This is a genomic window from Streptomyces sp. NPDC096323 (assembly GCF_040302845.1).
Taxonomy (GTDB): domain Bacteria; phylum Actinomycetota; class Actinomycetes; order Streptomycetales; family Streptomycetaceae; genus Streptomyces.
This window is the reverse complement of record NZ_JBEOSI010000008.1, coordinates 84,564-315,249: the sequence shown is the minus strand read 5'-3', so window position 1 is coordinate 315,249 and position 230,686 is coordinate 84,564. Positions and strand designations below refer to the sequence as shown.

197 protein-coding genes, 2 pseudogenes and 1 riboswitch (1 of these 200 running past the window's edge) are annotated in these 230,686 nt (G+C 72.1%); of the genes and pseudogenes, 120 read left to right on the top strand and 79 right to left on the bottom strand.

Features of this window, described 5'->3' with window-relative positions:
• The 4 genes from ABTX18_RS23630 to ABTX18_RS23615 form a co-directional block, all read left to right on the top strand.
• Window positions 1–837, top strand: the 3' portion of a protein-coding gene (locus ABTX18_RS23630; protein WP_352124723.1) for a zinc-dependent alcohol dehydrogenase. 348 nt of this gene lie to the left of the window's left edge; 837 of the gene's 1,185 nt are visible here — the last part of the coding sequence; the start codon falls outside the window, past its left edge; its stop codon occupies window positions 835–837.
• 51 nt (window positions 838–888) lie between these two features.
• Window positions 889–1,926: an NAD-dependent epimerase/dehydratase family protein gene (locus ABTX18_RS23625; protein ID WP_352124722.1), complete on the top strand. Its 1,038-nt coding sequence runs from the start codon at window positions 889–891 to the stop codon at window positions 1,924–1,926.
• Between the two features lie 42 nt (window positions 1,927–1,968).
• Window positions 1,969–2,235: a DUF4235 domain-containing protein gene (locus tag ABTX18_RS23620; RefSeq protein ID WP_352124721.1), complete on the top strand. Its 267-nt coding sequence runs from the start codon at window positions 1,969–1,971 to the stop codon at window positions 2,233–2,235.
• A 61-nt stretch (window positions 2,236–2,296) separates the two neighbouring features.
• Window positions 2,297–2,986, top strand: coding sequence for a UdgX family uracil-DNA binding protein (locus ABTX18_RS23615; RefSeq protein WP_352124720.1), 690 nt, complete (start codon window positions 2,297–2,299; stop codon window positions 2,984–2,986).
• Window positions 2,987–3,001: 15 nt separating this feature from the next.
• Here ABTX18_RS23615 and ABTX18_RS23610 read toward each other — a convergent pair whose 3' ends face one another.
• The 3 genes from ABTX18_RS23610 to ABTX18_RS23600 form a co-directional block, all read right to left on the bottom strand.
• Window positions 3,002–4,534: an FAD-dependent oxidoreductase gene (locus ABTX18_RS23610; protein WP_352124719.1), complete on the bottom strand. Its 1,533-nt coding sequence runs from the start codon at window positions 4,532–4,534 to the stop codon at window positions 3,002–3,004.
• Between the two features lie 90 nt (window positions 4,535–4,624).
• The gene (locus ABTX18_RS23605) at window positions 4,625–5,299 is read right to left on the bottom strand and encodes a DUF6766 family protein (protein ID WP_352124718.1); all 675 of its coding nucleotides are present in this window, start codon (window positions 5,297–5,299) and stop codon (window positions 4,625–4,627) included.
• Window positions 5,300–5,442: 143 nt separating this feature from the next.
• Complete coding sequence (locus ABTX18_RS23600) at window positions 5,443–5,853, bottom strand: hypothetical protein (protein WP_352124717.1); 411 nt, start codon at window positions 5,851–5,853, stop codon at window positions 5,443–5,445.
• Window positions 5,854–6,038: 185 nt separating this feature from the next.
• On the opposite strand from ABTX18_RS23600, the gene ABTX18_RS23595 reads away from it, so the two are divergent.
• The 3 genes from ABTX18_RS23595 (at window position 6,039) to ABTX18_RS23585 (ending at window position 8,253) form a co-directional block, all read left to right on the top strand.
• Window positions 6,039–6,575 carry a cysteine hydrolase family protein gene (locus tag ABTX18_RS23595; protein ID WP_352124716.1) on the top strand — a complete coding sequence of 179 codons (537 nt, stop codon included), beginning with the start codon at window positions 6,039–6,041 and terminating at the stop codon, window positions 6,573–6,575.
• An 84-nt stretch (window positions 6,576–6,659) separates the two neighbouring features.
• A complete protein-coding gene (locus ABTX18_RS23590; protein WP_352124715.1) occupies window positions 6,660–7,334 on the top strand; it encodes an HAD family hydrolase in 675 nt (224 codons plus the stop codon).
• Window positions 7,335–7,470: 136 nt separating this feature from the next.
• Complete coding sequence (locus ABTX18_RS23585) at window positions 7,471–8,253, top strand: VOC family protein (protein ID WP_352124714.1); 783 nt, start codon at window positions 7,471–7,473, stop codon at window positions 8,251–8,253.
• Between the two features lie 33 nt (window positions 8,254–8,286).
• Here ABTX18_RS23585 and ABTX18_RS23580 read toward each other — a convergent pair whose 3' ends face one another.
• From ABTX18_RS23580 to ABTX18_RS23570, 3 genes are all read right to left on the bottom strand, one after another.
• Window positions 8,287–9,528 carry a cytochrome P450 gene (locus ABTX18_RS23580; RefSeq protein WP_352124713.1) on the bottom strand — a complete coding sequence of 414 codons (1,242 nt, stop codon included), beginning with the start codon at window positions 9,526–9,528 and terminating at the stop codon, window positions 8,287–8,289.
• A 150-nt stretch (window positions 9,529–9,678) separates the two neighbouring features.
• Entirely contained in the window at window positions 9,679–11,292 is a 1,614-nt protein-coding gene (locus tag ABTX18_RS23575; RefSeq protein ID WP_352124852.1) for a phytoene desaturase family protein, read from the bottom strand.
• A 61-nt stretch (window positions 11,293–11,353) separates the two neighbouring features.
• A complete protein-coding gene (locus ABTX18_RS23570; protein WP_352124712.1) occupies window positions 11,354–11,797 on the bottom strand; it encodes an SRPBCC family protein in 444 nt (147 codons plus the stop codon).
• 313 nt (window positions 11,798–12,110) lie between these two features.
• Between ABTX18_RS23570 and ABTX18_RS23565 the strand changes: the two genes are divergently transcribed.
• Entirely contained in the window at window positions 12,111–14,369 is a 2,259-nt protein-coding gene (locus ABTX18_RS23565; protein WP_352124711.1) for a catalase, read from the top strand.
• 63 nt (window positions 14,370–14,432) lie between these two features.
• On the opposite strand, the gene ABTX18_RS23560 is transcribed toward ABTX18_RS23565, so the two are convergent.
• Together ABTX18_RS23560 and ABTX18_RS23555 are read right to left on the bottom strand one after the other, a co-directional pair.
• A complete protein-coding gene (locus tag ABTX18_RS23560; RefSeq protein WP_503061199.1) occupies window positions 14,433–15,719 on the bottom strand; it encodes an MFS transporter in 1,287 nt (428 codons plus the stop codon).
• A 390-nt stretch (window positions 15,720–16,109) separates the two neighbouring features.
• A complete protein-coding gene (locus tag ABTX18_RS23555; protein ID WP_352124709.1) occupies window positions 16,110–17,054 on the bottom strand; it encodes a polysaccharide pyruvyl transferase family protein in 945 nt (314 codons plus the stop codon).
• Window positions 17,055–17,360: 306 nt separating this feature from the next.
• Here ABTX18_RS23555 and ABTX18_RS23550 point away from each other — a divergent pair, with 306 nt between their 5' ends.
• The 12 genes from ABTX18_RS23550 to ABTX18_RS23495 are packed head-to-tail and all read left to right on the top strand — an operon-like array spanning window position 17,361 to window position 29,730.
• Window positions 17,361–18,365, top strand: a complete 1,005-nt coding sequence (locus ABTX18_RS23550) for an NAD-dependent epimerase/dehydratase family protein (protein WP_352124708.1) — start codon at window positions 17,361–17,363, stop codon at window positions 18,363–18,365.
• Between the two features lie 12 nt (window positions 18,366–18,377).
• Entirely contained in the window at window positions 18,378–20,012 is a 1,635-nt protein-coding gene (locus ABTX18_RS23545) for a carbamoyltransferase family protein (protein WP_352124707.1), read from the top strand.
• Entirely contained in the window at window positions 20,009–21,031 is a 1,023-nt protein-coding gene (locus tag ABTX18_RS23540) for a glycosyltransferase family 2 protein (protein WP_352124706.1), read from the top strand. The genes ABTX18_RS23545 and ABTX18_RS23540 overlap by 4 nt, the downstream gene beginning before the upstream one ends.
• Entirely contained in the window at window positions 21,028–21,639 is a 612-nt protein-coding gene (locus ABTX18_RS23535) for a D-glycero-alpha-D-manno-heptose-1,7-bisphosphate 7-phosphatase (RefSeq protein ID WP_352124705.1), read from the top strand. Before ABTX18_RS23540 ends, ABTX18_RS23535 begins: the two co-directional genes overlap by 4 nt.
• Window positions 21,636–22,643, top strand: coding sequence for a glycosyltransferase family 9 protein (locus tag ABTX18_RS23530; RefSeq protein ID WP_352124704.1), 1,008 nt, complete (start codon window positions 21,636–21,638; stop codon window positions 22,641–22,643). The genes ABTX18_RS23535 and ABTX18_RS23530 overlap by 4 nt, the downstream gene beginning before the upstream one ends.
• Window positions 22,640–23,602: a glycosyltransferase gene (locus ABTX18_RS23525; protein ID WP_352124703.1), complete on the top strand. Its 963-nt coding sequence runs from the start codon at window positions 22,640–22,642 to the stop codon at window positions 23,600–23,602. Before ABTX18_RS23530 ends, ABTX18_RS23525 begins: the two co-directional genes overlap by 4 nt.
• Window positions 23,599–24,840, top strand: a complete 1,242-nt coding sequence (locus tag ABTX18_RS23520) for a glycosyltransferase (protein ID WP_352124702.1) — start codon at window positions 23,599–23,601, stop codon at window positions 24,838–24,840. Before ABTX18_RS23525 ends, ABTX18_RS23520 begins: the two co-directional genes overlap by 4 nt.
• Window positions 24,837–25,469 carry a D-sedoheptulose-7-phosphate isomerase gene (locus tag ABTX18_RS23515; RefSeq protein ID WP_352124701.1) on the top strand — a complete coding sequence of 211 codons (633 nt, stop codon included), beginning with the start codon at window positions 24,837–24,839 and terminating at the stop codon, window positions 25,467–25,469. The genes ABTX18_RS23520 and ABTX18_RS23515 overlap by 4 nt, the downstream gene beginning before the upstream one ends.
• Window positions 25,466–26,899: a D-glycero-beta-D-manno-heptose 1-phosphate adenylyltransferase gene (gene rfaE2, locus ABTX18_RS23510; protein ID WP_352124700.1), complete on the top strand. Its 1,434-nt coding sequence runs from the start codon at window positions 25,466–25,468 to the stop codon at window positions 26,897–26,899. Before ABTX18_RS23515 ends, rfaE2 begins: the two co-directional genes overlap by 4 nt.
• A gap of 5 nt (window positions 26,900–26,904) precedes the next feature.
• A complete protein-coding gene (locus ABTX18_RS23505; protein ID WP_352124699.1) occupies window positions 26,905–27,921 on the top strand; it encodes a glycosyltransferase family 9 protein in 1,017 nt (338 codons plus the stop codon).
• The gene (locus ABTX18_RS23500) at window positions 27,914–28,828 is read left to right on the top strand and encodes a glycosyltransferase family 2 protein (protein ID WP_352124698.1); all 915 of its coding nucleotides are present in this window, start codon (window positions 27,914–27,916) and stop codon (window positions 28,826–28,828) included. Before ABTX18_RS23505 ends, ABTX18_RS23500 begins: the two co-directional genes overlap by 8 nt.
• Complete coding sequence (locus ABTX18_RS23495; protein WP_352124697.1) at window positions 28,825–29,730, top strand: glycosyltransferase family 2 protein; 906 nt, start codon at window positions 28,825–28,827, stop codon at window positions 29,728–29,730. Before ABTX18_RS23500 ends, ABTX18_RS23495 begins: the two co-directional genes overlap by 4 nt.
• A gap of 33 nt (window positions 29,731–29,763) precedes the next feature.
• Here ABTX18_RS23495 and ABTX18_RS23490 read toward each other — a convergent pair whose 3' ends face one another.
• On the bottom strand, window positions 29,764–30,777 hold the full coding sequence (locus ABTX18_RS23490) for a DNA topoisomerase IB (RefSeq protein WP_352124696.1): 1,014 nt from the start codon (window positions 30,775–30,777) through the stop codon (window positions 29,764–29,766).
• 93 nt (window positions 30,778–30,870) lie between these two features.
• Complete coding sequence (locus tag ABTX18_RS23485) at window positions 30,871–31,233, bottom strand: DUF6479 family protein (RefSeq protein ID WP_352124695.1); 363 nt, start codon at window positions 31,231–31,233, stop codon at window positions 30,871–30,873.
• A 269-nt stretch (window positions 31,234–31,502) separates the two neighbouring features.
• Here ABTX18_RS23485 and ABTX18_RS23480 point away from each other — a divergent pair, with 269 nt between their 5' ends.
• The gene (locus ABTX18_RS23480; protein WP_352124694.1) at window positions 31,503–32,726 is read left to right on the top strand and encodes a baeRF2 domain-containing protein; all 1,224 of its coding nucleotides are present in this window, start codon (window positions 31,503–31,505) and stop codon (window positions 32,724–32,726) included.
• A gap of 76 nt (window positions 32,727–32,802) precedes the next feature.
• Window positions 32,803–33,219 carry a CBS domain-containing protein gene (locus ABTX18_RS23475; RefSeq protein WP_352124693.1) on the top strand — a complete coding sequence of 139 codons (417 nt, stop codon included), beginning with the start codon at window positions 32,803–32,805 and terminating at the stop codon, window positions 33,217–33,219.
• 97 nt (window positions 33,220–33,316) lie between these two features.
• Here the strand turns inward: ABTX18_RS23475 and ABTX18_RS23470 are convergent, their stop codons facing one another.
• From ABTX18_RS23470 to ABTX18_RS23460, 3 genes are all read right to left on the bottom strand, one after another.
• On the bottom strand, window positions 33,317–33,511 hold the full coding sequence (locus ABTX18_RS23470; protein WP_352124692.1) for a hypothetical protein: 195 nt from the start codon (window positions 33,509–33,511) through the stop codon (window positions 33,317–33,319).
• 66 nt (window positions 33,512–33,577) lie between these two features.
• Entirely contained in the window at window positions 33,578–34,069 is a 492-nt protein-coding gene (locus ABTX18_RS23465) for a hypothetical protein (protein WP_352124691.1), read from the bottom strand.
• Window positions 34,066–36,561: a molybdopterin oxidoreductase family protein gene (locus ABTX18_RS23460; protein ID WP_352124690.1), complete on the bottom strand. Its 2,496-nt coding sequence runs from the start codon at window positions 36,559–36,561 to the stop codon at window positions 34,066–34,068. The genes ABTX18_RS23465 and ABTX18_RS23460 overlap by 4 nt, the downstream gene beginning before the upstream one ends.
• Window positions 36,562–36,899: 338 nt before the next feature.
• Between ABTX18_RS23460 and ABTX18_RS23455 the strand changes: the two genes are divergently transcribed.
• Together ABTX18_RS23455 and ABTX18_RS23450 are read left to right on the top strand one after the other, a co-directional pair.
• A complete protein-coding gene (locus tag ABTX18_RS23455) occupies window positions 36,900–37,505 on the top strand; it encodes a flavodoxin family protein (protein WP_352124689.1) in 606 nt (201 codons plus the stop codon).
• Between the two features lie 90 nt (window positions 37,506–37,595).
• Window positions 37,596–38,117: a hypothetical protein gene (locus tag ABTX18_RS23450; RefSeq protein ID WP_352124688.1), complete on the top strand. Its 522-nt coding sequence runs from the start codon at window positions 37,596–37,598 to the stop codon at window positions 38,115–38,117.
• Between the two features lie 19 nt (window positions 38,118–38,136).
• On the opposite strand, the gene ABTX18_RS23445 is transcribed toward ABTX18_RS23450, so the two are convergent.
• From ABTX18_RS23445 to ABTX18_RS23430, 4 genes are all read right to left on the bottom strand, one after another.
• Window positions 38,137–38,697 carry a hemerythrin domain-containing protein gene (locus ABTX18_RS23445; protein WP_352124687.1) on the bottom strand — a complete coding sequence of 187 codons (561 nt, stop codon included), beginning with the start codon at window positions 38,695–38,697 and terminating at the stop codon, window positions 38,137–38,139.
• A gap of 163 nt (window positions 38,698–38,860) precedes the next feature.
• Complete coding sequence (locus tag ABTX18_RS23440; RefSeq protein ID WP_352124686.1) at window positions 38,861–40,924, bottom strand: SpoIIE family protein phosphatase; 2,064 nt, start codon at window positions 40,922–40,924, stop codon at window positions 38,861–38,863.
• Between the two features lie 241 nt (window positions 40,925–41,165).
• The gene (locus ABTX18_RS23435) at window positions 41,166–42,743 is read right to left on the bottom strand and encodes an MFS transporter (RefSeq protein WP_503061191.1); all 1,578 of its coding nucleotides are present in this window, start codon (window positions 42,741–42,743) and stop codon (window positions 41,166–41,168) included.
• 206 nt (window positions 42,744–42,949) lie between these two features.
• Entirely contained in the window at window positions 42,950–43,720 is a 771-nt protein-coding gene (locus tag ABTX18_RS23430; protein WP_352124685.1) for a uracil-DNA glycosylase, read from the bottom strand.
• Window positions 43,721–44,226: 506 nt separating this feature from the next.
• On the opposite strand from ABTX18_RS23430, the gene ABTX18_RS23425 reads away from it, so the two are divergent.
• Window positions 44,227–45,714 carry a SulP family inorganic anion transporter gene (locus ABTX18_RS23425; protein WP_352124684.1) on the top strand — a complete coding sequence of 496 codons (1,488 nt, stop codon included), beginning with the start codon at window positions 44,227–44,229 and terminating at the stop codon, window positions 45,712–45,714.
• 45 nt (window positions 45,715–45,759) lie between these two features.
• Here ABTX18_RS23425 and ABTX18_RS23420 read toward each other — a convergent pair whose 3' ends face one another.
• Window positions 45,760–46,545, bottom strand: coding sequence for a VOC family protein (locus tag ABTX18_RS23420; RefSeq protein WP_352124683.1), 786 nt, complete (start codon window positions 46,543–46,545; stop codon window positions 45,760–45,762).
• Window positions 46,546–46,930: 385 nt separating this feature from the next.
• Here ABTX18_RS23420 and ABTX18_RS23415 point away from each other — a divergent pair, with 385 nt between their 5' ends.
• From ABTX18_RS23415 to ABTX18_RS23400, 4 genes are all read left to right on the top strand, one after another.
• Window positions 46,931–47,446: a DUF5133 domain-containing protein gene (locus tag ABTX18_RS23415; protein WP_352124682.1), complete on the top strand. Its 516-nt coding sequence runs from the start codon at window positions 46,931–46,933 to the stop codon at window positions 47,444–47,446.
• 154 nt (window positions 47,447–47,600) lie between these two features.
• Window positions 47,601–48,212, top strand: a complete 612-nt coding sequence (locus tag ABTX18_RS23410; RefSeq protein ID WP_352124681.1) for an endonuclease — start codon at window positions 47,601–47,603, stop codon at window positions 48,210–48,212.
• Window positions 48,213–48,287: 75 nt separating this feature from the next.
• The gene (locus tag ABTX18_RS23405) at window positions 48,288–48,653 is read left to right on the top strand and encodes a hypothetical protein (protein WP_352124680.1); all 366 of its coding nucleotides are present in this window, start codon (window positions 48,288–48,290) and stop codon (window positions 48,651–48,653) included.
• 96 nt (window positions 48,654–48,749) lie between these two features.
• Entirely contained in the window at window positions 48,750–49,676 is a 927-nt protein-coding gene (locus ABTX18_RS23400) for an aminoglycoside phosphotransferase family protein (protein WP_352124679.1), read from the top strand.
• Between the two features lie 21 nt (window positions 49,677–49,697).
• Here the strand turns inward: ABTX18_RS23400 and ABTX18_RS23395 are convergent, their stop codons facing one another.
• Window positions 49,698–50,645: a methionyl-tRNA formyltransferase gene (locus ABTX18_RS23395; RefSeq protein WP_352124678.1), complete on the bottom strand. Its 948-nt coding sequence runs from the start codon at window positions 50,643–50,645 to the stop codon at window positions 49,698–49,700.
• Window positions 50,646–50,892: 247 nt separating this feature from the next.
• Between ABTX18_RS23395 and ABTX18_RS23390 the strand changes: the two genes are divergently transcribed.
• The 8 genes from ABTX18_RS23390 to ABTX18_RS23355 all read left to right on the top strand — a co-directional run bounded on the left by ABTX18_RS23390 (window position 50,893) and on the right by ABTX18_RS23355 (window position 71,039).
• Complete coding sequence (locus ABTX18_RS23390) at window positions 50,893–52,227, top strand: lysine N(6)-hydroxylase/L-ornithine N(5)-oxygenase family protein (RefSeq protein ID WP_352124677.1); 1,335 nt, start codon at window positions 50,893–50,895, stop codon at window positions 52,225–52,227.
• 63 nt (window positions 52,228–52,290) lie between these two features.
• Window positions 52,291–53,349, top strand: a complete 1,059-nt coding sequence (locus ABTX18_RS23385; RefSeq protein ID WP_352124676.1) for a FecCD family ABC transporter permease — start codon at window positions 52,291–52,293, stop codon at window positions 53,347–53,349.
• A 62-nt stretch (window positions 53,350–53,411) separates the two neighbouring features.
• A complete protein-coding gene (locus ABTX18_RS23380) occupies window positions 53,412–54,419 on the top strand; it encodes a FecCD family ABC transporter permease (RefSeq protein ID WP_352124850.1) in 1,008 nt (335 codons plus the stop codon).
• 39 nt (window positions 54,420–54,458) lie between these two features.
• The gene (locus ABTX18_RS23375; protein ID WP_503061190.1) at window positions 54,459–55,325 is read left to right on the top strand and encodes an ABC transporter ATP-binding protein; all 867 of its coding nucleotides are present in this window, start codon (window positions 54,459–54,461) and stop codon (window positions 55,323–55,325) included.
• A 114-nt stretch (window positions 55,326–55,439) separates the two neighbouring features.
• Window positions 55,440–56,501 carry an iron-siderophore ABC transporter substrate-binding protein gene (locus ABTX18_RS23370; RefSeq protein ID WP_352124675.1) on the top strand — a complete coding sequence of 354 codons (1,062 nt, stop codon included), beginning with the start codon at window positions 55,440–55,442 and terminating at the stop codon, window positions 56,499–56,501.
• A gap of 31 nt (window positions 56,502–56,532) precedes the next feature.
• Complete coding sequence (locus tag ABTX18_RS23365) at window positions 56,533–58,314, top strand: ABC transporter ATP-binding protein (RefSeq protein ID WP_352124674.1); 1,782 nt, start codon at window positions 56,533–56,535, stop codon at window positions 58,312–58,314.
• 58 nt (window positions 58,315–58,372) lie between these two features.
• Window positions 58,373–69,352: a non-ribosomal peptide synthetase gene (locus ABTX18_RS23360; RefSeq protein WP_352124673.1), complete on the top strand. Its 10,980-nt coding sequence runs from the start codon at window positions 58,373–58,375 to the stop codon at window positions 69,350–69,352.
• Window positions 69,339–71,039: an ABC transporter ATP-binding protein gene (locus ABTX18_RS23355; RefSeq protein WP_352124672.1), complete on the top strand. Its 1,701-nt coding sequence runs from the start codon at window positions 69,339–69,341 to the stop codon at window positions 71,037–71,039. Before ABTX18_RS23360 ends, ABTX18_RS23355 begins: the two co-directional genes overlap by 14 nt.
• A gap of 3 nt (window positions 71,040–71,042) precedes the next feature.
• On the opposite strand, the gene ABTX18_RS23350 is transcribed toward ABTX18_RS23355, so the two are convergent.
• Window positions 71,043–72,158, bottom strand: a complete 1,116-nt coding sequence (locus ABTX18_RS23350) for an alpha/beta hydrolase-fold protein (RefSeq protein ID WP_352124671.1) — start codon at window positions 72,156–72,158, stop codon at window positions 71,043–71,045.
• 110 nt (window positions 72,159–72,268) lie between these two features.
• On the opposite strand from ABTX18_RS23350, the gene ABTX18_RS23345 reads away from it, so the two are divergent.
• The 3 genes from ABTX18_RS23345 (at window position 72,269) to ABTX18_RS23335 (ending at window position 75,233) form a co-directional block, all read left to right on the top strand.
• Window positions 72,269–72,481, top strand: coding sequence for an MbtH family protein (locus ABTX18_RS23345; protein ID WP_352124670.1), 213 nt, complete (start codon window positions 72,269–72,271; stop codon window positions 72,479–72,481).
• Window positions 72,482–72,558: 77 nt separating this feature from the next.
• Entirely contained in the window at window positions 72,559–73,314 is a 756-nt protein-coding gene (locus tag ABTX18_RS23340; RefSeq protein WP_352124669.1) for an IclR family transcriptional regulator, read from the top strand.
• Window positions 73,315–73,409: 95 nt separating this feature from the next.
• Window positions 73,410–75,233, top strand: a complete 1,824-nt coding sequence (locus ABTX18_RS23335; protein WP_352124668.1) for a protein kinase domain-containing protein — start codon at window positions 73,410–73,412, stop codon at window positions 75,231–75,233.
• A gap of 84 nt (window positions 75,234–75,317) precedes the next feature.
• Here ABTX18_RS23335 and ABTX18_RS23330 read toward each other — a convergent pair whose 3' ends face one another.
• Window positions 75,318–75,731, bottom strand: a complete 414-nt coding sequence (locus ABTX18_RS23330) for an organic hydroperoxide resistance protein (RefSeq protein ID WP_352124667.1) — start codon at window positions 75,729–75,731, stop codon at window positions 75,318–75,320.
• 119 nt (window positions 75,732–75,850) lie between these two features.
• On the opposite strand from ABTX18_RS23330, the gene ABTX18_RS23325 reads away from it, so the two are divergent.
• Window positions 75,851–76,342 (top strand): MarR family winged helix-turn-helix transcriptional regulator, encoded by a 492-nt coding sequence (locus tag ABTX18_RS23325; RefSeq protein ID WP_352124666.1) that lies wholly within the window; start codon window positions 75,851–75,853, stop codon window positions 76,340–76,342.
• A 27-nt stretch (window positions 76,343–76,369) separates the two neighbouring features.
• On the opposite strand, the gene ABTX18_RS23320 is transcribed toward ABTX18_RS23325, so the two are convergent.
• From ABTX18_RS23320 to ABTX18_RS23290, 7 genes are all read right to left on the bottom strand, one after another.
• Entirely contained in the window at window positions 76,370–77,044 is a 675-nt protein-coding gene (locus ABTX18_RS23320; RefSeq protein WP_352124665.1) for a hypothetical protein, read from the bottom strand.
• 107 nt (window positions 77,045–77,151) lie between these two features.
• A complete protein-coding gene (locus tag ABTX18_RS23315; protein ID WP_352124664.1) occupies window positions 77,152–77,499 on the bottom strand; it encodes a DoxX family protein in 348 nt (115 codons plus the stop codon).
• A 161-nt stretch (window positions 77,500–77,660) separates the two neighbouring features.
• Complete coding sequence (locus tag ABTX18_RS23310) at window positions 77,661–78,293, bottom strand: class I SAM-dependent methyltransferase (protein WP_352124663.1); 633 nt, start codon at window positions 78,291–78,293, stop codon at window positions 77,661–77,663.
• Between the two features lie 26 nt (window positions 78,294–78,319).
• Entirely contained in the window at window positions 78,320–79,105 is a 786-nt protein-coding gene (locus ABTX18_RS23305; protein WP_352124662.1) for an SAM-dependent methyltransferase, read from the bottom strand.
• Between the two features lie 124 nt (window positions 79,106–79,229).
• On the bottom strand, window positions 79,230–80,243 hold the full coding sequence (locus ABTX18_RS23300; RefSeq protein WP_352124661.1) for an NAD(P)/FAD-dependent oxidoreductase: 1,014 nt from the start codon (window positions 80,241–80,243) through the stop codon (window positions 79,230–79,232).
• Complete coding sequence (locus ABTX18_RS23295) at window positions 80,240–80,761, bottom strand: isoprenylcysteine carboxyl methyltransferase family protein (protein ID WP_352124660.1); 522 nt, start codon at window positions 80,759–80,761, stop codon at window positions 80,240–80,242. Before ABTX18_RS23295 ends, ABTX18_RS23300 begins: the two co-directional genes overlap by 4 nt.
• A 12-nt stretch (window positions 80,762–80,773) precedes the next feature.
• The gene (locus ABTX18_RS23290) at window positions 80,774–81,829 is read right to left on the bottom strand and encodes a type III polyketide synthase (RefSeq protein WP_352124659.1); all 1,056 of its coding nucleotides are present in this window, start codon (window positions 81,827–81,829) and stop codon (window positions 80,774–80,776) included.
• A gap of 118 nt (window positions 81,830–81,947) precedes the next feature.
• Between ABTX18_RS23290 and ABTX18_RS23285 the strand changes: the two genes are divergently transcribed.
• Entirely contained in the window at window positions 81,948–82,817 is an 870-nt protein-coding gene (locus tag ABTX18_RS23285) for a UbiA family prenyltransferase (RefSeq protein WP_352124658.1), read from the top strand.
• Between the two features lie 16 nt (window positions 82,818–82,833).
• Here the strand turns inward: ABTX18_RS23285 and ABTX18_RS23280 are convergent, their stop codons facing one another.
• From ABTX18_RS23280 to ABTX18_RS23270, 3 genes are all read right to left on the bottom strand, one after another.
• On the bottom strand, window positions 82,834–83,352 hold the full coding sequence (locus ABTX18_RS23280; RefSeq protein ID WP_352124657.1) for an HAD domain-containing protein: 519 nt from the start codon (window positions 83,350–83,352) through the stop codon (window positions 82,834–82,836).
• 68 nt (window positions 83,353–83,420) lie between these two features.
• Window positions 83,421–84,155, bottom strand: coding sequence for an SDR family NAD(P)-dependent oxidoreductase (locus ABTX18_RS23275; protein WP_352124656.1), 735 nt, complete (start codon window positions 84,153–84,155; stop codon window positions 83,421–83,423).
• Window positions 84,156–84,307: 152 nt separating this feature from the next.
• A complete protein-coding gene (locus tag ABTX18_RS23270; RefSeq protein ID WP_352124655.1) occupies window positions 84,308–84,490 on the bottom strand; it encodes a DUF6381 family protein in 183 nt (60 codons plus the stop codon).
• A 193-nt stretch (window positions 84,491–84,683) separates the two neighbouring features.
• Between ABTX18_RS23270 and ABTX18_RS23265 the strand changes: the two genes are divergently transcribed.
• Together ABTX18_RS23265 and ABTX18_RS23260 are read left to right on the top strand one after the other, a co-directional pair.
• The gene (locus ABTX18_RS23265; protein ID WP_352124654.1) at window positions 84,684–85,376 is read left to right on the top strand and encodes a ribonuclease H family protein; all 693 of its coding nucleotides are present in this window, start codon (window positions 84,684–84,686) and stop codon (window positions 85,374–85,376) included.
• Window positions 85,377–85,577: 201 nt separating this feature from the next.
• A complete protein-coding gene (locus tag ABTX18_RS23260) occupies window positions 85,578–86,309 on the top strand; it encodes a CDP-alcohol phosphatidyltransferase family protein (RefSeq protein WP_352124653.1) in 732 nt (243 codons plus the stop codon).
• Here ABTX18_RS23260 and ABTX18_RS23255 read toward each other — a convergent pair.
• Window positions 86,278–86,724, bottom strand: coding sequence for an FAD synthase family protein (locus ABTX18_RS23255; RefSeq protein ID WP_352124652.1), 447 nt, complete (start codon window positions 86,722–86,724; stop codon window positions 86,278–86,280). The genes ABTX18_RS23260 and ABTX18_RS23255 overlap by 32 nt on opposite strands.
• A gap of 214 nt (window positions 86,725–86,938) precedes the next feature.
• Here ABTX18_RS23255 and ABTX18_RS23250 point away from each other — a divergent pair, with 214 nt between their 5' ends.
• From ABTX18_RS23250 to ABTX18_RS23240, 3 genes are read left to right on the top strand one after another with little or no spacing between them, the layout of a single operon-like run.
• Window positions 86,939–88,204 (top strand): glycosyltransferase, encoded by a 1,266-nt coding sequence (locus ABTX18_RS23250; protein ID WP_352124651.1) that lies wholly within the window; start codon window positions 86,939–86,941, stop codon window positions 88,202–88,204.
• Window positions 88,201–89,946, top strand: a complete 1,746-nt coding sequence (locus ABTX18_RS23245; protein ID WP_352124650.1) for a lipopolysaccharide biosynthesis protein — start codon at window positions 88,201–88,203, stop codon at window positions 89,944–89,946. The genes ABTX18_RS23250 and ABTX18_RS23245 overlap by 4 nt, the downstream gene beginning before the upstream one ends.
• Window positions 89,943–91,187: an MATE family efflux transporter gene (locus tag ABTX18_RS23240; RefSeq protein WP_352124649.1), complete on the top strand. Its 1,245-nt coding sequence runs from the start codon at window positions 89,943–89,945 to the stop codon at window positions 91,185–91,187. The genes ABTX18_RS23245 and ABTX18_RS23240 overlap by 4 nt, the downstream gene beginning before the upstream one ends.
• Here ABTX18_RS23240 and ABTX18_RS23235 read toward each other — a convergent pair.
• A complete protein-coding gene (locus tag ABTX18_RS23235) occupies window positions 91,156–92,673 on the bottom strand; it encodes a hypothetical protein (protein ID WP_352124648.1) in 1,518 nt (505 codons plus the stop codon). The genes ABTX18_RS23240 and ABTX18_RS23235 overlap by 32 nt on opposite strands.
• Window positions 92,674–92,877: 204 nt before the next feature.
• Between ABTX18_RS23235 and ABTX18_RS23230 the strand changes: the two genes are divergently transcribed.
• Window positions 92,878–94,038, top strand: a complete 1,161-nt coding sequence (locus ABTX18_RS23230) for a glycosyltransferase (RefSeq protein ID WP_352124647.1) — start codon at window positions 92,878–92,880, stop codon at window positions 94,036–94,038.
• Window position 94,039: 1 nt separating this feature from the next.
• Here the strand turns inward: ABTX18_RS23230 and ABTX18_RS23225 are convergent, their stop codons facing one another.
• From ABTX18_RS23225 to gmd, 5 genes are read right to left on the bottom strand one after another with little or no spacing between them, the layout of a single operon-like run.
• A complete protein-coding gene (locus ABTX18_RS23225; protein ID WP_352124646.1) occupies window positions 94,040–94,867 on the bottom strand; it encodes a glycosyltransferase family 2 protein in 828 nt (275 codons plus the stop codon).
• The gene (locus ABTX18_RS23220; RefSeq protein ID WP_352124645.1) at window positions 94,864–95,580 is read right to left on the bottom strand and encodes an Rv1352/Rv1906c domain-containing protein; all 717 of its coding nucleotides are present in this window, start codon (window positions 95,578–95,580) and stop codon (window positions 94,864–94,866) included. The genes ABTX18_RS23225 and ABTX18_RS23220 overlap by 4 nt, the downstream gene beginning before the upstream one ends.
• The gene (locus ABTX18_RS23215; RefSeq protein WP_352124644.1) at window positions 95,577–97,835 is read right to left on the bottom strand and encodes a LamG-like jellyroll fold domain-containing protein; all 2,259 of its coding nucleotides are present in this window, start codon (window positions 97,833–97,835) and stop codon (window positions 95,577–95,579) included. The genes ABTX18_RS23220 and ABTX18_RS23215 overlap by 4 nt, the downstream gene beginning before the upstream one ends.
• Window positions 97,832–100,621: a LamG-like jellyroll fold domain-containing protein gene (locus ABTX18_RS23210; RefSeq protein WP_352124643.1), complete on the bottom strand. Its 2,790-nt coding sequence runs from the start codon at window positions 100,619–100,621 to the stop codon at window positions 97,832–97,834. The genes ABTX18_RS23215 and ABTX18_RS23210 overlap by 4 nt, the downstream gene beginning before the upstream one ends.
• Entirely contained in the window at window positions 100,618–101,631 is a 1,014-nt protein-coding gene (gene gmd / locus ABTX18_RS23205; protein ID WP_352124642.1) for a GDP-mannose 4,6-dehydratase, read from the bottom strand. The genes ABTX18_RS23210 and gmd overlap by 4 nt, the downstream gene beginning before the upstream one ends.
• A 114-nt stretch (window positions 101,632–101,745) precedes the next feature.
• Between gmd and ABTX18_RS23200 the strand changes: the two genes are divergently transcribed.
• On the top strand, window positions 101,746–102,729 hold the full coding sequence (locus ABTX18_RS23200; RefSeq protein ID WP_352124641.1) for a GDP-L-fucose synthase family protein: 984 nt from the start codon (window positions 101,746–101,748) through the stop codon (window positions 102,727–102,729).
• Between the two features lie 100 nt (window positions 102,730–102,829).
• Here ABTX18_RS23200 and ABTX18_RS23195 read toward each other — a convergent pair whose 3' ends face one another.
• A complete protein-coding gene (locus ABTX18_RS23195) occupies window positions 102,830–104,374 on the bottom strand; it encodes a sugar transferase (protein ID WP_352124640.1) in 1,545 nt (514 codons plus the stop codon).
• Window positions 104,375–104,747: 373 nt separating this feature from the next.
• On the opposite strand from ABTX18_RS23195, the gene ABTX18_RS23190 reads away from it, so the two are divergent.
• Window positions 104,748–106,007: an FAD-binding protein gene (locus ABTX18_RS23190; RefSeq protein WP_352124639.1), complete on the top strand. Its 1,260-nt coding sequence runs from the start codon at window positions 104,748–104,750 to the stop codon at window positions 106,005–106,007.
• Between the two features lie 30 nt (window positions 106,008–106,037).
• Here ABTX18_RS23190 and ABTX18_RS23185 read toward each other — a convergent pair whose 3' ends face one another.
• Together ABTX18_RS23185 and ABTX18_RS23180 are read right to left on the bottom strand one after the other, a co-directional pair.
• Complete coding sequence (locus tag ABTX18_RS23185) at window positions 106,038–107,033, bottom strand: MASE1 domain-containing protein (RefSeq protein ID WP_352124848.1); 996 nt, start codon at window positions 107,031–107,033, stop codon at window positions 106,038–106,040.
• 64 nt (window positions 107,034–107,097) lie between these two features.
• Window positions 107,098–107,931 carry a PP2C family protein-serine/threonine phosphatase gene (locus tag ABTX18_RS23180; protein WP_352124638.1) on the bottom strand — a complete coding sequence of 278 codons (834 nt, stop codon included), beginning with the start codon at window positions 107,929–107,931 and terminating at the stop codon, window positions 107,098–107,100.
• A 264-nt stretch (window positions 107,932–108,195) separates the two neighbouring features.
• On the opposite strand from ABTX18_RS23180, the gene ABTX18_RS23175 reads away from it, so the two are divergent.
• Entirely contained in the window at window positions 108,196–108,495 is a 300-nt protein-coding gene (locus ABTX18_RS23175) for a DUF1876 domain-containing protein (RefSeq protein WP_352124637.1), read from the top strand.
• A gap of 99 nt (window positions 108,496–108,594) precedes the next feature.
• On the opposite strand, the gene ABTX18_RS23170 is transcribed toward ABTX18_RS23175, so the two are convergent.
• A complete protein-coding gene (locus tag ABTX18_RS23170; protein ID WP_352124636.1) occupies window positions 108,595–109,902 on the bottom strand; it encodes a pectate lyase in 1,308 nt (435 codons plus the stop codon).
• A 281-nt stretch (window positions 109,903–110,183) separates the two neighbouring features.
• Between ABTX18_RS23170 and ABTX18_RS23165 the strand changes: the two genes are divergently transcribed.
• Window positions 110,184–110,825, top strand: coding sequence for a DUF6629 family protein (locus ABTX18_RS23165; RefSeq protein WP_352124635.1), 642 nt, complete (start codon window positions 110,184–110,186; stop codon window positions 110,823–110,825).
• A 41-nt stretch (window positions 110,826–110,866) separates the two neighbouring features.
• On the opposite strand, the gene ABTX18_RS23160 is transcribed toward ABTX18_RS23165, so the two are convergent.
• Window positions 110,867–112,567: an acyl-CoA dehydrogenase family protein gene (locus ABTX18_RS23160; RefSeq protein WP_352124634.1), complete on the bottom strand. Its 1,701-nt coding sequence runs from the start codon at window positions 112,565–112,567 to the stop codon at window positions 110,867–110,869.
• 46 nt (window positions 112,568–112,613) lie between these two features.
• Entirely contained in the window at window positions 112,614–113,240 is a 627-nt protein-coding gene (locus ABTX18_RS23155) for a TetR/AcrR family transcriptional regulator (protein WP_352124633.1), read from the bottom strand.
• 449 nt (window positions 113,241–113,689) lie between these two features.
• Between ABTX18_RS23155 and ABTX18_RS23150 the strand changes: the two genes are divergently transcribed.
• Window positions 113,690–114,229, top strand: a complete 540-nt coding sequence (locus ABTX18_RS23150) for a lamin tail domain-containing protein (protein WP_352124632.1) — start codon at window positions 113,690–113,692, stop codon at window positions 114,227–114,229.
• A 118-nt stretch (window positions 114,230–114,347) separates the two neighbouring features.
• Here the strand turns inward: ABTX18_RS23150 and ABTX18_RS23145 are convergent, their stop codons facing one another.
• Complete coding sequence (locus ABTX18_RS23145; RefSeq protein ID WP_352124847.1) at window positions 114,348–116,390, bottom strand: SpoIIE family protein phosphatase; 2,043 nt, start codon at window positions 116,388–116,390, stop codon at window positions 114,348–114,350.
• A 244-nt stretch (window positions 116,391–116,634) separates the two neighbouring features.
• Here ABTX18_RS23145 and ABTX18_RS23140 point away from each other — a divergent pair, with 244 nt between their 5' ends.
• Together ABTX18_RS23140 and ABTX18_RS23135 are read left to right on the top strand one after the other, a co-directional pair.
• Window positions 116,635–118,524, top strand: coding sequence for a rhamnogalacturonan lyase (locus ABTX18_RS23140; RefSeq protein ID WP_352124631.1), 1,890 nt, complete (start codon window positions 116,635–116,637; stop codon window positions 118,522–118,524).
• Between the two features lie 254 nt (window positions 118,525–118,778).
• Window positions 118,779–119,126 carry a hypothetical protein gene (locus ABTX18_RS23135; RefSeq protein ID WP_352124630.1) on the top strand — a complete coding sequence of 116 codons (348 nt, stop codon included), beginning with the start codon at window positions 118,779–118,781 and terminating at the stop codon, window positions 119,124–119,126.
• Window positions 119,127–119,187: 61 nt separating this feature from the next.
• Here the strand turns inward: ABTX18_RS23135 and ABTX18_RS23130 are convergent, their stop codons facing one another.
• Together ABTX18_RS23130 and ABTX18_RS23125 are read right to left on the bottom strand one after the other, a co-directional pair.
• Complete coding sequence (locus tag ABTX18_RS23130; RefSeq protein WP_352124629.1) at window positions 119,188–119,655, bottom strand: DUF6221 family protein; 468 nt, start codon at window positions 119,653–119,655, stop codon at window positions 119,188–119,190.
• A complete protein-coding gene (locus ABTX18_RS23125; protein WP_352124628.1) occupies window positions 119,652–119,969 on the bottom strand; it encodes a DUF6221 family protein in 318 nt (105 codons plus the stop codon). The genes ABTX18_RS23130 and ABTX18_RS23125 overlap by 4 nt, the downstream gene beginning before the upstream one ends.
• 313 nt (window positions 119,970–120,282) lie before the next feature.
• Here ABTX18_RS23125 and ABTX18_RS23120 point away from each other — a divergent pair, with 313 nt between their 5' ends.
• Together ABTX18_RS23120 and ABTX18_RS23115 are read left to right on the top strand one after the other, a co-directional pair.
• Window positions 120,283–120,834 carry a hypothetical protein gene (locus ABTX18_RS23120; RefSeq protein ID WP_352124627.1) on the top strand — a complete coding sequence of 184 codons (552 nt, stop codon included), beginning with the start codon at window positions 120,283–120,285 and terminating at the stop codon, window positions 120,832–120,834.
• The gene (locus ABTX18_RS23115; protein ID WP_352124626.1) at window positions 120,831–121,397 is read left to right on the top strand and encodes an RNA ligase 1 family protein; all 567 of its coding nucleotides are present in this window, start codon (window positions 120,831–120,833) and stop codon (window positions 121,395–121,397) included. The genes ABTX18_RS23120 and ABTX18_RS23115 overlap by 4 nt, the downstream gene beginning before the upstream one ends.
• Window positions 121,398–121,853: 456 nt before the next feature.
• On the opposite strand, the gene ABTX18_RS23110 is transcribed toward ABTX18_RS23115, so the two are convergent.
• Both ABTX18_RS23110 and ABTX18_RS23105 read right to left on the bottom strand, forming a co-directional pair.
• A complete protein-coding gene (locus ABTX18_RS23110) occupies window positions 121,854–122,696 on the bottom strand; it encodes an endonuclease/exonuclease/phosphatase family protein (protein ID WP_352124625.1) in 843 nt (280 codons plus the stop codon).
• A 166-nt stretch (window positions 122,697–122,862) separates the two neighbouring features.
• The gene (locus ABTX18_RS23105) at window positions 122,863–124,134 is read right to left on the bottom strand and encodes a DUF6777 domain-containing protein (protein WP_352124624.1); all 1,272 of its coding nucleotides are present in this window, start codon (window positions 124,132–124,134) and stop codon (window positions 122,863–122,865) included.
• A gap of 138 nt (window positions 124,135–124,272) precedes the next feature.
• Between ABTX18_RS23105 and ABTX18_RS23100 the strand changes: the two genes are divergently transcribed.
• Window positions 124,273–125,559 carry a streptophobe family protein gene (locus ABTX18_RS23100; protein WP_352124623.1) on the top strand — a complete coding sequence of 429 codons (1,287 nt, stop codon included), beginning with the start codon at window positions 124,273–124,275 and terminating at the stop codon, window positions 125,557–125,559.
• A gap of 11 nt (window positions 125,560–125,570) precedes the next feature.
• Here ABTX18_RS23100 and ABTX18_RS23095 read toward each other — a convergent pair whose 3' ends face one another.
• The 5 genes from ABTX18_RS23095 to ABTX18_RS23075 form a co-directional block, all read right to left on the bottom strand.
• Complete coding sequence (locus ABTX18_RS23095) at window positions 125,571–126,584, bottom strand: serine/threonine-protein kinase (protein ID WP_352124622.1); 1,014 nt, start codon at window positions 126,582–126,584, stop codon at window positions 125,571–125,573.
• Window positions 126,584–127,165: an SH3 domain-containing protein gene (locus ABTX18_RS23090; protein ID WP_352124621.1), complete on the bottom strand. Its 582-nt coding sequence runs from the start codon at window positions 127,163–127,165 to the stop codon at window positions 126,584–126,586. The genes ABTX18_RS23095 and ABTX18_RS23090 overlap by 1 nt, the downstream gene beginning before the upstream one ends.
• A 9-nt stretch (window positions 127,166–127,174) precedes the next feature.
• Window positions 127,175–129,514, bottom strand: a complete 2,340-nt coding sequence (locus ABTX18_RS23085; RefSeq protein ID WP_352124620.1) for an FHA domain-containing protein — start codon at window positions 129,512–129,514, stop codon at window positions 127,175–127,177.
• 132 nt (window positions 129,515–129,646) lie between these two features.
• The gene (gene pgm, locus ABTX18_RS23080; RefSeq protein ID WP_352124619.1) at window positions 129,647–131,287 is read right to left on the bottom strand and encodes a phosphoglucomutase (alpha-D-glucose-1,6-bisphosphate-dependent); all 1,641 of its coding nucleotides are present in this window, start codon (window positions 131,285–131,287) and stop codon (window positions 129,647–129,649) included.
• A gap of 46 nt (window positions 131,288–131,333) precedes the next feature.
• The gene (locus ABTX18_RS23075) at window positions 131,334–132,071 is read right to left on the bottom strand and encodes a 4'-phosphopantetheinyl transferase family protein (RefSeq protein ID WP_352124618.1); all 738 of its coding nucleotides are present in this window, start codon (window positions 132,069–132,071) and stop codon (window positions 131,334–131,336) included.
• Window positions 132,072–132,256: 185 nt separating this feature from the next.
• On the opposite strand from ABTX18_RS23075, the gene ABTX18_RS23070 reads away from it, so the two are divergent.
• The 11 genes from ABTX18_RS23070 (at window position 132,257) to ABTX18_RS23020 (ending at window position 146,471) form a co-directional block, all read left to right on the top strand.
• Window positions 132,257–132,751, top strand: a complete 495-nt coding sequence (locus ABTX18_RS23070) for a GNAT family N-acetyltransferase (RefSeq protein WP_352124617.1) — start codon at window positions 132,257–132,259, stop codon at window positions 132,749–132,751.
• Window positions 132,752–133,155: 404 nt separating this feature from the next.
• Window positions 133,156–137,445, top strand: coding sequence for a discoidin domain-containing protein (locus ABTX18_RS23065; RefSeq protein ID WP_352124616.1), 4,290 nt, complete (start codon window positions 133,156–133,158; stop codon window positions 137,443–137,445).
• 213 nt (window positions 137,446–137,658) lie between these two features.
• The gene (locus ABTX18_RS23060) at window positions 137,659–139,083 is read left to right on the top strand and encodes an extracellular solute-binding protein (protein WP_352124615.1); all 1,425 of its coding nucleotides are present in this window, start codon (window positions 137,659–137,661) and stop codon (window positions 139,081–139,083) included.
• A gap of 91 nt (window positions 139,084–139,174) precedes the next feature.
• Window positions 139,175–140,134 (top strand): carbohydrate ABC transporter permease, encoded by a 960-nt coding sequence (locus tag ABTX18_RS23055; RefSeq protein WP_352124614.1) that lies wholly within the window; start codon window positions 139,175–139,177, stop codon window positions 140,132–140,134.
• Window positions 140,135–140,149: 15 nt separating this feature from the next.
• A complete protein-coding gene (locus tag ABTX18_RS23050; protein ID WP_352124613.1) occupies window positions 140,150–141,094 on the top strand; it encodes a carbohydrate ABC transporter permease in 945 nt (314 codons plus the stop codon).
• Window positions 141,095–141,232: 138 nt separating this feature from the next.
• A complete protein-coding gene (locus ABTX18_RS23045; RefSeq protein ID WP_352124612.1) occupies window positions 141,233–142,858 on the top strand; it encodes a glycoside hydrolase family 13 protein in 1,626 nt (541 codons plus the stop codon).
• A 102-nt stretch (window positions 142,859–142,960) separates the two neighbouring features.
• On the top strand, window positions 142,961–143,287 hold the full coding sequence (locus ABTX18_RS23040) for a cupin domain-containing protein (protein ID WP_351396839.1): 327 nt from the start codon (window positions 142,961–142,963) through the stop codon (window positions 143,285–143,287).
• Between the two features lie 77 nt (window positions 143,288–143,364).
• Window positions 143,365–143,991 (top strand): GNAT family N-acetyltransferase, encoded by a 627-nt coding sequence (locus ABTX18_RS23035; RefSeq protein WP_352124611.1) that lies wholly within the window; start codon window positions 143,365–143,367, stop codon window positions 143,989–143,991.
• Between the two features lie 100 nt (window positions 143,992–144,091).
• Window positions 144,092–144,964: a substrate-binding domain-containing protein gene (locus ABTX18_RS23030; protein ID WP_352124610.1), complete on the top strand. Its 873-nt coding sequence runs from the start codon at window positions 144,092–144,094 to the stop codon at window positions 144,962–144,964.
• Between the two features lie 122 nt (window positions 144,965–145,086).
• Window positions 145,087–145,350: a type B 50S ribosomal protein L31 gene (locus ABTX18_RS23025; RefSeq protein ID WP_136327157.1), complete on the top strand. Its 264-nt coding sequence runs from the start codon at window positions 145,087–145,089 to the stop codon at window positions 145,348–145,350.
• 188 nt (window positions 145,351–145,538) lie between these two features.
• On the top strand, window positions 145,539–146,471 hold the full coding sequence (locus tag ABTX18_RS23020) for a carbohydrate kinase family protein (RefSeq protein ID WP_352124609.1): 933 nt from the start codon (window positions 145,539–145,541) through the stop codon (window positions 146,469–146,471).
• Window positions 146,472–146,501: 30 nt separating this feature from the next.
• On the opposite strand, the gene ABTX18_RS23015 is transcribed toward ABTX18_RS23020, so the two are convergent.
• Window positions 146,502–147,794 (bottom strand): hypothetical protein, encoded by a 1,293-nt coding sequence (locus ABTX18_RS23015; RefSeq protein ID WP_352124608.1) that lies wholly within the window; start codon window positions 147,792–147,794, stop codon window positions 146,502–146,504.
• A 153-nt stretch (window positions 147,795–147,947) separates the two neighbouring features.
• Between ABTX18_RS23015 and ABTX18_RS23010 the strand changes: the two genes are divergently transcribed.
• The 5 genes from ABTX18_RS23010 (at window position 147,948) to ABTX18_RS22990 (ending at window position 153,317) form a co-directional block, all read left to right on the top strand.
• A complete protein-coding gene (locus ABTX18_RS23010; protein ID WP_352124607.1) occupies window positions 147,948–149,849 on the top strand; it encodes an acyl-CoA dehydrogenase family protein in 1,902 nt (633 codons plus the stop codon).
• On the top strand, window positions 149,846–150,025 hold the full coding sequence (locus tag ABTX18_RS23005) for a hypothetical protein (protein ID WP_352124606.1): 180 nt from the start codon (window positions 149,846–149,848) through the stop codon (window positions 150,023–150,025). Before ABTX18_RS23010 ends, ABTX18_RS23005 begins: the two co-directional genes overlap by 4 nt.
• Before the next feature lie 141 nt (window positions 150,026–150,166).
• Window positions 150,167–150,352: riboswitch (cobalamin riboswitch) on the top strand.
• 63 nt (window positions 150,353–150,415) lie between these two features.
• The gene (locus ABTX18_RS23000; RefSeq protein WP_352124846.1) at window positions 150,416–151,456 is read left to right on the top strand and encodes an ABC transporter substrate-binding protein; all 1,041 of its coding nucleotides are present in this window, start codon (window positions 150,416–150,418) and stop codon (window positions 151,454–151,456) included.
• Window positions 151,453–152,532: a FecCD family ABC transporter permease gene (locus ABTX18_RS22995; protein WP_503061189.1), complete on the top strand. Its 1,080-nt coding sequence runs from the start codon at window positions 151,453–151,455 to the stop codon at window positions 152,530–152,532. The genes ABTX18_RS23000 and ABTX18_RS22995 overlap by 4 nt, the downstream gene beginning before the upstream one ends.
• Window positions 152,529–153,317 (top strand): ABC transporter ATP-binding protein, encoded by a 789-nt coding sequence (locus ABTX18_RS22990; RefSeq protein ID WP_352124605.1) that lies wholly within the window; start codon window positions 152,529–152,531, stop codon window positions 153,315–153,317. The genes ABTX18_RS22995 and ABTX18_RS22990 overlap by 4 nt, the downstream gene beginning before the upstream one ends.
• Before the next feature lie 135 nt (window positions 153,318–153,452).
• Here the strand turns inward: ABTX18_RS22990 and ABTX18_RS22985 are convergent, their stop codons facing one another.
• Window positions 153,453–154,505, bottom strand: coding sequence for a PRC and DUF2382 domain-containing protein (locus tag ABTX18_RS22985; RefSeq protein WP_352124604.1), 1,053 nt, complete (start codon window positions 154,503–154,505; stop codon window positions 153,453–153,455).
• Between the two features lie 391 nt (window positions 154,506–154,896).
• Between ABTX18_RS22985 and ABTX18_RS22980 the strand changes: the two genes are divergently transcribed.
• The 6 genes from ABTX18_RS22980 to ABTX18_RS22955 all read left to right on the top strand — a co-directional run bounded on the left by ABTX18_RS22980 (window position 154,897) and on the right by ABTX18_RS22955 (window position 161,748).
• Window positions 154,897–155,697, top strand: a complete 801-nt coding sequence (locus tag ABTX18_RS22980) for an IclR family transcriptional regulator (RefSeq protein WP_352124603.1) — start codon at window positions 154,897–154,899, stop codon at window positions 155,695–155,697.
• Window positions 155,698–155,819: 122 nt separating this feature from the next.
• A complete protein-coding gene (locus ABTX18_RS22975; RefSeq protein WP_352124602.1) occupies window positions 155,820–157,487 on the top strand; it encodes an OPT/YSL family transporter in 1,668 nt (555 codons plus the stop codon).
• Between the two features lie 74 nt (window positions 157,488–157,561).
• The gene (locus tag ABTX18_RS22970; RefSeq protein ID WP_352124844.1) at window positions 157,562–158,620 is read left to right on the top strand and encodes a 2,5-dihydroxypyridine 5,6-dioxygenase NicX family protein; all 1,059 of its coding nucleotides are present in this window, start codon (window positions 157,562–157,564) and stop codon (window positions 158,618–158,620) included.
• Between the two features lie 84 nt (window positions 158,621–158,704).
• Window positions 158,705–160,006 (top strand): alpha/beta fold hydrolase, encoded by a 1,302-nt coding sequence (locus ABTX18_RS22965; RefSeq protein ID WP_352124601.1) that lies wholly within the window; start codon window positions 158,705–158,707, stop codon window positions 160,004–160,006.
• 127 nt (window positions 160,007–160,133) lie between these two features.
• Entirely contained in the window at window positions 160,134–160,787 is a 654-nt protein-coding gene (locus ABTX18_RS22960; protein WP_503061198.1) for an adenosylcobinamide amidohydrolase, read from the top strand.
• A 55-nt stretch (window positions 160,788–160,842) separates the two neighbouring features.
• A complete protein-coding gene (locus ABTX18_RS22955; RefSeq protein WP_352124599.1) occupies window positions 160,843–161,748 on the top strand; it encodes an NAD(P)-dependent oxidoreductase in 906 nt (301 codons plus the stop codon).
• 69 nt (window positions 161,749–161,817) lie between these two features.
• On the opposite strand, the gene ABTX18_RS22950 is transcribed toward ABTX18_RS22955, so the two are convergent.
• From ABTX18_RS22950 to ABTX18_RS22930, 5 genes are all read right to left on the bottom strand, one after another.
• Window positions 161,818–163,083, bottom strand: coding sequence for a sulfite oxidase (locus ABTX18_RS22950; protein WP_352124598.1), 1,266 nt, complete (start codon window positions 163,081–163,083; stop codon window positions 161,818–161,820).
• 58 nt (window positions 163,084–163,141) lie between these two features.
• Window positions 163,142–164,224, bottom strand: coding sequence for a homoserine O-acetyltransferase MetX (metX, locus tag ABTX18_RS22945; protein WP_352124597.1), 1,083 nt, complete (start codon window positions 164,222–164,224; stop codon window positions 163,142–163,144).
• An 86-nt stretch (window positions 164,225–164,310) separates the two neighbouring features.
• Window positions 164,311–165,672 carry a bifunctional o-acetylhomoserine/o-acetylserine sulfhydrylase gene (locus ABTX18_RS22940; protein ID WP_352124596.1) on the bottom strand — a complete coding sequence of 454 codons (1,362 nt, stop codon included), beginning with the start codon at window positions 165,670–165,672 and terminating at the stop codon, window positions 164,311–164,313.
• Between the two features lie 154 nt (window positions 165,673–165,826).
• Complete coding sequence (locus ABTX18_RS22935) at window positions 165,827–165,937, bottom strand: putative leader peptide (protein ID WP_351396885.1); 111 nt, start codon at window positions 165,935–165,937, stop codon at window positions 165,827–165,829.
• A gap of 315 nt (window positions 165,938–166,252) precedes the next feature.
• Window positions 166,253–167,215: an RNA polymerase sigma factor SigF gene (locus tag ABTX18_RS22930; protein WP_352124595.1), complete on the bottom strand. Its 963-nt coding sequence runs from the start codon at window positions 167,213–167,215 to the stop codon at window positions 166,253–166,255.
• Between the two features lie 401 nt (window positions 167,216–167,616).
• Between ABTX18_RS22930 and ABTX18_RS22925 the strand changes: the two genes are divergently transcribed.
• The 9 genes from ABTX18_RS22925 to abc-f all read left to right on the top strand — a co-directional run bounded on the left by ABTX18_RS22925 (window position 167,617) and on the right by abc-f (window position 176,648).
• On the top strand, window positions 167,617–168,354 hold the full coding sequence (locus ABTX18_RS22925) for an SAM-dependent methyltransferase (RefSeq protein WP_352124594.1): 738 nt from the start codon (window positions 167,617–167,619) through the stop codon (window positions 168,352–168,354).
• Between the two features lie 210 nt (window positions 168,355–168,564).
• A complete protein-coding gene (locus ABTX18_RS22920; RefSeq protein WP_352124593.1) occupies window positions 168,565–169,485 on the top strand; it encodes an NADP-dependent oxidoreductase in 921 nt (306 codons plus the stop codon).
• Window positions 169,482–170,246 (top strand): GNAT family N-acetyltransferase, encoded by a 765-nt coding sequence (locus ABTX18_RS22915; protein ID WP_352124592.1) that lies wholly within the window; start codon window positions 169,482–169,484, stop codon window positions 170,244–170,246. Before ABTX18_RS22920 ends, ABTX18_RS22915 begins: the two co-directional genes overlap by 4 nt.
• Window positions 170,247–170,450: 204 nt before the next feature.
• A complete protein-coding gene (locus ABTX18_RS22910; protein ID WP_352124591.1) occupies window positions 170,451–171,665 on the top strand; it encodes a PP2C family protein-serine/threonine phosphatase in 1,215 nt (404 codons plus the stop codon).
• Between the two features lie 100 nt (window positions 171,666–171,765).
• Window positions 171,766–172,437 (top strand): TetR family transcriptional regulator, encoded by a 672-nt coding sequence (locus ABTX18_RS22905; RefSeq protein WP_352124590.1) that lies wholly within the window; start codon window positions 171,766–171,768, stop codon window positions 172,435–172,437.
• Window positions 172,434–173,213, top strand: a complete 780-nt coding sequence (locus tag ABTX18_RS22900; RefSeq protein WP_352124589.1) for an SDR family NAD(P)-dependent oxidoreductase — start codon at window positions 172,434–172,436, stop codon at window positions 173,211–173,213. The genes ABTX18_RS22905 and ABTX18_RS22900 overlap by 4 nt, the downstream gene beginning before the upstream one ends.
• Before the next feature lie 61 nt (window positions 173,214–173,274).
• On the top strand, window positions 173,275–174,315 hold the full coding sequence (locus tag ABTX18_RS22895) for an NAD(P)-dependent alcohol dehydrogenase (protein WP_352124588.1): 1,041 nt from the start codon (window positions 173,275–173,277) through the stop codon (window positions 174,313–174,315).
• Between the two features lie 117 nt (window positions 174,316–174,432).
• On the top strand, window positions 174,433–174,747 hold the full coding sequence (locus tag ABTX18_RS22890; RefSeq protein ID WP_352124587.1) for a DUF6191 domain-containing protein: 315 nt from the start codon (window positions 174,433–174,435) through the stop codon (window positions 174,745–174,747).
• Between the two features lie 257 nt (window positions 174,748–175,004).
• The gene (gene abc-f / locus ABTX18_RS22885; RefSeq protein WP_352124586.1) at window positions 175,005–176,648 is read left to right on the top strand and encodes a ribosomal protection-like ABC-F family protein; all 1,644 of its coding nucleotides are present in this window, start codon (window positions 175,005–175,007) and stop codon (window positions 176,646–176,648) included.
• A 37-nt stretch (window positions 176,649–176,685) separates the two neighbouring features.
• Here the strand turns inward: abc-f and ABTX18_RS22880 are convergent, their stop codons facing one another.
• From ABTX18_RS22880 to dhaK, 4 genes are read right to left on the bottom strand one after another with little or no spacing between them, the layout of a single operon-like run.
• Complete coding sequence (locus ABTX18_RS22880) at window positions 176,686–177,183, bottom strand: NUDIX hydrolase (protein ID WP_352124585.1); 498 nt, start codon at window positions 177,181–177,183, stop codon at window positions 176,686–176,688.
• A gap of 50 nt (window positions 177,184–177,233) precedes the next feature.
• A complete protein-coding gene (locus tag ABTX18_RS22875) occupies window positions 177,234–177,644 on the bottom strand; it encodes a PTS-dependent dihydroxyacetone kinase phosphotransferase subunit DhaM (protein ID WP_352124584.1) in 411 nt (136 codons plus the stop codon).
• A complete protein-coding gene (gene dhaL, locus ABTX18_RS22870; RefSeq protein ID WP_352124583.1) occupies window positions 177,641–178,255 on the bottom strand; it encodes a dihydroxyacetone kinase subunit DhaL in 615 nt (204 codons plus the stop codon). The genes ABTX18_RS22875 and dhaL overlap by 4 nt, the downstream gene beginning before the upstream one ends.
• A 54-nt stretch (window positions 178,256–178,309) precedes the next feature.
• Window positions 178,310–179,302 carry a dihydroxyacetone kinase subunit DhaK gene (dhaK, locus tag ABTX18_RS22865; protein ID WP_352124582.1) on the bottom strand — a complete coding sequence of 331 codons (993 nt, stop codon included), beginning with the start codon at window positions 179,300–179,302 and terminating at the stop codon, window positions 178,310–178,312.
• 180 nt (window positions 179,303–179,482) lie between these two features.
• On the opposite strand from dhaK, the gene ABTX18_RS22860 reads away from it, so the two are divergent.
• A complete protein-coding gene (locus ABTX18_RS22860; protein ID WP_352124581.1) occupies window positions 179,483–180,790 on the top strand; it encodes an MFS transporter in 1,308 nt (435 codons plus the stop codon).
• Between the two features lie 6 nt (window positions 180,791–180,796).
• On the top strand, window positions 180,797–181,342 hold the full coding sequence (locus ABTX18_RS22855) for a DUF1697 domain-containing protein (protein ID WP_352124580.1): 546 nt from the start codon (window positions 180,797–180,799) through the stop codon (window positions 181,340–181,342).
• A 70-nt stretch (window positions 181,343–181,412) separates the two neighbouring features.
• On the opposite strand, the gene ABTX18_RS22850 is transcribed toward ABTX18_RS22855, so the two are convergent.
• A complete protein-coding gene (locus ABTX18_RS22850; RefSeq protein WP_352124579.1) occupies window positions 181,413–183,341 on the bottom strand; it encodes an ABC transporter permease in 1,929 nt (642 codons plus the stop codon).
• Between the two features lie 126 nt (window positions 183,342–183,467).
• The gene (locus ABTX18_RS22845) at window positions 183,468–183,863 is read right to left on the bottom strand and encodes a TOBE domain-containing protein (protein WP_352124578.1); all 396 of its coding nucleotides are present in this window, start codon (window positions 183,861–183,863) and stop codon (window positions 183,468–183,470) included.
• A gap of 141 nt (window positions 183,864–184,004) precedes the next feature.
• Here ABTX18_RS22845 and ABTX18_RS22840 point away from each other — a divergent pair, with 141 nt between their 5' ends.
• Window positions 184,005–185,525: an MFS transporter gene (locus ABTX18_RS22840; protein ID WP_352124577.1), complete on the top strand. Its 1,521-nt coding sequence runs from the start codon at window positions 184,005–184,007 to the stop codon at window positions 185,523–185,525.
• A complete protein-coding gene (locus tag ABTX18_RS22835) occupies window positions 185,522–186,571 on the top strand; it encodes a glutathione S-transferase family protein (protein WP_352124576.1) in 1,050 nt (349 codons plus the stop codon). Before ABTX18_RS22840 ends, ABTX18_RS22835 begins: the two co-directional genes overlap by 4 nt.
• 6 nt (window positions 186,572–186,577) lie before the next feature.
• On the opposite strand, the gene ABTX18_RS22830 is transcribed toward ABTX18_RS22835, so the two are convergent.
• Window positions 186,578–187,078: a tetratricopeptide repeat protein gene (locus ABTX18_RS22830; protein ID WP_352124575.1), complete on the bottom strand. Its 501-nt coding sequence runs from the start codon at window positions 187,076–187,078 to the stop codon at window positions 186,578–186,580.
• Between the two features lie 160 nt (window positions 187,079–187,238).
• Between ABTX18_RS22830 and ABTX18_RS22825 the strand changes: the two genes are divergently transcribed.
• From ABTX18_RS22825 to ABTX18_RS22810, 4 genes are all read left to right on the top strand, one after another.
• A complete protein-coding gene (locus tag ABTX18_RS22825) occupies window positions 187,239–189,461 on the top strand; it encodes an NADP-dependent isocitrate dehydrogenase (RefSeq protein WP_352124574.1) in 2,223 nt (740 codons plus the stop codon).
• Between the two features lie 318 nt (window positions 189,462–189,779).
• Window positions 189,780–191,510, top strand: coding sequence for an aa3-type cytochrome oxidase subunit I (ctaD, locus tag ABTX18_RS22820; protein WP_352124573.1), 1,731 nt, complete (start codon window positions 189,780–189,782; stop codon window positions 191,508–191,510).
• A 29-nt stretch (window positions 191,511–191,539) separates the two neighbouring features.
• Window positions 191,540–191,884: a hypothetical protein gene (locus tag ABTX18_RS22815; RefSeq protein WP_352124572.1), complete on the top strand. Its 345-nt coding sequence runs from the start codon at window positions 191,540–191,542 to the stop codon at window positions 191,882–191,884.
• A 134-nt stretch (window positions 191,885–192,018) separates the two neighbouring features.
• Window positions 192,019–193,383 (top strand): NAD(P)/FAD-dependent oxidoreductase, encoded by a 1,365-nt coding sequence (locus ABTX18_RS22810; protein WP_352124571.1) that lies wholly within the window; start codon window positions 192,019–192,021, stop codon window positions 193,381–193,383.
• Between the two features lie 17 nt (window positions 193,384–193,400).
• Here ABTX18_RS22810 and rho read toward each other — a convergent pair whose 3' ends face one another.
• The 4 genes from rho to mutA form a co-directional block, all read right to left on the bottom strand.
• Window positions 193,401–194,546 carry a transcription termination factor Rho gene (gene rho, locus ABTX18_RS22805; protein ID WP_352124570.1) on the bottom strand — a complete coding sequence of 382 codons (1,146 nt, stop codon included), beginning with the start codon at window positions 194,544–194,546 and terminating at the stop codon, window positions 193,401–193,403.
• Window positions 194,547–194,935: 389 nt separating this feature from the next.
• Window positions 194,936–195,940, bottom strand: a complete 1,005-nt coding sequence (meaB, locus tag ABTX18_RS22800; protein ID WP_352124569.1) for a methylmalonyl Co-A mutase-associated GTPase MeaB — start codon at window positions 195,938–195,940, stop codon at window positions 194,936–194,938.
• A 12-nt stretch (window positions 195,941–195,952) separates the two neighbouring features.
• Entirely contained in the window at window positions 195,953–198,154 is a 2,202-nt protein-coding gene (scpA, locus tag ABTX18_RS22795; RefSeq protein ID WP_352124568.1) for a methylmalonyl-CoA mutase, read from the bottom strand.
• Window positions 198,154–200,013, bottom strand: a complete 1,860-nt coding sequence (gene mutA, locus ABTX18_RS22790) for a methylmalonyl-CoA mutase small subunit (protein WP_352124567.1) — start codon at window positions 200,011–200,013, stop codon at window positions 198,154–198,156. The genes scpA and mutA overlap by 1 nt, the downstream gene beginning before the upstream one ends.
• A 299-nt stretch (window positions 200,014–200,312) precedes the next feature.
• Here mutA and modA point away from each other — a divergent pair, with 299 nt between their 5' ends.
• The 4 genes from modA to ABTX18_RS22770 all read left to right on the top strand — a co-directional run bounded on the left by modA (window position 200,313) and on the right by ABTX18_RS22770 (window position 203,107).
• Window positions 200,313–201,104: a molybdate ABC transporter substrate-binding protein gene (modA, locus tag ABTX18_RS22785; protein WP_352124566.1), complete on the top strand. Its 792-nt coding sequence runs from the start codon at window positions 200,313–200,315 to the stop codon at window positions 201,102–201,104.
• A 99-nt stretch (window positions 201,105–201,203) separates the two neighbouring features.
• On the top strand, window positions 201,204–201,632 hold the full coding sequence (locus ABTX18_RS22780) for a DUF6325 family protein (protein ID WP_352124565.1): 429 nt from the start codon (window positions 201,204–201,206) through the stop codon (window positions 201,630–201,632).
• A 53-nt stretch (window positions 201,633–201,685) separates the two neighbouring features.
• Window positions 201,686–202,009 carry an SHOCT domain-containing protein gene (locus ABTX18_RS22775; protein ID WP_352124564.1) on the top strand — a complete coding sequence of 108 codons (324 nt, stop codon included), beginning with the start codon at window positions 201,686–201,688 and terminating at the stop codon, window positions 202,007–202,009.
• Window positions 202,010–202,306: 297 nt separating this feature from the next.
• The gene (locus ABTX18_RS22770) at window positions 202,307–203,107 is read left to right on the top strand and encodes a tyrosine-protein phosphatase (RefSeq protein WP_352124563.1); all 801 of its coding nucleotides are present in this window, start codon (window positions 202,307–202,309) and stop codon (window positions 203,105–203,107) included.
• A gap of 194 nt (window positions 203,108–203,301) precedes the next feature.
• Here the strand turns inward: ABTX18_RS22770 and ABTX18_RS22765 are convergent, their stop codons facing one another.
• Together ABTX18_RS22765 and ABTX18_RS22760 are read right to left on the bottom strand one after the other, a co-directional pair.
• The gene (locus ABTX18_RS22765) at window positions 203,302–203,871 is read right to left on the bottom strand and encodes a hypothetical protein (protein ID WP_352124562.1); all 570 of its coding nucleotides are present in this window, start codon (window positions 203,869–203,871) and stop codon (window positions 203,302–203,304) included.
• Window positions 203,868–204,443, bottom strand: coding sequence for a hypothetical protein (locus ABTX18_RS22760; protein WP_352124561.1), 576 nt, complete (start codon window positions 204,441–204,443; stop codon window positions 203,868–203,870). Before ABTX18_RS22760 ends, ABTX18_RS22765 begins: the two co-directional genes overlap by 4 nt.
• 238 nt (window positions 204,444–204,681) lie before the next feature.
• Here ABTX18_RS22760 and ABTX18_RS22755 point away from each other — a divergent pair, with 238 nt between their 5' ends.
• The 3 genes from ABTX18_RS22755 (at window position 204,682) to ABTX18_RS22745 (ending at window position 206,258) form a co-directional block, all read left to right on the top strand.
• Complete coding sequence (locus ABTX18_RS22755; protein ID WP_352124560.1) at window positions 204,682–205,086, top strand: DnaJ family domain-containing protein; 405 nt, start codon at window positions 204,682–204,684, stop codon at window positions 205,084–205,086.
• 46 nt (window positions 205,087–205,132) lie between these two features.
• Window positions 205,133–205,624 (top strand): GNAT family N-acetyltransferase, encoded by a 492-nt coding sequence (locus ABTX18_RS22750; protein ID WP_352124559.1) that lies wholly within the window; start codon window positions 205,133–205,135, stop codon window positions 205,622–205,624.
• A 124-nt stretch (window positions 205,625–205,748) separates the two neighbouring features.
• On the top strand, window positions 205,749–206,258 hold the full coding sequence (locus ABTX18_RS22745) for a DUF6328 family protein (protein ID WP_352124558.1): 510 nt from the start codon (window positions 205,749–205,751) through the stop codon (window positions 206,256–206,258).
• 11 nt (window positions 206,259–206,269) lie between these two features.
• On the opposite strand, the gene ABTX18_RS22740 is transcribed toward ABTX18_RS22745, so the two are convergent.
• Together ABTX18_RS22740 and ABTX18_RS22735 are read right to left on the bottom strand one after the other, a co-directional pair.
• Window positions 206,270–207,097 carry a VOC family protein gene (locus ABTX18_RS22740; protein WP_352124557.1) on the bottom strand — a complete coding sequence of 276 codons (828 nt, stop codon included), beginning with the start codon at window positions 207,095–207,097 and terminating at the stop codon, window positions 206,270–206,272.
• A gap of 184 nt (window positions 207,098–207,281) precedes the next feature.
• Window positions 207,282–207,611 (bottom strand): DUF6479 family protein, encoded by a 330-nt coding sequence (locus tag ABTX18_RS22735; protein WP_352124556.1) that lies wholly within the window; start codon window positions 207,609–207,611, stop codon window positions 207,282–207,284.
• Window positions 207,612–207,810: 199 nt separating this feature from the next.
• Between ABTX18_RS22735 and ABTX18_RS22730 the strand changes: the two genes are divergently transcribed.
• From ABTX18_RS22730 to ABTX18_RS22700, 7 genes are all read left to right on the top strand, one after another.
• On the top strand, window positions 207,811–208,203 hold the full coding sequence (locus ABTX18_RS22730) for a hypothetical protein (protein ID WP_352124555.1): 393 nt from the start codon (window positions 207,811–207,813) through the stop codon (window positions 208,201–208,203).
• A 94-nt stretch (window positions 208,204–208,297) separates the two neighbouring features.
• Window positions 208,298–208,864 (top strand): 2Fe-2S iron-sulfur cluster-binding protein, encoded by a 567-nt coding sequence (locus ABTX18_RS22725; protein WP_352124554.1) that lies wholly within the window; start codon window positions 208,298–208,300, stop codon window positions 208,862–208,864.
• Window positions 208,861–209,847, top strand: coding sequence for an FAD binding domain-containing protein (locus ABTX18_RS22720; protein ID WP_352124553.1), 987 nt, complete (start codon window positions 208,861–208,863; stop codon window positions 209,845–209,847). The genes ABTX18_RS22725 and ABTX18_RS22720 overlap by 4 nt, the downstream gene beginning before the upstream one ends.
• Window positions 209,848–209,864: 17 nt before the next feature.
• Window positions 209,865–211,964: a xanthine dehydrogenase family protein molybdopterin-binding subunit gene (locus ABTX18_RS22715; protein WP_352124552.1), complete on the top strand. Its 2,100-nt coding sequence runs from the start codon at window positions 209,865–209,867 to the stop codon at window positions 211,962–211,964.
• 187 nt (window positions 211,965–212,151) lie between these two features.
• Entirely contained in the window at window positions 212,152–212,655 is a 504-nt protein-coding gene (locus ABTX18_RS22710; RefSeq protein ID WP_352124551.1) for an ATP-binding protein, read from the top strand.
• A gap of 175 nt (window positions 212,656–212,830) precedes the next feature.
• Window positions 212,831–214,246, top strand: coding sequence for an NADP-dependent succinic semialdehyde dehydrogenase (locus tag ABTX18_RS22705; RefSeq protein WP_352124550.1), 1,416 nt, complete (start codon window positions 212,831–212,833; stop codon window positions 214,244–214,246).
• A gap of 92 nt (window positions 214,247–214,338) precedes the next feature.
• Window positions 214,339–216,726, top strand: a complete 2,388-nt coding sequence (locus ABTX18_RS22700) for a phosphoketolase family protein (RefSeq protein ID WP_352124549.1) — start codon at window positions 214,339–214,341, stop codon at window positions 216,724–216,726.
• 27 nt (window positions 216,727–216,753) lie between these two features.
• On the opposite strand, the pseudogene ABTX18_RS22695 reads toward ABTX18_RS22700, so the two are convergent.
• Window positions 216,754–217,034, bottom strand: a pseudogene (locus ABTX18_RS22695) (plasmid stabilization protein); the annotation flags it as partial.
• A 90-nt stretch (window positions 217,035–217,124) separates the two neighbouring features.
• Complete coding sequence (locus ABTX18_RS22690) at window positions 217,125–218,240, bottom strand: baeRF3 domain-containing protein (RefSeq protein WP_352124548.1); 1,116 nt, start codon at window positions 218,238–218,240, stop codon at window positions 217,125–217,127.
• 177 nt (window positions 218,241–218,417) lie between these two features.
• Here ABTX18_RS22690 and ABTX18_RS22685 point away from each other — a divergent pair, with 177 nt between their 5' ends.
• Window positions 218,418–218,984 carry a hypothetical protein gene (locus ABTX18_RS22685; RefSeq protein ID WP_352124547.1) on the top strand — a complete coding sequence of 189 codons (567 nt, stop codon included), beginning with the start codon at window positions 218,418–218,420 and terminating at the stop codon, window positions 218,982–218,984.
• Window positions 218,985–218,997: 13 nt separating this feature from the next.
• Window positions 218,998–220,335, top strand: a complete 1,338-nt coding sequence (gene glsA / locus ABTX18_RS22680) for a glutaminase A (RefSeq protein WP_352124546.1) — start codon at window positions 218,998–219,000, stop codon at window positions 220,333–220,335.
• A 63-nt stretch (window positions 220,336–220,398) separates the two neighbouring features.
• Here the strand turns inward: glsA and ABTX18_RS22675 are convergent, their stop codons facing one another.
• Window positions 220,399–221,223, bottom strand: a complete 825-nt coding sequence (locus tag ABTX18_RS22675; RefSeq protein WP_352124545.1) for an endonuclease I family protein — start codon at window positions 221,221–221,223, stop codon at window positions 220,399–220,401.
• A gap of 249 nt (window positions 221,224–221,472) precedes the next feature.
• On the opposite strand from ABTX18_RS22675, the gene ABTX18_RS22670 reads away from it, so the two are divergent.
• The 7 genes and pseudogenes from ABTX18_RS22670 to ABTX18_RS22640 all read left to right on the top strand — a co-directional run.
• Complete coding sequence (locus ABTX18_RS22670) at window positions 221,473–221,670, top strand: hypothetical protein (RefSeq protein WP_352124544.1); 198 nt, start codon at window positions 221,473–221,475, stop codon at window positions 221,668–221,670.
• Window positions 221,671–221,781: 111 nt separating this feature from the next.
• A complete protein-coding gene (locus ABTX18_RS22665) occupies window positions 221,782–222,939 on the top strand; it encodes a methyltransferase (protein ID WP_352124543.1) in 1,158 nt (385 codons plus the stop codon).
• Window positions 222,940–223,042: 103 nt separating this feature from the next.
• A complete protein-coding gene (locus ABTX18_RS22660) occupies window positions 223,043–224,248 on the top strand; it encodes an acyl-CoA dehydrogenase family protein (RefSeq protein ID WP_352124542.1) in 1,206 nt (401 codons plus the stop codon).
• Window positions 224,249–224,369: 121 nt separating this feature from the next.
• Window positions 224,370–226,022 (top strand): sigma-70 family RNA polymerase sigma factor, encoded by a 1,653-nt coding sequence (locus tag ABTX18_RS22655; RefSeq protein ID WP_352124541.1) that lies wholly within the window; start codon window positions 224,370–224,372, stop codon window positions 226,020–226,022.
• A 252-nt stretch (window positions 226,023–226,274) separates the two neighbouring features.
• Window positions 226,275–227,165: an oxygenase MpaB family protein gene (locus ABTX18_RS22650; protein ID WP_352124540.1), complete on the top strand. Its 891-nt coding sequence runs from the start codon at window positions 226,275–226,277 to the stop codon at window positions 227,163–227,165.
• Between the two features lie 26 nt (window positions 227,166–227,191).
• Window positions 227,192–229,447 carry a serine/threonine-protein kinase gene (locus tag ABTX18_RS22645; protein WP_352124539.1) on the top strand — a complete coding sequence of 752 codons (2,256 nt, stop codon included), beginning with the start codon at window positions 227,192–227,194 and terminating at the stop codon, window positions 229,445–229,447.
• A 57-nt stretch (window positions 229,448–229,504) separates the two neighbouring features.
• Window positions 229,505–230,574 (top strand): annotated as a pseudogene (locus tag ABTX18_RS22640) (phytoene desaturase family protein); the annotation flags it as partial.
• Between the last annotated feature and the right edge of the window lie 112 nt (window positions 230,575–230,686).

Sequence of the window (230,686 nt, the reverse complement as noted above, 5' to 3'; positions counted from 1 at the left end):
GCACTGTTCGGGTACACCAAGCTCTACGGACAGGTCCCGGGCGGGCAGGCCGAGTTCATGCGGGTGCCGTTCGGCAACACCCTGCCCATCAAGGTTCCGGACGGCCCGGACGACGACCGCTTCGTCTATCTCTCGGACGTCCTGCCGACCGCCTGGCAGGCAGTCGAGTACGCCGCGGTCCCACCGGGCGGCAGCGTCACGGTCCTGGGACTGGGGCCGATCGGCGACATGGCCGCGCGCATCGCCCGGCACCGCGGCGCGGGCCTGGTCATCGGTGTGGACGAGGTCCCCGAACGACTGGCGCGGTCGGCCGCGCGGGGCATCCAGACCGTGGATCTGGCGAAGTACGGAAAGGACGTGGCACAAGCGGTCCGGGACCTCACAGGCGGCCGTGGCACCGACGCGGTCATCGATGCCGTCGGCATGGAGGCCCACGGCTCACCGGTCGGCAAGGCGGCCCAATGGGCCACCGGCCTGCTGCCCGACGCCGCCGCGCGGGTGCTGATGGAGCGCGCGGGCGTCGACCGGCTCACGGCCCTGCTGACCGCGATCGACATCGTGCGCCGGGGCGGCACCCTCTCCATCTCCGGCGTGTACGGAGGCGCCGCGGACCCGCTGCCGTTGCTCACCCTGTTCGACAAGCAGATCCAGCTGCGCATGGGCCAGGCCAACGTGAGGCGCTGGGTGCCCGACCTCCTGCCGCTGCTCAGCGACGAGGACCCGCTCGGTGTGGACGGTTTCGCCACCCACCACCTTCCGCTGGAGGACGGGCCGAAGGCGTACGACACCTTCCAGAAGAAGGCCGACGGCATGGTGAAGACGCTGCTCAGGCCGTGAGCCGGCGTGAGCGGCCGCACCGCACCGGGACATCGAGCACGAGGAGCGACGATGAACGCATCCCAGGGCCTGCGCGTCGTGGTGACGGGCGCGACGGGAAACGTGGGCACGAGCGTGATCAGGGCCCTGTCGCGGGACCCCGCGGTGGGATCGGTGCTCGGGCTGGCCAGACGCGTCCCCGGACTCGTCCTTCCGGGTGTGGAGTGGGCGACCGTGGACCTCTCGCAGGAGGACAGTCCCGCGCCGCTCGAAGCGCACCTGGCCGGCGCCGACGCCGTCGTCCACCTGGCCTGGCGCTTCCATCCCACCCGGCGGCCGCCCGTCACCTGGCGGAGCAATGTGGAGGGCTCCCTCCGGCTGTTCGAAGCGGTGCGCAGGGCCGACGTCCCGGTGCTCGTCCACGCCTCTTCCCTCGCCACCTATTCGCCGGGCCCCCAGGACGACCCAGGCGTCGACGAGCAGTGGCCGAGCCATGGGTGGCCCGACGCGGCGTACTGCAGGGAGAAGGCGTATCTGGAACGGGTGCTCGACACCTTCGAACTGCGGTACCGCCAGATCCGAGTCGTCCGCATGAGGCCCTCCTTCATGTTCAAGGAGACCTCGGCCAGCGAGCAGCGCCGCATCTTCGCGGGACGGTATCTGCCCGGCGCCCTGATCCGGCCTGACCTGCTGCCCTTCCTGCCGTACCCGCAGGGACTGCGCTTCCAGACGCTGCACACCGACGACGCCGCCGAGGCGTTCAGACTCGCCGTTCTCACCGACGTGCGCGGGGCCTTCAACCTGGCCGCCGACCCCGCGGTCGACGCCCGCGTGCTCGGCGAACTGCTCGATGTCCGGGTCGTCCCCGTGCCGGCGGCTGTCGCCCGGGGCGCGCTGGCCACCGCATGGCGGACACGCACCTCACCGGCACCGCCGAACCTGTTCGACGCCGTACTGAGGATCCCTCTCATGGACTGCGCCCGGGCCCACGAGGAGCTGGGCTGGCGCCCGGCCCGTTCCGCCTCGGACGCCCTGAGGGCCTTCCTGCGGGGAGTCGCCCACGGAGGCGGTGAGGACACGGCCCCGATGGCCGGGAAGCAGTGGGGCTGACGGATTCCCGCCTGCTCTTCCCCTCTCGACTAGGAGCGCACGATGAACGTATCGAAAGTCGCCTACAAGCCCGTCGGGCTGCTGCTCGGCTCGCTGAGCGGTGCGGTGGCGGGCGGAATCTTCAAGACCGTCTGGAAACGGGTTCAGGGGGAGGAGGACGCCCCGGACGCCACGGACCAGCAGCGGCGCTGGCGGGAGATCATGCTGGCGGCGGCGATCCAGGGCGCCATCTTCGCCGCGGCGAAGGCGGCCACCGACAGGGCCGGCGCCACGCTCGTCAACCGCATGACCGGTGCGTGGCCCGGCTGACCGGCGACCGTTTTGCCGGGCGGCCGGTGCCCGGAAGCAGGTAACCGGAAGGAGGCGCGGCATGGGGAACCCACGGAGCGAGGCCGTAACGCCGGACGGAGCGGCGGACTTCGTTCCTGCCCGGGGCGGTGTGGCGGCGCTGCGCCGCGCCGCGGAAGGCTGCCGGGGCTGCCCCCTGTTCCAGGACGCGACCCAGACGGTGTTCGGGGCCGGCCCCGAACACGCACGTACGGTCGTCGTCGGTGAACAGCCGGGCGACCAGGAGGACCGGGAGGGCGAACCCTTCGTCGGTCCTGCCGGACGGCTGCTGCGCAAGGCACTGGCCGATGCCGAGATCGATGAGCAAGAGGTCTACTTCACCAACGCGGTGAAGCATTTCAAGTTCGCTCCGGTCAAGGCAGGCGGCAAACGCCGCATCCACAAGGCTCCGAGCCTCCGCGAGATGTCGGCGTGCCGTCCCTGGCTGGACGCGGAGCTCCGACGGGTCGATCCCGAACTCGTGCTGGCCCTCGGCGGGACGGCGGGCAAGTCGCTGCTGGGCAACTCGTTCAAGGTCACGGAGAGCCGTGGAGTGCTGCTGTACCTGCCCGCGGGCACTTTGCCGGCCACCGCGCAGAGCCGGGCCGGCGACGGCGCGCGCGGCCTCGTCGCGACCGTTCACCCTTCGGCCGTACTCAGGGCGACGGACCGCAAGGAGGCCTACCGGGGTCTGGTCACCGACCTCGGCGTGGCCGCGCGCTTCCTTACCTGAACGGATCCGCCGCGCTCACACCGTGCGTGGGGGCAGCGGTCGCAGAGCGGGGCCGTGGACCACCTCGCCGTCGACGGCGAACCGCGAACCGTGGCAGGGGCACTCCCACGTGGTCTCCGCCTCGTTGAACGCGACCAGGCAGCCCAGGTGCGTACAGCGCGCCGACACGGCGTGGACCTTTCCGTCGTCGTCGCGGTAGACGGCACACCGCCGCCCGTCGACGCGCACCACCGCGCCGGTACCGGGAGCGATGTCGTCGACGGAGTCGACATGGGTGGTCTTCAGCCGGTCACCGACGAAGTGCCGGGCCACCTCGGCCTGCTGCTTCAGCAGCCCCGTCCCCTCCCGCACGGTGGACCACAGCCTGCGCGGATCGTAGAGGCCGGCCCATTCCGGTTCGGCGCCCGTCAGTGCCGAGGACAGCAACTGTCCGGCCATGGCGCCGCCGCTCATGCCCCAGCCCCCGAACCCGGTCGCCACATACACATGGCGCGCACCCGGGTGGAAGGGCCCGACCAGGGGAACGCCGTCGCTCACGTCGTTGTCCTGGGCCGCCCACCGGTAGGCCGTGGCACCGACGGCGAAGTGCTCGTGCATCCACCCGTCCAGCCGCAGGAAGCGCTCGCGGCTGTCGGCCGTCCCCGGCGTGAAGTGCTCACCGGTGACGATCAGCAGCCGCCGGTCTCCGTCGAGCGGCGCCGTACGGACCGACCGCGTGTCCATGTCCGGGGTGATGTACATGTGAGCGGGGGCCTCGGCCGCGGGAAGCGGAGCGGCGACGACGAGTTCGCGGCGCGGCGACATGCGCGCGAAGAGAAGCGCCCGGTCGAAGACCGGGTAGTGCGTGGCGACGACGACATCCGCGGCCGTCACCGTCACGCCGTTCTCCGTACGCACCCGGCAGGGGGTGCCCTCGCTGAGGCCGGTCACCCGGGTCCGCTCATAAACGGAGCCACCGCGCGCGACGATCGCGTCCGCGAGGCCCAGCATGTACGTACGCGGATGGAACTGTGCCTGATCGGCGACCTGTACGGCAGCGGCGACCGGGAACGGCAGGTCCGTCTCCTGTACGAAGCGCGCGTCCAGACCCGCTTCCGACGCGGCCCCGGCCTCGGCCTCGAACTGGGCACGCCGGTGCGGATCGGTCGTGTAGGTCAGGGCAGAGGCCCGCTCGAAGTCGCAGTCGATGCCCAGTTCGTCCGCCACCGCACCGATCCGCTCGACCGCCGCCTGCTGGGAACGGGCATACAGTCGCGCGCCCTCCGGCCCGCGTGTACGCCGCAGCCGCTCGTACACGAGGGAGTGGGCAGCCGTGAGCTTGGCCGTCGTGTATCCGCTCACCCCTGCGGCGATGCGGTCGGCCTCGAGCACGGTCACTTTCCGCCCGGCCACGGTCAGCTCCCAGGCAGTACTCAGCCCGGCCATGCCGCCGCCGATAACGACGACGTCCGCCGTCGTGCCGGAATCCAGGGCGGGCCGCGGGGCGCCGGGCACCGTGGCCATCCAGTAGGACTCGGCCACGCCCGGCAGTTCAGATCGGAAGGTCATGGGCCACGTGTTCCCGCCGGTGCCGGAAGGACACGGGGCAAGCCGACTTCTTCGCCCGAGCGGCCCTGCGATGACCGAAGGGGCATGGGTTCACCCCTCCACACCGGTGGCCCGGTGCGACGCGCCGACGGGTTTGGACTCCGGGGAGCCGCGCTGACGCAGGTAGACGGAGAGAATGACCATGGAGGCGACGGCCAGGAACTCCGACTGCCAGTTCTGCAGGGTGCGGCTCCAGAAGTCGGCGGACACCAGGTAGCCACCCCAGCTGATGGGCGCCTCCAGCTGACGGAGCTGTTGTTCGTTGTACGAGGCGACACCGGCCACGGACTGGGCGAACCAGGACAGCACGAACAGGGCGCCCATCGTGATGCCGAGGGAACGGGAGAACACCAGCTGCCGCCAGCCATCGGCCGCTGCCCACCGCGGTGAGTCGCCGCGCGCGTGAGCACCGATGCGCTGCTCCTCGTCGGACTCGGGCCCGGCCTGGTGCATGCTCTTGGACTCGGGTGAGCCCCGCTGCAGGAGCCAGACCGTGCCGAAGATGTAGAGGAAGAACTGCAGGTACTCCGACTGCCAGTTCTCCGTCACGTCCACCGCGAAGTCGGACGACGTCACATAGGTGCCGAAGGAGACGGGATAGAGATCGTCCACGGCGAGCTGCTCGTTGAACTCGATGTGTCCCACGATCGCCTGGCCGGTCAGCGCCAGGAGGAACGCCGCGCCGAAGGCGAGCGTCAGTGAGTTGTCCCGAATGAAGGTGCGCAAGGAAACCTCCTCCAGTGTCCGGTCGGTTGATGTGGTGAACCGTCGGCCGGCGGCGTCACCGGTTCAGCAGTCCCACGGTCAGGAAGTACGCGAGACCGAGGAGAACGCCGGCGAGACACAGAAAGAAGAGGGCTCTCACGCTGTCAGGCCCCCTTGAGCTCGCACGAGTAGGGCTTGTCCGGCCGGGGCGAGCAGCCCGCGGCCACCACCTTCCATCCGCCGGGGAACAGGGAGAGGAACAGGGTGTCGGATGCGAGGACCACGCGGGCCTGACGACCGTGGACGTTCACCGACCGGGCCTTTCCGCCGACGGGAAGCGAGACCCCGGCGAGGGCCTCGGGGCACGCGGCCTGTTCGTCGGACTCCAGCTCGGAGCGTGTACCCGGCGCGAGGGCGGCGCACACAGCCTCTACATCGTGGGCCTCCCACGCCTGCTCGAAGGCGGCGGCCGCGCTCCGGGCGGCCGGCGACCGGTTGTCGCAGCCGCTCAGCAGAATCAGCACCGGAAGCAGGGGGAGCAGCGTCCACGAACGCCGAAGGCGGGAGACCGTCACTGTAGTCCTCGCACGTAGTCGGTAGCGATGTCGCATTCTCCCCTCCGACGTCTGCCCCGACAGGCGACACGCCAGGCCGGAGCGTGGCCGCCCTGCTCGGCGCCGGACGCGCCCCGCCCCTCCGCAGGCCCGGCCCCACGCCTGAGCGCTCGCACGCCCGGTGACGGGATGCCACCATCGAGTGCATGGGACGTACGGCGCTGATCGTCACCGATATGATCAATAACTACCGTCACGAGGACGCAGAACAGCTCCTTCCCGATGTGGAGCGCACCGTCCCCGTGATCGCCCGGCTGCTGGAGGCCGCCCGCGCACAGGACGCCCCGGTGATCTACGCCAACGACAACTTCGGGCAATGGCGGTCCCACCACGGGGAAATCGTGGAGATGGCCATGGCCGGTGCCCGGCCGGATCTCGTCGAGCCCCTGCTGCCGGACGAGAACTCGCTGTTCGTGGTGAAGGCGAGGCACTCGATCTTCTACGAGACACCCCTCCCGTATCTGCTTCGGCAGCTGGGCGTCGGTCACCTGGTCCTCTGCGGCCAGGTGACCGAGCAGTGCATCCTCTACTCGGCGCTGGACGCGCACATCCGGAATCTGGACCTTACGATTCCCGAGGACGGTGTCGCTCACATCCACGAGGATCTCGCCCGTGCCGGGCTGCGGATGATGGAGCGCAACATGGGCGCCGATGTACGCCGTGCCGAGTCGGTCGCCTTCTGATCCGATGTCCCCCACCGCCGCACCGGGGCACGGAGCGGCAGCCCCTGTCTCCCGGTGTCCCGGCTCCGACCGGAAGGAACCGATATGACCCGCGCGGCTCTGTTCGATGTGGACGGAACACTCGTGGACACCAATTACCTCCACGTATGCGCCTGGTGGGAGGCGTTCCGCCAAGCGGGACACTCGGTTCCCATGAGCACGGTGCACCGGGCGATCGGTCTCGGCTCGGACGATCTGATCGGGCATCTCCTCGGAGCGGACCGGGACCGGGGCCAGGACGCGGCCATCAGCGCGGCCCATTCGGCGCTCTACGCGACCTGCTTCGACCGCCTCCCCGCGCTGGACCGCGCGGCCGATCTCCTGCGCGCCCTGGCGGCACGGGGATGGACGGTGGTCCTCGCCACCTCGGCGAGCGGTCCGGAACTCGAGGCCCTGCGCAAGGCCCTCGACGCCGACGACGCCATCAGCGACACGGCCAGCTCCGACGATGTGAGCGAGGGCAAACCCGCTCCGGAGCCGATCCGCCACGCGATGGAGCTCGCAGGCGCAACCAGCGACGAGACGGTGTACGTGGGCGACTCCGTCTGGGACATGAAGGCCGCGACCGGCGCGTCGGTCACCGCGGTGGCGCTCCTGTCGGGCGGCATTCCCCGCGAGGACCTGGTGGGTGCCGGGGCGGTCGAGGTGTACCGGGACCCGGCCGATCTGCTGGCGCACCTGGACACCGGTGTTTTCGCCCGCATCGCCGCGTCCGGCTGAGCGCCGGTGGACACTCCTGCCCGCGAAGCGGCCCGGTCACGTTCCGCCCCGCGGAGCGAGCCGGTACGTTCGTCCGCTGCGGACCCGGGCACCCGGGTCCGGGGAAGTGGTCCATGTCGACGGTGAAGGACGGCTGATGTCTGCTGCGGAGCATGTGGTGCCGGCGCCGGGAACCCCGTGCTGGGTCAACTTGATGGTCGGCGACCTGCGGGCCGCCCAGGCCTTCTACGCGGCAGTGCTCGGCTGGAAGTTCCGGGCGAGTTCCCTGGGCAGCGGGTTCCTGGTGGCATCGGTCGGCGGCCGGCCGGTGGCGGGCCTCGGCGAGCGGCGGCCGGGCCTGGCCCCGCCCTCGGTGTGGACACCGTACTTCGCCGTGCGGGACGCCACGGTGACGGCCGCCCGCATCCAGGAACGCGGAGCCACCCTGGCCGTGGGCCCCGTGGCCCTGGGCGAGGGGCGGGCGGGACTGGCCGCCGACCGGGACGGGGCGGCGTTCGGCTTCTGGGAAGGCCCAGGCCTGGCCTGGTCGGTGGGCGAGGAGAGCGCCCCCGCGCGGCTCGACCTGCAGACCCGGGACGTGTTCGAGGCCGCGGTCTTCTACGGAGAGGTCTTCGGCTGGGCCGACGAGCCGGGCATCGATGTCGCGTACCGGCGTGACCACGTCCTTGTCGAGCGGGACGGCCGGCCGGCCCTGTCCCTGCGCGGCGGCGGCGTGCAGACGTCCGCACAGCCGCAGACCAGGCCGCGCTGGCTGGTCGAATTCGCCGTCGACGACGTGGAACGGGCGGTGGCCACCGCCGTCGGGGCAGGCGGCGCCAAGCCGCAACTGCCGGCCTCGGTCTGGTCGCCCGACGGGTTCTCACGCGTCCTCCAGGACCCGGGCGGGGGCCTGTTCACGCTCATGCAGCGCCGCACCTGACGGCAGGGCCGGCCGCCCGGAAGCCGCCGCGTCTCACGCGTCGGCGGGCCGGGCCACATCGGTGATGACGAAGCCGCTGCGCGGAGCCGTCGGGACCCGGTTGAGCGGAATGCGGAGGTCCTGCTCGGCCACCCGGTACGTAAGACCCGCCAGCAGCCGCGCCACCGTGGCGAGCACCGCAAGGGTGATGTCCTCACCCGGACACCGGTGCCCCGTCGCGGGATCGCCGCCACCCTGCGGGACGAGCTCCTCGCGCAGGCGCGGCTCACCGGTGAACCGTGACGGGTCGAAGGTGTACGGGCGCGGCCAGAAGTCGGGGTCGTGGTTCTGCCCGTAGAGGTCCAGCAGAACGAGCGTTCCTGGACGGATCGGCCGGCCCTGCCACTCGAGCCGCTCCGCCGCCAGACCACCGATGAACGGCGCGAACGGATAGAAGCGGCGGACCTCCTGGGCAAAGGCGTACGCGTAGGAGGCATCGCCCTCCGCGAGCCGGACGCGGTGCTCCGGCCGGCGGTGGAGCGCATGTGCCGCGAAGGTCACGAACCAGCTGATCGCCACCGTCGGGCGGACCACATTGAGGATTTCGACGGCCGCGGTCCTGGGGTCGAGGAGCCGTCCGTCCGGCTCGCGGTGCCACGCGATGGCGTGGAACGGGGAGTCGGACGGGGCCGCCGGACCGGCGCCGGCCCGCGCACGCTCCCGCTCGACCAGCCGGGACAGCCGCTGCTCCTGCCGGCGCCTCGCCCTGCGGGCCCGCAGATGCCTCGGGCCCGCGGTGGCGAAGCCGTCCACCATGGCCACCAGGTCCCGGGCGGCCCGGGGGACTTCGGCCTCGGGCAGCGGCACGTCCGCCCACGTGTGGACGGATCGCGTCAGCAGGACCGCGATCTCGTCGAAGAGGACCACGCGCCCGGCGTCGGCCCAGTCCGCGACGGCCCGTTCCCATGCGCCGGCCACGTGGACGGCCAGGGCCGCGACCCGGTCGGGTTCCTTGAGCAGGTGCATGAACAGGGACTTGCGCGCACGGTGCTGCCTGCCGTCGAGCGTGTGCACGGCACCCCGGCCGAAGAGAGTGTCGATCACCGGTTCCGGCAGCGCCGCGTGGCGGCGGATGTGGTGTTCGTCGTAGAAGAAGCGAACAGCCGCGGGGCCGTGCAGGGCGATCGCCCGCTTGCCGAGGAGGCGGGTGCGCACGGGCGCTCCGCCGCTGCGCCGCCGGCGGTCGGGCAGCCACGCGTATCCCTGGAGGAGAAGCGGCAGGGTGTTGTCGACCATGGGAACTCCGTGGGAAGGACGTCGGGGGCGTGCGGGCCGTGCGCACCGTGCGCACGATCCTGTGCCCGGCGGCATCGGGACGCGAGCGGTGGGCGACCGTTGGGGCCCTTTGCCGCCCGGAGGACGCGTGCGCCTCGTCACCCGCGTGGCTCAGCCGGTCCGGTCGCGGTGAGCCACCGCGCGGCGGCCGGCCGACACCAGCGTGGTGGCGCCCCGCGCGCGGAGCGCGGCCCGCGCCGCGTTGGCCCCCGGTCCACCGTGCACACCGCCGCCCGGATGGGCGGACGCGGAGGCCAGGTAGAGGCCGCGAACCGGCGTCTCGGGCCGGCCGGTACCCGGGACGGGCCGGAAGACCAACTGTTGGTGGAGGCTGCTGGTCCCGCCGTTGATCGCGCCGCCGTGCAGGTTGCTGTCGGCGGCCTCCAGGGCGGGGGGAGGGAGAAGACGCCTGGCCATGATGCGGCTCCGGAACCCGGGCGCGTAGCTCTCGATGCGCCGCTCCAGCCGGTCGGCGAACGTCTCCGCCTCGGCCGCGCCCCAGCGGCCGGTGAGCCCCTCCTCGCCGGCATCGGATTTCACGCGGTGCGGCACATGGGTGTAGGCCCACGCCGATTCCGTGCCCTGCGGCGAACGCGAGGCGTCGGCGGTGGTCATCTGGCCCAGCAGGAGGAAGGGCCGGTCCGGGATCTGCCCCATGGCGATCTGCGCGGCGAACCGGGTGAGTTCGTCGACGCCCTCCGCCACATGCACCGTGCCCGCCGAGCGGGCGTCCGCCGCCGTCCACGGAATGGGCCCGTCCAGGGCCCAGTCGACCTTGAACGTGGCGAAGTCCCACTCGAAGCGCCGCAGGTCGCCGAAGACGCGGGGCGGCAGATGCTCCGGGGCGAGAAGATCCAGAAAGAGGGAGGGCGCCGACACATCGGCGAGCACGGCCTTGCGCGCCCGTACTGCGTCGCCGTTCTCCGTACGCACCCCCACCGCACGGCCCCGCCGCACCACCACCTCGGTCACTCGGCTGCGGCAGTGCACCTCGACCTTGTGGGCCTTCAGCCGCCGCACCAGCGCGGCGGTCAGGGCGCCGGCGCCCCCCTCGGGCACGGGGAAGCCGTAACGCTGCCCGAGCATGGCCATCAGCCAGCCGAAACCGCCGCTCCCGGCGGCCTCGGGGGGCAGATCGGCGTGGAGCGCGTTGCCCGCCAGCAGGAGCCGCCCTCCCTGTCCGGCGAATTCCTCCTCGCCCAGCCGCCGCACCGGCAGCAGCAGGCTCCGGGCCAGGCGCAAGCCGCCCGCCGCACGCAGGTGGGCCGCCAGCGCGGCGGTGGCCCGCACGGGCGGGAAGGGGGTGAAAAGGGCCCGCAGAACGTCGTCGCCCACCCGGTCCCACACCTGGCACAGGGACGTCCACGCCTCCCCGTCACCGTCCGCGAACCGGTCCAGACCCGCCGCGGTGCCGGCCCGGTCCGCGTGAAGCACGGCGCAGCTGCCGTCCAGCAGGGGATGGGCGAGCACGGACGGCGCCCGGCTCCACCGCAGCCCGTCACGGTGCAGACCGAGGCCCGCCAGCACCGGGGAAGCTGCCGCCAGCGGATAGAACGCGCTGAACATGTCGCTCACGAAGTCCGGGTGCACCCCCCGGTCGCTGCGCACCGCCCCGCCCGGCTCGTCCTGGCTCTCGAAGACCTCGACGCTCCATCCCGCGTCGGCGAGAAGATTCGCCGCGACCAGGCCGTTGGGTCCGCTTCCGATCACCACCGCGTCCGCCATCATCCGTCGCCCTTCGCTCGGGGGAGGGTCCGGCCGGTGCCGCCGCTCACGGCGTGCACCGTCAGCTGTCGCTCGCCAGCTCGTCGACCGCGGAGGCGAGGCGCCCCAGCATGGCGCGATGGCGGAGCTGGAGCAGCACGTCGGCCGCCGCGTTGTGCAGGGTGCCGCCCGCGCCCCGGAGCGGGTGCTCGTCGAGCCGCACCAGCGTCTCGTCGCCCCACGGCCGGATGTCGAAGGCGATGCGCGCCGAACCCAGCAGGCCGCTGTGCGCCTCCAGCTCGAGAATGCTCGGGCGTTCGAGCCGGCGCACCACGGTCCGGCCGCTGAACTCCTTCGGGCCGGCCCGCACGGTGTACTCGATCGAGGATCCGACTTCGGGCCACTGCCCCTCCGCACTGCGGGAGCCGGACGTCCCGACCACCCACTCCCCGTACAGATCCGGCCGTTCCAGGACGGACCACAAGGCCGACGGCGGGTGCTTGATCAGCTGATGACGAATGGCCATGAGCGCCTCCAGACGCGGAAGGAGTGCCAGGGGGATTCGATCCGTAATGCGTCCGTCTTCCACCTTAAGGCCGACCGGCACATCCGGGGCGACGGCCATTGGAGGGGCCGGCTAACGCGTCTGCCGCAGCGTGAAGCCCTTCTTGTCGCTCTCCGCCCTTCTCTCCGCTACGACTGGGGAGGGGTCAGGCCTCCTCGTGCCCCGCCTCGGGCGGCTCGCTCGGATCCGCGCTTTCGCTGTGTCGACGCCCGGTTTCTGGATACCGGCCCTTTAGTGCCTCTCGCGCACCTGCGTCTCTACGGATGGAGCATTCATGAGCGACAACCGCCCCGAGCCCACTGCCGGGCAGCCCGACGGGTCCGGCCCCGAGGAGGGCATCCCCGGCAAGCCCGCGAGCGCCGATCCCGCCCTGGCCGAGCCGACCACGGCACGGGAGCCCCTGCCTCCGAAGCCGGACCAGAGCGGGCCCGAGACGGTCAGCCCGACCGGGCAGGCCACCGGAGCGAACCCGGCCCGGATGGCACAGAGCGGCTCCTACCTGACCACGGCGCAGGGGGCGCGCCTGTACGACACCGATCACTCGCTGAAGGCGGGCCCCAGGGGCCCGGTCCTGCTGCAGGACCACCATCTGCGCGAGAAGATCACCCACTTCGACCACGAGCGGATTCCCGAGCGCGTCGTGCACGCCCGCGGGGCCGCCGCGCACGGTGTCTTCCGCGGCTACGGCTCGGCGGCGAACATCTCGAAGGCGGCCTTTCTGGCCCGCGACGTGGAGACGCCGGTATTCGTCCGGTTCTCCACCGTGCTCGGCTCGCGCGGTTCGGCCGACACCGTGCGTGACACCCGCGGCTTCGCGACCAAGTTCTACACCGAGGAGGGTGTGTTCGACCTGGTCGGCAACAACATCCCGGTGTTCTTCATCCAGGACGCGATCAAGTTCCCCGACATCATCCACGCGGGCAAGCCGCACCCGGACCGGGAGATCCCACAGGCCCAGAGCGCGCACGACACGTTCTGGGACTTCGTCACTCTGCACTCCGAGGCGACGCACCACACGTTGTGGAACATGTCCGACCGGGGCATCCCGCGCTCGTACCGGATGATGGAGGGTTTCGGGGTTCACACCTTCCGTCTGGTCAACGCGGAGGGGGCGACGACGCTCGTCAAGTTCCACTGGAAGCCGAAGCTGGGCGTCCATTCGATGGTCTGGGAGGAGGCCCAGATCACGAGCGGTGTCGACCCGGACTTCCACCGCCGCGACCTGGCCGACGCCATCGAGGCCGGCGCCTTCCCGCAGTGGGAACTGGGCGTGCAGACCTTCCCCGACAACCCCGAGCAGATGTTCGAGGGCATCGACCTCCTCGACCCGACGAAGATCGTCCCCGAGGAGCTGGCGCCGGTCCAGCCGATCGGGCTCATGACCCTGAACGCCAACCCGTCGAACTTCTTCGCCGAGACCGAACAGGTCGCCTTCCACGTGGGCAACCTGGTGCCGGGCATCGATGTGACCAATGACCCCCTGCTCCAGGGGCGCCTGTTCAGTTACGTGGACACCCAGCTCACGCGCCTGGGCGGCCCGAACTTTCCGCAGCTTCCGATCAACCGCACGCACGCGCCGGTCAACGACATGCTGCGCGACGGCATGCACCAGACGGCCGTGCACCGGGGCGTGGCCCCCTACCGGCCCAATTCGCTGGACGGCGGATGCCCGTTCGTCGCCGGAGAGGACACCGGCGCCTTCATCGAGGCGCCGGTGGAGGTGGCGGAGGGAAGGAAGGTGCGCGAGGCGGCGGCTTCCTTCGACGACCACTTCAGCCAGGCCCGGCTCTTCTGGATCAGCATGTCGCCCGTCGAGCGTGAGCACATCATCGGTGCGTACACCTTCGAGCTGGGCAAGTGCTACGAGGAGAACGTCAAGCGGCGAGGTCTTGAGGCGCTCGCGCGGATCGACGGCGCGCTGTGCGAGCGGGTGGCCGCAGGGCTCGGTCTGCCGGCGCCCGCGCCCGCAGAGGCCCTGGCGTCGCCCCAGCCCAGTCCGGCGCTGTCCCAGGTGGGACAGACCTGGCCGCCGGACGGCCGGACCGTCGGCATCGTCGCCGACGACAGCACGGATCTCGCCGCCGTGCGGTCGGCGCGCAGCGCTGTGCTCGACGCCGGCATGGTGCCCCTGATCGTCGCCCCGGCGGGCGGGAAGCTCGACGCGGACGGCGATCCGATCACGGTGCAGCGCACCTTCGCCACCGCCCGGTCCATCGAGTTCGACGCCGTCCTGCTGGCCGGCGTGCCCGGAACCGGAGCCGACGCGCTCGGTGCGCGCGACGCGAAGGCGGGGGACCCGCAGGGTGGGTCCGCCGCGGCGGACCCACGGGTGCTGATGCTGGTGGCCGAGGCGTTCCGCCACGGCAAGGCGATCGGCTTCTGGGACGGCGCCGACGTGCTGCTCACCGCGGCGGGCGTCCCCACGGACGCGCCCGGCGTCGCCTCGGGTTCGGGTGACGAGGTGGTGCGGGAGGTGACCAGGCTCCTGGGGAACCACCGGGCCTGGGAGCGCTTCCCGGTGTCCAACGCATAGGGTCTTTCGTTTGGATCAAACTTTCGCCCGCCGTCCGAGGGACAGGGCGGCGGGCGAAAGCTGTCAGGCGTTGGAGAGCGCGGCCGCAGGGCTGAGGGCGGCGACCACGGGCATACGGTTGTCCGGGGCAGCGCTGACGCCGCGCGTGATCCGCTGGTGACGCAGGCCGCCCAGAACAATGGCTCCGGCGATCAGAAGCCCGCCGGAGACCAGGGCGCCTCGCGCACCGGCGAACTCGAGCAGCAGACCGAGCAGGGGCGGGCCGGCCAGGCCCCACACGGTTCCGGCACTGCGCCAGACTCCGAGCACGCGGCCGCGCATCTCCGGCGCGGGGTCCGTCTGCAGCACGGTCGCGCCCGCGGTGTCGGACAGGGACTCCACGACGGCCATCGGAATGACCAGGAGAACGAGCACGAAGAGTCCAGGGGAGAGCCCGGCCGCCACCTGGAGCAGACCGCCACAGGCTGCCAGGACGCCCACCAGCCGCACGGTCGGCCTGCGCAGCCGGCCCGCGAGAACGGCGCCCACGATTCCGCCCACCGCGAGCACCGTCGAGACGGTGCCGAAATCGCTCTGGCTGCCGTGGAGCGGCCCGATGACGAGGACGACCAGCGTCAACTGGTAGTTGCGTCCGAAGATGGAGCTGAGCCCGGTGATGCCCGCCAGCGCGACGAGACGCGGCCGGCTCATGAAGTACCTGAGCCCGGCCCGCGCGCCGTCCTCGGACCCCCGCTTGCGTGAGGGCGCCTCGGCAGCAGCCACGGCCGGCGCACGGCGGGACTGCGCCGCCTCCTGCACCGCGTGCGCCGCGGGCCGCAGGGACGGGATGACGGCAGCCACGAAGAGGAACGACAGGCCGTTGGCCACGTATGCGGACGAGGTGCCGAGGGTTCCCACCGCCACGGCGGCCAGCGCCGTGCCGCCCAGACGGCCGGCGCTGTGCACCATCGAGCCCAGCGCGATGGCCGAGGGCACATCGTCCTTGGGAACCAGGTCGTTGCCCAGGAGGGACGTCGCAGGGCCGTCGATGGTGTTCACGATGCCGGTCAGCGCCGCCAGGAGCAGCAGGACCGGCATGTTGAGCAGGTCGAGTCCGATCAGCGCCGCGGTGGAGAAGGCGACGAGCCCGAGGACCACCTGGCTCACCATGGCGGTCACCTTGCGGTTCCACCGGTCGACCGCCGCACCGCCGACGACGCCGAGCAGCAGCCCGGGACCGGCCTGCACGGCCAGCGAGAGGCCGGTGGCCGCAGCCGAACCGGTGATCTGCAGGACCAGCAGGTTCTGCACCGTGAGCTGCATCCACGTACCGGCGTTCGATACGAGGTTGGCGACGGACCAGCGGCGCATGCTGGGGGTGCGCAGGCACCGCCAGGGGCTGCCACCGCCGCGGCGCTTGCGCGCACGGGCAGGGGAGACCGGAGAGGACGAGACAGGGGCAGACACAGGGGCAGCACATTTCGAACGGGGCCGGGGGAGTGACACCCACGTCGGCACCGAAGGCGGCGGCGAGGTCGCGGAAGTCTCGGGGCCGGGAACGGTGGCCGCTGTGGTGAGCCGGCCGGCCGCCGGCCGCCTGTTCATGTTCACAAACGCCCGCCGCCGACCCAAGTGCTGCCCGTCGCGGGAGTGTGTCCAAGGGGTCCGGAGGCGCTCAACTCGGCCTGGTCCAGGGGCGATCCGCCGCCCGGTGTTGTTCCTCACAGAGGCCGGTCCGCGGCGCCCGCCCCCGGCCCGCGGTCAGAAGGGCAGGGCGCGCCCGGCTGCGGCGGCCGCACGGTCCGGCCCGCGAAGGCGCAGCGCCCTCCGGCGGGCCGCCGCCCGGCCCGCCGACGACAGGCACCAGTCCCACCAGCGGTCCAGAACCTCCGGTGACAGGCCTTCGCAGGGCACCACCGCGGGCCAGCGCAGCAGCCCCGCCTGCGCCGCGACCTTCGCGCCGCCCCGGACGGGATCCACCACCAGCGCCGGAACTCCCACACGCAGCGCCAGCACCATGCCGTGCAGCCGGTCCGTGACCACCAGGTCCAGCCGCCCGAGGAGCGCGAGGTACTGGTCGGCCGTCCCGCACAGACGCCAGTCGTCCCGCGCCAGCCGGGTATCGGCCTCCACGCGCGCGGCGTCCTTCGTGGGCAGCCAGGCCCCAAGGACGTCGGAGACCTGGTCGTGGCGGCGGAGCGCTCCGTACTCCCCCTGGCCGTGGGTGAGCGCCACGCCCACCAGGGGCGGGGGTGGCTGCGCCGGAGCCGCCGCCGCGAGGTCGGGGAAGCGCCCTTCGCCGCCCCGGTCACGTGCCAAGATCCGGTGGAACCCGGTGACCGCGGGCTCCTTCTCGTCCACCACACTCACTCCGACGGCGGTACGGCGGCACGCGGCGTAGCGCCGGTGCAGTCCGGCCACCTGGGGGCCGTGGACCGGACCGCAGACGAACAGCACCTGCTCGTACGCCTCCGGCACCGCCTCCTCCAGGGTGAGCGCCCCAGGGGCGAAGACGGGGCTCCACGCGCTCTCGTGCGCGATACCCAGGAGATCCAGGGCCGCCGATACGGCTCTTTCGGCGAGGGCGTCACCCGCGGTCACCTCACCGTCGAGGAAGCTGAACCAGCCGGTGACCAGGACCTTGCCCGCCGGTGTGCGGGGACTGAGGAGCGTATCGAGCGCGGAGTGGAGAGCTTCAGCCGTCATCGCCTGCCCTTTCTCGGTTCATTCCAACGGTAGGCCCCGGGATGCGAACGAGCCGTGGTTCGGCAGGATGCGTGTGAGAACCGGGCATGAGCGAACTCCGCCCGGTGCCGTCGGACAGTGGCGGCGCACACGGAGAGTCTCCGCCACCCGATGACGGGCCGGCGGAAGCAGCGGGCGGCACGACGCCCCCGGGCCAGGCCGAGTGGCCGGACCCGACGCGCCCCAGGTGCCGCCCACGGCCTGACGGCTCACCGTGGGCGGGCGTGCGAACGCGCGCCGCGGACGATGTGAAGGGAGACCCAGTTGATGACGCCTTCGGCAAGTGATCGATTGCCCTGGCGGCGCGCCGTAGTGACGGGCGGGGCCGGATTCCTGGGCTCGCACCTGTGTGAGCGCCTCCTGGACGGCGGTGTCGACGTGGACTGCGCCGACAACCTGTCATCGGGGTCGTCCGCGAATGTGGCGCACCTCGCCGGCCGGACCGGGTTCCGCTTCGTCGAGTGCGATGTCTCGGACCCGTCCTGCGCTCAGGAGCTCCCCGGCCCGTACGACCTCGTCCTCCACTTCGCCTGTCCCGCGTCCCCCGCCGACTACCTGCGGATGCCACTGGAGACCCTCGACGTCGGAAGCCTCGGCACCCGCAATCTGCTGGGCATCGCGGCCCGGGACGGCGCCAGGCTGCTCCTGGCGTCGACCTCGGAGGTCTACGGGGACCCCTTGGTCCATCCGCAGCGGGAGGACTACTGGGGCAACGTCAACCCGGTCGGCCCCCGCAGTGTGTACGACGAGTCCAAGCGGTTCTCCGAGGCGCTGGTCACGGCGCACGCGGGGGCCAGGGCGACGAACGCCGGAATCGTCCGGCTGTTCAACACCTACGGACCGCGTATGCGGGCGCACGACGGCCGGGCCGTTCCCACGTTCATCTGCCAGGCACTCGCCGGCGAACCGCTCACGGTCGCCGGGGACGGCAGCCAGACCAGGTCGCTGTGCTACGTGGACGACACGCTCGACGGAGTGCTGCGGGTGGCGGCCAGCCGGTCGGTACGGCCCGTCAACATCGGCGGCAGCGACGAGACGACGGTCCGGGAGATCGCCCGCCGCATCGTCAAACTGACCAACTCCGGCAGCCGGATCGACTTCATCGAACGGCCGGTCGACGACCCCGAGCGGCGCAGGCCGGACACCACGCTCGTACGCGAGATGTTCGGCTGGGAACCGCGCGTGTCCTGGGAAGAGGGGCTGGAACGCACCATCGCGTACTTCTCCTCGCTGACCGGCACCCCGGCCGAGCAGCCGGCCGGCAACGTCTGAAGGAGACACCGCATGCGTGTGCTCGGCATCAACGCACTGTTCCACGACCCGTCGGCCGCCCTCGTCATCGACGGCGAGATCGTCGCCGCCGCCGAGGAGGAACGCTTCAGCAGGCGCAAGCACGGCAAGCGACCCCTGCCCTTCTCGGCCTGGGAACTGCCGGAACTGTCCGCCCGGTGGTGCCTGGAGAAGGCCGGCCTCACGCCGGCGGACCTGGACGCGGTCGCCTACTCGTACGACCACGAACTCGCACGTCCGGCCGAGGAGATGGGCCTGGACGACCCATGGGACCGGCTGCGGCAGGTCTACGCCCGCAAGGCTCCCGAATTCCTGGCCGAGACGCTGCCCGGCCTGGACCCCGACAAGGTCCGCTTCGTCGCCCACCACGTGGCGCACGCCGCGTCCGCCGGGCTCGCCGCGCCCCTGGGCGACTGTGCGGTGCTCGTCCTCGACGGGCGCGGCGAGTGCTCCTCGCAACTGGCCGGGAACTACACGGCCGGCCGGCTCGACGTCCTGTCCACCCAGCCGCTGCCGGAGTCGCTCGGCCTCTTCTACGAGGAACTCACCGACCACCTCGGGTTCCTGCGCAGCAGCGACGAGTTCAAGGTGATGGCGCTCGCCTCGTACGGCAGGCCGCGCTTCGCCGACCGGATCGCCGAACGGGTCCACGGACGCGGCGACGGAGGCTTCAGCGCCAGTGACGTCCGCTGGAGCGACTTCGCGCCGCCCAGGAGCGCCGGTGACCCGTACTCCCAGGAGCACGCCGACCTCGCGGCCAGTGCCCAGCGCTGCCTGGAGGACACCCTTCTCGACCTGGGCCGCTGGCTCCACGACCGCACCGGGGCCACCGGCCTGGCGTTCGCCGGGGGAGTGGCCCTGAACTGCGTCGCGAACGCGCGACTGCACCGCGAAGGGCCCTTCGAACGGGTCTGGGTGCAGCCGGCCGCCGGTGACGCCGGAACCGCCCTCGGCGCGGCCCTGCACGTCGCGGCGGAGCAGGGCCCGGTACGGCCGATGGCCACCGCGGCACTCGGCAGGGGCTGGAGCGACGAAGAGCTGCGGCGGATCCTGGAGACGGCCGCGCTGCCCTACGAGGAACCCGAGGACCTGGCCGCGGCCGTGGCCGAGGAACTGGCCCAGGACGGAATCGTCGCCTGGTTCCAGGGCCGCAGCGAGTTCGGCCCCCGGGCGCTCGGCCACCGTTCCCTGCTCGCCCATCCCGGACGCGCCGAGAACCTGGAGCGGCTGAACGCGGTGAAGGGGCGGGAGGAATTCCGCCCGGTCGCCCCGATGGTCCTGGCCGAACGGGCATCGGAACTCTTCGACGGGCCGCTGCCCAGCCCCTACATGCTCTTCGTCCACGAGGTGGCCGAGGAGTGGAAGTCCCGCATCCCCGCGGTCGTCCACGTCGACGGCACGGCGCGGATCCAGACCGTGGACCGTACGACCGAGCCACTCGTCGCCCGGATGCTCACCGCGTTCGAACAGCGGACCGGGCTGCCGGTCGTGGTCAACACCAGCCTGAACACGGCGGGCCGGCCCATGGTCGACCACCCGCGCGAGGCGCTGGAATGCTTCGGATCGGCGCCCGTCGACCTGCTGGCCATCGGCCCCTTCCTCGTCCGCCGCGCGAAGGCGTTCTCATGACGGCGGGCGACGCGAGCGACCAGGACCTGTCCCCCGACTCCTACTCCGTGGTCATCCCCACCATCGGCCGCCGCTGCCTGGCCGACTGCCTGGAAGCGCTGGCCGCGGCGGCGCTGCCCGCCCCGTACGAGGTGTTCCTCGTCGACGACCGCCCGGCCGCCGACGGCCCCCTGGAGACCCGTGGCGCGGGCCCGCTGACGGACCGTCTCCGGCTGCTCGCCACCGGCGGGCGGGGACCGGCCGCCGCGCGCAACGCGGGCCTGCGGGAAGTAGCCACCCCCTGGGTCGTGTTCCTCGACGACGACGTGCGGGTGACCGCCGACTGGGGCAGCCGGCTCGCCGACGACCTGGCGGGGGCCGGTCCGATGACCGTGGGCGTGCAGGGCCGGCTGACCGTCCCGCTGCCCACCGACCGCGAGCCCACCGACTGGGAACGCTGCACGGCGGGCCTCCAGGAAGCCGCCTGGGCCACCGCGGACATGGCCTACCGCACCCAGGCGCTGATGACGGCAGGCGGCTTCGACGAACGGTTCCGCCGCGCGTTCCGCGAGGACGCCGACCTGGCCCTGCGCATGATGGACGCGGGCTGGAGGCTCGCCAGGGGCAGCCGCTCCACGCTGCACCCCGTCCGGCCCGCGGACCGTATGGTCTCCGTACGCGCACAGCGCGGAAACGCCGACGACGCGCTGATGCACCACCTCCACGGCGCCGACTGGTGGACCAGGGCCGCGGCTCCCCGGGGCCGGCTGCCCCGCCACCTCGCCGTCACCGCCGCCGCCCTCGCGGCGGCGGCCCTCGCGCTGGGCGGACGCCGCCGGGGCGCGGCGGTGGCCGCGGGGCTGTGGGCCCTGGGCACCGCGGAGTTCGCCTGGGCCCGGATCGCCCCCGGACCGAGGACCGCGCCCGAGGTCGCGACCATGATCGGCACGAGTGTCGTCATCCCGCCCCTCGCCGTCCGCCACTGGGCCGTGGGCCGGGTACGGCACCGAGGCGCCACGCCCTGGGGGGGCCACGCATGACGGAACGCCGCGACGAAACCGCAGAGCCACGGGTCCCCGGACCGGCCGTCCGCCCGGCCGCCGTCCTGTTCGACCGGGACGGAACCCTGGTCCACGACGTGCCCTACAACGCCGACCCGCGCCGGGTCCGTGCGATACCCGGCGCCGCCGAAGCCGTACGGCTCGTACGCGAGGCCGGTCTGCGGACCGGTGTCGTCAGCAACCAGTCCGGGATCGGACGCGGCCTGCTCACCCACGAGGACGTGCGCCGGGTCAACGCGCGCGTCGACGAGACGGTCGGCCCGTTCGACGTCTGGCTCTACTGCCCGCACCACCCCGACAGCGGATGCCACTGCCGCAAGCCGCGCCCCGGACTGGTGTCGGAGGCGGCCCGGCTGCTCGGGGTGCGCCCCGCCGACTGCGTGGTGATCGGTGACATCGCGGCCGACGTGCTCGCCGCCAGGGCGGCCGGCGCCGAGGGCATCCTCGTCCCCACCGCGGCCACCCTGCCCCGGGAGACGGCGGCCGAGGCGGAACCCGCCCCCGACATCCTGTCCGCTGTGCGCCGCCTGCTGACCCGGCCCTGCCGGGACTCCGTCCCCTGCGCGACCGACGGGGGGCCGGCATGAACGTACTCGTCGTACGACTCGACAGCTTCGGTGACGTGCTGCTCGCCGGCCCCGCCGTCCGGGCCGCGGCAGCGCGCGCCTCCCGGCTCACCATGCTGTGCGGGCCCCTGGGTGAGCCCGCGGCCCGCATGCTCCCCGGCGTGGACGACGTGATCGTCTGGCAGGCGCCCTGGGAGGGCACCCACCCACCACCCGTCGAGGAGGCGGACATCCCGGGGCTCGTCGACTCGCTGCGGGCCCGGGCCTACGACGCCGCGCTCGTCCTGACCTCCTTCCACCAGAGCCCGCTGCCCACGGCGCTGCTCCTCCGCATGGCCGGCGTCCGCAGCATCGGCGCCGACAGCACCGACCACGCCGGACAGCTCCTCGACGTACGGCACCACAGACTTCCCGGCAGGCACGAGGCGGAGGCGGCCCTCGACGTGGCCGCGGCCATGGGGTTCCCGCCGCCGCCGGGGGACGACGGCCGGCTGCGCGTCCTTCCGCCGCCCGACACCGCCGCGCTGACGGGCAACGGCCCCTACGTCGTCGTCCATCCGGGTGCGAGCGCCGCGGCACGGTCGTGGGACGCCGAACGGCACGCCGAGGCAGTCCAGTTGCTGGCCGACGCGGGACACCGGGTCGTCGTCACCGGAGGGCCCGGGGAGACGGAGCTGACGCGGCTGGTCAGCGGCGATGTCGCGGTCGACCTCGGAGGGCGTACCAGCCCCCGGAAACTGTCCGGCGTGCTGTGGGGCGCCGACGCGCTCGTCTGTGCGAACACCGGCCCCGCCCATCTGGCCGCGGCCGTCGGAACCCCCGTCGTCTCCCTCTTCGCGCCGGTCGTGCCCGCCGAGCGGTGGGCCCCGTACGGCGTTCCCACGGTGCTGCTCGGCGACCAGCTGGCGGAGTGCGCCGACAGCCGGGCGCGCGTGTGCCCGGTGCCCGGACACCCCTGCCTGAACGGCGTCACGGCCCAGGACGTGGTGAGCGCCGTGCACAAGCTGCTGAAGGAGAGCTCATGAACATTCTGATCTGGCACGTGCACGGCTCATGGCTGACCTCCTTCGTCCAGGGCCCGCACACCTACCTCGTGCCGGTCACGCCCGACCGGGGTCCGGACGGGCTCGGGCGCGCCCGGACGTGGACCTGGCCGCAGAGCGTGCGTGAGCGCACTCCGGAGGAACTGCGGGACACCGACATCGACCTCGTCGTCCTCCAACGGCCGCACGAGATCGAGCTCACCCGTGCCTGGACCGGCCGGCGGCCGGGACAGGACGTCCCCGCCGTGTACGTCGAGCACAACAGCCCCCACGAGTCCGCCGTCGACACGGTGCACCCGCTGGCGGACCGCTCCGACATCCCCGTCGTCCACGTCACCCACTTCAACCGGCTGATGTGGGACAACGGCCGCGCCCCCACCGACGTCATCGAGCACGGAATCATCGACCCCGGGCACCTGTGGACGGGCACCGAACCCCGGGCCGCCGTCGTCGTCAACGAACCGGTGCGCCGCGGCCGCACCACCGGCACGGACCTGCTGCCCGGCTTCGCCGCCGCGGCGCCGCTGGACGTCTTCGGCATGGGCACGCAGCACCTGGCCGACCGGCTCGGGCTGCCGCCGGAACTCTGCCGGACCGCCGAACTCCCCCAGAGCGAACTCCACCCCGCCATGGCACAGCGCCGCGTCTACCTCCACCCGGTGCGGTGGACCTCGCTCGGGCTCTCCCTCCTCGAAGCGATGTTCCTCGGCATGCCCGTGGTCGCCCTGGGGACCACGGAGGTCCGGGAAGCGGTGCCACCGGACGCGGGAGTGGTGTCCAACCGGCCCGAGGTGCTGAACGATGCGCTGCGCCACTTCCTCGCGGACATCGGCCACGCCCGACGGGTCGGGGAGCGGGCCCGCGCCGCGGCCCGTGCCAGGTACGGAGTCCAGCGGTTTCTGGACGACTGGGAACGACTCATGAAAGAGGTCACGCGATGACGTACTCCAAGCCGCGCCCCGGCCGGATCGCCCTGGTGTCCGAACACGCGAGCCCTCTCGCCGAGCTGGGCGGCCCCGACGCCGGCGGACAGAACGTCTACGTGGCGCAACTGGCCGCACGGCTGGCCGGGCGCGGACACGACGTCACCGTCTACACCCGGCGGGACAGCCCCGACCTCCCCACGCTCGTCCGCACACCGCTCGGCGTGAAGGTCGTCCACGTGCCCGCGGGACCGCCGACCGCCGTACCGAAGGACGAACTGCTCGCCTGGATGCCCGACTTCGGCGGCTACCTCTCCCGGATGTGGCGCCTGGCGCGCCCCGACGTCGTCCACGCCCACTTCTGGATGTCCGGCCTCGCCGCGCTCACCGGCACCCGCGGCACGGGCATCCCCGTCGTGCAGACCTATCACGCGCTCGGCACGGTGAAGAGGCGCTACCAGGGCCCGGAGGACACCAGCCCGCCCGAACGCATCGACATCGAGGCCCGGATCGGCCTTGAGGCCGACCGCACCATCGCGACGTGCGCCGACGAGGTCGTCGAGCTCGTCGCGATGGGCGTCCCGAAGGAGCGGATCTCCGTCGTCCCCTGCGGCGTCGACACCACCCGCTTCTCGCCCGTGCCCGACCCGGGCCGTCCACCGGGTGCGCCCCGCCGCCTCCTGTCCGTCGGGCGCCTCGTGCCCCGTAAGGGATTCGACCGGGCGATCAAGGCCCTGGCCGACGTGCCGAACGCCGAACTCCTCATCGCCGGAGGCCCCGACGCCCCCCTGCTCTTCGCCGATCCGGAAGCCGAACGGCTGCGCAAGATCGCGTCCGAGTACGGCGTCGCCGAGCGGGTCACGATGCTTGGCTGCGTACCGCAGGAGAGGATGCCCGCGCTCATGTCCAGCGCCGACCTGCTGCTGTCGCTGCCCCGCTACGAGCCGTTCGGCATCGTGCCCATCGAGGCGATGGCCTGCGGAACACCGGTCGTCGCCACGGCCGTCGGCGGCCAGCTGGACACCGTGGTCGACGGGGTCACCGGCACCCTCGTACCGCCCGCCGACGACGGCGGCCACGATCTGGCCGCCACGATCCGTTCCCTTCTCGACGACCCCGCCCGGCGCGCCCGGTACGGAGAAGCCGGCCGCGCCCACGCACTCGCCCGCTACACCTGGGACGAAGTGACGGACGGCGTCGCACGGGTCTACGCCCAGCTCACACCGGTTCCCCTGCCCACGGAGGTGGCACGATGAAGCTCATCACCCCCGGCCAGCACTGTGACGACCTGGCGCGCGCCCTGCCGGCCTTCCGACGGGCCGCCGGAGTGACGGAGCGCTGGGGCGCGGCCCTGGCCCGCGTCCTGTCCGACGGAGGCAGGCTGCTCGTGGCGGGCAACGGCGGGAGCGCCGCCCAGGCACAGCACCTGACGGCCGAACTCGTCGGCCGCTACCGGGACGACCGCCCGGCGTACTCGGCCATCGCCCTGCACGCCGACACCTCGTCCACCACCGCCATCGCCAACGACTACGGCGTGCACGAGGTGTTCGCCCGGCAGACGTGCGCCCACGGACGGCCCGGAGACGTGCTGATGCTGCTGTCGACGAGCGGCGCGAGCGCCAACCTCCTGGGCGCGGCGACCGAGGCCATGCGCATCGGCATGCCCGTCTGGTCCCTCACCGGACCCGCGCCCAACCCGCTGGCGGCTGCCAGTGACGAGGCCCTGACCGTCGAGGCCGGCGTCGCGTCGACGGTCCAGGAACTCCACCTGGTCGCCGTCCACATGATCTGCGAGAGCTTCGACCGGGAGATCGCCGCCCGCGCCGCCCGCAGCGAGCGCCCCCGGTCCGTGGACGGCCGGCCGACCGAGGAGGACCTCGCATGAAGCCCCGCACCCCGTTGCTCATCGTCGGTGACGCCCTGCTCGACCTCGATGTCTCCGGACGCGCCGAGCGCCTGGCACCGGACGCGCCCGTCCCCGTCGTCGGACACGCCGAGCGCCGGGCCCGTCCCGGCGGCGCGGCCCTCGCGGCCTGCCTCGCCGCCGCGGACGGCAGGGACATCACCTTCGTCACCGCCCTCGGCGACGACGAGTCCTCCCGCGCGGTACGGGACATGCTCAGGGACCGCGTCCGTCTCGTCGAGATCCCGCTGACCGGGACACTGGCCTCCAAGACCAGGCTCATGGCCGACGGCCGTCCGCTGCTCCGGCTCGACGAGGGCGACGGGCGGGCCGCCGGCACCACGGCTGAGGCCGACGAGGCCGTCGCCGGCGCCCGCGCGGTCCTGGTCGCCGACTACGGCCGCGGCGTGGCGGACGTCCTGCGCGACGCCCTGTCCCGCCGGGCCGCCCACGCGCCCCTCGTCTGGGACCCGCACCCCGCCGGAGGACCACCCGTCGCGGGCACCCGGATGGCCACGCCGGCGGCGTCCGAAGCCCGTCACTTCGCCGAACAGGACGCACGGCGGTCCGCCGGTTCCGCCCCGGGCGAGAACAGCCGCCACCGGCTGCGCACGGCAGCGGCGGACGCCCGGACCCTGCTGGACCGGTGGGACATCGCCTCCATGGCGGTCACCCTGGGGGAGGACGGCGCCATGCTCGTGCGCGACGGCGCTCCGCTGCTCGTCCCCGCCCCCTGGAAGGCGACCGGCGACTGCTGTGGAGCCGGAGACAGGTTCGCCGTCACGGTCGCCGGGCGGCTGGCCGACGGAGAACTGCCCGAAATGGCCGTACGGGACGCGGTCGGCGCCGCCGCCCGGTTCGTCAGCGACGGCGGGGCGCACGCGGTGCTGCACGGACCCGCCGCGGCCGAGGGCGACAGGGGACCCGCCGACGGGGCCCATGAAGTGGTGCGACGCGTCCGCGAGCGGCACGGCACCGTCGTCGCCGCGGGCGGCTGCTTCGACCTGCTGCACGCCGGACACGTGGAACTCCTCCAGGCCGCCCGCAAGGTCGGGGACTGCCTCGTCGTCTGCGTGAACTCCGACGCGTCCGTACGGCGCCGCAAGGGCGGCGGGCGCCCCGTCGTGCCGGCCGCCGACCGCGTCCGGGTGCTCAGCGCGCTGGACTGCGTCGACGCGGTGATCGTGTTCGACGAGGACACCCCGGAACGCCTGCTGGCGGAACTGCGGCCCGACGTCTGGGCCAAGGGCGGTGACTACGCGCTCTCCGACCTTCCCGAAGCCGGGCTCCTGGAGAGCTGGGGCGGCCAGGTGGTCCTGCTCCCGTACCTCGACGGCCGCTCCAGCACCAGGCTGGTGGAGCGGGCCGCCCTCGGACCCGTGAGCCCCGCACGACCCACGCGACGGAGGTGACCCCGGTGGCCCCTGGCACGCGTCCGGAGCAGGCCCCGCCCGCCGGTGAACGCCCCACCGTGCTGATCCTGCGCGCCCTGGGGCTGGGCGATCTGCTGGCCGGAGTGCCCGCGCTGCGCGGGGTACGGCGCGCGTTCCCCGGCCATGACATCGTGCTGGCGGCGCCCACCGGACTCGGCCCCGCCGTCCGGGCCACCGGCACCGTCGACGAGCACTTCCCGACCGCGGACAACGGCCGCCAGGTGCCCTCGCTGAGCCACTGGCCGGGGGCGCCGCCGGAGCTCGCCATCGACCTCCACGGCAACGGAACCCGGAGCCACGACGCGCTGGCCGCCCTCGCCCCCGGCCGGCTGCTCTCCTACGCCCGCCCCGAACCGGGCCACCCCGCGCCGCCGCGCTGGCGAGCCGGAGAACACGAACGGCAGCGCTGGTGCCGGTTCCTGGAGGCGTACGGGATCCCGGCGGACCCCGCGGACGTACGCATCGCACCCCCGCCGCTCCCGTCCCCGGCGCCCGGGGCCGTCGTCCTCCACCCCGGTGCCGACTCCGTGGCCCGCCGTTGGCCGGCCGCCCGGTACGCCGCCGTCGCGGCGGCCGTCCGGGAGACCGGGCGGCGCGTCGTCGTCACCGGAGGCCCGGGGGAGGAGGACGTGTGCGCGAAGGTCGCCGCGGCCGCCGGCATCTCGCGGCACGACGTCTTCGCCGGGACCCTCGGGTTCGACGAGCTCTCCGCGCTCATCGCCGGCGCCGCGCTCTTCATCAGCGGTGACACGGGCCCCGCCCATCTCGCGTACGCCCACGGCACCGCGTCCGTGACCCTGTTCGGGCCGGTCGCCCCGCAGTTGTGGGGACCTCCGGAGAACCGCAGGCACATCGCGCTCTGGCATCCCGGCCCGCCGGGCGACCCGCACGCCGGCGAGCCGGACGCGCTGCTGCTGCGGCTCGACGCCGGCCAGGTCGCGCACAGCGCCCTCACCGCCCTCGAGCGCTACGGAACCACGGGAGTGACCGCGTATGCCTGAACGCGCACGGGGCGACTCGGGCGAGGACGCCCGGACCACGGTCGCGATCATCACCCGCAACCGGCGCGAGAGTCTGCTCAGGACGCTCGACCACCTCCAGGCCCTCCCCGAGAAGCCGCCGGTCCTCGTGGTGGACAACGGCTCGACCGACGGCACGGCGGAAGCCGTACGCCACCACCCGTCCGGGGCACAGCTGCTCTCCCCGGGACACAACACCGGAGCGGTCGGCCGGAACCTGGCCGCGCGTCACGCCCGCACGCCCTACGTGGCGTTCAGCGACGACGACTCGTGGTGGGAGCCCGGGGCCCTGAAGACCGCAGCGGCCCTGTTCGACACCTACCCCCGCCTCGGCCTCCTGGCCGCTCGCACCCTCGTACAGCCCGGCGGCTCGGAGGACCCCGTCAACGCCCTCCTCGCGGGCTCACGGCTGCCCGGGCGGTGCGACGTCCCCGGCACGCCCGTGCTGGGTTTCCTCGGCTGCGCCGTCGTCGCGCGCCGCTCGGCGTTCCTGTCAGCGGGCGGCTACCACGGGCTGCTCTTCTTCGGCGGTGAGGAGACCCTCCTCGCCTACGACCTGACGGCCGCGGGCTGGGGAGTCGTGTACGAGCCCTCGCTGCTCTCCCATCACGGCCCCGCACCGGGCGAGCGGCCGGGGCGCACCGTCGCCCTGCGCCGCAACGCCCTGCTCACCGCGTGGCTCCGCAGACCACTGCCCGTGGCACTCGGTGCGACGGCCGGCCTGCTGAACGACTGGAGGCGCGGGCGCCCGGGCGCCGGCCAGGCCCTGCGCGAGACCCTCGTCAGACTGCCCGCCGCCCTGCGGCAACGACGCAGGCTGCCCGGGTGGGTCGAGGACCAGATCAGGCTGGTGGAGACCGGCACGCCGCGCGGGAGGCCCGCCCGATGAACACCGCACCGGACCCGCGCGTCACCGTGGTCGTGATCACCCACAACCGCCGCCCCGAACTCCTGCGCACGCTCGGCCTGTTGTCCGGCCTCCCCGAACAGCCGCGCGTCATCGTCACGGACAACGGGTCCGACGACGGCACGGCACAGGCGGTGCGGGAGCTCTTTCCCCAGGTGCTTCTGCTCACGCCGGGGCAAAATCTTGGCGCGGTCGGCCGCAACCTCGCCGTGCGTCACGTACACACCCCCTATGTGGCCTTCTGCGACGACGACACCTGGTGGGAGCCGGGCTCCTTGCGCACAGCGGCGGACAGGCTCGACGCCCACGCACGGCTCGCCGCCGTCACCGCGCGCATCGTCGTCGAACCGGCCGGCGAGGAGGACCCCGTCGTGGCCGAACTCCGCGACTCTCCGCTCACCGGCCCCGACTGGCTCCCCGGCCCCGCCATCGGGTCCTTCCTCGCCGCCGCCACGGTGATGCGGACCTCGGCCTTCCGCGAGGCCGGCGGTTTCCATCCCGGTCTCTGGATCGGCGGCGAGGAGGAACTGCTGGCCACCGACCTCATGGAGTCCGGCTGGTGGATGGCGTACCTCCCCGAGGCGGTCATCCACCATGCGGCCTCCACGGCCCGCGACTCCACGGAGCGCCGTGTCGTCGGTCTGCGCAACACCCTCTGGTTCACCTGGCTGAGGCGCCCGGCCCGGGCGGCCCTGAGGCGCACCGCGTACCTCATCGCCACGGTGCCGAGGGACAGGGCCTCGGTGCGTGCCTTCGCGTACGCCGTCCAGGGCCTTCCCTGGGTGCTGCGGCAGCGCCGGCCCGTCGCCCCGGCCGTCGAGGCCCGGCTTGCCGCGCTGGAGAAGGCCCAGCGGCAGGGCACCGCACGGCGCTACGTGGGCTGAGTGCCGGCCTGGATGTGGGGTGGGACTCGAGGCTCAGTCGCTCAGCAGCCTGCGTACGGCCTCCTCGACGGCCCCCTGCGTGGCCGGCTGCCCGTACACCCGGTGTTCGCCCAGCCGGTCCAGGTCCCTCGCCACCGTGCGTCCGGCGTCGTAGCGCTCGATGACCAACGGGTTGATGTAGGAGGCGCGGGCCACCGCGGGAGTGTTGCCGAGATAGCCGCTCACCTCCCTCACCACCCGGGCCACGGCCCTCTTCCTGGCGGTCGCCGACTCCTCCCGGGCACGGGTCGAAATGGCGAGGCCGACCGCCGCCAGGACGGTGGCGTGCCAGGTGCGGAAGTCCTTGGCCGTGAGATCCAGTCCGGCCAGCAGCCGCAGGGCCTCGTTGAGCTGGCCGCTCGGCAGCGTGTGCCAGGCGCGGCCCTCCCAGCAGGCGAACAGACGCGGATCGTCCTGGCGGCGCCGGAGCAGCGCCCGGACCACCTGGGCGGCCTGCGGATCCACGAGGCTCAGGGTCTGCCGCTTCGCATGCTTGGCCGGGAAGTCGATCCGGATCTCGTCCCCGCGGCAGACGACGTGCTCCCGCAGCAGCGTCGACAGGCCGAAGGTCTCATTGGCCCGGGTGTACCCCTCCGAGCCGATACGGAGAAGGCCGAGGTCGAGGAGGCGTATGGAGCAGGCCAGCACCCGCGCGCGCGTCAGCCCCCGCTCGTCCAGGGACCGGGAGACCCGCTCGCGCAGCAGAGGGAAGGAAGCGGAGACCTCCAGTACGTGCGCGTGCTTCGCCGCCTCCTGCTGCCTGCGGAACTCGTCGTGGTAGAGGTACTGGCGTCGTCCCGCCGCGTCGGTTCCGACAGCCTGGAGGTGGCCGTTGGGCCACGGGCAGATCCACACGTCCTTCCAGGCCGGGGGGATCACCAGCTCCCGGACCCGCCGCAGGTCCTGCGCGTCGAGTGCCCGGCCCGACGCGTCGACGTACCGGAAGCCGCCGCCACACCGGCGGCGGCCGAAGCCCGGCCCGTGAGGGTCCGAAGTTCTCAGTCGCATGCCTCGCCGTCCGTCGGCGTGAAGCCGCTCGTGCCCTGCGCGCGGACGGCCGCCGGGGCCGCCGCGCGGTGAGCCGTCATCTCGGCCACGCGGTCAGGCGCCGGGCCCTCCGCTGCCGAAGGCGCCCGTGTCATTGCCGTCGTTCCGGTCGTCGTTCCCCGGGGGCGCGGGCCGAGTGCCGACGTTCCCGTAACCCTTCAGCTCGTGCGGGGTCAGCCGCTCGCCCTCCGCCCCGAAGTCGTCCGCTTGCCTCGCGCCCGTCTCCTCGGGATGCTCCCAGCGCTCCCCCCGGTGCCCCGGGCCCGTCGACGCGCGGTCCGCGCGGGCGTGGGAGCGGCCGCGTACGACGCCGGCCACGAGCGCGACGGCCGCGGCACACGCCGAGGCCCCGGCCAGCCGGCGGGTGCCGGAGGCGTGGGCCCCCGCCCCGTTGCGACGTCGCCTGTTCGTCTTCATCTGCACATCACACCCTTCGCCTCCACCCGGCGGGCCCAGGGGTCCGGCTGCGGGAAACACCCCTGAATCCCGGTTCCCGCAGCCGGTTCACCCCGGCCCGCTACCGGCCACCTCCTCGGGTCCCCCTGCGCGGCACTTCCAAACCGCGGCCTCCGGCGGGGCACGTACCGGGGCGGCGGCAGCACACGCGGTTGCGCTCACGGGTTCCGCATGACCCCGGCGAGGCGGGGTACCCACCGCGACCACAGCCTATTGGGACGGGAGGACCCATGAAACTCGCACCTCTTGCGGACTTGTACGAACGCGCGGGCCCGTGGGCCACCGCGTACGTGGACACCTCCCTGGCGGACGAGGCCACACTCAGCCGCCGGAAACTCGAAGCGAGGCGCATCAGCGAGGAACTGGCCGGTCAGGGGGGCGACGAAGCCACCTGCCGGGCCATCGGCGAGGCGATCGGCGCCTATCCGCACGGTGAGGGTGCCGCAGGACACGCGGTGTTCGCCAACGGCGGCGAGGTCGTCCTCGACCCGGTGCTGACGGTCCCGCCTCCCGGTGGATCGTTCGCCACCTGGGGGCCGCTGCCGCACGTCGCCCCACTGGTGGAACTCGCCCCGGACCGGCCGGACTGTCTCGTCGTGTACGTCGACCGGACCGGCGCCGACCTGGAACTGCGCACGGCCGCCGCGCACAGCGATCAGGGCGAGGTACGCGGCCGTGACTGGCCGGTGCACCGCGCGGCCTCGACGGACTGGTCCGAGCGCCACTTCCAGCTCTCCGTCGAGAACACCTGGGAGGAGAACGCGCGCACCGTCGCATCGGGCGTCGAGGACGCCGTCGCGCGGACCGGGGCGCGGCTCGTCGTCCTCGCCGGCGACGAGCGGGAACGCCGCACCGTCCACGAACGCCTGCCGGACGCTCTGCAGGCCGAGGTCGTCGAGACCTCGCACGGCGGCCGTGCGGCGGGTACGGACCCCACCGCGCTCGACCGGGACATCGAAGAGTACGTGCGCACCTGGGAACAGCGCCGCGTATCGGATGCGGTCGAACGGTTCACGGCGGCCCGCGCCCGCAGCGACGGCCTGACAGCCGCGGCCGACGGGGTGCCGGCGCTGGTCGAGGCGGCGCGCGAGCACCGCATCGACGTTCTGCTGCTGAAACCCGACGGCCCGGACGCACACCGTGAGGTGTGGGCAGGGCCGGGCGCGGACCAGATCGCGGTGCGCCGGACGGAGGCCAGGGCGCTCGGCGAGCCGGAGCCCTTCTCGGTCCGGGCCGACGACGCGCTGCTGCGGTCGGCGGCCGTGACAGGAGCGGAGGCGATCGTGGTGGGTTCCCGTGCCGGCCGGGTGAGCGACCCGGCCGAGGACCTCGCGGCCGACAACCGGGCAGCGGCGGCGACGGGACCCGCCGAGCCCGAGCCCGAACCCGTCGGTGGCCTGGGCGCCCTGCTGCGGTGGGCCGCGCCGGACGGACCGGATCAAGGGACTGCGTAGGAACAGCCAGAAGTCCGACAGCGAACAGTGGTTCGCAGAGAACACGAAAAGCAGCAACAGACGGGAGGTGGGCCCCATGGCCACCGCGCGAGAGATCATGACCCCTGGCACCGAATGCGTAGGCGTCGACGAGTCCGTCCTGTCCGCCGCCCACAAGATGGCGGACCTGGGAGTCGGCGCTCTGCCGGTCTGCGGCAAGGACGAGCGGCTCAAGGGAGTGGTGACCGACCGGGACATCGTGATCAAGGTGCTGGCCGCCGACAAGGACCCGGCGAAGGCGACGGCCGGCGAGCTGGCGCAGGGCGAGGTCGTGACCATCGGAGCGGACGACGAGGCGCAGGAAATCCTGCGGACGATGAGGAGCCACAAGGTGCGGCGGCTGCCGGTCATCGACGGGCACGTCCTGGTCGGCATGGTCGCCCAGGCCGATGTCGCGCGCGCCCTGCCCTCGCCGCAGGTAGGGGATCTGCTCGAGGCACTGTCCTCGGACTGAACGCGTCGCAGCCCGGGTCCATGGCCCGGCCGATGCAGCCCGGGTCCATGGCCCGGCCGAGTGCAGCCCGGGTCCATGGCCCGGCCGAGTGCGGGAATCAGCGGTCGTCGGCCGCTGATTCCTGCGCCTCGGTGTTCGTCGTCAGCGCGTCGCCCTCACTGGGCTCGCCGTCGTCCCGGTCACTGGGGCGTACCTTGCGTGCCGCGCGTTCGGCCTCCTCGGCCACCTCTTCGGCGGCGGTACGCGGGGGCCGGCTGTCATCGCGCGGATCGCGGCTCTCGTTCGGGGTCATCAGGGTTCCCTTCCTTCGTCCGTCTTGCCGAACTCGTCCATCCGTCTTGCGGAACCGACGGGCTCCTCAGAGACTCGTCAGGATCTGCGGCGCCAGGTTCTTGATCATGGTGTTGGCCCAGCGCATCTGCCGCAGCGTCTGCGGATGGCAGGACGCGGCAAGCTCCTTCAGACGGGTGTCCTTCGCGGCCTGCCCGGCCTGCGCGAGCATTTCCCAGTACAAGGAGTTGCCCACGGCCGCCAGGTGGAGTTCCCGCAGATCCCGCAGGAGGAGCAGGCCCGGCTCCGGCCGGTGCCCGGCCGCTTCGGCGGCCACCTTCCGGAGCGCGGCGACAGGACCCGTCGCCGACACCTGCGACGGGCCGTCCAGATCCAGGTCGTAATGGGCCGCCGTCTCCGCCAGGCGCAGACAGTGCTCGTTCGACCACCCGGCCAGGTCCTTGGCGACGTGGACGATCTCGTGTTCCGTGCTGTGCCGCTCGGAGCTGACCACGAGTTCCTTGGCCAGCTGCCGCTCTCCGTGGTGAAGAGCGCGCAGCGTGAGAGTGATTCCGTTCACCGGGCACCTCCTGCGGCGCTGTTCCCGTTCTCGTCGGGGGCGGTCGTCTCCCGTACCTGGGCCGCGGCGCCGCCGACGGTCGGCGGCACACCGCCCGGCCGGGACGGTGCCGACGCGGTCGTCGTGGGGGCCGGGGCCGGCTGTCCCGTCCTCTTCTCGACCAGGGTGACCGCGGCCGCAGCGGTCTTGAACAGCGGCTGCTTCGACACAGGGTCCCAGTCCGTCACCGTCGTCTCGTTCGCCGCGCGGGGCGCGGTCGACTCGTCCGGCCCCGACCCGGACGGCGTGTCCCAGTAGCCGTAGTGGAACGGCACGAACAGCAGCCCCCTGCGGATGTCGGTGATACGCAGCCGTGCCCTCAGCGAGCCCCGGGGGGTGGCGATCTCCACGAGATCACCCTCGTCGAACGCGTGCGCCGCCGCGTCGGAGGAGGAGATCTCCGCCCAGACGTCGGGTGCCGCTGCGTTCAGCTGGGGGACACGGCCCGTCTTGGTGCGGGTGTGGAAGTGGTACAGGGTGCGCCCGGTCGTCAGCTGGAACGGAAAGTCGCTGCTCGGTTCCTCGTGCGGCGGAAGGTATTCGGCCCCCTTGAGCATGGCCTTGCCGTCGGGGTTCTGGGAGCGGTACTCCTCGGGCGGGACGGACGCGCCCGTGATGAGGTCCTTGCCGTACGTCTCGCACGCGCCCGGTGCCGCCCACGTGATGCCGGCGCCGTACAGCCGCGCCGTCCCCTCCGGTGCCTGCGCGTTGCACGGCCATTGGATGCCGCTGTCGCCGCGAAGTCTGGCGTAGGTGAGACCGGTGTAATCACAGGGCCGTCCGGCGCTGCAGTGCTTCCAGGCCTCGAACGCGGATTCCGGATCGTGCCAGGGGATCAGCGGCCCGCCGTCCTTGTCCCGGAAGTCCATGCGCCGGGCGTAGTCGAGGAAGATGTCGAGGTCGGGCCTGGCCCGCCCCGGCGGCTCGACGGCCTTCTCGGACAGGTGAACGGTCCGGTCCGCGTTCGTGAAGGTGCCGGTCTTCTCCCCCCAGGTGGCTGCCGGCAGGACCACGTCCGCGAACTGCGCGGTCTCGGTGAGGAACAGGTCCTGCACCACCACGAACAGCCGCTCCTGGGACAGGATGGAGCGGATGCGCGACAGTTCGGGCAGGGAGACCGCGGGGTTGGTGCCGCTGATCCACAGCATGCGGATCGAGCCCTGCTCCGCGTACCGGAAGATCTGCATCGCGTGGGTGGGCGGAGCGAAGTGCGGGATCGTGGCGGGCTCCACGTTCCAGACCTTCGCGAGGTCCGCCACGTGCGCGTCGTTCTGCCAGTTGCGGAACCCGGGCAGGTCGCCGTCGGCGCCGCACTCGCGGGTGTTCTGCGCGGTGGGCTGGCCGTTCATCTGCAGGACTCCGGCACCGGGCCGCCCCAGCATGCCGCGGATCAGATGGAGATTGTTGATCTGTACGGCCGCGGCCGTGGCCTGGTGGGACTGGTAGACGCCTTGCAGCGCCGTGGACAGGAGCCTGTCCGCCGTGCCGAGCAGTTCGGCGGCCTCCACGATGCGGGCGGCGGGCACGTCACAGATGCGCTCCGCCCACTCCGGGGTGCAGTCCGCGACGGTCTTCGCCAGCTCCTCGAAGCCGACGGTGTGGGCCTCGATGTAGTCGTGATCGACACGGCCGGCCCGGATGATCTCGTGGAGAAGCGCGTTGAGCAGAGCGACGTTGGTGCCGATCCGGGGCGCGAGGTGAACGGTGGCCGCACGGGCCACCAGCGTCGGCCGCGGATCGACGCAGATCAGTCGCGGCGGATCGCCTCCCGCGAGCCTGTCGAGAATCCGCATCCACTGCACGGGCTGTGTCTCGGCGAGATTGTGACCGAACAGCGCGATCACGTCCGCGTGGTCGATGTCGTCGTACGTGCCGGGCTGGCCGTCGCAGCCGAAGGACTCCTTCAGCGCCTCGGCCGCCGTCGACGTGCACAGGCGCGTGTTGCCGTCGAGATGGTTCGTGCCGATGCCGCCCCGCGCCAGAACCGCCAGCGTGTAGTACTCCTCCAGGAACAGCTGGCCCGAGGTGTAGAAGCCCATGGCTCCCGGCCCGCGCTCTTCCAGCAGGTCGCGCGACCGTTCCACCACCGCACGCATCGCCGTGTCCCAGTCCGTTTCGACCAGATGCCCGTCGCGCCGGATCAGCGGAGCGGTCAACCGGTCCGGTGCCGCGTTGGCCCTCCAGCCGAACGCGTCCTTCGGCCCCAGCCGTCCGCGGTTGACGCGGTCCGTCACCCGGCCGCGTACCCCGACCATGCGGCCGTCCCTGACCGCGATATCCATGGCATCGCCGTCGGAGTGCAGGATCGAGGCGGTCCTCACCCACCGCTCGACCGTCCCGGGCGCCACTCCCTCGGCCAGGTGGGTGTCCATGCGTGCGGGCCACGACTCGCCTCGGGCATAGGGAGTACGGCTGCCCCACGGTTCCGCGATGCGGTCGACCGACGTTTCCATACCTGCCTCCCGGGCCGGCACCTGCGGCGCCCGGCGCGCCGACTGCTCATCGGTACCCGTAGTCCACGACTCCTAACGCGGCGCCACGATCGTGGCCGTGAAGGGCGTGCGGCACTCGCCCCTTGCACGCGGGAACCCGCCGGGCCCGCACGGGTGAGTTCCACGCCGGTGACAGCGGGTCACTCCCGGCCGGGCGCGGACCGCCACCACAATGGCCGTCCGGCCCATGCGCCCCGGCTGCGCTGTTCGCCCCGCGTCCGTGCCCGCCCGATGGGAAACGCTCTCCCGGCCCGGGGCGCCGGCGTTACCGGCGCCCGCAACCGAAGGAGTTCCTCGTCATGGCACGCGCACTCGCTCTCGTCTGCACCTTGTCGCCGTCCCCCGAACGCTCGAGCAGCCAGTTGCTGGCGGACCAGATCATGGCCGAGCTCGCCGGCCTGGGCGTGCCGGGAGAGACCGTACGGGTCGTCGACCACGATGTGCGCCCGGGAATCGCCCGGGACATGGGTGACGGGGACGCGTGGCCCGCACTGCGCGAGAAGGTCATGGCCTCGGACATCGTGCTCGTCTCGACGCCGATCTGGCTGGGGCACCCTTCGAGCCTGTGCCAGCGCGTACTGGAACGTCTGAACGCCGACATCTCCGAAACCGACGACGGTGGCCGCCAGCTCACCTACGGCAAGGTCGGACTCGCGGCCGTGGTCGGCAACGAGGATGGTGCGCACAAGGTCAGCGCCGATCTCTTCCAGGGCCTCAACGATCTGGGATTCACCCTGGCCCCCGGTGCCGTGAGCTACTGGGTGGGCGAGGCGCAGCACGGTACCGACTACCAGGACCTGGAGCAGACCCCCGACGCGGTCGCCGCCACGACCCACACCCTCGCCGTCAACGCAGCCCACCTCGCGAGGATGCTCGCGGAGGCCCCGTACCCGCCCAACTCATAGCGGGGCGCCCGAGTGTGCCCCGGGTCCTACAGCATTCAACCGGTGGGGCACTATCGTGCGCGGTGATTCGCGCACGATTGGACGCCCGTGATGCCCGTAGACCTTTCGCCCCTGATCGCCGCCACGACGTGGTGGCTGACGCGCGCCTTCCCGGCGGGAGGGGGCGCGCTCACCGCCGCGGTGGCCGAGGCACAGGCGAGGCAGGCCGTCACCGTCGCCGCATGGCTGCGCTATCCGACCGCCATGGACGCCGCCCTGGTGATCATGGCCGGGCCCGGCGGTTCGGCGCGACTGGACCGGATCACCGGGGTGCACGGTGACGGCGTCGCCGGCATCGAGGACGGAGCCTGGCGGAGCTGGGTGGACGAGGTCGTCGCCAGCTGGGCCGTCCATCTGCTCGCCAGTCCCCAAGGGGCCAGGGACGCCGTCGACGCCGTCGGCAACTGCGAGCACGCCTCGGCCGGGACGGCCGAGTTCCGGCGGCTGACGGCACCGAGTGCCCACGACTTCGCGGCCTCGGCGCTGCTGCGCCACCCGGATCTCGTACAGCCGATAGCCTGCCTGCACCGCGCCGAGCTGCTCGACCGGCTCCGCCTGCCCGACCCGCGGTGAGCCCCGGCCGCGGTGGGCCTCAGCTCTTGCCGCGGCCGGACAGCAGATCGCGGGCACGGTCGACCAGGCCGGCTCCCGGGCCGAGAATCTTGTTGCCGGGCGGAGTGTCCGGTGCCGAGGGGTGCGGACGGGTGGGGGCCGTCTTCTTCGCGCTGCGGATCTTGTCGCCGAGCTCGTCCAGGACCTCCGGGGGACAGGCCGCGGCGAGCAGCGGGAACAGCCGGCCCTCCTCGTCGCGTACGTGTTCGCTCACCTCGAGCTTCAGCACCGCCACGAGATGGTTGAACTGCGGGTCGTCCGCCGGCAGCCCCTCCAGATCCTTGAGGTGCCGCTCCACCGCCGCGTGGTCCGAGAGCTCCTTGTCCGCGAGGCCGTCGCCGCCCTCGACATGCCGGCGCACGGCCGGATACAGGTGCATCTCCTCGGCCACGGAGTGACGTACCAGCTCGACGGTCAGCTCGTCGGCCAGCTTCCGGCGCTGCTTGTCACCGACCGGCTGAGCCTCGATCCTCGCGAACAGCTCGTCGACCTCGCGGTGGTCGGTGGTGAGTTCCGCGATGATGTTTCCGCCGTGACCCATCAGACAGATCCCTTCTCCTCCGTGGTGCGGGCCGGGTGCGGCTCGCGCCCCCCAGGGGTACCCCCGAAGCTCTCCGGCACACGCAGCCTCGCCGCCTGCTGGGCCGGTCCGCCTAACCGAATGACCCCCAACAGAGGACACGGGAGCAGGTGCGCCGCGTCCTTCACGTGGGGCTGACGAGGAGAAGAGCGATGTCGTCGCCCGGGGTGGGCGCGTGCCGGACGAGCATGTCGGCCATGGCATCGAGGTCGTTCGGGTCCCCGTGCTCGATGAGACCGGCGAGGGCCGCGGTGGCATCCTCGATGTCGACCCCCGGGGCCTCGACGAGCCCGTCGGTGTAGAGAGCCAGTACGCAGCCGGGGGGCAGGGGGAACTCCTGCGCCGCATACCTCTCGTCCGGTTCGATGCCGAGCAGGAGACCGGGCGGGACACTCAGAAGTTCCGTGCGGCCGTCGGCATGGCGCAGCAGGGGCGGCGGGTGGCCCGCCGTCGCCAGGCAGCCCCGGTGGAGGGCGAGGTCGAGGTGGACGTAGACGCAGCTGGTGAACAGGTCGGGGTCGAGGTCGGTGAGCAGGCGATTGGTGCCGGCCAGGACGTCGTCGGGGGAGGCGCCGACGGTGGCGTGGGCGTGGACCGCGGTGCGTACCTGGCCCATGAGCGCGGCGGCGTCCACATTGTGTCCCTGCACGTCGCCGATGGTGGCGCCGGCCGTGCGCTCGTCGAGACGGATCAGGTCGTAGAAGTCCCCGCCGACGCCCAGACCCTGCGCAGCCGGCAGATAGCGGGCCGCGACCCTCAGGCCCGGGATGCGGGGGAGCGTGTGCGGCAGCAGCGCGGACTGCAGGCGGTGGGCGAGGTGGTGTTTGGAGTCGTACAGGCGGGCCCGGTCCAGGGCCTGCCCCACCAGGCCGGCCAGGGACGTGAGGACCGCGCGTTCACCGGGCGGGAAGGCCCGGGTCCGCTTGTAGGACAGAAGAAGGGAGCCGATGGGGCGGCCCGAGGCGATCAGCGGAAGAAAGGCCCATGAGGCCATCCCGTCCTCGTGCTGGGTCGACGGGTACGCACGCTTCAGATCCGCGAAGCTCGTGAAGAATCCCGGGACTCCTGTGGTCAGCACCGTGCTGCCGGGGATGTGCGAGCTCAGCGGAATGGCGTCGAACCGGTCCATGATCTCGTCGCTGTAGCCCCGCTGCCCGACGATCTTCAAACGGCCGTTCTCGGCCGTCATGAGCACCATGGCCTGGGCGTCGAGAGCGGGAAGCAGCTGGTCGGCGGTCTGCTCGACCACGTCCTGCACACCCACGGCCTCGGTCAGGGTGCCCGCCAGGTGCATCAGGTGATAGAGCACGGTGGCCCGGCTGGGGCCCGAGGCCGGCGCCTGCGGCGAGGGGCGCGTTCCTTCGGACGGGTCGACGTGCCTGATGCGGACGCTGATCCCGGAGGGGTCCGGGTACAGCTCGAAGGCCAGCCACACGTCCGGCGGGCGCAGGGTCGTGAACGACTGGGGCCGGCGGCTGACCAGAGCAGCCCGGTAGCGGTCCTCGACCTGGGGGACGTCCATCCACGGCAGCGCCTCCCAGGGCAGGGTGCCCCGGAGGGTGGCCGCGTCGGAACCGAGAAGTGCGGCGGCGGCCGGGGTGATGAACGTGATGCGCCCGTGCATGTCCAGGGCGCAGGACCCGCCCGGCAGCCGGTCGACGAACGCGGACAGCTCCGTCGCCTCACCGGGGGAGGGAGTACGCCCGGCGGGTGGCCGCAGCGTCACAGGCCGGTCGGCGGGGCGCAGCGGCTCCCCGCGGTCCGCCGTCTCGCGCAGGAAGTCCCCCAGGCGTCGGCATCCCGTCTCGATGGCGTCGCGCTCCGCACGGCTCAGATCCGGGGGATGCGCTCCCGGCCACAGCAGGACCAGTCCGCCCCGGACCTCCGTACCGGTGGCGACCGGCGCGGCGCCCAGGGAGAAGTCGTACGGGAGCACCAGCGCGAGCCGGGGGTAGCGGCGTGCCATCTCCTCCTGACCGGCGACCCAGATCAGCTGCCTCTCGCGCACCGCATCGGCCACCGGCACCGCATCGCCCGTCGCCACCCGTCTCCATGGAGAGGCGATCGTCAGCGGCACGCCGGCCGCCATGGAGAGCCACAGCGCGTTGTCGTCGTCGGGGGCCCTTACGTACAGCAGCCCGCCGAACGCACCTGATTCGCGGACCACGGCCGCCATCGCGGTTTCCATCAACTGTCCACCCGCGCCCACCGGCCGTGTTCCGGGAACCAGAAGAGGGCGCCGCGCCCCAGGAGCTCGGGCAGGGCTGCCGGAAACCGGGCACGCCAACAATCGCCCATAAGCGGACCATACGCCCCATTGGCCGTGCAGGCATCCGGCGCCGGAGCGGGCCTGCGCCGTACCGGCGAGCCATGCGGCACGCCCGGCACGCCGCCCGGCGACGGTCGGCCCGGGCACCGGAACCGCGGCGTCACCGGGACCCGGGAGCGCCGGCGTCCTGTGTCTGGGAGAGCGGCCTCGCGATGTCCTCCAGGGAGCGCTGCTCGGCGTCGACCGCGAGGAAGGCCGCCACGATGCCCGCCGCGCACATCAGCCCCGCGCCGATGCAGAAGGCGAGGGCCGTGTCGCCCGGAACGCCCGACTCCGTGAGGTCGGCGAAGATGAGGGGGCCGCTGATGCCGCCGACCGCCGTACCGACCGCGTAGAAGAACGCGATGGCCATGGCCCTGGTCTCCATCGGGAACACCTCGGAGACGGTCAGATACGCGCTGCTCGCCCCGGCGGAGGCGAAGAACAGCACGACGCACCAACAGGCGGTGAGGGTGTTGGCGGTGAGCGAGCCCCTGTCGAAGAGCCAGGCGGTGATGAAGAGCAGGATGCCCGGCACGATGTACGTGGCGGCGATCATGACGCGCCGCCCGATGGTGTCGAACAGCTTGCCCAGCACCAGCGGGCCGACGAAGTTGCCGGCCGCGATCACCGCGAAGTAGTAGCCGGTGTGGCCGCTCCCGACATCGAAGAACGTGGTGAGGATCGATCCGAAACCGAAGGTGATCGCGTTGTAGAGGAAAGCCTGCCCGATGAAGAGGGACAGCCCGAGCACCGCGCGTTTGGGATAGCTGCGGAAGACCGTCTTCGCGATGAGACCGAAACCGATGCCCTTGCGTTCGTGGATGGTGATGTCACCGGCCGGAGGCGGCAGCTTCTCGTGCTTCTCCTCCTCGATCTCCCGCTCGACCGAGCCGACGAGCTGGTCGGCCTCCTCACCGCGCCCATGGATGAACTGCCACCGCGGGCTCTCCGGCACATGCCGCCGTACGAGCAGGATCACGAGGCCCAGGACGACACCGAGGGCGAACGTGAGCCGCCAGCCCAGGTCCTTCGGGAAGTAGTCCGTGTTCAGCATGACGATCGACAGCAGCGCCCCGCCGACCGCGCCCAGCCAGTAGCTGCCGTTGATGATGAGATCGACCCGGCCCCGGTACTTCGAGGGGATCAGCTCGTCGATCGCCGAGTTGATGGCCGCGTACTCCCCGCCGATGCCGACACCGGTGAGGAAGCGGAAGAGGAAGAACCACCAGGCGCTGAACGACAGGGCGGTCATCGCGGTCGCGGCCAGGTACACGGCGAGCGTGACCATGAACAGCTTCTTGCGGCCGTACCGGTCGGTCAGCCAGCCGAAGAACAGCGCCCCCGAGCAGGCCCCGGCCACATAGAGGGCGGCGGCCAGGCCGGTGACCTGGGCGGACGTGATGGCCAGCCCGGAACCCTCCTCCGACAGCCGGCTCGCGATGTTGCCGACCGTCGTCACCTCCAGGCCGTCGAGGATCCATACGGTGCCGAGGCCGATGACGATCATCCAGTGCCAGCGCGACCAGGGCAGCCGGTCCAGCCGGGCCGGTACGGCCGTCGTCACGACACCGAGCCCGGAATCGCCCGGCGCCGCCGCCTCGTCCTGCGGACCGCGGCGCCGGCCTCTGCTGCCGCCCCCGCCACCGGGGCCGACCGTCCTGTCTCCGGGCTCCTCCGATGCGGTGGGAGGTGTCACAGCAGCGCCTCTCTCCTCGTCCGGGCGGCGGGTACGCACTGCGCGACCGCGCCGCATCCAGCGGTGCACTCAATATCGGTCAGGTGCCCGGGCGACGCCGCCGCACACGCGGTGGCGCTCGCCCACACGGGGTGCGGGCGAGCGCCGGCCCGGTCTCGCGTCAAAGGACGGCTTGTTCCGAGAGGGCCGCGGGCGCGCCTGCCTGCTTACCCCGCCTGCGGTCGCACGAAGGGGAGTCCGGCCGTGTGCGCGGCCTCGGCGAGCACCTCGCGCAGCATGCCCGGGGTGAGGCGGCCGGTCTGCACGTTGCGCCGGCTCACGTGGTAGCAGCCGAAGAGCGTCAGCGGGGCGGTGGCGCCGTCGGTGTGCGTCAGGGCCGTCCGTACGCCGTGGCCGAACGGCGGACGCGGACGAGGCAGGTCCCACCCGGCCTGTCGTAGTGCCGCCAGGGCGGCCTGCCAGCCGAAGCCGCCCAGCACGACGACGGCGCGTGCCGTGGGACGCAGCAGTTGCAGCTCCCGGGCCAGCCAGGGGCGACAGGTGTCGCGCTCACCGGTGGTGGGGAGATTGGCGGGCGGTGCGCAGTGCACCGGCGAGGTGACCCTGACCCCGTGCAGCTCCAGTCCGTCGGTCCGGTGCGTCGCCGTGGCCCGGGAGGCCAGGCCGAGCTCGTGGAGCGTCGCGAAGAGCAGGTCGCCGGCCTGGTCCCCGGTGAACATCCGGCCCGTCCGGTTCGCGCCGTGCGCGGCGGGCGCCAGCCCCGAGATCACCAGCGGAGCGTTCGCCGGCCCGAACCCGGGCACGGGCCGTCCCCAGTACTCCCAGTCACGGAAGGCGGCGCGTTTGGCACGGGCGGTCTCCTCGCGCCAGGCGACCAGACGCGGGCAGGCACGGCACGACACCAGTTGGGCGTCGAGATCGGCCAGCGTGCCGGCTCGGGCGGCGGCCGACACCGGATAGTCCTGGGTTCCGGACATGATCAACCCCGATTCGGAGCAGCAGGCGGCGATCGCGTCCGTAGCCGCTCGGGAGCGATGACGAGGCGACAGCCATGCTGGAGCTGTTGTGGAACAACGAGACTCTCCCCGCCGGACCCCTGAGATCAAGCACGGGGAGGGAGCACCACGCACACCCGAACGGGTAGAGTTGTGGGCGGCGAGGGCGGCTGGGCTGCCCCGCTCCCACCAGTTCCGGGACCGAAGACGCCCCCGGCGAAGATCCGATTCTCGCAGGAGTGAGCGTGCGCGAGCCCAGGGTGCGGCGCGCCGCCTGCCCGCCGTGACCCTTCGCCCCCGGGTGTGAAGCGCGCGGAGTCCGCCTGCGCACGGCCCGGGATTCGTCCTTCCCCTCGACATCCGGCCCGTCCAAGGGCCGCCCGCGAGGTGCCGAACCGGCCCCTTCGCGCCCTTCCCGCCATGTCCCCGGCCTGCCGGCGGGGCCGGCCCGAGCACGACAGGTACTCGCCTCCTTGTCCTCTTCCGTCATGACGCCCGCCGCTGTTCTGCGCGGCCTCAAGCCCGACTGGCTGTCCGACCCGAAGGTCTGGCGTACGGAGGTGCTGGCCGGTCTGGTCGTCGGGCTCGCGCTGATCCCCGAGGCCATCTCGTTCTCGGTCATCGCGGGTGTCGACCCGGCGATCGGTCTGTTCGCCTCGTTCACGATGGCCGTGGTCATCTCGGTCGTCGGAGGCCGCCGGGCCATGATCTCCGCCGCCACCGGCGCCGTCGCCCTCGTGATCGCACCACTGAACCGGGAGCACGGGCTCGGCTACCTGATCGCCGCGGTGATCCTGGCCGGGATCTTCCAGGTCGCGCTCGGCGCCCTGGGGGTGGCGAAGCTCATGCGGTTCGTGCCGCGCTCGGTGATGGTCGGCTTCGTCAACGCGCTCGCCATCCTGATCTTCATGGCGCAGGTGCCGGAGATGCACGACGTGCCGTGGGCCGTGTATCCGCTGATCGCCGGCGGGCTCGCGCTGATGGTGTTCTTCCCGAGGGTCACCAGGGTGATCCCGGCCCCGCTGGTCTCCATCGTCATCCTCACCGTCATCACGGTCGCGGCGGGGATCGCCGTGCCGACCGTGGGGGACAAGGGGGACCTGCCGGCCTCGCTGCCGGTGCCGGGCCTGCCCGACGTCCCGTTCACCCTCGACACCCTGACGACGATCGCCCCCTACGCCTTCGCGATGGCGCTGGTCGGGCTGATGGAATCGCTGATGACCGCGAAGCTCGTCGACGACATCACCGACACGCACTCCTCCAAGACCCGTGAGTCCATCGGGCAGGGCATCGCCAACATCGTCACCGGGTTCTTCGGCGGCATGGGCGGCTGCGCGATGATCGGCCAGACGATGATCAACGTGAAGGTCTCCGGCGCCCGCACCCGGCTGTCCACCTTCCTCGCCGGCACCTTCCTGATGGTGTTGTGCGTCGTCTTCGGCCCGGTGGTGTCCGACATTCCGATGGCCGCCCTGGTAGCCGTCATGGTCATGGTGTCCTTCGCGACCTTCGACTGGCACTCCATCGCCCCGAAGACTCTCCGGCGGATGCCCGCCGGTGAGATCGCCGTCATGGTCATCACCGTGGCCGTGGTGGTCGCGACCCACAACCTCGCCATCGGTGTGGTCGTCGGTTCCGTCACGGCGATGGTCGTCTTCGCCAAGCGCGTCGCACGCCTCGCCGACGTCACCGCCGTCACCGATCCCGACGGCACCGCCGTCGTGTACTCAGTGAGCGGCGAGCTCTTCTTCGCTTCCTCCAACGATCTCGTCGGCCGGTTCGACTACGCGGGGGACCCCCAAAGGGTCGTCATCGACCTGTCCGCCGCCCATATCTGGGACGCCTCCTCCGTGGCCGCCCTCGACGCCATCGAGACCAAGTACGCCCAGCGCGGCAAGACCGTCGAGATCATCGGCCTCAACGACCCCAGTGCCGATCTGCACGGCAGGCTGACCGGAGAACTCACCAGCCACTGATACGGGGTGGACCGCGGCGCCACGCGGCTCACCGGGTCCCCGGCGTCATTCCGCGCCGGAGCCCGAGACGGTGAAGAGCGCACCGCCGGGGTCGCGGATGATGTAGGCGTCCTTCGAGCAGCCGAGCGGGGGAAGCGCCGGGGAGGATTCGCCGTCCGCCGCGTCGGCCGCCGCCGCGGCCGCCCGGCTGTCCGCCACGCGGAAGTCCACCACCCACCTCGGCCGCATCCTCGGGTCCGGGGCGGATTCCATGCCGCCGCCCCGGAGCGTGGCGACGGTGTGCCCGGCCACCTGGATGACCACATGGTCCTCGGCGTAGTCCACCGTGCAGCCGCCGCCGCCCGGCTTCGCCCAGTCGAAGACCTCGGCGTAGAAGATGGCCGCCTCGAACGCATGGCGCGTCATGAGGTCCAGACGCGCGGGCGCACTGCCCTGACCCACCGTCCAGGCCAGAGCCGGCCCCTCCCAGAAACCGAAAGCGGCCCCGTCGCGGTCCGCCGCGAGGGCGGCACGGCCGCCGCCCAGTCGCGCGGGCCCCACGGCGAGCGTGGCCCCCCGCTCCCTGACCCGGTCGGCGGTCTCGTCGGCGTCGGCCACGGCGAAGTACGGCGTCCAGCGGGCGGGGAGGCCGTGCCCGTGGCAGTACCCCATGCCCGCGACGGGTTCGCCGTCCGCCATGGCGACCGAGAAGTCCGTTCCGAGGGAACTGTCGATGAACTCCCACCCCATCACCTGGGCATAGAACGACCGGGCGGCGCGAGGATCGGGCGTCACCAGGCTCACCCAGCAGGGCGCGCCGGTCACCGGCATGGTCGTTCCGAGGGCCGGCATCGCAGACTCCTTGTGTGGTGGCGGGTGAAGCTCGCATGCGGGGCTCACGGCGAGCCGTCGGCCCGCAAACCTCGCGCTTCCTCCGCCGGCGGTGGTCCGACCGACGGCTGTGCCTTACAACTGTGGGCACGCCACGAACTCCACCGCACCCGGACCCCGCCTCCCGTACCGCACATTCCTCACGCCTGGCACGTTCCTCTCCCGCCTCACCCGGTCGGGCGATCACCCGACCGGCTTGGCCCGCAGGCGCGCTTGTCCTCCGGATGTCATGTTGTCGGAAATGAGCACACGGGGGCGGGCGAAGGCCGGCATGTCTCCCCTCGGCCGTCGCGGAACTCCTCCGTCGCTGCGTCGAGAAATGGCCCTGATGATGATGTCTGCCCGCATGCCCCGCAACCTCGAGTCCGACAGCACGAGCCCGCTGCCCGAAGCGCCGGCGTCCGCGACTTCGCCCCCCATCGACGAGCCCAGGGCCGCGTGGGCGGTGGGCACCGTCATGGCGGTGACCCCCTGCTCGGCCCGGGACGCCAGGTGGGTGCTGGGCGTCGCGGCGAAAGCGGCGGGCGTGACACCGGCCGAGGTCGCTGCCGCCATGGCCGCCGGGTCGCGCGGCGCCGCGATGCCGGCCGTGGTCGAGCGGGCGCTGCACCGGGCCGTGGCGACCGCCCGCACGGTGTCGCCGCGGTCGGCCTGCATCGGACTGATGCCGAGCCGGGCCCGGACCGAGGAGGTCCTGGCGGAATTCCGCGCGTGCCAGTCCCGGCTGACCGCCGCTCCGTCCGACATGAAGGCGCGCCAGGCACTCGACGACGCCGCGTACACGCTGTGCGTGCTGCTGGGCAGGACGGGCGTGCACGACGCGGTGCTGGCGGCGGAACAGCACCTCGCCACCCAGCCGTAGCGCGGGCCGCGGGGCCCGGGGCGCGCCTGCGGGCCCGCCCTCGCACGAGGCCGCGCGCCCACCCGCGCGAGTAAAATGAGAGGCGGCCGGCCGCCCCGGAGCACGACACGGCACGGAGACGAAGGGCCGCCGGTGGCGCCTTGGGAGGTGCTCCATGTCCCGGTCGGCAACAGTGAAGCGGCTGCTCGACGAGCACGGGCGCACCTACGCCGATGAAGCCGGAATCCGGCTCCGGGACACCCCCGCGCCGCTGTACCGCTTGCTGACGCTCTGCGTACTCCTGTCGGTCCGCATCAAAGCCGACATCGCGGTGGCCGCGGCCCGGGAACTGTCCGGAGCGGGGATGCGTACGCCGCAGGCCATGCTGAAGGCATCCTGGCAGGACCGGGTGGACGCGCTGGGCCGCGCGCACTACCGCCGTTACGACGAGAGCACGGCCACCGCGCTCGGAGACGGGGCGGAACTCCTGCGCGACCGGTATCGCGGGGACTTGCGGCGGCTGCGCGAGGAGGCCGACGGAGATCCGGAGCGAGTGCGCGGGCTGTTGCAGGAGTTCCCCCGGATCGGACCCGTGGGCGCGGACATCTTCAGCCGAGAAGCCCAGGGGCTGTGGCCGGAGCTGCGCCCGGCGTTCGACACCCGGGCCCGTCACGCCGCCGCAGGACTGGGGCTGCCGGACACACCCGAAGGGCTGGCAGGACTCGTCCGCGACGAGGATCTGCCGAGGCTGGCGGCCGCGCTGGTCCGGGTCGAACTGGCCAAATGAGCGCTCCGGTTCCCGCTCGCCGGAGGTCTTCACGAAACCGGACCGTATCCGGCCGGGCAGACGGGAGGCAGATCCATGGCGCGCGTGGTGGTCGACGGCGGGGACATCGTCGTACGGCTGTCGTGGTGGGAGAAGGCGGCGGCCCGCCGTCGCGACGTGCGGGTACCGGAATCGGCACTGCGCCGCGCGTACGTCGAGCCCGACTGGTGGCGCGCGCTGCGCGGTGAACGCGACCGCGGTACATGCCTTCCCGCCACACTGTGCGCGGGCATCCGGAAACACCCCCAGGGCCAGGACTTCACGCTCGTGCGGTCGGGCGGCCCGGTGCTCTGTCTGGAGCTCCACCGCAGCGCACCGCTCAGCAGGCTGGCGGTCTCGGTCCCCGACCCGGAGGAGACGCTGCGGATGCTCTCGTCGACGGCCGCGGGAGGCGGTTCGTGAGGGATGGTCCGCGCACGGCAGTCGGCGGCGGTCTCCGGTTTCCGTCTCCGGTCTCCGCAGTCTCCACGGCGACAGGCCCGGCTACCGTGGGGCCGCATGACGCAGACCGATACCACCGAGACCGGGATGACCGCGGAGTTCGTACGGGAACTGCTGCGCGACCAGCACCCCGACCTGGCCGACCGGGCCGTGCGGCTGGGCGCGCGCGGCTGGGACAACCAGCTGTGGCGGCTCGGCGACGATCTCGCCGTGCGGCTGCCGTGGGCGACGCAGTCGGCCGACGAGCTGCTTCTCGGGGAACACACCTGGCTGCCGGTCCTCGCGCCGGGCCTTCCGCTGCCGGTCCCGGTGCCGCAACGCCTCGGCGAGCCGTCCGAGCGGTTTCCGCGCCCCTGGATCGTCACCACGTGGGTACCCGGTGAGCCCGCCGACCGGGCTCCCGTCACCAGGGCCGCCGACGCGGCCGATGCCCTGGCCGGCTTTCTGACGGCGCTCCATGCCCCGGCCCCCGGCACGGCGCCCGTCGGGCGTTTCGGCCGCGGCGGGTCGCTGTCCCGCTTCTCCGGGGAACTCCTCAAGACGCTCGACTCGGTCGCCGAGCGCGGGCTGATCGCGGATCCCGACGCCGTCCGCGCGGTCTGGGAGGACGCCGTCGCCGCGCCCGAGTGGGCCGGGCCGGCGCTGTGGCTCCACGCAGACCTGCATCCGGCCAACGTCCTCACAGCCGACGGCACCCTCTGCGGCGTGATCGACTTCGGCGATCTCTGTTCGGGGGATCCGGCGTGCGACCTTGCCGCTCCCTGGGTGCTGCTGCCGGACGACGGGGTCGACCGCTTCCACGCCGCCTACCGGCCGACCGCGGACGCCGCCACCCTGCGCCGCGCCCGCGGCTGGGCGGTGCGGCAGGCCCTCAGCGGCATCCTCGTCGGCGACGCCGGTGTTCACGGCCGCCCCGGCGGCAAGGCCAGTTGGGGCCCGCCCGCACAGGCCTCACTGCGACGCCTCGTCGCGACGGCGCGCTGAGCGGCCGGCCGCGGCCAAGGGTCAGGGGCGGCTCGTCAGGTAGCCGCCCATGGTGGTGAAGTACTCCGTCGCGGGCATCTCCCGGCCGTCCTCGGTGCGTACGCGCGTCAGGGCCAGGCCGTGGTTGCGGCCGGTGCGGGCGTCCGCGCCGGCGACGATCACCACGCCCTCCCCCTCACGGTAGAAGATGCGGCCGGGCGTTCCGCCGTAACGGCCCTGGGACACCACGGCGGCCAGGACCTCCAGGCGCTTGCCCCGATGGAAGGCGAAGGCGCTGGGGTACGGCTCCGACTGGGCGCGCACCAGGCGTTCGAGGTCCTGCGCCGGCCAGGTCCAGTCGATGCGGATGTCCTCGGCGGAGCGCTTGTGGAAGAAGCTGGCCCGGGAGCGGTCCTGCTTCGTGAACTCCGTCTGCCCGGCGGCGATGAGGGCGAGGGCTCCGGTGGTGACCGGGGCGATGAGGTCGACGGTCTTGTGGAAGAGGTCGGTGGCGGTGTCCGCCGGTCCGACCGGGACCGCCTCCTGTCGGACGATGTCGCCCGCGTCGAGTTCGTCGTTCATCAGGTGCGCGGTGACGCCCACTTCGCTCTCCCCGTTGATCAGGGCCCAGATCAGCGGGGAGAAGCCGGCGTACTTCGGCAGCAGCGAGTCGTGGATGTTCAGCGTGCCGTGGCGGGGCAGGCCGAAGATGCGCGGGGGGATCCAGGTCCGCCAGTTGTTGGCCACGATGATGTCCGCGTCGGCCGCCTTCAGGCGGTCGAACAGCTCGTCGTCGTCGGGGCGGTTGCGGATCAGGACCGGCACGCCGTGCTCTTCGGCGAGGTCGGCGACGGAGTCGCTCCAGATCTTCTCGTACGCGTGGTCGCTCCGCGGATGGGTCACGACCAGCACCACGTCGTGCTCGGAGTCCAGGAGGGCTTGCAGGGTGCGGTGCCCCCAGGTCTGGTAACCGAACATGACGACCCGCATAGGGGTTCCTCCTCAGCGTAGGAATGGAGCGTCAGCAAGTAAAGCAAGGCTTACCTAATCACGCAATGGGCGGCTGGCGTGGGTGAGTTGAGGGCTTTGGCGTCCCTGTTGGCCGGTTCCGGCCTATCGACAGGGTCCGTGCATTAGCTTAGGCTCACCTAAGTTTCTCGGGTCGCTCCCTCGGCGTGCCCGTCTCTCGCGCTTTCCCCACCTCTGACAGGCGGCGTCCCCGCACGATGGGAGTGACATGTCACAGGTTCATCCTGGCGACACACCACCGGTCCACGACCTCATTGGCATCGGCTTCGGGCCGTCCAATGTGGCCATGGCGATCGCGATCAGCGAGCACAACGCACGCGGCGGAAACCAGGAGCCGGTCAGCGCCCGCTTCTTCGAGCAGCAGCCGCGCTTCGGCTGGCACCGCGGCATGCTCATCGACGACGCGACCATGCAGGTGTCCTTCCTCAAGGACCTGGTGACGCTCCGGAACCCGTCCAGCGAGTTCAGCTTCCTCTGCTACCTGCAGAGCAAGGGCCGGCTGATCGATTTCATCAACCACAAGAACCTCTTCCCCCTGCGGGTGGAGTTCCACGACTACTTCGAGTGGGCCGCCAAACAGGTCGACGGCCTGGTCTCCTACGACCATGAGGTCGTCGGCGTCACGCCCGTCGTCCATGACGGCGACGTGGAGCACCTGGACGTGACGGTCCGGTCAGGCGAGGGGCTCACCGTGCACCGCGCGCGCAACCTCGTCATCGGCACCGGGCTGCGCCCGCTCATGCCGGAAGGCGTGGAGCGCGGCGACCGGGTCTGGCACAACTCCGAACTCCTGGCGAAGGTCGACGCGCTGGAGGGAACCTCGCCCGCGCGGTTCGTCGTCGTGGGCGCCGGGCAGAGCGCTGCGGAGAACGTCGCCTATCTGCACCGCCGCTTCCCCACGGCCGAGGTCTGCGCGGTCTTCTCCCGCTACGGCTACAGCCCCGCCGACGACAGCAGTTTCGCCAACAAGATCTTCGACCCCGGGGCGGTCGACGAGTACTTCGCCGCGCCCGAGGGGGTCAAGCGCGCGCTGATGGACTACCACGGCAACACCAACTACTCCGTGGTGGACATCGACCTGATCGACGACCTCTACCGGCAGATGTACCAGGAGAAGGTGCTCGGCGCCGAGCGGCTGCGCTTCCTCAACGTGTCGCGCCTCGAAGAGGTCAAGGAGACGCCGGACCACGTCCGCGCCACCGTTCGCTCCCTCGTCACCGGCGAGGAGACGCTGCTGGACGCCGACGTGGTGGTGCTCGCCACCGGCTACAGCCCCGCGGACCCGCTCGGTCTCCTGGGCGACGTCGCGGACCGCTGCCTGCGGGACGAGCACGGCCGGGTCCGCGTCGAGCGCGACTACCGCATCGCGACGGACTCCGCTCTGCGCTGCGGCATCTACCTCCAGGGGGGTACGGAACACACGCACGGCATCACGTCGGCGCTGCTCTCCAACACCGCGATCCGGGTCGGAGAGATCCTGGACTCGCTCCTGGCCCGGGGTGCGGAACCCGCCGTCGGCGGAACGGCCGGCGCGTCCCGCTAGCGGGGGCGTCAGAGTCCGGACCGCCGCGCTTCCGAGTGGATCAAAGGGATAACGAACACCGACATGAGCACGACTGCAGTTGAGCGCCCCGCCGACCGGGGCGCAACTACGCCCCCCCGGCGGCGGATTGTGGGGTTCGGGGCGCTGCTGGCCGTCCTCGTCGTCGCGGCGGCGGTGTCCCTGGCCGTGGGGGCGCGGGCGCTGAGCCCCGCCGAGGTGTGGCACGGGCTGTTCGCCGCGCCTGAATCCGACCAGCGGCTCACCGAGATCCGGCTCATCGTGCGGACCGTGCGGGTTCCCCGGACGGTGCTCGCCGTCGTCGCGGGTGTCGCCCTGGGCGTCGGCGGCTCGCTGATCCAGGGCTACACACGCAACCCCATCGCGGACACCGGCCTGCTGGGGGTGAACGCGGGCGCCTCGTTCGCCGTGGTGTCGGTGATCGCCGTGTTCGGGCTCACCAATCCGTTCCAGTACGTCTGGTTCGCCTTCGTGGGAGCGGCGGTCGCCGGTGTCGTCGTGTTCGGGCTGGCGAGCATCGGCAGGGGCGCCGGCAATCCGCTCACACTCGCCCTGGCCGGTCAGGGGATCACCGTGTTCCTCGCGGCCATGACGACCGCCGTCGCGCTGTCGGACCAGAAGTCGCTGAACGCGCTGCGGTTCTGGAACGCGGGCTCCGTAGCGGGCGTCGGTTTCGAGGTCATCTGGCCGGTGACCGGGTTCGTCGCCGTCGGGCTGCTGCTGGCGCTCACCATGCTGCCCTCCCTCAACCTGCTGAACCTCGGTGACGACGTGGCACGCGGGCTGGGCGTGAACATCGCGCTGAGCCGGACGGTCGGCGTCCTCGCCATCACGCTGCTGGCGGGCGCGGCGACGGCGGCGTGCGGCCCCATCGCCTTCCTCGGCCTCATGGTCGCGCACGTGGCCCGCTCTCTGACCGGTCCGGACTACCGCCGGCTGGTGCCGTACGCCGGTCTGCTCGGCGCCGTCGTCCTGCTGGTGTGCGACATCGTGGGCCGACTGGTGGTGCGGCCGGGCGAGTTGGACGCGGGTGTCGTCGTCGCCCTCCTCGGGGCCCCGTTCTTCGCGGTTCTGGTGTGGCGCGGAAAGTTCAGGAGCGCGTGAACGTGAACGGGACAAACGCCTCACCGGCACCGGCACCGGCACCGGGCGTGCGGCTCGGCGGGATGTCGTTCGTATGGCGGCCCTGGCTCGTGCTGGTCACGCTGGTGCTCGCGGCCGCGAGCTTCCTCGTGTTCTGTCTCTCCATCGGCGTCGGGGACTTTCCCATCGGCCTCTCCCGGGTGATCACCACGATCCTCGGCCGGGGTGAGCAGGTCGACGAGTTCGTGATCATGGACCTGCGGATGCCGCGGGCGCTGGCCGGCGTCGTCGTCGGGATCGCGCTCGGGGTGTCCGGGGCGATCACCCAGTCCGTCGCGCGCAACCCGCTGGCCAGTCCCGATGTCCTCGGGATCACCGGCGGTGCGAGCATGGTCGCGGTGTTCCTGGTGACGGTGTCGGGCGGGACCGCGGCGGCCGTCGTCAGCTCGGTCGGCCTCTCCGCGGCGGCGCTCGCCGGTGGTCTCGGGGCCGGCCTGCTGGTGTACTTCCTGGCGTGGCGGCGGGGGATCGACGGCTTCCGGCTCATCCTCATCGGGATCTCGGTGAGCGCCATGACGGAGGCGGTCACGACGTGGCTGCTGGTCTCGGCGGACATCAGGGATGTGGCTCGGGCCCAGGCGTGGCTGGTCGGCTCGCTCGACAACCGGTCCTGGGACGAGGTCCGGGTGGCGTTGTGGTGTTCGCTCGCCCTGATGGCCGTGGTGGCCTGCGTCGCGTTCCAGTTCAAGCCGATGCACCTCGGTGACGAGGTCGCCGCGGGCCTCGGCGTCCGGTACACGCGGGTGCGGGCCGTCCTGCTGCTGTGTGCGGTGCTGCTGGCCGCGGTGGCGGTGAGCGCGGCGGGCCCGGTCCCGTTCGTCGCGCTGGTGGCGCCGCAGGTGGCGATGCGCCTGGCGAGGTGCCCGACCCCGCCGATGGTGGCGTCCGGGCTGACCGGCGCGCTGCTGCTGACCGGCTCCGACCTGGTGGCGCGCTCGGCGCTGCCGGTCTCCCTCCCGGTCGGGGTGGTCACCGCCGCGGTCGGCGGCCCCTTCCTGGTGTATCTGCTGGTGCGGGCGAACCTCAGATAGATGAAGGACGAGATGGAACACCCGGACCAAGGAGGCCCCGTGGCCGTTCACCCCACCACCACCGACACCACCGACACCACCGACGTCGAGCCGGCGGTCGAGGAGACCGCACGGCTGGCCGCCAGAGGCGTCACCGTCGGGTACGGCGGCCGGACCGTCATCGATGAGCTGGACGTCGCCATCCCGCCGGGCGTGATCACCACGATCATCGGGCCCAACGGCTGCGGCAAATCAACCCTGTTGCGCACGCTGACCCGCCTGCTCAAGCCCACCAGGGGCGCGGTCGTCCTGGACGGGGAGGACATCGCCGCGCTCAGGACCAGGGACGTGGCGAAGAAGCTCGGCCTGCTTCCGCAGGCCCCCGTCGCCCCGGAAGGGCTGACGGTGGCCGACCTGGTCGCAAGGGGGCGGCATCCGCACCAGAGCTGGCTGCGGCAGTGGTCCTCGGACGACGCCGACGTGGTGGCGGCCGCGCTGGCCATGACCGGGGTGTCCGAACTGGCGGACCGGCCCGTCGACTCGCTGTCCGGCGGCCAGCGTCAGCGGGTCTGGATATCGATGACGCTGGCCCAGGGCACCGATCTGCTGCTGCTGGACGAGCCGACCACGTACCTGGACCTGGCGCACGCGATCGATGTGCTCGACCTGGTGGACGACCTGCACGAGTCGGGATGCACCGTCGTCATGGTGCTCCACGACCTCAACCTCGCCACCCGGTACAGCGACCACCTCGTCGTGATGCGGGACGGGGCGATCCTGGCGCAGGGGCACCCGCGCGAGGTGATCACCGCCGGGCTGCTGCACGAGGCGTTCGGGCTGCGCGCCATGGTGATCGACGATCCGGTCGGCGACCGGCCCCTCATCGTGCCGATCGGCCGTACCCATACCCACGTGTCGCCCAACTAGGTTTCCGCCCAAGGAAGTACGACGGTTAGGCTAGGCTACCCTCACTTCATCGGGGTAAGGTTTGGCTGCCCTTATACGGGGCTCAGTGGACAGTGCGAAAGCAAGGGATTCCGGATGCTCCTCCAAAGAACGATGCTCACCAGGCCCTGGCAGCGGCTGGCCGCGACGGTGTCCGCCGCGACCCTCGGCATCGGCCTCCTGGCGGGATGCGGTTCCGATGCGTCGGACGACGCGGACAAGGCGAGCGACCAGGCTCCCGCCGCCGCGGCCGGCGCGTTCCCGGTTACCGTGGAGCACGCGTTCGGATCCACGAAGATCACCAAGGCCCCCCAGCGGGTCGTCTCGGTCGGTTACACGGACGACCAGACGATTCTGGCGTTCGGCATCAAGCCGGTCGGCATGGTCGACCAGTACCCGAACCCCGCGGGCAAGGCCCCCGACATCAACACCCAGTGGCCCTGGGTGAAGGACAAGTGGGGTGACGCGCGCCCCGAGGTCATCATGAAGAACGGTGACGCGGGTCCCAACTACGAGAAGATCGCCGCCCTTCGGCCCGACCTGATCATCGCGGTCTACTCGGAGGTCGACCAGGCCGCGTACGACAAGCTCTCGAAGATCGCCCCCACGGTGGGCCGTACGAAGGCCGAGAAGGAGCCCTTCAGCGCGCCGTGGCAGGACAACGCGGTCCACATCGCCAAGGCGCTCGGCAAGGAGAAGGAGGGCGCGGCGATGGTGAAGGGCATCCAGGGGAAGCTCGACGCCGCCGCCAAGGCCCACCCGGAGTTCGCGACGCAGACCGGTGTCGCGCTGTCCTGGTACGAGAAGTCCGTGGCGCCGTTCACCACCACCGACGTACGCGGACGCCTCGTGACGGGCATCGGCTACAAGGGCGCGACGGAGATCGACAAGATCGCGGGCGGCAAGTTCTACACCGTGCTCTCGCCCGAGCGCATGGACCTCGTCGACGTCGACCGCATCTTCGTCATCAACGACAAGGCCGACCAGGAAGCCCTGAAGAAGTCCAAGTTGTTCAGCAACCTGAAGGCGGTCAAGGACGGCCGGGTGTCCTACCTGCTCGACAGCGAGGGACCGGCCGTCGGCGCGGCCATCTCCCAGGGCACTCTGCTGTCGCTGCCGTACGCGATCGACGAGCTCGTCAAGTCGGCCGGCCAGTGACGTCGGCCGCCACGCCCGCCCCGGCGCGCGGGTGACCACCACCGGCACCCGCGCCGCGACGCTCCGCACGGCCACCGGGGGAGAGGCGAGGCGGTGGCTCACGGCCCACTGCCGCGAGGCGCCGTGGCTGACGGCCGCCACCGTGCTCACCACGGTGGCCGGGGCGGCGCTCCAGGTGCTCCCGGTGCTCCTGCTCGGCCAGGTGGTCGACGGGGTGGTCGACGGCGAACCCCGGGCGCTCCTCGTCCGGATCGGCGCGCTGATGGTGGCCGCCGCGCTGCTCGGGGCGGTCGCCACCGCGGCTTCGGCCTACCTGATCGGGCGGCTGGGCGCGGATCTGCTCGCCCGGCTGCGCGAGGGCGCCGTCCGCGCGGTGCTCGGGATGCCCAGCGCACGGATCGAGCAGGTCGGCCGGGGCGATGTGCTGTCCCGGGTGGGCGACGACGTGGCCGTGCTGTCCCGGGGCATCCGGTCGGCCATTCCCACGGTGTTCTCGGCGGGGGTGCTGGTCGCCATCGCGACGGCCGGCATGTTCGGGCTGGACTGGCGGCTCGGCCTGGCCGGCGCGGGTGCGCTTCCCGCGTACGCCCTGGCCCTGCGCTGGTACCTGCCCCGGTCCGCGCCGCTGTACCGGGGACAACGGGCGGCGCAGGCCGACCGGGCGCAGGCGCTGATCAGCGGTCTGAACGGGATCGACACGGTCCGGGCCTACCGCCTGGAGGGCGCGTTCCGCGAGAAGGTCACGGACGAGTCGTGGCGGGTGAGGGAACTGGGCATCGAGGTGTTCCGGTTCTTCGGCCGCTTCGTCGGCAGGGAGAACCGTGCCGAGTTCATCGGACTGGTCCTGATCCTCCTGGCCGGATACGCCCTGCTGGAGGCCGACGCGGCGACCCTCGGCGAGGTGTCCGCCGCCCCGCTGATGTTCCACCGGCTGTTCACACCGCTCGGCGCGATCATGTTCACGTTCGACGAGGCGCAGAAGTCGGGGGCGAGCCTGACCCGGCTGGTCGGGGTGCTGGGCGAGGACGCGGAGGACCGCCTGGTGGGCGATGCCACCGTGGCGCCGGCCGCCGCGGCCCCGTACCAGGTGTCGGTGGAGGGACTGACGTTCAGCTATCCCGACGCCGAGGACCCGGTGCTCAGGGACGTCAGCCTGACGATCCCGGCCGGCGGTTCACTCGCTCTGGTGGGGGCGACGGGCGCGGGCAAGTCGACGCTCGCCGCCCTGATCGCGGGCATCGGAACCCCGCAGACCGGCTCGGTGCGGATCGGACCGCACGACCTCGCGGGTCTGGACGAGGCCGGGGCGCGGGCCCTGGTGAGCATCCTGCCGCAGGAGACGCATGTGTTCTCCGGTCCGCTCGCCGACGACCTGCGGCTGGCCGCGCCGCAGGCGACGGACGGGGAACTGGCGGACGCGCTGCGGACGGTGGGTGCGGGGGTGTGGGCCGACGCGTTGCCGGACGGCCTGCGGACCATGGTCGGCGAGGGCGGGGAGCGCCTGGACGTCACCAAGGTCGCCCAGATCGCCCTGGCCCGGCTGGTGCTGGCCCGGTCGCCCGTGGTGGTCCTGGACGAGTCGACGGCCGAGGCCGGCAGCGAGGGCGCCGCCGAGCTGGAGCGCGGCGTGCTCGCCGCGTGTGCGGGCCGCACCACGCTGTTCGTGGCGCACCGGCTGACCCAGGCGATGGCGGCGGACCGGATCGCCGTACTGGACGCGGGGCGGGTCGTCGAGCAGGGGACGCACGAGGAGCTGGTGGCTCTGGGGGGCCGGTACGCACGGTTGTGGCGGGCCTGGCGCGAAGGCAGTTAGGTCAACCTCGGTCAGGCTGGGCAAAGTTGGACACCTCGGATGGGAAGCGGAGTCTTCGATGATGGAACCGGGCGCTCGTCTCGTACTGCTTTCCGAAACGGGCCTGGCCGGCCTGCGCCGGAGAACCGGTGATCACAGTGACCGTGCGCTCGTCACCGCGTGTGCCATCGGTCTCTCCTACTGGGCGACGGGACAGAGCCCCGAGGGAATGGGCCTCACCCCCGGCACCCTGTTCGCCGACGTCGTCGGATGGGCCGGCAACGGCGGGCCGGGACCGGCCGGTTGGGAGACCGGCGCGGACGGCCGCAGCATCGCCGTCCCGGAAGGCGTCTCACCGTCCGACGCCCAGCTCGCCCTGGACGACCTCGCGGACTTCCCCGACCGGCCCCTCGGGACCATCGGCCCCTCCGGTATCACCGCACGGATCGAGGCCCTGACCCGGTGGAACGACACCGAGGCCGCCCGGGTCCGCCCGACCGTCGTGGAGATGTTCCACGAACAGGTACGGGCACGCCCGGACGCCGTCGCGATCGTGGACGAGCAGCGCTCACTGACGTACCGCCAGACAGCCGTGTACGCGAGCCAGTTGGCGCACCACCTGATCCAGCGCGGACTCACCGCCGAGCAGGTCGTCGGCATCTCGCTGGGGCGCTCCGCCGACATGGTGATCGGACTGCTCGGCGTACTCCAGGCGGGATGCGCGTTCGTCCCGCTCGATCCGCAGTGGCCCGCCGCGCGCCGGGCCGTCGTCATCGAGGACGCCCGGGTCGTGCTCCAGCTCAACACCTCGGGCGAGCACGGCCCGGGGGAGCCGGACGCCGTGGCCGTCGACCTCGACGACTGGCGGTTCGCCTCCCACCCTGCCGAAGGCCCCGAGGTGGCCGTCCCCGGAGCGGCCCTGGCCTATGTGATCTTCACGTCCGGCTCGACCGGCCGGCCCAAGGGCGCGATGATCCGGCACGAGGCGATCAGTGAGCGGCTGTTGTGGCAGTCCGGCGAGATCCTGCACTTCGGCCACGACGACGCGTCCCTGTTCAAAGCGCCGCTGTCCTTCGACATCTCCCTCAACGAGATCTTCCTGCCGCTCGTGTGCGGCGGCCGGCTGGTGGTCCTGCGGCCCGGCGGCGAACGCGACCCGCACCATCTGCTCGGCGTGATCGCCGAGCAGCGCGTCACCTTCACCTACCTGGTCTCGTCCATGCTGGACGTCCTGCTGGAGATGGCGGGGGACTCCGGCCGTCTGGACAGCCTGCGCCATGTGTGGTGCGGCGGCGAGGTGCTCACACCCGAGCTCTACGAGCGCTTCCGCACCCGCCTCGACATCCCCCTGTACCACGGCTACGGCCCCGCCGAGACGACCATCGGCGTCAGCCACGTCATCTACCGGGGCGCGGCCGAACGCCTGTCGACCTCGATCGGCAAGGCCAACCCCAACACGCAGTTGTACGTGCTGGACGACGAACTCCGCCCCGTCCCGGTCGGGGCCGGCGGCGAGCTGTACGTGGGCGGCTTCCTCCTGGGACGCGGATACGCCAACGCGCCCGGCCTCACCGCCTCCCGCTTCGTGGCGAACCCGTTCGCGGCCGACGGGTCCCGGCTGTACCGGACCGGTGACCTCGCCCGGTACGCCCCGGACGGATCGCTCGACTTCCTCGGCCGCGCCGACAACCAGATCAAGATCCGCGGGATGCGCCTGGAGACCGAGGACGTCGAGGCCTCTCTCGCCGAGCACCCCGGCGTACGGCACAGCTGCGTCGTCGCCAGGAAGAACACCGTGGGCGGCACCTACCTCGTGGGGTACGTGATCCCGGCCGCCGGGCACGAGGAGCTGCGCGCCGACGAGGTCAGGGCGTGGGCCGACGCCCACATGGTCGAGTACATGGTGCCCGCCCACACCGTCGTGATGACGGCGTTCCCGCTCACCGCCAACGGCAAGGTCGACCGGGCCGCGCTGCCGGAACCCGTGACCTCGGCCGGACCGCTGATCGCGCCCACCACGGAGAACGAGCGCCTGGTCTGCGCGGCCGTCGCCGCCGTACTGCGGCTGGACGAGGTCGGCGTCGACCAGGACTTCTTCCGGCTCGGCGGGGACAGCATTCTGGCGATCTCCCTGCTCAGCGCGTTGCGCGACGCCGGTCTCCACGTCACGGCACGGCAGATCTTCACCCACGGCGTCGTCGGCGCCCTCGCCGCGGTCGCGAGCCGCGAGGACGTGTCCACGGCGGAGGACGACGATGTGCCGACCGGGCCCGTCGTGGGATCGCCCATCGTCCAATGGCTCGGCGAGACCACGGACGCGGTCGACGGCTTCGTCCAGTCGGTGGTGCTGAACACCCCACCGGACCTGACCGCCGACGCCCTGGACCAGATCCTCACCGCGCTGGTCAGGCACCACGACATGCTGCGCGCCAGGCTGGTGCGCGGGGAGCGCTGGGGCTTCGCCGTACCGGAGGCGGACGGGGCTGTCGCCGCGTGGGAGGAGAGCGGTCTGCCGCTCGACGCCTGTGTCGTACGCGCCACCGACGGGCTCGACCCGGACAACGGCGTCATGCTGCGCGCGGTCTGGCGCCGCGAGGAGCGGCAACTGGTCGTGGTCATCCACCATGTGGTCGTCGACGGCGTCTCCTGGCGGGTCCTGATGGAGGACTTGGCCACGGCGTGGCGGCAGTACGGCTCCGGCGCCCCGGTCGAACTGCCCGCTGTGGGCACGTCGTTCCGGCGCTGGACCGAACTCCTGGGACGCCCCGCGTTCGACGCGGACCGCGCCTACTTCGAGCGTCCCCTTCCGGGCGTCGACCGACCGTTGGGCAGGCGTGCTCCGACCGACGCCGACACCGTGGCCCGCGAGCGGGAGCGGACCGTCACGGTCGGACCCGAAACCACGTCGGCGCTGCTCAGCGAGATTCCCGCGAAGTTCCACGCGGGCGTCAACGACGTCCTGCTGACCGCGGTCGCCGTCGCCCTCGCCCGGTGGCGCCGTGACCTCGGCCAGGACCAGACGTTCGCGCACATCGAACTGGAGGGTCACGGCCGCGAAAGCCGCTTCGTCGCGGACGCCGTCGGATTCGAACCCGAACTCTCGCGCACCGTGGGCTGGTTCACCACCCTCTTCCCGGTGACCGTCGACCCCGGCGCCGCAGACTCGTTCACCCCACCCGCCTACCTGGCCGCCGCCCTGAAAGCGGTCAAGGAGGACCTCGCCCGCGTGCCGGGCAACGGGGTCTCCTACGGCGCCCTGCGGTACCTGAACGACGCGCGGTTCGACGCGCCCGCGCCGCAGGTGCTGTTCAATTACCTGGGCCGTTTCGACTCGGACACCTCCGGGGGCTGGCGGCTCGCGGGAGCCACCGGGCAACTCGGCGAGAAGCGCGATCCGAGGATGCGCCTGCCGCGCGCCCTGGAGTTCAACCTCATCGCCGAACCCGCCGAACCCGCCGAACCCGCCGAACCCGCCGCGACCGGCGCGTACGAACTGGTCACCACCATGTCCTGGCCCGACGGCCTGTTCACCGACGAGGACATCACCGCCGTAGGTGAGTATCTGCGTGAGGCCCTGACCGGGCTGGCCGCGCTGGAACAGGGCGGCCACTCGCCCAGCGACTTCGCCCCGCTGCCGCTCACCCAGTCCGATATTGACGCCCTGGACGGTCCCCGACTGCACGACATTCTGCCGTTGACCCCGTTGCAGGAGGGCCTGTACTTCCACTCGGTCTTCGACGACGAATCGGCCGGCAGCTATGTCGAGCAGCAACTGCTGACACTGGACGGCGAGGTGGATCCAGGACGGCTCGCGGCGGCGGCCAACCGGCTGCTCACGCTGTACCCGAACCTGGCCGCGAGGTTCGTCGCTCTGGCCGACGGCCGGGTGGTCTCCGTACTCGAGAGCGGTACGGAGGCGCCCTTCACCACACTGGACCGCCCCGGCATGTCCGACGCCGATATCCACACCTACGCCGAGCGCGACCGTCGCGCCGGGTTCGACCTGGCCACCGGCCCGCTGATGCGCTACACGCTCATCCGGCGAGGCATCGGCCGCGCCGTGCTGGTGCAGACCGTGCACCACATCATCGCCGACGGCTGGTCGGTGCCGCCGATGCTCCGGACCCTGCTCGCCGAATACCACCGACCGGGCACCGCCTTCCGGGCCGGGGGCTTCCCCGACTACGTGCACTGGCTCGCCGGACGGGACGACGACGAGAGCGACCGCGTCTGGCGGGAGCAGCTCGCCGGGCTGTCCGGGCCCTCCCTCGTCGCCGAGGGCCACATCCCGTCCGGCCGGTTCGCCGACACGGCCATGGAGCCGGCGGCCGACATCGACGCGGCCGCCCGGTCGGCGGGCGTGCCCCTGAGCGTGGCCGTGCACAGCGCGTGGGCCGTGACGCTCGGCGGCATCCTCCACGGCGAGGACGTGGTGTTCGGCTCCACCGTGTCCGGACGCGACGCGGACGTGCCCGGCATCGCGGACATGGTCGGCCTGTTCATCAACACCATCCCCGTACGCGCGCGTTGGTCCGCGACGACGACGGCCCGCGGTCTCCTCGCCTCGGTGCGGGAGCACCAGAGCGCCGTGCTGCCGCACCAGCACGTCTCGCTGGCACGGATCGGCCGGCAGTCCGGCGCGGGCGCCCGCTTCGACACCCTGGTGGTGTTCGACGTGGCGACCGACGTGGCCGCCCTGCGCGGGCCCGGCGACGATGTGGTCATCACCGGCATCGTGAACGAGGGGGCGCCGCACTACCCCTTGACGCTGGTGGTGGAGCGCGCCCACGACGGCGGCCCGCGCTTCAACCTGATCTACGACGGTGACCTGCTCCGGGAACAGAGCGCCGCGGCCCTCCTGCGCACGTTCACCCGCACCCTCACCGGGCTGCTCACCCGGCCGGACGCCCTGGTCGCGGACCTGGCGGCCGAGGACGCCCGGCGCCCCGCACCCGTCGCCCCGACGACCCTGGGCGCGCTGTTCGACGCCGCGTCACACCGTGACCCTGCCGCCGTCGCCGTCACCCAGTGCGCCCTCGATGGCGGCAGCAGGTCGCTCACGTACGGCGAACTGGCTTCGTCCAAGGACGAGTTGGCCGGAGCGCTACGGGCGGCCGGCGTGCGGCCGGGCGGACGCGTCGCCGTCGCCGTACCGCGTTCCCTGGAACAGGTGGTCGCCCTGGTCGCGATCGTCACGGCGGGCGGGGCGTACGTACCGCTGGACCTGGCCTACCCGGACGAACGGCTGGAGTACGTCCTGGCCGACGCCGCACCGCAGGCCGTGCTCGTGGACCGCGAACAGCGGGACCGGTTCACGGAACTGCTGTCCCGGGCGGGCGTGCAGGCCCGCGTGCTTGTGCTCGGAGACGAACTGCCGCCGGCGGGCGGGCCGGTATGGGAGAGCGCGGGACCCGGTGACGAACTGCCCCAGGCGGGCGGGCCCGTACCGGAGAGCGCGCGACCCGGCCCGGACGATCCCGCGTACGTGATCTACACGTCCGGGTCCACCGGCCGGCCCAAGGGCGTCGTCGTTCCGCACGCCTCCGTGGTGGCGCTGCTCGCGAACACCCGGGCCGGCATGGAGTTCGGTCCCGACGACGTGTGGGTCCAGTTCCACTCGTACTCCTTCGATTTCGCCGTCTGGGAGCTGTGGGGCGCACTCGCGCACGGCGGTGAGCTGCTCGTACCGGACTACGCGCTGACGCGCTCCCCGGTGGACTTCCACCGGCTGGTCCGCGAGCGCGGAGTCACCGTGCTCAACCAGACCCCGTCGGCGTTCTACCAGTTCATCGAGGCCGACCGGCACGCCGGGGAACCGGCCACCGCACTGCGCCGGATCATCTTCGGGGGCGAGGCGCTGGATCCCGTACGGCTGCGCGGCTGGATCGAGCGGTACGGCACCGATGCGCCCGAACTGGTCAACATGTACGGCATCACCGAGACCACCGTCCACGTCACCCACCGGGTGCTCACGGTCGGGGACTTCGACACCGACGTCAGTCCGATCGGCGGTCCGATCCCCGGTCTGGAGGCCTACCTCCTCGACGACCGGCTCCGGCCGGTGCCGCCCGGCCGGGTGGGCGCCATCTACGTCGCGGGCGACCAGGTGTCGCTCGGCTACCTCGGCAGGCCGGGCCTGACCGCGAGCCGGTTCGTGGCGAACCCGTTCGCGGGCGACGGCTCCCGGATGTATCACACGGGCGACCTCGCCCGGCGCACCCTGAACGGCGAGCTGGAGTTCGCCGGCCGCGCCGACGACCAGGTCCAGCTCAAGGGGTTCCGGATCGAGCTCGGCGAGGTGGAGTCCGCGATCAGGCAACTCGACGGGGTGGTGGACGCGGCGGTCACCGTGGCGGACAGCGGTGACCACCTGGTCGCGCACATCGTGGGCCGGGAACCCGGCGACCTGACCCGCCTCCTGTCCGCGAAGCTGCCCGCCCATATGGTTCCGGGCCTGGTGCGATGCGTCGACGCGCTGCCGCTGACGGTCAACGGCAAGCTGGACCGTAAGGCCCTCACCGCGCGCGCAGCCCAGGACGCCGTCACGGCGGTCGCGACCGGCTCCGCGCTCGCGGCACTGACCGGCATCTTCGACGAGACGCTGCCCGGCTCCGCCGTGGACGCCGACACGGACTTCTTCATGGCCGGCGGTGACAGCATCCTCGCCATCACCCTCATCAACCGGGCCCGGGCTCTCGGACTGCCGATCGCACCCCGGGACGTCTTCCTGCGCAGGACCCCGCGCGCACTCGCCGAGCAGCTGGACTCGCGTACGCCGCAGATCGCCACCACTGCGACAGCCCGCGCGGACGGACCCCTGCCGGCGACGCCGATCATGCTGCGCAGGCGCGCACTGGGCGGCTCGCTCGCCCGGTTCGCCCAGGCCAGATCGCTGGTGGTCCCCGATGGCGCCGGGTTCGCCGATGTCGAACGCGCCGCGAACGCCGTCGCGGCCGCGCACCCGGTCCTCCGGCTGCGGCTGCACACGGAGCACGGGGTGTGGGCCCTGCGCACCGAACCCCACCGTGAGGTCGCCGTCGTCCGGACGGAGACGACCGACGTGACGGCCGCCGCGAACGAGGCGGCCGGGCTCCTCGATCCCGAGTCCGGGTCCGGGGCCGCATCCGGGGGCGTCATCGCGTTCTCCTGGATGCCGCAGAGCCGGACCCTCGTGGTCGCCGTGCACCACCTCGCCGTCGACGCGGTGTCCTGGCTGATCCTCCTCGACGACCTGGCCACCGCACTGGACGGGGCGTCCCTGGCACCCCCCACCACGTCGTACGCCGAGTACGCCGAGGCGATGAGCGCCCGGTCCGCCGAGGTATCCCGCCTCGGCGAGTGGATCACCACGCTCGGCGCGCCCGCCCTGGTGCCCGCCGTCGAGGGTGTGCGCCAGACGACCGTCGTGCTCGCGCCCGACGTCAGCGACCGGGTGACGCGCACCGCGCCCGCCGCACTCGGCATCGGGCTCACCGAGCTGCTGTGCGGCGCGCTCCGCACGGCGCTGACCCACGTCCAGCCCTCGCCCACCGACCTCGCGATCGATCTGGAGCGCCACGGCCGGGTCCCCGCGCGGGAACACCACGACTACACCCGTACGGTCGGCTGGTTCACCGCCATCGCACCCGTGCGGCTCACCGCGCACACCGACCCCGTCGAGGCGGCGCGCGAAGTCGCCGCACGCCAGCCGGACGAGGACGGGCACGTCGCCTACGGCCGGCTCAGGTACCTCAACCCGCAGACGGCCCCGCTGCTGACCGCCCGTCCGCAGGTGCTGTTCAACTACCTCGGCCGGAGCGGCGAATCGCGGGCGCCGCACATCACCGGCACGGACGAGGGCAGCCCGTATGCCGTCGAGGTCAACGCCTGGACCGACGACACCACCGGCGGCCTGCACGCGGCCTTCACCCTGGCCGACGGCATCCCCGACGCGATCACCGGGCTCTGGCGGGCCGCCCTGGAACGCATCGCGGACGCCGCCACGACGGCCGGGCGCACCGCCCCGGTCACCCCCCTCCAGCGCGGCCTGTACTTCCAGGCCCAGATGGCGGGCACGGCCGGGCACTACGTCGCACAGAGCTACTTCACCTTCGACCGTCGCGTGGACACCGACGCGCTCGCCGAGGCGATGGCGTACGTGATCGCACGGCACCCCGTCGTGGGGGCCGGCTTCACCACCGACGACCGTGGAAACCCGGTCCAGGTCCTCAAGGCGGGCCGCCGCGTCGACGTCCGCACCGTTCACCTGACGACGGACGCCGAGGCCGACACCCTGCGCGCCCGGGACCGCGACACCGGATTCGACCCGGGCGAACCGCCACTGGTCCGGCTGACCGTGGTGCGCCTGCCCGACGGCCGCGACCGGCTCCTGCTGAGCTACCACCTCCTGCTGTGGGACGGCTGGTCGCGCGAGATCCTGCTGCGCGACCTGTTCGACGCCTACCGGGCCGTCGTCGCCGGTGAGCCACTGGACGGGACCCCGGCCACTCCTGGATTCGAGGACTACGCCCGCACCCTCGCCGCCAAGGACCCCGCCGTGGCGGAACGCTTCTGGGCCCGGCACCTGGAAGGCCTCACCGGACCGACCCTGCTCGCCGGACCCCGGCCCGATCTCCCGGACCAACTGCCGAGCGCGCTCGTCCACACCATGTCCGGCGAGCTGTCGGACCTGCTGAGGGAGACGGCCAAGGCGCACGGCGTCACGCTGAACTCGGTGCTGACCGGCGCGTTCGGACTCCTGCTCGGCGCGCACACCGGCCGCGCCGACGCGGTGTTCGGCGTGACCGTCTCCGGCCGCGAGGGCGAGGGCCATGCCGGCATCGTCGGCGTACTGCTCAACACCGTGCCCATGTGGACCCGGGCCCGGCCGGACGACACGGTCCGGGAGTACCTGACGGCCGTCCAGAACGCCCGGGTCGAGGCGATGGAGCACGAGCACCTGGGCCTCGGCGAGATCCAGCGGGCCAGTGGACACGACACCCTGTTCGACAACCTGTTCGTGCTCCAGAACTTCCTGGACCTGGACGCGTTCGCCGAAATGAACGCCCGGCACGGCATCACCTCCGTACAGGCCGACGACTCGACCCACTATCCGTTCACCTGGGTCGTCACCCCCGGCGACCGGCTCACCGTCAAGCTGGAGCACCGCGACGACGACCCCGCGAACGCGCGCCGTCTCCTCGACGACTACCTGCGCCTGCTGGAGGAGCTGACCCGGGCGACCGGCCCGGTCGGCGCCCTGCGGGGACCGGGACCGCAGCCCGAGCCCACCACGCGTACGGACATCGGGACGGACACCGTCGTCGACCGGTTCGACCGGGCGGCGGACCGAGACCCGGACCGCGTCGCCCTCGTCGCCCACGGCGCGGCCCTGACCTTCGCGCAACTCAGGGACCGCAGCCGCGCGGTGGCCGGTGTGCTGGCCGGACGCGGCATCGGACCGGAGCGCACCGTCGCCCTCGCGGTACCACGCTCGCTCGACTCGATCGTGGCGCTGTTCGCCGTGCTGCGCGTCGGAGCGGCCTACGTCCCGCTGGAGCTCGACCACCCGGACGAGCGGATCGCCGCGATCACCGACGCCGCCCGGCCGGACGTGATCCTCACGGTGAGCGCGGTGTCGCCCCGGCTGACCGGCGACCTCATCGAGCTGGACCGCCCGCTGCCCGAGGCGGAGCCGTACCGGACATTCGCACCGGACGACCCGGACCGCCTGCGGCACCCCGCGTACACGATCTTCACCTCGGGATCGACCGGAAAGCCCAAGGGCGTGGTGACCGAATACGCCGGGCTCACCAACATGCTGATCAACCATCAGCGACGCATCTTCGAACCGGTGCTGGCGGAGCACGAGCACCGGGTCTTCAGGATCGCGCACACCGTGTCGTTCGCCTTCGACATGTCGTGGGAGGAGCTGCTGTGGCTCGCCGATGGCCACGAGGTGCACATCTGCGACGAGGAACTGCGCCGCGACGCGCCCCGGCTGGTCGCGTACTGCCTGGAGCACCGGATCGACGTCATCAACGTGACCCCGACGTACGCGCAGCAACTCGTCGCCGAGGGCCTGCTCGACACCCCCGGACGGCGGCCCGCGCTGGTGCTGCTGGGCGGGGAGGCCGTCACCCCGGCCCTGTGGCGGCGGCTCGCGGAGACCGAGGGTACGGCCGGCTACAACCTGTACGGACCCACCGAGTACACCATCAACACCCTCGGCGTCGGCACCTTCGAATGCCAGGACCCGGTGGTCGGCGTCCCGATCGACAACACCGAGGTGTACGTGCTCGACCCCTGGCTGCGCCCGCTGCCCGACGGGGTGCCCGGCGAGCTGTACGTGTCCGGCGCCGGCATCGCGCGCGGCTACCTCGGGCAGCCCGCCCAGACGGCGCACCGCTTCGTCGCCTGCCCCTTCGGCGGACCCGGCGAGCGCATGTACCGCACCGGGGACCTGGCGATCCGGCGGCCGGACGGCAACCTGATGTACCTGGGCCGCACCGACCAGCAGGTCAAGATCCGGGGCCACCGGGTCGAACTCGGCGAGGTCGAGGCCGCGTTCGCCGCCCACCCGGCGGTGCGGTTCGCCGCCGCGGTCGCCCAGCCCGACCCGCAGGTCGACGGCGCGTACCGGCTGGCCGCCTACCTGGTCCTCGGCGACGGCAGCGGCCTGGCGTCCGTCGCCGCCGAAGTGGGCGCGGCGCTGCCGGACTTCCTGCGCCCCACGCACTACGCCGAGGTCGACCGCATCCCCCTGACCGTGAACGGAAAGGCCGACACCAAGGCCCTGCCGGAGGCCAGGCCGCTGGGCGTGCTGACCACCGCGGCCGAACGCGCACCGGAGACCGACACCGAGATCACCGTGTGCGCGTTCTTCGCCGAGGCACTCGACCTGGACGACGACGAGGTCAGCGCCGTCAGCGACTTCGTGTCCCTCGGCGGGCACTCCATGCTCGCGGTGCGTCTGACCGGGCTGCTCCGCCGGGAGTACGGTCCAGTGATCACCATCCGCGATCTGCTCACCCTGCGAACCCCCGAAGCGATTGCCGGTCACCTCGATGCCAACTCCTGACCCCCACCGGCCCCTTCGAGGAGCCGCCATCCTGCGCACCGCCCTGCGCCGCAACGTTGCCGCCATGACCTGGGGCACCGTCCTCATGGGCCTGTACCAGGCAGGTGAGACCGCCTTCCCCATCGCGCTCGGCCTGATCGTCGAGCACACGCTGCAGGACCGGAGCCCCGGCTCGCTCGGTGTGTCGATCGGCGCGCTGGCGGTGATCATCACGACCGTGTCGCTGTCGTGGCGGTTCGGGATGCGCGTCCTGCAGAAGGCCAACACGACCGAGGCACACCGCTGGCGGGTGCAGGTCGCGGCGTGCGGACTCCAGCCGGTGGCCCGGGACACCGGCCTCAAGTCCGGTGAGGTGCTCACCATCGCCACGGAGGACGCCGACTCCACCGCCGACATCATCGAGGTGGTGCCGCTGCTGATCAGCTCGCTGGTCGCGGTCCTGGTCGCAGCCGTCGCGCTGGGCCTCGCGGACCTCCGGCTCGGACTGCTCGTGATCATGGGCACCGTGGTCATCCTGACGATCCTGAGCGTGATGTCCAGGCGGATCGGCGCCAGTACGCAGGAACAGCAGGCCCGGGTGGCACGGGCCGGCGCGAAGGTCGCCGACCTGATCACCGGCCTGCGCCCGCTGCACGGATTCGGCGGCAACCACGCGGCGTTCGTCTCCTACCGCAAGGTCAGCACCGAGGCCAGGCACCAGGCGGTCACCGTCGCCCGGGTGAACGGCGCGTACGCCGGAGCCGCACAGGCCCTCAACGCGGTCCTCGCCGCCGCCGTGACCCTGACGGCCGGCTGGCTGGCGTTCGACGGCCGGATCTCCATCGGGGAACTGGTCATGGCCGTGGGCCTCGCGCAGTTCATCATGGAGCCGTTGAAGATGTTCTCGGAGATGCCGAAGTACGTGATGATGGCCCGCGCCTCGGCCGAGCGGATGGCGCTGGTGCTGTCGGCTCCGCCGGTGGCGCGGCCGGGACCGGAACGCCCTGCCCCGGGCGGAGACCTGGAGATCGACGGCGTACGGTACGGAACGCTGCGCGGGCTCAAGTTGCGCGTGCCCGCAGGGGAGTTCGTGGCGGTCACCGCCTACCAGCCGCGTGCGGCAGCGGACTTCGCGTCGGTCCTGGCCGTCAACGTCCCGCCGCACGCCTACGAGGGCGTGGTACGGATCAGCGGGCGGGAGATCGAGGACCTGTCGGTCGAGGCGGTCCGTGAGCACCTGCTGGTGAACCCGTACGACGCGGAGATCTTCGCGGGCACCCTCCGTACGAACATCGATCCATCGGGTACCGGCCGGATGGTGGCCGAGGCCGTCGAGGCCTCCCTGCTGACCGACGTCGTCGCCCTGCACCGCGCAGGGCTCGACCACACCGTCCGCGACCGCGGCGCGAACCTGTCCGGCGGGCAGCGCCAACGGCTGTCCCTGGCCCGCGCCCTGGCCGCCGACACCGACGTCCTGGTGCTGCACGACCCGACCACGGCCGTCGACGCGGTCACCGAACAGCTGATCGCGCGCAATCTGGTGAAGCTGCGCCGGGGCCGTACCACCGTCGTGATCACCAGCAGTCCCGCCGTCCTGGACGCAGCCGACCGGGTCCTCGTCCTGGACGACGGCGTCATCACGGCCGAGGACACCCACCGCAACCTCCTCGCCACCGACGAGGCGTACTGCCTGGCGGTGGCGAGGTGAGCGTTACGGACCCTCGCCGAGTGCCCAGGCGACGTCCCTGAGCAGGGCGTGCCGCCAGCCCGCCCGGTCGTGACCGGAAGCCGACCGTGCCACCCGTACCGTCGCGCCCGCCTGTTCCGCCAGGGCCTCGACCAGCGCGCAGTGGGGCAGCATCCGCGGCTCGTGTTCCCCGGCGTCGAAGGCGACCCGCAGCCCGGTCAGATCGGGGCGCTCCCGCAGGCGTGCGGCCACGGAGCCGCCGGTGGGACCGCCCAGGGGGTCCGCCAGGTCCAGTGCGTCAGGCGTCCACCAGAACGACCCCGACTGACAGGCGACCCGGGACACCAGCTCCGGGAAGTCCAGGGCCGCGTTCACCGCGCTCAGCCCGCCGAGGCTCTGCCCGGCGACCACCAGCCGGTCCAGGTCCGCGGGCACCCCCGACTCCGCGACCAGCGGCAGCAGTTCGTCCCGGACCGCCTCCCAGAGCCCGGTCCCGGCCGCGAACTCGGCAGCCCGGTCCTTGGCGGGCACGAGGACGAGAGTGACGGGCTCCAGTTCGCCCGCGGCGACGGCCGCGTCGAACGCGGTCATGGCCGGATGCAGATACAGCCAGTCGTCCCCGTCGAGCAGCAGCACCACCGGTCCGCCGCCGCCCGCCGGGTGGAGACGCACCGTGCGCCGCCCGCCGAGCCGCGCGCTGTTCCAGCGGAGCCGGGCGCGGGGGAGAGGGAGTACGTCGTCGGAGCCGACCACGGGCCAGTGCGGCTGGGCGGGCGCGTCCGGGGTCGCGGCGAGGGACCGGTCGATCCCCGCTCCGGCCGGGTTGAACGGGTCGGCGTACGCCGCGTCGCCCACCAGCAACCGGTAGGTGACGCGCAGCCGTTCGGGCATGGGCACTGCGGCGTACCAGCAGTCGGTGTCGCGCCACCGGCACAGGGGGACCGGCTCCGACCAGCTCTCGAACCCGATGCTCGCCGGGGAGCCGCGCCAGAGGAACAGGGTCACCCAGCCGTCGTCGCCGGCGCGGACCGACGCAGGCGTCCGCGCCGCCGCCCAGAACGCGTCGGAACCGGGAGCGCCGGGCAGTCCGAACGCGGCGAAGTCGTGCTCGGTGCGGATCCGTTCGGTCAGCCGGGGCATGAACGTCTCCTTGTGAGGGGGAAGGGAGAAAGGCTAAGCTCATGTCGATTAGGGGAGCCTAACCTAAGTTCTTCCTTGATCTTCTGTCTTTGACCGAGGAGGTTCTGAACATGAGCACCAACCCGTTCGACGACCCCGACGGCCGGTTCCTGGTCCTGGTGAACGGTGAGGGCCAGCACTCGCTGTGGCCGTCGTTCGCGGAGGTGCCCCAAGGCTGGGCGATCGCCTTCGACGAGAACACCCGGGAGGCGTGCCTGGGCTTCGTCGAGACCCACTGGACCGATCTGCGGCCCCGGTCCCTCGCCGTATCCGGGGACGCCTGAGCGGTCGACGACGGGACCCCGCCGTCCGCTGCCGGGACGCGTTGCCGGTCCCGGGTCCCGGGGCGATGCTTGGGGACATGGCCCACCAAGCCGGACCCGGTCCCGTCGCGGCCGTCAGACGTGCCCTCCGCCTGCTGGAGGCCGTCGGGGCGCACGGGAGCGGGGCCACCGCGCACCAGCTGGCCCGGGAAGCGGGGCTTCCTCCGGTCACGGTGAGCGAGATGCTGCCCGGGCTGGCCCGGGACGGGTTCGTGACGAAGCTGGGTGACGGTACCTACGTCCTCGCCGACACGGGCACCGCGCCGCGCCCGGACCACACCGGGCACGAGCTGCTCAAGCGCGTCCGCCCCGTTCTCGCCGCACTGCGGAACGATCTCTCGGCCGCCGTCTACCTGACTCTGTACGAGGAGGGTGAGATCCGGGTCCTGGAGATCGTCGACAGCGCCAGGACCCCGCGCGTGGACCTCTGGGTGGGCTTCGAGGACGCCGGGCACGCGACCGCCCTGGGCAAGAGCGTGCTGAGAGAACTGGACGAGGAGGCGCGGGCCGACTACCTGTCCCGGCACTCCCTGAACGGACTCACCCCGAGGACCATCACGCACCGGGAGGAACTGATCCGCCAGCTGGACGCCTCGGCGGCTCCGCTGGTCATGGACCGCGAGGAGTACACCCGGGGTACCACCTGCGTGGCGGTGCCCGTGTACAGCGGCGATCAGGTCGGCTCGCTCGGGATCTCCTTCCGGTCGGACCGGATGTACCGGTCCGTCGACGTCCGAGAGGGGCTGCTGACCTCCGCGATCCGCGTGTCCAGGGGACTCTCGCTCCGGGACTGATATCGGTGAGGGCCGGCCCCGGCCACCATCCGCGGAGCGGGCGCAAGTCGGGGTCGGCGGGTCCGCCGCGCGGACCGGTGTGGCAGAGTCGGGCCGTGGATGCTCTGCGGCCTCAGGACCCCGCGCGGATAGGCGCCTACCAGCTGCTCGCCCGCCTCGGCGCGGGAGGCATGGGGCAGGTGTATCTCGGCCGGTCTCCAGGTGGACGCCTGGTGGCGGTGAAGGTCATCCGCGACGAGATCAGCGAGCACCCGGACGCGCTGGCCCGCTTCCGGCGGGAGGTCGCGACCGTCGAGACCGTACGCAACGCGTACACGGCTCAGCTGATCGAGGCCTCGCTCGACTCGTCCCCCTACTGGCTGGCCACCGAGTACGTCGCAGGGCCCACCCTGCGCGCCGCCGTGGGCGCGGGCGGCCCCTTCCCGCCGGACAGCGCGCTGCGCCTGCTCGCCGCACTCGCCGAGGGCCTGGCCGCCGTCCACGTTCACGGGATCACCCACCGGGACCTGAAACCGCAAAACGTCATCCTCTCGCCGCAGGGGCCTCAGCTCATCGACTTCGGGATCGCGCGAGGGCTGGAGCAGACGATCCTCACGCAGGAGGGGCTGGCATCCGGGACGCCTGGTTTCACGGCCCCCGAGGTGCTGCTGCGCAACGAGGCGGGACCGGCGGCGGACGTCTTCGCGCTGGGCGCGACCCTCGCCTACACGGTGACCGGCCGGCCTCCGTACGGTGCGGGCGAGGCGGCGGCCGTGAACTTCCGGACCGTGTACGAGGACATCGACCTGGAGGGGGTGCGGCCGACGACGGCGGCACTGATCCGCGCGTGTGTGGCCAAGGACCCGGCGGCCCGGCCCGGCCTGGCCGCCGTCATCGCCGGATGCGCGGTGGACTCCCCGCTGGCGTCCGACCCGCACTACCGCGCGGTGGCGCGGGTGGCCGACCCCGTGCCCGTACCGACTCCGCCGTCGGCGCAGGACACGTCAGCGGTACCGTCGCACGCGGATCCCCGGCAGGGGCCGCGACCGGAGCCGGACACCGTGCGTGCCGCGGGAACGGGCAGCGGGACCGGGACGACGGGTGACGGGCGGGCCGGGCAGTCGGATGAGGCCGGGTCCACGAGGGCGCCCGGCACCACGGCACCGTACGACGGCCCGGAACGGCAGCGTCGCACCCCGAGGGGGACGACGTGGCTCGCCGTGTGCGCGGTCGCGCTCGCCGCGCCGCTCACGGTCTGGCTGCTTCCGGACCGGGGCGACAAGGGCGATGCCCAGGCCACGCCCGGGAATACCCGGTCCGGGCAGCCGGCCGCGTCCCGGTCAGCCGGTGCGAATCCGGAAGGGAAGAGTCCGGAAGGGAACAGTCCTGACGGCGGGAGCCGGGTTGCCGGGCCCCCCGGCCACTTGCTGAACGACCGCGTCTCTCACGACCGCTGGACCCTGTCGACGGACCCGGAGCAAGCCGCCCTGCGCAGTGGCTCATGCGATAACGAAAACCCTCCGGAGGACTCGCCGCCGGACGGCCTGTTCTCCTCCGTCTCGCACACCACCGGCTCGGACATCGCCACGGTGTCGCTGCGCCCCGAGGGCGTGGGCAAGGGCGAGCGGCCCAAGCCCTACTACGTCTCCGTCGGGGTACGGCCCCCGCACGAGACCGACCGAGCCACCGGCCGACCGCTCAGGTCCGTCGGCAAGGGCATCGGCTTCACCAGCAAACCGGTCGACCTGTACGGGCGATGGTCCTCGGGCGGCACCGTAAAACTCAGGTACCCCGACGACTTCCGGGGCCACTTCAAGGACGGCACCGTCGACGCCCTCCCCGTGGGGGACGACCTGGGCGACTGGACCGTCGTGATCTACCACGTGGAGGGCGGGCCATCGGATTACACCTCTGTGGTCTGCAACGGCTTCCACGCCTGACGCGCCCCACCACGGCGGGGGCGGCGACGCGTCCGCCGCCGCCACGCACCCGCTGCCCGGCCACTCGGCCATGCGCCTGCCCGGTTACTCGATGACGAGCTCGACCGGGATGTTGCCCCGCGTGGCGTTCGAGTACGGGCAGACCTGGTGGGCCTGCTCGACCAGCTTGCGGCCCGTCGCCTCGTCGAGGGACTCGGGCAGTTCCACGCGCAGCGTGACCGCGAGGCCGAAGCCCTCGCCCTGCTTGCCGATGCCGACCTCACCCGTCACGGCGGCGTCGGTGACATCGACCTTGGCCTGACGGCCCACGAGACCCAGAGCGCTCGCGAAACACGCGGCGTACCCGGCGGCGAAGAGCTGCTCCGGGTTCGTCCCCTGACCGTTTCCGCCCATCTCCACCGGCACGGCCAGCTGGAGATCCAGCTTGCCGTCGGAGCTGACGGCGCGGCCGTCACGGCCGTGGGTGGCGGTGGCGACGGCGGTGTAGATCGATTCCATGGAAACCGGTTCCTCTCGAAGCTCATGTTCGGCGGCGGTGTCCGGCCGCTTCCCCTCAAGTCAAGCACACAATTAAGTTGTGCACAATCAAATGGAGGACGCGGCGTTATGCTGAAGTCATGACCACCACGCCCAGTCCCGCCCGCCGGGCCCCGCAGGAGGCCGACTACCTCCGCCTCGACCAGCAGATCTGCTTCTCCCTGAACGCCGCCTCGCGCGCCTTCGGCAGCGTCTACCGGGTGCTCCTCAAGGACCTGGGGCTCACCTACCCCCAGTACCTGGTGATGCTGGTGCTCTGGGAGCACGGCGAGCTGCCGGTGAAGGCGCTGGGGCAGCATCTGCGGCTGGACTCCGGCACGCTGTCGCCCCTGCTGAAGCGCCTGGAGGCGGCGGGCCTGGTGCGGCGCGAGCGGAGCGCCCTCGACGAGCGGTCGGTGCACGTGCACCTCACGGACGAGGGCGCGGCGCTGCGCGAGCAGGCGCTGCTCGTGCCCCGCCGGATCGCCGCCGCGACGGGCTTCGACCTGGAGGAGATCAGCGACCTGCGGGCCCGCCTCGACCGCCTCACGGCCGCTCTGGACGCGGCGGCGGACGGCGTCGGCGAGAAGTAGCACCCGGGCGAAGCGGCCGCCCGGCGGTCAGGCGGCGTACGCGCTGAGCGCCAGGGTTGCGGACAGCACCTTCCACAGCGCCCAGGCGCCCGCACGGCTCGCCACCGTGCACGGCGCGCTCTTTGTGCAACGGGTCGGCCGGTCCTGCCAGGCGCTCACGACCAGGTAGTGGAACCCGAAGGTACGGCTGAAGGCGAAGCGGATGTGCAGGCCCTCTCCCAGTGCGTGGCCGGGCAGGGTCGCGATCTGCAGGCCGGTGCCACCGGCGGCCTCCACGCGGACCGGGTTGCCCCCCAGAAGATCGCACTCGTCGGCCGGCCGGATCCGGCTCGGACACGCACCGCTCACCGGGAACAGCCAGAAGTTGTCGGTGAGCTGCCGGCGTACATCCTGCGGGCCGGTGAAGGGGTGCAGCCCCAGTGAGTAGCTGTACCGGTACAGCCACCCCACGCCGCCGTGGCATGCTTCCGGCCCCTCGTCGCACCCCTCGGCGGCTCCGCCACGGCTGCCCGCCGACAGGAAGGCGGGAGTGCCGGCGTACGAGGGCGGCGGCACCGCGCCGAGTGCGAGCGAGACAGTGAGCAGGGCGGCCGACGAGCATCGAGCCGCCGTGCGGGTGAACCCCCGCGCGGCTCCTCGGACCGCCGCCCCCGGAGGGAAGCCGTGGGAGGTACGGCACCGAGCGCGCTTCGTGTTCCGCATCAGCACCTTCCGATGTGCGTACGAGCCACATGGACGGTATGTCCTGGCGCGGGGTTCGGCATCTCAGCGACAGGAGATCCCGGGCAGCGCGACCGGAGCCGGGCCGCTCAGGCCGCGAGCCCCAGCACCATGGCCCCGACGACCGGCGCCGCGTACACCAGCGGGTAGGGGATGTGCGTGTACCAGCGGGCGCGGATCACCGTGACGACGGCCCCGGCGAAGTAGAGCACCAGGCCGATCCCGGCCGCGATCCCGACGGCCGGCAGGAACAGCCCGGCGACCAGGCCCACGGCCCCGGCGGCCTTCGCCGCACCGAGCCATGTCCACCAGGAGCGGGGGACGCTGTAGTCGCTGAGGGCCTGGACGACCCACTGGGCACGGAAGAGCAGGGCGCCGGCGGAGTAGCCGGCCATGGCGGCGGCGACGAGCGTGACGACGATGTGGGCGACGGACATGGTGGAAACTCCTCATCGGGCGGTGCCGGTGTGTTCTCGCCGGCCTCGGTGGCCGGTCCGGCACTGCTCTGAAACGCCCCGACGGGGAAACGTGACAGGTTCGCCAAGATTCTTTTCCGGGCCGGTCCGCGCGGCCCCCCGCAGCGCCGCTCCGTCAGGTGTCAGATCCGACGAGCCAGCAGGAACAGATGCGGTTCGGGCACGGCCGCCGGATGGTCCGGGGTGAACAGGGTGCTCTCCTGCGCCAGGACCGTGAATCCGGCCGCCGCCACCACCGCGGTGAACGCCTCCTCAGCGAAACTGGTCACCCGCACCGGCTGTCCCATGAACATGCCGCTCACCCCCTCCACGTCCAGCGGCACCGTCGCCACGGCCAGATGACCACCGGGCCGCAGCACCCGCGCAGCCAGCCGCAGTACGTCCCGCTGCTCCGCGCGGGTGAGCTGGAGGAGCGAGAAGTAGACGCAGACCGCGTCGAAACCCGTGTCCTCCAGCGGCAGTTCACGGACATCGGCGCAGCGGAACTCGGCCCCGGGCACCTGCCGGGACGCGATGTCCACCATGACGGGGGAGACATCGACGCCGAGCACCTCGTGGCCGGCGTCGGTCAGGGTCCGCGCGGTCGGCCTTCCCGTGCCGCTGCCGACGTCCAGCACCCGGCTGCCCGGGGCCAGCCGCTCCAGCAGCAGCGCCAACGAGGCGTGATGTGCGGCCGATCCGCCGAACGCTCGCTCGTAGTCGGCGCCGAGAGCGTCGAACACCGAGGCGGCGGTGGGCTGCTGAGCCGAATCCATCGCGGACCCCTTTCTGCTGCTGTTCGTTACGGTACGCGGGCGACGGCCACGTACAGTCCGCTGTGCTCGGGCTCCGGCGCGGGCGTGTCGCGGAACCACTCGGGGGCGGTCACCAGGCCGGGCTCGACGACGTCCAGCCCGTCGAGGAACAGGGCGAACTCCGCGCGGGTGCGCAGCGCGAGCCGGATGCCGCCCTTGTCGTACTCGTCGGCTCCCTGCTGCCCCCGCTCAGGGTTGACGTCGGACGCGCCCTGGGACAGCACCACATAGCTGCCCGGGCACATGGCGGCCGTCAGGGTGCGGACGATGCCGACCGGGTCCACGTCGTCGGGCAGGAAGTGCAGCAGCCCGAGCATCGACAGGGCCACGGGGCGCCGGAAGTCCAGGACCCTGTGCGCGGCCTCGATGATCACGTCCGGTTCGCGGACGTCGGCCGGGACGTAGTCGGTGGCGCCCTCGGGCCGGCTGATCAGCAGCGCCTCGGCGTGGCGCAGGACGATGGGGTCGTTGTCGCAGTAGACCACCCGCGACGCCGGGTTGATCTCCTGGGCGATCTGGTGGAGGTTCGGCGCGGTCGGAATGCCGGTGCCGATGTCGAGGAACTGGTCGACGCCCTCCCGTGCCAGCCATGCCGTGGCGCGGTTCATGAAGGCGCGGTTCTGGTGGGCGCCGATCTTCGCCTCGATGGGCAGCTGTTCCGCGACCGCCTGGTCGACGGGGTAGTTGTCCTTGCCTCCGAGGAGCGCGTCGTAGACGCGCGCCGACTGCGGCCTGCTGGTGTCTATCGGGGGCTGGGACGTCCCTGTCGTCATGGCGTGCTCCGTTGCAGATGAGGTGAAACCGCTCCTGCCGTGAAGTCTGCCACAGCAACTTCGGGCTGATCACGCGGTGTTGGCGCGGGACCGGCCGCCCGCGATCCGCGGCACCGGCCAGGCCCTACTGCAGCGCGCGCACCGCCGCACCGAACAGGGCGGGGGCGCGGTGCGCGGCGGGAACGATCAGCCGTGCGGTGGCGGGACGCCGCGCCACCGACAGCAAACCTGCGGTGAGAAGGCGATGACGCAGAGTCAGCCGCGCCCATCGGGCGGGATAGTCCTGCGGGCGGCCCGCGGCGAGCGACTCCACCGCCGCACCGGCCGTCGCCACGGCGAGTGCGACCCCCTCGCCGGTCAGCGCGTCCACGTAGCCCGCGGCGTCACCGGCCAGAAGGACCCGCCCCGCCCGCTGAGCCCGCGCGCGCTGCCGCAGCGGACCGGCGCCGCGCACGGCACCGGCTTCCCGGCCGAGCAGCATGGAGGCCAGGCGCGGGAAGGCCGCCAACTGGCTCTCGTACGCACGACGCTCCCCGCTCAGCACGGCCACACCCACCAGGTCGTCCCCGAGCGGCGTCACGTACGCCTCACCGTGCCGGGACCAGTGCACCTCAACGAACTCCGTCCAGGGGGCGACGCGGTAGTGCCGGCGTAGCCCGTAACGGCGCACCGCGCCCCCCGGCCCGTCCAGGCCGAGCGCACGACGGACGGGGGAGTGCAGCCCGTCGGCGGCGATCAGCCAACGGGCGGTCAGCCCGCAGGCCCCCACCCGGTCATGGTCCTGCCGGACCTCCGCGACCTTGCCCGGCACGATCCGGACCCCGAGCTCCACCGCCCGCGTGTGCAACGCGGTGTGCAGGTCCGTCCGCCGCACGCCGAGCCCGGCCCGGCCGCGGAATGCCGCCATGGCACTCCGCGCACCCTCCACGTAGCGGATCCCGCGCAGGGGATGGCCGGACACCTCGACGCCGAGGGCGCGCAGCGCCGCCACCCCGCTGGGCATGATGCCCTCGCCGCACGCCTTGTCGACGGGGGCGGTACGGGGTTCGACGACGACGGCCTCCATGCCGAGCGAGGCCGACCGGATCGCCGCCGCGAGGCCGGCGGGGCCGCCGCCCGCGATCAGGAGGTCGATCACGCCGCAACGCCCCCGGCGGAGGCGAGCGCCGCCTCCTCGCACCTGACCCGCACAGCCATGAGCGCCGCGTTGAGCACGGTGAAGACCAGCGCGGTCACCCACGCGCCGTGGACGAGCGGGAGCGCGATCCCCTCCGCGGCGACGGCGACGTAGTTGGGGTGGCGCAACAGGCGGTACGGGCCGCCCGTCACGAGTGCCATGCCCGGCACCACGATGACGCGGGTGTTCCACCGGTGTCCGAGCGTACGGATGCACCACCAGCGCAGGGCCTGGGCGGCCACCACGACGGCCACCATGGTCCAGCCGAGCAGCGGCACGAACGGCCGGTCCGCGAGGCCGGCCTCGGCCAGACACCCCGCCAGCAGCGCGGTGTGCAGGGCGACCATGGCCGGATAGTGCCCGCGGCCCGACTCGGTTCCGCCCCTGGCCAGTGCCCAGCGCGTGTGGCGCAGGGCGACGGCGAGTTCGGCGAGGCGCTCGCCCGCCACGGCCAGCACCAGTGCCGTGTACCAGATCATGTGTCCTCCGGCCTACCAGCGCAGCAGCACCAGTTCGCAGCAGAAACCCGGGCCCATCGCCATCAGCAGACCGGGAGAACCCCGCTCGGGCCGCCGCTCCTCCAGGGTGTCCCGCAGGACGTGGAGTACGGAGGACGAGGACAGGTTCCCCACGTCGGCCAGCGAACGCCAGGTGACGTCCAGCGCTCCTTCGGGGAGCGAGAGGACGTCGGAGACGGCCTGAAGAACCTTGGGCCCGCCCGGATGGCACACCCAGTGGGCCACATCCTTCGGCTTGAGCCCGTGCTCCGCGAGGAAGTTGCCCACATCGTCCGCCAGATGGCGGCGCACCACGTCGGGGACGCCAGGATCGAGCACCACCTTGAAGCCGGAGTCGCCGATGTCCCAGCCCATGACGTGCCCGGTGTCGGGGTACATGCGGCTGCGGGTGGCGATCACCTCGGGACCCGTCCGCGGCGCCCGGCCCTCGCCGAGCGCCACCACGGCGGCGGCGCCGTCCCCGAACAGCGCGGTCGCCACCAGATTGGCGGGCGACGCGTCGCCGCGCTGGAAGGTGAGGGAGCACAGCTCCACCGAGAGCAGCACCGCCACGTCGTCGGGCCGGCCGAGCAGGTAGTCGTGGAGCCGGGCGATCCCGGCCGCCCCGGCGACGCAGCCGAGCCCGAAGACCGGCAGCCGCTTCACATCCGGGCGCAGGCCGAGGCGCCCCACGAGGCGGGCGTCCACGGACGGCGCGGCCACGCCGGTGACCGAGGTGAACATCAGCAGGTCCACGTCCTCGGGCCGCAGCCCCGCCGTCCGCAGCGCACCGCGCAGCGCCTCGGCGCCCAGGTCCACGGCCGCCGTGATGAACACGTCGTTGGCGTCCCCGAATCCGCGCAGCTCCGCGTAGCGCTCCAGCGGCAGCACCATGGAGCGGGTGCGCACCCGGGCGTTCTCGTGCAACCGGTCCAGGACCCGCCTGTCGGCCCCCGGCGGCAGGCAGGTGCGGGCCACCATGTCGGTGACCTCGCGCTGGGTGTGCCGGTACGGGGCGAGGGTGCCGTGCACGGCGGCGATCCGGGTCATCCCGAACCCTGCTTCTCAGGCGTCATGGCCCATCCCTGCCCCGCGCACGGCACAAAACACCGCAAACAACCCGTGCGGCTGTCAGGTCCACGGTGTCCGGAGTCCCTACGATCACGTGATGGGCACTCCGGATCCGTCGCGCGCCTACGCCGCGACCGCGTGGCCGCTCGGCCGCACCACGGCGCTGGCCCGCTCGTGCCACCCGGGTCCGGTGGTCGCGGTGACCGCGATCGCGGGCGCTCTCGGCGCGGGCGTCGGCCTCGACCGCATGCGCTGCGCCCTCCTCGTCGCGGCCGTGCTGACCGGTCAGCTGTCCGTCGGCTGGTGCAACGACGCCTTCGACGCCGGACGGGACGCCGCCGCCGGACGCACCGGCAAACCGGTGGCCGACGGATCGGTGAGCCGCGGGACGGTCTGGGCGGCGGCCTTCACCGCCGCCCTGCTCTGCGTCCCGCTCTCCCTCGCCTGCGGCCCGCTCGCGGGCACGGTGCATCTGACGGCCGTGGCGGCCGCCTGGGCGTACAACCTGAAGCTGAAGGCCACCACCCTGTCCTGGCTCCCGTACGTGATCGGATTCGGCACCCTGCCCGCCGTGGCCGCGCTGACCCTGCCCGGCCGCCCCGGGCCGGCCTGGTGGGCGGTGACCGCGGGAGCGCTGCTGGGCCTGGCCGCCCACCTCGGCGACGTCCTGCCCGACATCGAGGACGACCTCCGTCACGGCGTGACCGGCCTCCCGCAGCGCCTGGGCGTCACCACCACGGGCCTGTTGCTCCCCGTGCCCCTCGTCGCCGCCTCCGCGGTCCTGGCCCTCGGCCCGACGGGACCGCCCGGACCCTGGGGCGCCGCGACACTCGCCGCCGCGGCACCGGCCGCGCTCGCGGGCCTCCTGCTCGCCCGCACCTGGCGCAAGGCCCCCCTCGCCGTGGCGGCCGCCGTCGCGGCGGCGGACGTAGCACTCCTGCTGGTACGCGGCACCGCGCCGGTGTGAGCGGGGCGGGGAGCGCTCAGGCCGTGCGCAGCCAGCCACCGACCAGCCGCAGGTCGGCGTCGGTCAGGCCGAGCGACGGGTCGACGCGGTGGAGAAGAGCCGTCGCTCCATGGCGGTCCGCCACCCAGCGCCGGTCCCGCTCGGTGATCTCGTCGTCCACCCAGGCGAAGGCGCGCCCCGCGGCCCAGCCGGCGAGCGTGCGCGTCTTCCAGTGCAGACCCGCCCGTGCGTCCCGCTCGTCCGCCTCGGAAGGCGGGGGCCAGGTGACGACCCGCAGTTCCGGCAGGCCGAGTCGTGGCGCGACGACCGCGTTCGCCTCCTCCGCCCACGTCGTCGCCCAGACCAGCTCGCACGGGAGCGCGGCGAGCCGGGGCCCGAGCGACGGATCGATCCGGTCGAGCAGCGGATTCCCTCCGGCCGTCGGCGGATGCTGCCCTTCCGGGTATACGGGGTGACCGCCGGCGCGCGGGCCGAAGGGGATGAGGGGGCCGTCGACATCGAGGAAGAGAAGCGGAAGCCCGCCGGGACCGGTCACCGCTGCACGGTACAACCCGTCGTCATCGCCCCCGGCCCACCGGTTCACCGCACGCGCGCAGGCGGGCGTCAGCGGCCGCCCGCCACCCGGAGGATCGCGCCGGTGGCGTACGAGGCGTCGTCCGAGAGCAGCCAGGCGACCGCGCCGGCGATCTCCCCGGGCTGTCCCGGCCGGCCCAGCGGGATCCCGGCGGCTGCCTTGTCGGGGCGTTCCGGGTCCGCGTGGAAACCGGTCCGGATGATGCCGGGCGCGACCGCGTTGACGCGGATGCCGGCCGTCGCGACCTCTTTGGAGAGGCCGATCGTCATCGCGTCCACGGCTGCCTTCGCCGCGGCGTAGTGGACGTACTCGCCCGGGCTTCCGAGCGTGGCCGCCGCCGACGACATGTTCACGATGGCCCCGCCGCCCGACCCGGTCATGTCGCGCACCGCGCGCCGGGCGCAGAGCAGATAGCCGACGACGTTCACGTCCAGGGCGCGCCGGAGCCCTTCGGGGTCGGCGTCGGCGAGCGGGCCCAGCGGGCCGCCGACCCCGGCGTTGTTGACCAGGCCGGTGACCGGTCCCAGTTCCGCCGCCGCGCTGTCGAAGAGCCGGTCCACCGCGGTCTCCTCAGTCGTGTCCACCCGCACCGCGACACATCGCCGGCCCGTCTCCCGTACGGCCGCGGCGACCGCCTCGGCCGCTGCGGCGTCGGAACGGTAGCCCAGTGCGATGTGATGGCCGTCGGCGGCCAGGCGCGTACAGACCGCGGCGCCGATGCCGCGACTGCCCCCGGTGACGACGGTGACCGGCTGACGGCTCATGCGGGGATCCCTCGCTCCTGTGCGGCGAGGAGGCGACGTCCTCGGCTGGCCGCCCCATCGTAGGCCGAGGTGATCAAGGCCCCGCGCACGCCGACGGGCTGCCACCCCCTCATGGAAGGGTGGCAGCCCGTCGTTCGCGTCAAGCGCGGTGGCTACAGGGGGAGGTCGCTGCCGTTCCGGCCGCCCTGCTGCTCGCTCTGCTCCCGCAGCTTCCGGGCCTTCTCCTCGAGTCGGCGACGCTGCTCCGGGTCGCTGGTGCGCTCGGCGGCCTCGGTCATGTGCCTGGCCTTCTCGCGCATCTGCTGGGCTCGGCCGGTTTCTCCTGCAACGCTCATCGTCGCTCCTTCGGACGGTAGGGAAGAGCGGGCCCCTTCAGACAAGCAGCGCAGCGTGAGGACCGCATGCCGAAGCGTTACGTACGGTGAGAGGGCCAGGTGAAGGGCGTGCGGAGGCCGGGCCGCGACGGCCCGGGGCCCCGGTTCGTGACCGGGGTGAACCGGGCGTCTGGACGCTGGCATGATCGGGGGCATGAACGAGCGCATGATCGCCGCGTGTGACGGGGCGTCGAAGGGTAATCCGGGGCCGGCCGCCTGGGCCTATGTGGTGGCCGACGCGGACGGCAGGCCGCTGCGGTGGGAGGCCGGGCCCCTGGGCACCGCCACCAACAACGTCGCCGAGCTCACCGCCCTTCAGGAACTGCTGGAGTCGCTCGACCCGGCCGTGGCGCTCGAGGTCCGGATGGACTCGCAGTACGCCATGAACGCCGTGACCAAGTGGCTGCCGGGCTGGAAGCGCAACGGCTGGAAGACCTCGGCCGGCAAGCCCGTCGCCAACCGCGACCTGGTGGCCCGCATCGACTCCCTGCTCACCGGCCGGGCCGTGCAGTTCGTCTATGTTCCGGCCCATCAGGTGGACGGCGACCCGCTGAACGCGCTCGCCGACCAGGCGGCCAGCGAGGTGGCCGTGGCCCAGCGGGCGGCGGGCACCTCCCAGGGCTCCGCCGACCTGCCCGTTCCCGCGCCCTCCCGCGCGACCGAGGGGCGGCGGACCGGGGGAGCGGCGAAGAAGGCGGGCGGCGCGGCCCGTTCCGGCGGGGCGACCATCCGCGCCAAGTTCGCCGGCCGATGCCAGTGCGGCAGGCCGTACGCGGCCAAGGACATGATCGCCAAGAACGACCAGGGCTGGGGCCACCCGGAGTGCCGGACCGCCACCACCGCCTGACGCGGCCCGCCCGCAGGACGTCCCTCGCGACCGGCCGCCACCGCCCGGCGCGGGCACCGGCAGGACGCTCCCCGCGGCCCGGCCGGTCCGGGTCGTGGTGATCCCGCCCCCGCAGGGGGGCGAGCGTGCCATGATGCGGCTCCGGTGGTGCGCTTCGAGATGCCGCCGGAGCCGTGGAAACGGCGACACGCTGGGGGGCGTATGGAAAGCACGGTTGCGGTGCTGCGTGAGCTGCGCGGGGCGCAGAAGTCGGCCAAGGGGGTGTCGCTCTACTCGCGGTACGTGAACCGGCCGGCCGGCCGGGTCTTCGCGGCAGCCGCGTACCGCCTCGGCATGACGCCCAATCAGGTCACTCTGGTGAGCGCGGCGTTCACGTTCGCCGCCCTCGCCCCGGTGGCTCTCGTCCGCCCCACCTGGGGGCTTGCGGTCCTGGTCTACCTGGGGCTCGCCGTCGGGTTCGCCCTCGACTCGGCCGACGGGCAGCTGGCCCGGCTGACCGGCGGTGGCGGCCCGGACGGCGAATGGCTCGACCACGTCGTCGACTGCGCGAAGATGATCCTGGTCCACACCGTCGTACTGATCGCGTTCCACCGCTACTTCGCTCTCGGCTCCGACGGCTGGCTGCTCCTGCCGCTCGGCTTCCTGTTCGTCGCGGTGCTCACCTTCTGCGCCGGGCTGCTCCGGGAGCAGCTGGGCAAGGCGGCCGCCCGTTCGGCGCCGGCGGGCGGGGCCCCGGCCGGTCCGGTCTCCCGGCTGCGGGCGGTGGCGCTGCTGCCGGCCGACTACGGGGTGTTCTGCCTGGTGTTCCTGCTGCTCGGCGACGAGACGGCGTTCCGCACCGGATACGCCGTACTCGCCGCCGTGCACGCGCTGTTCCTCGTGGCGTTCCTCGGCAAGTGGTTCAGGGAGCTGAGAGCGCTCCGGGCGGGCTGACCATCGTGTCCAGCGCCCGGCGCAGCTGGGTGCTGGACGTGTGCACGGTGTACGGGAAGTACACGACCTCCACGCCGACCTCCGCGAAGTCGCGTTCCAGTCGTTTGCCCTTCTCCGTGTCGCGCCAGTCGTCCCCCTTGAAGATGACGTCGAACCTGACCTGCTGCCAGGTCTCGACCTTGTCGGGGACGGTCTCGACGAACGCCGCGTCCACGTACCGCACGCTCCGGACGATCTCCAGCCGCTCCGGCAGCGGGATGACCGGCCTGTGGCCCTTGGCGAGTGCGGCCATCTCGTCCGAGACGACCCCCGCGACCAGGTAGTCGCACTGACTGCGGGCATGGCGCAGGATGTTGAGGTGGCCAATGTGGAACAGGTCGTAGACCCCCGGCGCGTAGCCGACCCTGTGTACCATCCGTTCTCTCCCCCCACGGTGTGAACGTGATGTCCCGTGTCCCATCGGAAGGTATCCGGACATGGCATCCGGTCCGGCGGGATATCGGTATCGGTGTGATCGTGCGATGACCTTACTGCGAAGACCACTTGTGCATCTCGTGAACGGATAAGCTCACTTTTGGGGCTGTTCCTTGGGGGGAACACAGGTGGCTCCGGGGGAAGGCGGGCGTCCGATGCCAGGAACAGAGCACCACCATGAGCCGTTCGACGGCCGCCGCCTGCTGGTGGTCTCCACGAACTACGCACCCGAGCTGACCGGCATCGGCCCGTACGCCGCCCAGCTCGCCGAGCACTGGGCCCGCTCAGGGGCCGACACCCATGTGCTCACCGGGATGCCGCACTACCCCTCCTGGCGGACCGAGGCGGCGTACCGGGGCGTGTGGCGGACCGAGGAGCAGCGCTCGGGCGTCACCGTCCATCGCCGAAGACACTATGTGCCGCCCCGTCAGAGCGCGCTGCGACGGGCCGCGTTCGAGGCCAGTGTGCTCGCGCACGGCCTCGCGGCCCCGCCCGCCCTGCGGCCCGACGCGGTGATCGCCCAGCTGCCGAGCCTCGCCGGCGGGGTCATCGGCGCCCGGCTCGCCCGCCGCCACGGCGTCCCGTACATACCCGTCGTCCAGGACCTGATGGGCGCCGCCGCCGCGCAGAGCGGCATCCGGGGCGGCGGGCGGGCGGCCGCCGTCGCGTCACGGGCCGAGCGGTACGCGCTCGCGGCCGCGACACTGGTCGGCGTCATCCACGAGAGCTTCGTCCCCCGGGTCACGGCCTACGGGGTGGACCCGGCCCGCATCCGGCTGGTCCCCAACTGGAGCCACGTCCAGCCCCCTTCGGCCGACCGGGCCGCGACCAGGGCCCGCCTCGGCTGGCGGGAGGACACCCCCGTGGTCCTGCACTCCGGCAACATGGGACTCAAACAGGGGTTGGAGGTCCTCGTCGACGCGGCGCGGCTGGCCCCCGGGATACGCGTCGTCCTGATGGGGGACGGCAACCAGCGCGACGCCCTGCTCGCCCGCGCGTCCGGCCTGCCCAACCTGGACTTCCTGCCGCCGGCCGCAGCGGACGAGTTCACCGACGTCCTGGCCGCCGCCGACGTCCTCGCCGTGACCCAGCGCGCGTCCGTGCTCGACATGAGCGTCCCGTCCAAGCTCACCTCGTACTTCGTCTCGGGCCGCCCCGTCGTCGCCTCCGTGGCCGACGGGGGCGGTACCGCCCAGGAGGTGCAGCGCTCGGGCGCCGGTCTCCTCGTCGCACCCGAGGACCCTGCCGCCGTCCTGGCGGCGGTCCGCAAGCTCACCGAGGAACCCGCCGCCGCCGACGAACTCGGCGCCCACGGCCCGCGGTACGTGGCCCGCCATCTCAGCCGGGAAGCCGGCCTCGCCCGCTTCGACGCACTGCTCACCGAGGTCCTCCAGGACGCCGAAGGGACACACCGCCGATGACCCAGCCGATCCGCCCGCTGGAGGACCAGGACGAACCCGCGCTGCTGCGGGACCAGTTCCGCCAGCTCCTGCGCTACCGTTCCCTGCTCGCGTGCGGCGTCGTCGTCGGACTCCTCGGCGCCGGCTGGCTGGCGCTGAGCGGCGAGGACACCTATACCTCCACGGGTGAGGTCTCCGTACGCTCCGCCACCTCGGACCCCTTCGCCGCCGGTGCCTCCGCCGACAAGGGCATCAACATCGGCTCCGAGCGCCAGACCGCGGTCAGCGACGCCGTGGGCACCGTCGCCGTCGGCTCGCTGGCCAAGACCGGCGACGCCGTGGAGGTGGGCACCCTGCTGTCCGGGCTGCAGGTGACCAACCCGCCCAACACCCTGGTGCTCAGGTTCTCCTACACCGGCAGCGAGCCCGGACAGGCGAAGGCCCGTGCCCAGGCGCTGGCCGAGGCCTACCTGGAGATACGCCGCGAACGCACCGAGAACAGCATCGACAACATGGTCGACGGCTACCGCGCCCAGCTGAAGCCTCTCACCGAACAACGCGACCGCCTGGCCCAGCAGGAGACCGGCACGGTGGGCAACGACGTCACCAGCGCACGGGCCAACCTCATCGTCTCCATCTCCGAACTCAGTCAGAAAATATCGGAGTTGCGGGCGCTGGACACCACGCCCGGCTATCTGAACAAGAAGCCCGTCGTGCCCGAGGCGCCCAGCGGCGCCGGCCTGCCCCTGCTCCTCGGACTCGGCGGCGTCGTCGGTCTCGCCCTCGGCCTGCTGCTGTCCTGGGTGCGGCTCGTCTTCGACCCCGCCGTCCGCTCCACCAGGGAACTCGTCCGCTCGCTCGGCGCCCCGCTGCTCGGCACGCTGCCCCGCGAACGCGCCGCGGCCGGAACGCTGCTCGCCATCGGACGCGGTGGCAGCAGGCTGGCCGAGGAGTACCGGGCGGTGGCCTTCCGGCTCGCCTACGACCCCTCGTTCGCCGAGCGCCGCCGCCTCCTGGTCACGGCGCCCCGGGGGGACAACAGTATGGCGACCGCAGCCGCGGCCAACCTCGCGGCCGCCTTCGCCGAGATGGGGCGCGACGTCCTGCTGGTCGAGGCCGATCTGAGGGCCCCGTCCCTGGCCGGGGAACTCGGCGCGGCGGGCCGCACCGGCCGCCCCAGCTGGGCCGCCCAAGCCGAGCGCACCTGGCCCTCGGACAGCCGCACCAACGTGGACGTCCCCGGATCCGGGGCATTCACCCTCGTCGCCGGGCGCCGTACGGACAACGTGCCGCGCGCCCTGACCTCCGCCCCCGTCGGCCGGATCCTCGCCGAGGGCGGCAGGCCCGGCGCCGTCGTCATCGTGCTCGCCCCGCCCGTGCTCTCGTACGCCGACGCCGTCGCGCTCATCGACCGCGTCGAGGGCGTCGTGGTGGTCTGCGACCCGCGCGAGGTGCACCGCAGCGACCTGGAGCGCATCCGCGAGATCATCGGCGCCGCGGGCGGCACCGTGCTCGGCACGCTGCTCCACCCCGGCTACGGACGCCTGGAGCGCCGGGCCCGCCGGAAGGCGGCCGGACGCCGCGGCCACGGCCGCACCGCGTCCCCGCACGACGGCCACGACGCCCCCGAGGCGGACGGCCCCGACCGGGCGGACGTCGCCGGGCACACCGGCGACCCCACCGAGACGCTCGGCCTGCGCACAGTGGAGAGCGGCAGCGGACGCGGCGGCAACGACCACAGCAGTACCGCGGGCCACAGGTGAGGGCACGCACCGCCGTCCTCTGCTCGGTCGCGGACCAGGGGGTGGCGGCGCTCACCAACATCCTGGTCCTGGTGGTGGCCGCCCGGCTTTCCACCGTCGCCGACTTCGCCCGCTTCTCCGCCGTCTACCTCGTCTTCTCCGTACTGCTGGGGGTGTCCGGCGCCTACACCGGACAGCCCCTGGTGCTGCGCCGGGGGGCGAGCGACCAGACGCGCGGATCCTGCCGTTCCGCGGTCGCCTTCACCCTGCTCGTCTCGGCCGCGGTCGGCGGCCCGCTCGCCGCCGTCTGCGCCGTGCTGCCGGGGGAGACGGCACGCGCGCTCACCATGCTCGGGCTCGTGCTGCCCGTCGTCCTCGCCCAGGACACGGCCCGCTACGCCTTCGCCACCCTGCACGCCCAGCACATGGCGCTGGCCGCCGACACGCTCCGGCTGGTGTGCGTCCTGGGGGCGCTGGCCGCACAGCCGCAGGGCACCCCCGCGGCCCGGCTGGTCATCGTCTGGGGCCTCTCCGCCCTGCCGGCGCTCCTGTTCTCGGCGGTCGCGCTGCACCGCAGGACGGCCGGTACCCCGGTGCTGCTCAAACCCCTGCTGAGGAAGGGGCACCTCGGCCGGCGGTTCGTCATCGAGTTCGGCGTGGGCAACGCGACCAGCCAGCTCTCCGTGCTGGGGCTCGGCACGGTCGGCAACCCCCTCCTCGTCGGCGCCCTGCGCGGCGCCACCACCCTCTTCGGCCCGCTGAACGTGCTGTTCACCTCGGCCACCGGCTTCGGCCCCCCGCTCCTCGGGCGGCTCGCCACCGAACGGCTCAGGGTGCGGGCCACCGCCGCCCTGGCCGCCCTCCTCGCGCTCACCGCCGCCGGCTGGGCGACCGTGCTCGCGCTGCTCCCCGCATCGGCCGGCCGCCATCTGCTCGGCGACACCTGGCCGACGGCCGCCGCGCTGCTCCCCGCGACCGGCAGCCAGTACACGGCCATGGCCGTCGGCACCTGCGGGCTGCTGGCGCTCAGGCTGCTCGACCCGCGCACCACGCTCGGCATCCAGGTGGTGTTCTCCCTCGCCTCGGTAGCCTTCCTCACCGGCGGCTATCTCATCGGCGGGGTGCCGGGCGCCGCCTGGGGGCTGTGCCTCGGCTCCGTCTGCAAGGCGGCCGCCACCTGGACCCGGGTGGCCCGGCTCACCCGCCGGGACCGGCCGGGACACGCCCCGGTCAGCGCGACCGCTGTCGGCTCCGGTCCGTGAAACTGGTGACGAGCGCCAGGCACAGCGCCGCGATGGCGAGCTTCCCGACGGCCTGGAGCAGCGGGCCGCGCAGCAGGATGAACGTGTATCCCGCGATCAGCGGAGCCGCGATCGCCAGGACGCTGCCGGGCCCCGGCCCGGCCCGTGTCACCGCCCGCGCGTAGCGGCGGTCGGTGCGCGCCGCCGCGTAGCCGATCAGGGCGAGCCCGCCGATCATGCCCGGCGCCCCGAAGTCGACCCACAGCTCGGTCCACAGCGGCGCGGAGAGATTGGTCATGTTCATACCCATCCACTGCCCGACGCGCACCCCGGTGTCCTCCGGCTTCCCGCTCCAGGCCGCCCGCGGCACGAAGAAGAAGGCGGAGCCCGCCAGTTGACGGCCGTATGTGTGGCCGCGGGTGTCGACCCAGGAGATGGTGTTGGCGAACATCACCGTCTGGTCGTAGTCCTTGGTGGCCAGCGGTTCGAACACCGAGGACGACTGCACCGGCCGGTACCCGGAGTCGTCGTAGCGGAACCGGTCCGCGTACGGGAACAGCACCAGCGCGCCGATCACCCCCATGGCCAGCACCGAGCGGTACATCGCCGCGCTGCTCGGGAACGCGGTGAAGAGCAGCGAGACCAGGACCGTCAGGAACCAGTAACGGGCGTTGGACACCGGGTTGTTCACGACCAGGTTGACCGCTGCGAGCGCGGTCCACACCAGGACGGTGGACGGCGAGCGCCGGGCCCGGCGCGAGGTCACCAGCCGACGGGTATAGAAGAGCAGCGCCAGCAGGGCGGGGACGGTGCCGAAGCCCTTCAGGAACGCCGAGCCCACATTGGACTCCCCGGACGCGACACCGCTCTCCGCCACCGAGGCGCTGATCTCCTGCCGGCTGGAGAAGAACACGGCGGGCCCGCCGAGCTTCAGCACGTAGTAGCCGCTCGCGGCGAACGCGATCAGCACCAGCAGCCGCAGCCTGACCGGATGTGCCGTGGCGGGACCGCCGCCGCCCCCGCGCGCCGAGGTACGCCGTCGCAGCGGACGCCGGGACGCGAGCAGCGCCCCCAGGTCGAAGGCGGCACACCCCACCAGGATCAGGGCGATCGCCGTGACCAGATCGGAGCGCGGCCCGACCAACGGCGTCGGCGTCTGACCGATGACCGCCTGGGCGAACGGCGCCACGCCCATCGCGATGTACACGAACATCCAGAAGACACCCTGCAGCAGCCGCCGCCGGGTGGAGAGGATCATGGTCGCCAGCCGGGCGCCGGAGTAGCACGTGAGGACGAGCTGCAGCCAGTACCCCGTGTCCCGGGACCCGGACCCGGGCTGGGCGGCGATCAGTGCGGGCAGGAAGCAGACCAGCCCCAGGATCAGCGGCACGGCCATCGCCCGCGACAGCATCGCCCAGGACATCGGCCTGACGAGCGGCTCGACCGGATGGCGCGGACCGCTCCGGCGAACGTCGCCGGACCGCACCGCCTCGTGCACGGACGTCATCGTTCCCCCGCTCCGTGAACGTACGAACCCGTGAACACCGGCGAACCTGCGAAGAGCCCGCGAATCCATGAGCCCCTGCGAACCTGCGAAGACCTGCGAATCCATGAACACCGGCGAACCTATGAACACCTTAACGAATCAGCCCACTTGAGGTGATGTGATGACTAGTCTGTGAACAGCCGGCCGAGGTCGAGGGGAACCCTGGTGAAGATCCTGCACATCGTCACACTGCACACCCCGGACCATGCTTTCGGTGGTCCGACCCGGGTGGCACTGAACCTTTCGAAGGTCCAGCGCGCCGAGGGTGACGACGCCCGGATCATGGCCCTGGGCGACGGCTTCGACGGCCCGCTGCCCGACGAGGTGGAGGGAGTGCCCGTACACCTCTTCCAGGCCCGCCACCTGCTGCCGATGTTCGAGGTCAGTGGCATCACCTCGGTGCCCCTCCTGCGGAGCGCGCGCCGCATGATGCGCGGCGCCGACCTCGTCCACGTCCATCTGATGCGCGACCTGGTGACCCTGCCCGCAGCCCTGCTCGCGCTCGCCGGCCGCACCCCGCTCGTCGTCCAGACGCACGGCATGGTGGACCCCACCGAGAAGCGGGTGGCGCAGCTGACCGACCTGCTGGGGGTACGCAAGGTCCTGCGCGGCGCGGACGCGGTGCTCCACCTGACCGAGGCCGAACGGATCGACGTCAACGCCGTCGCGGCCCCGGTCGCCCTCACCAGGACCGTGCGCCTGGTCAACGGCGTGCGCCCGCAGGAGCTCAAGCCCGCCCGCGACCCGGCCCGCCCGCCGACGGTGCTCTTCCTCGCCCGGATCCAGCAGCGCAAGCGCCCGGAGGACTTCGTGGCCGCGATGCCCGCGGTCCTGGCCGTCCACCCGGACGCGCGGTTCGTCCTGGCCGGGCCCGACACCGGCGCGCTCCCCGGCACGCTGAGCCTGGCCCGCAGCCTGGGCGTGCAGGACTCGCTCGACCACGTCGGACCCCTGGGTCACGAGGAGGTGCTGGCGGCCGGACGTGAGGCCGATGTGTACGTCCTGCCGTCGATCGAGGAGCCCCTGGGCGTCTCGGTCCTCGAAGCGATGTCCGTCGGCACCCCCGTGGTCATCACCCGCACCTGCGGCCTCGGCCCGGACGTCGCGCGGGCCGGAGCCGGCCGCGTCGTCGACAGCCGGGTCGGCGAGGACGGGGCCAACGCGCAGAAGGTCGCGCAGGCCATCCTGGAGCTGCTGGAGCCCGGGGCCAACGCCCAGGCGGGGAAGGCCGCCTGGGAGCTGGTCAACGAGGACTTCACCATCGACGTCGTCACCCGGACGCTCCGGCGGACCTACGAGGACGTGGTCCGCCGGAAGCGCGGGTGACTCACGCCGTCGGCCTCTCCCGCGACTTGAGAGCGATCTGCCACCGGTAGAAGCTCATCGCCAGGGCGAAGTCGAGCCCCGCCCGCCCGTCGAGGAAACCCCGCCGGTACACGTACATGTACGCGAAGGACACCAGCGGTTTGAACGGCGCCTTGTGGAACAGCTGTCCCTGGCGGGACTTGACCCGGCGCACCTGCTCCTTGACCTCGGGATGCTGCTCCAGCCACGCCTCCCAGTCCGAGTACCGGTTGTGCCGCTCGAACCAGGCGGTCACCGGGTCGAGGTCCTGGTGCTCGATCGGGTTGCGGAGCGATCCCGCGCTCTGTGCGACCGGCTGGTAGTGGCCCTCCACCTCGCCGATGCCCGGCGCGTCGAGATCGCCCACCTCCGGGTAGTGGCAGCGGGTGCGGTCGGTCAGCGAACGCTTGCGGATGGTGTATCCGTGCCGCAGCCGCTTCCCGGAGAACCAGTACCCCAGCGGAATGTCGTACGCCGCAGGCCGCCGCGCCTGCGGATCGGCGAAGATCTGCCGCAGCTCGGCCAGCAGCCCGGGGCTCAGCCGTTCGTCCCCGTCGAGCAGCAGGATCCAGTCCAGGTCCGTGCGGACGTGGTCCAGGCACCACTGCTTCTTCCTGGGGTGTCCGCCGTCCCAGGTGTACGAGACGACCTCGGCCCCGCACTCCGCGGCGATCTTCGCGGTGTCGTCGGTGCTGTGCGAGTCGACGACGACGACCGCCTCGAAGTGGCCGAGGACCGACTTCACCGCCTCGGCGATGTTGAGCCCCTCGTTCTTCGTGGGGATCGCCACGGCTATCGGCAGTCTGCTCATCCGTTGTCTCCTTCGGGCAGCCAGGCGTAGCAGCCTGTGGAGGTGAAGGCGCGGGCCGCCCGCGGAATCGTGATGACGGTCCGCTTCCCGTCGTCGGACGAGCCCGACACCAGGTCCTTGCCGTTCGCGTCCGTGACCTGCCAGCTGCAGTTGTTGGTGGGAGTGACGTCGCGGTAGCGCCCCGGCCGCAGTGCCTTGCCCTCGTGCGTGCCGTCGGCGTAGCCCCCCGAGGCGCGGTCCACCAGCGCCTGGTGCTGCGTGCACAGGTGGCCGACGGCGGGCTCCGCGTCCGCGATCTCGCCGGTGACGATCGCGCCGACGGCCGTGTCCCGGTCCACCTTGACCAGATACGTCAGCCGGTCACAGGTCGCCTGCCCGGTCTGGAGCACGGCCGCGGGGTCCATGCCCTTGGGGACCCGGTCGACGAGGAACTCCTTCTGCTTCTTGGTGAACGTGCCCGTGGCCGGGGTGAGCTCGTCACTCGGAATCTTCGGGGGCTCGCTGGTCGGGGACGTCTTCGGACCGGCGGGGGACGGGCTCACCGAACCCGAACCAGAACCCGAACCCGGGTCGGCCGCCGCACCCGACGAGGCCGCGGGACCGGCGCCGGCACCGGACGCCTTCTCCTCGCCCCCGTCGGAGGACGAGCCGCAGGCGGCCAGCGCCGCCGTCATGATGACGACGGCGGCGCCGGCCAGGAACGGATACCTCATCCACCCGTCCTCAGCGCGTAGTGGGCGGCGACCTTCGAGCTGCTCAGCGCGGTCGGGTAGACCGCCGTCTCGTCGATCTGCCCGGCGAAGAAGTTGCTCGTCGGACGGTTCGGCCAGCCGGAGAGGTTGTCCCCGCCGACCCGCCAGTACCCCTGGTAGCTCTCGTTGCCCGTGTAGAACGGGTTCGAGGCGCGGAGCTGACCGTCGACGTACAGCGCCATGCCGCCGGAGCCCTGGGTGGCGACCACATGGTGCCATTCACCGTCGTTGTACGCGGCACTGGTGGTCACCGTCCGGGTGCCACCGCTGTGGACCCCGAACATCAGCCGCCCGTCGTTGCGCATGTAGACGTGCTTGTCGTACTGGCCGCTGTTCTGCATGGTCAGGTTGCCGAAGCCGATGATCTTCCCTCCCCTCGTGGTCGTGGTCTTGATCCAGGTCTCCACGGAGAACGTCGTCGGCTGGGCGTGCCGCCTGTTGCTGTAGACGTACTCGTCCGTGCCGTTGAAGCCCATCGCGGTCGAGTCGCCGGCGATCGCGGCCGGAGTCTGCCGGTAGGACGGCGCGTTGCGCACGAATCCGTTGTCCAGGCCGCCGGAGGCATCGCCGGCGAACGTGGAGCCGGGCTCGTCGTAGCGCCAGTACAGCGAGGCGCCGTCGGCGATCACCCGGGCGGGGTACGCCTCCGCCGCGGACGCCACGACCGCCGTCACCGCGGGCGACTTGGCGCTGGTGTTGGTGCCGTCGCTCGCGCTGATCCGGTACGTGTGCGTCTCACCGGGCGCCACTTCCCGGTCGGTCCACGTCAGCTGCGGACGGTCCCAGAACAGCGAGGAGCCGGTCACGGTGTGCACGGGAGTGCTCGCGCCGTCCTTGTAGATCCGGTACGTCAGCTCCCCGTCGTCCGTGTCGAAGCTGGTCTGCCAGTTCACGTCCACCTCGCCGGTGCGGACCGTGGAGACACTGGCGTTGGGCACCCAGGGCGCCCCCGTGTCGGGGCCGTCCGCGAACCGGGTCAGTGCCTGCTGCGCGGAGCCGTTGACGGTGGTGAACTCGCCGCCCACCCACAGGTAGTGGTGACCGCCCTTGTCCGTCTGCGCCATCACCCGAGGACCGACCGGCTCGCCGATGCCGTCATTGGTGTCGGGGAACCACGGCAGCAGCTTCGGGTTGTCGACCGCCTGTGCCAGCAGATGCTTGCGCGGCTGGTCGGGGAACTCGCCCATGGACGCGCAGTCATGGGCGTGACTTCCGCTGTACAGCACGCCGTCGTGCACCAGGAGGGCCTGCGTGGCGCCCAGGCAGGTGTCCCGCCAGACCTGGGAGAACGTGGACAGGTCGAGCGCGATCCGGCCGTCGAAGACGCCTCCGCCGGTGCCTTCGTTGGCGGTGTAGAACTGGGTCGCGTCCGAGGTCAGGTCCTGCACCGTCGAGGTGTTCGGAATGAATCCCGGATAGCTCTTGTCCAGGGCGCCCGTGGTGGCGTCCACCACGGCCAGCGCGTGCGAGTTCGTCCCGTTGACGGTGAAGAAGTCGCCGCCGATCACCACGTGCTGACCGTCGGGCGTGACCTCCACGGCCCGCCCGACCTCGTCCGTGTTCGCGGCGAACGGCTTGAGCTGGCCGCCGGTGGTCACGGCGGCGAACTTGTTGCGGGTCTGCCCCTCGACGCTGTTGAAGTCACCGCCGAGGTACACGGTGTCGTCGGTGACGTCGAGCGCCCGCACGGTCGCCGAGACGGCGACCTTGAAGTCCGCGCGCGGAGTGCAGGTGGCGGTGTCGACGGCCGCGATGTTACTGACCCCGACCCCGTTGACCGCTCCGAACTGCCCGCCCGCGTACAGGGTGTCACCGTCCGGCGACAGCACGAGGGACCGCACGGTCGCGGTTCCGGAGGAGAGGGTGAACGACAGGCTGCAGCCCGTCGGAGCACCGGTCGCGGCGTCGAACGCGGCGAAGTTCACCGCGGGCTGTTCCGACGTCCCGGCCGCCGCGTCGGGCGGCCGTACGGTGGAGAAGGTGCCGCCCGCGTACACCACCCCGTCGGCCGATGCGGCCATCGACCAGACGATGCCGTTGGTCTGCCAGGTGGACAGGTCGTCCGCGGTGAGCGAGACCGGCGGGGTGAGCGCCGCTGCCGGGGAGCTCCCGGCGGCGACGGCGCTCAGGGCCCCGGCGAGGAGGCAGAGCGCGGCGGCCGCCGCACGCGTGCGGCCGCGTGCGCCGGGTCTGCGCCCCGTACTTGCGTTCATCATTCAGCTCCGAAGGTGAGAACGAGCTGCGGCCGGTAGGCCGCGGTTGCGACCTCGCCCGACCAGACGCGGAGACTGTCCGTCCCGCTGCTGGTGAGGGCGAGTGAGTAGGCGGAGCCCAGGGCCCCGCCCAGCGCCGGCGCGTTCAGCTCCACCGAGTAGTCGGTGGAGACGGCGGTTGCGCCGGAGATGGTCCCCAGCACCGTCGCGGCGAGCGACGGGCGGGTGTTGTAGGTGACCGCCGACTCGGTCCACGTGCCGGTGACCGGCACGATCGTGTGGGGTTCGGCCGAACCCGCCGTGGAATCCGACGAGGTACGGAAGCTGAGCCGGGCGCTCTTGAGCTCCTGCCCGGCCGGGGCGGCCGGCAGGGCGAAGCGGAGATAGCCGAGGTACGGCGTGGAGCCCCGGGAGGCGAGCTGGGTGTCGTTGTAATTCGTGTTCGCCGCCACGCCGTTGACGTACGCGTCCGCCGTCGGCGTCAGCGTGACCGTGGTGTCCCCGGGCCCGGCCGGGGTGTCCGCCAGGTCGTGGTGCGCGGCCACCTGGGCGGCCGTCAGCGCCGAGGGGTAGACCGCGCTCTCGTCCACCTGCCCCGCGAAGTAGGTGCTCGTGGGACGGTTCGGCCAGGCGGCGTTCATGGCGTCCCCGCCGACCCGCCAGTAGCCGTTGTACGAGCGGTTGCCGGTGGTGGCGTTGGCGGCGACCTGGGCGCCGTCCACGTAGAGCCGCATGCCGGACGGGCCCTGGGTGGCGACGGCGTGGTGCCAGGTGTTGTCGTTGTACGACGCGGACGAGGTGATCGTCGGCCGGGTGCTGGAGCTGCCGGTCTGGACGCCGAAGGCGAGCCGTCCGTTGTCGGTGAGGTAGAGGATCTTGTCGGAGATCCCGCTGGTGTGCCCCTGGGCGGTGCCGATGTTGCTGCCGTACCCGACGATGCGGCCGCCCCGCGTCGTGGCCGTGCGGAACCACGTCTCGATGGAGTACGGGCTCGGCGAGGTGTAGTGGTGCAGCCGGTCGCTGTAGACGTATTCGTCGGTCCCGTTGAGGGAGAGCGCCGAGGAGCCGGCCACGGCGGCGGGCGACGAGCGGTACGAGGGGGCGTTCACGTACACGCCGCCGTCGTCGTTGTCCGAGGCGTCCGCGGCGAACGCGCCACCCGCCTCGTCGTATCGCCAGTACAGATCCGCCCCGTCGGCGAGCACCCGCTCCGCGTACGGGCTGGCCGAACCCGCCGCCGTGACCGTGATGTTGGCGGAGAGCGCGCTGGTGTTGGTGCCGTCGCTCGCCGTGATGCGGTAGGCGTAGCTGCGGCCGGCCACCACGTCGGTGTCGGTGAAGGTCAGCTGCGGCCGGCTGAAGAACAGCGAGGACCCCGTCGTCGTGTGGACGGGCGTCGACCCGCCGTCGCGGTACACCCGGTACGTGAGCCGGCTGTCGTCCAGGTCCAGGCTCGAACGCCAGCTCACGCGGGCCTCGCCCGCCCGGGGCGCGGAGACGCTGACCACCGGCGCGGAGGGCGCCCCGGTGTCCGGGGAGTCGGCGAACCGGGTCAGCGCCTGCTGCGCGACACCGTTGACCGTGGTGAACTCGCCGCCCACCCAGAGGAAATCGCGTCCGTCGCGCGACGAAACGGTCAGCGCGCGCGGACCCACCGGTTCACCGATGCCGTCGTTGGTGTCCGGCAGCCAGCCGAGCATCGCCGGATCGCCGACGGCCTGCGCGGTCAGGTGCTTGCGGACCTGGTTGGGGAAGCCGCCCATGGTGGAGCAGTCGTGGACATGGCTGCCCGCGTACAGCACGCCCCGGTAGACCCGCAGCGCCTGCGTGGCGCCCTGGCAGGTGTCCCGCCAGCGCTGGTCGAACGAGGCGAGGTCCATCGCGAGCCGCCCGTCGAACGAGGCCCCGCCGGCCCCCTCGCCGCCCGCGTACCAGCCTCCGGACGCGCTGTCCGTGACGATGTCCTTGATCACCGCGGAGGACGCGATGAAGTTGCCCGGGTACGCCCGGGTCAGCGCGCCCGTGCCCGCGGCGGTCACCGCGAGCGCGTGCGAGTTCGCGCCGCCCACCGTGAAGAAGTCCCCGCCGATCAGCACGCTCTGCCCGTCCGGAGTGACCTTCAGAGTCCGCCCGGGATCATCGGCGTCCGGATTCCAGGCCGTCAGCGCACCGGCGGCCGTGACCGCGCCGAAGAAGCGCCGGGTCTGCCCGTTGACGCTCTGGAAGTCCCCGCCCGCGTACACCGTGCCGTTCGCCGCGACGTCGAGTGCCCGCACGGTCGCCCCGAAGTCGGGCGAGAAGCCCGGACGCCGGGCGCAGGTGGCGGTGTTGATCGCGACCAGGCCGTTGGCGGCCGCCCCGTTCACCGCGTTGAAGTAACCCCCGGCGTACAGCGTGGACTTGTCGCGGGAGACGGCGAGCGCCCGTACCGTCGCGGTGCCGCTGGAGCGGGTGAAGGAGAGCGAACACCCCGTGGGCGCCCCGGTGGCCGCGTTGAACGCGGCGAAGTTGACCGCCGACGTGGTGTTGCTGCCGGCGGGGGAGCCCGCCGGGCGGACGTTGGTGAACGTTCCGCCCGCGTAGACGACCCCGTTCGCCTCGGCGAGCGACCAGACGATGCCATTCGTCTGGTACGTGGAGAGGTGGTCGGCCGTGAAGCCGACCGGCTCGGTGAGTGCCCCGGCCGGGGGAGCGGTCACCGCGGAAGCGGTGAGAACCCCCGCCGCGAGGGCGAGGACGGCGGCGAACACACCACCGCGGCTGCGTCCGAGACGTGGGAGGGCACTCATCGGTCCACCCTCACGGCCGCTCCGGACAGCTGGTCCGTCAGCTGGCGCACATCGGCGTCGACCATGATCCGGGCCAGCTCCTGCGACTTCACCGCAGGCTTCCAGCCCAGCAGTTCCGCGGCCTTGGACGCGTCCCCGATCAGCGCGTCGACCTCGCTGGGCCGTTCGTACTTCGCGTCGTAGCGGACGTGCTCGCGCCAGTCGAGACCGGCGTGCTCGAAGGCGTACTCCAGGAACTGCCGCACGCTGACGCCCTCTCCGGTCGCCACCACGTAGTCGTCCGGGGTGTCGCACTGGAGCATCCGCCACATCGCGTCGACGTACTCGGGGGCGTACCCCCAGTCACGCACGGCGTCCAGGTTCCCCAGGTGCAGATGCGTCTGCAGACCCGCCTTGATCCGCGCCACCCCGCGCGTGATCTTCCGGGTCACGAAGGTCTCCCCGCGGCGCGGCGACTCGTGGTTGAACAGGATGCCGTTGACCGCGAACATGCCATACGCCTCGCGGTAGTTGACCGTGGCCCAGTACGAGTAGACCTTGGCGACGCTGTACGGGCTGCGCGGATGGAACGGGGTCTGCTCGTTCTGCGGCGGCGGGTTGGCGCCGAACATCTCCGACGAGGACGCCTGGTACACCCGGGTGTCGACGCCGCTGGCACGCACGGCCTCCAGCAGCCGGATCGTGCCGAGACCGGTGACGTCACCCGTGTACAGCGGGGCGTCGAAGGAGACCCGGACATGCGACTGCGCGCCGAGGTTGTAGACCTCGTCGGGCCGGATGTCACGCAACAGGTTCACCAGGGCGACCCCGTCGGAGAGATCGGCGTGATGCAGCACGAACGAGCGGTTCTCCTCCTCCGGGCCCTGATAGATGTGGTCGATCCGCTCCGTGTTGAAACTGGACGAACGGCGTATGAGGCCGTGGACCGTGTACCCCTTCTGGAGCAGCAGCTCCGACAGATACGAGCCGTCCTGTCCGGTCACGCCGGTGATGAGCGCGGTCTTCGCCACGTCTCCCCCTCCTGTGGTCGCCTGTGAGGCGGTCGGTCACGCCGAAATTTCAGAGTTTGAGCGATCTGCGGCAAAACATCACCGCTTCATACAACTGCTGGCACAATCCGAGCCATGACGACTGAACTCCCCGGCCCCTCCCAGGAATCCGTCCCGTCCCTGCTACGCCCCGGTGCCCGGGTGTTCGTCGCCGGCCACCGCGGTCTGGTGGGCTCGGCGCTGGTGCGCCGGCTGACCGCCGACGGCCATGAAGTGATCACCCGCGGGCGCGACCGGCTCGATCTGCGCGACGCCGAGCGGACCGGGACCTTTCTGCGCGACGTGCGCCCCGACGCCGTCGTGCTGGCCGCGGCCAAGGTCGGCGGGATCATGGCCAACAGCACGTATCCCGTGCAGTTCATCGAGGAGAACCTGCGCATTCAGCTGAGCGTGATCGCGGGCGCGCACGCCGCCGGGACCGAGCGGCTGCTCTTCCTCGGCTCGTCCTGCATCTATCCGAAGCTGGCCCCGCAGCCCATCCCCGAGTCCGCGCTGCTCACCGGCCCGCTGGAGCCGACCAATGAGGCGTACGCCCTCGCGAAGATCGCCGGAATCGTGCAGACCCAGTCCTACCGCCGCCAGTACGGCGCCGCCTACATCAGCGCCATGCCCACCAACCTCTACGGACCGGGCGACAACTTCGACCTGGAGACCTCGCACGTCCTGCCCGCGCTGATCCGCCGCTTCCACGAGGCGCGCCGGGACGACGCCCCGGCGCTCACGCTCTGGGGTTCGGGCAGCCCCCGCCGCGAATTCCTGCACGTCGACGACCTGGCCGCCGCCTGCGTGCTGCTGCTGGAGCGGTACGACGACGACGCACCGGTCAACGTCGGCTCCGGCGAGGACCTGACGATCCGCGAACTCGCGCTGACGATTGCCGAGGTGATGGGCTATCAGGGCAGGATCGACTGGGACACGGCCAAGCCGGACGGCACGCCGCGCAAGCTTCTGGACGTGTCCCGGCTCTCCTCTCTCGGTTTCAAGCCGAGAATCCCCCTGCGCGACGGCATCGCGCGGACCTACGCCTGGTGGCTGGAACAGCAGGGCGCACAGGTCTGACGGTCTGCCGTGGCCCGGCCCCGGCGCCGGGTGGACGGCCGCGACGGCGCGACCCTCCACCCGGCCCGCTCGCATGTCCCTCATCGGATCCCGCCCGCTCTCAGTACGCCCCGCGGCCGTCGGTGACGGCGCGCAGCGTACGGGCCATGAGACCCAGGTCCGTGGCCACCGACCAGTTGTCGACGTACCACAGGTCCAGCGCGACGGTCTCCTGCCACGACAGGTCGGACCGCCCGCTGACCTGCCAGAGGCCGGTCAGCCCCGGCCTGACCGCGAGCCGCCTCAGCTCGCGCTCGTCGTAGCAGGACACCTCGTCCGGCAACGGCGGCCGGGGACCGACCAGGGACATGTCGCCCCTCAACACGTTGAACAACTGCGGGAGTTCGTCCAGGGACGAGCGGCGCAGCAACCGGCCGACGCGGGTCACCCGGGGATCCCGGCGCATTTTGAACATCCGGCCGTCGTTCTCGTTCGACGTCACCAGCCGGGCCTTGTGCTGCTCGGCGTCCACCACCATCGTGCGGAACTTCCACATGGTGAACGGCCGGTTGTGCTGCCCCTGCCGGATCTGCCGGTGGAAGACCGGCCCGGCCGACGTGCAGCGGACCAGGGCCGCGATCGTCGCCAGCAGCGGGGCCAGCGCGATCAGGCCGAGAGCGGCGCCCGCGCGGTCCACCGCGGCCTTGAGGGCCTGCTGCGGACCGCCCCGCAGCGGCGGCACGATGTGCAGCAGGGTCAGCCCGGCCGCCGACGAGGGACGGACCCGGCTCTCGGCGGTCTCCGACAGGTGCGACAGCACCGACAGGGCGAGCCCGCCGTCGTGCAGCCCCCAGGACAGCTGCCGCAGCCGCTCCTCCGCGAGCTGCGGTCCCGGCACCACCAACGCCAGGTCCGCCTCGTACGCGAAGGCGGCCCCCAGCACCGTCGAGGCGTCGTCGTGGGCCGGCTCGGACGCGAGCCGGCCCGGCACCGGAATGTCACAGGTCAGGCTCGCCGTCCCCACGGGCACCACGCCCACCACGAGGTAGCCGTGGTCCGACCGGGAGGAGAGCCGCCGCACCGCCCGTTCCACCCCCACAGAATCGCCGACCACCAGCACGCGGCGGACGGTCCGGCGCCGCCCGGAGCGCGGTATTCGCCGTGCCCCGGCGAGCGCCGCAGTCGCCAGCAGGCCGGGAATCAGTGCGACGACGGCCCCCGCCGGATCCACGGTGGTGTCGGCCGCGGTCCACAGGACCGCCAGCAGCCCGATGAGCAGCAGCCAGTCCCCGGCGGCGGTCAGTGCCCCCGCCGGCCGGCCCGGGCCCCGCGCCGCGTACCGGCCCCGCGCGGCCCGGACGCCGGACCACACCATCGCGGCGACGGCCGCACCGGCCAGGGCCCTGGGCTGTCCGTCGGTGCGCAGGACGAGCCAAGCGGGAATCCCCAGGCCGACGAGGTCGAAGCCGACGACGAGCGGCAGATATCGGCCGGGGCCGTGCTTGGTCCCGGGCCGGGCGGAACGGTCGCGCTGTACGGTCGGGCCCTGCCGCAGCCGGTCGAACTCCTGGCTGCGAGGGCGGTGCGAAGCAGTCCGTGGGCGCGGTGTCCCCGCCAGTCCCACGGGCCTTGATATCTCGGATTCGGGTAGCTCGACATGCCCCATGAACCCCCCAGTCACAGTCGCATTGCCACAAACGGGGCGCATCCGCCGATCCTGTGGACTGACGGATGCGCCCTCGCTCGGTGCACGATATCCACACACGTGCCATTTCGCTGGAGTTCTGGTGAAGTTCAGACCGGTGAAGTGATCCGGAACTCGTCCCGTTCCGTACGGGATCTCAGGTTCTGTGGGCGGCTGTTGTTATGTGGGGCGTATGGGAACGGGGTCGTGTGCGCATATGTACGGGTGTCGGCCAACCGCGGTCCGGAGCGCCAGGGGTGATCGTCAGGCCCCGCACTCCTCCCCGTCAGCCTCCGCCGTCTGGGAGAATATGGTGCCGGGGGAGCGCCCGGCGTGAGCGAAAGAGGAACGCACGGTGACTCCTGCGGAGACGAACTGGGCCGGCAACATCACGTTCGGGGCGCGTCGCCTGTGCATACCCCGGTCCGAGGAGGAACTGCGCGAGACCGTCGCCGCCTCCACGACGGTGCGGGCCCTGGGCACCCGGCACTCGTTCAACACGGTCGCCGACACCACCGGGGACCTGGTCTCGGTGGCCGGACTGCCGCGGGTGGTCGACATCGACCGGGAGGCGCGGGCGGTCACGGTCAGTGCGGGGCTGCGCTTCGGCGAGTTCGCGGGCGAGCTGAACGACAACGGGTTCGCGCTGCACAATCTGGGCTCGCTGCCGCATATCTCGGTGGCCGGCGCCTGCGCGACCGGAACCCACGGCTCCGGTGTCACCAACCGCTCCCTCGCGGGCGCCGTCCGCGCCATGGACCTGGTCACGGCGGAAGGCGGGACGCTCACCCTGCGCCGCGGCGACGCGGACTTCCCGGGTGCGGTGGTGGCCATGGGCGCCCTGGGCGTGGTGACCCGGCTGACGCTGGACCTGGTGCCCGCCTTCGACGTGCGGCAGTGGGTCTACGAGGACCTGCCCGAATCCGTCCTGACCGGCCGGTTCGACGAGGTGATGTCGGCCGCGTACAGCGTCAGTGTCTTCACCGACTGGCGGCCGGGACCGGTCGGCCAGGTGTGGCTCAAGCAGCGGGTGGGCGACGAGGGGACGCGGGACGCACCGGCCGAGTGGCTCGGCGCACGGCTCGCCGACGGCCCGCGCCACCCGATCCCCGGTGTGCCGGCCGGGAACTGCACCCGGCAGGAAGGTGTCCCCGGTCCCTGGAACCAGCGGCTGCCGCACTTCCGGCTGGAATTCACCCCCAGCAATGGCGACGAGCTGCAGTCCGAGTACTTCGTGGCGCGCGAGGACGCCGCCGCCGCGTACGAGGCCGTGGCCCGTCTCCGGGACCGGATCTCCCCGGTCCTGCAGGTCTCCGAGATCCGCACCGTGGCGGCCGACGACCTGTGGCTGAGTCCCGCCTCCGGCCGGGACTCGGTGGCCTTCCACTTCACCTGGGTCCCCGACGGCGCGGCCGTCGCCCCGGTCCTCGCGGAGATCGAGGAGGCGCTGGCGCCGTTCGGCGCCCGCCCGCACTGGGGCAAGGTCTTCGGCACGGCCCCCGACGTCCTGCGCACGCTGTACGGGCAGTACGAGGACTTCGAGAAGCTGATGGCCCGCTACGACCCGGCAGGCGCTTTCCGCAACGACTTCCTGGACCGGCACTTCGCGCGGTGATCGCGCAGGGTCCGGAGCGCCCCGCGAGGATCAGCGGCTCTCGTGTTCGTCCCCCGACCGGGGCGGCCACGCTGCCGCCGATCTCTCCGGGGCGAGCTGGTCCACCAGGTCGGCCAGCTCCTCGCACGCGCGCTCGATCCGGCGGCGGACGCTCTGCTGCTCGGCGACGAGGGCGGCCAGCAGGAGCGCGGTCAGGGCGACGGCCCCGTTCAGGACAGTGAGGTTCACCATGACCTGGAGCATGGTGTGGCCGGCGAAGGGACCCACCCGGTCCGTCCCCGCGACGACCGCCAGGACGGACACCAGAAGCGCGCACGGCGCGCTGCCCGCGAGCTGGAAGCGCAGCGCCGCCCAGACGAGGATCGGGAACACCAGATAGAGCATCGACAGCGAACTGCGGGTCGCCAGCAGGGCGCCCGCGACCGCGACGACCAGCAGCGCGCCCCCCTCCGCCCACCGGTCGGTGAGCCGCGGCATCCGCAGCCTGCGCAGGACGAGCAGCAGCGGGACGACCACGAGGACGCCCATCACGTCCCCGGCCCACCAGGCGGCCCACACCTGCCAGAACGCGCTCGCGGGCAGCTTGCCGTCGGCCACCAGCACCGCCGTTCCCGTGCTCGCGCTGATGACCATGCCGGTCATCGCGCCCAGGAAGACCAGGGCGGCGCCGTCGCGCAGCCGGACCAGTTCCGTACGGAAGCCGACCCTGCGCAGCAGCAGGAAGGCGAAGACGGGCGCGAGCGTGTTGCCCGCCACGACGAGGGCGGTGGACGCCGTCACCGATCCGGTGAGGGTGGTGATGACCAGGAGGGAGCCGAGCGGGATTCCGGGCCAGACGCGCAGCCCCATGCACAGCAGGGCGCCCAGCGCGATTCCGGTCGGCGGCCACAACGGCGTGACCACCGCACCATGGACGCCCACCTCCCGGAGCAGACCCAGGCACGCGGCCGCGTAGTAAACACCGGCGACGCCCAGGACGCGCAGTAACGCGATGGCCCTGCGCCGGTTCTTCTCGCTGTGGATCACGGTTCTCATGAGACACCTGCCGTGACGGGAGGCCGCTGCGTGACACGCGCCGGGCCCCACGGCCTCATTCGGGGGCGGCGAGAGACGGCTCGTGCCGCAGGACCAGTACGGCGGCGTCGTCCTCGTGGCCGGTGCGTTCCGCCGTTCCGAGGACCGCGTCGGCCAGCTCGTCCGCGTCGGCGCCCACACGCGAGCGCACCAGGCTCAGTACGGCGTCCATCCCCTCGTCGATGGAGTACGAGGGCCCCTCGACCACCCCGTCGGTGAGCAGGACGAAGGCCCCGCCGGCCGTCAGCCGCCGGGTGGTGACCGGGTACTCCTCACCGCTCTGGATCCCGAGCGGCAGACCGCCCTCGTCGTCGGTGATGCCCGACTGCCCGTCGGCCGTGGCCCACACCGCGCCGACATGACCGGCGCGGGCGCTCTGGAGCTCCCGGGTCCAGGGATCGAGCCGGACGAAGGTGCAGGTGGCCAGCAGACCGGAGCCGACGGAGAGCAGCAGATCGTTGGTCCGGCGCACCACCTCGCCCGGATCGGTCGCCGTGACCGCGAGCGCCCGCATCGCGATCCGGACCTGGCCCATGAAGGCGGCCGCCTCGACGTCGTGGCCCTGTACGTCCCCGATGGCGAAGGCCAGTGAGCCGTCCGGCAGCCGGAACCCGTCGTACCAGTCGCCCCCGATGTCCAGGCCGCTCTGGGCAGGCGCGTACCGTGCGGCCGTCCGCAGGCCTGGCAGGCCGGGCAGGGAGGAGGGGAGCATCTCACGCTGCAGCGCCTCGGCCAGCTCCACCCGCGCCTGATGCAGCTCCACCTCACGGCGCGCCCGCGAGGTCAGGTGCTGGAGGGTGGTGAGCAGCTCCTCGGAACTGGCCGGGCGGGGAGGACGACGCCGGTTCATGGGCCGCTCCGCAGGGCAGGTGGTGGCCGTCCGCACCACGGGATCCGTCGTGGCGGGCCGGTGCGGGTGGCCGACGCTCGCCGGCCCGCAGGGCAGGGGCCGCGGTCCGGCCGCCGCGGGCGTGGTCTCCCCGCATCCTATCTCGGTCCGGGGATCCCCGCAGTCCGAGCCGGAAGGGGCGTGCGGGGGCGGTTGGGTGGATGCTGGAAACTGACCCGTACGGCGGCGGGCGTCCGCCTGCCGGTGCGGGCCGGGAGGTGCGCCATGAACCGCACGATGGAGTGGACGGTCCGTGTCGATCTGTCGGAGAACGACGGGACGACGAAGGCGGAGGCGGTGCTGGACACCGGTACCGCGAAACTCACCGGCCACGGGGTCGCCCGATGCAGTCCGCAGGATCCGGACGTGCCCGCCATCGGCGACGAACTGGCGGCGAGCCGCGCAATGCGCGATGTCGCGGGTCAGCTGATGAGCGTGGCCGACCAGGAGCTGGGCCGGGTGGGCGCGGGCCCCGAGGACGGGCCCGTGCCGCCGCCGTACGCCTGGTCGGACGCGACGGCCTGAAAGCGGCAGAGCCCGCCCTGTGCCGGCGTGGCCCGTGACGGCCGCGGACCCGCCCGCCCCGGTGTCCGGGGCGGGCGGGCCCATGCGCGTCACCGGTGATCAGTCGACATAGGTGATGTCGGAGGTGGCGTACAGGCAGTTCGTGCTGTCCGGGCCGGTGCCCGTCTTGGTGGGCTCGCCGCTCGTCACGCCCTTGTACTTGGTGCAGACGTCGATGTCGCGGTCGCCGTCGCCGTAGATCGTCACGCCGCTCAGGCGGGCCGTGTCCCCGTAGTTGGGGTTGATCCCCACGAGACCGTCACCGGGCGCGGTGACCCAGGTGTTCTGCACCTGGACGTGGCGGCCGTACTGGGTGGAGCAGTTGCCGCATGAACGGTAGAGCTTGCCGAAGTCCCGGACCTGGAAGTTCTTGATGATCAGGGTGCCTCCGCCGTTGTGCTGGAACACCTTGTCGCTCGCCAGCTTCGCGCCGCCGCCGTCGATCGTGCGCACCAGCGAGGAGGAGCCGCCGAGGAAGGTGGCGGCGTCCTCGCCCACGTCCTCCCACCACACGTTCTTCAGGGTGCAGGCGCCCAGGCAGTGCACACCGTCCGCGGCGGGGGAGCCGAGGATGACGTTTTGCAGCGTGGCGCCGTCCGCGAGTTCGATCAGCGCCGGCTGGTTCTCGTCCTGGCCGTCACTGCCCAGGTCCCCGCTCCCGTAGAAGCGCTTGAGATTGCCGTCGTAGGTGCCGGAGACCTTCATCGTCGAGGAGACGGCCTGGCTGCTGGTGGCCGTCGGCCAGGCGGGCGGCGAGCCCGGGTTCGTGGGCGGGTCCGTCGTCGGCGGATCCGTGGGCGGATCGGTCGGCGTCGACCCGGCCGCGGTGAACGTCCAGCGCTTGCTGGCCACCGAGTCGCAGGAGTTCTGCTGGACGAGGGCGCCGGCCGCGGTCGAGCTGTCCTTGACGTTCAGGCACTTGCCGCCGTTGGCGTTGACGACCTGGTACGTGCTGCCGCTGACCTGGGTGAGCGTCCACACCTGGCCGGCCCCGCCGGTGCAGCTCTGCTGCTCGACCGCCTTGCCCGCACTCGTCGAGGCGGCACGGACCCCGGCGCACTTGGCGCTGTGCGCGGCGGCCAAGGTGTAGCCGCTGCCGGAGGCCTTGAGCTGCCACGTCTGGTGCGCGGCTCCGCTGCAGGACCGCTGGGCGAGCTGGACGCCGTCGGAGGTTCCCGCGCCGGGGACCTCCAGACACAGTCCGCTCGCCGCGTTCGACAGGCTGTACGAGCCGGCTGCGGGGGCCGCCGTCGCCGAACCGGTCGCGAAGAGCGCCGTGAGCCCCGCGAGAACGAGCGAGGCTATCGCGACGAACGCGGCGGCTGCCCGGCCGCCTCTGCGTCTGGCATGCTGATTTCTGGTACGCACTGGGTGTTCCTTTCACCGCCTGCGGTGTCCTCCGCAGGCACCAATGAGTGGTTTGGTGCGGTGGTAGGCAATCCCTCGACCAGCGGAACGACGTCCCGTGACGTTCCGCATAGTGAACCGAGTTCTTGTATGAGAACAGCGGTGACGGTACGTCAACGGCATGCACCGGTCAAGAAGTCGGAGTGTCATGAATCGGCGGCGACCGGGCGGGCCGTAGCGTGACCGGGGTAGCGGCCGCGCCGGAAACCGGCCGCCCAAACCAGAAAACCGCGGGTGACGCCATGTGCTGGGGTGCGACCGCGGATCTCGTCGCGGGCACGGCGATCGCCGCGACCGGCGTGGCCTGTGCGGCCCGCACCCGCAGGCTCCGGGACCTTCCGCTCGCGGCGCTGCCGCTGCTCCTGGGGGCCCATCAGATCATCGAGTCCGTGGTCTGGCGGGCGGACGGCGGCACCGGCCCGGCCACCGTCGCCTGGGCGGTCATCGCCCTGCCGGTCCTCGCGCTGTGGGTGCCGCTGGGTGTGCTGTGCGCGGCCCCGCCGCAAGCCCGGCTCCGGCTCGCGCTGCCGTCGGCGGCAGGAGCCGCGACCGCGGCGGCCCTCGCGTACAGCCTGGCGACCCGGCCCGTGACGGCGCGGATCCGCGGGCACACGCTCGGGTACGTCCTCGAGTTGCCGCATCCCGGACTGCTGGTGGCCGGCTACCTCGTGGCCACCGTCGGAGCGCTGCTGCTGTCCGGCGACCGGGTGCTGGTGTGGCTCGGCGTGCTGGTCGCGGGCGGGGCCGCCGTCTGCGCCGCGCTGTGGCGCCTGGAGTTCATCTCCACCTGGTGCGCGTTCGCCGCCGTCTGCTCGGTGGTCCTGCTCGGCTGGTCCGGGAGGCGCCCGGCCGGGACCGCGGACCGCGATGCCCGGCCTGCCTGACCGCTCAGGCCTTGCCGTAGCCCCGGGCTACGCCCGCCGCCTCAGCCCTCGCCGAAGTGCCGGGCCACCACGGCCGCCGCGTCCGTGCCCCGCGGCAGGATCCCGTACTGGTGGCCACGTGACTCGCCCAGCCGGGCAGCCACGAAGGCCTCGGCCATCGGCGCCGGGGCGTGACGCAGCATCAGCGAGCCCTGCAGTGCCAGAGCCATGCCCTCGACCGTGGCCCGCGCCCGGGTCTGCGCCGCCACCGGGTCGTGCAGGTCCTCGGTGAGATCCCGCCGCACCCGGCCGATGTGCGCGTCCAGCACGGCGCTCGCCCCGGACGTACCGTCCAGCTCGGCCCAGAACGCCTCCAGGGACTGCGGGCTCCGGGCGATCCCGCGCAGCACGTCGAGGGCGATGACATTGCCCGAGCCCTCCCACACGGCCATCACCGGCTGCTCGCGATAGCGGCGCGCCAGCGGCCAGTCCTCCGTGTAGCCGTTGCCGCCGAGGCACTCCAGCGCCTCATAGGCGTGCTGCGGGCCCCGCTTGCAGATCCAGTACTTCGACACCGCGGTGGCCAGCCGCCGGAACGTCACCTCCTGCTCGCCGCCGTCCGCCTCGTACGCGTGGGCCAGCCGCATCGACGTCCAGGTCGCCGCCTCCGTCTCCAGCGCGAGGTCCGCCAGGACCGCGGTCATCGCCGGCTGGTCGGCCAGGCGTGCGCCGAACGCGCTGCGGTGGCGTGCGTGCCAGATCGCCTCGGACACCGACTGGCGCATGCCCGCCGTGGTGCCGAGCACGCAGTCCAGCCGGGTGTGGTTGACCATCTCGATGATCGTGGGCACGCCCCGGCCCGGCTCGCCGACCCGTACCGCCCAGGTGCCGTCGAACTCGACCTCACTGGACGCGTTCGACTTGTTGCCGAGCTTGTTCTTCAGCCGCTGGATCCGGATGGTGTTGCGTGCCCCGTCGGGCAGCACCCGCGGTACCAGGAAGCAGCTGAGGCCCGCGTCCGCCTGCGCGAGGACCAGGAAGGCGTCCGACTGCGGGGCGGAGAAGAACCACTTGTGACCCGTCAGCAGATGCGCCCGGCCGTCCGCGTCGGACGCCACCGGGACGGCGCGGGTCGTGTTGGCGCGCACGTCGGAGCCGCCCTGCTTCTCCGTCATCCCCATGCCGAAGGTCAGACCGGACTTTCCGGCCGGGGCGATCGGCCGCGGGTCGTAGACCCGGCTCAGCAGGCCGGGCAGCCACTCGCGGCCCACCTCGGGATCGCGCTGCAGGACCGGGACCACGGCATGCGACATCGACATCGGACAGGCGTGGCCCGGCTCGATCTGGGCGAACAGCATGAAGGTCGCCGCCCGTGCGACGGCGGCGCCCGGCTTGGGGTCGGCCCAGCCCGCCGTGTGCGCGCCGTGGCCCACGGCCGCGCCGATGACCTGGTGATAGGCGGGATGGAAGTCGATCTCGTCGATCCGGTTGCCGTACCGGTCGTGGGTCCGCAGGACGGGCGGGGAGGTGTGGGCGAGTTCGGCGTCGCGCTGGAACGTCTCCGAGCCGACCAGCCGGCCGGTCCCGTGCAGCGCCTGCCCGTGCCACCCCGCACCGAACGCGGCGACGGCCTCGACGAGGGGCGCGTTGGTCCCGTACTCGTCGAGGCCCGCGCGGGGCGGCGCCTGGTTGGTGACCTCGTGCGTGCCGTGCGGCTCCGCGGACGGGGTGTGCGGACCGGACGCCGGTGCGGTGGTGGTCATGGCGGGACTCCTGTCTGAGGCTTTCGGGACGTTCGGCGCGCAGGGACTACGGTCCGGCCGGGTCAGCCGGCGGGGCCCCGACCGCACGCAGACACAGCGTCGTGATGCCTTCCACGACCGGCCCCGGGTCGGTGCGCTCGCCGACGGGGGAGAGCGGGCCGAGCAGCGCCTCGCTGACCGCCCCGATGACGGCGGCAGCCGAGAGCCGGGGATTCTGGTCGGGCAGCTCACCCGTGGCCACGCCCGCCGCGACGACGGACTCGGCCAGCGCGTGGTAGCCGCGCCGATACGTCAGCCGCTCCTGCTCGACGAGCGGATCGACCGGCTCGGCCAGCAGCGCCCACGCCGTGCGCGGAGTGCGCAGCGCCCGGTACGAGAACACCTCGACCAGCGCCCGCACCTGCTGCCCCGCCCCGCTTCCGGCCTCCACCGCCTCCCGCACCGCGGCCAGCTCGTGACCGGCGACATGGCGGAAGACCGCAGCAAGCAGTTCCTGCTTGGAGGAGAAGTGGTTGTAGACGCTGCCGGTGGCGACCTGGGCACGGTCGGCGAGCGCGGCGATGCTCGCGGCGGCGTAGCCGCCCTCGGCGAGCAGTTCCCGTGCGGCGCCCAGCAGCCGCTCCCGGTGGGCGAGCCGGGTCGCCTCGGTGCGGGGGGTGGACCGGTAGGCCATGATGTTCTGAACCTCGATTCATAGCTTCGTACGCCACTCAACCACGCGTGCCCCGCCGGCGCAATCACGCGCTCCGGCCGTTGTTCGAGGGAACTTCCGTACGACTTTCCATCGGTAACGGAACGGGCGTTCGTCTCAGGCCGGGCCGTGGCTGTTACGGGCCGAGGGGGTGGCGGCAGGGTGGCCCGTGCGGGAGCGCGGCCGTGCGCCGGCGGCCGTCAACCGGGTGCCAGGCGGGTGGGTGCAGTAGGCAGGAATTGACAGGTACCCGGACGTCTCGGTGCATGCCGCCTACAGTCGCCTGTGACAGAAATGTCCGCACTTTGTCACACGAACCGGGGCGCTGTCCGCGGACCGGGCAACCAGGTCAAAGTTTGCCTTCTCGGTATCACGCCGGGACCGAACAACGCCCGGACCGTACGGCCCGGGCCCGCACTTGAGGGGTCTTCATGTCCCGTTCCGCACGACGGATCACCGCTGCCGTTCTCGCCGCCGGCGCACTGGTCGCCGCTGCCGCCCTCCCGGCGGTCGCGGACGACCACGACCACGGACGCGGTCACGACCGCGGCCACAGCCAGGACCGCGGCCACGACCGTGACCACGGCGACGACCGCGGCCACGGACACGCCCAGCGCTCGGCCGTCGTTCTGGGCAAGATCCAGTACAACAGCCCCGGTCGCGACAACGGCTCGAACCGGAGCCTGAACGGCGAGTGGGTCACGGTCACCAACACCGGCCGCCACGCGGTCAACCTGCGCGGCTGGACCCTCCGCGACGAGAGCCACCGCACCTACCGGTTCGACCTGCGTCTGCCCGGGCGCTCCTCGGTGCGTGTGCACACCGGAGTCGGCCGCGACAGCCGGACCGACGTCTACCAGGACCTCCGCCGCTACGTCTGGGACAACAGCGACACGGCGACCCTGCGGGACGCGCACGGCAACAAGGTCGACTCCAAGTCCTGGGGTCACCGCTACGGCGGCCACCGCTGATCTTTCGGCGGCCGTCTTCTGAACCCGGGGCGGCTGCCGCCGCCCCGGACGCGGCGCACCACGGCCCGACCGCCGTGGTGCGCCGCACCCATGTCCGCGCGCGTCTCCGTGCCGGCCGTCAGGAAGCGTCGTCGGCCACGACCTCCTGCTCGGTCCACAGGGCCTTCCCCTCGGCGCCGTACCGGGTCCCCCAGTGCGTGGCGAGCTGGGAGACGATGAACAGGCCCCGGCCGCCCTCGTCGACGGTGCGGGCGTGCCGCAGGTGCGGCACCACCGGGCTGGTGTCGTGGACCTCGCAGGTGAGGGTGCGGTCGAGCAGGAGCCGCAGCTGCAGAGGCGGGGTGCCGTAGCGGACCGCGTTGGTGATCAGCTCGCTCACGATCAGCTCCGTCGCCTCGATCGTCTCCTCGTCGAGCTGCCAGCCCTCGAGCCGGTCGCGGACCAGGGTGCGGGCCATGGCAGGTGTGGTCCGGTCATGGGCCAGCTCCCAGGTCGCGACTTGGTCGGGCGGGACGACACCCGTCCTGGCGAGCAGGAGGGCGGCGCCGTCCGGGTGCGCCTTCGCGGGCAGGTGGTACACGATCGCGTCGCACAGCTCCTTCAGGGGGCGCTCCGGACGGGCGAGAGCGTCCTGTACCCCGGTCACGGCCCGGTCGGCGGACAGCAGCGCGTCCGTGAGGAAGGCCAGCACACTGCCCTCCTCCAGTTCGACGGTCGCGGTGGCGAACGGGGCGCTGTCGTCGGAGAACAGCGGCGGCCCCTCGGGCACGTCGACGGGGACCGGGCGGCCGTCCGGAGCGACCGCGACCGGGGCCGGGTGCCCCGCCCGCGCCATCGTGCAGGTGCGGGTGAACGGGTCGTAGACCGCGTACAGACATGTCGCCTTCAGTGACTGGCGGTGCAGCGAGTCGCCCGGCGGCAGGGACCTGCGTTCGAGGGCGAGCCGGTCGGCCGTCTCGTTGAGCCGGGCCAGCACCTCGTCGGGCTGCAGGTCCAGGCCGGCCAGCGCGTGGATGACCGTGCGCAGCTGCCCCATGGTGATGGCGGTCTGGAGTCCGTGACCCGCCACATTGCCGATGACCAGCGCGGTCCGTGCGCCGGACAGCCCGATCGTGTCGAACCAGCAGCCGCTGTTGCGCCCGGGCAACAGCGCGTGCGCGGTCTCCACGGCGATCCGGACGCCGTCGTACTGGGGCAGCAGCCTGCGCTGGACGGTCGACGCGATCACATGGTCACGGGCGTAGCGGAGCGCGTTCTCGATACTGAGGGCCGCGTGGGCCGCGGCGGTCACCGCGAGCGTGAGGTCGTAGGCGTCGAACGGCTCGGCGTCCTGATTCCGGTACAGGCTCACCAGCCCGAGTACGGAGCCGTGCAGTTTCAGCGGAACCACGATCAGCGAGTGGGAGCCCGTCGTCTCGACCAGCCGCGCCGTGGCGGGGTCCGTGTCGAGCCAGGGAGTGTCCTGGCCGAGCGTGGTGAGGCGGGGGCGGAGATCGGTGACGGCGAGTGCGAAGGGAGTGTGCTCGGGCAGCCGCCGCAACTCGCCGACCAGGTCGTCCGACGTCGTCCCGCCGACCGCGGCGCGGCGCATCGGGACGTCGGGATTCAGGGGGCTGAGCGGCGGGTCCGCCCCTCTCAGGACCTCGTCGACCATCTCGACCACGGCGAACTGGGCGAACTGCGGGACCAGGGCCGCCACGAGCCCCTCGCAGGTCGCCGCCACATCGAGTGAGCGGCCGACCTCCCGGCGCACGCACTCCAGACGCGCTGCCCGGGCCTGGGCCTTCACCCGTTCGCTGACGTCGACCACCGCCGCCAGCAGTCCGAGCGGTCGTCCGGAGGAATCGTCCAGGCGGTGGATGGTCACCGTCAGGCTGCGGTCGGGCCCGGGCGCACCCGCGAGCCGCCCGTGGACCATCCGCTCGAGGACGGGCGTTCCGCTCTCCAGGACACCACGCAGCAGCCGTTCCGACTCCTCGGGCTCCTCGAGCCGGTACGCCTCCGTGAAGTGCAGCCCGACGATCCGGTCAGGGGGGACCGAGTCCGACAGCGCGTTGACGCGCACCACCCTCAGTTCCGTGTCCAGGACGTGCAGTCCCACCGCGGACTGTCTGAACAGTGTTTCCAGGAGCGCGCCCGCCATCCCGTCCGGCGCGGGCATCTCCGGGACCGGTGCACCGGCGTCCGGCACGTCGCACCCCCAACATCTGGCTCCGCCATCCCTGCGCATCGGCAGCTTTGCGGACAGCCTGCGCGTCCTGCGCCCGGCCCGCCACCGCGCCGGGCCGGACGGGTGGAGCCGGCCCACCCGGGCACCCGCACATCCGATAGGCGCGGACGGCAACCTTTCCGGCCCGGGCGGTCACTGAGGTGTACCCGACACCCCCACTCCGGAAGGCACACCCGTGGCTCCTGAGCATCCCCGATCCCCCCGCAGACGCCGCACCACCCGCACCCGGACCCTGCTCGGCGCCGTCACGGCGGGCCTGGTGGCCGCCGCCGGACTGGTCGTCACCGGCCAGACCTCGCAGGCCGCGACCGTGCGCCAGGCCGAGGCGCTGGACCGCGGCGTCGTCAGCGTCCACACCGACGCGGGCAATCTGATCAGCTGGCGCTGGCTCGCCACCGACGCCGACGACGTGTCCTTCAACGTGTACCGCGCGGGCACCAAGGTCAACTCCTCACCCGTCACCGGCTCGACGAACTACTTCCACGCCGGGGCCCCGAACTCGGCCGACTACACGGTGCGCGCGATCGTCGGCGGCGTCGAGCAGAGCGACTCCGTGCACGCGATCCAGTTCCGCAGCGGCTACAAGGACGTGCCCATCAGCCCGCCCGCCGGAGGTACGACTCCGGACGGCGTCGCCTACACCTACGAGGCCAACGACGCCTCCGTCGGAGATCTCGACGGGGACGGCGCACTCGACTTCGTACTGAAGTGGCAGCCCACCAACGCCAAGGACAACTCCCAGTCCGGGTACACGGGCAACACGATCGTCGACGGGATCAAGCTCGACGGCACCCGGCTGTGGCGCGTCGACCTGGGACGCAACATCCGCTCGGGCGCCCACTACACCCAGTTCCAGGTGTACGACTACGACGGTGACGGCAAGGCCGAGGTCGCGATGAAGACCGCCGACGGCAGCGTCGACGGCCGGGGCACGGTGATCGGCAGCGCGTCGGCCGACCACCGCAACTCCTCCGGTTACATCCTGTCCGGGTCCGAGTACCTGACCATGTTCAACGGGCAGACGGGAGCGGCCATGGGCACCGTCGACTACGTCCCCGCGCGCGGCACCGTCTCCTCCTGGGGTGACAGCTACGGCAACCGCGTCGACCGCTTCCTCGCCGGCACCGCCTACCTCGACGGCTCCCGGCCCTCACTGATCATGGCCCGCGGCTACTACACGCGTACGGTGATCGCCGCCTGGGACTGGCGGAACGGGGCGTTCACCCGGCGCTGGACCTTCGACACCAACAGCTCGACCAACTCCGGGAAGGGGTACGACAGCCAGGGCAACCACCAGCTCTCGGTCGCCGACGTCGACGCCGACGGCCGGGACGAGATCGTCTACGGCTCCATGGCGGTCGACGACAACGGCAACGCGCTGTGGACCACGAAGAACGGCCACGGCGACGCCATGCACGTCGGCGACCTGGACCCCTCCCGCACCGGTCTGGAGGAGTTCAAGGTCGACGAGGACAGCTCGAAACCCTCGTCGTGGATGGCGGACGCCAGGACCGGCCAGATCATCTGGTCGACGCCCGCCGACGGCGACAACGGACGCGGCGTCAGCGACGACATCTGGTCCGGCAGCGCCGGAGCCGAGTCCTGGTCGTCGGCGGCCGACGGGGTACGCAACCCGAAGGGAACCGTCGTCGCGAGCCGCAAGCCCTCCAGCGCCAACTTCCTGTCCTGGTGGGACGGCGACACCACCCGGGAACTCCTCGACGGCACCCACATCGACAAGTACGGCACCTCCGGCGACACCCGGCAGCTGACCGGGGCATCGGTCCACTCGAACAACGGGACCAAGGCCACCCCCGCGATCTCGGGCGACCTCTTCGGCGACTGGCGCGAGGAGGTGGTCTGGGCGACCACGAACAACACCGCGCTGCGGATCTACTCCACGCCGTACGAAACCGCCACGAAGATCACGACTCTGCTCCACGACACCACCTACCGCACAGCCCTGGCCTGGCAGAACACGGCGTACAACCAGCCCCCGCACCCGAGCTTCTTCATCGGCAGCGGCATGGCGAAGGCGCCCCGGCCCACGGTGACGACTCCCTAGCAGGGAAAACGCGGTTTCGGCACCCTCGGAAAGGCGGCTGCGGACGAGCCATCCGCAGCCGCCGTTCCTGCGCCTGAATGCCCGTGGGGAGAATCTGGGGAATTCTACTGAGAATCAAGGCTGACGGCCGCCTAGCCGGTCTCACCTGCCGCGCCGAGACTCCCCGCCATCACCCCATTCGAGTCGATCGCCGCGATGCACGACACCGACCGGGAGCCGGAGCGGCTGCTGGAAATCCTTGAGTACATCCGGACGTGGAGATTCCGGCTCGTCGGGTACTGGTGAAGGACCATGGGTCGCGGAAGCTGACCGCCGCGATGGCGGCGAAGGACCCGCGGCCCCGCCTGGCCGTGCTTCTTGTGGACGAGTGGTCGTCCTACGGTGCGGCCGCGGACCGCAAGGTGCGGGAGGAGATGGAGCGGCTGCTGCGGCTGATCGTTCAGCAGGGCCGGGCGCTGCGCATCATCACCCTCGCCGCGACCCGGAAGCCGGACGGGAATTCGGTGCCGTATGGGATCCGCGACGTCCTCCGGCAGCGCAGTTCCTGGTCGTCGAGGTCAGGTTCCGTCTGTCCGCGCTTCTGGGCGCACTCCGGGCAGTAGTCCTTGCTCCACGTGCTGGTGTGAACGCGGCTTTGACTTCGATGAACGGGCGGCCTCCGTCCTATGCCTGGTCGGCGGTCAGGGCCCGCACGTAGTCGGGGTGGCCAACGTAGGGGAGGGGCAGGAGTTCGAGCGTGCGGTGCACCCGAGCGTCCCGTCCACACCGCTTGACGCAGCCCAGGTCCCGGCCGAACTCCTTGCGGTAGTCGTCGTTGAGGCCCTGGATTCGTTCTGATGTGGCCGCGTCAACTCCGTCGGCTTCGGTGACGAGCGGGCAGTCCGTGTGGTGGTCCCCGGTGACGAGGTGCCGGCCGGCCAGTGCCTCGTCGAGCATGAGCCGCTTCGCCACGACCTCGTAACGGGCGCGGGTTGGGCGGTGCCGCATGATGTGGCGTTCGTCCGCCGCCATCTCGCGGTCGAAGGTGGCGATACGGGTAAACACGGTGCTCAGCTCGGTATCCGCCGCCCGCGCAACCGCCTCGTCTTCGTCGAGTCGGTCGCGCACGAAACGCACCAGGGCGTCGGTCATGCAGGGCTCCCAGGCTGGTCGGAGTCGTGCGGATAGTCCCGATGCTCAACGTAGGGCGCGGCGAGGAGCCGGAGCTGAAACTCGGCGTTCCGGCCGCCCGGCCCCGCAGTGCCCAGGAACGGCACCACAGTCTCCTCCAGCAGCGCGAGCCGGACCTCGGCTGTGGCAACGGAGAAACGGGCATGCGCGGCAGCGTCCTCGGGTTCAACACCGAAACGCTCAGGCTGCTTGACCACCACGTCGCCGGCGAAGCGGGCCTTCTCCAGCTCCTCGGTGAACCGGGCCCGGAGGAAGGCTGCCAGGGCGCCGGTCATGAGGGGTCCTCGGGTGCGGGGGCCGTCTTGCTAACCGCGACGCGCATGCATTTCTCCAGGGTTGTCATCACACCAATGCACAATTGGCCTAAGAGCCACTTGCTTCCCGCACCCACCACGAGGAGCCACTTGTGCACGACAACCCCGCAAATGAAGGCTACTCGTGGCCGACCTGCACAACCCCGCACGGCGGGCGGCAGTTCTGGGTGAACGAGACCGGCCGTCAAGTCTGCCGCCCCTGCGAAGACAAGACAGCGAAGTGGCCCACCGAACTCCCCGCCCTGTTCCGCGGTCTCAACACCACCGGGCACTTATGCGCGGGGCGGCACGGGGCGGCGGGGCAGCGCGGGGCGGCACGGGCGACGGGGCAACCAGCGGATCGAAGACCCCGCCGATCCCGCCGCGGCTCGAAGTCCTGTCGCTGATCGGACCCGGTGGCATAGCGGCGCGGCTGCGGGACATGGAGGACGCCTGGCGGGCCGCACTCGGGTGGACGGTCGCCCCTTGGCGGGGCAGCCCGGCGCAGGCCGTCCCCGAGCACATCAAGTTCCTGGTCAGCAACCTGCCGTGGGCGTGCGACGCCTACTACTCCGTCGGCCAGGACATCGTCGAACTCCGCCGCCTTCACTCCGAATGCACGGCCGCCGACCTCAACGAACGCCGGCCCGGGCGTGTATCGATCGGCCGCTGCCCCAGCCGGTTCGACGACAACACCCTGTGCGCAGCCGACTTGTTCGCCAGTGCCGCCGGCCACCGGGTGCGGTGCGGGAACTGCGGCAGCCGGTGGGAGACGCTTAACGACTGGCGGTTGCTGAGGCAGGCGCAAGAGACTGTCCTCGCCACCGACGCAGGAGTAGCAGCATGAAGAAGATCCCCACCCTGTTCATCCGCGACTTCGACGCCCGCCCCGCCCTCGTCGTGCCTGAGGTGACACCGGGCTGCGAGTGGGTCATTGAGGGCGAAGGCGAGGCCACGCGGAAGTACGACGGAACGTGCGTCATGCTCGACGACGCAGGGGAGTGGTGGGCGCGACGCGAGGTCAAGCCCGGCAAGGCCGCGCCCGCCGGATACGTGACCCTGTCCGTCGACGAGGAGACCCGCAAAACAGTGGGATGGGAGCCCGTCGCGCAGTCCAGCTTCGCGAAGGCCCACGCCGAAGCCGTGGGGAACTGCGGAATTGAGAAGCCCGGCACCTACGAACTCCTGGGCCCGGAGATCAACGGCAACCCTGACGGCTACACGGACCACATTCTCATGCCGCACGGCTGGGCCATCCTGTCCATCCGCCAGGACTTCGCCACCGCACCCCGCGACTACGACGCCCTCCGCGACTGGCTGCACGCCCGTCCCTACGAAGGAATCGTCTGGCACCACCCGGACGGGCGCATGGTCAAGATCAAGGGCAAGGACTTCCCGGCAGCGACGTGAGTGCGTGGCTTACTGATCGTTTCAGAATTCCGTCTTGCGCAGATGCTGGCGGCCCATGGAACAATCCCTTCAGCCACAGGGGGACGCCGTATGGAACGGGTTGGGGCTGCACGAGACCTTGTGCTCGGTTACGTCGGCGCTCTGCGTCGACGCCTGACACGTTCACATCAGTACCGCCATCAAGCTCGTCGACCGTGGCGAAGACCGCTTCGTAGGCAACTGCCCGAGCCAGGAGTTCGAGGTCATCCCTGTCCGCACCCGCACCCAGCAAGCGCCGGACGGCGGCTACTTGCTCCAAAGCTCCCGGGCCTGCCCATCCATCGATCGCACCACGCCAGAGGGAGCGGCGCAGAACGAAGCGAGTCACCTGCGGCTGGTTCCACCCACCCGATGCTCGGCGGCTGCGGATGACTCCATCCGCAGCCGCCGGCCGGCGCGAGGCGCTCGCAGAACCCGCTACGCCCGCCTCAGATCGGCCTGCACCAGATCGTGGTCCGAGTACGGAGTGAGGTGCACATCCTGCGCGAGCGAGGTGAAGCCGCGCAGAAAGATGTAGTCGAACTTGCTGCGCCAATCGGTGGTCGGCTCGCACGGGCCGTCCGTCGAGGGACCGCACGAGGGGTCCGCATCGGTGAACAGATCCCACATGCCGTCGAGTTCGGCGGATTCCGGAACCGCGTTGAAGTCGCCGAGAACGATCGTGCGGTCATACTGGGCGACCGCCTTCGCCAGTACGCCGGTCTGCTTCATACGGACCGATTCCTGTCGCCGCTGGGCCAGGTGTGTGTTGAAGACCCGGACGGGCCGGCCGTCCACGAGGGTGGTGACGGCCATGTATCCGCGGTCCTCGGAACCGCCGTCGGGGTACTCCACGTTCACATGGCCGGTCATCGGAGCGGCCGAGAGAATGGCCTGGCCGAAACCTCCCGGACGCCACGGCACTCCGCCGCAGCGGCTCCAATTGCGCAGAACCGATCCGTACTTGACGTGGTAGACCAGCCCGTACCGATACTGCAGATGGTCCCGGATCCTCTCGACATCACCCACGCACGCTTCTTGCAGGCCGATGACCTGAGGCGCATAGGCTGCGATCTCCGCCGCCCGGCCGGCGTTCTGACCGCTCCCCTTGCAGGGATTGCAGATGTTCCACGTCATGACACGGTTCGGCACGGCCTCCTCGGGGGCGCCCGCCGGCAGCGGCCCGGCGATGTGGGCACCGTTCGACGCGCTGGGGCCGACAAGCAGCACACAGGCCACGATCAGAGCACCCGCGAGCGCCCGCGCGCCGGTTACGGTCATCTTCGCCTCCTCGAAGGGGAGGCTCACGCCGTCATGTGATGTCTCCCCGCACGAGGCTATGTGACGGGGTGTATGCAGCACATGAGGTACCTGGTTCTCGGGCGGCATCACACCGGACGATGCCGGGCGGCCCGGCTGTGTTCCGACGCTACGACGGGCCCGAGTCCTACGCCGTGCCGTCCCCCGATGCCGGCAAAGGCGCCTGGGACTCGGCGGTCTGCGGGGTCACGGGTTCCGGGGCCGACTCCGATGTCGGCGGCGCCTCGGAGGAGGGCGGCGGGGACGGGGGCGGCTCTTCGGACGAGGGGGGCGGCTCGGGCGGCTGCGTCGACGGCTCACCGGGCTTCGTCGCGGGCGAGGACGGCTCTTCGGAGGCCGGGGAGCGCGAGGAGGAGTCCGAGGGGCAGTCCTTCTCCGGACACGGCGAGGCGCTCGAGTCGGCGGGCGGCCGGGTCTTCTTGTCGTCGCCACCGGTGTCACCGGCGTCCCGCTTGAACCAGCCCTCGGTCTTGGGGTCGAACATGACGAACTCGTCCACCGGCTGGGCGGCGGGCTCCACCACCACGACGTTTCCGGCCCGGTATCCCGGCCAGGGGTCGCCCTTCTGCTCGGGCGTTCCCTTCAGCGCGACCGGCGGAAGCAGCGGGTTGCCGCAGGCGCAGCGGACCCTGGGCACGCCCCGGTCGTCGATCAGCACCGCCGTTCCGGCCTGCAGGACCGCCTGGTAGCTGGTGGCGGCGCCGTTCTCGTAACCGTGGTTGGTCACCCGGGTGTCGAGCCGCAACTGAACCGGGGTCAGCGCGCGCAGATACGCGGGAACACCGGACGCGGCGACACCCTCCACCGAGGCGAACGCCTTGTTCTTGGCGGGCTGGTCCGTGAGGGCGCTGATCTGCTTCTCCACATCGCAGGCGGCGACCTTGCGGGTGCCGCCGTACAGGCCGGGAGCCGCACCGTCCACGCCCTGGGTGACGTGGGGCCCCGCACGGGAGGGGCTCGCCACGGGACTCGGTACGGCGGTCGGCGTCGCGTCCCCGGCGCGGCCGCGCGCGGTCGAACCGGTGAACGGGGCGGGGCCCGTCGAGCCGGCCGCCTCCAGGAACACCTCGCCGCCCGCCTTGTCGGACCCGTCCGGCCGGGTGAGGACGATGGTCAGCACCACCGCCGCCACGAGGGCGACGGCGATCGTCGCCACCTTGGGGACCGACCGCCACCACGGGGTGCGGGGGCCGTTCCCCGGTCCTTGCGGGATCTCACCCGAGCCACTCGAACCGCCCGAACCGCCCGGACCTCCATGGCCGCCGCCGGAGGGCGGACCGGGCGGAGGGCCGGACGGACGCTCGGGAGGCGGCGGAACGACGCCCTCCCGCGAGGGACCCGAAAGCGGTCCGGAGGGCGGCCCCGTGGGGCGGCCGGACGACGGCGGCTGGTCACTCACGGCTCTTCTTCCCCACGCCTGGGTCGTTACCGATTTCTTCAGGTATCAGCCATTGTGTGCCCGGCCGCACGGCCCGCAAGCCGACGCGGTCGGCCCACCCGGGGAGCGGCCGGGATCGCGGCTGCCTAGCGTGGACCCGTGAGCACACAGGGATCGGACGGCCGGCCCGGTACGGCAACCCGCGGCGCACACGGCTGGGCCGACGCCCTCCTGACGGTGCTCGCCGGACTCGTGGTCATGGGCCTCACCGCCGCCCTCGGCCTGTGGGCGGCCGGCGCCGCTGACCTGCCCGGCGGTTCGTTCCCGCGCGTGGTCGCGGCCGTCGTCGTCATGGCGGCGGGCGGGTCGGTCGCGCTGTCGGGGAACGCGGGCGAGCTCGCCAGGACCCACGCGGACATCTCGGCCCTTCCGCTCTCGGTCACCCTCGTCGGCGCACTGGCCCTCGCCGCCGGATTCCTGCGCCCCCTGCGACACCGCGCCGTCGCCACCACCCGCGAACTGGCGGGCTGGGCCGGCCGCGTCGCGGTGCTGTGGTTCTTGGTCCTCATCGGCCTGTCCCTCCTGGCTCGGCAGACGTTCGACCTCCCCGGGGCCGATCCGACGGGCGGTGTCATCGGTGACGTGTTCGACGTCTCGCCCCGGGCCGGATTCCGTGCCGAGATCCCGCTCACCCTGGTCCTCGGTCTGCTCTGGCTGGCCGGCGTCCTCGTCCTGGCCCTGCTCGTCTCGCGCGGCGCACCCCTGCCCGTGCGGCTGGTGCGCTTCCAGGAATCGGTGCGCCCGGCCGCGTACGCGATGGTGGCCCTGCTGCTCGCCTACGTCGTGGTGGGTCTGGTCATCGCCTTCGTCGTCCTGGTGACACGCGGACACCCTGCCGAGACGGTCGCGGTGGCCCTGCTCGCACTGCCCAACCTCGTCTGGCTGGTGTTCACCCTGGGCCTCGGGGCGTCCTGGGAAGGGAAGGTGGACGGGCCGTTCGGACTGCCGATGCCGCAGGTACTGGACTCCGTCCTGCGGACACCGGACCTCTCCACTCTGAACGTCGGCACGCTCGCCGAGCAGGACGGCCGCGCCTGGTGGTGTGTCGCCGTCGCCGCGCTGTTCACCCTGGCAGCCGCGTTCCTGGCGGCCGTACGCTCCCCGGCCCGCGTGCGCCCCTGGCAGCATGCCCTCCACATGGCGGTGGCGCTCGCCCTCACCGTGCTCGCCGTATGCCTGCTGGGCCGGATCTCCGCCCATTACGGCCTGTCCCTGCTGGGCCTCGGTGACCTCGGCGGCGGGCTGGGCGGCGAGGTTCTGCTGCGACCGCGGCTGTGGGGCGCGCGCGGACTCGCCGTGCTGTGGGGGCTCGTGACCGGCCTGCTCGGCGGGCTGCTCGCCGCCCGCGTGCACCGGCGCGGCGAAGTGGAGCCGGAAGGCCCCTGACTCCGGACCCCCTAACCCCGGAACACCGGCAACGCCCACCGCGGCGGCCCGGGCGGTGGTTCGGGACCCGACCGCCACGCGCCGAGCCGGCGGTCCACCTGCGTCGGCGGATGGCCGCTGCCCCGCACCTCGCCCCGTGCCGCGGCGCGCAGCGCGGCCACGAACTGGAGACAGGAGTCGTATCGGTCGTCCGGACTCTTGGCCAGGGCCTTCGCCAGCACCGCGTCGACACCCGCCGGAAGATCGGGGCGCAGGCCCGTCAACGCCGGCGGTGGATCGAACTGGTGCGCCCACAGCAGCGCCATGTCGTCGTCGCGCTGGAACGGCGGGGCGCCGGCCATCGTCTCGTGCACGACGCACGCCAGGCTGTAGACGTCGCAGCGCCCGTCCACCGGGCGGCCCGAGATCTGTTCGGGCGCCACGTAGTCGAGCGTTCCGACGAACTGGCCCACGGAGGTGAACCCCGTCAGCGACAGCGACTTCTTCGTCAGCCCGAAGTCCGTCAGGTAGACGTGCTCCGGATGGTCGCTGTCCGTGCCCTCCGCGACCAGGATGTTGCCCGGCTTGACGTCCCGGTGCACCAGATCGTGGTCGTGGGCGGCATCGAGTGCGGACGCCACCTGGGCCGCGATCCGGAGCGCGGTGCCCAGGGGGAGCGGCCCCTGCCGGTCGATGAGGGCCCGCAGATCCTGACCGGCCACGTAGCGCATCGCGATGTAGAGGATGCCCTCGGTCTCGCCGGCCTCGAAGACCGGCACGATGTGCGGGTGGTCGATCGCGGCAGCCACCCGGGACTCATGCGTGAAGCGTTTGCGGAAGGTGTCGTTGCGGGCGAGTTCCGGGGCGAGCAGCTTGAGGGCGACCGTACGGTCCAGCCGCAGGTCCTTGGCCCGGTAGACGACCGCCATTCCGCCGCGCCCGATCTCACGCTCCACCAGGTACCCCGCGATCCGCCTGCCCGTCAGGTCGGAGGGCCGTCCGGCGGGCAGTGCGGAATCGTCCGGGGACGCGGTGGCCGGGGCCATCAGGTCTCACCCGGCCAGGTCCGCGGATGCGTGCCGGGGTCGACGAGCCGGGTCGCCTCCGGGCCGCCGCCGCTCACCGGGGCGCTGTCCGGGAGGCCGGGGCCGGACTGTGCCGCGTAGGTCGTCAGCCGGGCGCCGTCCGTGTACATCCAGCGTTCGTGCTCCGCGTCGAACAGCCACACCGCTTCGCCGTCGACGACCACGCCGGCGCGCAGTCCCTGGGTGCGGCGGCGGAAGGTCTCCCCGTCGATGCGGCCCGCGACGAGCTCCTCGGACGCCCGCCGGAAGCGGTCGAGCGCCTCTTGGACCCGGGCCATCAGCGGCCCGGGGTCCGCCGTCCGGGCCATCGGCTGCCCGGCCTGCGGAGGGTCGTGCGGTACGGAAACGAGCAGTCGGCCGTCGACCCAGGCGGACCAGCCGTTGGCGCACAGGACCTGGCCCCAGTCGCCGCGCCGGTCGAGCAGCTGGACGGGGAGCAGCGGGTCGAGCGGCTCGGTGGGCCGGGACACGTCCGGCGCCTCCCAGGCGGGCAGCCCGTCCTGGGGGACGACATGGGTGGGGCGGAAGTCCTCGGTCTCCATGGGCCGCTCCTACTTCCGCATGATGGCGGGTTCGTGCCGGCGCAGGAGTCTGGACACCGCGAAACCGAAGACGACGGACAGCACCACCAGCATCGCCATGTCGAGAAGCCAGATCCCGGCGGAGTGCTCGAACAGCGGGTCCGAGGTCAGTTTTCCGGGCACGATCCTGGCCAGACCGATGGTCCCCGCCATGGCGCCCAGCGCCCAGCGGGAGGGGATCAGCCAGGACAACTGCTCGATGCCCGGCACGCCGTGCAGCTTCAGCAGGGCGCCGCAGAAGACGACCTGGACGATCGCGAGCAGCACCAGGAGGGGCATGGTGACCTCCTCCTTGCGCACCAGCGCGGACACCAGGAGCCCCAGCATCATCGCGGTGAAGGACAACAGGGCCACCGTCAGGGTGATTTCGATCAGAGGTGGCAGCAGAACGCCCTTCCCGCCGGGGGCGTTGAGATCGACACCCACGAGACCGACCAGGGTCAGCACGACGGCCTGGAGCACCGTGATGGTGCCCAGCACCACCACCTTGGACATCAGATACGCGGATCTGGAGAGGCCGACGGCTCTTTCCCGCTGGTAGATCACCCGTTCCTTGACCAGTTCCCGCACCGCGTTGGCGGCGCCCGTCAGCACACCGCCGACACAGAGGATGAGCAGCGCGTTCATCGCCGTCTCCTGCGTCAGCCTGCTCCCGGCGAGTGCCCGGGTCATGGCGCCCATCACGAACGGCAGTGCGATCATGATGGCGAGGAACGTCCGGTCGGCGCTCAGCGCGGCCGCGTACCGCCGCACCAGCGTGCGCAGTTGGGCGCCCCAGCTGCGGGTCTTCGGCGGCGGGGCGACCGCCGCGGCCGCGGCGTGCGGCAGCCGGGGCTGTGAACTCGCGTTGGCGATGTAGCGCCGGTGGAAGGGGGAGGCCGCGAACTCCTCGGCCCAGGGCCGGTCGCGGTCGTTCTCGAAGGCCTCGAACGCCTCGGGCCATTCGGCGAAACCGAAGAAGGCCAGCGCCTCCTCGGGCGGACCGTAATAGGCGATCTTCCCGCCGGGCGCGAGCACCAGCAGCCGGTCGCACACGTCCAGGCTCAGCACACTGTGCGTGACGACGATGACGGTGCGCCCGTCGTCGGCGAGGCCACGCAGCATGTGCATGACCGACCGGTCCATGCCGGGGTCGAGGCCCGACGTCGGCTCGTCGAGAAAGAGCAGTGAGGGCTTCGTCAGCAGTTCCAGCGCCACGCTCACCCGCTTGCGCTGGCCGCCGGAGAGACTGTGGATCGGCTGGTCGGCCCGCTGTTCCAGCCCGAGCTCGCGCACCACCTCGGCGACCCGCTCGCGGCGCTCCGACCTGGCGGTGTCCTGCGGGAAACGGAGCTCCGCGGCGTAACCGAGCGCTCTGCGTACGGTCAGCTGGGCGTGCAGGATGTCGTCCTGCGGCACCAGGCCGATGCGCTGCCGCAGTTCGGCGTAGTCGTGGTAGAGATCGCGGCCGTCGTAGAGGACGGTGCCCTCGTCGGCCGGGCGCAGTCCGGTCAGGGCGTTCAGGAGTGTGGACTTGCCCGCGCCGCTGGGTCCCACCACGCCCAGCAGGCACTTCTCGCCCACCGGGAACGCGACGTGGTCGAGCAGCGTCTTGCGCCCCCTGTCGACGGTGACCGCCAGGTCCTGCACGTCGAGCGACACCTCGCCGGTGTCGACGAACTCCTGCAGCGTGTCCCCGACCAGGCAGAAGGCGGAGTGCCCGATGCCGACGATGTCTCCGGGGGAGACCGGTGCGCGCTCGGCCGGCTGGCCGTTGAGGAAGGTCCCGTTGTGCGACCCGAGGTCGACGATCTCGTACGTACCGTCGGTGTGGGCCAGCAGTTCGGCATGGCGGCGGGAGACGCTCAGATCGTCGACGACCAGGTCGTTCCCGGATCCGCGGCCGATTCGTACGGTGCGCGACGGCAGCGGCCGTACGGTGGTCGGCTGCCGGAACGTGCCGGTCGAGGCGGGCATGGAGACGGCCGACGGGCGGTCCGGCGCAGGTGCCGCCCGGACCCGTAGCACCGCCTGCGGACCGTCGTCCGGATGGCCGAAGCGGATGAGGGCGCCGGGCCCGACGTCGCATGCGCCGATCCGCCGGCCTCCGCTGTAGGTGCCGTTCGTGCTGCCCTCGTCCTCGATCGACCAGTGGCCGTCCGACGACCTGAGCACGGCGTGGTGCCACGAGACCCGGACGTCGTCGATGACGATGTCGCTCAAAGGGTCGCGTCCGACGTGGTACTCCCGGCCCGGACTCATCACCGTGGGTCCTGCGTCGGTTTCGAGTACGACCTCGGGCGCAGTCGGCGCGACCGGCCGCTCTTCCATGCCCGAATTCTATCGGCCGGTACGGTTATGCGCCCGGCCGGCCGCTGTCGCGCCGGGGCGCGCGCGAGTGCGGGGAAGGCACGAAGCCGTTGGCCCCCGCACCGGCCCGGCCGGGGGCCAACGGCTTCCGCGTCAGGCGTCCAGGGCCGCGGAGACGACGGCCTTGGCCTCCTCCTGGACGCGGGCGAGATGCCCGGCGCCCAGGAAGGACTCCGCGTAGATCTTGTAGACGTCCTCTGTTCCCGAGGGGCGCGCCGCGAACCAGGCGTTCTCCGTCGTCACCTTGATGCCGCCGATCGCGGCCCCGTTGGCCGGGGCCGAGGTGAGGACGGCCGTGACGGGTTCGCCCGCCAGGGTGTCGGCGCCGACCTGCTCGGGGGACAGGCGTGCCAGTACGGCCTTCTGGTCGCGGTCCGCGGGCGCGTCGATCCGGGCATAGGCGGGCTCACCGAACCGGGCGGTCAGCGCGGTGTAGTGCTGGGACGGCGAATCGCCCGTCACCGCCAGGATCTCGGAGGCGAGCAGGGCCAGCAGGATGCCGTCCTTGTCCGTCGTCCAGACCGATCCGTCACGGCGCAGGAACGAGGCCCCGGCCGATTCCTCGCCACCGAAGCCGAGCGATCCGTCGGCGAGGCCGTCCACGAACCACTTGAAGCCGACCGGCACCTCCACCAGTCGCCGGCCGAGACCGTCGGCGACCCGGTCGATCATGCCGGACGAGACCAGCGTCTTGCCGATGCCCGCATCCGCCGGCCAGCGGTCCCGGTGCGCGTACAGATAGTTGATGGCCACGGCGAGGTAGTGGTTCGGATTCATCAGCCCCCCGTCCGGGGTGACGATGCCGTGCCGGTCCGCGTCGGCGTCGTTGCCGGTGGCGATCTGGTAGCGGTCGCGCTGTCCGATCAGAGAGGCCATCGCGTACGGCGAGGAGCAGTCCATCCGGATCTTCCCGTCCCAGTCCAGCGTCATGAACCGCCAGGTGGGGTCGGTCAGCGGATTGACCACGGTCAGGTCGAGCCGGTGCTGCTCGGCGATACGGCCCCAGTACGCGACCGAGGCGCCGCCCAGCGGGTCGGCGCCGATCCGCACCCCGGCCGCGCGTACCGCGTCCAGGTCGAGCACGGACGGCAGGTCCGCCACGTAGGTGCCCAGGAAGTCGTACGTTCCCGTGGACTGCGCCGCCAGCGCCCGGACGTACGGCATGCGGCGGACATCCTTGAGGCCGCCGGTGATGATCTCGTTGGCCCGCTCCTGGATCCAGCCGGTCGCCTCCGACCCGGCCGGACCGCCGTTCGGCGGGTTGTACTTGAAGCCGCCGTCGCCCGGCGGATTGTGCGAGGGGGTGACCACCACACCGTCGGCGAGGTGCGAGCCGCGGCCCCGGTTGTACGTGAGGATGGCGTGCGAGACCGCGGGCGTCGGCGTGTAGCCGTCGGCGGAGTCGATGAGCACGGTCACGTCGTTCGCGGCGAACACCTCGATGGCGGTCACCCGTGCGGGCTCCGACAGGGCGTGGGTGTCGGCGCCGAGGAAGAGCGGCCCGTCCGTGCCCTGCTGCGCCCGGTACTCGCTGATCGCCTGGCTCGTCGCCGCGATGTGGTCCTCGTTGAACGCGGTGGCCGTCGACGACCCGCGGTGCCCCGACGTGCCGAAGGCGACCCGCTGGCCCGGTTCGGCGGGATCGGGATGCAGCGTGTAATACGCCGTCACCAGCCGCGCCACATCGGTCAGGTCCTCCGGGCGTGCCTGCTGCCCGGCTCGTGTCTGCGGCATCTGCCACTCCTCCGTATCGGTCGGTCGGTGCGGTCGGCCCGCCCCGTCATTTTCGCCGGTCGCCGCGGCGGGCGGGCGGCTGCCCCGCCGCGCGGACCGCCACCGCCGCCGCATGTCCGGCGGGGATCTGGACATCGGTGACCGTCCAGCCCGGCGGGCCCGGACGGGGCAGGATGCCGGTGCCGATGTGTTCGGCCGCGAGGCCGGCGGCCAGGCCGATGCCCTCGCCCTTCAGATGGGCCTCCTTGCGGGTCCAGACCCGGCCGAAGGCGGCCGGCCGCTCCTCCTCGGGAAGCGCCGCCAGCTCGCGGGACTCCGCCGGATGCAGCTGACCGGCGATCTCGGAGACGATCCCTGGCTTCGGAACAGGCTCCACGTCCACTCCCACGGGCGCGTCCGCGAACGCCAGCAGGGCCAGGCGGCGGGTGTGCGACAGGGAGAAGTGCACACCGCCGTCGGTGGCGGGACGGCCGTGCGGGCCACCACAGGACGGGCACGGCTCCCGCCTGAGGCGCACGGCGTCCGGAGGGGTCCCCAGCAGCGCGCCGAGCAGCAGCCGCAGGGCCACGTGCGCGGCGACGTAGCAGGCCCGGTCGGCCGGGACGACAAGGCGCGCGGCCCGGTCCCGTTCGCCGGCGTCGAGAATCCCCGGCGCGAGCCGCTCCGCGTGCCCGCCGTCCCGCTCCGCGTCCACCAGCCACAACGCGGGGGCGCCGGGCGCGAAGAGGGGCGCAGGGACGCGGTGCCCGTCGCCGGGGAACGTGAACACGTGGGGCTGGTACACCGGTACGTTGCTTCCTTCGCCGGGCGGACGCCGTGCGGGGCGCGTGTCACGGCGGAGCGGTCCCTTCTATTCTATGGAGATCCTGACCGGGCCCGACGTATGTTCGATCTCGGGTGGCCGATTCACGGCGCCCTGAGATGCGGCGGGGCTTTCCTCACCCCTGCCCCTACGGACAGGAGACCCGGATGTCATCGGACGGCCGCCCGCACTTCGGCGCGGTGCACCTGCGGGAGGCTCGCGTCGAGGACGCCGGACCCCTCACCCGCCTGTTCCTCGATTCCCGCGCCGCCGCCATGCCGTACCTGGCGAGGGTGCACAGCGACGAGGCCACCCTCGGCTGGATGACCCATGTCGTGCTGCCCGGCACGGACGTCCGGGTGGCCGAACTCCGGGAGAGCGGGGGCGCGGCGGAGCCCGTCGGCTTCGTCTCGGTCGACGGGGACGAACTCGAGCACCTGTATGTGCGACCCGACGTGCGGCGCCGGGGCATCGGAACGCTGCTCCTGGCGAAGGCCAGGGAGCGCAGCCCGCAAGGGCTCGCCCTCTACGCCTTCCAGCGCAACGCCGACGCGCGGGCCTTCTACGAGCGGCACGGATTCACGGCCGTCGCGTTCGACGACGGCAGCCGCAACGAGGAGAACGAGCCGGACGTCAGATACCGCTGGAGTCCGTCGGACTGAACCGGCGGCGTACGGGAAACGGGAAGACGGGCGGGGTCCGCAGCTGCGGGCCCCGCCCGTCGCTGTGCCCCGCCTTCACCTCTCGGCCTCCCCCTCCGAGCTGGCACCTTTCAGTTCCTTTCATATATACGCAAATTCCTTGCGTTATCGCGGAGGCGCGGGACGCCTGGTTCATCCCCGGCCAAATGCCGTGATTCTTACGTGGGTTGTGGCACCACGGGAGCGGCCGCCAAGGTTCCGCATTCTGTCGCAACGGTGGACTCGGTCTCAATTCTCTGCAACTCTCTGACCGCAAAACGCAAAACCCCCATCCCGATGGTGCAGAAATTCATGACCCAGCGGGTACGCAGACAGAGCCGCGCCTTGGCCGCGCCCCCTGCGCCGAGGCCGAAGATCGGGGACATATGAGAACGCAACACCGCCGATGGCGGGTCCTGGCCGCCGCCCTCACCGCCGGCCTGCTGACGGCCGGCTGGCCCGCGCTCAACGCGTCGGCTGCCGGTGGCCCGGACATCGACGCCGGTCACCGCACGGCAGCGAGCAGCGCCGGCAGCGGCAGAGCCCCCGCGAACATCGCCGACGGAGACCCGTCGACGTACTGGCAGGGGTCGGGAAGCGCCCTGCCCCAGTGGGTGCAGAGCGATCTGGGCGAGGTCACCCGCATCGACCAGGTGACCCTCAGGCTTCCGGAGGGCTGGAAGAGCCGCCGTCAGACCCTCTCCCTCCAGGGCAGCGCCGACGGGACGAGCTTCACCACGCTGAAGACCCCGGCCGCCTACACCTTCGCGCCGGGCAGCTCCAACAAGGTGACCATCGACATCCCGGCCACCCGGGCACGGTTCGTACGGGCGACCATCACCGCGAACTCCGCGTCGGACAACGGCCAGCTCGCCGAGCTGGAGGTTCGCGCGGCCGCCGAGTCGTCGGTGAACCTGGCGGCCGGCCGCACGCTCACGGCCAGCAGCTACACCCAGACGTACATCGCCGCCCACGCCAACGACGGCAACGCGGCCAGCTACTGGGAGAGCCGCAACAACGACCTGCCGCAGTGGATCCAGGCCGACCTGGGCTCCTCCGTCCGGGTCGACCGTGTGGTGCTGCGCCTGCCGGACGGCTGGGAGACCCGCAGTCAGACGCTGAAGATCCAGGGCAGCGCCAACGGCACGGACTTCCAGGACCTGACGCAGTCCGCGCCCTACACCTTCAGTCCGATGGCAGGCGAGTCGGCGACGATCTCCTTCGACGCCACGACCACCCGCTATCTCCGCGTCCTGGTCAGCGCCAACTCCGTCCAGCCGGGCGCCCAGGTCTCCGAGCTGGAGATCTACGGCCCCACCGCCGGTGACACCCAGGCGCCGACCGCGCCGTCGCAACTGGCGTACACCGAACCCGCCACCGGGCAGATCCGGCTGACCTGGACGGCGTCGACGGACGACACGGGCGTCACCGGATACGACGTCTACGCCGACAACACGCTGCTCACGAGCCTCGCCGGGAATGTCACCACCTTCACCGACACCCGTCCGGCCGACACCACCGTGTCCTACTACGTACGGGCCAGGGACGCGGCGGGCAACGCGTCGGCGAACAGCAACACCGTCACCCGCACCGCAGGCACCGGCGACACCCAGGCGCCGACCGCCCCGGCGAACCTGAGCTTCACCGAGCCGGCCACCGGACAGATCAAGCTGGTCTGGCAGGCCTCCGCCGACAACAAGGGCGTCACCGGATACGACGTCTACGCCAACAACGTGCTGCGCAAGAGCGTGGCGGGCGATGTCACCGCCTACACCGACACCCAGCCCGCCGGCACCACCGTGTCCTACACCGTCCGTGCCAGGGACGCGGCGGGCAACGTATCGGGCGAGAGCAACACCGTCACCCGCAACGGCAGCACCGGCACCGCGTCCAATCTCGCGGTCGGCAAGCCCGTCACCGCCTCGTCCGTGGTCCATACGTACGTCGCGGAGAACGCCAACGACAACAGCCTGGCCACCTACTGGGAGGGCGCCGGGGGCAGTTACCCCAACACCCTCACGGTGAAGCTGGGCGCCAACGCGGACACCTCGAGCGTCGTCGTCAAGCTCAACCCTGACAGCAGCTGGGGAGCCAGGACGCAGAACATCCAGGTCCTCGGGCGTGAACAGAGCGCCTCGTCCTTCACCGGCCTGGTCGCGGCCAAGGACTACGCGTTCAGCCCGGGCAGCGGCAACACGGTGACCATTGCGGTCGGCGCCCGGGTCGCGGACGTCCAGCTGAAGTTCACCTCCAACTCCGGCGCGCCCGCCGGTCAGGTCGCGGAGTTCCAGGTCCTGGGCGCTCCCGCCGCCAATCCGGACCTCCGGATCGACTCGGTGACCGCGGCCCCGGCCGCGCCCGTGGAGTCGGACCCGGTCACCCTGACGGCAACGGTCCGCAACACCGGTGCGCTCGCCGCGCCGGCGAGCAAGGTCGAATTCCGGCTCGGCGGCTCCAAGGCGGCCACCGCGTCCGTCGGCGCCCTCGCCGCCGGGGCCTCCACTCAGGTCAGCGCCGACATCGGCGCGCGCGACGCGGGCACGTACGCACTGAGCGCGGTCGCCGACCCGGCGAACGAGGTCATCGAGCAGAACGAGACCGACAACACCTGGACCAGCACGACCGGTCTGGTCGTGAAGCCGGTCGCCAGCTCGGACCTGGTCTCCACCGGGGTCAGCACCTCGCCGTCGGCCCCGTCCGCCGGCCAGAACGTCACCTTCTCGGTGGCCCTCAAGAACCAGGGCACCGTCGCCTCGGCGGCGGGCGGCCACGCCGTCACGCTGACCCTGCTCGACTCCAAGGGCGCCACGGTGAAGACCCTCACCGGCGCCTACGAGGGGGCGATAGCCGCGGGTGCGACGAGCGCCCCGGTGAACCTGGGCAGCTGGACGGCGGCCAACGGCTCGTACACCGTGCGAACGGTCGTCGCGGACGACGCCAACGAACTCCCGGTGAAGCGCGAGAACAACACCGTCACCAGCTCGCTCTTCGTCGGACGCGGCGCCAACATGCCCTACGACATGTACGAGGCGGAGGACGGCGTCACCGGCGGCGGCGCGCAGGTCGTCGGCCCGAACAGGACCGTGGGCGACGTGGCCGGCGAGGCGTCGGGCCGCAAGGCCGTGACCCTCAACAGCACTGGCAACTATGTGGAGTTCACCACCAGGGCCAGCACCAACACCCTGGTGACGCGGTACTCCATCCCCGACTCCGCGGGCGGCGGAGGCATCGACTCCCAGCTGAACGTCTACGTCGACGGCACCTTCCTCAAGGCCATCGACCTCACCTCGAAGTACGCCTGGCTGTACGGCGCCGAGACCGGTCCCGGGAACTCCCCGGGCGCGGGCTCCCCGCGGCACATCTACGACGAGGCGAACGTCATGCTGGGCCGGACCGTCCCGGCGGGCAGCAGGATCCGGCTGCAGAAGGACACCGCCAACACCAGCACGTACGCGATCGACTTCGTCAGCCTGGAGCAGGCGACGCAGATCGCCAACCCCGACCCTGCCTCGTACACCGTCCCCGCCGGATTCACCCACCAGGACGTCCAGAACGCCCTGGACAAGGTGCGGATGGACACCACGGGCAAGCTGACCGGCGTCTACCTGCCGGCCGGTGACTACCAGACCGCCAGCAAGTTCCAGGTCTACGGAAAGGCCGTCAAGGTCATCGGCGCGGGCCCCTGGTACACCAGGTTCCACGCCCCCTCCACCCAGGAGAACACCGACAACGGCTTCCGGGCCGAGGCCAGTGCCAAGGGGTCGACGTTCGCGAACTTCGCGTACTTCGGGAACTACACCTCGCGCATCGACGGACCGGGCAAGGTGTTCGACTTCTCCAACGTCTCGGACATCGTCATCGACAACGTCTGGAACGAGCACCAGGTGTGCCTCTACTGGGGCGCCAACACCGACAGCATCACCATCAAGAACTCCCGCATCCGCGACACCTTCGCCGACGGCATCAACATGACCAACGGCTCGACGGACAACCACGTCGTCAACAACGAGTCCCGGGCCACCGGCGACGACAGCTTCGCGCTGTTCTCCGCGATCGACTCCGGCGGCGCGGACATGAAGAACAACGTCTACGAGAACCTCACGTCCCTTCTGACCTGGCGCGCGGCGGGTGTCGCCGTCTACGGCGGCTACAACAACACCTTCCGCAACATCCACATCGCGGACACCCTCGTCTACTCCGGCATCACCGTCAGCTCGCTGGACTTCGGCTACCCGATGAACGGCTTCGGGACCGATCCGACGACGGTCGAGAACGTGTCGGTGGTCCGCTCGGGCGGTCATTTCTGGGGGACGCAGACCTTCCCCGGGATCTGGCTGTTCTCCGCGTCCAAGGTCTTCCAGGGCATCAGGATCAACCACGTGGACATCGTCGACCCCACGTACAGCGGCATCATGTTCCAGACCAACTACGTAGGAGGACAGCCCCAGTTCCCCATCAAGGACACCATCCTGACCGACATCACCATCACCGGAGCCCGCAAGAGCGGGGACGCCTTCGACGCCAAGTCCGGATTCGGGCTGTGGGCCAACGAGATGCCGGAGTCCGGCCAGGGGCCGGCCGTCGGTGAGGTCACCTTCAACGGGCTGAAGCTCAGCGGCAACGCCCAGGACGTGAAGAACACGACGTCCACCATGAAGATCAACATCAACCCGTAACCCGGCACCGCAACCAGGGGCGCCGTCCGGTCCGCCGGGCGGCGCCCTGTGCTGCACCCGCACAGGGCCGCACACGACGTGCGAAGTGCTGTCAAACTTTTACGAAAACTGCGCGAGATATTGCGTTCACATGTTGCCGCTGGTTGAGTGTGCCTCGCCCCGGCAGAGAGTCGGCCGAGGGCCATCCACGCTCATGCCCAAAGGGGATCATCGATGAGAAGTGCCGGGTTGCGCCGCACACGCCGTATCAGCCGTGCCTCCGCGGCTGCCCTTGTCACCGCACTTGCCCTGACCTCGCTCGCCTCCTGCGGCACGAGCAGCAGCAAGGACGAGGACTCGAGCAGCGCGTCCAAGGGATCGTCCGACCCGTCCGCCCCGCTCGACCCGAAGGCGAAGGTGACGATCTCGATCGACTGCATGCCGCCGGCGGCCAAGGCCGCGGAGCTGCGCGAGTGGAACGAGGACATCAAGACGTTCAACAAGACGTACCCGAACGTCAAGATCAACGGAAAGTCCACCCCCGGACAGTGCAACGAGCCGCCCCGCTTCACGGCGATGCTGAAGGGGAAGTCGCAGCCCGACGTCTTCTACGCGTACTTCACCGACCTCCAGCAGGTGCTGGACAACAACGGGGCCGAGGACATCTCCGCCTACGTCACCGACAAGACCGTGCCGGCCCTCAAGGACATCCAGCCCCAGGTCATCGACGTGGCCCGCAAGGACGGCAAGCTCTACGCCCTGCCGACCAGCAACTACACCATGGGCCTGATGATCAACCGGAAGCTGTTCACGCAGGCCGGTCTCGACCCGGACACCCCGCCCGCCACCTGGGAAGAGGTGCGCACGGCGGCCAAGAAGATCGCGGGCCTGGGCAAGGGCATCGCCGGCTTCGGCGAGTACAGCGCCGGCAACAACGGCGGCTGGCACTTCGCCGCCACCCAGTACGGCCTGGGCGGGGACGTCGTCGACGCCTCGGGCAAGAAGGCGGCCTTCAACGACGCCACCGGTAAGCAGGTCCTCCAGCAGCTGCACGACATGCGCTGGGAGGACGACAGCATGGGCAAGACCCAGCTGTTGAAGTGGGGCGACCTGCAGAAGCAGATCTCCAGCGACAAGCTGGGCATGTTCCTCGCCGCCCCCGACGACATCGCGTACATGGTGCAGCAGCTCGGCGCCCAGTACGAGACCTTCGGCCTGGGCCCGATACCCGGCGCCAAGGGAACCCTGTTCGGCGGCAACAACTACATGATCAAGAAGGGCAGCTCGCCCGACCAGATCAAGGCCGCCGTCGCCTGGCTCAACTTCAAGAACCTCACCCCGGGCAACGGGCAGTTCGACTGGGCCCGCACCAAGGCCGACAAGCTCCCCGTCGGGCTCCCGCAGCCGAACTTCTTCCTGGGCGACAGCAAGACCAAGGACGACGCGTCACGCACCGCCAACGCGTCGATGCCCATCCAGAACTTCAAGGCCTTCATGGACAACCCCGTCCAGGGCAAGGCCGAGCCGCCGAAGGCCCAGGAGATCTACAAGATCCTCGACAACGCCATGTCCGGTGTGCTGACCAACAAGGACGCCGACATCGACAAGCTGCTCTCCACCGCGGAGCAGCAGGTCAACCAGGTCCTGGCGAACCAGTAACGGACGCGCGGGACCGGGTCACGCGGACCCGGTCCCGCATCCGGACCCGTCCGACTGCGCTCGAAGTTCACCGGCACCGAGGAGACACACCATGTCGGCCCCTACTCTGTCCTCACACAAGGCGCCCAGGCCCCGCCCAGGACACCCACGCCCCGCCCGCCGGGACTCCGCCCGCGAGGAGTTCCTGCGCGCCGTGCGCCGCAACATCTCAGCACACGGCTTCCTGATCGGAGCGGTGCTCTGCTTCTCGCTCTTCTCCTGGTACCCGATGGTCAGGGAGTTCGTCCTGGCCTTCCAGAAGACAGAGGACGGCAAGACCACCTGGGCCGGCTGGTCCAACCTGACCTACGTCTTCAACGACCCGGCGTTCTGGCAGGCCTGGCGCAACACCGCCCTGTTCACCGTGCTGGCGCTGCTGCTCGGCTTCGCCGTCCCGTTCGTCGTCGCCGTCGTGCTCAACGAGTTCCGGCACGGGCAGGGCTACCTGCGGCTGCTGGTCTACCTGCCGGTGATGCTGCCGCCGGTCGCCTCCGTACTGCTCTTCAAGTACTTCTACGACCCCGGATACGGACTCTTCAACCGCATCCTGGACATCTTCCACCTGCCCGCCCAGCAGTGGCTCCAGGACACCGACACCGCGATGCTCTCGGTCGTCATCGCGGCGACCTGGATGAACATGGGCGGCGCGACCCTGATCTACCTGGCCGCGCTCCAGGGCATCCCGGGAGAGCTGTACGAGGCGGCGGAACTCGACGGCGCGGGGCTGCTGCGCAAGGTCTGGCACGTCACCATCCCGCAGACCCGGCTCATCCTCTCGCTGCTCCTGCTCATGCAGGTCATCGCCACGATGCAGGTCTTCACCGAGCCGTTCCTGCTCACCAACGGCGCCGGCCCGGAGGGCTCCACCACCACCGTCGTCTACCTCATCTACCAGTACGCCTTCAACTTCAACAACTACGGCAGCGCGGCGGCACTCGGCCTCGTCCTGCTCGTCGTCCTCGCGGGATTCTCCGCGGTGTACGTACGACTGAGCCGCAGCAGCGAAGACTAGGACGGGAGCACGACCATGGCATCGAACACACTGGTCTCCCGGCGCGGGAGCCGGCGGCCAAGGGCCTCACGCGCGTCCGACGTCGCGCGCCAGCGGACCCTGATCTCACCGGCACAGCTCGGCAGACCCCGCGGCAAGGCGTTCTACTGGATCGTCTTCGGCGTGGTGGTCGTTCTTTTCACGGTGGCCTTCCTCGGGCCGCTGTACTGGATGGTCACCGGTGGCCTCAAGACCACCCAGGAAGTCGTCCAGAGCCCGCCCACCGCGTTCCCCAGCTCGCTCCACACCGAGAACTACAGCCAGGCCTGGACCGTGATGGACCTGTCCAAGCTGCTCTTCAACACCCTGTACTACGCTTTCGGGGCGCTCTTCTTCCAGCTCGTCTTCGACGTCGCCGCCGCGTACTCGCTGTCCAAGCTGCGGCCGGTGTTCGGCAAGGTCATCCTCGGGATGATGCTGGCGACGCTGATGATCCCGGCAACCGTGCTGGTCGTGCCCCAGTACCTCACGGTCCTGGACGTCCCGGTCTTCCAGCGCAACCTGGTCAACTCGCCGTGGGCGATCTGGCTGCCGTCGGTCACCAACGCCTTCACCATCTTCCTGCTGAAGCGGTTCTTCGACTCCATTCCGCGAGAGCTCCTCGACGCCGCCGCGATCGACGGCGCGACACCCCTGCGCACCCTGCGCTCGATCGTCCTGCCGATCTCCCGGCCGATCCTCGGCGTCGTCTCCATCTTCGCCGTCGTCGGGGTGTGGAAGGACTTCCTCTGGCCGATGCTCACCCTGCCCGACCCCAGCAAGCAGACGCTCAACGTGGGCATCTACTCACTGGCCAGCGGCGTCCCGGAGAACATCCTCATCGCCGCGCTCACCATCGCGTCGATCCCGACGCTGCTCATCTTCCTGCTCTTCCAGCGCAACATCATGAGCGGTCTGACCGCCGGCGGCCTCAAGGGCTAGCCCTTTTCGGACCGCCGCCCCTCCCCATCGAGGGGCCCGTACAGCCGCCTTCCCCTCAGCACTCCGCCGCCGGCCCTCCCATCCTGCCCCGCTCGCCGGGCCGGCGGCGGAGTCCCACCTGCCCGAAAGGAACGCCACGTGGCAGCCAACCGTCCGTCCGAGGCCACCGCGAACTGGTGGCGAGACGCCGCCATCTACCAGATATACGTACGCAGCTTCGCCGATGGCGACGGTGACGGCACCGGCGACCTCGCGGGGGTCCGGGCCAAGCTGCCCTACCTCGTCGAACTGGGCGTGGACGCGCTCTGGTTCACCCCCTGGTACCTCTCCCCGCTCGCGGACGGCGGCTACGACGTGGCCGACTACCGCGCCATCGACCCCGCGTTCGGCACCCTCGCCGAGGCCGAGAAGCTGATCGCCGAGGCCCGCGGGCTGGGCATCCGCACCATCATCGACATCGTTCCCAACCACGTGTCCGACCAGCACGCATGGTTCCGGGCCGCCCTCGCAGCCGGCTCCGGCAGCCCCGAGCGCGAGCTCTTCCACTTCCGCACCGGCCGCGGCGCCGACGGCGAGATCCCGCCCAACGACTGGGTCTCCGAATTCGGCGGCACCCCCTGGACCCGGCTGGACGACGGCGAGTGGTACCTCCATCTCTTCGCCACCCAGCAGCCCGACCTCAACTGGGCCCACCCCGCGGTCCGCCAGGAGCACGAGGACGTGCTGCGCTTCTGGTTCGAGCGGGGCGTCTCGGGCGTACGGATCGACTCGGCCGCCCTCCTCGCCAAGGACCCCGCCCTGCCCGACTTCGTGCGGGGCAGCGACCCGCACCCCTTCGTCGACCGCGACGAACTGCACGACATCTACCGCTCCTGGCGTGCCATAGCCGACGAGTACGACGGCGTCTTCGTCGGCGAGGTGTGGCTCCCGGACACCGAACGGTTCGCCCGCTACCTGCGACCCGACGAACTGCACACCGCCTTCAACTTCAACTTCCTGGCCTGCCCCTGGGACCCCGCACTGCTGCGGACCGCGATCGACGACACCCTTGCCGAGCACGCGTCGGTCGGCGCGCCCGCCACCTGGGTCCTGTGCAACCACGACGTGACCCGCACCGTCACCCGCTACGGCCGTGCGGAGACCGGGTTCGACTTCGCCGCGAAGACCTTCGGCACCCCCACGGACCTCGCCCTGGGAACCCGGCGGGCTCGCGCCGCCGCCCTCCTCTCGCTGGCCCTGCCCGGCGCGGCCTACCTCTACCAGGGCGAGGAACTCGGGCTGCCGGAGGCCGACATCCCGCTCGACCGCATCCAGGACCCGATGCACTTCCGCAAGGGCGGCACCGACCCGGGACGCGACGGCTGCCGGGTACCGCTGCCGTGGTCGGCGGGCGAACCGTACGCCGGATTCGGCGCCACCACCGCACCCTGGCTCCCGCAGCCGGCCGGCTGGTCCGCGTACGCCGCCGACCTTCAGGGCGACGACCCGCACTCCATGCTCAGCCTGTACCGCGAGGCCCTGCGGCTGCGCCGCACCGAACCGGGCTTCGGCACGGCGGGAGAGCCCGGGATACGGAGACTGACCTGGCTGGACGCCGCACCCGGGGTGCTCGCCTTCACCCGGACCGACGGTCTCGTCTGCGTCGTGAACCTGGCCGCCGAGGCCGCCGAGCTGCCCCCGCACACCACCATGCTGCTGGCCAGCGGGCCCCTGGACCCGGCGGGGAGGCTGCCACAGGACACCGCGGTCTGGCTGCGCGTCTGACCACCCCGTCCGCCGGTCGGTCGTGGCACGGCCGGACCGACCGGCAGGATCGCGGCCGAGCGAGGGCTGCGGCACAGTGGGGTATGCGGCACAGTGGGGCATATGGACGCACCGAACGAGCTGAACGCCCTGGCCGACGAGCACCTGACCGCGGCCCGCACCTCCCCGCACGGCCGCAGCGCGCACCTCCTGCTCCGCCAGGAGCCGCTGCGCCAGACCGTCATCGCGCTGACCTCCGGCAGCTCCCTCGACGAGCACAACGCCCCGCCCGCAGCCTCCCTCCAGGTCCTGCGCGGCTCGGTACGGCTCACCGCAGCCTCGGGCGATCAGGAACTCGCCGCCGGACAGCTGTACCCGATCCCGCAGGAACGGCACGGGCTGCTCGCCCTGGAGGACGCCGTGGTGCTGCTGACGGCCGTCAACGACTGACGGACCGCACGCGAGGCATGCGAGGAAGTCGCTCCCCGCTCTTGTGGGAGCGCTCCCAATTTCGGCAGGATGAGACGGTGACCCTGCTTCCCGGCCTGCGGGCCTATCGATCCGACGATCGCGCCGCGCTCGCGGACATCTGCGTACGAACGGCCGACAACGGCGGCGACTCCCGGCACCTGTACCCGGACCTGGACCTGATGCCGTCGATCTTCGCCGAGCCGTACGCCTACCTCGAACCCGACCTGGCCTTCGTCATCGACGACGGCACGGGCCGGGCCGTCGGCTACATCCTGGGGACGGCCGACACCCCGCGCTTCGTGACGGAGTTCCGCAAGCGCTGGCTGCCCCTGGTCGAGGACCGCTACCCGCGTCCCGAAGCTCCGCCGCGCAGTCCCAGCGACGAGATGATCGGGCTCCTGCACAACCCGGAGCGCATGGTCCTGCCGGAACTCATCGACCACCCCGCCCACTTGCACATCGACATGCTGCCCGACTGGCAGCGCAAGGGGTACGGCAGGGAGCTGATGCGCGCCTTCCTCGCGGCCCTGGACGCCAAGGGGGTCGACGGCGTGCACCTGTGCATGCTCACGTCCAACACCCCGGCCAGGGCGTTCTACGACCGGCTCGGTTTCACCGGGATCGACGTCCCCGATCCCGGGCCCGTCAGCTACCTCGTGCGGTCCACGGCCGCGGATCTGTAGTCCGTCGCCGGTGACGCGGGTGCCGCCCGGGTCCGCTGGGCAGGTAGTCCTGGACGAGCCCGCGACGGGGGCGGCAAGCCGGTGGCGAGAGGTGTGTGACGTGAGGGAGCGGACCGTGTGGGAGTTCTCCGACGACCGAGGACAGGTGTCGGCTGCCGACAGGCGCCCGGCAAGGATCCTCGCCTATGTCCAGGCCGGTGCGACCTTATGGGACCACGGCATCCGCCCGAGCGGGATATTCGGCTCCGGGCACGACGACCCCCAGGTGCCGGACGCGGCCAAGACCGGGTCGCTGCCCCTGGCCGACGTCGCGTACCTCGGGGCGGGCGCCACGCTGGACGCGGACACGCTGCTGAGGGGGGAACCGGACCTCGTGGTGGCCGTCAGCTACGGCGGCGGTCAGGTCTACGGCCTCGATCCCGCCACGGCCAAGCACCTGGAGGGGCACGTCCCGGTCGTCGTCATCGACGTGGGCCAGGCGCGCACTCTGACCGATATCGGTGACCGGTTCGCCGAGCTGGCCCGTTCGCTCGGGGCCGAGGAGCCCGCCGCGGCCACCCGGGAGCTGGACGCGGCGCGGAACCGGCTGCGCGCGCTGACCGCGGGCCCGGACCGGGCGAGGGTCATCGCGCTGTCCCCGGCGGGCCCGGAGCAGGTGCACCTGGCCCGTCCCCGGATGTGGCCCGAGCTGCGGGTGCTGGCCGAGCTCGGCGTCGGCATGGTGGAACCCGCCGAGGGCCCCGGTGCCAACTGGTCCACGGCCGGCTGGGCCCAGGCCGCCGCGCTGCGGCCTTCCGTCGTGCTCGCCGACATCCGTGCCCACGCCACCTCGCTCGACGCGCTCCCGGCCGACGGCCCCTGGGCATCGGTCCGCGGAGCCGTGCGCGTGGTGCCCTGGAACCCCGAGCCGGTGTGCAGCGCACGGGCCCATGCGCGGTTCCTGGCACTCGTGGCCGACGCGCTGGAGGCGTAGGGCCTGTCCGGCGGTCCTGGGAGATGCCCCGGACGGACGTGTGCGATCGCGCGGGCCGCTCCGGTTCGCCAGGCTGGCCGGGAGCGTCCCGCGCCCGTACCCGCACGTCCCCAGGAGCAGGCATGCAGCAGGACAAGCACCCTTCGTACCGACCCGTCGTCTTTCGTGACCGCTCGGCGGGCTACGCCTTCCTGACCCGGTCCACCGCCTCCAGCGAGCAGACGATCGACTGGGACGACGGCAACAGCTACCCCGTCATCGACGTCGAGATCTCGGCCGAGAGCCACCCGTTCTACACGGGCAAGGCGCGGGTCGTCGACTCCGAGGGGCAGGTCGCCAAGTTCGAGCGCAGATACGGCGAGGAGGGCGGCGCCGACGCCTCCTGACCGCGCGCGATCCGAGTCCCCCGTCCCGTTCGGCCAGGGCGGGGGACTCGGCGCGTCCTCGTGCGCTACGGGTGACCGGCTGCCGACGCCCGTCGCGCACGCGGCAGGATGGTGCCCGGCATGTCCGCAGGAAGTCCCGCCTGCCAGGACGACGCCCGGGCCACCGCACTCCAGGAGAGGTCACCTTCATGCTCGACAGTTCCGGCCTGCTGGTCATCGGTGAATGCGTCGCCGACATCGTCCGACTGCCGGATGCGGCCGACCGGGTCCACCCGGGCGGAAGCCCGGCCAACGTCGCGTACGGCCTGGCCCGGCTCGGACACGGCACGACCCTGCTCACTCAGCTCGGAGCCGACGCGAACGGGCGGCTGATCCGCGACCACCTGACCGGAGCCGGGGTCGAGATCCGGACGGACGGCTCCACCGCCCCCACCCCGTCCGCTGCGGTGACTCTGGACGGCGGGGGGCGGGCCACGTACACCTTCGAGATCACCTGGACGCTCGGCGCGGTCTCCCTGGAGCGGCCCCCCGCCCATGTGCACACCGGCTCGATCGCGACGGTCACGGAACCCGGCGCGGCCACGGTCGTGGCCGCCCTGGAATCGCTGCGTGCCGCCGCGACGGTCAGTTACGACCCCAACGTGCGGCCGGAGCTGATGGGCGACCACGAGACCGCCGTGCGACGGGCCGAGCTCTGTGTGGCCCTCAGCGATGTCGTCAAGGCGAGCGACGAGGACCTGGACTGGCTGTATCCGGGCGAGGATCCGGTGAGGGCCGCAGAACGGTGGCGCGCCACCGGCCCGGCCGTCGTCCTCGTCACCCGGGGCGGCGACGGGGCGTTCGCGGTCCTGCCCGACGCGCGGGTGAGCGTCGACGCGCTGCCGACCGAGGTCGTCGACACGGTGGGGGCGGGGGACGCCTTCATGTCCGGCGCCCTGCACGCGCTCGCCGCACACGGGCTGCTCGGAGCGGCCGGCCGGGAACGGCTGCGGGCACTCGACCCGGCCACCGTGACGGACGTCCTGCGGCACGCGGCGGCCTCGGCGGCGGTCACCGTCGCCCGGGCCGGCGCCAGCCCGCCCGACGAGAGGGAACTGGCCGCGGTGCTCGGCAGGATGTGAACGCCCGGCCGGGCCGCCCGGTCGTGCCCGCTACGCCTTCGCCGTCAGATGCGGGGTGCTGTCGTCGTCCAGGAACTCGACGACCGCCAGGACGAACAGGGCGCACAGCGCGATCCACACCGTGACCAGCCCGGTCGGCCGGTCCCACGCAAGCAGTACCGCGACGGCCACCACGACCACCGTCCAGTTCAGCGGCCGCCTGACCCGGTGCACCCACCTCCCGGCCGGGCCGCCGGTGAAGCCGGCCGCGTCCCGTACGGCCCCGATGCCACCGCTCCACATCGCCATGACCCGGTTCGCCGCGCGGCCCCGGCCCGTGAGCCAGGCGGCGAGGGCCACCACCGCCCCCACGGTCACCACCAGCCGGACCCCGGCGCGCAGATACCCGGCCAGCGCGTCGAACACCGCCCCCGCTGCCGGCTGCGAGACGTGCGGGGGGAGGCTGTCGAGGTAGAACGCGCGCCCGGCCCACAGCCCGAGCCCGAGCAGCCCCGCGCCCACCGCGACCGCCAGCGCCGCGGTCACCAGGGCCCGTCGCCGGCGCACCGCGAGCAGCACCCCGCCCGCCGCCACCAGCAGCGTGAACACGGGCAGCCAGAATCCGAGGAGTTCGAGCGCCCTGAACCCCTTCTTCGCCTTGCCGACCGAGTCCGAGGTCAACAGGGTGAAATCGGTGTGGATCTCGGGAATCTTCCCGGCCACCGTCAGACCGCGGTCGACGAGCCGCTGCTTGACCCGGTCGATGACCGGGGCGAGGTCCAGCGTCACCGTGTCGCCGGCGATCTTCACCGCGCCGCCGCCCTCTCCGGTCAGGGCCTTCACGACGGACGTGTGGGCCGACCGGTTGAGGTTGGTCCACACCCGCTCGAACTCGTCGCTGCTCACGAACTTCTCCACGGTCCCGTGCACGAAGTCCGTGACCCCTGTGGTGAGCGGACCGCCGAGCTTCCCCAGCGCCTTGTCCACCACCGGCCGGTCGGCGGGCGCGACGTCCGCCAGCAGGGCGTCGATGTCCAGACGGTCCATGACGGCATCGGTGACGCGGTGGGTCACCGCCGCCTGCACTTCGGGGTCGGAGGCCAGCGGCTTCATCATCCCCACGTAACGGTCCGTGTCCCCGGCCACTTCGCTCGCCCAGCTCGACAGGAGGCTCAGCGGCGTGAGCACGGCGGCCACCAGGATCAACAGCACGGCGAAGAACGAGCGCGGACGCAGCCGGGAGCGGCCCGGGCCACGGCCCTCCAGCCGCGCCACCCGGTCACGCAGGGCTACCAGTTCGGCGTGCTCGTCCGGTGTGGCCCGCTGGGCGGGGTGCTGTTCCATGCACCAAGGGGATGTCCTGCCCGCCCGTACAGCGCGGCGGATTACGGCATACGGGTGACGATGCGCCCAGCACAACATCAGTGGGTCCAGGAGTCACTCACGCACACTGGCTGGGAACGGTGTCCTGGACGTTTCCCGGTCGTTCCCGCTTTTATGAACACCGTTTTCGACAGCACCGACCCCTCGGAAACCGTCAACGGGCGAGTCGCCGGCCTTCTCAGCACCGTGCTGTTCGGCCCGGACGCCCGCCGCGAACACGGCTTCTGGCGCCGCCTCGTCGCCACCGAGCCGTTCCGCCGGCCGCTCTGGCCGCCGCCGGGCCCCACCCCCGACGAGCGCCTCGCCCTCGCCCACGCACGGCTGCGCACGCTCAACAACGCGCTGGACAGCGCCGCACGCCCGGCCGCCGACCCCCGCGCCCTGGCGGCCCTGCACGAGTGGCTCGCTCCGGTGGACCCGGCGTTCGCCACGGTCGCGGGCGTTCACTACAACCTGTTCCTCGGCAGTCTCCTGGACCACGACGCCGACGGCCCCCGTGACCTGTCGGACTTCCTCCGGCTGCGGCGGATCGGCACCTTCCTCTGTACGGAGGTGGCGCACGGCAACGACGCGGCCGCCATCGAGACGACCGCCACCTACGACCCCGGCCGGGACGGGTTCGTGCTGCACACCCCGCACGCCGGCGCGCAGAAGTTCATGCCCAACACCAGCCCGGCCGGCGGCCCCAAGTCGGGTCTCGTCGCGGCACGGCTGATCGTCGGCGGCGCCGACCGCGGCGTCTTCCTGCTGCTGGTGCCGCTCACGGACGCGTCGCGGGCCCTGCCCGGCGTCCGGGTGCGGCGGCTTCCCGCACGGATGGGCAGTCCCGTCGACCACTGCCTGACCTCCTTCGACCAGGTCTTCGTGGACCGTGGCGCGCTGCTGGGCGGCGCGCAGGGGCGGGTCGGGGGCGACGGGGTGTTCCGCAGCGAGACGGAGGGCCGCAGGCGCCGCTTCCTGGCGTCGATCGGACGGGTCGTCACGGGCCGGGTCTGCATGAGCGCCAGTGCGGCCGGCTCCGCGCGCGTCACGCTGGCCGTCGCCGTCCGCTACGGAGGCCACCGCTTCGTCTCGGCGGGCCGCGCGTCGCCGCCGGTGCCGGTCATCGCCCACCGCAGCCACCACGGCCCGCTCGCCGAGGCCATGGCCACCGTCTTCGCGATGAGCCTGCTGCACCGGCGCGTACTCGACCGGTGGGAGAAGGCCGCGGCGCGGCCGCCCGCGGAGCGGGAGACGGCCGAGCGGCTGGTCGACATCGCCAAGGCATGGATCACCTGGCAGGCCCGGGACGTCATCGTCGAGTGCCGGGAGCGGTGCGGCGCCCAGGGGCTGCTGGAGAACAACGGGATGACCGAACTCGTCACCGGGATCGAGGGTGCCATCACCGCCGAGGGCGACAACCTGGCCATCCACGCCCGGGCGGCCGCCGGACTGATGGCCGACGCGGCACGGGCCCGGCAGGAGGAGCCGGCGCCCGGCCCCGCGAGCGGCGACCTCGCCGACCTGCGGTTCCTCGGCGGGCTCCTGGACCAGGTGGAGGGCATCTGGTTCGCCCGGGCGGCGGCGCGGATGGCGCGGGCGGCACACGGAGACCCGCTGGAGCGCTGGAACGCGGCTTCCGGGCCCGCCCTGCGGGGGGTCGAGGCCCATGCCTACCGGCAGGCAGCCCACGCGTACGACCACGCGCTCGCCGCCCTGCCCGACGGCGAGGCCCGCGACCGGCTGGCCGAACTGGCCCGGCTGTTCGCCCTGCGCTGGGTCGCGCGCAACAGCGGGGACCTGCTCGCCGCCGGCCACCTGACCGCCGGCCAGGTCGACGCGCTGACCGATGCCACCGAGCAGCTCGTCGCCGCCGTGAGCGGCCACCTCCCGGAACTGGCCGACTCCTTCGCGCTGCCCCCGGAGCTGCTCGCGGACTGGCCCATCGCCGGAGCCGACTACACCGACGCGTACGACGACCCGGGTGCCTCCTGGCACACCACCGCGGCCCGGGAACCCTCCGGGGGCGCGCGATGACCGGCACACCGCGGCGCGGAGCCGCCGTGTTCCGGCACCGGGCGGCGGACGCGGCCGGCCGGCTGGGCGTCCGGATCGTCCTGCTGGCCTTCTGGGGGACCGCCTCCGTGCTCTCACGGTGGTGCGAGCGGCCGCCGCGCATCCAGGGTGGCGAATCGGTTCGCCGCAAGGGGTGACCGGCGAGACGCCGACCGGTTGCTCCGGCGCCGGGGCGGTGCGCGACCCCGCCCCGGCCGCCACACGCCTCGGCCGCCACACGCCCGGCCGCCCACCGCCCGTACCACCGGCGCACTGCCGCTGAGCTGCGCAGAGGCTCGTGGTAGCGTGCCGGAGCCAGTCGAACTCCACGTAGGGGTCAGGGAATCCGGTGCGAATCCGGAACTGACGCGCAGCGGTGAGGGGGACGGGCGGGGCCACGGCCACTGGGAGAGCGACGTTTCCCGGGAAGGCGTCCCGTCCGCATGAACCCGAGTCCGAAGACCTGCTGGCACCCGCTGCCCGGCACCGGGCGGCGGAACTCCGTACAGCGGGCCCCGCGCATGGGCCCAGAGACGCCGAGGTACTCCGTGCCGCCCATAGCCGGCCCCGCCCGCTCCGCCGCCCTGCTCACCGCTGCCCTGATCCTGCTGACGGCCTGCGGCGGCGGCAAGGACAGCACCGCCGCCAAGTCCCCGGGGACCGACGGCTATCCGGTCACCCTGAAGAACTGCGGACGGACCGTCACCGTGGACGCGCCGCCGGAGCGCGCCGTTCCGGTCGACCAGGGATCGACCGAGATCCTGCTCTCGCTCGGCCTGGCCGACCGGCTCGCCGCCACGGCCACCTGGACCGACCCGGTGCTGGGAGGCCTGGAGAAGGCCAACGCCGGCGTGCCGAGGATCTCCGACAACCGCCCCTCGTCGGAGAAGGTCCTGGACCAGGAACCCGACTTCGTCAGCGCCTCCTTCGAGTCGACCCTCGCCAAGGGCGGGGTCGCTCCGCGCGAGCAGTTCGAGAAGCTCGGTGTCCCCACCTACGTCTCGCCCGCCGACTGCACCGCCAAGGACAACAGCAAGGACGGCGACGGCGTCCGCAGCGGCCCCCTGACCATGGACAGCGTCTACGCCGAAGTGCGCGACCTGGCCCGGGTGTTCGGCGTTCCCGGGCGTGGCGAGAAGCTCGTCGCCGGGCTGCGCGCCCGCGTACGCGAGGCCACGGACGGCATCGACGCCTCCGGAACGTCCCTCATGTACTGGTTCGCCAACTCCGAGTCCCCGTACCTGGCCGGCTGCTGCGGTGCGCCCGGCATCATCACCCGGGAACTCGGCGCGGAGAACGCCTTCGCCGACACCCACGAGGAATGGCCGCAGATCAGCTGGGAGACCGTCGCCGACCGCGACCCGGACGTGCTGGTCATCGGCGATCTGACCCGCAAGTCGCAGACCGCCGAGAGCGCCGCGAAGAAGATCGCCTTCCTGGAGTCCGACCCCGTCACGAAGAACATGAACGCCGTCCGGCACAAGCGCTACGTGCTGCTCAGCGGCCAGGCCATGAACCCCACCATCCGGACCGTCGAGGGCGTGGAGCGTGTCGCCGCCGCTCTGCGCAGCTTCGGGCTCGCCCGGTGACGGACACCGAACAGGCCGTCGCACCGCGCGAGGACGCGGGCGCGGGCGCCCGCCCCGGCCGGCCGGGTGTCCGCGACGGGCTCCTGTGGACCGGCGGGCTCCTGCTGCTCGCCCTGTCCGTCGCGGTCGCCGTCACCATCGGACCGGCCCGGATCTCGGTCGCCGACGTCTGGTCCGCGGTCGCCTCCCACCTCGGCGCCGGTGAGTCGCGGCTGAGCCCGATCCGCGACGGCATCATCTGGAACCTGCGCATGCCGCGCACCCTGCTCGCAGCCGTCTGCGGTGCGGGGCTCGCGGTCTGCGGCACCGTCATGCAGTCGCTGCTGCGCAACCCGCTCGCCGACCCGTTCGTCCTCGGGGTCTCCTCCGGGGCGTCGACCGGTGCGGTCGCGGTCGTCGTCCTCGGCGTCGGCGGGGGAGCGGTCTCCCTGCCGGCCGGAGCGTTCATCGGGGCGCTGTGCTCCTTCGCGCTGGTCATGCTGCTCAGCCACACCCTCGGCGGCAGCACCGACCGGGTCGTCCTGTCCGGGGTGGCGGCCATGCAGCTGTTCTCCGCGCTCACCTCCTTCGTCGTGATGACCGCCGCCGACGCCGAGCAGACCCGCGGCGTGCTGTTCTGGCTGCTGGGCTCGCTCGGCGGCGTCGGCTGGAGCGATGTGTGGATCTGTACCGCCGTGCTCGCCGTCACCCTGCTGATCTGCCTCGGCCACGCCCGTACGCTCGACGCCTTCGCCTTCGGCCAGGACGCGGCGGCGGCCCTCGGCGTCCACGTCGGCCGCACCCGGATCGTCCTGCTCTGCACGACCGCGCTGCTGACCGCCGCGCTCGTCAGCTCGGCCGGCGCCATCGGCTTCGTCGGACTCGTGCTGCCGCACGCGGCGCGCGCCCTCACCGGCTCCGGGCACCGCAGGCTGCTGCCGGTCACCGCTCTGGCCGGGGCCGTGTTCCTGGTCTGGGTCGACACCCTGGCCCGGACCGTCCTGGACCCGCAGGAGGTTCCGGTGGGAGTCGTCACCGCGCTGATCGGGGTCCCCGCCTTCGTCCTCGTCCTCCACCGCACCCGGCGGACCCCGTGACCGGGGCCGTCCCCGGCGGCCTGCGGGCCGGCCGGGTCAGCCGGGAGGCGGGCGGCCGCCTCATCCTGGACGGTGTCTCCGTCGCTCCGCCGCCCGGCGCCACCCTCGGGCTGATCGGGCCGAACGGCTCCGGGAAGTCCACCCTGCTGCGGATACTGGCCGGGGTCCTCGACCCGGACGCGGGGCTGGTCACCCTCGACGACGATCCGCTGTCCGAGGTCGGCCGCCGCACCGTGGCGAGGCGCGTCGCGGTGGTCGACCAGCACGCCGTCACCCAGGTCGAGCTGAGCGTCGTGGACGTCGTACGCCTGGGCCGCATCCCGCACCGCCGTGCCTGGTCGGCGCCGACGGCGGCGGACGAGAGCGCGGTGCGCGAGGCCCTGGAGCGGACCGGTCTCGCCGACCGCCGCGACCAGTCCTGGCACACGCTCTCCGGCGGTGAGCGCCAGCGCGTCCAGATCGCCCGCGCGCTCGCCCAGCAGCCCCGGGAACTCCTGCTGGACGAACCGACCAACCATCTGGACATCCAGCACCAGCTCGAACTGCTGACTCTGGTCACCTCGTTGCCGCTGACCGCCGTCATCGCCCTGCACGACCTCAATCTGGCCGCTATGTTCTGCGACCGGATCGTCGTGCTGAACGAGGGACGGGTGGTCGCGGGCGGCACCCCGGCCGAGGTGATCACCGAGCGGCTCATCACCGACGTCTACCAGGTGCGCGCCGTCGTGACACCGGACGGCCCGCAGGGCCGGCCGTCGGTGCGCTTCTGCCCGGAGCGGCCCTGACGCCCTTGCCGGCGCGGAACCGCGAGAAGCGGGCGGCGCGAAACCGCGAGAACCGTGGAGCGCGGAGGGCGGGCCCCGGCGCGGGGCCCGCCCTTCACTGGTGCGGTTCGGCCGTCCGGCACGGTGCGCCGGAGGTCAGCGGCGTCGGCCCTGGCCGAATTCACCGCCCATGTCCTTGCCACCCATGTCCGGGCCGCTCTTGGTGGTGCCGTCCGCGTAGTCGATCTGCTCCTTGCGCAGTTCGGCGGAGACTTCCTTCTGCTCGGTCACCTTCTGCGTCTCCATCCGTACGCGCTCGACCGGCACCGTCTCCTTGCGCATCGTGGCGCGTTCGGCGTGCAGCGTGACCTCCACGTCCTGCTCGGTGATGTCGGCCCGGCCGGTCACCTTGTCGCCCGGGCGGAGCGGTTCACGGACCACGCGCACCTCTTCGTGCGACACGGGTACGGTCCTGGTGACGTTCTCGGTGACGACGTACTTGTGGAGGCGGGCCTTGCCGCTCTCGTACTCCTCGGTGCCGATGCGCAGTTGCTCCTCGGAACGGATCAGTTCGTCCTTGCCGCCGAGGTCGGCGGCGGAGCGCTGTGTGCCCGCGCCGGCTCCGGCCAGCGGCCGGGACGTGCCGGAGGTCTCCGTGTCGCGGTGCCTGCCGGTTCCTGTTCCGGCGCCCGCGCCCGCCATGCCGGCCGATGTGGTCCGGTCGGTTCCGGAGGTCCGGCCCGCGCCCGCGCCCGCGCCCGCGGCGCCGGCCCCGGCTGCCGCTCCGGCTCCGGCCGCGCCCATGGTGCCCGTACCGGTCGTGGTCGGAGCGTCGGCCCCAGTGGTGCCACCGGCTCCGGCACGGTCGCCGAGATTGGCCTTGGTGTTGCGGGTCAGGCCGTAGTGCCGGTAGAGCTCTTCCTCCTCCGAGACGGAGAGATGGGCGTCCGCGTCCACCCGCGGGGCTTCCTTGACCTGATCCTTCGGATGCGAGATGTGCAGGTCGGAGCCCACGCGGCGGGCTCCGGCGAGGGGCACGAAACTCTCCTTCATGCCGAACAGGCCGGTCTTCACCGTGATCCAGTCCGGCCGGCCGGTGCTGTCGTCGACATACACCCGCCCCACGTTGCCTATCTTCTCGCCCTCGGTGTCGTACACCGTCAGGCCGTCGAGCTCTCCGGAATCCGTGAAACCGTCAGCGGCTCCCATAACCGATTCCCTCCTCGCCCGGGCGCGTCCTGTGGGTGGGTCCAGCAGGGGAGGCGCGTCCGGATTCCATCGCGCCTCACCCGGATGGACGCTGCAACCGCCCAGCCCCCGGAGGCCGGCCGCCGTACCCGCCCCATGTCCGTACAGGCCCCGTGCGACGCGGCTGCGGGGCTGCCGGCCCGATTAGGCCAATCGAGTGAACGGGGGAGGGGGCCCGCGAGCTCGCCCACCGGAGGGCAGGACGGAGCCGACCGGAGGGCAGCGAGAGCGATTTCCGGGAAACCCTTGACACGCGCTGAGGGCACCCGCATTCTTTCGCCAGAAATCGCAACGGCGTTGCGATTTCCGCACCGACAGATCGACGATGACGCGGACGAAGGAGGCCCGGCCCATGGCTGAGCACGGCACGGACACCACCACCCCGGGACCGGCCGGCCAGCAGGCTCCCGCCGTGCTGCAGACCGTGGACAGGGCCCTGCTCGTGCTGCTCACCTTCACCGAGCAGCGCCCCGAATGGGGCGTCAGCGAACTGGCCCGCCACCACGGCTGGGACAAGGCCGTCGTGCAGCGCCTGCTCACCACCCTGAGCGCGCGCGGCTTCCTGCTCTGCGACGACAACAGCCGTCGCTACCGCCCGGGTCCCGCCCTGTCCCGGCTGGCCAGGGTCAGCGAGCACAGCGGAGTGCTGTCCTCGATCTCCCGCCCGGTACTCGCCCGGCTGCTCCGGGAGACCGGCGAGAGCATCGTCCTCAACGTTCCGCACGGCGGCAGCTACCGCTGCGAAGCCGCCGTCGACGGCACCGGACCCGTCCGCTACACCGCGATCATCGGCGCCGTCATGCCCGGCCACGCCGGAGCGTCCGGGCACACGATCTTCGCGTACCACCCCGAACGCGAGATCCGGCAGATGTTCGGCGCCACCGGACTGACGCGCTTCAACGACCGCACCATCACGGACCTGGACGCGCTGCTCGCCTGCTACGCGCAGGTCCGCGCCGACGGCTACTGCATCAGCCACGGCGAGTACGACGAAGCGGTGACCGCGGTCTCCGCCCCCGTCTTCCAGGGGGAGGGCGTCCCCGCATCCCTCACCGTCATCGGCCCGTCCCACCGCGTGGAGCGGGCCGCCGACACCCTCGTGACGCTGGTACGCGCCGGAGCGGCGGAGATCACCGCCGCCCTCGGCGGCTGAACCCGGCGCCCCGTACGAACCCGCCCCAGCGCGGCCCTCGCGAACCGCCGCCCACCCCACCGGGGACACACCCAGGGCCTTTCGCCCTGGCTCCCCGCCCTGCTCACCGAAGGGGGTGCCCCATGGCGCACCACGTCTCCGCGCCGCACTCCGCCCCACCGCCGCCGGGGCCCGAAGAGCCCCGGCCGCACCCGAGGGTGGGGGAACCCGTCCTGCTGGTCATCCTCGTCGTGCTCTCCGCCGTCGGCGCCGTCATCGGCATCGACCTGGTCTCGAAACTGGGCATCTCCGCCAACACCTCGGTGGTCGGTGCACTCGTCGCCATGCTGATCGGACGCATTCCCCTCGGCTTCCTGCGTCGGATGCGTTCCGTGCACCGCCAGAACCTGGCCCAGAGCGCCATCTCGGCCGCGACCTTCGCCTCGGCGAACGCGCTGCTCACCTCGGTCGCCGTGCCGTACGTCTTCGGGCGCAAGGACCTGGTCTGGCCGATGCTCGCCGGCGCGTTCATCGGCCTCGTCGTGGACGCCTGGGTCCTCTACCGGGCCTTCGGCTCCCGGCTGCTGCCCGCCGACGCGGCCTGGCCGCCCGGCACCGCCGCCGCCGAGACCATCAAGGCAGGCGACCGGGGAGGACGCCGCGCCCTGATCCTGGCCGGCGGCACCGCCGTCGGACTCGCCGGTACGCTCTTCAGCCTGCCGCTCTCCGCCGCCGGTGTGGCCTTCCTCGGCAACGTCTGGGCACTGATGATGTTCGGCATCGGCCTGATGCTGCGCCAGTACAGCCCCGACGTCCTCCACACCGATCTCGGCGCCGGCTACATCCCGCACGGCGTCATGGTCGGCGCGGGGATCGTCGCACTCGGCCAGGCCGTCCACCTGCTCATAGGCCGGCGCGAACGCAAGCGGAAAGAGGCCGCCGCGGAGGCTTCGAGCGTCGCGACCGTCCAGGACACGGACCCGACCACCGCCTACACCGTCAACGAAGGGGCCCTGCGGCTCTCCCTGATCCGCGGCTTCGCGCTCTTCACCGGGGGAGCGGCCGTCCTCGCCGTCCTCGGCGGACTGATCGGCGACATGAGCCCCCTCGGCATCGTCGGCTGGGTCCTGTTCGCCGCCTTCGCGGCCCTGGTCCACGAACTGATCGTCGGCCTCGCCGCCATGCAGTCCGGCTGGTTCCCGTCCTTCGCCGTCACCCTGATCTTCCTCATCCTGGGCCTCGCCGTCGGCATCCCGTCCGTGCCGCTCGCCCTGCTGGTCGGATACGTCTCCGCCACCGGCCCCGCCTTCGCCGACATGGGCTACGACCTCAAGGCCGGCTGGCTGCTGCGGCGCGAACACCGTCCCTGGGACCCCTTCGAACGCGAGGGCCGCCGCCAGCAGTTCATGGCCGCCCTCATCGGATTCGCCGTCGCCCTCGTCGTCGTCGCCCTCGCCTGGCGCTCCTACTTCGGACAGGGACTCGTCCCGCCCGTCGCCAAGGTGTACGCCGACACCATCAAGAGCGGGCTCAGCGATCCGGACGCGGTACGCACCATGCTGCTCTGGGCCGTTCCCGGCGCGGCCGTCCAACTGCTCGGCGGCACCCGCCGGCAGATGGGCGTCATGCTCGCCACCGGTCTGCTCATCCTCACCCCGCAGGCCTGCTGGCTCGTCCTGGGCGCCCTCGTCGTCCGGGTCGGCTACCGGAAGCTGCGCGGTCCCACCGCCGACGAGGAACTCAACCTGGTCGGCGCCGGACTGATCGCGGGCAGCTCGCTCGGCGACTCCGCCCAGATCCTCAAGACCTGACGGCCGCCGCCCCCTGAACCACACCCCGCACCACTCAGCACCACCCGCATGGCAAGGAGAACCACCCCGTGGACATGTACAGCAGGCTCGAACCGCGCCCCGAGTACCTCAGCTTCGAACTCGCCCTGGCCGCCCGCAAGCTCGTCGAGGAGGTCATGCTGGTCAAGCGCGGCGAGCACGTCGTCCTCACGGGCGACACCAGCAGCGACCGCCGCGTCATCGAGGCCACGGCCCAGGCGGTCGCCGCCGCCGGGGCGCACCCCGTTGTCGTCTGGTACGAGACGCTGCCCGGCGCCTCCATGGAGCCGCCCCGGCCCGTCGCCGGCGCCATCGCCGACGCCGATGTGTGGATCGAGTTCGCGGTCTCGTACCTGATGCACTCCGACGCCTTCCGCGCCGCCATGGCGAACGGCTGCCGCTACACCAACCTCACCGCGATGGACGTCCAGATGCTGGTCGCCACCGTCGGCCGCCCGGACTTCCAGGGCGTCATCCGTCTCGGCAAGGCGCTCGTCGCCCTCCTGGAGGCCGCCGACGAGGTCCGGATCACCTCCGCCAACGGCACCGACCTCGTCGGCCGCAACGGCGACCGGCCGGTCAACCTGCGTGGCAAGCCCGCCGAGAAGCCCGGCGAGACCGTGATGCTCTCCGGCCAGATCTCCTGGAACCCCCTCGAAGACACCCAGGACGGTGTCCTCGTCTTCGACGGCGCCCTGTGGCCGCCGGACGAGCTCGGCCTGCTGCGCTCCCCGGTCCGCTGCACCGTCGAGAAGGGCGTCATCACCAAGATCGAGGGCGACGCCGACGCGGACACGTTCCGCCGCTGGATGGAGTCCTTCGACGACCCGAACATGTTCCGCGTCGCGCACTGGTCGCTCGGCTTCAACCCCGGCGTCCTCGCCCCGACCGGCCGCATCGTCGAGGACGAGCGCGTCTTCGGCTGCGTCGAGCTCGGCATCGGCACCAAGGGCGCCTGGATCGGCGGCGAACCGTGGGTCGCCGCCGCCCACACCGACGGCAGCGTCCTCGGCCCGTCCATCTACCTGGACGGCGTCGCCATCGAGGAGAACGGGCGCTACGTGCACCCCGAGCTCGTCGGGATCTGCCGCGACCTGGGCGTCGCCGGCTACTGAGCCGACCGCCGGGCGGGCCCGCACCTTCCCGGTGCGGGCCCGCCCGGCACCCGTACACCGCACCGAGACGCGCAAGGAGCGCCCATGACCACCCCCGCCCCCGTCTCCTACCGCCACGGCGGCCTGGTCTGCACCGACCACACCCTCGACGTGCCGCTCGACCACCACACCCCGGACGGCCCCGCCATCAGTCTGTTCGCCCGCGAGGTCGTCGCCGAGGGCCGCGAGCGCGAGGAACTGCCCCGCCTGCTCTGGCTCCAGGGCGGCCCCGGCGGTCGCGCCGAGCGCCCCCACGCGGCGGGTGCCTGGCTGCGCCGCGCCCTCGCCGACCACCGTGTCGTCCTGATGGATCAGCGCGGCACCGGCCGCTCCACCCCCGCCGACCGCGTCACCCTGGCCCGCTTCGGTACGGACTCCCGGGCCGCCGCCGACTACCTCGCGCACTTCCGCGCCGACTCGATCGTCCGCGACGCCGAACACCTGCGCCGCCACCTCCAGGGCGACCGGCCGTGGAGCGTCCTCGGCCAGAGCTTCGGCGGATTCTCCACCCTCACCTATCTCTCCCTCGCCCCCGAAGGGCTCACCCGGGCGTACATCACCGGCGGGCTGCCCACGCTCACCGGCCACGCCGACGACATCTACCGCGCTGCGTACGCCCGCACCCTCACCCACAACGAGCGCTACTTCGCGCGCTACCCCGGCGACCAGGCCCTCGCCGACGCCGTCGCCGCGCACCTGGACACGCACGACGTCCGGATGCCGGCCGGCGAACGCCTCAGCGTGCGCCGCTTCCAGAGCCTCGGCATCACCTTCGGGACCGCGGCCAAGTTCGACTCGCTGCACTACCTCCTGGAGACCGCCTTCACCGAAGGCGCCGACGGACCCGAACTCACCGACACCTTCCTGCGCGGCGTCGACACCGCCGTGTCCTTCGCCGAACGCCCCCTGTACGCCGCGCTCCACGAGCCGATCTACGCCCAGGGCGGCCGCGCCACCGACTGGTCCGCGCACCGGGTCCGCCAGGAGTTTCCGGCCTTCGACGCCACCGCCGCCGGTCCGCTCCGGTTCACCGGCGAGATGGTCTATCCCTGGCAGTTCGAGGAGGACCCGGCGCTCGTCCCGCTGCGTGGCGCCGCCGAGGCGCTCGCCGCCCGTACCGACTGGCCGGCGCTCTACGACCTGGACCGGCTCGCCGTCAACGAGGTCCCCGTGGTGGCCGCCGTCTACCACGACGACATGTACGTCGACCGGGAGCACGCCCTGGCCACCGCCGGCGCCGTGCGCGGGCTGCGGACCTGGGTCACCGACGCCTACGCCCACGACGGCGTCCGGGCCGACGCCGCCGTACTGGACCGGTTGATCGCCATGTCACGCGGCGAAGCCTGACCTCCGGCAACGGGTAGGGCGCGCCCCCGGGGGAGCCCTGGCCCGCCGCCTATGATCGACGGGTCCCGTGCCGACCACCGACCTGCCGCACCACCGGGGGTGTCTCATCCGTTCCGTACGCGTCCGGCTGCCCGAACAGCGCGGCGAGCTGCTCGCCAGGCGCGAGGAGGGCCGGGAGCTGCACCACCTGGTGTGGCGGCTGGGACCCGGGTGGCGGGTGTGCAGCAGCGCGGTACTCGGCGGGGGCATCGGCCCGCGTGACTGGATCCTCAACGCGCAGGTACCCGGCGGTTACCCCCGCATGGACCCCGACCGCCACCTCGCGGAGATCGCCGCCGCCGCGCGGCTCACCGGCCCGGGCGCCGGCCTGATGACGGCGGCCGACGTCACCGCGTACACCGTCGCCGCCGACGGGGGCGTCACCGCGACCGCCACCTGCGGCCTGGGCGTACGCGGCTGGGCGGCGGCAGAGGCCGAGGGGAGCGGGGGGCCGCAGAAGCCGGGGACGGTCAACATCGTCGTCACCCTTCCGGCACCCCTGACCGACGCGGCACTCGTCAACGCCGTCGCCACCGCCACCGAGGCCAAGGTGCAGGCACTCCTGGACGCCGGACTCGACTGCTCCGGCACCCCCACCGACTCCGTCTGCATCGCCGCACCCGCACCCTCCCAGGACAGCGGGGCCGGTGAACCGTTCGCAGGGCCCCGCTCGCGCTGGGGCGCACGCCTCGCCCGGGCCGTGCACGCCGCCGTTCTCGAAGGCGCGCTGCGGCAGTCCTGAGCATCCTCAATGCCGCGCGCCGGCACCGGCGCGGCCGACGAAGGGAGAAACCCGCATGACCTCAGCAGCCGACGCAGTCCCGCAGCAACCGTCCGTCGCCGTACTCGGCACCGGAATCATGGGTTCGGGCATGGCCCGGAGCCTGCTCAGGGCCGGTCTCGACGTCCGGGTCTGGAATCGTACGCACGCCAAGGCGGCACCGCTCGCCGCCGACGGCGCCACGGTCGCCGACACCGCGGCCGAAGCCGTGCGCGGCGCCGGCGTCGTCCTCACCGCGCTCAACGACAGCACCGCCGTCGCCGCCGCGCTCACCGCAGCGTCCGACGGCCTGCACCGCGGCCAGGTGCTCCTGCAGAGCTCCACCGTCGGGTCGAAGGACACCGCCGAACTGGCCCAGCGTGCCGCCGACCTCGGCCTCGTCTACCTCGACGCCCCGGTCTCCGGCACCAAGCAGCCCGCGGAACAGGGCATGCTGACCGTCCTCGTCTCCGGTCCGTCCGCCGCCCGCGCGGTGACCGGGCCCGTGCTCGACGCGATCGGGCAGCGCACCGTCTGGGTGGGGGAGGAGCCGGGAGCCGCCTCCCGGCTCAAGCTCGTCGTCAACACCTGGGTGATCAACATGGTGGGCGGCGTCGCGGAATGCCTCAATCTCGCCGAAGGACTCGGCGTCGACCCGCAGACGTTTCTCGACGTCGTGAAGGGCGGACCCCTCGACTCCGGCTATCTGCACGGCAAGTCCGCCGCCGTGCTGTCCGGCGACCTCACCCCGAGCTTCGCCCTGTCCACGGCCCTCAAGGACACCCGGCTCGTGCTCGAAGCGGCCGGACACGCGGGCGTCCGGCTGGACCTGACGGAGGCCTCCGCCGCCCGCTTCGAACGCGCCGAGGCGGCCGGGCACGGCGACGAGGACATGATCGCCACGTACTACGCAGGCCGTCCCCCGGAGAAGGACGCCGGCTGACCGCGGCTCCCGCCCGGGTTCCGGGTGCGGGAAGGACGCCACCCGGAACCCGGCATCCCGGCCCCGTCGTCAGACGACCCGCACCTCGTGCCGGACCACCGCGTCGAACAGATAGCCCTGCGTGTTGTGCACGGCGACGTCCGGCTGGGTGCGCCCCGACCGGTCCGTCGCCCGGGCCAGCAGGACGGCCGGCCCCCTGGCCCCGGGCACCCAGTCGGCCGACCAGCGCACCCAGCTCCCGCTCCGCGGCTCGTCGCGCAGCCGCGCCCGGCGCCACCGCGCGCCCCCGTCGGTGCTGACCTCGACCGCGCGCACCGGAGCCCCGCCCGACCACGAACGCCCCGTCAGCACCTGGCGCCGGTGGGCGGGGAACTCCGCACCCGGCGCCACCTCGAAGGCGCTCTTCAGCGTCTGCCGGGTCAGCGGCGCACTCCCCTCGGCCGGGTAGCCGGGCCCGAACAGCCGGTAGAGACCGGTGTTCCACGGGGAGACCAGGGGCTGGGCGCTCACCTCGATGTCGCCGACCCACTTGATGTTCGCGATCCCGACCCAGGACGGCACGATCAGCCGCACCGGATGGCCGTGGTCGGGCGGCAGCGGCTCGCCGTTCATCTCGTACGCGAGCAGAACGTCGTCCAGCGCCTTCGCCACCGGCAGCGGCCGCCGCACATGCCCGAGGTTGACCCCGTCGCTGACCACCTCGTCGTCGAGGCCGCGCGGCAGCACGTCGACCGCGTGCCGGGTGATGCCCGCGCGGCTCAGTACATCGGCGAGCCGCACCCCGCGCCAGCGGGCCGTGCCGATCGCCCCCAGGGTCCACGCGGTCCCGCTGACCGGCTGGCCCTGCTGCGTCGCGTAGTAACTGCGGGCGTTGCCCGCGCACTCCACGAACGAGGTCCGGGTCACCGGGGGCAGCGCGCGCAGTTCGTCGTAGGTGAACTCCACCGCCGGGCCCTTCAGCCCGTCGCCCCACACCTTCAGCCGCCAGTCGGCCGCCGCGATCCGCGGGGTGACCGTGTGGTTGCGTACGAAGAAGCGCTCGGCCGGTGTGAGCAGCCCGGTCTCCCGCAGCGCGGCGAAGTTCGTCTCCGCGTTGGTGCCGCGCACCGTGAACACCTCGGGCGGCAGCGGCTTCACGATGCCCGGGGCGGTCGCCGTCGCGGAGGCGGCAGCAGCGGGGGCGGCGAGCCCGGCGAGCGGGGCCGCAACCGAGGCGGCGGCGACCAGCCGCAGCAGAGCACGGCGCTCGATCCCCGCGGAGCGCGCGGTGCCGCGCGCCCACTGACGCAGCCGCATCCGGTCGTAGGCGGCCTCGGACGGCGGAACAGATCGCATGGACAACTCCGGAGGAGACGAGTGGATGAGGATGAGGAGCTGGGACAGCCGGGGCGGATCAGGGGCTGGAACGTGGCCGGCCGGGCAGCAACTCCCGTACGAGCGCGCCGACCTGGTCCGTCTCGGTGAGGAAACCGTCGTGGCCGTGGAGCGACTCGACGGTCCGCAGCCGGTCGGCTCCCGGCAGCAGAGCGGCCAGTTCGGCCTGCTGCGCGGGCGGATACAGCCGGTCCGAATCGATCGCGGCGACGAGCGCGGGCATCCGGGCCCGGCGCAGCGCCTGCCGGACGCCACCACGCCCCCGCCCGACATCGTGCCCGTTCATCGCGCCGGTCAGCGTCACATAGCTGCCCGCGTCGAAGCGGTGCACCAGCTTGGCCGCGTGGTGGTCGAGATACGACTCCACCCGGTACCGCCCGCCGTGCCACGGATCCTCACCGGGCTGCGGCGCCCCGCCGAACCGTGCGGCCAGCTCCGGCTCGCTGCGGTAGGTGACATGGGCGATCCTGCGCGCCAGACCGAGCCCCCGGTGCGGGCCCTGGCCGGGCGCCGCGTCGTGGTAGTGGCCGCCCTGCCAGCCCGGGTCGGAGCGGATCGCGGAGATCTGCAGCGAGCCCCAGGCGATCTGCTCCGCCGACGCCGCGGCGGGCGCGGCGAGCACGAGGAGCGCTCCGGTGCGCTCCGGCAGGCCCACCGCCCACTCGAGGGCGCGCATGCCGCCCATCGACCCGCCGATCACCGCCGCCCACCGTCCGACGCCGAGCGCGTCCGCCAGGGCCACCTCCGCGGTGACCTGGTCACGGACCGTCAGATAGGGGAAGTCGCCGCCCCACCGGCCTCCCCCGGGCCGGCCGGAGGCCGGGCCGGTACTGCCCTGGCAGCCGCCGAGCACATTCGGCGCGACGACGAACCACCGGTCCGTGTCCAGCGCCCTGCCGGGACCGACCAACGCGTCCCACCAGCCCGCCGTGGGGTGCCCGGGCTCCGGGGGCCCGGCCACATGGCTGTCCCCGGTCAGGGCGTGGAGCACCAGGACCGCGTTGGAGCCGTCGGGGGCCGGCCGGCCCCAGGTCTCGTACGCCAGCCGGACATCCGGCAGGGTGCCGCCGGACTCCAGCGACAGCGGGCCGTTCGCCCGCATCCAGGAACGGCGGCCGGGCGGATCCCCCTCCCGCCGGCCTCCCGTGGCCGGCGGAAGGGGAAGGGCGGGGGAGAGCGTGGTCCGGCTCAGGACGCGGCCTTCGCGGCGCGGAACCCGGCCTCCAGGTCGGCCTTGAGATCGTCCACGTTCTCCAGCCCGACGGAGAGCCGGACCAGCCCCGCGGTGGCCCCGGTGGCGGCCAGCTGCTCCTCGGTCAGCTGGCTGTGCGTGGTCGACGCGGGATGGATGATCAGGCTCCGTACGTCACCGATGTTGGCGAGGTGGCTGAACAGCTCGACCGCGTCCACGAACCGCTTGCCCGCCTCCACCCCGTCGCGCAGTTCGAAGGCGAGCACCGCACCGGCGCCGCGGGGCAGATAGCGGCGTCCCGCCTCGTACCACCTGCTCGACGGGAGCGCCGCGTAGTGGACGGCCGACACCTCGTCCCGGCCCTCCAGCCACTCCGCGAGCGCCAGGGCGTTGGCGGTGTGCCGCTCCAGCCGCAGACTCAACGTCTCCACGCCCTGCAGCAGCAGGAAGGCGGAGTGGGGCGAGAGGGCCGGACCGAGGTCGCGCAGCAGCTGCACCCGCAGCTTGACGGCGAAGGCACCGGGCCCGAGATCCGGCCAGTAGCGCAGCCCGTGGTAACTCGGGTCCGGGGAGCTGAAGTCCGGGAACCGCTCGGCATGCGCCCCGAAGTCGAACGTACCGCCGTCGACCACCACCCCGCCGATCGTGGTGCCGTGCCCGCCGAGGAACTTCGTCGCCGAGTGGATGACGACGTCCGCGCCGTGCTCGATCGGGCGCAGCAGATAGGGGGTCGGAACGGTGTTGTCGACGATCAGCGGCACCCCGGCGGCGTGCGCCGCGTCGGCGACCGCCCGGATGTCGAGGACGTCACCGCGCGGATTGCCGAGGGTCTCCGCGAACAGCGCCTTGGTGTTCGGCCGGATCGCGGCCGTCCACGCGTCGATGTCGTCCGGGTCGTCGACGAACGACACCTCGATGCCGAACCGGGGCAGGGTGTGGCGCAGCAGGTTGTACGTACCGCCGTACAGCGAGGTGGAGGAGACGATGTGGTCGCCCGCTCCGGCCAGCGTCAGCAGGGCGAGGGTTTCCGCCGCCTGCCCGGAGGCGAGCGCCACCGCGGCCACTCCGCCCTCCAGGGCGGAGATCCGCTGCTCCAGGACGTCCTGGGTGGGGTTGTGGATCCGGGTGTAGATGTTGCCGGGCTCGGCGAGCGAGAACAAGTCCGCGGCGTGCTGGGTGTCGCGGAAGACGAACGACGTCGTCTGGTAGATCGGCACCGCCCGGGCGCCGGTCGCCGCGTCGGGAGCGGCACCGGAGTGGATCTGCTTGGTCTCGAACGACCAGGCGGCCACGGGTTGCTGACGCTCGGTGTTTTCGGAGGTGTGGCCTGCGGTGACGGAGTCGACGGGCTGGCTCATGGTGGTTCCTCTGCGGTTCTCGGTACGGAGCGGGGCCGGGCGCGCGGTGGCCGGGGCGGGGGTCCGTGGCAGGCCACCGGGCATCGTCGCCGCGTCGGCGCCGGCGGGGATCAGGCTGTGTTCGGCGCCGGAATCGCTGCCGCGCCGGCGGGGATCAGCCGGCCGACGGCGCGGGGGAGCGGCGCGGGCCGCGACGACACGCGGCGGACGCGAGGCGTCCCAGATCGACGTGGCGCCGCGAGAAGAGAACCGGAGTCGCGGGCATGCGGCAGAGCGTGCCAGTGGCCCAGGAGGGCGTCAACAACGTCCTCGTACGGCCGATGAGCCCGCCGGCAACGCGCCAGGACCGTAACCGCTGCCCCGCGCCGCGCCGCTTCCCCTGCCGTGACCTGCGCAGACGTGGCGTGCGCGCTGGGGCGTGCCGAGAGGCGGGGCGCGCGGCGGACGAGGGCGTGGGCCCGCGCCGAATTCATCGGGCCGCAATGTACCGGCGCGGGGAAACGGCGAAGGGGCTCCCGGCCGCCGCGGCCGGGAGCCCCTCGCTCCGCTCACTCCTTCTGCCGGGAGCCCGTCGCTCCGCTCACTCGTCGACGAACATCCCGTCACGGAGCCTGTGCAGAATCCGGCTGATCAGCCGGGAGACGTGCATCTGCGAGATGCCGAGCTCCGCGCCGATCTGCGCCTGAGTCATCTCCTGGCCGAAGCGCATGTCGATGATGCGCCGCTCACGCTCGTCCAGGTCCCCCAGCAGCGGGGCCAGGGTGTGCAGGTTCTCGACCGTCTCCATGGCCGGATCCGGGCTGCCCAGGACATCGGCGAAGGTCCGCCCCGTCGCGCTGTGCTGCCCCGCGTCCGTCGTGGCGGCCGGCATGTCCAGCGAACCCGCGGTGTATCCGTTGGCCGCCACGATGCCCTCGGTGACCTCGCTCTCGCTGATCCCCAGCTTCTCGGCGAGCTCGGGAACGGTGGGGTCGCGGTCGAGCTCGCCGGCCAGGGCCTCCTTGGTCTTGGCGATGTCGACCCGCAACTCCTGGAGCCGGCGAGGGACATGGACCGCCCAGCTGGTGTCACGGAAGAAACGCTTGATCTCCCCGGTGATGTACGGAACCGCGAAGGAGGTGAACTCGACCTCGCGGGACAGGTCGAACCGGTCGATGGCCTTGATCAGCCCGATGGTGCCGACCTGGACGATGTCCTCCATGTCGCCGCTGCCCCGGTTCCTGAACCGGCCGGCGGCGAACCGGACAAGGGAGAGGTTCATCTCGATGAGAGTGTTCCGCGCGTACTGATGGGCGGGCGTCCCCTCCTCCAGCACCTGGAGCCGGTCGAAGAACAGCCGGGACAGCTCCCGCGCGTCGGTGGGTGCGACCTTCCCCGCGTCCTCGATCCACGGCAGCTCCCCTAGGTCCGCGGCGGCCGGCGCCGTGCCCGCGAACACCTCCTGCCCGGCGGCCGTTGCCGTCGCCGCCCCGGTGCCGACCGGTGCCGGCCCCGCACTCTCCGCTCGCTCCGCCCCGGCAGTCCGCGCAGTGTGCGCCGTCATCTCGTCACGCTCCCTGGTCGTAGGCCATGAGGTGGAGACGCCTGCCCCGTCAGAGCGCTCTCATGCACACAAACGGAATCCAATTCGCTGACACGGCGTCAATAGGCGGGCTCCGAGGCCCCTTCGTTCGCCTTGGCCGGTCCCGGCGCGGAGACGCGGAACCGCCCCACCGGTACGGGGGAGCCCGGTGGGGCGGTCGTCACCAGAGTGCCACAGCCACAGCGGTCAGGGGGGCATGCCGACGTATGTCCGGCAGATAGTTGAGTCGAAATCGACGGTGGCCGGGGTGGTCCGGCTGCCGGTCGCGGCCGGTCGAGGCCGACCTCGACCAGCAGCCGGAGGAACCGGACGGCACCGAAAACGGCGTGCGCTCCGGGCTTTGACACTGACAGGCTGCCCCGGTGAACCGTGACGAGATCTCCGCCCTTGCCCATGCCGGCCACCCGATCAAGGCGCCCCTCGCCGACGACTCGGTGAGTGAACTCCTGGACCACGCGGTCCCGCGCGGCGACGCGCGAGCGCTCGATCTGGGGTGCGGGGGAGGGGAGTGGCTGCTGCGCGCCCTGAGAGATCGTCCCGGCCTGCGGGCCGAGGGCGTCGACATCTCCGAGGGCTCCCTCCAGCAGGCAGGTGAGGCGGCGGACCGCCTCGGCGTACGCGAACGCCTCGTCCTGCACCGTCAGGACGGCGCCGCCTTCGCCTCGGCGGAACCGTTCGACCTCGTCCTCAGCGTCGGCGCCGCGCACGTCTTCGGCGGACTGCTGCCGACCCTCGCGGCCGCGCGCAAGCACCTCGCACCCGGCGGCCGCGTCCTGATCGGCGACGGTTTCTGGAGGCGCGAGCCGTCACCGGAGGCCGTCGAGATGCTCGGCGACTTCGCCGACCTGGCGACCACCGTGGACCTGGTCGCCGCCGACGGCTGGACACCCGTGCACGGACACGTCAGTTCACGCGCCGAACTCGACGCCTACGAGTGGGCGTGCTGGGGCTCGCTGGCCTCCTGGGCGCTGGACAACCCGGCCGATCCCGGGAGCGCCGAGGTGCTGGAGACGGCCGCGACCCGGCGCACCGAATGGCTGCGGGTCTACCGGGAGACCTGGGGCTTCGTCACGCTGGTGCTGCGCCCCACGTCCGGCTGACCCGGACGGGCGGTCGTAGCCTCCCGGTCCGATCGTTGCGGCCCGTGAACACCCCCGGCGGACCCCGGGCCCGGCCCTCCTCGCTTCCCCCGATCGTTGCGGCTCCGTGAACACGCCGTCTGTGGGGAATACGCGCGGCGGCCGGGCTTGCTGCTCAGGGGGCAGTCGGCGTCAGGCCGGGCTGTTCGTGCCAGGAACGGAGAGGGAGCCATGTCCAAGGCGTACGTGTTCACCCGCAACGGCGGGCCGGAGGTGGAGGCCCTCGTCGACCAGGACCCGCCGGCGCCCGGGCCCGGGGAACTGCTCGTCGCCGTCCGGGCGGCCGGGGTCAACCCGGTGGACTGGAAGCTGCGTACGGGATACACCCGGCCCGGCAGTGCGCCCAAGCCGTTTCCCGTCGTCCTCGGCAGCGAGGCGGCGGGGGTCGTCGAGGCGGTCGGCCCGGGCGTCGAGGGGTTCGCGGCCGGGGACGAGGTGTTCGGCAATCCGCTGACGGGCGGGTACGCCGAGTACACCCTGCTGCCCGTGGCCGTGACCGCCCACAAGCCGGCCGGGCTCACGTTCGCCGACGCGGCGGTGCTGCCGGTCGCGGCGGCCACGGCCTACGACGGAGTGCGCCGGCTCGGACTCGTCCCGGGGGCCACCTTGCTGGTCACCGGGGCCGGCGGCGGGGTGGGAAGCGCCGCGGTGCAGCTCGCACGCCACGCGGGCGTCCAGGTCATCGGCGTCGCGAGCGCGGCCAAGAAGGAGTTCGTCTCCTCGCTCGGCGCCGTGCACGTGGAGTCCGGCGCGGGACTCGCCGACCGCGTACGGGCAGCGGCGCCCGGCGGCATCGACGCGGTCTTCGACCTGGCCGGCGGTGACACCCTGCGCGAGGCGGCCGCGCTGCTCGCCGACCCCGCCACGCTGATCAGCGCCGGCGACAAGGCGCTCGTGGCCGAACTCGGCGGGGCGCCCGTCGAACGGGCCCGCACCGCCGCGGTGCTCGACGCGGTGGCGGACCTCGCCGTCGCCGGCGTCCTGCGCACGCACATCACCCGGACACACCCGCTCACCGCGGCCGGCGAGGCGCTGCGTCTGGTGGAGGAAGGCCACGCCCTCGGGAAGACCGTGATCGAGGTGACCTCGTGACCGGCCCCGGACGCCCCGACGGCGGATCGCACCCCCTCGACGACCCGGTGGGCTCGGCGCTGCGGGGGCCGCACGCCCACTTCGCCGAGCACCGCGGCCGCATCCTGCGTTATCCGCCGGACGTCACCCCCTGGGTCGCCCTTCCGGACAGGCCCGGGGCCGCCGACTGGGCCGATGCGGCCGCGCTCGCCGGGCCCGGCGGCCTGGTCACCGTCACCGCTTTCACGGAGCCGCCGCCGGACGACTGGGAGGTCGTCTTCCACGCGGAGGGCGTCCAGCTCGTCGACGCGGGAGTTGACGCGGCACCGTACCCGGAGGCCGTCCGGCTCGGCCCGGCCGATGTGCCGGAGATGCTGGACCTGGTGGCGCGGACCCGGCCCGGCCCGTTCGAGTCCCGCACGATCGAGCTGGGCGCCTACCTCGGGGTGCGGCGCGACGGCGTGCTGGTCGCCATGGCCGGGGAACGCCTGCGCCCGCCCGGCTGGAGCGAGATCAGCGGCGTCTGCACGGACGAGTCGGTCCGGGGGCAAGGGCTCGCCGGCGGACTCGTGCGGGCCGTCGCCCACGAGATCCGGGAGCGCGGCGACACCCCCTTCCTGCACGCCGCGGCCTCCAACACCAATGCCGTCCGGCTCTACGAGTCACTGGGCTTCGCCCTCCGCCGCCACACGCCGTTCCTCTCGGCGATCGTCCCGCAGGACCTGCCCGTACGCGTGCCCGGCACGGTCCGGGGCGAGGTGCGCGAGCCGGCCACGCGCTGATCGGCCGTCCGGGGCTTTTGGACCTGGCATCCGGGCCCACGCCTTCGGCCCGTGAACCGCGGCCGAAGGCCTCTGCCGGCGCGGGCTTCCGGGACCTTCGGCGTGGTGGGTGAGGCCGTAAGCCTCGTGTGCCACCCACCCCGGCTCGGGTGCACTGGTAGGGAACGCCGGCGCCGGACCGGCAGTCCTCGGGAGGAAACGGCCGTGACCATCGGGCTCCAGCACCTGTCGACGACGCGTGGAGCGGGGCTCGCGGGTACGGAGACGGGCGAGGCGGCCGTCCGGGCGCCACGGGTCGGCAACGGGGCGCTGTCCGGCGGCCTGGTGCTGCTGACCGCGCTGATTCTCATCCTCGACATGTGGTCCGGCGACGACCTGCGCCTCGTGCCGCTGCTGGTCGTCGTGCCCGCACTCGTCTCGGTCTTCGCGACGATCCGGCAGACGGTGGGCGTGGCCTCCTGGATCATGGTCGTGGCCGTCACCTCGCGCGTGACGACCGGCGGATCGTTCTGGGACATCACCAGCGGTGTCGTCTTCACGGTGCTCGCCTGTTTCCTCGGCGTCGGCGCCTGCGCCCTGCGCATCCGCCACGCCACCGAGATCGCCAGGCTCCGCTCCGCCGCCGTCGCACTCCAGCGTCAGATCCTGCGCCCGCTGCCCATCCTGACCGACCAGGTCGTCGCCCACGGCACCTATGCGCCGATCGAGGAGGACCGGCTGGTCGGAGGTGACATCTACGAGGTCGTCCAGTCGCCCTACGGCACCCGGGTGATCATCGGTGACGTCCAGGGCAAGGGGCTCGCCGCGATCGGGGCCGGCTTCGCCGTACTCGGCGCCTTCCGTGAGGCGGCGATTCGCGAGCCGTCCCTGACCGGAGTCGTCGACGCCCTGGAGGACGCGGTCGTCCGGCACAACGCCTTCTCCGCGCAGACCGGCGAGGCCGAGCGCTTCGTCACGGCACTGGTGCTCGGTTTCGACGACGACGGGCGCGTGCAGGCCGTCAACTGCGGCCATCTGCCGCCCCGGCTGCTGCACGACTCAGTGGCCTCCCCCGTCCCGCTGCGCCGTACGTCGGTCCCGCTGGGCATGGCGGAGCTCAGCAGTGATGCCCGTCCCTCCGAATGGCTGGACTTCCCGCCCGGCGCGACGCTCCTCATGTTCACCGACGGAGTCACCGAGGCCCGTGACGCGACCGGCACGTTCTACCCGCTGGACACCCGGCTGAGCCGCTGGGCCCGTCTGTGCCCCCGAGAGCTGCTCGACGCGCTCCGCGCCGACCTGGAGGAGTTCTCCGGCGGCGTGCGGCGCGACGACATCGCCGCGCTCGCGCTGCGCCGGGCGCCGTCGAGCGCCCACGCCCCGTCCGCGAGGCCGGGCCACGGCGCGCGGCGCACCGTGGAGACGCTCGGCGGGCGCTGACGGCCCTGCCCGCACCGCGGCCGCACCAGAAAAAAAGCACGCACCAGTGTCCCAGCGCGACTTTTGTCGCGTTGGGACATTTTAGGTGTACGGTGCAGTTATGAACCGGGAACGGAAGACTCCGGAGAGGCGGAGCCGCAAGGCGCGCCGTACCCGGGACACGCTGGCGCAGGCCGCCTTCGAGCTCGTGCTCGACCGGGGCCTGAGGGACGTGACGGTCGAGGAGATCGCGGAACGCGCGGACGTCGACCGGCGCACGTTCAGCCGGTACTTCACGAGCAAGGAAGCCGCCGTCCTGGACTCGGTCCGGGGCGACGGCGACCGGATCAACGACGCCCTGCGGGCCCGCCCCGCGGGCGAACCCCCGCTCACCGCCTACCGCCGGGCCGTTCTGGACTGGCTGGCGGACCCCGGGGCGGAGGCCTGGCACCGCCGCCCGAGGATCTTCGAACTGCTGGTCCTCGCCGAGCGGGAGCCGACCCTCTACGCGGCGTTCCACCACATCCGCGTGGACGCCCAGGAGGACTCGGTCGCCATCGTCGCCGAACGGCTCGGCGCCGACCCGCGGCAGGACATCCGTCCCGCCGTGACGGTCGCCGCCGGAGCCGGCGCGCTCCTCGCCGCCCAGGCCGCCTGGGTGCGCGGAGGCAGCCCCGACGAGTTGCCCCGACTCGTCGAGCAGGCATTCGACGCCCTCGCGGGAGACCTGCTCACGCAGGACCCCGCCGGACCGGCGTCACACAGCACCACGGAAGGACACGCACCCTCATGAGCACCACCACCACCCCCACCCCCGCCGCGCAGGAATTCGCCGGCCGCACCGCCCTCGTCACCGGAGGGGCCTCCGGCATCGGCCTCGCCCTCGCCCACCGGCTCGCCACCGCCGGCGCGTCCGTCGTCGTGGCCGACTACGACCAGCAGAGCGCCCGCAAGGCGGTCGCCGCCCTGGAGAGCACCGGCGCCCAGGCCGCCGCGGTGGCCATGGACGTCACCGACCCCGCCTCCGTCGAAGCGGGTGTGCGGTTCGCCGCCGATACCTTCGGCGCCCTGCACCTCGCCGTGAACAACGCCGGCATCGGCGGCCCGAGCGCCCCGACCGGCGACTACGCCGTCGAGGACTGGAACCGCGTCGTCGCGACCAACCTGAGCGGCGTCTTCTACTCGATGCGCTACGAGCTCCCGGCCATCGTCGCAGCGGGCGGCGGCGCCATCGTCAACATGTCGTCGATCCTCGGCACGAACGGCTTCGCCGGCTCGCCCGCGTACGTCGCGGCCAAGCACGGAGTCGTGGGCCTGACCAAGACGGCCGCCCTGGAGTACGCCGCGCAGAACGTCCGCGTCAACGCCGTCGGCCCCGGCTTCATCGACACCCCGCTGCTCCGCGACACCGAGGGCCCGGCCCGTGACCACCTGATCGCCCTGCACCCGGCGGGACGCCTCGGCACGGCGGAGGAAGTGGCGGAGCTGGCCGCCTTCCTGCTCTCCGACCGCGCCTCCTTCATCCACGGCAGCTACCACCTGGTGGACGGCGGCTACTCCGCCGCCTGAGTGGCGGATGGGGGACAGGGGGGCGAAAAAGAGAACAGCAGAGGTCGAGGAGGACCCACCCATGAAAGCCGTCCAGTACCGCACCATCGGCGCCGCACCCGAGGTCGTCACCGTTCCCGACCCGGAGCCCGGACCCGGGCAGGTGCTGCTGAAGGTCACCGCGACAGGAGTCTGCCACTCGGACATCGCCGTGATGAGCTGGCCCGCCGACCAGTTCCCCTACCCGCTGCCGCTGACCCTCGGCCACGAGGGCGTCGGCACCGTCGCCGCACTCGGTGACGGCGTCACCGGACTCCCGGTCGGCGAGTCCGTGGCGGTCTACGGCCCGTGGGGCTGCGGTACCTGCGTCAAGTGCGCCGAGGGCAAGGAGAACTACTGCCTGCGCGCCCAGGAGCTGGGCATCAACCCGCCCGGCCTGGGATCGCCCGGCGCCATGGCCGAGTACATGATCGTCGACGACCCGCGCCACCTGGTCCCCCTGCGCGGCCTCGACCCGGTGCAGGCCGTGCCGCTCACCGACGCCGGTCTCACCCCGTACCACGCGATCAAGCGCTCCCTGCCGAAGCTGGTCCCCGGCGCGACCGCCGTCGTCATCGGCACCGGAGGCCTCGGCCACGTCGCCATCCAGCTGCTGCGCGCCATGACGGCCGTCCGGGTCATCGCCCTCGACGTCACGGAGGACAAGCTCGCCCTGGCCCGCACCGTCGGCGCGCACGAGACGGTCCTCTCCGACCAGCACGCCGCGGACCGGATCCGCGCACTCACGGGCGGCATCGGCGCCCAGGTGGTCCTGGACTTCGTCGGCGCCCCGCCGACCGTCGCCACGGCCGGCGCCGCGGCCGCTATCGACTCCGACGTCACGATCGTCGGCATCGGCGGCGGAGCCCTTCCCGTGGGCTTCGGCAACCTGCCGTTCAACACGACCGTGACCGCCCCGTACTGGGGTTCCCGCTCCGAGCTGGCCGAGGTGCTCGAACTGGCCCACGCGGGCGCGGTGAACGTCCACGTGGAGACGTACTCACTGGACGAGGCACCGCTGGCGTACGAGCGGCTGCACGACGGCAGGATCAACGGCCGGGCGGTCATCCTCCCCGGCGGCTGACCGGCCCCGCCGCCTTGTCCCACGACGCTGCGGGCCGGAGCGCACACCGCTCTCCGGCCCGCATCGTCATACCCGCGGCCGATGCGCACCGCACCGCCCCGCACGGATACTCGGCGCATGGAATTCGCCGCCATGATGACCCTCCCCGGGCTGGTGATCGGGCTGACCGCCGCCGCCTTCCTCGACCAACTGCTGCTCCGGGCGGGAAAGGCCGGCCTGTTGCCGTGGCGCAACAGCGCCCGCCAGGGCCAGATCTCGGCGACCGGATTCGAGCAGCTGCACGCGACGTTCTCGCCCGGCAAGCAGAGCGAGCTCGAGGAACGCCAGAGCGCGCTGCTGCTGCGCGACGACGAGGAGGACGGCGCCCCGCCCCACCGCTCCACGGTCGACCTCGACGGCGGGCTCGCCGTCATCCGCCTGCGACAGCAGTGATGGCAGCCGCCTCCCGGCGCCCGTAAATCACCTGGAGGCGCCCGCGCCGCCCCCGTTACACTCCCCTCATGGGTTCGTACGCGTACTACTTCTTCCGCTGACTCCGGCCAGGGCCGCCGCCGCGCGCCGCCGGGCCGTCACCCTGTGACGTCCGGGGCCACGCCCCGCGCCGCCCTCCCCTCGGACCGTCCGGAAGCCCCGCCCGCCGTGCCCTGTCCTGGGCCGCCGAGGCACGCACCCCCCAGGGAACCGCCACCATGCCCCTCCCGCACGATCACGCCCAGCTGAGCCTCAAGGACGTCTCCAAGGCGTACGGAGACCGCGCCGTCCTCGACCAGGTGTCGCTCACCGTCCGCCCCGGCGACCACGTCGGTGTCATCGGCGAGAACGGATCCGGGAAGTCCACCCTGCTGCGGCTGATCGCCGGTGCCGAGACTCCGGACAGCGGCGAGATCACCGTCCGCTTCCACGGCGGCACCGGCTACCTCTCCCAGACGCTCGCCCTCGACCCCACTCGCACCGTCCAGGACGCCGTCGACGCCGCCCTCGCGGGACTGCGCACGCTGGAGCGGCAGATCCATGCCGCCGAAGTGGCACTCGCCGCCCCCGGCGGCGCCGACGACGCCCAACTGGCCACGTACGGGAACCTGCTGACGGAGTACGAGGAACGAGGCGGATACCGAGCCGACGCCCGGACCGAGGCCGCGCTGCACGGCCTCGGACTCGCACACGTCACCCGCGAGCGCACGCTCGGCAGCCTCTCCGGGGGTGAACAGTCCCGGCTCGCGCTCGCCTGCGTCCTGGCGTCCGGCCCCGAACTGCTGCTCCTCGACGAGCCGACCAATCACCTGGACCTGCGGGCCGTCACCTGGCTGGAGGACCAGCTGCGCGCCCACCGCGGCACTCTCGTCGTCATCACCCACGACCGCGCCTTCCTGGAGCGGACCACCAGCGTCATCGTCGAGGTCGACCGGGATCTGCGCAGCGTCGCCCGGTACGGCGACGGCTGGGACGGCTACCGGGCGGCGAGGGCGGCGGCACGCCGCCGCTGGGCACAGGACCACCAGGAGTGGCTGGACGAACTGGCCCGTACCGAAGAACTCGTGAACGCCTCCGGACAGCGGCTCGCCGCCACAGGTAAGGACCCCGGGGAGGGCTGGGGCAAGCATCGCCGCTCCCACGAGTCGAAGCTGTCCGGCCAGGTCCGAGCGGCCAGAGCACGGCTGGAGGGGCTGCGCAGGGAGCCGGTACCGGCACCGCCCCGGCCGTTGCGGTTCTCCGCCGGGCTGACCCTGGCCTCCGACGGCGACAGCAACCCCGGGCCGCTGGTGGAGCTCGCGTCCGTAGCGGTGGGCGACCGGCTGGACCTGCCCGCGCTCCGGGTGGACAGCGGGCAGCGCCTGTTGGTCGGCGGGCCCAACGGCGCCGGGAAGTCGACTCTGCTCAGGGTCCTCGCGGGCGACCTCGCCCCCGACACGGGCACCGTGCGGCGCCGGGCCCGGATCGGCTACCTCCCGCAGGAGCTCCCCGCCCGGCCGACCCGCCGCACCCTGCTGGACACCTTCGCCGCCGGACGGCCAGGCCACGCCGACGAGTACACCGACCTGCTCCTCGCGCTCGGCCTCTTCCGCCCGGACGACCTGACCGTCCCGGTAGCCGCGCTCTCCGTCGGACAGCAGCGCAGGCTGGCACTGGCCCGGCTGGTCACCCGGCCCGCCGATCTGCTGGTGCTGGACGAACCGACCAACCACATCGCACTCGCCCTGGTCGAGGAGCTGGAGGCGGCGCTGGCGGCGTACAAGGGAGCCGTCGTGGTCGTCTCGCACGACCGCAGCTTCCAAAGGCGCTTCACCGGCGACCGGCTGGAACTCCGGGCGGGCCGGCCCGTGGCACGCGCCTGACCACAGGCAACGCACGACGGCGGGGGCGGAGACCGGCTCAGCCCCCGCCGTCGTGCGCGGCGGGTGTCTGTCCGCCCGCCAGATGATCCCGCAGCCGGTCCACGAAGACCCGCTGCCCCTTGACCAGCCGCTCGGCCGCGACCTCGGGCGCGCACCAGGCGAACCGGTCGATCTCCGGGAAGTCCCGGAGCACACCGGACCCCCGGGGCCACTCCAACGTGAACGTCCCCGGAACCGCCGCCGCCGGATCGAGGTCGGCCTCCACCGCCCACACCGTCACGGTCTTGCCGCTCGCCTGGCGCGACTCGCCCAGAGCCACCCACACGCCGTCCGGCAAGGGATGGCCGAACTCCTCCTCGAACTCCCGCCGGGCCGCCGCCTCCGCCTCCTCCTCGGCCCCGTACTCGCCCTTGGGCACCGACCACGCCGCACTCTCCCGGCGCGCCCAGAACGGGCCGCCCATGTGCCCAATGAGGACCTCGAAGCCGGTGCCGCCGCGGCGGAACAGAAGGAGGCCGGCGCTGTGGGGTGCCATGGCGTCAAGTGTGGGCGCAGCAGCCGGGAAAGGCCCGGACGACAGGCCGCCTACACCTTGCGGTAGTCGTACGCCTCCGAGGCGGCGGCCGCCACCGCGTCGAGGTCGCCGCCGGCCGAGGCGGTGACCACGGCGGCCACCGCGCCCTCCACGAAGGGCGCGTCGACCAGCCGGGCCCCGTCCGGGAGTTCGTCGCCCTCGGCCAGCATCGCCTTCACCGTCAGCACGGCGCTGCCCAGGTCGACGAGGACGGCGACCCCCGCGCCCCCGTCGACGGTCCGGGCGGCCTCCGCGATGAGTTCCGCGCTCGTCCCGAGCCCGCCCGCGGGTGTGCCGCCGGCCGCGGCCACCGGCGCCGTCGCCCCGCCCGCCGCGAGCCCCCTCGCGAGCTCCGCGACCGCCTCGGCCACCGGCCCGCTGTGCGACACCAGCACGATCCCGACCTGCTTGTCCGCGCTCACGCGTCACCTCCGGCCGCCGCGGCGCTCTCCGCCAGCGCGGCGATCAACAGGGCGGCCGATGTGGCCCCCGGGTCCTGATGCCCGATACTCCGTTCACCCAGATAACTGGCCCGGCCCTTGCGCGCCTGCAGCGGGACCGTTGCCTCCGCGCCCGCCAGGGCGGCGTCCCGGGCCGCCTCGAACGACGTGCCGAGCGCCTCGACGGCCGGCAGCAGCGCATCGAGCATCGTCTTGTCACCGGCCTGCGCCCCGCCCAGCTGGGACACCGCCGCCACCCCCTCCCCGAGCGCCCGCGCGAGCTCATCGGCGCCGACGGCCGGCGCGTCGCCCAGCGCCTTGCCCGTGCGCCGCAGCAACGTCCCGTACAGCGGCCCGGACGCCCCGCCCACGGTCGAGATCAGCTGCCTGCCGGCCAGCATCAGGACGGCGCCCGGTGTCCCGGGCGGCTCCTTGTCCAGGGCGGCGGCGACCGCGGTGAACCCGCGCTGCAGATTGCTGCCGTGGTCGGCGTCCCCGATGGCCGAGTCGAGTTCGGTCAGACGGGCCGCCTCACGGTCGACGGAGGCAGCGGTCGTGGACATCCAGCGGTGGAAGAAATCGGCGTCGAGCACATGCGCTCCTCGGTACGTCGGACGGATCGGCATTCCCGCGAGGGGCCGTACGGGTCAACGGCCCCAGCGCAGTGCGGGCGTCTGCACCGGCGCGTCCCAGAGCCGTACCAGCTCCTCGTCCACCTGGCAGAGCGTCACCGAACAGCCCGCCATGTCGAGCGAGGTCACATAGTTCCCCACGAGGGTACGGGCCACCACGACGCCGCGCTCGGAGAGCACCCGCTGCACCTCGGCGTTGAATCCGTACAGTTCCAGCAGCGGTGTCGCGCCCATCCCGTTGACGAGTGCGATGACCGGGCTCTGCGGCCGCAGGTCCTCCAGCACCGCGTCCACCGCGAAGTCGGCGATCTCCCGGGAGGTCATCATCGGACGCCGTTCCCGTCCCGGCTCGCCGTGGATGCCCACCCCGAGTTCGAGCTCGCCGGGCGGCAGATCGAAGGTCGGGGAGCCCTTGGCGGGCGTGGTGACCGATGTCAGCGCCACCCCGAAACTGCGCGACGCCTCGTTGACCTGCCGCGCGAGGGCCGCCACCCGCTCCAGCGGCGCACCCTCCTCCGCCGCGGCTCCGGCGATCTTCTCGACGAACAGAGTGGCTCCGGTGCCTCGCCGCCCTGCCGTGTAGAGGCTGTCGCTCACCGCCACGTCGTCGTTCACGAGTACCTGGGCGACCCGCACGCCCTCCTCGTCGGCGAGTTCGGCGGCCATTTCGAAGTTGAGCACGTCACCGGTGTAGTTCTTCACGACGAACAGCACGCCCGCGCCGCTGTCCACCGCGGCGGCGGCCCGCAGCATCTGATCCGGTACGGGTGAGGTGAACACCTCGCCGGGGCACGCGGCCGACAGCATGCCGGGGCCGACGAACCCGGCATGGAGCGGTTCGTGCCCGGACCCGCCCCCGGACACCAGGGCGACCTTCCCGGCCACGGGTGCGTCGCGTCGTACGACGACACGGTTCTCCACGTCCACGGTCAGTTCGGGATGGGCGGCGGCCATGCCGCGCAGCCCGTCGGCGACCACGGTTTCGGGGACGTTGATCAGCATGCGCAACGGAATCTCCCAGGAAGGCTGTCGGCGCTGGACCACCACCGTAGGACGCCGAAGGCCCCGTGCGAAGAACCGCACGCGTCCGCTCGTACCCGAGGTCCGTCGTGCGACCGGAAAATGACGAGCCCTCCGGTGCCGGGCCGCATACCGTCAGCGGCTGGGCCGCATCGAGGAGGGTACGTGGTGAGCGCAGGTGAACCGTCGGAGAAGGAGACGACGACGGTGGCGGCCGGGGAGCCTGTTTCCCTCCCGCTCCGCAGGAATCGCGCCTACCGCATCTTTCTGGTGATCCAGGCCCTGTCCGCCCTCGGGGACTCCTTCTCGTACGTGGCGATTCCGCTCCTGGTGCTGCACAGCACGGGGTCGGTGGTTCAGATGGGGGTCGTCACCGGTCTCACCGGAGTCGCCTCGATCGTCACCGGAGTGTTCGCCGGTGTGATCGCGGACCGGTTCGACCGCAGACGGCTCCTGATGATCAGCGACGCCGCCCGCTGTGTGCTCTACGCGATCGTCCCGCTGGTCTGGTTGTTCGCGACGCCGATCTGGCTGATCTACACCCTCGTGCCGGTCGTCGGGGTCTTCTCCATGCTCTTCCAGGTCACCTACGTGACCGTGGTCCCGGCCCTCGTGGCGCCGGACCAGATCGCGCGAGCCAACGGTCATCTGTTCGCCACCTTCGCCGTCGCCGGAGTCGCCGGCCCGGCACTCGCCGGCTTCGTGGCCGCGGCCGCGGGTCCGGCCGCCGCCATCGGCATCGACTCCGTCACCTTCGCGGTCTCCGCCATCGGCGTGCTGTTCGTCAGGATCCGCCCGGCCCCGCGCGTCGACGCGGACGCGGACAGTGCCGGACGGGGCGCGGTGCGGCGGGAGTTCCTGGCGGGTGCGCGGTTCCTGTGGGCGCATCCGGTCCTCCGCCCGCTGACCGTGCTGCTGTCGTTGCTGACCTTCCTCACCTATGGGATGACGGACCTCGTGATCTATCTCCTGAAGCACGATCTCGGCCACGGCGACACCACGGTCGGCTATGTGCTGGCGGCGGGTACGGTCGGCACGTTCATCGCCTCCGCCGTGGTCGCCCGGGTCCGTGCGCGGATGGGGTTCGGGGCGAGCTGGATCGTGGCCTTCGTGCTCGCCGGGGTGGCCGTCGCCTGCCTGGGGCTGTCGCGGAGCGTGCCGGTGATCGCCGTCCTGATGACGGTGAACGTCATGTGCACCGGTGTCGCAGGCATCTCCTCCATGTCGCTCCGCCAGGAGGTGACCCCGAGCCGGCTGCTTGGCCGGGTCACCTCCACGTTCTGGACCCTCCACTCGGCCCTCGGCCCCCTGGGCGCGGCGGCTGCCACGGCGGCCGCGGCCGGTTTCGGCGTCACCGCGGTCTTCGTCGTCGCCGGCATCGCCATGGTGTGCATCGCGCTGACCGGCACGTTGACGGGCATCGCCCAGTACGCTGGCGGGCGCCGGTGTGCTTCCACCCCTCCAGCGGACAGGTGATCCGACTTGCTGTACATCGCGTTCCTTCGCGGGATGAACGTGCCGGGCCGCTCGGTGAAGATGGAGTATCTGCGCAGTCTGTTCACGGACATGGGGTTCGGTTCCGTACGCAGCTACATCCAGAGCGGAAACGTCTTCTTCGAGTCCGACGAGACGGACCGGGGCGTGCTCGGCGCGCGCATCCGTGACCACCTCACGCAGACACTCGGCTACGAGGTCGCGGTCTGTCTGCGTACGGTGCCCGAGCTGGAGGCGCTGATCGCGCTCGACCCGTTCAAGGACGTCACGGTCACCGACGACCTGCGCTGCTGCGTGGTGTTCACGACCGAACCGGTCGATCCGGGGCTCGCGCTGCCGATGCTCTCCCCGAAGAAGGACATGGAGATCATCGGCAGTGCCGGAAGCGACGCCTTCGTCGTCTGGTACCTGATCAACGGCAGGGCGCCCGCCGCGAAGGGCTTCCAGGAGCGCGTCCTGGGCCACGACGCGACGACGCGCTACTTCCACACCGTCGTGAAGATCCTCGACGCGGCCAGGAAGGGCGCGGCCTGACGGACGGGCCAGGCAGCCGACCCGCGGGCGGACTGGCCGGAGACTGCGGCGGCGCCGGCCGCCCTCCGCCTCACAGCGGAACGACCGTCGCCTCCGTGGCCTTGACGCCGGTCCACACCGCAACCCCGTCGGCGAGGCCGAGTTCGGCGGCGGCCTGCGGAGTGATCTCGGCGACGAGATCCGGGGCCTGGTCCGACGCGACCAGAACCCGCAGCCGGCTCCCGCTGGACGTGATCTCCCGGACCGTTCCGGGCCAGACGTTACGGGGGCTGCCGCCCGGCCTCTCGCGGTGCACGGAGACGGCTTCCGGCGCGATCACCGCGAGCGCCGGAGTGCCGACGGGCAGCGGTTCGGCCACGACGAGCCGGCCGCCGCCGGCCAGGTCGAGCCCCTCAGCGGTGGCCGTGCCCGGCCAGGCGTTGCGGCCCAGCATCCGGGCCACCCAGGGGGAGCGGGGATGACGGGTCACCTCGGCCGGTGGCGCGTCCTGCAGGGCCCGGCCGTCGGCGAGAACGAGGACCCGGTCGGCGAGGGACACCGCTTCCACGGGGTCGTGCGTGACGATCAGACAGACGCCCCCGAAGCCGTCGAGATGGGTGCGCAGCGTGTGCCGCACCTGGGCGCGGGTGGTCTGGTCGAGTGCGGCGAGCGGCTCGTCCAGGAGCAGCAGCCGGGGCCGGGCGGCGAGAGCCCGGGCGAGGGCGACGCGCTGCGCCTGCCCGCCGGAGACCTGGGACGGGCGGCGCGCCGAGAGGTGGCCGACGCCGAGCCGGTCCAGCCATTCCTGGGCGCGGCGGCGGGCCTCGCGGTGCGGCACCCCGCGGGCGCGGAGCCCGTACGCCGTGTTGCCGAGGGCCGTCAGGTGCGGGAACAGTGCGCCGTCCTGCGGCACCCAGGCGACGCCGCGCCGGTGCGGGGGAAGGTCGCTGACGTCGATGTCCCCGAGGCGCAGCCGGGCGCGGGAGCGTGGCGTGAGGCCGAGCAGCGCTCGCAGCAGGGTGGTCTTGCCCGCGCCGTTGGGCCCGACGACGGCCAGGGTGGTGCCGGGTCCGGCGCTGAGCGTCAGCTGGTTGAACCCGGTGACCTCGGCGTGCAGCGGCCACTCCTCCCGTACCGCCTCCTCGGCGGGGACCGCCGGTGCGATGAACGTCGGCGGTTCCTCCGTGGCCGGTGCCGGAGGGCGGGCGCGGCGGGGCGGCGCTCCCGTCCAGCGTCCGCGCAGCGCGATCAGCACCATCATCGCGAGGGCCAGCAGCAGCAGCGAGACCGAGGTGGCGGCCTCGGGGGACTCCTGGAGCAGCAGGTACACCTGGAGCGGAAGGGTCTGGGTGGTCCCCGGCAGGTTGCCCGCGAAAGTGATGGTCGCACCGAACTCGCCGAGTGCCCGGGCCCAGGTCAGGGCGGCTCCGGCGGCCAGCCCCGGCGCGACCATGGGCAGGGTCACCGTGAGGAAGACCCGCAACGGCGAGGCGCCCAGCGAGGCGGCCGTCTCCTCGTACCGCGCGTGCAGTCCGCCCAGCGCCCCTTCGAGGCTGATGACCAGGAACGGCATCGCCACGAAGGTCGCCGCGAGGACCGTACCGGAGGTGTGGAAGGGGAGGGTGATGCCGAAGGTGTCCTCCAGCCACGGGCCGAGGAGACCGCGGCGGCCGAAGGCCAGCAGGAGTGCGACACCGCCCACGGTCGGTGGCAGCACCATCGGCAGAAGGACGAGTGAGCGGACGAACGCCTTGCCGGGGAAGTCGGTCCTCGCCAGCAGCCATGCCAGCGGGACACCGAGGACGAGCGAGAGACCGAGCGACCAGAACGACACGACGAGGGAGAGCCGCAGCGCCTCGGTCGTGCCCGGGCTGCTGAGATGGGCTCCGATGTCGCCCCAGGACGTGCGGGCGAGGATCCCGATCAGGGGCATCATCAGGAAGGCGATGGCGAGCAGCGCGGGGATCGCCAGGGCGATGGGCGTGCGGGGGCCCGCCGGGCGGCCGCGGAGACGTTTCATCGTGGATCCCTGGAGCTTCGGCGGACGGGTCGCCGCCCGTGAGGTACGTACGGTGGCGCGCGGTGGGCCGGACGGGAGGGCTGGTGCGCGTACGGTGGCGCGCGGTGGGCCGGACGGCAGCGCGGGTCAGGTGCGGTCGATGTGCACGCTGGTCGACTTCACCCGGGCGGTCGCCGTCATGCCGACCTCGAGACCGAGCTCCTCGACGGCTTCCCGGGTCAGCAGCGACACGAGCCGGTGCGGACCGGCCTGGATCTCCACCTGCGCCGCCACGTCCCCCAGCTTCACCGCGGTGACGATGCCCGGGAAGGCGTTGCGCGCGGAGGTGTACGAGACCTCCTCGTCGCCGGCCCCGTTCTGCGCGACCTCGACGGAGAACGCGGCCAGGTCGCGGCCGTCGATCAGGCGGCGCCCGCCCTCCTCGCGGTGGGTGGCGACGCGGCCGGCATCCGCCCAGCGCCGCGCGGTGTCCGGGCTGACGCCCAGCAGACGGGCGGCCTGCCCAATGGTGTAGGACTGCATCTGCCGCACTCTAGGCCCCATAAAGTTGCAGTTGCAAGCATTTATCGCGGAATTCTTGGCAGGTGGCCGAAATCACCGTCCGGTGCTCCGGGTGGCCCTGTCGGGATGAGGAATCGGGGCGTGCGCCCTAGTGTGCGAGCCATGGCTGAGAGTGCGGGGTACCGGGGTTCCGGGGGGCGGGATACGGGCTCCGTCGCCGGACCGGACGCCCCCGACCCCCGGCGGTGGAAGGCGCTCGCGGTCTGCCTGGTCGCCGGGTTCATGACCCTCCTGGACGTGTCCATCGTCAATGTGGCCCTGCCCTCGATCCGGGAAGGGCTGCACACCCCCGAGTCCGATCTCCAGTGGGTGCTCTCGGGATACGCGCTCGCCTTCGGCCTCTTCCTGATCCCCGCCGGGCGCCTCGGTGACGCGCGGGGGCGCCGCGCGGTGTTCATGGCCGGGCTGGTGCTCTTCACCCTGTCGTCAGCGGCCTGCGGTGCCGCCCAGTCCAGTACCTGGCTGGTGGTCGCCCGGCTGGTCCAGGGGCTGGCCGGTGGCCTGGTCTCGCCGCAGGTCTCCGCTCTCATCCAGCAGATGTTCTCGGGCCGCGAGCGGGGCCGGGCCTTCGGCATGTTCGGCACGGTGGTCGGCATCTCCACCGCCGTCGGCCCGCTGCTCGGCGGGCTGCTCATCCAGGCGGCGGGGGCCGAGGAGGGCTGGCGCTGGGTGTTCTACGTCAACCTGCCGCTCGGGCTCGTCTGTCTCCTGCTGGCCCGGCGGCTGCTCCCGGACACCCCCTCCGCGGGTCCGGTGCGGCTGCGGGACCTCGACCCCCTGGGAATCCTGCTGCTGGGCGCAGGGGTACTGGCGCTGCTGCTGCCCTTCGTCCAGGCGCATCAGTGGCCGGGCAACGGGAAGTGGCTGCTCCTGGTGGTCGCCGCCGTCCTGCTCGCCGCGTTCGTCGGCTGGGAGTCCCGGTGCGGTCGCCGCGGCACCCAGCCCGTCGTCGACCTCAGACTCTTCCGGGTCCGCTCCTACTGGCTGGGCTGCCTGCTGGTCCTGTTGTACTTCGCCGGGTTCACCTCGATCTTCTTCATCACCACGCTGTACCTGCAGAGCGGGCTGCACTACACCGCGCTGCAGGCGGGCCTGGCGATCACCCCGTTCGCCCTCGGGTCCGCCGTCGCCGCGGGACCCGGCGGCAGACTGGTCGGCCGGTACGGGCGTCCGCTCGTCGTCGCGGGCATGTCCACCGTCGCGGTCGGACTGGCGGCCACCGCGCTCGCCGTCCACCTGGTGCCCGGCCGGGGCGCCGGATGGGCGATGGCCGCCCCTCTGCTGGTGGCCGGACTGGGCAGCGGCCTGGTCATCGCACCCAACCAGACCCTGACCCTGTCGCAGGTGCCGGTGGCCACCGCGGGGAGCGCCGGCGGCACCCTGCAGACCGGCCAGCGCGTCGGTTCCGCGATCGGGATCGCCGCCGTCGGCTCGGTGTTCTTCGCCCAGGCCGGCTCCGCGGCCTGGTCCACCGCCTACGACCACGGGCTCATCGTCTCGGTCGCGTTCGTGCTCGCCGGACTCCTCGTGGCGCTGGCCGACGTACGCGGGACCCGGCGGGGCAGGAACCGTACACAGCAACAGTCCGCTCCCTCACGGGCCGATCCCAAGGAGACGCGATGAACGACCAGGACAGCACGGCACCGGACGACAGCAGCGCACAGGACGGCAACAGTTCGTACGGGCACAAGCCCTTCAAACGGTCCCGGAGCCATTTCGCCGACCGCATCACCGCGGACGGGCGCGACGGCTGGCCCGTCGAGGCGGGCCGCTACCGCCTCGTCGTCAGCCGGGCCTGCCCCTGGGCGAGCCGCTCCCTTGTCTCCCGCAGGCTGCTGGGGCTGGAGAGCGCCCTGTCGCTCGCCGTCGCCGATCCGCTGCAGGACGACCGCAGCTGGCGCTTCACCCTGGACCCGGACGGCCGGGACCCGGTGCTCGGCATCCGCTATCTGAGCGAGGCGTACGACGCCAGGGAGCGCGGCTACCCCGGCGGCGTCAGCGTCCCCGCGATCGTCGACGTCCCGAGCGGCAGGCTGGTCACCAACGACTACCAGCGGATCACCCTGGACCTCGCCACCGAATGGACCGCGCTGCACCGCCCCGGAGCACCCGACCTCTACCCGGAGCCGCTCCGCGAAGAGATCGACGAGGTGATGGACGGGATCTACCGCGACATCAACAACGGCGTCTACCGGGCCGGGTTCGCGGACAGCCAGAGCGCGTACGAGAACGCCTACGAGGCACTCTTCAGCCGCCTGGACCAGGTGTCGGAACGGCTGAAGGACCGCCGCTACCTCGTCGGCGACACGATCACCGAGGCCGACATCCGCTTCTTCACCACACTGGTGCGCTTCGACGCCGTCTACCACGGCCACTTCAAGTGCAACCGCACCAAACTGGCCGAGGACCCGGTCCTGTGGGCGTACACCAGGGACCTCTACCAGACCCCGGGATTCGGGGACACGGTCGACTTCCACCACATCAAGCAGCACTACTACCGCGTCCACACCGGCATCAACCCCACCGGCATCGTGCCCGTCGGGCCCGATCTCTCCGGGTTCCTGACCCCTCACCACCGCGAGCAGCTCGGCGGCCGGCCGTTCGGCGACGGCACCCCGCCCGGCCCCGTTCCGGCGGGCGAACAGGTCCCGCCGCGGCACCGGCCCTGAGCGGGCCTACACCGTCTCGTCCAGGCGGTCGGCATAGTGCTCGATCGCCCGGCCGTACGCACGGACCCGGGGGTCCGCGGCTGTGGCCGCCGTCACCTTGAGCAGCGTGCCCACGGCCTCCCGTGCCTCGCCGAGGTTGTACAGCGTCATGGCGAGGAAGGTGCGCAGGGCGGCATCCTCCGTGAACTCCGCCAGTCCGCTGTCGAGCACGGCGCGCGCCTCCTCGTAGCGCCCCAGGACGCGCAAGGTGCTGCCCAGTCCCAGGAAGGCTCCGTGACGGTCCTCGGCCGCGAGTCCCGTGCCGTCCAGTGCCCGCTCGTAGAACGGCACTGCCTGCGCCTCCAGGCCGAGGGAGTCATGTGCCCACGCCGTCTGGTAGGCGATCCCGGCGTGGCCGGGGCGGCCGGCGGCCAGGCTCAGCAGCCGCTCGTGCGCCTGGGGCGTCCGCTCCTCGCGCAGCCGTACCGCCTCCGCCAGTGCTTCGTCGCGTTCGGTGTCCTTTTCCATGCCGCCGCACGCTGCCATGGCCGGCCGGCGACAGCAAATGCGCCGTGCGGCGGCGGTACGGCCGGTTCCGGGCGGGCCGGGGCAGGGCCCTGTCGAGTCGTGCGCGATCACGAGATATCTTGATGTCAAGCAATGTTGCAGACGTGGAGCGGAGCACAGGGTGACTGACTCGACCATCATCTATACACACACCGACGAGGCCCCGGCCCTGGCGACGTATTCGTTCCTGCCCGTGGTCGAGGCCTATGCCTCGAAGGCCGGGGTCACCGTGGAGAGCCGTGACATCTCCCTGGCGGGCCGGATCATCGCCAGTTTCCCCGACCACCTCGAGGAGAACCAGCGCATCGACGACGCTCTCGCCGAGCTGGGCGCGCTGGCCACCACCCCCGGTGCCAACATCATCAAGCTGCCGAACGTCTCGGCCTCGATCCCGCAGCTGAAGGCCGCGATCGCAGAGCTGCAGGGGCAGGGCTACGCGCTTCCGGACTACCCGGACGACCCGCAGAGCGACGCGGACAAGGACGTCCGCGCCCGCTACGACAAGATCAAGGGCAGCGCGGTCAACCCGGTCCTGCGTGAGGGCAACTCCGACCGCCGCGCCCCCGCGTCGGTCAAGAACTACGCCAAGAACCACCCGCACCGCATGGGTGCCTGGACGGCCGACTCGAAGACGAACGTCGCCACCATGGGCGTCGACGACTTCCGCTCCACCGAGAAGTCCGCCGTGATCGCCGAGCCCGGCTCGCTGCGCATCGAGCTCGTGGGCGACGACGGCACCACCACGGTGCTCCGCGAGTCCGTACCCGTGCTGGCCGGCGAGGTCGTGGACGCGGCCGTCATGCGCGTCGCCGCGCTGCGTGAGTTCTTCACCGCACAGATCGCCCGGGCCAAGTCCGAGGACGTGCTGTTCTCCGTCCACCTCAAGGCCACGATGATGAAGGTCTCCGACCCGATCATCTTCGGCCACGTGGTCCGCGCCTTCTTCCCGAACACCTTCGCCAAGTACGGCGACGTCCTCGCCGCCGCGGGCCTCACCCCGAACGACGGCCTCGGCGGGATCCTCAAGGGCCTCGACTCGGTGCCTCACGTCGGAGCCGAGATCAAGGCCTCCTTCGAGGCCGAGCTCGCCGAGGGCCCCGCCCTGGCGATGGTCGACTCGGACAAGGGCATCACCAACCTGCACGTCCCCAGCGACGTCATCGTCGACGCCTCCATGCCGGCCATGATCCGCACCTCCGGCCACATGTGGGGCCCGGACGGCCAGGAGGCCGACACCATCGCCGTCCTGCCGGACAGCAGCTACGCCGGTGTCTACCAGGTCGTCATCGACGACTGCCGTGCGCACGGCGCCTTCGACCCGTCGACCATGGGCTCGGTGCCCAACGTCGGCCTGATGGCGCAGAAGGCCGAGGAGTACGGCAGCCACGACAAGACCTTCGAGATCCCCGCCACGGGCACGGTGCGGGTCGTCGACACCGCCGGCAACACCGTCCTGGAGCAGGCCGTGGGCGCCGGTGACATCTTCCGGATGTGCCAGACCAAGGACCTGCCGATCCAGGACTGGGTCAAGCTCGCCGTCACCCGCGCCCGCGCGACCGGCAACCCGGCCGTGTTCTGGCTCGACGAGGACCGCGCGCACGACGCCGAGCTCATCAAGAAGGTCAGGACGTACCTGGCCGACCACGACACCGACGGTCTGCAGATCGAGATCCTCACCCCGGAGAAGGCCACCGCCTTCTCGCTCGAGCGCATCCGCCGCGGCGAGGACACCATCTCGGTGACCGGCAACGTGCTGCGTGACTACCTCACCGACCTGTTCCCGATCCTGGAACTCGGCACCAGCGCGAAGATGCTCTCCGTCGTGCCCCTGATGAACGGCGGCGGCCTGTTCGAGACGGGCGCCGGCGGCTCCGCGCCCAAGCACGTCCAGCAGCTCGTCAAGGAGAACTACCTCCGCTGGGACAGCCTGGGCGAGTTCCTCGCCCTCGCCGTCAGCTTCGAGCACCTCGCGCAGACCACGGACAACGCGCGCGCCCAGGTCCTCGCCGACACGCTGGACCGGGCCACCGCCACGTTCCTCAACGAGGACAAGTCGCCCAGCCGCAAGCTCGGCGGCATCGACAACCGCGGCAGCCACTTCTACCTCGCCCTGTACTGGGCCCAGGAGCTGGCGCAGCAGAACGCCGACGCCGAGCTCGCGACGGCGTTCGCCCCGCTCGCCAAGACGCTGGCCGAGCAGGAGCAGACCATCGTCGGCGAGCTGATCGCCGTCCAGGGCGAGCCGGCCGACATCGGCGGCTACTACCAGCCCGACCCGGCCAAGGCGGCGGCCATCATGCGCCCGTCGGCCACGTTCAACCAGGCGATCGCGAGCCTCGCCTGAGGTGATCCGGGCGCGGGGCCCGCTCCTCTTCCCGCCCGCACCTTGTGACAGCTCCGCCCCGGCCGGCCTTCCGTCGACCGGGGCGGAGCTGTTTCGTCATCCTCGCGCGTGAGAAGGCCGGGGTGGACCTGGGGACACCCTGACGGGTGAAAGTGACGCCGTGACGGGTGCCGGGCCGCGCCCGGACGGACCGTGGCTGGTTTGCTGCAACCGGAAACACGCGCGGCGCGCGGGAAGGGCCGTTCGGCCGACTCCGCTGGAGCGGCGCAACGCCGGGTGCGCAGTCCACCCGCGGATGACAACCGAAGGAGCGTCCCAGTGACGACGACGGGAACAACAGGGCCGACGGACGAAGAGGAGTCGTACGCCAACGAACTTCCGGTACACAGCAGGGAGCCGGGAAACGTCGTCGTCAAGTGGCTGACCACCACCGACCACAAGACGATCGGCTCGCTGTACCTGATCACGTCGTTCGGGTTCTTCATCTTCGGCGGGGTGCTGGCGCTCTTCATGCGGGCCGAGCTGGCCCGTCCGGGCACGCAGATCATGTCGAACGAGCAGTTCAACCAGGCGTTCACGATGCACGGCACGATCATGCTGCTGATGTTCGCGACGCCGCTGTTCGCCGGGTTCACCAACTGGATCATGCCGCTGCAGATCGGTGCGCCCGATGTGGCGTTCCCGCGACTGAACATGTTCGCGTACTGGCTGTACCTCTTCGGCTCCCTCATCGCGGTGGCCGGCTTCCTCACCCCGAACGGCGCGGCCGACTTCGGCTGGTTCGCCTACTCCCCGCTGACGGACTCCGTGCGCTCCGCGGGGGTCGGTGGTGACCTGTGGATCATGGGGCTGGCCTTCTCCGGCTTCGGCACGATCCTCGGCTCGGTCAACTTCATCACCACGATCATCTGCATGCGCGCACCCGGCATGACGATGTTCCGCATGCCGATCTTCACCTGGAACGTCCTGCTGACCGCTGTGCTGGTCCTGCTGGCCTTCCCGGTGCTCGCCGCGGCGCTCCTGGCGCTCGAGGCCGACCGGAAGTTCGGTGCCCACGTCTTCGACGCGGCCAACGGCGGCCCGATCCTGTGGCAGCACCTCTTCTGGTTCTTCGGGCATCCGGAGGTGTACATCATCGCGCTCCCGTTCTTCGGGATCGTCACGGAGATCATTCCCGTCTTCAGCCGTAAACCGGTGTTCGGCTACATCGGTCTCGTGGCCGCGACGATCTCCATCGCCGGTCTCTCGGTCACCGTGTGGGCGCACCACATGTTCGTCACCGGTGCGGTGCTGCTGCCGTTCTTCTCCTTCATGACGTTCCTCATCGCGGTGCCCACCGGGGTGAAGTTCTTCAACTGGATCGGCACGATGTGGAAGGGCTCGCTGTCCTTCGAGACGCCGATGCTCTGGTCCACCGGATTCCTCGTGACGTTCCTCTTCGGCGGTCTGACCGGAATCATCCTGGCCTCGCCGCCGCTGGACTTCCACGTCTCCGACTCGTACTTCGTGGTCGCGCACTTCCACTACGTCGTCTTCGGCACCGTGGTGTTCGCCATGTTCGCCGGATTCCACTTCTGGTGGCCCAAGTTCACCGGCAAGATGCTGGACGAGCGGCTCGGGAAGATGACCTTCTGGACGCTGTTCGTCGGGTTCCACGGCACGTTCCTGGTGCAGCACTGGCTGGGCGCCGAGGGCATGCCGCGTCGTTACGCGGACTACCTGGCCGCGGACGGTTTCACCGCGCTGAACACGATCTCGTCGATCTCCTCGTTCCTGCTCGGCCTCTCGATGCTGCCGTTCCTCTACAACGTATGGAAGACGGCGAAGTACGGAAAGCTGGTCGAGGCCGACGACCCGTGGGGCTACGGCCGTTCGCTGGAGTGGGCGACCTCGTGCCCGCCGCCGCGGCACAACTTCGTCACCATGCCCCGGATCCGTTCCGAATCCCCGGCCTTCGACCTCCACCACCCGGCCGTACGTGAGCTCGAGGAGGCCGCCACCCGCCCCGACCGCTCCGTGACGGTGGCACCGGGGGACAAGCAGGCATGAGCAGGAGGGCCGGGGGAGAGGAGAGGCGCATGGGTACCGATCCCGAAAAGGACAGCGCGCGCGGCCTGGCCCAGATGGAGGGCTACCTGCTGTGGAACGCCGAGATCGCACAGGCGCGCAGGCGCGCCCGTCGTTTCACGGACCAGCTGCCGTGGCTGACGACGGCCCAGCGCGAGGACGTGGAGCGCGTCTACACGGCCGACCGGGCCGCCGCCTCGCGGGCGATGCTCGTGCGCGTCTCGGCCCGCGCCGCCGAACTGCGCGCCGAGTACAGCGAGCGCTACCGCAGGCTCAGGGCGCGCTGCGTCGCCGCCGCCGTGCTCGCGAGCACGGCAGGAGGCGCCTGCACCGCCTGGACGTACCTGGCCAGATGACCCGGCCGAGGTCGTCCGTTCCGCCGTCCCAGCAGGCGGACTCGCGCCCGCTTCGTAAAGATGAGAGGTGACGGGCGCGTGTGACGGGGCAGGCGAACGGACGACCGTGCAGACCCCGAGAAGGGACGAACACTGTGGCACGACCCAGGATTCTCGTTGTCGGAGCCGGATTTGCCGGGGTCGAGTGCGTACGCCGTCTGGAGCGCGGGCTCCGCCCGGGTGAAGCGGACATCGTGCTCGTCGCCCCGTTCTCGTACCAGCTCTACCTGCCCCTGCTGCCCCAGGTCGCCTCCGGCGTCCTCACCCCGCAGTCGGTCGCGGTGTCACTGCGACGGAGCAGCCGGCACCGCACCCGCATCATTCCCGGCGGGGCGATCGGAGTGGACCCCAAGGCGAAGGTCTGTGTCGTCCGCAAGATCACGGACGAGGTGGTCTACGAGCCGTACGACTACATCGTGCTCAGCCCGGGCAGCGTCACCCGCACGTTCGACATCCCCGGGCTGCTCGACAACGCCCGCGGCATGAAGACACTGGCCGAGGCGGCCTACGTACGGGACCACGTGATCGCCCAGCTCGACCTCGCGGACGCCAGCGGCGACGAGGAGGAGCGGGCTTCCCGGCTGCAGTTCGTGGTGGTCGGCGGCGGATACGCGGGCACCGAGACTGCGGCCTGTCTGCAGCGCCTCACCAGCAGCGCAGTGCGTCACTATCCGCGCCTCGACCCGAAACTGATCAAGTGGCACCTGATCGACATCGCCCCGAAGCTGATGCCCGAACTGGGCGACAAGCTCGGGCAGAGCGCGCTGAAGGTACTGCGGGAGCGCGGCATCGAGGTGTCGCTGGGCGTCTCGATCGCCGAGGCGGGCCCGGAGAAGGTGAAGTTCACCGACGGCAGGGAACTGCCCTGCCGCACGCTGATCTGGACGGCGGGCGTCGCCGCGAGTCCGCTCGTCTCCACCTTCGACGCGGAGACGGTACGCGGCAGGCTGGCGGTCACTCCCGAGATGAGCCTGCCCGGATTCGACGGCATGTTCGCCCTCGGCGACGTGGCGGCCGTGCCGGACCTCGTCAAGGGGGACGGCGCGGTATGCCCGCCGACGGCCCAGCACGCCATGCGCCAGGGCCGCAGGCTCGCCGACAACCTGCTGGCGACGCTCCGGCACCAGCCGACGCGGCCGTACGTCCACAAGGATCTCGGACTCGTCGTGGACCTCGGCGGCAAGGACGCCGTCTCCAAGCCCCTCGGCATCGAAATGCACGGGATCACCGCCCAGGCCGTGGCCCGCGGCTACCACTGGTCGGCGCTGCGGACCAATGTGGCGAAGGCGCGCGTCATGGCCAACTGGCTGATCAACGCGGCGGCGGGCGACGACTTCGTCCGTACGGGATTCCAGGCCCGCAAGCCCGCGACACTGCGGGACTTCGAGTACACGGACAGCTATCTCTCGCCGGACCAGGTCCGTGAGCACACCGCGTCCCTGAACGCCCGGATGAGGTGATCCGGCGCCGGGCCCTCTCAGGCCGACGGTACGGTGGTGCGGATCAGGCGCAGGAAGGCGGCGTTGTCCCCGGTCTTGCGGACCCGGTCCAGCAGCGTCTCCAGCGAGGTCTGCGCGTCCCTGGAGTGCAGGGCCCGGCGCAGTCCCCGTACCGCCGTCAACTCGTCAGCGGACACGAGGAGTTCGTCGCGACGGGTGCCTGACGCGGCGATGTTCACCGCGGGGTGGATGCGCTTCTCGGCCAGTGAGCGGTCGAGCCGGAGCTCCATGTTGCCGGTGCCCTTCAGCTCCTCGAAGAAGTACTCGTCCGCCCGGGAGCCGGTGTCGACGAGCGCCGTGGCCAGAATGGTCAGGGAGCCGGCCTCCTCGGTGAGGCGGGCGGCCCCGAAGAGCCGCTTGGGACCGGTCAGCGCGGCGGCGTCCACACCGCCGCTGAGGGTGCGCCCGCCGTTGCCCGCGGCGTTGTTGTGGGCGCGGCAGAGCCGGGTGAGCGAGTCCAGCAGGATGACGACGTCGCGGCCCTGCTCGACCAGCCTCTTGGCGCGTTCGAGGGCGAGATCCGCGAGGGTGATGTGTTCCCTGGCGGGCCGGTCGAACGTCGAGGCGTAGACCTCGCCGCGTACCGAGCGGCGCATGTCGGTGACCTCCTCGGGCCGTTCGTCGAGGAGCACCACCATCAGATGGGACTCGGGGTGGTTCTCGGCGACGGCGGCCGCGATCTGCTGGAGGAGGACCGTCTTTCCGGTCCTGGGCGGAGCGACGATCAGCCCGCGCTGTCCCTTGCCGATCGGGGCGACGAGATCGACGATACGCGTCGAGGGGCCGCCGGACGGTGTCTCCAGGCGCAGTCGCTGCCGGGGGTGGAGCGGGGTGAGGTCGCGAAAGTGCGGGCGGCCGCGCAGCGACTGCGGGGCGAGCCCGTTGACGCGGACGACGGCGCCGAGGACACCGCGCCGCTCGCAGACGCCCTCGACGGCATCGCCCTTGCGCAGGCCGTACCGGCGGACGAGTGCCGCGGAGACCTGTACGTCCCCGGGCGCCGGATGGCCGGCCGTCGAGCGCAGAGAACCGTGCCCCTGCTGCGTGAGGTCGAGGATGCCGGCGGCGGCCGTGGCGGCAGGCCGGGAGGCGGTGGTGACGGGGTGTTCGAGTGTGGTGGTCATGCGGGGTGGTCCTTTCGCGGACATGCGAATGAAGGGGCCCGGCTGGGACGGGGCGGAGAACTCACGCCCCGGACGACGGGCAGGGAAAGACCGGTGGGAGAGCCCGGACCGGACTGAAAGAAGTAATGCGAGGAAGCTGGATCGCCGGGTCGAAAACGACGGGCGCATCAGCGTGGTGAGGTGAATCGGTACCGCAGCCTGAACAGGAAACAGCCTCTACGAGAGAGAGGCGTACACAGGTACCGATGGCAATGTAGCACGGCTGGCGTGCCCGGGTGGCCGATGTGCTGCGGGTCACGGCTCCGCGGGGCCGTACCGCCACCGGTGACGCGTTCGGACGCGAGCCGGCACGCCGCTCGCGCGCGTACCGGCTCGACGTCCGACGTTCCTCACGCCCGGGCGTCGGGCATCTTCCCCCGGAAGACCTCCAGGATCTGCTCCGCGGCCAGCGTGGCGGGCAACGAGCCCTCCCGTACGCGCAGTTCGAGGTCCGGCGCGAGCGCGCGCACTCCGGGGTGTGCGCGCAGGCTGTCCAGCAGGTCGTCGCGCACCATCGTCCACGTCCAGTCGACCTGCTGCTCACTGCGCTTGGCCGCGAGCCGACCGGTCGACTCCAGCAGGGTCCGGTGCTGTTCCAGCCGTTCCCACAAGGTGTCCAGGCCGCTGGACTCCCGGGCGCTGCACGTCAGCACCGGTGGGGTCCAGGCCGCGTCCGCGGGGTGCATCAGCCGCAGCGCGCCCGCCAGTTCACGCGCCGCGGAGCGGGCGTCGCGCTCGTGCGGGCCGTCGGCCTTGTTCACCGCGATGGCATCCGCGAGTTCCAGCACGCCCTTCTTGATGCCCTGGAGCTGGTCCCCGGTGCGGGCCAGCGTCAGCAGCAGAAACGTGTCGACCATGTTGGCGACCGCGGTCTCCGACTGGCCGACGCCGACCGTCTCCACCAGCACCACGTCGTAGCCGGCCGCCTCCATCACCACGACGGACTCGCGGGTCGCCTTCGCTACTCCGCCCAGCGTGCCGGCGGTGGGGGAGGGCCGTACGAACGCGGCCGGGTCCACCGCGAGCCGCTCCATCCTGGTCTTGTCACCCAGGATGGAGCCGCCGGTACGGCTGGAGGACGGGTCCACGGCGAGCACCGCGACCCGGTGTCCGAGCCCGGTGAGCATCGTGCCGAGCGCGTCGATGAACGTGGACTTGCCGACGCCGGGCACCCCGCTGATACCGATGCGCCGGGCGTTGCCCGAGTGCGGCAGGAGCTCGCGCAGCAACTGCTGGGCCAGCGCCCGGTGGTCGGGACGGGTGGACTCGACGAGGGTGATGGCGCGCGCGATGTGCGCCCGCTTCCCGTCGAGTACCCCCTTCACATAGCTGTCGAGATCGATCTTCGGAGGCATCGGTTCAGCGGCTCACAGCTCGTGACCGAGCGAGGCGCCCAGTCGCGTCACCAGATCGTGGGCCGCGTCCGGGATCACCGTTCCCGGCGGGAACACCGCCGCCGCGCCCGCCTCGTGCAGCGCGTCGATGTCCTGCGGCGGAATCACCCCGCCCACCACGATCATGATGTCCTCGCGGCCCTCGGCCGCGAGTTCCGCGCGGAGCGCGGGGACGAGCGTGAGGTGTCCTGCGGCCAGCGAGGAGACGCCCACGATGTGCACGTCCGCCTCGACCGCCTGGCGGGCGACCTCGCCCGGCGTCTGGAACAGCGGGCCGACGTCCACGTCGAAGCCCAGGTCGGCGAAGGCGGTCGCGATGACCTTCTGGCCGCGGTCGTGCCCGTCCTGGCCCATCTTGGCGACCAGGATCCGCGGACGGCGTCCCTCCGCCTCCTCGAACGCGTCGACCAGCGCGCGGGTGCGGTCCACGGACGGCGACTGGCCTGCCTCGTTGCGGTACACACCGGAGATCGTACGGATCTGGCCCGCGTGCCGGCCGTACACCTTCTCCAGGGCGTCCGAGATCTCGCCCACGGTCGCCATCGCACGCGCCGCGTCGACCGCCAGCGCCAGCAGATTGCCTTCGAGTCCGGGGCCCGGCTCCCGCCGGGCCGCCGCCGTCAGCGCGCGCAGCGCGTCCTGGCAAGCCTGCTCGTCACGTTCCTCGCGCAGCCGGCGCAGCTTCTCGATCTGCTGCGTGCGCACCGAGGAGTTGTCGACCTTGAGGACGTCGATCTTCTCGTCGGTCTCCACGCGGTACTTGTTGACGCCGATGACGGGCTGGCGCCCGGAGTCGATGCGCGCCTGGGTACGGGCGGCCGCCTCCTCGATGCGCAGCTTGGGAATGCCGGCGTCGATCGCCTTGGCCATGCCGCCCGCGGCCTCGACCTCCTCGATGTGCTGCCAGGCCCGCCGCGCCAGGTCGTACGTCAGCTTCTCCACGTACGCGCTGCCGCCCCACGGGTCGATGACCCGGCCCGTGCCGGACTCCTGCTGGAGCAGGAGCTGGGTGTTGCGGGCGATGCGCGCCGAGAAGTCCGTCGGCAGGGCGAGGGCTTCGTCGAGGGCGTTGGTGTGCAGCGACTGGGTGTGGCCCTGGGTCGCGGCCATCGCCTCGACACAGGTGCGCGTAACGTTGTTGAACACGTCCTGCGCGGTCAGCGACCACCCGGAGGTCTGCGAATGGGTGCGAAGGGAAAGGGACTTGGCGTTCTTCGGCTCGAACTCCCTGACGAGCTTGGCCCAGAGCAGCCGGGCCGCCCGGAGCTTCGCGATCTCCATGAAGAAGTTCATGCCGATCCCCCAGAAGAAGGAAAGGCGCGGTGCGAACGCGTCGACGTCGAGCCCGACCGCCTGCCCGGCCCGCAGGTACTCGACCCCGTCGGCCAGGGTGTAGGCCAGCTCCAGATCGGCCGTGGCCCCGGCCTCCTGGATGTGATACCCGGAGATGGAGATCGAGTTGTACCGGGGCATCTTCTGCGAGGTGTACGAGAAGATGTCGGAGATGATCCGCATCGAGGGCTTCGGCGGATAGATGTAGGTGTTGCGGACCATGAACTCCTTCAGAATGTCGTTCTGAATGGTCCCGGCCAGCTTCTCGGGCGCCACGCCCTGTTCCTCGGCGGCCACGATGTACAGCGCGAGGACAGGCAGCACCGCGCCGTTCATCGTCATCGACACGGACATCTTGTCGAGCGGGATGCCGTCGAACAGCTGCCGCATGTCGTAGATCGAGTCGATCGCCACGCCCGCCATGCCGACGTCACCGGTCACCCGGGGGTGGTCGCTGTCGTAGCCGCGGTGGGTCGGCAGGTCGAAGGCGACCGAGAGCCCCTTCTGCCCCGCCGCGAGGTTACGGCGGTAGAAGGCGTTGGACTCCTCGGCGGTGGAGAAACCCGCGTACTGCCGGATCGTCCACGGCTGGTTGACGTACATGGTCGGGTAAGGACCGCGCAGATACGGAGCCACCCCTGGGTACGTACTGAGGAAGTCGATCCCCTCCAGGTCCTGGCCGGTATACAGCGGCTTGACCGCGATGCCCTCCGGGGTCTCCCACAGAAGGTCGCCGTCGGAGCCCCCGGAGGACTCCTTGACCGCGGCACGCCACTGGTCCTCGGTCACCTCGGCGCCGCCGCCCGGCCCGAGCTCGATGTCGGAGAAGTCGGGGATCCGCATTACGCCACACCCATACGGTCGAGAACGGAAGAGAGCACGGCCACCACGTCACATCCGGCGAAGACGTACGCGTCGACAGCCGGGTACGCGGCGGGCCGCCCCGCCAGGTACACCCGCTGCGCCCCGGCCGCGACGAGCGCCTCGGCGACCTCACCGGCGTGTTCGGCGTAGAGCGCGTCACTGGAACACAGACAGACCACGTCCGTTCCCGCGGCCTCGAGAGCCTCGGCGGCCGACGAGGCGTCGACCTGCACCGGGTCGTGCACGGTTTCGATGCCGCCCGCCCGGAACAGGTTCGCGGCGAACGAGGCGCGCGCGGTGTGTGCGGCGGCGGGGCCCAGTGCGGCGAGGAGCACCCGCGGCCGGGCGCCGGTCGCCGCCAGGTGGGCGTCCGAACGGGCCCGCAGCGCCTCGAAGGCCTCGTCGCGGCGGACCACCGGAAGGCCGCCGCCGCGTGTCGCGGCCGGTGGCACCGGTTCGCGCTCCACCGTGCGCTCCGCCAGATGAGGGAACTCGCTGACGCCGGTGATGGGTTCCTTGCGCCGGGCCAGATCCTTGCTACGGGCCGCCCAGGTGGCCGCGATGCGCTCGGCGACCAGGCCCGAAGCGAGCGCCGCGGCGTGACCGCCGGCCCGCTCGATCTCCTGGAAGAACCTCCAGGCGGCCTCCGCGAGTTCGTCCGTCAGCCGCTCCACGTACCAGGAACCACCCGCAGGGTCGATGACCCGGGCCAGATGGGACTCCTCCAGGAGGATCGTCGACGTGTTGCGGGCGATGCGCCGGGCGAACGCGTCCGGGAGGCCCAGCGCGTGGTCGAAGGGCAGCACGGTCACCGCGTCGGCGCCGCCGACGCCCGCGCCCAGACAGGCCAGCGTGGTCCGCAGCATGTTCACCCACGGATCACGCCGCGTCATCATCACCGGCGACGTCACCGCGTGCTGGCGCTGCGTCCCGGCCTCCGGCGCCCCGCAGGCCTCGGCGACCCGCGCCCACAGCCGGCGCGCGGCGCGCAGCTTGGCGATCGTCAGGAACTGGTCGGCGGTGGCCGCGTACCGGAACTCCAGCTGCGCGCAGGCCTCCTCGACGCCGAGCCCCGCGTCGGTCAGAGCACGCAGATAGGCGACGCCCGTGGCCAGCGAACTGCCCAGTTCCTGGGCTGCCGAGCCACCGGCCTCGTGGTACGGCAGCGCGTCCACGGTCAGCGCCCGCAGCCCGGGGAACCCGGCCGCACAGTGCTTCGCCCAGCGGACGGCGGACGCCAGGTCCGCCTCGTCGCCGCTGCGGGCGGCCTGCCCCAGCGGGTCGGCCCCGAGGCTGCCGCGTACCGCGTCCGCCGGTACGCCACGCTCCTCGTGGAGCCGCAGCAATTCCGTGGCGGCGGCGTCGAGCTCGTCCCCGGCGTCGAGCACGAGCGGTGCCAGGTCCAGGTGGACGCCCTCCAGCGCCCGTGCCAGACCGGAGACCGGCACACCCCTGGGATCCCCGACGGCCAGCCACAAGGAGGTGGCGCCGCTCGTAAGGTCTGCGAGCAGGGCCTCGTTGAGCCGGACCGGATCCGTCAAGGCGTGCCGCTGCCGTACGCCCCAGCCCCCCGCCGCATTCCCCTGCGGCGTACCGCCGCGGGTGAACGGGGCGAAGCCCGGGAGGCCGGCGTCGGGCGCGTCGTCGCGCGAGGTGTAGAGGGGGCGCGTAATGAGCCCGTCCTCGACCGTGGTGGACAGTGCTTCCTCGGCGGCCGAACCCGAAACGTCCTTGCCCGACTTGCGCAGCACACCTTCGACAAGGCTCTGCCACTGCTCGTGGGAGGGGTCAGGGAATTCGGCGGCCAACGAAAGCCCGTCAGCAGGCTGGACCGTCATGCCCAGATGCTAGGACACGTCTCAGATGAGCAGCAGAGGCTCGGCCTGTGACCTTGCCCTCTCCCACCGCACTTGATCCTTTACGTACGGTCGCGTAGCCGGGCCGGGAGGGCAGCGGTCTTGGTGGTTCCTCCAGCGGGTCCGGCACTTGCTCTACAGATCCCTCGTTGTCCTTGCAGATGCCAGAGGAGGACCCATATCGTTTGGCACATGCGTCCCATCTGCTCCGCTCCGGTGCGAGGGCCGCGTCGATGACCTCTCCGATGTCCGCGCAGTACGTCCGAAGGAGTCCCGCTCAGATGTCACTCAGCCTCACCGGACGCACGGCTGCCGCGGCCGTCACCGCCGCCCTGCTGCTGCCGCTCGCCGCCTGCGGCAGTGACGACACGGCGGCGGGGGCCGACGGGAGCGCGGGGGGTCCGTCGAAGGTGAAGCTGACCGTCCTGGCCGCGGCCTCGCTCACCGATGTGTTCCGGACCGCGGGGGCGGCGTACGAGAAGGGGCACCCCGGCACGGAGCTGACGTTCTCCTTCGCGGGGTCGCAGCAACTTGCCGCCCAGGTGAAGCAGGGCGCGCCCGCCGACGCGCTGGTCACGGCGGACACCAGGACGATGGACGGTCTGGCGTCGGAGACCGGCACCCCGGCCGTCATTGCCAAAAACCGCCTCGTCATCGCCACGGGTGAGGGCAACCCCAAGGGAATCCGGGGCCTGAAGGACCTGACGGACACCGGGCTGAAGGTCGTTCTCGCCGCTTCCGAGGTACCGGTCGGCCGCTACAGCACACAGGTACTGGACGCGCAGGGGCTCACGGTCGAGCCCGTCTCCGAGGAGCCGGACGTCCGCGCCGTCCTCAGCAAGGTCGCACTCGGTGAGGCCGACGCCGGCATCGTCTACAAGACGGACGCGGCCATCGCGACCGGCAAGGTGGACGCCGTCACCATCCCCGACGGGCAGAACGCCCTCGCCTCCTACCCCGCGGCCACCCTCAAGAGCTCCGGAAACAGCGAAGCCGCGGCCGCCTTCGTCAAGTGGCTGACCACTGCCGAAGCCCAGAAGATCCTCGCAGCGGCCGGATTCCAGCAGCCGTAACCGGCGCGGATCATCCGGGCGGTCGGATTTGCCGCAGTGCGGCGTTAAATGTCCGAAGTTATGCTGCTGGCACTTCATCCTTTCGGAGAGGACACGCCCGTGGCTGTGGGACCCGTGGAGTACCTCGTCGTCGCCTTCCCCGGCAGCCGGTTCACCGGTGCCATCGCGCCGGCGCTGGCCGAAGCGGTGGCGTCGAAGGCGGTGCGCATCCTCGACCTCACCTTCGTCTACCGGACCGAGGACGGCGCGCTCGAGACCATCGAACTCGAGGACCTCGACCCCGACGACCTGATCTCCTTCGAGCCGGTCGAGGGTGAGGTCACGGGCCTTCTGAACAGTGACGACATCAGGGCCCTGGGCGAGAGCGTGCCGCCCGGCAGTTCCGCCGCGCTGATCGTCTGGGAAGACCTCTGGGCGCTGCCTCTCACCGAGGCCGTCCGTGCGTCGGGTGGCCTGCTCGTCGCCCATGAGCGGATTCCCGCAGACGTTGCGGAGGCCGCCGTGTCGGCCGCCGCTTCCGCACGCTGACAACGCACCGCACCGGAAAGGCGTACGGCATGCCGATCTTTCGAGGACCTGGAATGAACCGTGGCGGGCCCGGCCTGCTCGGGTCGATGGCGCGCACGGCGGTCGTCGCGGGCACCGCCTCGGCGGTCAGCGGCCGCGTCCAGCGCCGGCAGCAGGCGCGGTTCGCCGAGAGCGACGCGGAGCAGATGGCTGACGAGCAGATGCGTCAGCAGGCGCAGCTCCAGGCCGACCAGCAGCGGGCGGTCGGCGGGCAGGGTGCCGAGCCGCCCGTCGACGATGTGATCAGTCGGCTGGAACGCCTGGCTGAGCTGAAGAAGCAGGGCATTCTGACCAGCGCCGAGTTCGAGGCCCAGAAGGCGAAGCTCCTGGCGGACTGACCGCCTCGGCAGGGCGGCAGCAGGCCTGCCCGGAGCAGATGGGTGTACGCACCCCGCAGTTTCCCGCCGGTTGGCGGGCTCACCCTCGGCGCCGCAACCGGCGACCCGCCGCGTCCGGAGCGGCCCCGGCGCGCTTTCGGGCCGTGCGGCACTCCGCGCCTTCCTGCCTGCCTGTCCGGCGCGACCGGTCGTTGATCACCGGCGTTTTACTTTGTCGATATCCCGACATCATGCGACTTTTGATCCGGCCAGGCCGAAATCAATTCGGACCCGTGTCGGGAAAAGAGGATTTTCATCGTGGAAACCGTCAGGGCCGCCCCGGCAGCGTCTGTTCTCAGCCTGCGGGATCTGGGGGGCATCCCCCTCGGGCCCGGCCGGCAGGTGCGACCAGGGGTGATCCTGCGCTCCGGCCAGCTCAGCGGGCCCGATCCCGCGCAGGACGCGGTGATGGCCGAGCTCGGGATCCGTACGGTCGTCGACCTGCGGACCGCCGAGGAACGGGCCTCGGCTCCCGACCGACTGCCGCCGGGTGCCCGGTTGTTCGTCGCCGACGTGCTCGGCGACGATCCGGGCGTGGCGCCGGCCCGGCTGCGGGCCCTGCTGGCCGATCCCGTCGAGGCCGAGCGGCTGCTCGGGGGCGGAAAGGCCGAGGGGATGTTCGCGGAGACGTACCGGCAGGTGGTGCTCTCGCCGCGTGCCGCAGCCGCCTACCGGGCCTTCCTGGAGACGGCCGCCGACGAGGCCGCGCGCCCGGTGCTCTTCCACTGCACCACGGGCAAGGACCGCGCCGGCTGGGCGGCGGCCCTGCTGCTGCTCCTCCTCGGCGCCTCACGGGATGTCGTCATGACGGAGTTCCTCGCGGTGAACCCGGTCATGCGGGTCGCCTTCCGGCCCTCCGTGCAGAGCTACCTGGACGCTGGCGGCGACCCGGACATCGCCTCCGCGATCATCGAGGTCCGGCCCCGCTACCTGAACACGGCGCTGGACGCGATGGACGAGCGCTGGGGAGGGATCGACGGGTACGCACGCGACGGCCTGCGCATCCCCGAAGCCGCACTGCGGCGGCTGCGCGGCGAACTCGTGGTGTGCGCCCAGTGACCTGAATCGGCGGCCCACCGGCGAGCCGGGCGGGGCGCCCCGCGATACGGCACGCCCAGAGCCAGTGACCACGGACGGCCTTCTGCCGCCGGTACGTGTGTACCGGCGGCAGAAGGCCGTTACGCAGGAGAGGCGAAGGGCGGAGCCACGCGTGACGCGTCCGCCGGCAGGTACACGGTGGGCGACTGCCCGCCTCACACCTTCAGCAGCCGCTCGGTGAGGTCGCGGTAGTGCTGCAGCGTGACGCGCAGTTCCTCGGTCCGCATGCCGGGTTCGCCGTCCCGTCCGGCGGTCGCGAGTGTGCGCCGGTGCTCCTTGAGCGCGTTCGTGAGGCCGTCGACAACGGTGTCGAACGTGCTCTCGGCTTCCTCGACCGCCCGGCGGGGGCTCTCGACGAACTCGCTCACCGCGTGCTGGAGGCGCTGGGAGAGCTGGTCGCGGTCGCCGTCCGGGAAGAGGGGGGTCGCGCCGGGTGTGCTTTCCCCGGCGGCGGACGGCCGACCGCCCGATGCAGGTTCCCCCGGCGCACCGTCGCCGTGCAGCGAGGCCGCGGCGGGGTCCTTGGTCCGCGGCTTCCCGGCCGGGGCGTCATCGGGCTTCCGCGCGGTGCCTTTTGCTCCAGTGCCGGTGAAACCGGCGTCCGCTGCGTGGCTGTCCGTCGTGCCCAGGTCCGTCGAACGCCCGGGGGCGGCGGCCTGCGGCTTCCTCGCTGCCTCGGGGACTTCGGTGGGGATGCGAGGTGTGGAACCGATGTCGTGCGTCATGCCTTGCCACTTCCTTCCGCGTGGTGAGGGTGCCGCCGAACCGGCTGGTCCGTGCCGTTCGAGACGAGCACGTCGAACAGGCCGCGGGCCTCCAGCAGCGCCTCCCGCATGTCCTCCGTGCCGCCGTCGCCCTTCTTGGCAGCGTGTACCCGGCGATAGCCGTTGACGTGCTCGGCGTGGTGAACCGAGAGCGCTGCGCTCTGTTCACCGAAGTCCCTGCCGTCGGGGAAGCCCAGATCGCGCGCCAATTCCGCCAGCAGCGCGTCCGCCTCGGCGACCGACTGCTGGGGCGCGTCGACGAAGCCGCCCTCGATCCGCGTCCAGCGCTCCGCGTACTGCTCGCGCGCTTCGGGTGTCAACGGCCGCTCGTGCAGGGAACCGTGCCTCTTCAGTCGCTCGTGCAGCTCGCGTTCGGCGGCCTTCGCATCGCCGTCGTGGCGCGCGACGGTCCGGTCGTACTCGGGGCCGAAGCGGCGCCGGATCCCGTGTCCGCCCCTCTGCCGGGCGTAGAGGAAGGCCAGTGCGCAGGCCGCCACGAGGGCGAGCGCGACGATGATCACTACGGTCGTCATGGTCACTGCTCCTGCCGGTTCTCGGTCCACGTGTGGCTGTGTTCCACTCTCACCATCCCTTTCGGGTCGCGCCCCGGCGTCGTATCGGCCGGGCGTGGTGCTCGTGTACCCCGCTGTCCGCATTCAAGGCCCGCGGTTGGCCCGCCGGTTGTGAAGGGGGGAGCTCCGGACGCTCCTGTGCGGCCCCTGGGTATCGTGAAGGGGCCGCATCACACGCATCTCCGAGAGGGGCATCACGGTGACCGAGCGCAAACCTGCGGGCGTCAGCTTCGAGACGTGGGTCGACAGACAGATTCGTGAGTCCGAACAGCGTGGTGACCTCTCCCAGCTGCCGGGGTTCGGCAAGCCGCTCGAAGGACTCGACCGCCCTTACGACGAGGCGTGGTGGATCAAGGCGAAGATGCAGCGCGAGGGCATGTCCGTGCTCCCGCCTTCGCTGGCTCTGCGCAAGGAGGCGGAGGACACCCTCGCGGCCGTGGCCGGGACGCGGACCGAGGCCGGGGTTCGGCGCATGCTGACCGAGGTGAACGAGAAGATCGCCGCGGCTGTCAGACGTCCGCCACAGGGCCCGCTCCTGAACCTCGAACCGTTCGACGTCGAGGCCCTGGTCGAGGAGTGGCGCACTGCCCGACGTTCCTCCTGAGGCCGCCGGAGCCCGCCCCGGGTGCCGGGTGCGTAATACTCACAGTATGAGATCAGGCATTACGTCGCGCGGTCGCCGGATTCTGGGTGAAGAGGTGCGGATCAGGCGGGCCGGTGTGCGGGACGCCAAGCGGCTGACCCGTCTGGTCCGTCACTCCCGGGCCTACCAGGGGCCGTACGCGCCCATGGTCGCCGGGTACCGGGTGGGGCACGACTACGTCGAGACGCACAAGGTCTTCGCGGCCGTGGGGGAGAGTACCGGCCGGCTGCTCGGCTTCTACTCCCTGATCCTCGACCCGCCCGAACTCGACCTCATGTTCGTCGCCGACGATGCGCAGGGCGCCGGGATTGGACGCCTGCTCATCGGGCACCTGAGGAACGAAGCACAGGCGGCCGGCCTCACCGAGGTGCGCATCGTGTCGCATCCGCCGGCCGAGGGTTTCTACACGAGCGTGGGCGCCCGCCGGACCGGCATCGTCCGGGCCGCGCCGCCCGCGGTGATGTGGGACCGTCCCGAACTCGTGCTGCCGGTCGCCTGACCGCCCTTTGCGGCGCGGCCGGCAGCGGGTTCGCCGGACGGGCCCACGCCTGCCAGGAGGTCTACGGTGTGGGGACAGGTCACGGCACGTACAGGCGTTGCGCGTATCCGGAGGGAGGTCCGTGGTGAGCCCATCCGATGAGCGGGGCCCGGAGGACGGATGGGGGCGCCACGAGACGCCGGAAGAACGGGCCGACCGACGGTGGACCGATCTGCTCCAGGAACTGCGCGTCGCCCAGACCGGCGTACAGATCCTCTTCGGCTTTCTGCTCGCCGTGGTCTTCCAGCCGCGCTTCGCGGACCTCTCCGAAGCCGACCGCACGATCTACGTGGTCACGGTGATGTTCGGCTCCGCCACCGCCGGTGCGCTCATCGGACCGGTGTCGTACCACCGGCTGCTCACAGGGCGGCGGATGAAGCCCCAGACGGTCACCTGGGCGTCCCGCCTGACCGTGATCGGGCTGATCCTGCTGTTCTGCACGATGTGCTCGGCGCTGCTGCTCATCCTGCGCGTGGCGCTGCACAACGCGCTCGCCCTCTGGCTGGTCGGCGGTATGGCGCTCTGGTTCGTGATCTGCTGGTTCGTCTTTCCCGCCCGGGCGCTGGCCCGGTCGCACGGCCGTCGGGAGAAGTGACGGCCACGGGGTCACAGGGCGCTGGTGGCCTCGGTGCCGCCGGCGTGCGTGAGCGTGAAGAGCCCGCCGTCCGGATCGACCAGCGTCGCCTCGCTCACGTCGGGCCGGGACAGCTCCTCGACCAGTGAACCGCCGCGCTCCTGCGCGGCCGCGACAGCGGCGGCGAGGTCGTCCACCGGGAAGATGACCTGCCAGTGCGGGCGGACCAGCGGATCGGGGGCCGCCTCGACCGCCCCCGAGCTGATCCGCGCCAGCTGGCGGCCGCCGCACTCCACGGTCACCTCGTCCTTCGCGTACGCCACCTCGCAGGAGCCGGGCCGTCCGCTCGCCCAGTCCAGGACCTCGCCGTAGAAGATCGCGGCGTCGAAGGCGTTGCGCGTGCGCAGCCGCAGCCAGGTGTGGGAAGCGTCGTCGGGGGCGGTCGGTGAGGTCGCGGGCGCGGTCCGCTCCCAGATGCCGAACCCCGCACCGTCCCGGTCGGCGGCCAGCGCGCCGCGCCCCTTGCCCAGTGCCAGCGGGCCGACCGCCACGGTGCCGCTCCGCTCCCGGATCCGGGCGGCGGTCACATCGGCGTCCGGCACGGCGAAGTAGGGCGTCCAGGCCACCGCGACACTGAGCGTGGTGGCCACCGCGCCGATCCCGGCGACGGGCACGTCACCGCGGCGGGCGACCGAGAACTCCTGGCCGAGCTTGCCCGGCCGGAACGTCCAGCCCATCACCGGGCCGTAGAACGCCTGGGCGGATTCCAGGTCCCTGGTCATCAGATTGACCCAGCAGGGCGCCGCCGACCCGGTGAGCGGTGCGGGCGCGGACGCCGTACCCGAGGTGCTTCCGGTCATGGTTGTCCTGACTTCCTGGAGGTACGGCAGGTGCGCCGGTGGTTCGTGGGACCTCACCAGCCTCTCCGCGTGCCGCCGCTCCCGCAACACGCGGCAAAGCCGCCCGGCGCGCTCGATGAGCCGGGCGGCCCGGCCGAGAAGCCTTCCGCGAGGGTGCGAACCGCCCCGGGAGCCCGGGGCGGCCTCAGTCGCGGCGCTCGTCGGTGTCCGGGTGAATGGTCTCGTTCCCGCGGTCACTGAGCTCGTACGGCGACAGCCCCCGGCCGTCGGCGGGGAAGTCGTCCTTGCCGTGGACGTCGCGCTCCTCGACGTGCGTGCGGTGATCCGGGACGGGCGGCTGCTCCTCCGGCCGTGGCGGCGGCAGCTCCTGATCGTGCCGCCGCTTGCCCAGCAGGAATCCGCCGATCAGCACGGCCACCAGGGCCACGCCGATCACACCGAGCACCACCCCTGTCGCGCCCCGGTCCGCGAGCGTGATGGCCAGGGAATTCAAGACTCCATCCGATACATCCATGCTTGCCGGATACCCCCGGGCGGCGCTGTCACTCGGTCCAGCCATCGAATTCATGTTTTAAGTGGATATCGCCATCCAAAATGTTTGGAACGGCGTGAGGCTTTGGGTCCCGGGTACCCGCAGGACGTCCGGGCCGCTCGTGTCGCAGGCGTCCGTCGGCGGGGCGAGCCTGGAGGTGACCCCTTGGGAAGGAACAGCGGTGAACAGCACACACGAAAAGCAGCAGTCCGGGGAAGGCACGGAGGGCCGTGAGGTGTCGGTCGTCGTCAGCGGGTGCGGGAAGGACGACGCGCGCACGGTCTTCGACGTGCTGCGGGCCGCCTTCGTCACCGACCGGGCCTCGGCCGACGTGCCCGAGGAAGTCGCCGGCAAGCGGCCCACCGCGTGGGTCGTGACCGTCGACGTGTCCGAGGCGCGGGTGGTGTCCGGGCCGGTGCGGCTCGGTGAGCCCGTCACCGCCGATGTACAGGGCGGCTACTGGGCGGTCGACCGGCTCCGGCAGGGCCTGGCGGACGCCTTCGACGTGCAGGTGGTGGGCACCGTCTCCGGAGACCAGGAGGAGGAGGTCCGGCTGAGGCTCGCGAACAAGTAGGCCGAACGCTCCGCCGGCCCGCGGTCATCACGCGCAGCCACTGCCTGGCTGGTAGAAAACAGACAAAACGACTGCTCCCGAAAGGTGCTTTCACGTGGACCCGACCAGCCGGGGGAGGGGCGGCGAGGGGGAGGAACGGGCGACCGCCCACCTTTCCGCCGTCACCCTGAACATCAACGGAACCGAACGGACCCTGACACTCGACCACCGCACCACGGTCCTGGACGCACTGCGTCTGCACCTGGGCCTGACCGGGGCGAAGAAGGGCTGCGACCACGGTCAGTGCGGCGCGTGCACCGTGCTCGTCGACGGCCGGCGCGCCAACAGCTGCCTGCTGCTGGCCGTGGCCCAGGACGGGGCCCGGATCACCACGGTCGAGGGCCTGGCCGACGGTGACCGGCTCGACCCGCTCCAGGAAGCCTTCCTGGAGCGTGACGCGTTCCAGTGCGGATACTGCACTCCCGGGCAGATCTGCTCAGGCATCGGGATGCTGGGCGAGGCCCGGGACGGCTTCCCGTCCCACGTCACCGCGCCCACCGCGCCCGTCACCGGCCCCGTGGCGCTCGACGCCGCCGAGATCCGTGAACGGATGAGCGGCAACCTGTGCCGGTGCGGCGCCTACCCCCGCATCGTCGAGGCGATCGGAGACGTCGCCTCGTGAAACCCTTCGCCTATCTGTGCGCGGAGTCGGTCGCCGAAGCGGTCCGCGCGAGCGCCTCCCGTCCCGGTGCCCGGTTCCTCGGCGGCGGTACCAACCTGGTCGACCTGATGAAGCTCGGTGTGGAACGCCCCGGCCTCCTCATCGACGTGAGCCGGCTGCCACTGGACCGGGTGACGGACACGGCCGACGGCGGACTGCGCATCGGGGCCACCGTACGCAACAGCGATCTGGCCGCCCATCCCGCGGTACGCACGCGCTACCCCGTGCTCTCCCAGGCGCTGCTGGCCGGGGCCTCGGGACAGCTGCGCAACGCCGCCACCACCGGTGGCAATCTGCTCCAGCGCACCCGCTGCCTCTACTTCCAGGACACGTCGAAGCCCTGCAACAAGCGGGAGCCCGGCACCGGCTGCCCGGCCCGTGAGGGCGTCCACCGCGACCTCGCCGTCATCGGTCACTCCTCCGAGTGCGTCGCCACCCACCCCTCGGACATGGCCGTGGCGCTCGCCGCCCTCGACGCCGGCGTTCTGCTGCACGGACCCGACGGTGAACGGACCATGGCCCTCACCGACTTCCACCGGCTGCCCGGGAACGACCCGAGTGCCGACACCGTGATCCGGCCGGACGAACTGATCACCGAGGTGGTCCTGCCGCCGCTTCCCGACGGCACGGTCACCCTGTACCGCAAGGCCCGGGACCGGGCCTCGTTCGCGTTCGCCCTCGCCTCCGTGGCGGCGGTCCTGCGCGTACGGGACGGGCGCATCGAGCACGCCGCGCTGGCGTTCGGCGGACTGGCCCACCGGCCGTGGCGCGCCCGCACCGCCGAGGAGGCGCTGCGCGGCGCTCCCGCCACCGACGCCGCGTACCTGAGCGCCGTGGACGCCGAGCTCGCCGCGGCCCGCCCGCTGCGCGACAACGTGTTCAAGGTGGACCTGGCCCGCCACCTGGCCGTCGACGCCCTGGCCGCACTCGCCGCCCGAACCTGAAGACCGAGGACCCTGCCATGAACCACGCCCCCCAGCCGCTGGGCGCCCCCGTCGTCCGCCGCGAGGGCCGGGACAAGGTGACCGGCGCCGCGCGCTACGCCGCCGAGCGCAACCTGTCCGGCTGTCTGTACGCCTGGCCGGTGCCCGCCACCGTGCCCCGCGGCCGGGTCATCGAGATCCGGACCACCGAAGCCCTTTCCGTCCCCGGTGTCCGCGCCGTCCTCACCCACGAGAACGCGCCACGGACCCGGGAGCCGGACGACCCCATCCTCGCCGTGCTCCAGAACAGCCACGTGCCGCACCGGGGCTGGCAGATCGCGGTCGTGGTGGCGGACACGCTCGAAGCCGCGCGCGAGGGCGCCGAGGCCCTGCACATCACGTACGAGACCTCCCCGCACGATGTGGTCCTCACCGCGGACCACGCCGGCCTGTACACCCCGCAGGAGGCCAACGGCGGCTACCCGGCCGTGCGGGAGCGCGGCGGCTTCGACCGCGCCTTCGCCGCCGCACCCGTACAGGTGGACGTCACGTACACCATCGGGCCGCTGCACAACCACCCCATGGAGCCGCACTCCTCGACCGCCCACTGGTCGCAGGACGGGCGCCTCATCGTGTACGACTCCAGCCAGGGCGCCACCAAGGTGCGGGACAGCCTCGCCACCGTCTTCGGACTCCGTCCGGACCAGGTCACCGTCGTCTCCCGGCACGTCGGCGGCGGGTTCGGCAGCAAGGGCACCCCGCGCCCCCAGGCCGTACTCGCCGCCATGGCCGCGCTCCACACCGGGCACCCCGTGGAACTCGCCATGCCCCGGCCCCACATGGCCACCGTCGTCGGCCACCGGGCACCCACCGTGCAGCGCGTCCGGCTCGGCGCGGAGAGCGACGGGACCCTCACCTCGGTGGCCCACGAGGTCGTCACCCACACCTCCACGGTCAAGGAGTTCGTGGAGCAGGCCGCCGTGCCGGCCCGCGTCATGTACGGATCCGCGCACAGCCGGACCGTCCACCGGGTCGCCGCGCTCGACGTCCCGAGCCCTTCGTGGATGCGCGCCCCGGGCGAGGCGCCCGGCATGTACGCCCTCGAGTCGGCCGTCGACGAACTCGCATCGGCCCTCGGGATGGACCCCGTCGACCTGCGGCTGCGCAACGATCCGGCCGACGAGCCCGACTCCGGGAAGCCGTTCAGCAGCCGCGGTCTGGCCGCCTGCCTCCGGGACGGCGCGGAACGCTTCGGCTGGAGGGACCGCGACCCGCGTCCGGGAGCCCGCCAGGAGGGCCACCTGCTGCTCGGCACGGGCGTCGCCGCCGCCACGTACCCCGTCTACGCCAGCGCCTCCCACGCCTCCGCGCACGCGGCCTCCGACGGCTCCTACCGCATCGCGGTCAACGCCACCGACATCGGCACCGGCGCCCGGACCGTCCTGGCCCAGATCGCGGCACGCGTGCTGGAGACACCGGTGGACAACGTGACGGTCGACATCGGCGACAGCGATCTGCCCGACGCCCCGCTGGCCGGCGGCTCCTCGGGCACGGCCTCCTGGGGCTGGTCCGTGTACAAAGCGGCCACGGCCCTCAGGGAGCGGCTCGGCGAGAGCCCCGGACCGCTGCCCGCCGCCGGAGTGACCGTGACCGCGGACACCACCGAGGAGACGGCCGCCGAGTCCCCCTACGCACGTCACGCGTTCGGCGCACACTTCGCGGAGGTCGCGGTCGACTCCCGTACCGGCGAGGTCCGGGTACGCCGGATGCTCGGTGTCTTCGCCGCCGGACACATCCTCAACTCCCGCACCGCACGCTCCCAGTTCATCGGCGGCATGACCATGGGGCTCGGCATGGCCCTGACCGAGGGCAGCACCATCGACACGGCCTTCGGCGACTTCGCCGAGCGGGACCTCGCCTCGTACCACGTGCCGGCCTGCGCCGATGTCACCGGCATGGAGGCGTACTGGATCGACGAGGACGACCCGCACCTCAACCCCATGGGCAGCAAGGGCATCGGGGAGATCGGCATCGTCGGCGCGGCGGCGGCGATCGGCAACGCCGTGCACCACGCCACCGGTGTCCGGCTGCGCACCCTGCCGCTCACGCCGGACCGGCTGCTGCCGCACCTGCCGTGACGGGATCACTCCGCCGGGCGCATTCGCGCCGGTCACCCCAGGTGTGCGGCCGGACGGGTTGCGCGACCGGCTCTGCGGCCTCACCCTGAGGAGTGACCCAGAAGTGACATCTGCTCACTCTTCGTATTCGGGGGTCGTTGGTTGAACGGGGCGAAGCATGTGGGCCTTGATGTGAGGAGCCTCGACGATGACCGTTCCACTCGACCGGCACTATCAGGTCGAACTACAGGTTTCGGCAGAGCGTGTGTCCCAGCTGCGACGGATAGTCGCCGCGCACCTCCGCCACTGGAGTCTCGAACTCCATGTCCGGCCCGTGTGCCGCGCCGTGGAGGAGCTGCTGACCAACGTTCACCGGCATGTCGGTGACGACAACCGCTGCGTCGTCGAACTCCGCTGGTCCGGACGGCACCTCACGGTCTCCGTCGCCGACAACGGTTCCGACATGCCGCGGCTGCTCCACGAGGGCGGCGGCCTCAGCCGGGTCATGGCCCTCAGCGACAGCTGGGGCACCTGCCGGACCACCGAGGGCAAGGTCGTCTGGTTCACCCGCTACGCACAGGAGCCGCAGCACATCGAACGGGTGCCGCTGCCGCCGCTGCCCGGAGTCCGCGAGTCCCGCCGCACGCCGGCCGTGGTCACGGACCTCCCCGCGGCCGCCCCGGCCCGGACCGACGCCTTCGCCCTCGTCTGACGCGCGGCACGGAGCAACGTACCCGCCCCACCGCACAGCCCTTTCCGGCGCGGACCGCATGCCTCACGCATGCATGGTCCGCGCCGGTCGGGTATGCGCAGGACGGCAGCCCGCGTTTGCGCCGCAGTCCCCGGCGCGGCACGGTCGAAGTACCGAAGGCAAGGAGGCCACTGTCATGCCCATCGCGACGGTCAATCCCGCGAACGGCGAGACCCTCAGGACGTTCGACGCGCAGGGTGAGGACGAGATCGAGCGGCGGCTCGCAGCGGCGGACGCCGCCCTCCGGGAGTACCGCACCACCGGTTTCGCCGAGCGGGCACGGCTGCTGAACCGGGCGGCCGACCTCCTCGACGAGGACCGGCAGGACATCGCCCGCACCATGACCCTGGAGATGGGCAAACCCATCGGAGCGGCCCGGGCCGAGGCCGCGAAGTGCGCCAAGGCCATGCGCTGGTACGCGGCCCACGCCGAGGAACTCCTCGGCGACGAGCACCCCTCGCCCGCCGACGTCGAGGACTCCGGCGCCTCCCGCGCGTACGTCCACTACCGGCCGCTGGGCACCGTGCTCGCGGTGATGCCGTGGAACTTCCCCCTCTGGCAGGTCGTACGGTTCGCCGCCCCCGCACTCATGGCGGGCAACACCGGTCTGCTGAAACACGCCTCGAACGTGCCGCAGACCGCGCTGTATCTGGGCGAGCTGTTCCGCCGGGCCGGATTCCCCGCCGGCTGCTTCCAGACGCTGCTGGTCGGCTCGGGAGCCATCGAGGCGATCCTGCGCGACAGCCGGGTGGCGGCGGCCACCCTGACCGGCAGCGAACCGGCCGGGCGCGCCGTCGCGTCCGTCGCGGGCGACGAGGTCATGCACACCGTCCTGGAGCTGGGCGGCAGCGACCCCTTCCTCGTCCTGCCCTCGGCGGACGTCGCCAAGGCGGCCCGCACCGCCGTCACCGCGCGCGTCCAGAACAACGGGCAGTCCTGCATCGCGGCCAAACGGTTCATCGTGCACACGGAGGTGTACGAGGAGTTCGCCGAACGCTTCACCGTGGGCATGCGCGACCTGAGCGTCGGCGACCCGCTGGAGGAGTCCACCGACGTGGGCCCGATCGCCAGCGAAAAGGGCCGCAGTGACCTGGAGGAGCTCGTCGACGACGCCGTGCGGCAGGGCGCGCACGTCCTGTGCGGCGGCGGGCGGCCCGAGGGGCTCACCGGGGGACTGGAGCGGGGCTGGTTCTACGCCCCGACCGTCCTTTCCGGGATCACTCCCGCCATGCGCATCCATCGCGAGGAGACCTTCGGCCCCGTCGCCACCCTCTACCGGGCCGACAGCCTCGACGAGGCCCTGGACGTGGCCAACGACACGCCCTTCGGGCTCAGCTCCAACGTCTGGACCCGTGACGCCGAGGAGAGCCGCCGCTGCGTCCGCGACCTGCAGGCGGGCGGCGTGTTCTTCAACGGCATGACGGCCTCGCACCCCGCGCTGCCGTTCGGCGGGGTGAAGCGCTCCGGATACGGACGTGAACTCGCCGGCCACGGCATCCGCGAGTTCTGCAACGCCACCACCGTCTGGTACGGCGCCCAGGGCGGGCTCTGAGAGTCCCGCCACCGGTTTTGAAGGTCCCGCCGCCCCACCTCGTGAGGCCCGGCGCGCGGCCGCCGTACCCCCACGCCCGCTGAGAGGTGACCATGAGCGACGCCCCGCCGTCCTCGCCGACGACCGGCCCGACCGACGAAGAGATCGCCGCGCTCGACGCGCACTGGCGGGCCGCCAACTATCTGGCCGTCGGCCAGATCTACCTGATGGACAATCCGCTGCTGACCCGGCCGCTCGTACCGGAGGACATCAAGCCCAGGCTCCTCGGCCACTGGGGCACCTCGCCGGGGCTCAACCTCGTGTACACCCATCTCAACCGCGTCATCGCGTCGCGCGGCATCCCCGCGCTGTGCGTCTGGGGTCCCGGGCACGGCGGTCCGGCCGTCCTCGCCAATTCCTGGCTGGAGGGCAGCTACGCGCAGACGTACCCCGACGTCAGCAGGGACGCGGCCGGCATGGGGCTGCTGTTCAGGCAGTTCTCCTTCCCCGGCGGCGTGCCCAGCCACGTGGCCCCCGAGACCCCCGGCTCCATCCACGAGGGCGGCGAACTGGGCTACGCCCTCGCCCACGCCTACGGCGCCGCACTCGACCACCCGGACCTGCTGGTCACCTGCGTCATCGGTGACGGAGAGGCGGAGACCGGGCCGCTCGCCGGCTCCTGGCACGCCAACAAGTTCCTCGACCCGGTCCACGACGGGGCCGTGCTTCCGGTCCTCCACCTCAACGGCTACAAGATCGCCAACCCGACCGTGCTCGCCCGCCTCCCCGAGGCGGAACTGGATGCCCTGCTGCGCGGATACGGCCACGAGCCGCTGTACGTGGCGGGGGACGACCCCCTCACCGTGCACCGGGCGATGGCCGCGGCCATGGACCGCGCCGTCGACCGCATCCGGGAACTCCAGGCGGCCGCCCGGACCGGCGGCGACACCGGGCGCCCGCGGTGGCCGATGATCGTGCTGCGCACCCCGAAGGGCTGGACCGGACCGGCCGAAGTCGACGGACTGCCCGTCGAGGGCACCTGGCGCGCTCACCAGGTCCCGCTGCCGGGGGTCCGCGACAACCCCGAGCACCTGCGACAGCTGGAGCGCTGGCTGCGCTCCTACCGGCCCGAGGAACTCTTCGACGCCGAGGGACGCCCCACCGGCCAGGTCCTCGCCTGCGTGCCCGAAGGCGACGCACGGCTCGGCGCCACCCCGTACGCCAACGGCGGTCTGCTCCTGCGCGATCTGCCGGTGCCGGACCTGGACGAGCACGCGGTGCGGGTGGACAGGCCGGGGACCGTACTGCACGAGCCGACCAAGATCCTCGGCGGCCTGCTGGAGGCCGTCATGGCAGCCACCGCCGACCGGCGGGACTTCCGGGTCGTCGGCCCCGACGAGACGGCGTCGAACCGCCTCGACGCCCTCTACGAGGCCAGCGGCAAGGCGTGGCAGGCCGGCACCCTCCCGACCGACGAGCACCTCGCCCGCGACGGCCGCGTCATGGAGGTCCTCTCCGAGCATCTGTGCCAGGGCTGGCTGGAGGGGTATCTGCTCACCGGCCGGCACGGACTCTTCTCCTGCTACGAGGCGTTCGCCCACATCGTCGACTCGATGGTCAACCAGCACATAAAGTGGCTGCGGACGTCCAGGCGGCTGCCCTGGAGGCGGCCCATCGCCTCCCTCAACTACCTGCTCACCTCGCACGTCTGGCGCCAGGACCACAACGGCTTCTCGCACCAGGACCCGGGCTTCGTCGACCACATCCTGAACAAGAGCCCCGAGGTCGTGCGCGTCTATCTGCCCCCGGACGCGAACACCCTGCTTTCCGTCGCCGACCACGCCCTGCGCAGCCGGGACTACGTCAACGTGATCGTGGCGGGCAAACAGCCGAGCTTCGACTGGCTCACCCTCGACCAGGCACGCGCACACTGCGCGCGCGGCGCGGGCCTCTGGGAGTGGGCCGGAACCGAGGACGGCAGCCGCGAGCCGGACGTCGTGCTCGCCTGCGCCGGGGACGTACCCACCCTGGAGATCCTGGCGGCCGCCGGTCTGCTGCGGCGCCACCTGCCCGAACTGTCCGTGCGGGTGGTGAACGTCGTCGACATGGCCCGGCTCATGCCCCATTCCGAGCATCCGCACGGGATGCCGGACTCCGAGTACGACGCCCTCTTCACCCGCGACAAGCCGGTGATCTTCGCCTATCACGGCTACCCCTGGCTGATCCACCGGCTGGCCTACCGCCGTGCCGGGCACGCCCACCTGCACGTCAGGGGCTACAAGGAGGAGGGCACCACGACCACGCCCTTCGACATGGTCGTCCGCAACGACCTCGACCGCTACCGCCTCGTCATGGACGTCATCGACCGCGTCCCCGGCCTGGGCGTGCGCGCGGTGGCCGTGCGCCAGGCGATGGCGGACACCCGGGCCCGCCATCACGACTGGATCCGCGCCCACGGCACGGACCTGCCGGAGGTGGCCGACTGGAGCTGGGAGGGGTGAGCGCGGCGGCGTGACGCACGGGTCCGGACGGTTCATCCGTCCGGGCCCGTGCCTCGCCTCTTCGTGGAGCTGGTCACGGGTGGGGCCCCGGCGCCGGGGTGCGGGCGCGGCCCGCCGTCCATGGAGGACGGCATGTCCGCGAGGGACGTACGGCTCGCGGTCCGCGACGCACCGGTGGGGAGGCGCTCCTCCTGGACGGTCCGGGCGGCGATCTCCTCGGCCCGGTCCTCGCCGACGCCGCGCTCCTGGGCGCTCTCTTTGATGTGCTCGTACTGCCGTTCCCGCTTCGGACTCGATCCGCGTGGCATGACGCGCTCCCCTCTCGGACCTTACGGTCCGGGGACCCTTCAAGTGTGACAAAAGGGCCCCGGCCGCGGGTCCGGGCCGAAGCCATCCGCTCAGTAGCGCAGCGACGCCGCGATCCGGCCGTGTCCCTTGAGCGAGTCGTCCGCGACGAACACGACCTCGGCGCCGCTGTCCAGCGCCGCCTCGACCAGCTCGTCGACGATGTCCTCCCGGACGTCGGCGTCCGCCGGATCGGCGGCGTCGCCGCTCACCGGCACCAGGTGCTCCTGGTCGACCCGGACCGTCTGCTGGTGGTGCTCCTCCACCGCCACCAGGCCGGCGCGTCCCTCCCGTACGGCGGCCCACACCTCGTCGAGGCCGCCGGCGAAGGCGTGCCGCCCGCGGGCCTCGTCCAGCTTTCCGTCGATCTCCGCGGCGAACCGCTTCTGCCGGGCCTCCAGCGCGGGCCGCAGCTCGGTCAGCAGATCGCTGGGCGTGGTGTCGGCCGGCGCCCCCTTGGTGACCCGCCCGGCCGCGTCCTTGGCGGCCCCGCCGACCTCGTCGAGCAGGGCGAGTGCCGGAGCGAGGCCGACCAGGTAGAGCGGGCGCGGATCGGCGGCCAGCACTCCGCGTAGTTTCTCGTCCACCGTGCGCAGGAACTGCCGGGTCTCCTCGCCGGTGAACGTGCTCGGCGTGTCGCCGATCCGCTCCTCGCGCTGCGGGTTGGGCGCCTCGTGCGGAGCCGTCAGCGGGAAGCCGCCGACGCGCGCCTCGTGCGCGGTATCCGACGTGCCGCTGAACAGGATGGCGTGGTCCGCCGACACGGTGAGCGCCCAGAACGGCTGCGCCTGCGCCTTCGCGGCGACCAGGTTGCGGGTCAGATAGGTGTCGCTGAGTACCACCCGTTCGGGTGCGGTACGCGGCAGCCGCCAGATCCGGAACTCGTCCGGCGTCGCGAGGATCACCAGCGCGTCCAGGGCGCGGCGCGGATCGATCGCGTCGACCGCGCGGTCGAGCTGCTGTGTGACGGCGGCGCGCACCTCGCGGGTGACCCCGGGGTCGGCGTCGAGCCGGCGGCCCGCCTCGGCCACCAGGTTGCGCAGCCGCACGGCGTCCTGGGCGTTGTCCGGTGCCCGCCGGTGGGTCGGCATGGTGAGGGACACGGCCGGATAGGGCTTGACCGTGCGGAGCTCTTGCAACAGACCGGCGGTCAGGGCGTCCGTATCCATCAGTTCCCTCCGGGGGACTTGTGTGCACTGCTGTGCGGAACGGTGATTCGATGAGTCAATTCATACCTTTTCAACCTAATGTGAGCGAATTGTTCCTTGCGAGTTCCCGAGGCACGCCGCAGCCCGGTCCTGCCTCGCCCCCCCCTTCCCTCGCACTTCCGAGCAGACGGAGCGTTCGTGAACAAGACCAGTCCCGCGCGGCGCGCCCTCGGCAGCCGCGCCGTCCGCAGCGTGGCCCCCGCCGTGCTCGCCGTGGTGATCGTCGCCGGTGCCGCGGCCTGCGACAGCGAGAGCAGTCCGACACAGGGCACGGCCAGAAGCACCCGTACGGTGTCCGCGGAGCCGGCCGCGTCGCCCACTGCCGCCGAGAGCCCGCGCACCCAGGAGGACTTCGCGGCCTCGGTCTCCGCGGACGTGGAACGCAACCGCCAGAAGGCGGTGACGACGCTCGAGGGGGTCGAGGGCAAGGGCAACGCAGTCCAGGACGTGTCGGTGAGCGGCCTGCCGGTGGCGGCGTCGGAGAAGTTCCGCAGCGCCCTCGTGCGGGTCACCAACCGCACCGGAAAGGCCGCCTTCTACGCGGTGCGCGTGGAGTTCGTGGACGCGTCCGGAAAGGTCCTCGACTCCGTGGTGCTCGGCTTCGCCGACGCCCCGCCGAACCGGACGGTCAGTCAGCACGCCAACAGCCGCAAGGCCGCCGGCGTCAAGACGTTCCCCCGGATCGCCCAGGCCGAGCGCGACTGAGGGCCGGACCCGGGTGAGCGCCGCCACCGGTGCGGTCACGGACGCACTGCGAGAACTGCACACCAGGTACGCCGGGGCCGACGAAGGCGAGCTCGCCGACTACATCCCGGAACTGGCCCTCGCCGACCCCGGGGCCTTCGGGCTGGCTCTGATCAGCATGGACGGTCACCGGTACAGCGCGGGCGACGCCGGCGTCCCGTTCACCGTGCAGTCCGTTTCGAAGCCGTTCGTCTACGCCCTGGCCCTGTCCCTCCTCGGCCTCGACGAGGTGTCCCGCTGGGTGAACGCGGAGCCGAGCGGTGAGGCGTTCAACGCCATCAGCCTGGAACGCGGCACGGGACGCCCCGCCAACGCCATGGTCAACGCGGGCGCCATCGTCGCCACCGCCCTCGTCCCGGATGCTCCCGGCGCACCGAGGTTCGAACGCATCCTCGACTGCCTGAGCCGGTTCGCCGGCCGGAAGCTGGACGTCGACGAGGAGGTGTACGCCTCCGAGGCCGCCACCGGGGACCGCAATCGTGCCCTTGCCCATCTCATCCGCAGTACGGGCCCCCTGCCCATGGACCCGGTGGCGGCGGTGGAGACGTACTTCCGTCAGTGCGCGGTACGGGTCACGGCCCTGGATCTCGCGGCGATGGCGGCCACCCTGGCGCACGGCGGCGTCAATCCGCTCACCGGGGACCGGGTGGTGCCCGAGCACGTCGCCGCGCAGGTGCTCGCGGTGATGGCGACCTGCGGCATGTACGACGCCTCGGGTGACTGGCTGCTCAGAGTGGGGCTTCCGGCCAAGAGCGGGGTGTCCGGCGGGTTGATCGCCGCGGGGCCTGCCCGGTTCGGGCTGGCGGCGTACAGCCCGCTGCTCGATCCGACCGGGACCTCCGTGCGGGGGCGCCTGGCGATCAGGACGCTCTCGGACCGGCTCGGCCTGCATCTCATGCACAATCCGGCCCTGGCGGGTGCCACCGTCACCCTGGTCACCACCGCCGATGAGCTGCCCGCCGTGCCGGCGGGTGAGCGTGAGCGCGCCCGCCGGGAACGTGTGGCGGTCGCCGCCGCCCAGGGCGCCCTGGACTTCACCGCGGCGGAACGGGTGCTGTACGCCCTGGACGAGGCCGGAGCCGGACGGACCGGCGCGGCGGTGCTCGACCTCGTGCGGGTGACGGACCTCGACACCGTGGCCCGGGCGATGCTGCGCGGCGGACTGGCCCGGCTCGCCGCGGACGGCCGGCGCACCGCCGTGGCCGACCCCGACGGCCGCCTTCGGGAGCCTGGCGAGAAAACCGGCACCGTGCGCTCGTTCACCTCCCGCGACGAGGCCGTCGCGTGGTGCGCGGCGACGGCCTCCGGCTGAGTCCCCGCGGGACACATGCCCCGGGTCAGGTCATTTTCGGGGAGCCGTGTCGGACCGAGCCTTTCACCAGATGGCCTCCACCCACTCGGGGTGATCGATGAACGGGTTCCGGTTGTGCTGGAACTCGTCGAATATGACGTCGTTGCGCCGCTGTTCGAAGCTGTCCGGCGGATCCTGCTCGCTCCAGGTCTTGAGTACGGAGAGCCGGCCGATGTTCGGAGCGGAGCCGTTCGACACGCTGTCGTTGGGTTCGAGGTCGGCGAAGGAGTCGTCGCCCTCGTAGCGCACCGCCATGTAGAGGATCATGCGGGCCACGTCGCCCTTGACCGCGTCGCGCGGTTCGAACGAGTCGCCGTCCGTGTAGTTGCCGGGTGCGTCACCGAGCTCCGTGCCGCCGTTGTCGAAGTCCTTGTTGCCGCGTGTGGAGTTGACCGAGACGTCTTCCGGGCGCAGATGGTGGACGTCGGTGCCGGGGCCCGTGGCCGTGCCGAAGTCGCCGTGGGACTTGGCCCAGACGTGCTCCCGGTTCCACTGGCCGACGTTGCCTCCGTTGTCGCTCTTGGGCTGGGAGCGGCCGGTGTAGAGGAGGATCACGTGCGAGGAGTCGGCCGGGTCCTCGTCGGTGGCCTTGAGCGCGTCCCAGACCTGGCTGTAGCTGAGCCTGGTCTGGTCGCTGACGATGGTGTGCAGAGCGTTCTTGAGGGCGGTGCCTGTCTTGCCCAGCGCATCCGCGTAATACGTGTCGTCCAAGGCATCGAGCGGGGCGGCCGACCGGGCCGGGACCTGCGGTGGCGTGGCCGGTGCGGCGGCGACGGTGCCGCCGAACAGCGCGAAGGCGGCGAGGGCGGTCGACAGGGTGCGCCGGCGGAAAAGGGGGCGACGGGACATGTGGGGTGTCCTCTCCGGACATACGTGCACCGCGGCGCCGTCACGGGGTGGGGGGCGGCTTGGCGGCGGTCGTGTCACTGGGTGGTCAGCGGGAGCCTTCCACACAGACTGTGACTGAGCGTGAATGCCGCGTACCTATCATGTGCAGGTCAAGTGAGGGTCCGGAGTGGGGCTCACAGGCATCTCGCGCGCCTCGGATGCGCCCTCGTCCGCGCGGAGCGAGAATTGCCGCAAGGACAAGGAGGCGGCATGAGCGACGAGCCCGAATCCGTATCCGTACGGGGCGTGACCCCCGACAGTCTTTTGCACACCGGTGCCAGCGACAACCCTTCGGCCGAGGACGTGGTCCTCGCGTCCGGGCGGGACCTGACACCCCGGAATCTCGAATGGGCGGAGCGCAGGCTGGCCAGGGAGGGCAGGGCGGCCATCGACAAGCAGCTGCCGTAGTCACCCGCGGCCCGGCGCCTCCCGCGGACGCCGGCGGCGCGGGGCGCCCGGCCGCGCCCCCGACCTGCTTGGTGCGGGCGCACGGCGTCGCTCGGTTAGCCTGAACGCAATATGAACCGTTTGACGACGTCAGGGGCCGGTTACGACCTCGCCCGATTCCCCGAGAACCCCCGCGACCCGTTCCGAGCCTGGGACGCGGCCGACGAATACCTGCTGCGGCACCTGGAGGGGGCCGACGGGGCCGAGCCGGCTTCCCTCTCCGGGCGCGTCGTGATCGTCGGCGATCGCTGGGGCGCGCTGAGCACGGCGCTGGCCGCGCATCGCCCCGTACAGATCACCGACTCCTACCTCGCGCAGCGGGCGACGGCCGCGAACCTGGAGCGCAACGGTCTCGACTCCGATGCCGTGCGCCTGCTGTCCGTACGCGACACACCGCCGGACCGCATCGACGTCCTGCTCGTGCGGGTGCCCAAGAGCCTCGCGCTCCTGGAGGACCAGCTGCACCGGCTCGCCCCCGCCGTCCACGCGGGAACGGTCGTCATCGGCACCGGCATGGTGAAGGAGATCCACACCTCCACCCTCAAGCTGTTCGAGCGGATCATCGGCCCCACCCGCACCTCCCTCGCGGTCAAGAAGGCCCGGCTCATCCACTGCACGCCCGACCCCTCCCTCGGCCGCACCGCCAGTCCCTGGCCCTTCCACTACGAGCTGCCCGACGACACCGGAACCGTCGCGGGCCGCACCGTGGTCAACCACGCCGGGATCTTCTGCGCGGAGCGGCTCGACATCGGCACCCGCTTCTTCCTGAAGCACCTGCCGACGCGCACCGGTCCCGACCGGGTCGTCGACCTCGGCTGCGGGAACGGGGTCCTCGGCCTGGCCGCCGCACTGGCCAACCCCGAGGCCCGGCTCACCTTCGTCGACGAGTCCTACCAGGCCCTCGCGTCGGCCGAGGAGACCTTCCGGGCCAACGCCGGACCGGACGCCGAGGCCCGCTTCGTCGTCGCCGACGGGCTGACCGGCGCGGAGCCCGCCGGTGCGGACCTCGTCCTCTGCAACCCGCCGTTCCACTCACACCAGGCGACCACGGACGCGACCGCCCGGAACATGTTCCACGGGGCTCGTACCGCGCTGCGCCAGGGCGGCGAACTCTGGGTGGTGGGCAACCGGCACCTCGCCTACCACACCCAGCTGCGCCGGATCTTCGGCAACTGCACCACGGTGGCCGGGGACCCCAAGTTCGTCGTGCTGCGCGCCGTCAAACGCTGACGGCCACGCCCGGGCGCCCGCGCCCCTTCCGGATTCTTGCAACACGTTCTACTGTGTGCGCCGCCGCACACGGGCGACGTGAAGCGAGACTCCTGGAGGGGCCGTGCACCTCGAATACACGCCGGAACAGCAGCGGTTGCGCGTCGAACTGCGGACGTACTTCGCCGCCCTCCTCCCCGACATCGCGCGCCCCCGTAGCCCACAAGGCACGGGAGGCGCCCCCTCCGCCGACCCCACCGCGCAGAAGCGCTTCTACCGCGAGACGATCCGCCGCCTGGGTGCCGACGGCTGGCTCGGCGTCGGATGGCCCACGCAGTACGGCGGGCGCGGCCTCACGCCGATGGAGCAGTTCATCTTCTTCGACGAGGCGGCGCAGGCGGGCGTGCCGCTGCCGCTGATGGCCCTCAACACCGTCGGCCCGACGATCATGCGGTTCGGCACGGACGAGCAGAAGGCGTATTTCCTGCCGAAGATCCTCGCCGGGGAGATCGACTTCGCGATCGGCTACAGCGAACCCGACGCCGGCACCGATCTCGCCGCCCTCAAGACCCGGGCGGTGCGCGACGGCGACACGTACGTCGTCGACGGACAGAAGATCTGGACGACCAACGGCGACACCGCGGACTGGGTCTGGCTCGCCGCCCGCACAGATCCGGACGCCCCGCCCCACAAGGGCATCACCATGCTCCTCGTCCCGACGTCCGACCCCGGCTACTCCTGCACCCTCATCAACACCCTCGCCTCCCACGACACCACGGCCAGCTACTACGAGAACATCCGCGTCCCCGTCTCCCGCCGCGTCGGTGAGGAGAACCAGGGCTGGCGGCTCATCACCAACCAGCTCAACCACGAACGCGTCACCCTCGCAGCCCACGGCACCATGGCCGTCCGTGCCCTGCACAACGTGCGCCGCTGGGCCGCCGAGACCCGGCTCGCCGACGGCCGCCGCGTGATCGACCTCGGCTGGGTCCGCGCCCGCCTGGCCCGCACCCACACCCGGCTCGACGCGATGAAACTCCTCAACTGGCAGATGGTGTCCGCCGTCCAGCACGGCGCGCTCACCCCCCAGGACGCCTCCGCCGTCAAGGTCTACGGCTCCGAGGCACGCCGCGACGCGTACGCCTGGCTGATGGAGGTCGTCGGCTCGGCGGCCCCCCTCAAGGAGGGCTCCGCGGGCGCGGTCCTGCACGGCGAACTCGAACGCGGATACCGGTCCGCCGTCATCTTCACGTTCGGCGGCGGCAACAACGAGATCCAGCGGGAGATCATCTCGTGGATCGGCCTCGGGATGCCGCGGGTACGCCGCTGAGTCCCCGGGAGACGATCCCCGTCGTGGAAACCCCGTCGTAGAAAACTGATATCCGGGCCGCCCTCGGCGGTCTCCCAGCCATCGGGCATCATCAGCGGTCTACAGGACAGGGAACTTCTTCATGAGCCAGCAGCACACGGTGGACACGGTGGCACTGGTGACCGCCGCCCGGGAGGGGGACGAGGGGGCCAGGGACGCGCTGGCCGGCGCGTACCTTCCGCTCGTCTACAACATCGTGGGCCGGGCGCTGAACGGGTCGGCGGACGTGGACGACGTGGTGCAGGACACCATGCTGCGGGCGCTGCACGGGCTCGGTGCTCTGCGGGCCCCGGAGAGCTTCCGCTCCTGGCTGGTGGCGATCGCGATGAACCAGGTCCGCGCGCACTGGCAGAGCCGCAACGGCGCGCCGGGCGCGTTGGAGGAGGCCGGGCAGGTCGCCGACCCCGGGGCCGACTTCGTCGGCCTGACGATGACGCGCCTGCAACTGTCCGGACAGCGTCAGGAGACGGCGCGCGCGACGCGGTGGCTGGAGCCCGAGGACCGGGGCCTGCTGTCGCTGTGGTGGCTGGAGTGCGCGGGGGAGCTGACCCGTACCGACGTCGCCGAGGCGCTGGAACTCTCGCCGCAGTACGCGGCGGTCCGGGTGCAGCGGATGAAGGCGCAGCTGGAGACGGCCCGCATAGTCGTGCGGGCGCTCGACGCACGGCCGCCGTGCGAGGAACTCCGCGGTGTCCTGATGGCGTGGGACGGCCGGCCCTCGGCACTGTGGCGCAAGCGCATCGCCCGGCACGCCGGTGACTGCCTCCGGTGTGCCGGACTCCGGAGCGGCCTGATGCCCGCCGAGGGCCTCCTGGCGGGGCTGGCGCTGGTCGCGGTGCCCGTGGCCCTGCTCGCGCTGTGGCCCGTGCGGGACGGGATGGCGCCCGTCGCCGCGTCGCACGCGCCCGGCGCGACACCGGGCGACGGCGCGATACCCGCCGGCCCCGGCCGGCACCGTTCCCCGGGCGGGCGGAAGGCGGGCGGTCAAAGCACCTCGCGCGCCGACGCGCGCCGGCGCCGGCGGGCCGTCCGGCGGCGGGCGGTCGGCGGCGCGGTACTGGCGGCGTGCCTGGCCGGCGGGGGTCTGTGGTACGTGTCCCTCGGGCCCGGCACCGGGAGCGACGACGAAGCGGCGCCGCGTATGCCGGCGGAGCCCGTCACCGATATCGCCGCCCCCGAAACCCCCGCCGCCGTGCCGGTGTCGCCGTCCGCCTCCGCGTCGCCCTCGCCGTCCGCGAAGAAGAGCGCCTCGGCGAGCCCGAGCAGGAAACCGAGGAAGAGCGTCCCCCCGGCGCCGGAGAAGACGCCCACGCCGCGGGTGGCGAGCGCCTCCGCCGCGCAACCGGCCCCCATGAGCACCACGGCCCAGGTCGTCGCCCTGGTCAACAAGGAGCGGGGGGCCGCCGGATGCGGACCGCTCAAGGAGGACGCACAGCTCACGGACGCGGCACAGCGCCACTCCGACGACATGTCGGCGCGGGACTTCTTCGAGCACACCAATCCCGACGGCGCCGACCCCGGACGACGCGTCACCGACGCCGGGTACCGCTGGTCCACGTACGGCGAGAACATAGCGCTCGGCCAGCAGACGCCCGCATCGGTGATGGAGTCCTGGATGAACAGCCCCGGCCACCGCGCCAACATCCTCAACTGCGATTTCAGGGACATCGGCATCGGGATCCACCAGGGTCCCGGCGGACCCTGGTGGACACAGGACTTCGGCGCGAAGCTGTGAAGCGGGCGACGGCCGGCCACACGACCGGCGTCGTCGCACTGCTGTGCCCTGCGGGCCGTCGGCGCCGGGAGTGGGCCGGCCACCGTCATCGGCGTCATGTGAGTCATGAGTGACCGACAGGGAGTTGCCGGGGCGGTGACGGACAGCGGATCCTGGGGAGAGCCGTTCCGGGGCTGAGATCCGGGCCGGAGCGCCCGCTCACGACGCGTGCGCCGGTGCGCGCCGAGCGGGAGCAACGGGAGGCAGGAGCACATGACGGAACCCGACCCCGGGCTCTTCGGGCCCGCATCGGTCACCTGGCAGGTGCACGCCGACCCGATGATGTGGGTGGCCGGAGTGCGCGCCCTTTACCTCCAGGCGCTCCATCCGCGCGCGCTGCGCGGCGTCATGCAGAACAGCGACTTCCGCAAGGACGCCTGGGGCCGGCTGATGCGCACGGCCGGATTCGTCGGGACGATCACCTACGGGACCACCGACGCGGCCGAGAAGGCCGGTGCCCGGGTCCGGCGGATCCACCGGCTCCTCAAGGCGACCGACCCGCTGACAGAAGAGACGTACGGCGTCGACGAACCGGACCTGCTGCTGTGGGTGCACTGCGCGGAGGTCGACTCCTACCTCCAGGTCCAGCGGCGCTCCGGCTACCCGCTGACCGACGCGCAGGCCGACCGGTACGTCGACGAGCACCGCACCGGCGCCCGCCTCGTCGGTCTCGACCCGGACGGCGTTCCGGCGACCGTCGCGCAACTGGCCGCGTACTTCGAGCAGGTCCGGCACCAACTGGCTTCCTCGTCCGAGGCGCGGGACGTCGACGACTTCCTGCGCCGGCCACCGGTCCACCCCCTTCTCGTACCGGCGCGCGCCACCCTGTGGCGGCACGTCGCGACGCTGGCCTACCAGTCGCTGCCGCCGTTCGCACACGAGCTGTACGGCAGATCCGCACCGCCGGCGGCCACCGTCGACCGTCGTCTGCGCGCCACCGGAACCGTCCTGCGCACCATCCCGTCGCGGCTGCGCTGGAAACTCCCGCCCGGTCACATCGTGAACGCGATGGCCCGCCTCGGACCCGGCAGCCGCCCCACCCCGTACACACTGAAAAGGCAGGCAGCCATACTGGACGGGCCGGGGAGGGCGCAGCAACAGTAGGCGGAGTGACGGGGGCGACAGCAGGGATGGCGGAAACCAGGCTGATCCAGAGCCGGTACCGACTGATCGATCTGATCGGGCGGGGCGGCATGGGCGAGGTGTGGCGTGCCCGCGACGAATCGCTCGGCCGTCAGGTCGCCGTCAAATGCCTCAAGCCGATGGGCCCGCAGCACGACCAGGAGTTCACCCGCATCCTGCGCGAACGCTTCCGCCGCGAGGCCCGCGTCGCCGCCGCCCTCCAGCACCGGGGCGTCACCGTCGTCCACGACTTCGGCGAACACGACGGCGTGCTCTACCTGGTGATGGAGCTCCTGGACGGCCGCAACCTCAGCCAGCTCCTGGAGGACAACAAGCAGGTCCCGCTGCCCGTGGACGACGTCGTCGACATCGCCGAACAGGTTGCCGACGCCCTCGGCTACACCCACCAGCAGGGCATCGTCCACCGCGACCTCAAGCCCGCCAACATCATGCGGCTCGCCGACGGCACGGTGAAGATCTGCGACTTCGGCATCGCCAGGCTCGGCCACGACATCTCCGTCACCTCCCGTCTCACCGGTGTGGGCATCGCCATGGGCACCCCGCACTACATGTCGCCGGAGCAGATCAGCGGCGGCCAGGTCGACCACCGCAGCGACCTCTACTCGCTGGGCTGCGTGCTGTACGAGATCGCCACGGGCGCCCCGCCGTTCGACCTCGACGACGCCTGGGGCGTGCTCGTCGGGCACCGCGACACCCCGCCCGAACCCCTGCGCACCCACCGGGCGGAGCTGCCCGGCTTCTTCGACCGCGTCGTCCTGGAACTGCTGGCCAAGACCCCGGACCAGCGGCCGGCCGACGCGGGCGACCTGCGCCGGCGCATCGCCGTCGGCCGTACCGGCGAACAGCCGCACCTGGAGCCGACCGGCCGGGTGCTGCTCGCACCGCCGGCCCCCGTCGAGCTTCCCGGCGGCCCCGCCGCCCCCGCACCGCGCCTGCCCGCCTGGACCCGCGGAATGACCACCGGGCACAAGGCGACCGGCACCGCGGCCCTGCTGCCGGAGTCGTTCGACCACGCGGCGGGCCTGACCGGTGAATGGACCACCGCCACCGCCACCGCACAGCGAGGCCCGGCCGGTGCCGCGCGGGCCACCCCGGCCCCCGAACTCCTCTCGGTCCTCGCCAGCCGCCACAGTGCCGGCCTCAACCTCGGCAGGCTCGGCCACTGGGAGGAGGCGGGCGAGGTCCACCGGGCGGTCGCCGCCGAACGGGAGAGCGTGCTCGGGCCCGACCACCCCGACACCCTCTCCAGCCGGTACGAGGTCGGGTTCACCCTCAGCCGGACGGGGCACGCGGCGGACGCGCTGCGGGAGTTCTCCCTGGTCGCCCGGGGCCGCGAACGCGGCCTGGGACCCGATCACCCGGACACCCTCGCGGCCCGCCAGGAGATGGCGTACGTCCTGGGCCAGCTCGGCCGCCACTTCGAGGCCCACCAGGTGTACGCCGCCGTCCTCGCCTCCCGGGAACGTTCCATGGGACCCGACCACCCCGACACCCTGCGCTGCCGCCACAACCTGGCGTTCAACCTCAGCAGGCTCGGGCGGCTCGAGGAGTCGTACGGCATGGCCCGTGACGTGGCGGCGGCGCGCGCCCGGCTGCTCGGAGCCCACCACCCCGACACCCTCGTCACCCGCTACGAGGTCGGCTACACCCTGGGCCGGCTCGGCCGCTGGGCCGAGGCCCTGCAGACCTACCTCGAAGTCGTCCAGGCCCGGTCGCAGACGCTGGGCGCCGACCACCCCGACACCCTCGCGGCCCGCTACGAGGCCGGCATCAGCCTCGGCCGCCTGGGCCGCAGCGCCGAGGCGCTGGAGCTCTACCGGGCGCTCGTCGCCGACCGGACCCGGGTCAGCGGCCCCGCCGACCCCGAGACCCTCCGTGCCCGCCACGGGCTGGGCGTCAACCTGGGCCGGCTGGCCCGCTGGGAGGAGGCGCTCGCCGAATCCCGCGAGGTGTGTGCGCTGCGCGAACGCGTCCTGGGGCCCGACCACCCCGACACCCTCGTCAGCCGCCGCGAGGTCGCCGTCGGCCTCGGCTGGCTCGGGCGCTGGGCCGACGCCCTCACCGCCTACCGGCAGGTCGCCGAGGCACGGACCCGCATCATGGGCGCCGACCACCCCGACACCCTCGCCGGCCGCAACGACGAGGCGCACTGCCTCGAACAGCTCGGCCGGGGCCCGGAGGCCGTCGCGCTCTACCGGCAGGTGGCGGCCCTGCGGCAGCGGCGGGGCATCCCGCCGCAGTGAACGCACCGCCCCGGCGGAAGCCCTGGTCCGGGCCGCGTGTCCGTGTTACCAAGGGGCATGCCCGTACGAGACAGCTATGACGCAGTGATCGTCGGCGGCGGCCACAACGGCCTCGTCGCCGCCGCCTACCTCGCGCGCGCCGGACAGTCCGTCCTGGTCCTGGAACGGCTCGGGACCACCGGGGGAGCGGCCGTCTCGACCCGTCCGTTCGCCGGAGTCGACGCCCGGCTCTCGCGGTACTCCTACCTCGTGTCACTGCTCCCGTCGAAGATCGTCCGCGATCTCGGCCTGGACTTCGCCGTACGCAAGCGGACCGTGTCGTCCTACACCCCGGCCCTCCGCGACGGCCGTCCCACCGGCCTGCTGGTCGCCGGCGACCGCACCCGCGACTCCTTCGCCTCCCTCACCGGCTCGGACCGGGAGTACGAGGCGTGGCAGCGGTTCTACGGACTGACCGGGCAGGTCGCCGAGCGGGTCTTCCCGACCCTCACCGAACCGCTGCCCACCCGTGAGGCGCTGCGTAAGCGGATCGACGACGCGGACGCCTGGCGGATGCTGTTCGAGGAACCCATCGGCGTCGCCGTGGAGGACCACTTCGATGACGACCTGGTGCGGGGCGTCGTCCTCACCGACGCGCTGATCGGCACCTTCGCCGGCGCGCACGACCCCTCGCTGCTCCAGAACCGCTGCTTCCTCTACCACGTGATCGGTGGCGGCACCGGGGACTGGGACGTCCCGGTCGGCGGCATGGGCGCGCTCACCGACGCTCTCGCGGGCGCGGCCCTGGCCGCCGGTGCGCAGATCCGCACCGGGCACGAGGCCGTCCGTATCGACACCGACGGGACGCACGCCGAGGTGACGGTGCGGACGGACAGCGGTGAGTCGGCCGTCGGCGCGCGCCGCGTCCTGGTCAACGCCTCGCCGCAGGCGCTCGCCGCCCTCCTCGGCGACGCACCGCCCGCCCCCGCCGAAGGCGCCCAGCTGAAGGTGAACATGCTGCTCACCCGGCTGCCCCGGCTCAAGGACCGGTCCGTGGACCCGCGCCAGGCGTTCGCCGGGACCTTCCACATCGCCGAGGGATACGGGCAGCTGGCCGACGCCCACCGGGACGCGGCGGCGGGGGGGGGGGGCCCCCCCCCCCCCCCCCACAAAAAAAAAAAAAAACCCCCCCACCCCCCCCAACAAATGGCCGGGCACGCCCCCCCCCGCGCCCACCACCACACACCGAGTGTGGGGCAC

Coding starts and splice junctions, on each gene's coding strand:
- ABTX18_RS23625 (WP_352124722.1), top strand. CDS start 889: ATGAACGCATCCCAGGGCCTGCGCGTCGTGGTGACGGGCGCGACGGGA.
- ABTX18_RS23620 (WP_352124721.1), top strand. CDS start 1,969: ATGAACGTATCGAAAGTCGCCTACAAGCCCGTCGGGCTGCTGCTCGGC.
- ABTX18_RS23615 (WP_352124720.1), top strand. CDS start 2,297: ATGGGGAACCCACGGAGCGAGGCCGTAACGCCGGACGGAGCGGCGGAC.
- ABTX18_RS23610 (WP_352124719.1), bottom strand. CDS start 4,534: ATGACCTTCCGATCTGAACTGCCGGGCGTGGCCGAGTCCTACTGGATG.
- ABTX18_RS23595 (WP_352124716.1), top strand. CDS start 6,039: ATGGGACGTACGGCGCTGATCGTCACCGATATGATCAATAACTACCGT.
- ABTX18_RS23590 (WP_352124715.1), top strand. CDS start 6,660: ATGACCCGCGCGGCTCTGTTCGATGTGGACGGAACACTCGTGGACACC.
- ABTX18_RS23585 (WP_352124714.1), top strand. CDS start 7,471: ATGTCTGCTGCGGAGCATGTGGTGCCGGCGCCGGGAACCCCGTGCTGG.
- ABTX18_RS23580 (WP_352124713.1), bottom strand. CDS start 9,528: ATGGTCGACAACACCCTGCCGCTTCTCCTCCAGGGATACGCGTGGCTG.
- ABTX18_RS23575 (WP_352124852.1), bottom strand. CDS start 11,292: ATGGCGGACGCGGTGGTGATCGGAAGCGGACCCAACGGCCTGGTCGCG.
- ABTX18_RS23570 (WP_352124712.1), bottom strand. CDS start 11,797: ATGGCCATTCGTCATCAGCTGATCAAGCACCCGCCGTCGGCCTTGTGG.
- ABTX18_RS23565 (WP_352124711.1), top strand. CDS start 12,111: ATGAGCGACAACCGCCCCGAGCCCACTGCCGGGCAGCCCGACGGGTCC.
- ABTX18_RS23560 (WP_503061199.1), bottom strand. CDS start 15,719: ATGCGCCGCTGGTCCGTCGCCAACCTCGTATCGAACGCCGGTACGTGG.
- ABTX18_RS23555 (WP_352124709.1), bottom strand. CDS start 17,054: ATGACGGCTGAAGCTCTCCACTCCGCGCTCGATACGCTCCTCAGTCCC.
- ABTX18_RS23550 (WP_352124708.1), top strand. CDS start 17,361: ATGACGCCTTCGGCAAGTGATCGATTGCCCTGGCGGCGCGCCGTAGTG.
- ABTX18_RS23545 (WP_352124707.1), top strand. CDS start 18,378: ATGCGTGTGCTCGGCATCAACGCACTGTTCCACGACCCGTCGGCCGCC.
- ABTX18_RS23540 (WP_352124706.1), top strand. CDS start 20,009: ATGACGGCGGGCGACGCGAGCGACCAGGACCTGTCCCCCGACTCCTAC.
- ABTX18_RS23535 (WP_352124705.1), top strand. CDS start 21,028: ATGACGGAACGCCGCGACGAAACCGCAGAGCCACGGGTCCCCGGACCG.
- ABTX18_RS23530 (WP_352124704.1), top strand. CDS start 21,636: ATGAACGTACTCGTCGTACGACTCGACAGCTTCGGTGACGTGCTGCTC.
- ABTX18_RS23525 (WP_352124703.1), top strand. CDS start 22,640: ATGAACATTCTGATCTGGCACGTGCACGGCTCATGGCTGACCTCCTTC.
- ABTX18_RS23520 (WP_352124702.1), top strand. CDS start 23,599: ATGACGTACTCCAAGCCGCGCCCCGGCCGGATCGCCCTGGTGTCCGAA.
- ABTX18_RS23515 (WP_352124701.1), top strand. CDS start 24,837: ATGAAGCTCATCACCCCCGGCCAGCACTGTGACGACCTGGCGCGCGCC.
- rfaE2 (WP_352124700.1), top strand. CDS start 25,466: ATGAAGCCCCGCACCCCGTTGCTCATCGTCGGTGACGCCCTGCTCGAC.
- ABTX18_RS23500 (WP_352124698.1), top strand. CDS start 27,914: ATGCCTGAACGCGCACGGGGCGACTCGGGCGAGGACGCCCGGACCACG.
- ABTX18_RS23495 (WP_352124697.1), top strand. CDS start 28,825: ATGAACACCGCACCGGACCCGCGCGTCACCGTGGTCGTGATCACCCAC.
- ABTX18_RS23490 (WP_352124696.1), bottom strand. CDS start 30,777: ATGCGACTGAGAACTTCGGACCCTCACGGGCCGGGCTTCGGCCGCCGC.
- ABTX18_RS23485 (WP_352124695.1), bottom strand. CDS start 31,233: ATGAAGACGAACAGGCGACGTCGCAACGGGGCGGGGGCCCACGCCTCC.
- ABTX18_RS23480 (WP_352124694.1), top strand. CDS start 31,503: ATGAAACTCGCACCTCTTGCGGACTTGTACGAACGCGCGGGCCCGTGG.
- ABTX18_RS23475 (WP_352124693.1), top strand. CDS start 32,803: ATGGCCACCGCGCGAGAGATCATGACCCCTGGCACCGAATGCGTAGGC.
- ABTX18_RS23470 (WP_352124692.1), bottom strand. CDS start 33,511: ATGACCCCGAACGAGAGCCGCGATCCGCGCGATGACAGCCGGCCCCCG.
- ABTX18_RS23460 (WP_352124690.1), bottom strand. CDS start 36,561: ATGGAAACGTCGGTCGACCGCATCGCGGAACCGTGGGGCAGCCGTACT.
- ABTX18_RS23455 (WP_352124689.1), top strand. CDS start 36,900: ATGGCACGCGCACTCGCTCTCGTCTGCACCTTGTCGCCGTCCCCCGAA.
- ABTX18_RS23450 (WP_352124688.1), top strand. CDS start 37,596: ATGCCCGTAGACCTTTCGCCCCTGATCGCCGCCACGACGTGGTGGCTG.
- ABTX18_RS23445 (WP_352124687.1), bottom strand. CDS start 38,697: ATGGGTCACGGCGGAAACATCATCGCGGAACTCACCACCGACCACCGC.
- ABTX18_RS23440 (WP_352124686.1), bottom strand. CDS start 40,924: ATGGAAACCGCGATGGCGGCCGTGGTCCGCGAATCAGGTGCGTTCGGC.
- ABTX18_RS23430 (WP_352124685.1), bottom strand. CDS start 43,720: ATGTCCGGAACCCAGGACTATCCGGTGTCGGCCGCCGCCCGAGCCGGC.
- ABTX18_RS23425 (WP_352124684.1), top strand. CDS start 44,227: ATGACGCCCGCCGCTGTTCTGCGCGGCCTCAAGCCCGACTGGCTGTCC.
- ABTX18_RS23420 (WP_352124683.1), bottom strand. CDS start 46,545: ATGCCGGCCCTCGGAACGACCATGCCGGTGACCGGCGCGCCCTGCTGG.
- ABTX18_RS23415 (WP_352124682.1), top strand. CDS start 46,931: ATGCCCCGCAACCTCGAGTCCGACAGCACGAGCCCGCTGCCCGAAGCG.
- ABTX18_RS23410 (WP_352124681.1), top strand. CDS start 47,601: ATGTCCCGGTCGGCAACAGTGAAGCGGCTGCTCGACGAGCACGGGCGC.
- ABTX18_RS23405 (WP_352124680.1), top strand. CDS start 48,288: ATGGCGCGCGTGGTGGTCGACGGCGGGGACATCGTCGTACGGCTGTCG.
- ABTX18_RS23400 (WP_352124679.1), top strand. CDS start 48,750: ATGACGCAGACCGATACCACCGAGACCGGGATGACCGCGGAGTTCGTA.
- ABTX18_RS23395 (WP_352124678.1), bottom strand. CDS start 50,645: ATGCGGGTCGTCATGTTCGGTTACCAGACCTGGGGGCACCGCACCCTG.
- ABTX18_RS23390 (WP_352124677.1), top strand. CDS start 50,893: ATGTCACAGGTTCATCCTGGCGACACACCACCGGTCCACGACCTCATT.
- ABTX18_RS23385 (WP_352124676.1), top strand. CDS start 52,291: ATGAGCACGACTGCAGTTGAGCGCCCCGCCGACCGGGGCGCAACTACG.
- ABTX18_RS23380 (WP_352124850.1), top strand. CDS start 53,412: ATGTCGTTCGTATGGCGGCCCTGGCTCGTGCTGGTCACGCTGGTGCTC.
- ABTX18_RS23370 (WP_352124675.1), top strand. CDS start 55,440: ATGCTCCTCCAAAGAACGATGCTCACCAGGCCCTGGCAGCGGCTGGCC.
- ABTX18_RS23360 (WP_352124673.1), top strand. CDS start 58,373: ATGATGGAACCGGGCGCTCGTCTCGTACTGCTTTCCGAAACGGGCCTG.
- ABTX18_RS23355 (WP_352124672.1), top strand. CDS start 69,339: ATGCCAACTCCTGACCCCCACCGGCCCCTTCGAGGAGCCGCCATCCTG.
- ABTX18_RS23350 (WP_352124671.1), bottom strand. CDS start 72,158: ATGCCCCGGCTGACCGAACGGATCCGCACCGAGCACGACTTCGCCGCG.
- ABTX18_RS23345 (WP_352124670.1), top strand. CDS start 72,269: ATGAGCACCAACCCGTTCGACGACCCCGACGGCCGGTTCCTGGTCCTG.
- ABTX18_RS23340 (WP_352124669.1), top strand. CDS start 72,559: ATGGCCCACCAAGCCGGACCCGGTCCCGTCGCGGCCGTCAGACGTGCC.
- ABTX18_RS23330 (WP_352124667.1), bottom strand. CDS start 75,731: ATGGAATCGATCTACACCGCCGTCGCCACCGCCACCCACGGCCGTGAC.
- ABTX18_RS23325 (WP_352124666.1), top strand. CDS start 75,851: ATGACCACCACGCCCAGTCCCGCCCGCCGGGCCCCGCAGGAGGCCGAC.
- ABTX18_RS23320 (WP_352124665.1), bottom strand. CDS start 77,044: ATGCGGAACACGAAGCGCGCTCGGTGCCGTACCTCCCACGGCTTCCCT.
- ABTX18_RS23315 (WP_352124664.1), bottom strand. CDS start 77,499: ATGTCCGTCGCCCACATCGTCGTCACGCTCGTCGCCGCCGCCATGGCC.
- ABTX18_RS23310 (WP_352124663.1), bottom strand. CDS start 78,293: ATGGATTCGGCTCAGCAGCCCACCGCCGCCTCGGTGTTCGACGCTCTC.
- ABTX18_RS23305 (WP_352124662.1), bottom strand. CDS start 79,105: ATGACGACAGGGACGTCCCAGCCCCCGATAGACACCAGCAGGCCGCAG.
- ABTX18_RS23295 (WP_352124660.1), bottom strand. CDS start 80,761: ATGATCTGGTACACGGCACTGGTGCTGGCCGTGGCGGGCGAGCGCCTC.
- ABTX18_RS23290 (WP_352124659.1), bottom strand. CDS start 81,829: ATGACCCGGATCGCCGCCGTGCACGGCACCCTCGCCCCGTACCGGCAC.
- ABTX18_RS23285 (WP_352124658.1), top strand. CDS start 81,948: ATGGGCACTCCGGATCCGTCGCGCGCCTACGCCGCGACCGCGTGGCCG.
- ABTX18_RS23275 (WP_352124656.1), bottom strand. CDS start 84,155: ATGAGCCGTCAGCCGGTCACCGTCGTCACCGGGGGCAGTCGCGGCATC.
- ABTX18_RS23270 (WP_352124655.1), bottom strand. CDS start 84,490: ATGAGCGTTGCAGGAGAAACCGGCCGAGCCCAGCAGATGCGCGAGAAG.
- ABTX18_RS23265 (WP_352124654.1), top strand. CDS start 84,684: ATGAACGAGCGCATGATCGCCGCGTGTGACGGGGCGTCGAAGGGTAAT.
- ABTX18_RS23260 (WP_352124653.1), top strand. CDS start 85,578: ATGGAAAGCACGGTTGCGGTGCTGCGTGAGCTGCGCGGGGCGCAGAAG.
- ABTX18_RS23255 (WP_352124652.1), bottom strand. CDS start 86,724: ATGGTACACAGGGTCGGCTACGCGCCGGGGGTCTACGACCTGTTCCAC.
- ABTX18_RS23250 (WP_352124651.1), top strand. CDS start 86,939: ATGCCAGGAACAGAGCACCACCATGAGCCGTTCGACGGCCGCCGCCTG.
- ABTX18_RS23245 (WP_352124650.1), top strand. CDS start 88,201: ATGACCCAGCCGATCCGCCCGCTGGAGGACCAGGACGAACCCGCGCTG.
- ABTX18_RS23235 (WP_352124648.1), bottom strand. CDS start 92,673: ATGACGTCCGTGCACGAGGCGGTGCGGTCCGGCGACGTTCGCCGGAGC.
- ABTX18_RS23225 (WP_352124646.1), bottom strand. CDS start 94,867: ATGAGCAGACTGCCGATAGCCGTGGCGATCCCCACGAAGAACGAGGGG.
- ABTX18_RS23220 (WP_352124645.1), bottom strand. CDS start 95,580: ATGAGGTATCCGTTCCTGGCCGGCGCCGCCGTCGTCATCATGACGGCG.
- ABTX18_RS23215 (WP_352124644.1), bottom strand. CDS start 97,835: ATGATGAACGCAAGTACGGGGCGCAGACCCGGCGCACGCGGCCGCACG.
- ABTX18_RS23210 (WP_352124643.1), bottom strand. CDS start 100,621: ATGAGTGCCCTCCCACGTCTCGGACGCAGCCGCGGTGGTGTGTTCGCC.
- ABTX18_RS23200 (WP_352124641.1), top strand. CDS start 101,746: ATGACGACTGAACTCCCCGGCCCCTCCCAGGAATCCGTCCCGTCCCTG.
- ABTX18_RS23195 (WP_352124640.1), bottom strand. CDS start 104,374: ATGGGGCATGTCGAGCTACCCGAATCCGAGATATCAAGGCCCGTGGGA.
- ABTX18_RS23180 (WP_352124638.1), bottom strand. CDS start 107,931: ATGAACCGGCGTCGTCCTCCCCGCCCGGCCAGTTCCGAGGAGCTGCTC.
- ABTX18_RS23175 (WP_352124637.1), top strand. CDS start 108,196: ATGAACCGCACGATGGAGTGGACGGTCCGTGTCGATCTGTCGGAGAAC.
- ABTX18_RS23165 (WP_352124635.1), top strand. CDS start 110,184: ATGTGCTGGGGTGCGACCGCGGATCTCGTCGCGGGCACGGCGATCGCC.
- ABTX18_RS23160 (WP_352124634.1), bottom strand. CDS start 112,567: ATGACCACCACCGCACCGGCGTCCGGTCCGCACACCCCGTCCGCGGAG.
- ABTX18_RS23155 (WP_352124633.1), bottom strand. CDS start 113,240: ATGGCCTACCGGTCCACCCCCCGCACCGAGGCGACCCGGCTCGCCCAC.
- ABTX18_RS23150 (WP_352124632.1), top strand. CDS start 113,690: ATGTCCCGTTCCGCACGACGGATCACCGCTGCCGTTCTCGCCGCCGGC.
- ABTX18_RS23145 (WP_352124847.1), bottom strand. CDS start 116,390: ATGCCCGCGCCGGACGGGATGGCGGGCGCGCTCCTGGAAACACTGTTC.
- ABTX18_RS23130 (WP_352124629.1), bottom strand. CDS start 119,655: ATGACCGACGCCCTGGTGCGTTTCGTGCGCGACCGACTCGACGAAGAC.
- ABTX18_RS23125 (WP_352124628.1), bottom strand. CDS start 119,969: ATGACCGGCGCCCTGGCAGCCTTCCTCCGGGCCCGGTTCACCGAGGAG.
- ABTX18_RS23120 (WP_352124627.1), top strand. CDS start 120,283: ATGCGCGGGGCGGCACGGGGCGGCGGGGCAGCGCGGGGCGGCACGGGC.
- ABTX18_RS23115 (WP_352124626.1), top strand. CDS start 120,831: ATGAAGAAGATCCCCACCCTGTTCATCCGCGACTTCGACGCCCGCCCC.
- ABTX18_RS23110 (WP_352124625.1), bottom strand. CDS start 122,696: ATGACCGTAACCGGCGCGCGGGCGCTCGCGGGTGCTCTGATCGTGGCC.
- ABTX18_RS23095 (WP_352124622.1), bottom strand. CDS start 126,584: ATGGCCCCGGCCACCGCGTCCCCGGACGATTCCGCACTGCCCGCCGGA.
- ABTX18_RS23090 (WP_352124621.1), bottom strand. CDS start 127,165: ATGGAGACCGAGGACTTCCGCCCCACCCATGTCGTCCCCCAGGACGGG.
- ABTX18_RS23085 (WP_352124620.1), bottom strand. CDS start 129,514: ATGGAAGAGCGGCCGGTCGCGCCGACTGCGCCCGAGGTCGTACTCGAA.
- pgm (WP_352124619.1), bottom strand. CDS start 131,287: ATGCCGCAGACACGAGCCGGGCAGCAGGCACGCCCGGAGGACCTGACC.
- ABTX18_RS23070 (WP_352124617.1), top strand. CDS start 132,257: ATGTCATCGGACGGCCGCCCGCACTTCGGCGCGGTGCACCTGCGGGAG.
- ABTX18_RS23065 (WP_352124616.1), top strand. CDS start 133,156: ATGAGAACGCAACACCGCCGATGGCGGGTCCTGGCCGCCGCCCTCACC.
- ABTX18_RS23060 (WP_352124615.1), top strand. CDS start 137,659: ATGAGAAGTGCCGGGTTGCGCCGCACACGCCGTATCAGCCGTGCCTCC.
- ABTX18_RS23055 (WP_352124614.1), top strand. CDS start 139,175: ATGTCGGCCCCTACTCTGTCCTCACACAAGGCGCCCAGGCCCCGCCCA.
- ABTX18_RS23050 (WP_352124613.1), top strand. CDS start 140,150: ATGGCATCGAACACACTGGTCTCCCGGCGCGGGAGCCGGCGGCCAAGG.
- ABTX18_RS23040 (WP_351396839.1), top strand. CDS start 142,961: ATGGACGCACCGAACGAGCTGAACGCCCTGGCCGACGAGCACCTGACC.
- ABTX18_RS23025 (WP_136327157.1), top strand. CDS start 145,087: ATGCAGCAGGACAAGCACCCTTCGTACCGACCCGTCGTCTTTCGTGAC.
- ABTX18_RS23020 (WP_352124609.1), top strand. CDS start 145,539: ATGCTCGACAGTTCCGGCCTGCTGGTCATCGGTGAATGCGTCGCCGAC.
- ABTX18_RS23015 (WP_352124608.1), bottom strand. CDS start 147,794: ATGGAACAGCACCCCGCCCAGCGGGCCACACCGGACGAGCACGCCGAA.
- ABTX18_RS23010 (WP_352124607.1), top strand. CDS start 147,948: ATGAACACCGTTTTCGACAGCACCGACCCCTCGGAAACCGTCAACGGG.
- ABTX18_RS23005 (WP_352124606.1), top strand. CDS start 149,846: ATGACCGGCACACCGCGGCGCGGAGCCGCCGTGTTCCGGCACCGGGCG.
- ABTX18_RS22985 (WP_352124604.1), bottom strand. CDS start 154,505: ATGGGAGCCGCTGACGGTTTCACGGATTCCGGAGAGCTCGACGGCCTG.
- ABTX18_RS22980 (WP_352124603.1), top strand. CDS start 154,897: ATGGCTGAGCACGGCACGGACACCACCACCCCGGGACCGGCCGGCCAG.
- ABTX18_RS22975 (WP_352124602.1), top strand. CDS start 155,820: ATGGCGCACCACGTCTCCGCGCCGCACTCCGCCCCACCGCCGCCGGGG.
- ABTX18_RS22970 (WP_352124844.1), top strand. CDS start 157,562: ATGTACAGCAGGCTCGAACCGCGCCCCGAGTACCTCAGCTTCGAACTC.
- ABTX18_RS22965 (WP_352124601.1), top strand. CDS start 158,705: ATGACCACCCCCGCCCCCGTCTCCTACCGCCACGGCGGCCTGGTCTGC.
- ABTX18_RS22955 (WP_352124599.1), top strand. CDS start 160,843: ATGACCTCAGCAGCCGACGCAGTCCCGCAGCAACCGTCCGTCGCCGTA.
- ABTX18_RS22950 (WP_352124598.1), bottom strand. CDS start 163,083: ATGCGATCTGTTCCGCCGTCCGAGGCCGCCTACGACCGGATGCGGCTG.
- metX (WP_352124597.1), bottom strand. CDS start 164,224: ATGCGGGCGAACGGCCCGCTGTCGCTGGAGTCCGGCGGCACCCTGCCG.
- ABTX18_RS22940 (WP_352124596.1), bottom strand. CDS start 165,672: ATGAGCCAGCCCGTCGACTCCGTCACCGCAGGCCACACCTCCGAAAAC.
- ABTX18_RS22935 (WP_351396885.1), bottom strand. CDS start 165,937: ATGCCCGCGACTCCGGTTCTCTTCTCGCGGCGCCACGTCGATCTGGGA.
- ABTX18_RS22930 (WP_352124595.1), bottom strand. CDS start 167,215: ATGACGGCGCACACTGCGCGGACTGCCGGGGCGGAGCGAGCGGAGAGT.
- ABTX18_RS22920 (WP_352124593.1), top strand. CDS start 168,565: ATGTCCAAGGCGTACGTGTTCACCCGCAACGGCGGGCCGGAGGTGGAG.
- ABTX18_RS22905 (WP_352124590.1), top strand. CDS start 171,766: ATGAACCGGGAACGGAAGACTCCGGAGAGGCGGAGCCGCAAGGCGCGC.
- ABTX18_RS22900 (WP_352124589.1), top strand. CDS start 172,434: ATGAGCACCACCACCACCCCCACCCCCGCCGCGCAGGAATTCGCCGGC.
- ABTX18_RS22895 (WP_352124588.1), top strand. CDS start 173,275: ATGAAAGCCGTCCAGTACCGCACCATCGGCGCCGCACCCGAGGTCGTC.
- ABTX18_RS22890 (WP_352124587.1), top strand. CDS start 174,433: ATGGAATTCGCCGCCATGATGACCCTCCCCGGGCTGGTGATCGGGCTG.
- abc-f (WP_352124586.1), top strand. CDS start 175,005: ATGCCCCTCCCGCACGATCACGCCCAGCTGAGCCTCAAGGACGTCTCC.
- ABTX18_RS22880 (WP_352124585.1), bottom strand. CDS start 177,183: ATGGCACCCCACAGCGCCGGCCTCCTTCTGTTCCGCCGCGGCGGCACC.
- ABTX18_RS22850 (WP_352124579.1), bottom strand. CDS start 183,341: ATGAAACGTCTCCGCGGCCGCCCGGCGGGCCCCCGCACGCCCATCGCC.
- ABTX18_RS22845 (WP_352124578.1), bottom strand. CDS start 183,863: ATGCAGTCCTACACCATTGGGCAGGCCGCCCGTCTGCTGGGCGTCAGC.
- ABTX18_RS22840 (WP_352124577.1), top strand. CDS start 184,005: ATGGCTGAGAGTGCGGGGTACCGGGGTTCCGGGGGGCGGGATACGGGC.
- ABTX18_RS22835 (WP_352124576.1), top strand. CDS start 185,522: ATGAACGACCAGGACAGCACGGCACCGGACGACAGCAGCGCACAGGAC.
- ABTX18_RS22830 (WP_352124575.1), bottom strand. CDS start 187,078: ATGGAAAAGGACACCGAACGCGACGAAGCACTGGCGGAGGCGGTACGG.
- ABTX18_RS22815 (WP_352124572.1), top strand. CDS start 191,540: ATGGGTACCGATCCCGAAAAGGACAGCGCGCGCGGCCTGGCCCAGATG.
- rho (WP_352124570.1), bottom strand. CDS start 194,546: ATGACCACCACACTCGAACACCCCGTCACCACCGCCTCCCGGCCTGCC.
- meaB (WP_352124569.1), bottom strand. CDS start 195,940: ATGCCTCCGAAGATCGATCTCGACAGCTATGTGAAGGGGGTACTCGAC.
- scpA (WP_352124568.1), bottom strand. CDS start 198,154: ATGCGGATCCCCGACTTCTCCGACATCGAGCTCGGGCCGGGCGGCGGC.
- mutA (WP_352124567.1), bottom strand. CDS start 200,013: ATGACGGTCCAGCCTGCTGACGGGCTTTCGTTGGCCGCCGAATTCCCT.
- modA (WP_352124566.1), top strand. CDS start 200,313: ATGTCACTCAGCCTCACCGGACGCACGGCTGCCGCGGCCGTCACCGCC.
- ABTX18_RS22775 (WP_352124564.1), top strand. CDS start 201,686: ATGAACCGTGGCGGGCCCGGCCTGCTCGGGTCGATGGCGCGCACGGCG.
- ABTX18_RS22765 (WP_352124562.1), bottom strand. CDS start 203,871: ATGACGCACGACATCGGTTCCACACCTCGCATCCCCACCGAAGTCCCC.
- ABTX18_RS22760 (WP_352124561.1), bottom strand. CDS start 204,443: ATGACGACCGTAGTGATCATCGTCGCGCTCGCCCTCGTGGCGGCCTGC.
- ABTX18_RS22750 (WP_352124559.1), top strand. CDS start 205,133: ATGAGATCAGGCATTACGTCGCGCGGTCGCCGGATTCTGGGTGAAGAG.
- ABTX18_RS22740 (WP_352124557.1), bottom strand. CDS start 207,097: ATGACCGGAAGCACCTCGGGTACGGCGTCCGCGCCCGCACCGCTCACC.
- ABTX18_RS22735 (WP_352124556.1), bottom strand. CDS start 207,611: ATGGATGTATCGGATGGAGTCTTGAATTCCCTGGCCATCACGCTCGCG.
- ABTX18_RS22715 (WP_352124552.1), top strand. CDS start 209,865: ATGAACCACGCCCCCCAGCCGCTGGGCGCCCCCGTCGTCCGCCGCGAG.
- ABTX18_RS22710 (WP_352124551.1), top strand. CDS start 212,152: ATGACCGTTCCACTCGACCGGCACTATCAGGTCGAACTACAGGTTTCG.
- ABTX18_RS22705 (WP_352124550.1), top strand. CDS start 212,831: ATGCCCATCGCGACGGTCAATCCCGCGAACGGCGAGACCCTCAGGACG.
- ABTX18_RS22700 (WP_352124549.1), top strand. CDS start 214,339: ATGAGCGACGCCCCGCCGTCCTCGCCGACGACCGGCCCGACCGACGAA.
- ABTX18_RS22690 (WP_352124548.1), bottom strand. CDS start 218,240: ATGGATACGGACGCCCTGACCGCCGGTCTGTTGCAAGAGCTCCGCACG.
- ABTX18_RS22675 (WP_352124545.1), bottom strand. CDS start 221,223: ATGTCCCGTCGCCCCCTTTTCCGCCGGCGCACCCTGTCGACCGCCCTC.
- ABTX18_RS22670 (WP_352124544.1), top strand. CDS start 221,473: ATGAGCGACGAGCCCGAATCCGTATCCGTACGGGGCGTGACCCCCGAC.
- ABTX18_RS22665 (WP_352124543.1), top strand. CDS start 221,782: ATGAACCGTTTGACGACGTCAGGGGCCGGTTACGACCTCGCCCGATTC.
- ABTX18_RS22655 (WP_352124541.1), top strand. CDS start 224,370: ATGAGCCAGCAGCACACGGTGGACACGGTGGCACTGGTGACCGCCGCC.
- ABTX18_RS22650 (WP_352124540.1), top strand. CDS start 226,275: ATGACGGAACCCGACCCCGGGCTCTTCGGGCCCGCATCGGTCACCTGG.
- ABTX18_RS22645 (WP_352124539.1), top strand. CDS start 227,192: ATGGCGGAAACCAGGCTGATCCAGAGCCGGTACCGACTGATCGATCTG.